Consider the following 230686-nt stretch of genomic DNA (forward strand, 5'->3'; position numbering starts at 1 on the left):
CTGGTTGGTGCCGTTGTGATCAGACCATTGGACGATATTCGCGCCGTTGGCGGTGGAGAAGTTGGAGACGTCCAGGACCTTGCCGCTGTGGCGGGATTTGAGCCGGTAGTAGCCGCCGCCGGAGTCCACGAACTGCCACTGCTGCTGGTTGCCGTTGTTGCGGGTCCACTGGGTGATCCGGCCGCCGTCGGCGGTGGACAGGTTGTAGACGTCGAGCGCCTTGCCGCTGTTGCGGTTGACCAGCACGTACCACGCGTTGGTGTCGACCGTCGCGGCCGACGCCTGGGGCGTGAGGAACACACCCACGAGAAGCAGTGACGAGAGAACCGCGAGCACGCGCCTCACAAGAACCTCCAGAGGTGGTTGTTCGAGCCGTTGTCGGCCCACTGCACGACGCGCGACCCCGAAGCGGCGCGTCCCAGCCCCCTTGGCCGCCGCGCCGTTGATGGACAGGCGATGCTTGTTAGCGCTAACATTCTCCTGCCTAAAGCTGTGTGGCCTGCTTTGTTGAGCGCGTTGTCGCGGAGTACATCCGACGGTCCGGCCGGCGTCAACGACGGGCACCCTCGCCGACTTGGGCGTTGCCGCCGGAACGCCTTCCTGCCTCGAGTTTTGCGCCGAAGGAGCTCACGCCGCACCGCTCGTGCTTGTGAAAGTTTCACAGAAGTTATGGGCTGGCAAGAGGGTAATTTGCGACACGAGGCGGGTTAACTTGCTGTCCCCGCTCCGAACGGGCCTGGCTCACCTTCCCTCGGCCTCCTCACCGGGGCCGAGGGAAGGTCGCACCGAGGTGCGGTCAGCAGGTGAAGCTCACCCCGCGTTGTAGGTCCACTTCTGGTTGCTGCCGCCGTGGCAGCTGTACAGCTGCAGGCCGGTGCCGTTGGCGGTGCCGGCTCCGACGGCGTCCAGGCACAGCCCGGACTGTACGCCCACGATCGTGCCGTCGGAGTTGACGCGCCATTTCTGGTTGTCGCCGCCCCAGCAGGAGTAGATCTGGATCCTGGCGCCGTTGCCCGTGCCCCCGGCATCCAGGCACTTGTTGCCGTAGACCTTCAACTCCCCGGCCGAGGTCTGCGTCCACTGCTGGTTGCTCTGACCGTTGCAGTCCCACAGGTTGACCGCGGTGCCGTCGGTGGTGCTGGCATTGGGCACGTCCACGCAGCGGCCGGAGCCGACACCCTTGATCTGCCCAGCACCGCCGGGCGAGGTCGGGGTCACTGTGGGGTCAGGGGACGGGTCGGCGGCGTTGAGTGCGTTGAGGACCGCGGTGTAGGCGGGCTTCTTGTTGCCGTTGCCGTCGAAGAGCAGCGGAGCGGCGCCGGCGCCGAGCCAGGAGTCGCTGTCGCGAACACCCCAGACCGTGATGCCGGTACAACGCGGCACCGCCAGGCAGTCGTTGACGACGTTGGCGTACGTGGTGGCCGAGCCGCCCTGGATGTCCAGCTCGGTGATCTGCACGTCGACCCCCAGCGCGGCGAAGCTCTGGATGGTCGTGCGGTAGTTGCTGTTGTAGGGGCTGTTGCTGTTGAAGTGCGACTGCAGGCCGACGCAGTCGATCGGCACGCCGCGGGCCTTGAAGTCCCTGACCATGTTGTAGACGCCCTGCGTCTTGGCCCAGCTCCAGTTGTCGATGTTGTAGTCGTTGTAGCACAGCTTGGCGGCCGGGTCGGCGGCGCGCGCGGTGCGGAAGGCCACCTCGATCCAGTCATTGCCGGTGCGCTGGAGGTTGGAGTCGCGCCGCCCGCCGGAGTTGCCGTCGGCGTAGGCCTCGTTGACCACGTCCCAGGCGTAGATCTTGCCCTTGTAGTGGTCCATGACACCGTTGATGTGGCGGATCATCGCCTGGCGCAGCGAGCTGCCCTCCATCGGCCGCATCCAGTTCGGCTGCTGGCTGTGCCAGGCCAGGGTGTGCCCCCGCACCCGCTTGCCGTTCTGCACGGCCCAGTTGTAGACCCGGTCCCCGCCAGAGAAGTTGAACTGCCCCGGGTTGGGCTCGGTGGCGTCCATCTTCATCTCGTTCTCGGCCGTCACCATGTTGAACTCGCGATTGGCGATGGTGGTGTACTGCGAGTCGCCGAGCCTGCCCGAGGCGATGGCGGTGCCGAAGTAGCGGCCGCTCTGCGCGGCGGCCGCACCGAGCGTGCTCTCCGCGGCATCGGCCGGAATCGCCGTCGCCAGTGCCGTGATCAGGCCGAGAGCGCCGAGAGCGCCGGCAATCAGCACCCGACGCGCGCCGAGCGGCCGTCGGGCGGTAGGTGGGGACATGGCGTTGACACGCATGCTTGAGCCTCCGTATGCGAATCATGGGGAAGGGTTCGTGCGGGACACGCCCGCGGGACCGACGCCGCGCCCCGGTAGGGACGCACACCACAGGTGTCGGGGACGGCAGTCCCTGTTGAGCACCACCGAGCCGGTAGGGGAGATCACCTCGGGCACTCAGTGTGTGAAGCTCGCCGAAAATTGTCAAGGATGTCATGAAAGTTTTCGGCGGAGCATGTCCCCGGCTGCGCTACTTGTGCTGGCCCAAGGGGGAATGGTGGCCCTTAAAAGTTTCGGACTGGGCTCTTCGGGTGCGGTTCGCATGAAAGTTTCATGGCGACGCTCTCGCAGGTCGATCGCAGCCAGGTTCGGTAATCCGAGGTGAGCGCGCTCGGGCGCCGCCGCCGTCGGCCGCTGCACGTTAAGGCGCTCTTGACAGTACCTTTCTGACTCGTGTTTGCTCCGTCCCGCCACCACCTCCATCGGCCCTAGGGGAGCCCGACCAGGCCAGCGGTTTGTTAGCGCTAACAGCGGAGAGGCGAACCCATGAAGCGAAGCGAACCCCGTACGAGAAGGTGCGCGGGCATCGGAGCCGCTCTGGCGGCTCTGATCACGGCGTTAGCCACTGCTCTGTCCGTGTTCCTCACGGTTGTGCCGGGAGCGTCGGCGGCGGTCCTGACCGAAGTGACGAGCTTCGGCGCCAACCCCGGCGGTCTGCGGATGTACCTTTACGTCCCCGACACGGTGGCATCCCGCCCGGGAGTCCTGGTGGCGATGCACGGCTGCAACGGCTGGGCCCCGGGTTTCCACCAGGGCACCGAGTTCGCCTCATTAGCCGACCGGCACGGTTTCATCGTCATCTACCCGCAGGCGAACAAGAGCGCCAACGGCTTGTCGAACTGCTTCGACGTGTGGTCGAACGAGGCCCTGCGGCACGGTGGCGGCAGTGACCCGGTGTCGATCGTCTCCATGGCGACCTATGCGCTGCAACGCTACAACGGTGACCCGGAGCGGGTGTTCGCCACCGGCTTCTCCTCCGGCGCGATGGAGACCCTCAACCTGCTCGCCACGTATCCGGACGTGTTCAAGGCCGGCGCGCCGTTCGCGGGTGTTCCCTACGGTTGCCTCGGGCCCGCCGGGTGCGGGGACAAGACGCCGCAGCAGTGGGGTGACCTGGTCAGGAACGCCTACCCCGGCTACGCCGGGCCCCGGCCGCGCGTGATGGCCTGGCACGGCACCGCCGACTCCGTGCTGCCGTACACGATGCTGCAGGAGGAGGTCGACCAGTGGACCAACGCGCACGGACTGAGCCAGACCCCCGCTTCCACTGACAGCCCGCAATCCGGCTGGACCCGGCGGGTCTTCGGCTCCGGGCAGGTCGAGGCGTACACCATCACCGGAGCCGGCCACGACCTGCCGCGACCGGGGATGGCCGCGTACGCCATCCGCTTCTTCGGCCTGGACGGCGGCTCGTCCACCACGACGCCGACTCCACCACCCGCCGGGCAGATCAAGGGCGTCGGCTCCGGGCGTTGCCTGGACGTGCCCGGCGCCGCCACCGCCGACGGCACCGCGGTGCAGTTGTGGGACTGCAACGGGCGCGGCAACCAGCAGTGGGCCGCCACCTCGGCCGGCGAGCTCAGGGTCTATGGCAACAAGTGCCTCGACGCGGCCGGCACTGGCAACGGCGCCGGCATCCAGATCTACTCCTGCCACGGCGGCGCCAATCAGAAATGGCGCCTGAACGCCGACGGCACCATCACCGGCGTGCAGTCCGGGCTGTGCCTGGACGCCGTGGGCCAGGGCACCGCCAACGGCACCCGGCTCCAGCTCTACTCCTGCCACGGCGGCGCGAACCAGCGCTGGACCCGGACCTGACACACCGCGGCTCGCACCCACGCCCGCCCGACTTCGGAAGGTGACCATGAAAGTCGCATCCCCCTTTCAGTTCGGCGTCATGGCGAGGCTCGGCGTGCTGGCGATCGTGGCGCTGCTCTGCGCCGTGACGGTGATTCCGGGCACGGCCAGGGCGGACAACCCGATCGTCCAGACGATCTACACCGCCGACCCCGCTCCACTGGTGCACGAGGGCCGGGTCTACCTCTACACGGGACACGACGAGGACGGCTCGACATACTTCACCATGAAGGAGTGGCGGGTCTGGTCGTCCGCGGACATGGTGAACTGGACCGACCACGGTTCGCCGATGAGCCTGGCCACCTTCAGCTGGGCGAGCGCGGACGCGTGGGCCGGCCAGGCCGTCTACAGGAACGGCAAGTTCTACTGGTACGTCCCGGTGAAAGACCGGGCGAGCGGCCAGATGGCCATCGGCGTCGGGGTCTCGAACAGCCCCACCGGGCCTTTCACCGACGCCATCGGGCGCCCGCTGGTCAGGAACGGTGAGATCGACCCCACGGTCTTCATCGACGACAACGGGCAGGCCTACCTGTACTGGGGTAACCCCAACCTCTGGTACGTCAGGCTCAACGCCGACATGATCTCGTACTCCGGCAGCCCCACCCAGATCCCGCTCACCACCGCGGGCTTCGGCACCCGCACCGGCAACACCAGCCGGCCGACCCTGTACGAAGAGGGGCCCTGGGTCTACAAGCGCAACGGCCTCTACTACAACGTCTTCGCGGCGAAATGCTGCTCGGAGTTCATCGGTTACTCGACGGCCCCCGGCCCCACCGGGCCCTGGACCTACCGCGGGACGGTCATGCCCACGCAGGGCAGCAGCTTCACGAACCACCCCGGAATCATCGACTTCAACGGCGGGTCCTACTTCTTCTACCACAACGGCGCCCTGCCGGGCGGTGGCGGCTTCACCCGCTCGGTGGCCGTGGAGAAGTTCAGCTACAACGCCGACGGAACCATCCCCACGATCAACATGACCACGACCGGGGCGCCTCAGGTGGGCACGTTGAACCCCTACGTCCGCCAGGAGGCCGAGACGATCGCCTGGGCGTCCGGTGTGGAGACCGAACCCGCCGGCGAGGGCGGCATGAACGTCGGCTGGATCGAGAACGGCGACCACATCAAGGTCAAGGGCGTCGCCTTCGGCTCCGGCGCGACGTCCTTCACCGCGCGCGTGGCCTCCGCGACCAGCGGCGGCCGGATCGAGCTCCACCTCGACGGCGTCAACGGCACGCTGGTGGGGACCTGCACCGTGCCGGGCACCGGCGGCTGGCAGACGTGGACGACCGTCACCTGCCCGGTGAACGGCGCGACGGGCACCCATGACCTGTACTTCAAGTACACCGGCGGCAGCGGCAACCTGTTCAACGTCAACTGGTGGCAGTTCACCGGCGGCCCCGCCACCGGCGGGAACCTGCTGACCAACGGCGACATGGAGAGCGGCACGACGGGCTGGGGCGCGTCCGGCGGAGCCCTGTCGTCCGTCACCGGCCCGGTGCACGGCGGCGCGCGGGCGCTGTCCATCACCGGGCGCACGGCGTCATGGAACGGCACCACCCAGGACGTGACCACCAAGCTCACCAACGGCAAGAGCTACACCACGAGCGTCTGGGTGCGGTCGCAGAGCGGCACGCCCGGCGCGAAGGCGACCCTGGCGGTCACCGCCAACGGCACGACGAGCTATCTCCAGCTCACACCGGTGACGACGGTGAACTCCGGCGGCTGGACCCAGCTCACCGGCACGGCGACCGTGTCATGGAGCGGAGCGCTGACCGGCGCCACCTTCTACGTCGAGACGGCGGCGGGCACCGACGGCTTCTCCATCGACGACGCCTCATTCCAGTAGTCCCCAGCCGGCCGATGCTCTCGCCGAACAAGGGAGCAGCAAATGGCCCCCCATCCAGACGCATCGGAATTCGCACCAAGATCGGAGTTACCTGATGTCAGGACGCGGCTCCCTATTCACCATGATCGCGGTCGCTGTCGCGGCACTTCTCGTACTGGTCACGGGCGGTGCGGCGATGAGCAGCGACTCCGGCACAGCCGCGGCGCCCGCCGGCGCCCTCGCGACGACCGCCGGATGCGGCAAGACCCCGACGCTGAGGAGCGGTACGCAGTCGATCCAGACCAGCGGCAAGAACCGCTCCTTCATCCTCCGGCTTCCCGACAACTACCAGAACAACACGCCCTACCGGTTGATCTTCGGCTTCCACTGGCGGGGCGGCACCGCCGCCGACGTCGACTCGGGCGGAACCAGCGGATACCCCTGGTCCTTCTACGGACTCAGGCAGCTGTCCAACAACGGCGCGATCTTCGTCGCGCCCCAGGGCTTCAACAACGGCTGGGCGAACAGCAACGGTGAAGACGTCACCTTCGTCGACGACATGATCCGGCTCATCGAGGCGGATCTCTGTGTCGACACCTCGCAGCGCTTCGCCACCGGTTTCAGCTACGGCGGCGGGATGAGCTTCTCACTCGCGTGCTCGCGGCCGACGGTCTTCCGGGCGGTCGCGGTCTTCTCCGGCGCGCAGCTCAGCGGGTGCAGCGGCGGGACCCAGCCCGTCGCGTACATGGGGCTGCATGGCATCGGGGACACGGTGCTCAACATCTCGCAGGGACGGTCGCTGCGTGACAGGTTCGTCCGCAACAACGGCTGTACCGCGCAGAACCCGCCCGAGCCGAGTTCGGGCAGCCGGACCCACATCGTCACCACCTACTCGGGGTGCCGGGCCGGTTATCCGGTCGTCTGGGCCGCGTTCGACAACGGTCACATGCCCGGTCCGGTGGATGGGACCTACGCCGAGAGTGGCGTCACGACCTGGACCAAGGGAGAGGTGTGGAAGTTCTTCTCCCAGTTCGGAAGCTCCCCGTCGCCCAGTCCGACGCCCACCATCACCCCCACCCCGGGAACCGGTGAATGCACGGCCACGATGCAGACCGTGAACTCCTGGTCCGGCGGCTTCCAGTCCACCGTCACCGTCCGCGCCGGCGCCAGCGCCGTCAACGGCTGGACGGTCGAGTGGACCTGGCCGGGCGGGCAGACGATCAGCAACCTGTGGAACGGCGTCCGCTCCGGCTCCGGAGCCGCCGTGACCGTACGCAACGAGGCCTACAACGGCTCCATCGCCCCCGACGGCACCACCACGTTCGGTTTCACCGCCAACGGCGCCGCGGCCACACCCACCCTTACCTGCGACGCCTCCTGATCAGGTGAGGGTGCGCTCACCGATCCCGTGTTGAGAGGAGCCAGATGCGTAAGGTCATTCGATGGATGCTGGCGGCGTTACTGGCCGCCGGCTCCCTGGTCGCGATCGGCGGTACGTCGTCGCCGGCCATCGCGCTGGACAACGGGCTCGCCCGTACGCCGCAGATGGGATGGAACGACTGGAACACCTTCTTCTGTAACGTCAACGAGAGCCTCATCCGGCAGACCGCGGACGTCATGGTCTCCAGCGGCATGGCGGCGGCGGGCTACGAGTACGTCAACATCGACGACTGCTGGTCCACCAAGAGCCGCGACGCCAACGGGAACCTGGTAGCTGACCCGCAGAAGTTCCCCAGCGGCATGAAGGCCCTGGCGGACTACGTCCATGCCAAAGGGCTGAAGCTCGGCATCTACTCCTCGGCGGGGACGACCACGTGCGCGGGGTACCCGGCCAGCCTCGGCTACGAGCAGCGCGACGCCGCGCTGTGGGCGTCCTGGGGGATCGACTACCTGAAGTACGACAACTGCGGCGATCACCAGGGCAGGAACGGGCAGCAGCGCTACACCGCCATGCGTGACGCGCTGGCCGCCACGGGGCGCCCGATCCTCTACAGCCTGTGCAACTGGGGCCAGGAGAACGTGTGGACCTGGGGGATGCCGGTGGGCAACTCCTGGCGCACGACGGGCGACATCGCGTCGAACTGGAACTCCATCATGGGCATCCTGGACCAGCAGGTCGGGCTCGAGGCGTACTCGGGGCCGGGCGGCTGGAACGACCCCGACATGCTGGAGGTGGGCGTGGGCGCGCTGACGGCGACCGAGGGACGGGCGCACTTCAGCCTGTGGTCGCTGCTGAACGCGCCGCTCATCGCGGGCAACGACATCCGGTCGATGAGCGCGGAGACCCGGTCCATCCTGACGAACACCGAGGTCATCGCGGTCAACCAGGACTGGGGCGGCAGGCAGGGCCACAAGATCAGCGACAACGGGAATCTGGAGGTCTGGCGCAAGCCCATGTCCAACGGCTCGGTCGCGGTCGTCCTGCTCAACCGGGGCACCTCGACCTCGACCGTCTCCACCACCGCCTCCGCCCTGGGGCTGGGCTCGGCGTCCTCCTACTCGGTGCGCGACCTGTGGGCGCACACGACGTCCTCCTCGTCCGGGACGATCAGCGCGTCGGTGCCCGGGCACGGGGCCGCCATGTACATCGTGACCGGAGGAGGCATCGTCCCTACGCCCACGGGGGAGATCAAGGGGGTTGGCTCAGGCCGGTGCCTGGACGTCACCGGCGCCTCGCAGACCAACGGTGCGCAGGCGCAGATCTGGGACTGCAACGGCCAGGCCAACCAGCAGTGGACGCCCACCGCGAGCGGTGAGCTACGGGTCTACGGCAACAAGTGCCTGGACGCCTACAATCAGGGCACTGCCAACGGCACCCAGGTGATCATCTGGGACTGCAACGGACAGTCCAACCAGCAGTGGCGCCTCAACAGCGACGGCACCATCGCCGGAGTGCAGTCGGGGCTGTGCCTGGACGTGCCGAACAACGCCACCGCCAACGGCGCCAAGCTGGTCCTCTGGTCCTGCCACGGCGGCGTCAACCAGCGCTGGACCCGGACCTGAGGAACATGGCGAGAAACACCCTTTCGCCGGAGGCGGTCCTCCGCTTCCGGCGAAAGGTGTCTCCACCTACCAGGTGCACTCCTTACGTGCTCACGGTGAAGTCGCTGAAGCTGAACTGGCCTGTCACGCCGGCCGCGTGAGAGGTCGCGATCAACCCCGCGTCCTGCGTACCGGCGATGCCGGGCAGGGTGGCGGTCGGGCCGACCTTGATCCAATCGGTGCCGTTCGTGGAGTAGTAGCCGCTGACCTCGTTGCCGGAGCGGACGAGGCGGACCCAGGCCGGCGCCTTGATCCCAGAGGCTGTGGCGAACGAGTCGAGGTAACCGTTGCCGTTGGAGTCCCACTGGAAGGCGACCCCGTTGCCGGGGGTGACGACCATGACGGCGTACCCGGGCGACGACGCGGCGGCGGTGAGATCGTTGCGGATGACGACACCCGCCTTGGCCCAGGAGTTGGTGTTGTCCATCTCGGTGACCCGTGCCGTCACCGTGGCAGTGGTTCCGGCCGCGTCGTCCCGGTAGATGGCGCCGTACTCGTCGAACGACCCGCCGCCGTCCTGCCAGATGTCGGTGCCGGAGGTCAGGATGGCGTACGCGGATCCGGCTTCGGCGAACCGGCTCGGCACCGAGCCGTAGCCCTTCAGGGACGTCAGCGGGTTGAGCGCGGTCAGGGTCAGCGACCTCTTCAGCGCGTACTGGGCCCTGCCCGCCTGGAACGTCAGTGACATCGTGACCGGCGCGCGGTCGACGGGGGTCGTGACCGACCCGGGCGCCGTGACCTTCCACGACACGGTGGCCGAGGCGCCCGCGGGGAGGCCCTGCTTCAGCGGCTCGCCGATGGGCACGGCCTGCCACTTCTCGGGGACGGTGATCCGGGCACGCAGGCCGGAAGCCGGGCTGTCACCGATGTTCGCCACCGTGGCGGTGACCGTGCTCGTACCACCGGCGCTCATGCTGACCGGTTCGGCCACCAGGTAGGCGCCGACCGGCGGGCGCTGCGGGTCGGCGGGGCCGCGGTACTGGCCGGTCGGGCCCGCCTTGTGGATCACTTCGCTGGCCGCGATCGGGAGGTTGCCGGAGGTGATGGCGGTGTTGTCCCGTGTGACGTTGCCGCGCTGGCCGTTGACGATGCCGGTGATGGCCGGGTTGGTCGCGAAGTTTCCGGTCAGGGTGAGGTTGCCGGTGTGGTTGCCGTTCTGGTTGTTGGCATGCGCCCACTGCCCCGCGGTGTTGACGAACACGTTGCGGTTCGCGGACAGGTACCGCGAGCCCTCGTCGAAGTACAGGCCGAGCTGCCCGCTGTTCTCGCAGTAGTTCTCGTCGATCGTGCTGCGGGGCATCGCGGAGAGGGTGTAGATGCAGCCGGCGTCGTTCATCGTCTGGATGACGTTGCGCACGTGGTTACCCACGATGCGGACATCGCTCGAGGTCGTCGGGGTGTCGTAGATCGGCTGGAAGTCGTAGAGCCCGCGGTTGATGTACTCGGGGCTGCCGCCCGGGTCGTTGGCGCCCCAGCCGAAACCGACGCCGATGCCGGAGTAGGGCATGTCCGAGACGTAGTTGTGCTCGATGGTCAGCCGCGTGACGTAGCTGGCGAAGATCGCGTCCTGGTCCTGGTATTCGAGCGCGGTCGCGTAGACCCGGTTGTCACTGATCGTGATGTCGCTGTTGACCATGCGCGGGTCGGAGGGGTGGTGGGCGTCGGGCCGTACACCGCCGACCACGATGCCGCCGCCGGCGCTCGCGGTGAAGGTGCTTCCCGTGACCGTCACGTGGTGCGCGCCCAATCCCACACCGCTGGCGTGGGCGTTGGCGTCGTTGCCGATGCCGAGCCCGACGGAACCGAGGTTCACGAAGGTGTCGCCGGCGAAGCTGACATTCTCCGCGGCTGACACCTGCACCGCGGCGGGTGCCTGCGCCCAGCCGTTGCGCGCTCCTTCGAATCCCTTGCAGCCGACCGCGCACGAGGTGAACGCGTCGGCCGGCCGGTGCGGCTGAACGCCGCTGATGAACGTGCCGGTCTGCTGGTTGGCGTATCCGTCGGCAGTGCCGGGGTGCAGCCATGTGGTGCCGGTGAAGGTCAGGCCCTCGAACCGCAGGTTGCGGGCGGGCTCGTCGTACGTCCCGCCGACCTGCAGCAGCGACTCCAGCCGCGGCAGCTCGACGCGCGCACGTGAGAGATCCTGCCCGGCGAGCGGTTTGTAGTAGAGCGTCCCGGCACTCGGGTCCAGGTACCACTCGCCGGGCTCGTCGAGGAACCTCCTGGAGTTCAGCAGGAAGAAGGCGGGCGTGCGGAACGGAGACTGGATGGTGTCGTAACCGTAGGTGTTGTTGTCCCAGGCCGGTTGCTGCATGACGACCGTGGAGCCGGAGATGCTCTGCACGGGCGCGAAACGGTTGGTGAACGACAGCATCGCCTGGAAGTCGATGCGCTTCTGGTCGGGCAGCGTGGCCAGGTAGGCGAGGCTGGGGTTGTTGACGGTGAAGCCGGTCGCGTTGAGCGTGATGTCGTCGCGGGCCAGCTTGGTGCGTGCCCGCTGCGCCAGGACGCCGTCGACGTAGAGCTGCCGGCTGTCGAATCCGGTGCCGACCTGGGCCTTGTAGACGCCCGTCGCGGCGTCGTCGAGCACCCAGCCGGTGACGGGCTTGGCGCCGCTCAGCACGGGCTTGGCGCCGCGCCTGGCCTTCCAGGTCACGGTGTGCCCGTTCCGGCCGGAGTCGGCGGCGTCGAACCGCAGCGGCGCGGTCAGCCGATAAGTGCCGTCGAGGAGTTCGACGGTGACGTCGCGGTTGCCCTCAGCGGCCGCCTGGCGCGCCCGCCGTTGTGCCTCCTCCAGAGTCGCCAGCGGCCGTCCGGCGCTGCCCGGGCCCTTGTCATCGGCGTTCTTGGTCTCGGGGGGCGCGACCACGATCGTCTGGTTTCCGAGGGCCGTGGCCTCCGCCCGGGCGGCGACCGGGCCGACGAGGAGTCCGGCCGCGATCAGTAAGGCGGCGGACGCCGCAGCTGATGTTCGTCTGTGCAGCACGAGTAACGGACGCACGCGTGTTCCCTTTCTTCCGGCACGTAGGTGGCAAGGACGGGAGGCGGCGAACGGTGCGAGTTCACCTCGCCGTCCGGTCGTGAGGGTCTACGACTAGGGGGTGAGCAGGCGCTGCGATGCGGCGCCCTGATCGGCCACCGCCAGCAGTCGCCGTCCGGCGTGCTCGGGCCGGACGTTGGGGGTGCCGGCCGCCATCGCGTCGGCCGGGCGGCAGGCGAGCGAGGTGACCGCGTCCTCGTCGATCGATACGCCCAGGCCGGCGGAGTCTCCGAGGATGAACGCGCCGTCCTCGACGGTCAGGTCGAGAGACACCCCGAGAGGTGGCCGCAGGTCCTGCAGCTCGCTGATCAGGTGGTTCGGGACCGACGTCGCGGCGTGCAGCAGGGCGATCGGGGTGGTGCCGATCGGGCTGACCGGCAGGTCATGGGCGTGTGCCAGCGCGGATACGCGCAGGAAATGGGTGATCCCCCAGACGGCGGCCGTCTGGACGACGTCGACGGCTCCCGCGGCCAGCAGCGGTCGATACTGCTCGAGCCCGGTGAGATTCTCGCCCGTGGCGACCGAGGCCCGGATCCCGCGGCCGACGACGGCCAGGCCTTCGGCGTCCCACCGCCGGACCGGCTCTTCGATCCACGTGAGATCCAGGGTGCGTTCGAGCTCGTGGACGTGCCGGACCGCCTGCTTGCGGGTCCAGGCTTCGTTCACGTCGAGCATCAGGCCCGGTCGCGATCCGTGCCCGGCCTCGGTCAGGACGTCTCGTACCAGTGTCAGGCGGTGCCGGTCACGGTCGATGTCGAGGCCGCCCTTGAGCTTGGCCGCCCGCAGCCCGTGCCGGGCGTAGACCTGGTAGAGGGAGACGAGTTCCTCATCTGTCAGGTCGATGTCCAGGCCGGAGGCGTAGGCGGGGACCCGCCGGTCGCGACCGCCCAGCAGGCGCCAGAGCGGTTCGCCGGCGGCCTGCGCCTTGATGTCCCACAGAGCGGTGTCGAGCGCGCCGATCGTCCCGAACACGGCGCCCGCGTGGCCGGCCTTGAAGGTCTGTCGCAGCATGCGGTCGTAGAGCGCCGTCACGCCGCGCGGATCCTCGCCTTCGATGGCGGCGAAGATGGTGTCGAGGTGTGCGTGCGGCCCGAGGCCGACGCCGGTGATCCCCTCGTCGGTGTCCACCATGATGATCTGCACCGGTACGTTCCCGCTGGCGTAGACGCCGTTGGCGTCACCGACGGGGCGGCCCCATTCATGCACCGTCGTCAACGTGCGATACCCCGAAATGCGCATGTCAGCCCTTCGTGGAGCCGGCGGTGACACCGTCGGCGATCTGACGCTGAAGGAAGAGATAGAGCAACAGCACAGGTATCGCGGCGATCAGCACTCCTGAGGCGAACTGGGGGATGTTGTCCGAGTACTGCCCGCGCAGCGAGGTGACCCCGACCATGAGGGTGCGATGCTCTGGCGAGGGCATCATCAGAAGGGAGATGAGCACGTCGTTCCAGCAGAACAGGGCATCGAGGATGCCGACGGACAACAGAGCCGGAGCGCCGAGCGGAATCATGATCCGCCGGTAGACGCCGTAGGTGGAGTTCCCGTCGATCCTTGCCGCATGGATGATCTCCACCGGGATGGTCCTGTAGTGGCTGGTCATCAGGAAGATGGTGAAGGGGAGAAACTGCGCGACGTAGGCCAGGATCAGTCCGGGATAGGTGTCGATGAGGCCACTGTCCGCCATGACCCGGGCCATCGGTACCATGATCACCTGGAACGGGACGAACAACGCCGCGAGGCAGCCGAGGAACAGCGCCGAGGAGCCGCGGAAGCGCAACTGAGCCAGTGCGAAGCCGGCCATCGACCCGAAGAGCAGCAGCAGGATCACCGCTACCGTCACCACGATGAGCGAGTTGGCGAAGTAGCGCGCCATGCCGACGCTGTTCCACGCCGCGGCGACGTTCTCCAGGTGCAGCGAGCTCGTAGGGGAAAAGCGGTCGAGGATGTACTCCCGCCGGGTCTTCATCGCGGCGTTGGTGGTGAACAGGAGGGGATAGACGGTCGCCACCGCGAGGAGCGCCATCGGGACGGCGGCCACCCACCTGCCCAAGCTCTTGCCGGGCATCAGTCTTCCCTCCCTGCGCGGCGGAGCACGATCACCTGCAGGATTCCGACCACGAGCATGATGAGGAACAGCACCGTCGATGCGGCCGAGGCGAGTGCCGGGCGGTTCATCCGTCCCTGCTGGATCCAGACGTAGAACTCCGGCAGGTACGTCGAACCTTCAGGGCCGCCGCTGGTCATGACGTACAGCAGGCCGAACATGGACGTCAGCATTCCGATCATGGTGGTCACGAAGACGAACTGAATGGTGCGGGACAGGCCCGGGACGATGACATGCCAGATGATCTGGGGCAGTGACGCGCCGTCCATCCGGGCGGCGTCCAGGAGTGCGGCGTCCAGCGTGGAGAATCCGGCGAGGAACACCACCAGGGCCATCCCGAACGTCGCCCAGATGTGCACGCCGACGACCGTGAACATGGCGATGTCCGGGTCGCCGAGCCAGTCGACGGGGCCGAGGCCGAGCTGTGCCAGGGCGGCGTTCAGCGGGCCGTCGAAGCCGAGCATCAGGTTGAAGATCGCACCGACGATCACCGGTGAGAGCACGGCCGGGAAGAAGTAGACGCCGCGGAAGAGCCGATGCCCGGGCACCCGCAGGTAGATGAACGTCGCCAGCAGGCCGGGGATCGCCACCGCGACGGGAAGCAGGATCACCAGCAAGCCGACATTGCCCAGCGCGGTGCGGAACAACGGATCGTTCAGCAGTTCGGCGTAGTTGTCGAAGCCGACGAAGGACCCGTTGCGCTCGTCGTCGCCGGTGAAGGAGAAGTTGACGCCCAGCAGCAGCGGCCACAACCGCAGCGCCACGATGATCAGTACGGCCGGAGCCACCAGGACGAAGGGCGCAAGACGCTCGGCCCGCGCCCCGCGGGGGGTCCTGCCGGTGCTGCCGTGGCGTCCTGGCTGCTCGAACTTTGCCCCGGTGGTCCGCTCCGCCTGCGCCGAGCGGACCACCGGTGACGAACCCCCGAGCGGCACGATCAACTCGCCTTGTCCGAAGCGGCCATTTGCTTCACCACGTCATCTACGCTCGCCGACCCGCTCAGGAGCTGCTGGGACAGCCGGCCCATCAGGTCCAGGGTCTTGCTGGACAGCGCGACGTGCAGTGCGGGCTTGCCGCCCTTGATCTGGGGCACGATCGCGGCCACGGCAGGGGCGCCCTGCGACACGTCGATCGTGGTGTCGGAGGTGATCGCGCCGGCGCCGGTGTAGAAGGCGGTCAGCGCGCCGGTCGAGGTCAGCGATCGCACCAGGTCGGCGGCCAGCTGAGGATTCTTGGTCGATTTGGCCACCCCGTAGCCGATGCCGCCGTCGTAGGGGAGCACGGGCGTGGCTCCGTCGGTGACCACTGGGGCGGTCATGACGCCGACCTGGTCGGCGCCCAGAAACTCGCCGAAGTCCTTCCAGTGCCCGATATCCGACATCAGGCCGATGATGTGGGCGGCCTTACCGGTGTTGAAGACGGCGAAGGCGTCGTTGAACAGCGCGGTGGAGTTGGCCCCGTCGTTGTTCAGGCCGTCGTCGTTGACCTTCTTCCACAGGGCGAAGATCTCCTTCACGTGGGGAGAGGTCCAGTCGCGTTTCCCGGAGATCCAGTCGTCGTACTCCTTGGGCGTCAGGATGCCCGGCCCGAGTCCCGACATGAAGAACTGGATCCCGAAGCCTTCCTTGTTGCCGAGGGCGAAGCACCTGGCGCCGGCCGTCTTCTTGATGGCGGCGCAGCCGCTGACGAACTCGTTCCACGTCTTCGGCGGGTTCGCCGGATCCAGCCCCGCCTTCTGATAGATCGTCTTGTTGTAGTAGATCGGGTGGCCTTGCAGCGTCACCGGGGCGGCGTAGATCTTGCCGTCCTTGCTGAAGGCGTCCCAGCCCGCCAGCCGCTGCTTGTCCTCGGCAACGTACTGGTCCAGCGGCAGGAGCGTGTCCACCCGGTCGCGGAGCTGGCCGCCGCCGTTGAAGAGCATGACGTCGGGGCCCTTTCCCGACTGGGTGGCCGCGCCCAAGAGCGTGTAGTACTGATCGAATGGCTGGGCCACGAACTCGACGGTGACATCCGGATGTTTCTTGGCGAAGTCGGCCTTGGCCTTCTCGACGTAGGAGGCCACGGCCGGTTCGCCGGATTTCCAGTCCCAGACCACGATCCTGCCCTTGGATTCCCCGGGGGAGGACTGCGTCGGTGCGGCGCTTCCGCAGCCGGTCACGGCCAGTCCCATGACGAGGACGACCGACCATAGTGTTCGCTGCCTCATGGCTGATCACTCTCCAGAACGCGGCCGGTGTCCTCGGCCGTCTGCCCGGAAACGTAATTCGTATGACGTATGCTGTCAATACGGATGACATATACTGCCGCGACGGCGCTGGCCTAGCAGGTCACCGGAGGAAGATATGACGGCATCGCAGGAATCGCCCGGCAGCGTCCCCGTGCCGCCGCCCGCATGGGTCCGACGACCGGCCAGTCTGGGCAAGGCGGTGACGGCGGAACTCGTGGAGCGCATCGTCCGCGGCGTGCACCCGCCCGGCACGCCCCTTCCCCCAGAACCCGTGCTGTGCGAGACCTTCTCGGTGAGCCGGACCGTCGTCCGTGAGGCCGTGAAGATCCTCCAGGAGAAGGGGCTCGTCCAGGTTCGCCAGGGCGCGGGCACCATGGTGACCCCGCCCACGATGTGGGACATGCTCGACGAGCTCGTTCTGGCTGCGACCATCGACATGGACGAGAGCCTGGGGATCCTCGACGACCTCGTCGTCACCCGCCGCCTGCTCGAGTCCGACATGGCCTACCTCGCCGCCCGGGTGGCGGACGAGGAGAGCATCGAGCGGCTGCGTGCTCTGGTGGACCGGATGGACGAGCTCGTGGACGACCATGTCACCTACGCCGATCACGACCGTGCCTTCCACGACACGATCATGCTGACGTCCGGCAACCGCATCGCCCGGGGCGTCGTGCGAGCGCTGGAGAGCCAGGTGATCAACACCGCCCGATACATGGGAAAGCCGGAACGCGCCCTGTGCGTGGCGTCCAACCAGGGCCATCGCCGCATCTATGAACGCATTGCCGCCCATGACCCCGATGGCGCCAGTGAAGCGATGTTCACGCACATCACCGAGGCCTGGCTCGTCCGGCGCAACGCACCCAGCGCCCCCGTGCGCCTGCAACGTTAGCGCGCCCGCCGGGCTCTACGGTGCCCGCCTGGTTGTGAGCGGCAGCGTGGTGGACGGGGGTGACCACCGGGCTTCCTCGACGTCTCCCAACACCGAGCGCAGCCAGGTCTCGGTGGTGCCGATGTGCACGAGCGCCGCGGCCTGGGCGAGCGTCGCGTCGCCGGCGGCCAGGGCGTGGTAGATCGCCTCGTGCTCGGCGACGGTCTTGTGCGAGCTGCCGGCCTCCACCGTGCCGCGCCACACCCGCATCCGCAGCGTGCGGCCGGAGATTCCGTCGAGCAGGGTGGACAGCGTTTCGTTGCCGGTCGCCCGTACGACGGCGCGGTGGAAGGCGGCGTCGTGGTGGTTCAGCTTCTCCACGTCATCGCAGGCGGCGCGCATCGCGTTCAGGTGCTCGCCGATCTCGTCGAGTTGCTCGGCGGAGATCCGGGACGCGGCGAGGGCGGTCGCCGCGGGCTCGAGCATCCGCCGTACCTGGACGATCTCCAGCAGGGTGTCGTCGCGCAACAGCTCGACGGCCAGCCCCAGCCCTTCCAGCAACAGCCGCGGCTCCAGGCTGGTCACGAAGGTGCCGTCGCCCCGCCGTACGTCAAGGACCCGGGCCACGACCAGCGCCTTGACCGCCTCGCGCAGCGGGTTGCGGGAGACGCCGAGCTGGGCGGCGAGCTGGTGCTCCGGCGGCAGCCGGGCCCCCGGTGGTAGCTCGCCCGACTGGATGAGGGCCCGGATGCGGGAGATCGCCTCGTCGGTCAGGGACATGCGGGCGCCCTCCAGGCACAGAGTCGCTCGATCGGCACGCGCGTCACGCTGGGAAACATAACAGACATCCTATGTCCGAGGAAGATTTGGACTTATGGATGAGCAGACATGGGTTGTCTGCTCATCACAGGGTGCGCTGTCAGGGCAGTTTTTTGCGATATCGCAGCTATTTCCCGGGAGGTCTAGACACGCCGCCCTTGCGAGGATTACAAAGACATCCCATGTCGGTGTGGTGAAGGCTGCTTCACCTCCCCGAAACATCCCATGGAGGACGCCCTCGCGCCCCGCTCCCCATCCCCACCCAGCACAGGGAAGGAACACCCATGAGAAGAGGACTCGCCTTAGGGGCGGCTGTCGCTCTGTCGGCCGGCCTGGCCACCGCCTGCGGGGGCGGCGGAGGCGACGGCACGGCCGCCTCAGGAGGCGGCAAGCCGGTCGTCGGGGTGGACTATCCCCGCTCCGACACCGACTTCTGGAACTCCTTCATCAAGTACGTCCCCCAGTTCGGTGCCGAGAACGGCCTGGAGCTGAAGACCTCCAACTCGCAGAACGACATCTCCAAGCTCACCGCCAACGTGCAGAGCTTCATCAGCCAGGGCGTCAAGGGCGTCGTGCTGGCGCCGCAGGACACCGCCGCCGTGGCCCCCACCCTCCAGCAGCTCAACACCAAGAAGATCCCCGTCGTCATGGTCGACACCCGTCCCGAGCAGGGCGACGCCTTCATGGTGGTACGCGCCGACAACCGGGCGTACGGCGAGAAGGCGTGCAAGTTCCTCGGCGAGAAGCTGTCCGGCAAGGGCAAGGTCGTGATGCTCCAGGGCGACCTGGCCTCCATCAACGGCCGCGACCGCACCGAGGCGTTCAACACCTGCATGAAGGCGAGCTACCCCGGCATCACGGTGTTCGGCGAGGCCACCAACTGGGACGGCGCGATCGCCTCGCAGAAGCTCCAGACCCAGCTCACCGCCAATCCCGACATCAAGGGTGTCTACATGCAGTCGAGCTTCGCCCTGTCGGGCACCCTCCAGGTGCTCCAGCAGCGCGGCCTCCTGGTTCCGCCGGACGACCCCAAGCACGTCTTCGTCATCTCCAACGACGGCATCCCCCAGGAGCTCAAGGAGATCGCCGCCGGCAACATCGACGCCACCGTCTCCCAGCCGGCCGACCAATACGCCAAGTACGCGCTGCAGTACACCAAGGCCGCCATCGACGGCAAGACGTTCAAGCCCGGCCCGACCGACCACGACAGCACCATCATCCAGGTACGCCCCGGCCTGCTGGAGGACCAGCTCTCCGCGCCCCTGGTCACCGCCGACGGCGGCACCTACGCGGGCGTGGCGAGCGTCAAGCCGGCCGACTCCTCTCTGTGGGGCAACAACCTTGGCGGATGACCAGGCGGCCACGCCTGTCGTCGAAGCGGTGGGTGTCACCAAGAGATACGGGGAGACCGTCGCGCTGGACCGCGCCGGAATCCGCATCATGCCCGGCCAGACCCACGCGCTCGTCGGCCGCAACGGAGCCGGGAAGTCCACCCTGGTATCGATCCTCACCGGGCTCCAGGCGGCCGACGAGGGCGAGGTGCGGTTCGGCGGCGAGCCTGCCCCGCGCCTGGCCGACCGTGATGCCTGGCGGCAACGGGTGGCCTGCGTCTACCAGAAGTCCACGATCATCCCCGAGCTGACCGTGGCGGAGAACCTCTACCTGCACCGCCACGACCTGAACCGGCTCGGGCTGGTCCGCTGGGCCGCCCTGCGGCGCAAGGCGGCCGAGTTGCTCGCCACCTGGTCGGTGGACGTCGACGTGCGCCTGCCGGCCGGCGAACTGGACGTCGAGCAGCGGCAGTTCGTGGAGATCGCCCGTGCGTTGTCGTTCGGCGCCCGGTTCATCATCCTCGACGAGCCGACCGCCCAGCTCGACGCGGCCGCCATCGCCCGGCTGTTCACCCGTATCCGCACCCTGCAGGAACAGGGAGTGACCTTCCTGTTCATCAGCCACCACCTGCAGGAGATCTACGAGATCTGCGACACGGTCACGGTCTTCCGCGACGCCCGGCACATCCTGACCACCACGGTGGCCGATCTGCCGCACGCGGAGCTGGTGGCGGCGATGGCGGGAGAGGCCGCCGGCCTGGTAGAGGCGTCCTCCCGGACGGCCGTGCCCGGCGGCGCCGGTGTGGTGCTCGGCGTGCGCGGCCTGACGTACGGCGACGCCTACCGGGAGATCGACTTCCAGATCCGGTCCGGCGAGATCGTCGGCCTGGCAGGCGCGGCCGGCAGCGGCAGAACCGAGCTGGCCGAGACCGTCGTCGGGTTGCGCGCGGCCGATTCGGGCGCGATCGAGGTCGCCGGGCGCACTCCCCGTCCCGGCAGCGTGCCCGACGCGCTCGCCGCAGGTGTCGGCTTCGTCCCCCGCGACCGGCACCACCAGGGGTTCGTGCCGATGATGTCGATCGCCGACAACGCCACCATGACCGTCCCCGACCAGCTCGGCGAGGCCGGACTGATCAGCGGCCGGCGGCGCGACCGGCTGGCCAGGACCCTGATCGCCAACCTGGCGATCAAGACCCCCGGTCCCGGCCTGCCCGTGATGGGCCTGTCCGGCGGCAACCAGCAGAAGGTCGTCATGGCCAGGGCGCTGGCCTCCGATCCCCGGCTGCTCGTGCTGATCACCCCCACCGCCGGGGTGGACGTCAAGTCCAAGGAGTTCTTGCTCGGCAAGGTCGAGGAAACGGCCGCCAGAGGGACCGGCGTGCTGATCGCCTCCGACGAACTCGACGACCTGCGGCTGTGCGACCGGCTGCTGGTGATGTTCCAGGGCCGTGTCGTCGCCGAGATGGCCGCCGGGTGGCACGACCACGACGTGGTGGCGGCCATGGAAGGAGTCCGGCTCGATGCCTGAGAAAACTCTCACGCCCGCCACTGAGAACGCCGCCCCCGAGCGGGACCGGCCACGGATACGACTGGCCCGGCTGCGCGACTTCGCCCTGATCCCCGCGATCATCGCGATCGCCGTCGTCGGCCAGATCGTCAACCCGATCTTCCTGCAGGGCGACAACCTGATCAACATCCTGCAGACCATGTCGGAGATCTCACTGCTGGTCCTGGCCCAGACCATCGTGCTGGTCGCCGGAAAGATGGACCTGTCACTGGAGTCGACGTTCGGTCTCGCGCCGGGCGTGGCGGCGTGGCTGACCGTGGCCGCCGGTTCGGGCGCCGGGCTCGGCCTGCTGCAGGGCTTCTGGTCGATCCCCATCACCCTGGCCGTCGGCGTGCTCATCGGCGCGATCAACGCGCTGCTGATCGTGCGGTTCGGGCTCAACGGCTTCATTGTCACCCTCGGCATGCTCATCGTGCTGCGTGGCCTGCTCACCGGCATCTCCGGCGGCCAGACCTTCTTCAACCTGCCGGCGTCGATGCTCTATCTCGGCTCGGCCCTGTGGCTCGGCGTGCCCGCCTCGATCTGGCTCTGCCTGCTGCTGTTCGCCGCCGGAATCGTGCTGCTGGGCTTCACCAAGTACGGCCGCGCCCTGTACGCCATCGGCGGCAACGTGGACGCGGCCAAGGCGGCCGGCATCCGTACCGACCGGGTGTTGTGGACCGCCTTGGTAGGCGCCAGTGTGCTGGCCGCGCTCGGCGGCCTGCTGATGTCGGGGCACCTCGCCTCCGTGGCGGCCGCGCAGGGTGATGGCGCCATCTTCACCGTGTTCGCCGCGGCCGTGATCGGCGGCGTCGGCCTCAACGGCGGCAAGGGCACGATGTTCGGCGCGTTCACTGGCATCCTCCTCCTCTACATGATCCAGAACGTCCTCACCCTGGCCGGTGTGCCCGCCCAATGGATCCAGGCCCTCAACGGCGCGATCATCATCGTCGCCCTCGTCCTGTCCCGCCTCACCGGCGGCAAGGTCCAGGAATAGCCCGTCCCCGCACCCCTCACGATGGGAACAGCCATGCCCGAAGACCACCCGACGCGGAGGCAGCTGATGAAGCTCGGTACAGCCGGAGCCGGTGCTCTCCTGCTGCCGATGCAATGGACAGCGGTCGCCCGGGCCGCCTCGGCACCGCCCCCAGAGGTGCGCGCCGCCAACGACCTGGCGCTCTGGTACGACGAGGCCGCCGGCACCGACTGGCTCCGCGCGCTGCCCATCGGCAACGGCCGCCTGGGCGCCATGGTGTTCGGCAACGTCGACATCGAGCGGCTGCAGCTCAACGAGGACACCGTCTGGGCCGGCGGGCCGTACGACCAGAGCAACCCGAAGGGCGCGCAGGCGCTGCCGGAGATCCGGCGGCTGGTCTTCGAGAACCAGTGGACCCAGGCCCAGGATCTGATCAACCAGACGATGCTCGGCAAACCCGCGGGCCAGCTGGCCTACCAGCCCGTCGGCAACCTACGGCTCTCCTTCGGCAGCGCCGCCGGGGTGACGGAGTACAACCGTCAGCTGGATCTGACCACCGCCACGACCTCCGTGACCTACGTCATGAACGGCGTTCGGTACCGGCGCGAGGTGTTCGCGAGCGCGCCGGACCAGGTGATCGCCGTCCGCCTGACGGCCGACAGGCCCGGGTCGATCTCGTTCTCCGCGACGTTCGACAGCCCTCAGCGAACGACACGCTCCAGCCCCGACGCGACCACAGTCGCACTCGACGGCGTCTCAGGCGACTTCGAAGGAGTGACCGGCTCGGTCCGCTTCCTGGCACTGGCCAAGGCCATAGCCGAAGGCGGCAGCATCACCAGCTCCGGTGGCACGCTCCAGGTGTCCGCCGCCGACAGCGTGACCCTGCTGATCTCCATCGGCTCCAGCTACGTGAACTACAACGACGTCGGCGGCGACCACCAGGGCATCGCGCGCAAGCACCTCGACGCCGCCGTGAAACGGCCCTACGACAAGCTGCGCAGCCGGCACGTGGCCGACTACCAGAAGCTGTTCGGGCGTACGACGCTCGACCTCGGCCGTACCGCGGCGGCCGACCAGCCGACCGACGTGCGGATCGCGCAACACCTCTCCGCCGACGATCCGCAGTTCTCCGCGCTGCTGTTCCAATTCGGCCGCTACCTGCTGATCAGCTCCTCGCGACCCGGCACCCAGCCGGCCAACCTGCAGGGCATCTGGAACGACCAGATGCGACCGCCATGGGACTCGAAGTACACCATCAACGCCAACTTGCCGATGAACTACTGGCCCGCCGACACGACGAACCTGTCGGAGTGTTATGCACCGGTGTTCGACATGATCAAGGACCTCACCACGACCGGCGCCCGCACGGCGCAGGCACAGTACGGCGCGGGCGGCTGGGTCACCCACCACAACACCGACGCATGGCGGGCCACATCGGTCGTGGACGGCGCGTTCTGGGGCATGTGGCAGACCGGCGGCGCCTGGCTGGCCAGTCTGATCTGGGATCACTACCTGTTCACCGGCGACGCCGGCTTCCTGCGCGCGAACTACCCGGCCATGAAGGGCGCCGCCCAGTTCTTCCTCGACACCCTGGTGCCGGAGCCGCAACTCGGCTGGCTGGTCACGAACCCGTCCAACTCCCCCGAACTCAGCCATCACGCGAATGCCAGCGTGGCCGCCGGCCCCACCATGGACATGCAGATCCTGCGCGACCTGTTCGACGGCTGCGCCGAGGCCAGCAAGGTGCTCGGCGTGGACGCGGACTTCCGGGCCAAGGTCGAGGCCACCCGTGACCGGCTGGCTCCGATGAAGATCGGTTCGCGCGGCAACATCCAGGAATGGCTCTACGACTGGGTGGAAACCGAGCGCAACCACCGGCACGTCTCCCACCTGTACGGGCTGCATCCCAGCAACCAGATCACCAAGCGCGACACACCCGAGCTGTTCCAGGCCGCGCGCCGGACGCTGGAGTTGCGCGGCGACGACGGGACGGGCTGGTCGCTGGCCTGGAAGATCAACTACTGGGCCAGGCTGGAGGAGGGCACGCGGGCGCACGACCTGGTCCGCGCCCTCGTCACCCCGGCCAGGCTCGCGCCGAACATGTTCGACCTGCATCCCCCGTTCCAGATCGACGGCAACTTCGGCGCCACGTCGGGCATTGCCGAGATGCTGCTGCAGAGCCACAACGGCGAGCTGCACCTGCTGCCGGCCCTGCCGCAGGCCTGGCCGATGGGGCGGGTGAAGGGCCTGCGTGGGCGCGGCGGCCACACCGTCGGGGCGGCGTGGAGCGAGGGGCAGGCCGACGAGTTCCTGATCACGCCCGACCGCGACGGCACCGTGAGAGTACGCGCCGAGATGTTCACCGGGCGCTACAAGGTGGTCGACGCCACGCGCGGCGGTCATGTTCCTGTGAAGAAGCACGGCCCCGACCTGATCGAGTTCACCGGGAAGGCCGGCCACACCTATCGGGCGTACACCCTGCAGAAGGTCCGCATCGGCGCACCCGCGGGGGTGACCCCGGGCCAGGGGGCGAAGGTCACCGTCACCGTCCGGGCGATCGAGAGGCCGCTGGCCCCGTCGGCCGCGGTGTCCGTCGAGGCTCCGGACGGGTGGACCGTCGCGCCCGCACAGGTCGTGCTGGGGCCACTGAAGCCCGGCTCGGAAGGCGCCGCCGAGTTCACGGTCACCCCGGGTGCGGACGCGCCCGCGGGCAGCGCGGTCCTGACCGGCAGGGCGGGCGGCCGAGACTGGACCGCATCGGCGAAGGCCACGGTCCGGGTGTAGGACGGCCGGGGGACGGCGCTGCACACCCCGCGCGCCGCGTAGGGGTTCACCCATCCTCGCTGCCAACGCGCCGCGGCGGGTCGGCTCTGGCGGGCGGCGGCCATGATGCGGCCGCCGCCCGGCGTGTGTTGTGCTATTCGGAGGAGAAGGCGGCGTCGAAGGATGCGACCGGTGGGGTGATGGCGTTGAGCGAGCGGATGTAGGCGAGGGATTCCGGCGCGCCGTGCAGCCGGTCCATGCCCGCGTCCTCCCACTCGATGGAGATCGGGCCGTCGTAGCCGATGTGATTGAGCGCCCGGAAGCACGCCTCCCACGGCACGTCGCCCCGGCCGGTGGACACGAAGTCCCAGCCGCGCCGGGGGTCGGCCCAGGCCAGGTGGGAGGCCAGGCGACCGCGCCGTCCGTCGCGGGTCGCCACCCGGGCGTCCTTGCAGTCCACGTGGTAGATCCGGTCGGCGAAGTCGAGGATGAAGTTCGCCGGGTCCAGGTCTTGCCACACCATGTGCGAGGGATCCCAGTTGAGCCCGAAGGCCGGCCGGTGCCCGATGGCCTCCAGCGTCCGCACCGTGGTGTGGTAGTCGTAGGCGATCTCGCTGGGGTGCACCTCGTGGGCGAAGCGCACCCCCACCTCGTCGAAGACGTCGAGGATCGGGTTCCACCGGCCGGCGAAGTCGGCGTACCCCGCCTCGATCATCGACGGGGGCACCGGCGGGAACATCGCCAGCGTGTGCCAGATCGACGAGCCGGTGAAGCCGACCACGGTGGTGACGCCGAGTGCGGCCGCCGCCCGGGCGGTGTTCTTGATCTCTTCGGCGGCGCGCCGCCGTACGCCTTCGGGTTCGCCGTCGCCCCAGATGCGGGCGGGCAGGATGCCCTTGTGGCGCTCGTCGATGGGGTGGTCGCAGACCGCCTGGCCGACCAGGTGGTTGGAGATCGTCCACACCCCGAGGTTGTACTTGGCCAGGGTCTCCTTCTTGCGTTCGATGTAGGAGTCGTCCGCGAGGGCCTTGTCGACCTCGAAGTGGTCGCCCCAGCAGGCGATCTCCAGGCCGTCGTAGCCCCATTCCGAAGCCAGCCGGCAGACCTCCTCGAACGGCAGGTCCGCCCACTGCCCGGTGAACAACGTGACCGGTCTCGTCATGAACCCTCCACGGTCGTGAAGCGGCTGCCCTCAGCCGCGCTCTTCTCGATGGTCGCCGGCACCCGCAGGCCGTCCTCAACGGACGGTGTGGGGTCGCTGCCAGCGGCGATCGCCTCCAGGAAGTCCTTCGTCTCGTGGACGAAGGCGTGCTCGTACCCGAGGCCGTGACCTGGCGGCCACCACGCCCCGGCGTACGGGTGGCCCGGCTCGGTGACCTGCACTCGCCGGAATCCGTGCTCGGCGCTGGCCATGGTGTCGTCGTGGAACCACAGGTCGTTTTCGTCCACGGTGACCGCGCCCCTCCCGGTTCCGCCGCCGACCGAGAGCCCGGCCGAGCCGGCTGCCAGAGGACGCTCCTTGACGAAGGTCTCGGTCATCGGCGCCACCCCGGTCAGCCGCTCGCCTCGAAGGCGACCATACTGCGCACGCCGCGAGCGGCCGCCTCCTTCGCCGCCGCGGCCATGGCCTCGGCCACGGCCACGGTGTTGGCGAGCGGTTTCTCGCACAGGACGTGCTTGCCGGCCGCCGGCGCCGCGACGGCGATCTCGGCGTGCGAGTCGCCGGGCGTGCAGATGTCGACGATCTGCACGTCGTCGCGGTCGAGCAGGCGCTTCCAGCCGGCCTCCGCGTGGGCCCACCCCAGCTTCTCGGCTGCCTGCGCGGTCGCCTCGGCGGATCCGCCGGCCACGGCCACCATGACGGGTTCGAACGGCATGACGGTCCTCATGACTCGAACCCCAGGGGCAGGTACTGGGCGGCGTTGTCCTTGGTGATGGTCTCCGAAGCCAGGGTGATCGACTGCGGCACCTGCTGCTCCAGCAGGTCGCTCATGCCTTTGTCCTGGGCGATCAGCCGGGCGATCTTGATCGCCGAGGCGGCCATGGTCGGGGGATAGGTGACGGTGGCCTTCAGCACGCCGCTGTCGGCCTGGATGTCACGCATCGCGTTGGCCGAGCCCGCGCCGCCGACCATGAAGAACTCGTCGCGACCGGCCTCCTTGATCGCGGCCAGCACGCCGATGCCCTGGTCGTCGTCGTGGTTCCAGATCGCGTCGATCTTCTTGTGCGCCTGCAGCAGGTTGCTGGCCACCTGTGTGCCGGACTCCACCGTGAACTTGGCGTCCTGCTGCGCGGTCACCGTGAAGCCGTACGTCTTCAGGGCGTCGGCGAAGCCCTTGCTGCGGTCCTGGGTCAGCGGCAGTGTGGCGATGCCCTGGATCTCGAGGATGACCGGGTTGGAGACGCCCTTGTCCTTCAGCGCCTTCCCGATGTGGTGGCCGGCAGCCACACCCATGCCGTAGTTGTCACCCCCGATCCAGGCCCGGTACGACAGCTTGTCCGGGAAGACGCGGTCCACGTTGACCACCGGGATGCCCGCGTCCATGGCCTGCCGGGCGACCTGGTTGAGCTGCTGGCCGTCGTTCGGCAGGATCACCAGCACGTTGACCTTCGCCTGGATCAGCGACTCCACCGCCGAGATCTGCTGGTTGATGTCGTTGGTCGGCTCGACCGGCTTGAACTCGACGTCGGAGTACTGCTTGGCCGCGTCCGCCGCGTTCTTGCTGATGGCGGCGATCCAGCCGTGGTCGGCGGCCGGTGCCGAGAAGCCGATGACGACCTTGTCGCCGGGGGCGTCGTTGCCGCTGTTGGCCGTGGGAGCGGCGGCCGGCGCGCTCGCTTGTGCACCCTGCTGGGTGGCGGCCGGGTCGTTGCTGGTGCAGGCGCTGACCAGGGCACCCGCGCCGAGGGCGGCGCCGCTGAAGAGGAAGCCGCGCCGGGCGACGTTCTTGTCCATGTGTTCTCTCCTTGCTGTAGCCGGAAGGGTTTGCGATCCGGCCCTGGTATCAGGTGTGTGTTTTGAGGCTTCGCCGCTGCAGCAACACGGCGGCGACGATGATCGCGCCCTTGGCGATGAGCTGGTCGGCGGTGTTCAGGCCGTTCAGGATGAACAGGTTGGTGATCACAGTGAAGATCAGCAGGCCGAGGATCGACCCGATGATCGTGCCCCGGCCGCCCGTCAGCAGCGTCCCGCCGATGATCACCGCGGCGATCGCGTCCAGCTCGTACAGGTCTCCGTGCGTGGACGACCCGGTCGTCGTCCGGGCCATGATCAGCACCGCGGCGATCCCGCAGCACAACCCCGACAGGGCGTACAGCAGCAGCGTGTGCTTATGCACGTCGATGCCGGCCAGGCGGGCCGCCTCGGGGTTGCCGCCCACCGCGTAGGTGCGCCGGCCGAACGTCGTGCGGTTGAGCACCACCCAGCCGAGCAGCACCACCAGCGCGAACGCGTACACCAGCAGCGGCAGCCCGAGCACCCGCGTGGTCGACAGGCTCACGATCATCGAGTTGTCAGGCTGCACCAGCTGCGTGCGCTGGTCGGACATCCGCTGCGCCAGGCCCCGCCCGGCCACCATCATCGCCAGCGTCGCGATGAACGGCACCATCCGCCCATAGGCGATCAAGAACCCGTTCAGCAGGCCCGCGCCGGTGCCCACCAGCACCGCGCACACGATCATCACGACCGGCCCGTAGGACTGCGTCGCCAGCGTGGTCGCCCACACCGACGCCAACGCCATCAGCGCGCCCACCGACAGATCGATGCCACCACCGATGATCACGAACGTCATGCCCACGGTGATCACGCCGATGGTCGAGGCCAGCGCCAGGATGCTCACCAGGTTGGAGGACGTGGCGAAGTTCTCCGGCCTCGTCACCACTCCCACGATCGCCAGCAGTACGAGCGCCGCGACCAGCCCCAGATGCCGGACCTCACCCAGCCGGCCGAACCGCCCGCCCGGTCCCGCCATCTTCACGCGCGGACCGGCCGGCGCGGCCTGATCAACCTCAGCCATGAAATGCTCCTTCGGAGGGGGGATTCGCCACATCGGACCCGGACATGTGTCCTGCGGAGACCATCACCAGGTCGAGCACCCGGTGCTCGTCCAGGTCCTCGGCCGGCGCCTCACAGACGATCCGGCCCTCGCGGATGACCAGCACGCGGTCGGCCAGGCCGAGCACTTCGGGCACCTCGCTGGAGACCAGCAGCACGCCGATGCCGTCGTCGGCCAGCTTGCGCACCAGCGCATACAGCTCGGCCCGGGCGCCGACGTCCACACCACGTGTGGGCTCGTCCAGCAACAGCAGCTTGCGGTCCTCCGCCAGCCAGCGTCCCAGCACCGCCTTCTGCTGGTTGCCGCCCGACAAGGTCCTGATCGGCCGGCGCGGATCGGGCGGACGGATGTCCAGCACCTCCGACAGTCGTTGGGCCTCGGCGAACTCGGTCCGGCGGTCGAGCCAGCCCAGCCACCGTGGCTTGGTGTAGCGGCTCAGGCTCGCCAGCGTGATGTTCTGCGCGACGGAGTGATCCAGCAGCAACGCCTGCGTCTTGCGCTCCTCTGGCGCCAGGCCCATGCCCATCCGCACCGCGCGGGTCGTGCTGCCCGGCCGCACCGTCTGCCCATCGAGCACGACCCGGCCGCCGGCCCGCCGCGCGCCGTAGATCGCCTCGATGATCTCGCTGCGACCGGAGCCGACCAGGCCGGCCAGGCCGACGATCTCCCCGGCCCTGATGCTGAACGACACGTCCGCGAACCGGCCGGGCAGCGTCAGGTTCTCCACCCGCAGCACCTCAGGCCGCCCTTCGTGGGCGTCCCTGCCCGGCCGGGGCGGGAAGACGTACTCGACGTTGCGACCAGTCATCAGCGCCACGATCTGCGAGGTCGGGGTGTCCTTGGCCACCAGCCCCACCGCGACCGTGCGACCGTCCTTCAGCACAGTGACCCGGTCGCCGATCTCGCGGATCTCCTCCAGCCGGTGGGAGATGTAGATCACCGCCACGCCCTGGGAAGTGAGGTCGCGGATCACTCGGAACAGATTGCCGACCTCGTCGTGGTCCAGCGCGGCCGACGGCTCGTCCATGATGATCAGCCGGGCCGAGTGCGACAGCGCCCTGGCCATGCTGACGATCTGCTTGTGCGCCGGCGACAGCCAGCCCACCTCGGTGCGGGGACGGATCTCGCCGTGTCCCAGCCGCTTGAGCAGCTCGGCCGCCGCCCGGTCGGCCTCGGCCCGGTGGGAGAATCCGAAGGTCGCCATCTCGTGGCCGAGGAAGATGTTCTCCGTCACGCTCAACCCGTCCACCAGATCGAGTTCCTGGTAGATGGTGGCGATCCCGTGACCCATCGCCGCGGTCGGCGGCGCCAGCCGTACGGGGGAGCCGCCGAGCAGCACCTCGCCCTCATCGGGTTCGTGGGCACCGGAAAGGATCTTGATGAGCGTGGACTTCCCGGCGCCGTTCTGGCCGAGCAGGCAGTGCACCTCTCCGGCTCTGACCTCGAGATCCACGCCGTCCAGAGCGCGCACGCCGGGAAACTGCTTGATGATTCCTCGCATCACGAGCAGAGATGACGAGTCGGATGGTGACCGCGGCACAGGGGCCTCCCTCGGTAACGGTGTGGCCGTGGTCCCGCCCGCCTGACGGTGCCGGTAGGCACCGCCGCGACGGCACCGAGTTCGGCGTCAACGGTGCCGCTGCGGCTTCAGGCACCGATCAGGCGGGCGGGACGTTCTGGGGTGGGGAAGGGCACGGGGCAAAGAGCACGGGACAAAGCGCACCGGGCAAAGGGCACGGTGGGAAAGGGCACTGGCGCTTCCCGTCCGCTTGACCGCATGCGTCATGGCCGCGGCACGCGGGATGGGCGGGGTGTGCCCACGCGATGCGGAACAGGACGGCAGGCGGACGGGACGTTGCGGGGGCAGGGACAGGTCGGGGACCGCGTGGCGGACACGCGGGTCAGGGTGGGTGTGGCGATCAGGCCATCGGGGTTCCCTCGATCACCCCGATGGCTGGAGACATGTGGACGGAGATGCTTGTGGGGTCGGACAATGCTCGTTCGACGACGACTCCGGCCGCTCCACGTGAGGCGGCGCCGAAGCCGAGGTCGGAGGCGGCGAAGCGGCAGCGCTCGCCGGCGCCGCTCATGGCCAGACGTGCCAGCTCCTGCTGCGCCACAGGGATGAGCCGGTCGGCGAGCCTGGCGAAGTACCCGCCCAGCACGATCACCCGCGGGTTGAAGAGATTGACCAGCATGGCCGCCCCGATCCCGAGCCACCGGCCCACCTCTGCGACGGCGGCGTCGACGCGGGGATCCCCTTCGGCTCGCCGCTGCTCGATCTCGGCCAGCCGCTCCTCCGGGTCGCCGACGACCTGTGGGCCCGTGCCGTACGCGCGGTCGGGCGTGGCCATGCGGACCAGCGCGTCCAGCCCGACTTTGGTCTCCCAGCAGCCGACACGGCCGCAGCGGCACGGCTCACCGGACGGATCGATCATGACGTGGCCGACCTCTCCCGCGAAACCGTCCGCTCCGCCCAGCAGCCGGCCGCCGGATATGATGCCGCCGCCGACGCCCACCTCGCCTGTGAGGTAGACCAGGTCCGAGGTGCCCGCCGCGACGCCCCAGGTGTACTCGGCCAGGGCGGCGAGGTTGGCGTCGTTGTCCACCGCGATGGGGATGTCCCCCGCGATGTCCGCTTGGGACAGCCGCTCGGCCACCGCCACCCCGCGCCAGCCGAGGTTCGGGGCGACGACGACGGTGCCGGTCGTGGTGTCGATCAGACCGGGGACGGCCACGGTGATCCCGGCCGGCGTGACGCCGAGCCGGTCGAGGTCGGCGACGGTCTTCTCGACCATGCGGGCCAGCGCGTCCAGCGAGCGTTCCGGGCCGGAGCCCATGGCGTCGAAACCGATGCGCCGGTCAATGAGCACCCTCCCCGCCAGGTCCGTGGCGATCGCGGCGATGTAGTCGACGTTGACTTCCAGGCCCAGGGCACCGACCCGGGAGCCGTCCAGGCCGAGCGCGACACCCGGGCGGCCGACGGAGCCCGCGTACTGCGGCCCCATCTCCTTGACCAGGCCGCGCGCCTGCAACTCGCTCACCAGACTGGTGACGGTGGCCTTTTTCAACCCGGTCGCGACGGCGACGGCCGACCGGGAGCACGGGCCGCACGCACTCACGTGACGCAGCACGAGGGCGAGGTTGGAGCGGCGCACGGTGGCCTGGTCCGCAGGAGCTCCCGCGGACCCGCCGCGACTCATCGAGTCGGTCGCATGGCCGTCGGCCCGGCTGTGGTCCACGCTCCTCCTCGATTAGTTCGCATGGCTAGCCGAATTAAAGAGGCGACTTCCTGAGGAAACAAGAGGGAAATCGGTTGCAAGTTGCGTAACGTTCCGATAACTGGAGCCGGGATAGCGGCTGAAGTGCACGGAAGTGAGCGATGCCAACTCGTTACGAACTCGAGGGGTGCACGGCCGGACATTCGCGTGTTACAACTCCGATTAATTGATCTCAGAGACAAACAAAGGGCAGGTGGCGCGCGTGACCTACAGGCCACCCTTCACCCGCCCTCCAGGCGGGGCTCCACCGGCGGGTCCCGCCGCGCTGCGCCGGGCGAACCTCACGCTGGTGCTGCGCGAGCTGCGTGACCACACCTCCCTGTCCCGTTCCGACATCGCCGAGGCGACCGGACTGCATCGGGCCACCGTCTCCAACCTCATGGCCGAGCTCCTGGAACGGCGACTGGTGCGGGAGGTCGGCGTCGAGCATGTGGGGGCGATCGGGCGTCCCAGGCGGGCGGTGGCGCTGCACGGCGCGCACGTCGGCGCTCTGGGCATGGAGATCAACGTCGACTACATCGCGGTCCACGGCACCGACCTCAGCGGCCGGGTCCTGGTCGAGCGCCGGGTGGTCTACGACGCCATGGGCAACGGCCCGGACAGCGCCGTGCGCCGGCTCGGGCTCGTGGCCAAGGAGGCCGTGGAGGCGATGCGGCGGGCCGGAGCGGTCCCCGCCGGCATCGCGGTGGCCGTCCCCGGACTCGTGGACGTGACACGCGGCGTCGTGACGCTCGCGCCGAACCTGTACTGGCACGATTTGCCCCTGGCCGACCAGCTGAGCTCCATGCTCGGCCCGCTGAGCGTGCCGGTGCGGGTGGACAACGACGCGAACCTCGCCGCGCTGGCCGAATACACCTCGGGCGTCGCCGCCGGCACGCCCCACCTGGTCTACCTCACCGGCGAGGTCGGCGTCGGCGGCGGCATCATCTCGGGCGGCGAACTCCTGCGCGGAGCGGACGGATTCTCCGGTGAGGTCGGACATCTGCAGGTAGACCCGAGCGGCACCCAGTGCGGCTGTGGCCGCATCGGCTGCTGGGAGACCAAAGTCGGCCTGGCTGCGCTCGTACGGGCGGCCATGCCCGAGCAGGCCTACGGGTTGCCCGGCATGCCGGTGCCCGACCCCGGTGAGCGGGTGGCCGACATCGCCAGGGGCCTGGCCTCGGGCGACCGGCGGATGATGATGGCGGTGGCACAGGTCGGCGAGTGGCTCGGGCTCGGTGGCTCGATCGTGGCCAACCTGTTCAACCCGCGAGTGATCGTCATCGGGGGCTACTTCGCCTCACTGGCGCAGTGGCTGCTCCCACACGCGCAGGGTCAGCTGCAACGGCTCGTGGTGGCCGCCCCCGCCGCCCAGTGCCGATTCGTCGCCTCCACGCTCGGCTTCGGCGCCGCCTCCCGCGGCGCCGCGAGCATGGTGGTCAATCACATCATCGACGATCCGACAACGATCATGGACTCACCACCTCGGCCGGCACCTTACTGACGGCCCCCACAGACCTGGAGACGGCACCCTCCAGCACCCGCACTATCCGCTACCACCAAGTGGCAACAAGCGCGGCGGCGCGCGCCTTGCCTGACGTCCCCCCGGTCAGGAAGGGTTTTACATGTCACCACGTCATCGAACGTGGGCCAAGCTGCTCAACGCGGCCCTGCCAGAAAGCGGACGACGACGCCCGAGACGTCGAACCGCGACCACGATGGCCTTAGCCCTCGTCGCCCCTTTCCTCATGCTCCTCTCGGCGCCAGTCAGTGCCGAGGCCGCCACGGCGGCGGAGCCCGATTTCAAGGTGCTCGTCTTCTCGAAGACAACCGGCTTCCGGCACGACTCGATCCCCGAGGGCATCGCGGCCGTGCAGAAGCTCGGCCAGGAGAACAATTTCGCGGTCGACACGACCGAGGACAGCGCCCTGTTCACGGACCAGAACCTGGCGCAGTACCAGGCCGTGGTCTTCATGTCCACGACCGGTGACCCGCTGGGTACGCAGGAGCAGAAGGACGCCTTCCAGCGGTACATCCAGAAAGGCAACGGGTATGTAGGCGTCCACGCCGCCGCCGACAGTGGGTACAACTGGGCCTGGTACGGCAAGCTGGTCGGGGCGTACTTCAAGCAGCACCCGGCGATCCAGCAGGCCACGGTCAAGGTCGAGGACCCGGCGCATCCGTCGACCAAGGATCTGCCGGCGACCTGGACCCGTACCGACGAGTGGTACGACTACCAGGCGAACCCGCGTGGCACGGTCCACGTGCTGACGTCGATGGACGAGAAGTCCTACACGGGCGCCACGATGGGCGCCGACCACCCGAACACGTGGTGTCAGGACTACGACGGCGGCCGTTCGTGGTACACCGGGCTCGGCCACCTCAAGGAGAACTACAGCGAGCCCAACTTCCTGAAGCTGCTGCTCGGCGGCATCCAGACCGCCGCCGGCGCGGTCAAGGCCGACTGCTCGGCCTCGCAGAGCGCCAGCTTCGAGAAGGTCACGCTCGACGACAACACATCGAACCCGATGATGGTGGACGTCGCCAAGGACGGCCGGGTCTTCTACATCGACCGGCTCGGCGAAGTCAAGATCATCAAGCCCGCCGGCGGCACGGTGACGGCGGCGAAGCTGAACGTCTTCACCGCCAACGAGAGCGGCCTGCTCGGGCTGGCGCTCGACCCCGGCTTCGACTCCAACCACTGGGTGTATCTCTTCTACTCGCCCACCGGGACGAACGTCGACCGGCTGAGCAGGTTCACCGTCACCGGTGACACCCTGGACCTGACGAGCGAGAAGAAGATCCTCGACGTCCCGGTGCAGCGGGCCGAGTGCTGCCACCACGGCGGCGGCCTGGTGATCGACCCCAAGACCGGCAATCTCTGGCTGGCCACGGGCGACAACACCAACCCGTTCGCCTCCGACGGATACTCGCCGCTCGACGAGCAGTCGGGCCGCGCCAGCTGGGACGCCCAGCGCACCGCGGCCAACACCAACAGCCTGAGCGGCAAGCTGCTGCGGATCCACCCCGAGACCGACGGCACCTACACCATCCCGGCCGGCAACCTGTTCGCGCCGGGTACGGCGAAGACCAAGCCGGAGATCTACGGCATGGGCCTCCGCAACCCGTTCCGCATGGGTCTCGACCCCAAGACGGGCAACATCATGCTCGGTGAGTACGGCCCCGACGCCAACTCGGCGAGCTCCACCCGGGGTCCGCAGAACACGGTCGAGTGGAACATCGTCTCGAAGCCGGGCAACTACGGCTGGCCGTACTGCGTCGGCAACAACACCCCGTACGTCGACTACAACTTCGCCACCAAGCAGTCGGGGTCGCCGTTCAACTGTGCCGCGCCGGTCAACGACTCGCCGAACAACGACGGCCTGGCCAGCCTGCCGCCGGTGATCCCCGCGACGATCTGGTACCACTATGCGGCCGACCCGCAGAACTTCCCGGAGCTGAGCGGCGGCGCGCCGATGGGCGGCCCGGTCTTCCGCTCCGACCCGAACCTGCAGTCGGACGTGAAGTGGCCGGCGTACTGGGACGGCAAGGCGGTCTTCGGTGAGTGGAACAACGACAAGGTGTGGTCGTTCCAGCTCGACGAGACCGGCACCAAGCTCGTCGAGATGAACCCGATCCTCGGCTCCCTGACGTTCAAGAAGCCGATGGACCTGAAGTTCGGTCCTGACGGCGCGCTGTACATGATCGAGTGGGGCTCCGGCTTCGGAGGCGACAACGCCGACTCCGGCATCTACCGCATCGAGTACATCAAGGGCACCCGCCCGCCGATCGCCCGGGCCACGGCGGACAAGACCGATGGGCCGCTGCCGCTGGCCGTCACGTTCTCCAGCGAGGGCAGCCGGGATCCGGACGGCAAGACGCTCACCTACGCCTGGGACCTCGACGGCGACGGTGACACCGACTCCACCGACCCCAATCCCTCCTTCACCTACGAGGACGGGGGCGATTACAACGCGGTCCTGACCGTCACGAACACCGACGGCAAGACCGCCACCGCCAGCGTGCCGATCAGCGCGGGCAACACCCGCCCCACCGTCTCGGTGCACGTCCCGCCGAACGGCGCCTTCTTCGAGTTCGGCGACCAGGTGAAGTTCAAGGTCACCGTCACCGACCCCGAGGACGGCACGATCGACTGCGACAAGGTCCAGATCCAGGCGATCCTCGGCCACGACGGCCACGGCCACCCGCTCGACCAGCACAAGGGCTGTGAGGGCGTGCTGCAGACCCAGCAGGCCGGCCACGGCGAGTACGACAACCTCTTATACGGCATCGAGGCCAGCTACGCCGACGCAGGCGCCGGCGGCGCCGGGCCGCTGACCGGTCGGGGCCAGGTCCTCCTGCAGCCCAAGCGCAAGCAGGCCGAGCACTACTCGCAGACCGGCCGGGTGGCCGACGGCAAGGGCACCGACACCGCGGGCGTCCAGGCGGAGACCACGAGCGACACCCAGGGCGGCAACCAGCACATCGCGTTCGTCCAGGACGGCGACTGGTGGTCGTTCGACCCGGTGAACCTGTCGAACGTCACCGCGATCCGGCTCCGGGCCTCCTCGGGCGGCGCCGGCGGGACCGTGCAGGTCCGGGCGGGCAACCCCGAGACCGGCACGCTGCTCGGCTCGGTCGACGTGACACCCACCGGCGGCTGGCAGACGTTCACCGACGTCACACTCAACCTGACCAGCCCACCGACCGAAAGCGGACCGCTGTACTTCGTGGTCCGCAAGCCGGCGAGCGCGGCCGACAACGCCTACCTGGTCAACTTCAACTGGGTCGACTTCGTCGGCAAGGGCGCCACGGACAACCAGCATCCGGTCGTGACCGCGACGGCGACCCCGGCGACGGGCGTCGCCCCGCTGAAGGTCGACTTCAAGGCGACGGCGACCGACCCCGAAGGCGACCCGATCACTTACAGGTGGAACTTCGGGGTGAACGGTGCGCCGGAGCCCACCACCGCCGACGCGAGCTACTCCTACACCGCGCCGGGCAATTACACGGCCGTGGTGACCGTATCCGACGACAAGGGCGCGTCGGCCACCGCCCAAGTCCCGGTCAAGGTGGACGCGCCGGCCACGGTGTGCTTCACCGGCCGTTCCGACGACTTCCTGGGAGACCAGCTCGACCGTGACCGCTGGTCGGTCATCCGGGAGAACCAGGACCTCAAGGTCGCGGACGGCAAGCTCGTGATCCCGACCTCGACCACCGACATCTACAGCACGGGCGGCAACACGCCGAACATCGTCGTGCAGCCGGCGCCGTCGGGTGCCTGGACCGCCACCGCCAAGCTCACGCTGGACGCGCGTGACGCGTACCAGCAGGCGGGCCTGATCATCTACGGCGACGACGACAACTACGCCAAGATGGTGCTGCAGGCGCGGTCGACCTCGGGTTCCAACCACGCCAGCCGCATCTTCCAGTTCATCCGGGAGGAGAACGGCGCCCCGAACGAGGTGTCGCAGAGCAACACGGCCAACCTCGGGGACTCCTACCCCGACACGGTGTACGTGCGGTTCGTCAGCGACGGCACCAACATCACCGCCCACTACTCGCCGGACGGCACCACGTTCACCGCGATGCCGCAGACCAAGTCGCTCTCCGGGATCACCAATCCGAAGATCGGCCTGCTCTCGCTGGCCGGGGCCAACCACCCGGTGGTGGACGCGTCCTTCGACTGGTTCCACATCACGCCGGACGACAAGGAGACCGCGCCGGACCCGAACGACGAGTTCAACGGCACCGCGCTCGATGCCTGCCGCTGGAACGCGATCGTGCGCCCCGACGCCACGGCGGCGCGCGTGAGCAACGGCAACCTGGAGCTCGACACCACGAAGGGTGACATCTACGGGACCGACAACAGTGGCCCGAAGAACTTCATTCTGCAGCCGGCGCCGAGCGGCGACTGGACGCTGGAGACCAAGGTGGACGCCTCGGCAGTCAACGAGCAGTACCAGCAGGGCGGCCTGATGGTGTACGTCGGCGACGACGACTACGTGAAGCTCGACTTCCTCGCCACCAACTCCGCGGGGTCGACGGTGGCGCGGAGCATCGAACTGCGCAGCGAGGTCGGCGGAACCGTGCAGAACCCGCAACCACAGGCCAACAACCTCACCACCGGCGTGTGGTGGCTGCGCCTGAAGAAGGAGGGCAACACCTTTACCGGCTCCTACTCCTCCGACGGCCAGACCTGGACCGCTCTCTCCGCACCGGTGGAGAACAGCGCGGTGGCCACCGGTGCGAAGGCCGGCGTGTTCACCATCGGCACCAACCAGTCGGCGTCGAAGACGGTCACGTTCGACTACTTCCACCTGACCAAGGGAGCCTCGAACGAGGACAAGACCGCGCCGGTGACGACGGCGACGACCGATCCGGAGCAGCCGCCGGCGGGCGGCGCGTTCACCGGTCCGGTCTCGGTCACGCTGAAGGCCGCCGACGAGGACGGCGGCAGCGGGGTCGACAAGACCGAGTACCAACTCGACGAGGGCAACTGGACCGCCTATGGCGAACCGGTCAACGTCACCGGCGAGGGGCAGCACGAGCTGCGTTACCGCTCGACCGACAAGGCGGGCAACGTCGAGGAGGTCAAGACGCTCACGCTGACCATCGCTTCGTCCTCGTCGCAGGTCAAGCTGACCGTCACTGCCTCGTCCCGCTGCATCGGCACCTCGGCGTACGTGGCGGTCACGGCCGTCAACGGCTCCGATGTGCCGGCGACGGTGACGCTGACCACCCCGTTCGGTTCGAAGACCGTGGCTGACGTGGCGCCGGGCAAGCAGGCGTACCAGTCCTTCAACAGCCGGGCCGGGCAGATCGACGCGGGCACGGTGACCGTGAAGGGGACCGCGACGATCGGCGGCGAGCAGGTCACCTCGTCCTACGACGCCACCTACCCGGCGATCAGCTGCCGCTGACCGCACCGGCGGAGACCACGGTCCAAGCGCCGGGGCACCGCCATAGCAGAACCGGGGCCGGCCGGCCGATCAGCCGACCGGCCCCGCCCCCCATCAATGGAGCGAACACATGAAGATCAACAGGACTACGCAGATACTCGCCACGGCGGTGCTCGGTGTCGCGCTCGCCGCTGCCGGCGTCGGCGTGGCCGGTCCCGCGGTGGCGGACGACGACCCCGAGAACGGCATCGACGTGTCGGTGACGATCGAACCCAACACCACTCCTGGTCAAGTGTCCATGACCGTCGCCGACAACGGCGGAGTGTCCCTGCAGGAGGAGGGATCCAACGCCGCCGCCCGCCAGTTCGTCGGCACCCTGCCGACGGTCACGGTTACCGACAGCCGCCGTCCCGAGGAGATCCCCGCCGGTGACTTCTGGGCGATCGTCGGCCAGGCCAGCCAGTTCACCGCGACCAGCGGTTCCGCGCCGCCCATCGGCCCCCAGTACCTGGGTTGGCGGCCGCGCCTGCTGAGCGACTCCACCACCGGGGCGGTGGAGGCCGGTGAGCCCGTCTCCAGTGTCATCTCCGACGGCACCGGAGCACCCACCGTCGGTTTGCAGGGCCAGGAACTGCTGGTGTCGACGGCGAACTCCGCTGACGAGATCGGCACCTGGCAGGTCAACGCCGACCTCGCCCTGCGGACTCCTGCCGACGTCGCCGCCGGCGAGTACCACTCGACCCTGACGCTTTCGCTGTTCAACCAGTCCTGAACCGGAGGCAGGACGCCCTCGCCCGCTGTGGGCGTTCCGGGACGTGCGCGGCGTTGTGGCACACGTTCCGGACGCCCACGATGAGACTGGAGACACCTCTGTTGACCACAAGCCGTTCGCGAGGCGCCCTCGCCCGCCTCGCCGCCCTGCACGCTGTGGGCGTGACCCTGCTGGTCGCCATGGTCGCATTCGCCACCCCGTCCGACGCCGATATCACCTGGTCGGTCGTGCCGGCCGACGCCAACGGTCCCGACGGCCGCAGCGTCATCGATCTCGAACTCGCCGGCGGACAACAGGTGATCGAGCACGTGGCGGTCATCAACCGCTCCACCCAGCCGGTCGACTTCGGGATCGACGCCAACGACGGCTACCTGACCTCCAAGGGCTACTTCGACATGCGGCCCTCGGACGCCGAACCGGTCGACGGCGGCGCATGGCTGGAGGTTCCCGACAAGGTGACCACCGCCGCCGGAGCCACCTCCGTCGTGCCGGTGAAGGTGTCGATCCCGCAGAACGCGACTCCTGGAGATCACCCCGCGGGTGTGACCGCGTCCCTGGAGACGATCTCCGGTCAGGTGCGGGTCCAGAACCGGGTGGGCGTCCGCCTGAACATCCGCGTCACCGGCGACTATGTGGCCAAGGTCGCCGTGACCGACGTGCGGGCCGAATACACGGGGTCGTGGAACCCCTTCGCCGCGGGATCCGTCGAGGTGACCTACACCGTGGCCAACGCCGGCAACGTCCGGCTGGTCACGGACAACCGAGTCCTGACGTCCACCTTCGTGGGTGAGAGCAGCTGGAGTGACCCGTCCGCGGCCAAGGCCAGGGAGATCATGCCGGGCGGCAGCCGCACGTTCGTCGCACGGGTGCCCGGCGCCTGGCCGCTGGGGCCGATCGGTACGACGATCGCGGCGATCCCCTCGCCCGCGGGCAAGCCGGTCCCGGGCGTCACCGCCGAAAGGGTGGCGATCGACACCACGGTCTGGGCACTACCGTGGCCGCAGCTCGCCCTCCTCGCCCTCCTCGTCCTCGCCTTCTTCGCCATCCGGGTGCTCGCCGCCTGGCGCCGCAGGCGGATCGAGAAGCTGATCATGCTCCACACCCGGGGAACGCCTCAGGAGGCGTGAGCACCGTCGACATCCGCCCCTCAGGAGGTGGCCACCATCAACCGACCCAGGCAATCGACGCCGGTACGGCGTGCCTTTAAGGCCAGGCAACCGACGCCGGTACAGCGTTCCCTTCAGGGCCGCGTGCTCGCCCTCGCGGTCGCGTTCGCGCTCGGCGCGATCGTCTCCGGCGGTGTGGTGTTCGGGGTGACCCGGCCGAGCTCGATCGAGCAGACGGCCGATCGCCTCCGTGCCGAGTCCGCCCTCCGCGACAAGACGCAGATCAAGGCGCTGACGGAGCTGGCCCGCAGCACGCGGGTCCGGCTCCTCCCCATGCTCGACGGGCTGGGCCGGGCCATGCCCGCCGACGGCACCGCGGGGCCCGTCGCGGTGACCGCCGCCGACGTCGGGACCTGGCAGAAGGCGGCCGCCGCGGCCGTCCAAGGCTTCGCCGACCCGCCGTCCGGTGAGACCGCCACCAACGTGGCGAGGTCGAGTCTCGCCTCCGCCGTACAGCAGATCGCCACGACCGTCGACACCTACGCGGCCGCGCGGGACCTCACCGGACCGGCTCGCACCGCAGCCATGGACCTGGCCGTACGGCAGCGCGCCACCGCGCTCTTCACCTGGTCGATCGGAGCAACCGCTCTCGACGCCCTGAACATCGACGCGGGCTACGGTCACCAGCACGTGTTCCTACCGACATCACCCGGCGAAGGGGCGCTCACCCCCGACACCGAACCCGAGGGGAGTCACCACTCGTGAAAAGGGCACCCGCATATGTCCTCACCGTCCTCCTGGCCGGGCTCGCGTTGGTGCTCGGCGCACCGGCGGCCTCCGCTCATGGCGGACCGATCAAGCTGGAGGTGACGGGAGATGGCGCCGACAACGTCAACGTGGTGGTGACGTATAAGAAGGACGGCCATCCCGTCACGGAGATCGTCGAGGCGACGCTGACCGCGACCTCGGCCGACGGCCGGTCCTTCGGCCCGGTCCCGCTCAGGTCGGCAAGCGAGGGCCAGAACCTCTACCGCTCCGCCGAGCCGCTGCCGAGTGGCGAGTGGCGGGTCACCGTGACCGCGACCGAGCCCTCCAAGGCGAAAGCGACGGTGAAGGTGAAGGCGGGCGTGGTCGCCGCCGCGCCGGTGGCCGCGACCGCTCCCACACCGGACCGGGCGACGGCGCCCGCGCAGAACAAGGCCGCTGCGGCGACGACCGTGGTGGACGACGAAGGCGCGGTGGGGACTCCCCTCAAGATCGGCATCATCGTACTCGCGGCGCTCGCCGCCCTCGCGGCCTGGATCGGCCTCGCACGGCGGCACAACCGCGTGGGCGTCCGGCGCTGAACGTGGTCTGCGATCCTGATAGGCCTTCGCCATGGCACGTGGCGACCTCACCGACGAGGCCGCCGGCGGCGAAGCGTCGGCGTCATTTAGGCGGCGGGGGAGCAGACCGTGCCGTTGAGGGCGAACTGCGCGGGTGCCGTGTTCGTCCCGCTATAGGTGGCCTGGAAGCCGAAGGTGACGGCGGCTCCGGCGGCGACAGTGGCGTTATAGGGGGCGTTGCGCGCGGTCACCTGGGCGCCTTGCTGGGTGACGGTGGCGGTGAACCCGTTGTTCCAGGTGCTGGGTGTGTACGTGACCCGGCAGGCGCCGGTCGGGGGAGTGGGCGTAGCGGCGGCGGTTCCAGTTGGCCTGTGGTGTGTCCGTGCTGGTGGGCGTCTGGCTGAGGCCGAAGACGTTGGTCCACTGGTCGATCTGCTGCTGCAGCGTGGCGTAGTAGACGAGGGTGTCGTTCGTGCCGTGCCAGAGCTGCACGCGCGGCCACGCACCGGTGTAACCGGGGTAGGCGGCGCGGACCACGGTGAGGGGATGTAGTCGGCCTCGTTCGCGAAGCAGCTGTGCGGCACGCCCATGAACACGGCCCCGGCCTTGAAGACGTCCGGGTAGTTGCCGAGCATGATGTTGGTCTCCATGCCGCCGCCTCGCAGGTGCGACTCGGCCGACCAGGAGTCGAAGCAGTTGCCCTTCTTGGAGGCCGACGGGTAGATGACGACGAAGCCGTACTGGTTGGCGAGGGAGGCGAACTCCGAGCCGGAGTAGAGTCCGGGCCCGGAACCGCCGCAACCATGCATGGCCAGCACGACCGCCGGTGGGGGAGTGCCGCGGTCAAGGCGGCGCACAACACCGCGGTGCAGACACCGGCCACCCACGCGGTCAGTCGTCTCATTCGCCCTCCTCTGCTCGGTGCCTGAAGTGCGGCGGCGCATTTCCCCTGCTCGCCCGACTCCCCGACGCCGCGGGTGAACTATCTGGTCTTCCGGCTGGAGCGCTACATCCGAGGCCGCCTGGACGAGGCTCTCGCCCGGCACGGCGTCACGACCACCGAGTACATGGCGCTGAGCGAGCTGCGACTACGCGACGGGCCGTCCTCGGCGGATCTGGCCCGCATCGCCTTCGTCACTCCACAGGCGATGAGCCTCGTCATCCGCGACCTCGAACGACGCGGTCTCATCCGTCGAGACCCGCAGCCCGGCGCGGGCCGCGTGCTGCGTGCCCGCCTCACCCGTGAGGGCCTGTCCACCTTGCGGCGCTGCGTGGCGCGGTCATGCCGACTGACTCAACGACATCACCGCCCAGGGCGTCAGTTCGACATCGAGGTTCAGCACACCGGTGTCGGGCACGGTCAGTGTGAATCTGAGGAGCGAGTCGGCGACTTTGCTCAGGTAGTCGCTCTCGGCCCGGGACGGGTTGAGAGGGGACCCGAGCTGGTACCAGGCCTCGGCGACGTTCCCGTGCTCCCAGTCCAGGACCTCGACGAGGAACGTCGTGCCAGGCTCCAGGCCGCCGATCGAGTGGTGGATCCTCCGGCTCGGCCCCACCTTGGCCAGCGCGCGTGTCGCCGGGTACGAGTTCTGCGAGCTGAGACCCCTCATGGCCATGGCCTCGGGATAGTTGAAGAACACCGCCGACACGGCCGACGTCCGGCTGTCACGGGTCACGACACCGTCGGACGTCGCGAGGAGCAGCCGGTCGCCGAGCCGTTCCAGCATCGCGAACGCGTGGTACGTGGGCTTGTGGGTGCCCGCCTCGTTCACCAGTCCGAACCCGCCATGAAACGGTCCGATGCCGGCGCCCCCCTCCTCGAACACGTCCGTGAAGGTCCAGTAGGCGATGGAGTCGGCGAGGGTCGCGCACTTCAGGTACGCCCGCGTGATGTAGGTCGCCGCGAACAGCGTGTCGTGGATGAAGTCGCGGGCCGACGGCGACGTCGACCACTCGCTGATGTGGATCTCCGCCTCGGGATAGGCGCTGTTCTGCACGAGCTTGCGCAGCAGGGTCAGGTCGTCGAACGTGGCATCGGCGTACCGGGTGATCTGCACCGCCTCGCCGTCGGCGCCGTACGCGAAGTCGGTGGGGTACAGGTGGGTGGAGATGAAGTCGATCGGGAGTTCGCGCTCCGCACACCAGGCGATGAAGTCCTCGATCCAGACCGGGCGCCAGTCGAGCGCGTCCACGTCGGCCGCGCCGGCCGTCTCGAGCATCGCGGAGCGATCCTCGCTCTCGCCCTTGTAGCGGTCGTCGGGCACGAAGACGCTCGTCGAGGGCCCGCCCACCTTCAAAGCCGGATCGATCCTCTTGATCGCCCGCACGGTCTGTTCGTAGAGCTCGAAGTACTCGGTCTTCGTGCCGGTCCAGAAGTGCGGGACCAGGTTCGGCTCGTTCCACACCTCGAAGCGCCACTCCCGCACCTCGGCGAGGCCGTACCGGTCGATCCAGTGCTCGACCGACCTCGTGACCAGCTCGCCCCAGCGCGCCATGTCCTTGGGCGGGCTGCAGTGAGCGCCCCACCAGAACACGGTCTCGGTCTGCGTCGCCAGCTCGCGCGGCATGAAGCCCAGCTCGACGAAGGGCCGGACGCCGCAGTCCAGGAGGAAGTCGAAGACCTTGTCGACGTAGCTGAAGGTGTACACGGGCGAGGGGAGGGGCGCGTCCGGGCCGAAACCGCCGCCGTAGCTCTCCCGGTAGACGAACATGTCGTCGTGGAAGACGCCGTGAAAGCGGATGTACTCGATTCCCGCCGCGGCGACGACCTCGGCGAACTGCTGTCGCCAGTCCGCGCGCAGCGCCTCGTTCGCCCGCCCGGCGCCGATACACCTGCTCCAGACATGCGGGAGCGTGCTCTCGTCAAGCAGCTCGCCGTTGATCAGGAACCGGGGCTCGCTCTTCATGGCCTCACTTCTCTTCACGAAATCGTTCACGGGGTATGCGAAATGGGCCTAGCCGTTACGAAAATATTTCGCAACTTGTTCGCTGATTGCGAGGACATTAGGTGTCGCGCCCGTCCTGTGTCAACGGGTGGCAGCCCGGCCAGGAAGGGTCCGTGGTAGGTTTCGAAATAATTTCGAATCCTGAAGGGAGCCCTGATGCGCCGGCGAGGTCCTTCCGAGCGAGCCACTTTGGCGGATGTCGCCCGACTGGCCGGCGTCTCGCAGGCGACCGCCTCGAAGGTTCTCAACGGGCGCGGCGATGTAGGGGCGAAGACACGCGACCTGGTGCTCGGAGCCATGGCCGAGATCGGCTACAAGCCGACGGCGGTGCGACACCAGCATCCGCGAGAGCGGACCCTCGTCACCGTGCTCGACATCGTGGAGTCCCGTTACGCCGGAACGGTGCTCCAGGGCATCCTCGTGGCCGCGACCTCGGCGCAGGCCGAGCTCCTCCTTCGCCTGCCGCCCGACGAGCCGATCAGCACGAGCCGTACGGCGGCCCGCGCCTGGATGGAGGAGCAGAAGGCGTCCGGTGTCGTCGGCATCATCGCGCTCGCCGTCGCCGTGCCCGACCCGATGCTCCTCGCCGCGGAGAATCTCGAGGTGCCCGTCGTGACGATCGACCCCATCGATACGTCCGAATCACGTCTCGTCAGCATCGGCTCCACCAACTGGGCGGGCGGTCGCTCGGCGACCGAGCACGTCATCAAGCTCGGCCACCGCAGGATCGCCTGGGTCGGCGGCCCCCTGGGCTCTGCCCCCTCACTGGAACGCTTCCACGGCTACCAGGCCGCGCTCGACTCGGCCGGCATCACGCCGGACCGCGCCATGATCCGCCACGAGGCGTTCTCCGTCGAGGCGGGACTCCGGCACGGCCATGACCTCCTCGCGCTCGACGAGCGGCCGACCGCGATCATCGCAGGCAACGACGAGATCGCCGTCGGGATCCTCGCCGCGGCCAAGGAGCTTCACATCACCGTCCCGAGCGAGCTGTCGGTCACGGGGTTCGACGACACACCGCAGACCGAGTGGACCACGCCCCGGCTCACGTCCGTCCGGCAGCCTCTCGTCGGCATGGGCCGGATGGCCGTCGAGACCGTCCTGCGCATGGCGGACGGTGTCCAGCCCGCCTCCCGGCACCTCCAACTGGCGACGACCCTCAGCGTCCGCGACTCGACCGGCCCCGTCCCGTCATCCTGATCGCCCTGGTGACCGACGTCTACCAACGCCGCTTGCCGGCCTTCATTCACGTCTGGCAGATCCACGCGGCGCCCCCAGACCAGAACCGCTACCAGCGAGAGGACGAATCGGGCGGCTATCCCTCGGCGGCGAGTCTGCGCTCGACGTCGCCGCGGGTCGCGGACGGTAGCAGGGGCAGCAGGCGGTCGCGGCAGGAGGGCCGGCAATGCACGAGCACCCCGGCGATCGTGGCGGATGGAAGGCGACTGAGCGCCTGACCGGCCGGGTCCTCCGGCATCGCGGCGAGGGCGAGGCCGGTCTGCCGGCTATCGACGGCCGCCATCGCCTCGATGGCCGCAGCGGAATGCCGATCGTGCATGTGACCGAGCACGCGTCCGCGGTGGTGGGGGTCCATCGCCAGCACGACCCCGGCGACGAGGCTTGGGTCACGTACCTGGTCCAGCAGTCGGCCCACGTGGCGCGGGAGCAACATCTGCAGGATCTTCGCGCACGTCGCCGCCTGGCGGCACATCTCCTCCACTGCGGCGGTCGTGAACAGCGGCCCCTGTTCAGCGAGGAGCACCGCCGCATCGGCCGCGGGCAGCGTGAGGACCATCGAACCTCTTTCTGCGGCGCCGGCGCCGGCGAGCGTCCGACGCACTCGTTGCGCCGCCACGCCACCACCCGCTCCCGAGCCGTTCCCGCCTCGGCCGTCGCTCCCTGCGGAGGAGCGGTTCCCTCCAGCCCCGTTCGCCTGGGGAGGCGCAGGCGGTTTCGTGACAGGGCCTTGCGACGTACGGCGCGGCTCCACCCCAGGAGAGCGCCCGGCAGCCTGCTCCAGCATGCGCGCCAGTTCGCCGGCCGTCATCCGGGTGGCCGGGCTCTTGGTCAAGAGCCGGTTGATCGTCGGCCTGAGCCTGCCCGCCCGGGTCATGGGGTCCGGGGGAAAGGTGAGGATCGCGAACCTGGTGGCCTCCTCGGTGCCCCTGCGGAACGGCGGACGTCCCTCCAGGGCCGTGTAGAGCGTGGCACCGAGCGACCACAGATCGGCCGCCTCGCCCGCCGGGGTGCCTCGCAACCGCTCGGGGGCGATGAAGTCGGGGGTGCCGATCACGTGACCGAGCATGGTGATGCGCTCGTGACCCTCGATGGCGGCGATCCCGAAGTCCACCAGGACGACCCCACCGGACGCGGTGATCAGAATATTGTCCGGCTTCACGTCGCGGTGGAGCACCCCTACCGCGTGCGCGGCGGCGAGCGCGTCGAGCGCCTGGGCGCCGATCCGCACCACGGCGGGCTCGGACAAGGGTCCCCGCTCGATCAACTCGCCGAGCAAGGCGCCCTGCACGTAGTCCATCACGATCCATGGGCCGTCCGGGTCGTCGAGCACGTCGTGGACGCGGACGATGCCCGGGTGGTCGATCCGGGCCAGCGCCTGCGCCTCGCGTTCTGCCCGCGCCTTGAGCTCGGGCAGGCGGCCGACGTCCGCGCGTACCTGTTTGAGCGCCACCACGCGGCCGAGCTTGCTGTCCCGGCCGCGCCAGACCCGACCCATGCCGCCGCTGCCGAGTTGCGCCTCGATGACGAACCGGCCCGCGACGTGCTCACCAATCATCGTTCATTCCGGCGTACTCGGCCTGCGGGCTGTCGCCCGTCCCGGCCGGCCGGGAGGCGCGGTTGTCTCGGAGGCCGCGGAGCGCCTCGTCCTCGAAGCTCGTGCCCTCGTGGCGCTCCTGCGAGGGCGGGGACGGCGTATCGGTAGCGAGGAAGACTCCGGTACGCGGCTCATCCGCGGTGTACGGCCGGGTCGTGCCCTCCCGCCAGGCGGCGCGCCGTGGCCTCCTGTCCGCCTCGTAGATCTGGTCGATGGCCGCATTGACCTCACGCTTCTCCAACGCGGCCAGGATCGTGTCGTAACTGCCCGGCCGCTGCATCAGCTTGACGATGACCGGCAGGCACTCGATGAGCAGGATGAACAGGAACAGCAAGATCCTCGCCAGGGTGAGGGTCGGATTGTTCTGCGACACCCTGCTGAGCGCCTCCAGCCGCAGCAGCAGGCCGTCGGATCCCTGGATCTCGGCGGCGAAACCGGATCTGAGCCGTGCCTGCCCTTCTGTCAGTTTGTCCAGCTCCGCCTGTACGCTGCTCAGGTCCTGCTCCGCCTGGGCCAGCCTGCTCGCCTTTCCGGCCTCCTGAGTGTCGCTGAGCCGTTTCCTGCGCTGCTCGATCTGCCGGTCGATGTCATTCACCCGATCGCGGGCGCTCTTGTACGCCTCCTCCGCCGCCTTCGCCAGCGGCCCGGAGCCCTTCTTCGCGCATTTGGGCGGCCCGACGTACAGCTGACACTGCCATTCCTGGTAGAACGCGTCCCGCTGCTTCACCGCCCGCTCGCGCGACTTGCTCAATTCCTGGATCCGGGGGTCGGCCGCCGGATCGAGCGCACTCTCCCCACGGGAGGCGATCACGGCTCCCAGAGCCGCTGCGGACTTCTCCAGAGCGGCTATCCGCCGGCCGGTCTCGCCGCCCTGCTGTGCGCGGGTGAACGCGTCCGCCTTCTCCTGCTGGATGTCGACGATCTCGGCATCGATCTCGGGTTTGAAGATCTGCAGCACCAGTGGCGTGGAGATGACGGCCCCCAGCAGCAACGCGAGCAGCACCCGGGGCAGGGCGAGCCACAGGCGTCCTCCGCCTCGGGCGGGCAGGGAGGTGACGAGCCAGCGGTCCAGGCTCAGAATCGCCACGCCCCAGACGAGGCCGATCAGGACGGCGAGGGGCGGGAACACCTTGAGCGCCGAGGCTAACGCGAATGTCATGGAGATGGCGGCGATGCAGGCTGTGGTCAGGATGGCGCCACCCAGGCCGTGGAACCTGGCACGCTCCCCCCTGCACCTGTCCAGCACGTCCGGACGGGCACCCGACAAGACGATCAACCATCTACCGACCATGCGCGGCTCCGGGAGAAAGGGACCAGGGCGCTCTGCGCCCTACCCCGTGAGTAATCCACTGACTACCATAAACAACCGGCAATCATGATTTATAACAGGAGGGCCTGACCGCCCGCCACGCGGTGCTGTCACGAAGGATTACAAACTACCAGAAAACGGACAAAAGCTTGACTATCCCCCTTTACTATCACTTACTCCACCAAGGACATTAATTCGTACCAAGCAAGGGTCCGAAACTGGTGGGGGAAATTCTTGAGCCATTTCGCAGAGGGTGGATTGCGGGGGGATCTCGCCGATCTGATCGCCTCGTTCAGGGAACGGCTGGCGGTCGTGGAGATCGACACCGCCGGAACACGGATCTTCGAGGTCCGCGTCGACGAGGTCGGCACGACGTACTACACACGCAGGGCCGCCGCCAAGTGGTCCACTTTGGCCGCCGCCGGCGATGACGTCCACGACGCGGTGCTCCGGGTCTCCCAGGATTTGATCTCCGCCGACGAGGGGGACCCGGTGGTGGTCGTGCGGTCCGCCGACGGGCAGGAGCAGGAGGCCGCCGTGCGCGCACTGCGGCAGTGGCGGCCATCGGCCCAGGTCGCCGAGGTGTCCGGGGCCAAGGTCGGGGACCTGCTCCGTGAGTTGGTCGCCGGCGCGCCGCTGCGCCAGGTGTACGACTTGATCATGGCGCGTGAGCGCGCGGACGACCGCAGACTCGAACTGGTGGGACAACGGCTCTTCGGTCCCGGTGCGAAGCCGGGGGAGGACGCCCAGGTGGCCGTCACGTGTACCGACGTCGGCGGCATGCTGCTCGCGATCTCCGCGTGGGCGGGGCCGCTCCAGCCTTCGGAGCTGGTGTCGGTCGACCACGCGCCGCTTTCGCCCGGACGGCATGTGCTGCGGGCGGTGTTGGAGCGGCCCGGCGTCGTCCGCTTTCCCGGGATCCCCGGCCTCCGGCCGGACACCCGGCCGTGGGCGGACGTGGTGGCCACGCTGCCGTCGCGGCTGCACTACGCGCCCCGGCCCGCGCACCTGGTGTGCGCCATAGAGACGGCGGGGACCGCGAAGGAGTTCGAGGCCCGCTGCCACTGGGCCGGCTACATCATCGACCTGCTTGCCGAGCGCCGTCTCGACCCCCGGCAGCTCCAGGTGTCCGTCGTGGGATACGGCACCCACGTGTTCGGCGCCCGGCACGCGGACCGTACCCGGCCGGCCATGGCCGTCTGGTCCGCGTCCGCGGCGCAGGCACGGACCGCCCTGGAGTCCCTGCAGCCCACCGCGCCGGCCTACCCGAACGCCGCCCAACTCGAGGACGTGCTCGCGGAGGTGAGCGCCCGGCTGCTCCCGCAGCCGGTCAACACGCGGACGGCGCTGCTCACCATCGGGGCGCGGCCTCCGCATCCGCCTCGGGCCGGCCTCGACCGCGTGCCCCCCTGCCCTGCGCGGTACGACTGGCTGGCGCTCCTGCGCGAGATGGAACAGCGCCACGACCTCAGGAGCGCGGTCATCTGCGACAGCCCGCCCGCCACTGCCTCATCTGCCTGGCATCGGCTCGGCTCGGCCGCGCTGTTCCAGGTGGACGCGGTGAACGCGGAAGAACTCGCGCTCCGGCTCGGCCTGGTGACATCGCCCGCCGCCGTGCTCGCCCTTCCCTTCGTCTCCCAGAATTCCGACTCCCAGAATGAGGACCTCGGTGGTCGACACTGACTCCCCCGGCGATCCCGAGCGCGATCGCACGCCTGACATCGCCATGTGGGGTGCTTCGGGCAGCGGCAAGACCGCCTTCCTGGCGGCGCTGAGCATCGCGCTGAACAAGGCCCCCGACGCGGGCTGGAGGCTCATCGGGGAGAACCCGGTGTCCCGGATGGAGCTGGCGAAGTTGCGGACGACGCTGCTGCAGACGCGTACGTTCCCGGCCCCGACCGAGGCCCTCACCTACTACAGCTGGCTGATCATCGGCCCGGCGGGGGTGCCGCGCAGACGATGGTGGTGGCCGTGGGAGACGCGTGAGGGGAAGGCTCCGAAGATCAAGCTCGACTTCCTGGACCTGCGCGGTGACCTGTACGCGGAGTCCGAGTCGAACATCGACAAAAAGGCCCTGGTCGACAGCCTGGTCAAGAGCCGCGGCCTGATCTACATGTTCGACCCGGACCGGGAGGCCCGGGTGGGTGACGCCTTCAAACACCTGGACGCCGCTCTGCACGAGGTCGCCGGGCGGATGCTCGTCGACGACGCGTACCAGGACGGCAAGCTCCCGCATTACGTCGCGGTCTGCATCACCAAGTTCGACGACCCGAAGGTGTTGAGAACCGCGATCGAAGCGGGGTTCACCGAGCGGGACCCCATCGACGAGTTGCGCATCCCCCATGTGCCCGAGGAGCGGGTCCGCGACTTCTTCCGGCTGCTGTGCCGGGACGCCCAGGACCACAACACGGAGATGATCCTCGACCTGCTCGAGGCCTTCTTCCACCAGGACCGCATCAGATACTTCGTGACCTCGTCGGTGGGCCTGTTCATCGACGAGGATCTCGGCAGCTTCGACCCGGACGACTTCCTGAACGTCATCGACAACGCAAGCGGCGGACTGACGATCCGTGGTGCCATCCGCCCCATGAACGTCATGGAGCCCGTGATCTGGCTCGGCCGCATGCTCCGGCCCGGCGCGATGAGGAGCAGACGATGGGACGGCTGACCGCCCACTGGGCGATCCTCGGCAAGACACCGGAGAGCCTGGACGACTACAGCGTGATCGACTGCAGCACGGGGGCGATCACCAACGCGGAGTTCGGCATGTGGCTCAAGGCGTTCACCTCCGGGACCATGGAGCCCAAGGCCCTCCCGCGGGTGGCGACCAACTACTTCTCCGACCCTGACGGCGAGCCCTGGCTGGGGCTGTCCCTGCAGACCGAACCGGACTCCCAGGACGGCTTCCAACGCCCGTACGCGATGACGTACTACGTCTGCGTACGCTGGGCGGAGATCGCCTCCGAGTCGACGAGGCTCTCGTACCGGGCCCTGTACGAGGCGCTGTTGAAGGAGAACTTCTCCGGCGACGCGCCGTTCCAGCTCTCCCTCGCGGCGTACGACGAGCGTCATCTCGCCGGCCAGGTCAACGACACGGCACGGCGGGCGGCGGCGCTGCTGCTCACCGGACAGCCCGTCTGCATGGTACGGGCCGGCCATCTCACCCTGGACCAGCGGCTGGACTTCCTGGACACGGTGGCGGCGCTGCTCCCGTACGGGTTCCGCCACACGCTGGCGGTCTCCACCTGGACCAACAGTGCTTCCCGGCATCGGATCCGCCTCTCCTTCGCCGAGGTGCCGCCCACCCACGGGGCCTGGGAGCTGCCCTGGGAGGACGGCGATCCCGCGGGGTCGATCCCGCCCCAGGCACTGTTCTACAAGCGGGAACTGGAGGGCTATCAGGGCGATGACCTTTGTGAGCTGATGAGGTGGCTCACGACCGCGGCCGAACCACGCGACTTCGACGACGCCTCCCACCGCGCCGCCGCATCCAGGCTGCTCCGCGGCCGTACCTCTCCCCGGCTTCCTGCGCAGGCCGAGCAGCACGCCGCCGCCGCCCTGCCCTCGGTCGAGCAGCTGCTGCACCAATGCCGTGAGAGCATCGCGAACGCCGACGGGCAGCGGCTCGCCGTCCTCAACGCGCAGCTGGCGCAGCGGGCTCGCGGTCGTGTGGCGGACCACGATCGCAAGACCTATCGGGTGTTCATCAGAGCGAACCCCATCCGCCCGCCTGAAAGGCTGGCCGATTCGTCCGTCATGCGACATTTCTTTGAGATCCTGCTCCGGCTGTTGTACGGGTCGGCGATGCATGCGGCCGACGTCGAGGAGATGCTGGTCGACCTGGGTGGACCGTTCCGGCAGGAGCCCGCCCTTCCGCCCGCGCTGCTCGCTGCGATGCGCCGGATCCTGCCTGCCTGCGCCCCCTCGGGCAAGCTGCTCATCGCGAGCCTGTTGGGCCGCGAGCACCTGCGCAGGATCCTCGACGACATGTCGGAGGACGAGTTGCTCCGCGTCGCCGTCCAGTCCCGCAACCGCAGGGTGCTGGACGTCGCCATAGCCGAGGCCGAGCACCGCGCCGTGCCCACCGATCCGCGGGCCATGGAGGCCGTCAAATACGCGCTGACCCGGCACCGCTACCTCATCGAGGCGATCAGCTCCATCTGCGCCGCCGAGGAGAGCGTCATCTACTACCAGAGCGTGCTCTGGGTGAGCTACCGCGGGCAGCTCACCTCGGCTGACATAGAGGAGATCCTCGGGGACCTGGACCGCCCTCCCCAGACGTTCCTGCTCGCCATCGTGGCCGAGGCCGCACCCGGAACGGCCTCGGCGCTGCTCCACACGCTCGCGGGCGGCACCGTGCGCAGCCTGGGCCTGACCGGAAGGCCCGTCGCCGGCCACATCAAGGCCGGCCTCGACCGGATGACCGGCCCCGTGGATGACGGCAACGGCCGAAAGACGTCGCATCGCAGGCGCTTCCAGAGACTCGATCCCACCTCCCGAAGGCTGAAACAGATTTCCGCGTTCGGGAAGGTCCTCATCGGCGCGTCGATCATCATCGTCATCATGGGCCTCGCCCTGTGGCTGTGGCTCTGACCCGCAGCGCCGGAACGGCCGGTGACCCCTGGCCTCACAAGCCCGCAAGTACGGCCGTCCGTGCTGAAGTTTGCAGACCGAGTAGATCCCTTCAGGGCGCGTAGTCGGGTGACCTAGTCCTGGCGCTCCTCAGCCGGGCAGCGGGCCCCCTGCGCGGGCACGGTCAGCGAGATCAGGTAGCTGTCGATTGCAGCCCTGGTGCACTGGGTCACTCTGTAGATGCCGTGGCCCCAGCCCTCGTAGGTGAGGAGCCTGGCCTTGGGGCCGAGTTGGCGGGCCACGTTGGCCGACCACTGGTACGGCGTGTCGGGGTCGTGCATGGAGGTGGCCACCAGCAGCGGAGCGCTACCCGTGTACCGCAGCCGGTGCTGCGGGTTGTTCACCGGGTGGCCCTGGCAGATCGGCATGTCGCCCATCGGCATCGGGTTGTACCGCATGTCCGGGGCCACCGCGTTGGAGCCGCGCATCACGTCGGCGTACTCGTTGTAGTTCCGGAGCGACAGATTGAAGTCCTCGCAGAGGATCGCGGTGGGGAGCTCGGCGGACTCACCGTCCACGGGCCCGTTGCCGGGAGGGCCCGGCATGTCATCCGGCACCGGCCCGCCGGCCAAGGCGAGGAGCACCTTGGCCTCCTGCCGCCAGGCGGGCGCCTCGTTGAGCACCACGGCCAGCCAGAGGAGGTTGTGGGCGCTCACCGGGCGGTCATTGACGCCTGGCCAGTGCAGCTCGCCGCGGTCCGCCTTCTTGAGCAGTCCCTTCCACAGTGCCCGGACGTCTCGTCTGTGCAGGACGCAATCGGTGTCCCGGTCGCACCAGGCGACGAACTCGTCGAAGCTGTCCTGGACGGCGGCCGCGTCGGTCACCTGGAACGCCTTGACGTTCAGGCTGTGGTCCATGTTGCCGTCCAGCACCATGGCCCTGACCCGGTTCGGGAAAAGTTGGGCGTACATCTGCTGAGCGAGCGTGCCGTAGGAGATACCGTACGAGGTCAGCTTGTCCTCGCCGAGCGCGGCCCGAATGGCGTCCATGTCACGCGCCACGTTGGCCGAGTCGATGTGGTCGTACAGGGGGCCGGTGAGCTTGCGGCAGTCCGCGTGCAGCTTCTTGTTGAAGGTAACCCATTTGTCGTAGTCGGCCTGGCTGGTCATGACCGGGGACGGCATCTGGTTGTACACCGAAGCCGAGCAGGTCACCGAGCCACTGCGGGCGACGCCCCGGGGGTCGTAGCCGACGATGTCGAAGCGCCGCTGGACGTCCTCACTGAAGCCGGAGGAGCGAAGCATGTCGTTCACGCCGGAGTTGCCGGGTCCACCCGGGTTAATCAGCAGGGATCCGATCCGCGCGGAGGGGTCGATGGCCTTGCGCCGGGCGAGGGCCAGGTCCACGGTGAGGCCGTTCGGCTTGGACCAGTCGATCGGTACCGTCAGCGTGCCGCACTCGACGGTGGGCTCCTCCTCGCACTGCTCCCAGGTGATGCCGCGCTTGCCGACGGCATCGGTGACGCCCTCTCCGGTTACCGTCGCGTTGGCCCCGCAGGACATCGTGGCCGTCAACAGCGCCGCCATCGCCACGCGGGCGATGGCGGGCGGAGAAGTTCTTCTTGGCACATTGCTCCTATCGTTGATCGGCTTGCCGGGCTGCTCACACGGCACTGGTGGTGTCGGGCCGCTGGGAGTGCGCGCGGGACCGGCCGCTGGGCATGCGAAACCCAGTGGTCGAGGCGAGGCTGTGCCTTGCGCCGCAGACAGCATGTGCCCCATCGGTGACCAGGATCCAGACCAGTTTCCTGCTCACTCTTTGGTCACTACGGAACTTCTCCGGGTTGGTGCCAGCGTGCTCGGTGTGTGCTCGCGCGCCCCGACATACCCCGTCATGACTCGGGACTTCCGGACACGCAAGTGCTCACGCCGCAGCAGCCCCCGTGTGGTTGAGCGCCTTGGGGTGCGGGCTCGGCGCGCCGGCTGGTGACCTGGTCGTTGGCGGTCCAGTCGAAGGCGTCTCAGCCGACGGTGGCGTCGCGGTCGAGCACGAGATTCCTGATCTCGGTACGGATGTCGCCAGAGGTCATGACGTGGCTCCGGTGAGGTGGGCGTGGAGGCGCTTGCACTCGTGGACGAAGCGGGTCGCCCGGCGACTGCGTGCGAACTCGCCGATGACCGGGATCTCCCCGCGCGCGCCGGTCCAGCGTGCCACGTCGGCGGCGAAGGCGACGAGATCGGCGTGCGTCACGGTGATGCGCCGCCCCTCGCCCGGCAGCATCCCGGGCAGCAGGGCGCGCAGGATGTGCCACACCTCCTGGTGGCCGCCGGCGTCGGCCAGCTCGGTCAGGGCCGCGATGGCGGGGCGGGTCTCCCGCCAGGTGCGGCGCAGCACCAGCGCGAGCTGGCGGCCGATCGCCTCGGCGGGCAGCTCGCCCCTGGCGGCCATGCTCAGGACCAGCGGGATCATGCCGGGCACGCTGTCGGCCAGGAGGAAGGCGAGGATCACCGCCGTGGACTCGCCCATCGGGCCCTGGGCGATCTCCAAGCCGGCGATCTCCGACGGAGCCGCCCACGCGCCCCAGCCGCCGCGCAGCAGGAAGGGCAGGAAGTTGACGGCCACGACCTCGCGGTGCGAGGGCAGGATGGCGGGCCATGCCCTGAGCGTGCCGCCGGACTCGTCGACCCTCCAGTCGAACGGCTCGCGCAGCAGCACCTCGTCGATCAGCCGATGGCCGGTCGGGGCCGTCACCCGCAGCACCGGCTGCAGCCTGACCTCGGTGAAGTGTTCCGGTTCGCCGTCGCCGAAGTCGACCATGGACGCGCCCGCCATGTGGCGCCACACGTGGCCGCACTCGGGGTCGGCCATGCCGTCACCGGCGAGCCAGCGGGCGGCCGAACGCGCCGCCTCCGAGTCGACCTTGGCGGCCCGCTCGGCCGCGGCCGGGTGGCAGCCCCGGGGTAAGCGCAGCAGCGCCTGCGCCAGGTCGGCCGGAGGTGGCTCCACGCCGGCGGCGGCGCAGGTCTCCAGCCGGTCGATCAGCACGTCGGGGTCGAGGTGGCCGCTCATCCAGGTCGGCGTGGCCAGCAGCACCGGCGGCAGGGTGCCGTTGCGGAGGGCCTCGGCGAGTTCCACGTAGCGGTGCAGCAGGAAGTCGTGGGGCGGAGAGACACCGTTGGGGTGGGGGAGCCGGTTGCGCCGCCGCAACTCGTCGTGCTCGGGCAGCGGCTCGGGCATGGAGGAACGCAGCCGGGGCGGGACGAAGACGACGGTCACCTGTATGAGCGGCTCGCCAGGGCTTGGCGGGGGCACCTGTCCGCCGGCCCGCATCGCCGCGATCCTGGCGGGGTCCACGCCGAGTTCGGCCATTTGCTCGTAGACGTCGTCGAGGATGAAGGACGGCATGGCCTCTTCGGAGTCGTCGTACACGACGCCGGGCCTCGTCCGGACTGGAGGGAGGTGATCCGGAAGTCCGTCGTCGCCGATCTCCTCTTCGTCCTCCTCGTCGTCGGTGCCGTTATACCAGGGCTGCTCGGCGTCGGTGGGGGAGCCGTTCAGGTGGATCCGGCCCCCGGCGAAGGGGATCTGCCGGTCGCCCTCGTGGGCCACCGCCATGTCCGGGCCGTCGTCGCTGGTCCAGGTGATGAAGAAGGCTCGCAGCGGGGCGTCGTCGTCGAGGTAGCGGCCAGGCCGGTAGAAGCCGAAGCCGCCCACCGCGATCCGCTGGGGCGACGGCTCCGCGTCGGGCTCCTCGCCACGAGTGAGTTCGCGCACCTGCACGGAGTAACTCGCGCTGTCCCAGAACTTCTCCGGCCCGATCGGCGGTGGCTCCGGCACGCTGCCTGGGGTGACGAGCTCGGCGGACAGCGCCGACTGCCAATCACCGGGGTCGAGGAGCACCTCCCTGGACCGCCAGTAACCCTGGTTCTGCTCGACGTGGAGCTCGAGCTTACGGCACACCTTCGCCCGGTCCTCGGCGATCCCGGCGACGAAGGCCGCCAGCCAGCGTTCCTGGCCGACCCAGCCCTCGTGGTAGCCGGGGAAGATCGACGGCTCGGGGAACCGCCGCGCCTCCGGCGGCTCGGGCAGCGGCGGGAACTCCTTGTGCTCCAGCAGTTCCTCGACCGGGATCTCCCCGCCGTACTGCTCGGCCAGCTTCGCGCCCAGGTCGGCGGGGAGGTGGCGGACGCCGTCGAGGATCGCCTCGGCGTGGTCGGCGAACAGGTCGGCGTATTTCAGGGTCAGCTCGACCGCGCGGTTGCGCACGTCGAAGGACTTGTGCGCGTACGCCGTGGTCAGCGCGGTCACGAAGTCGGCGGCCGCCTCGGGCGTGGCCCGTATCGCCTGGTCGAGCCAGCGCAGGCCTGTGGTGGCGAGCTTGGCCTCGTCCCGGAAGGTGAGTGCGTCGACCGCCTCGACCAGGTCGGCGTGGTCGAGGGGCATCGCCCCGCGCACCTGCCCCGCGGCCAGCTCGGCGACCGTGCCCGGCGCCGACGGCAACAACCGCAGGTAGTCGCGCAGGCGGGGTGCGGACTCCGCGGGCGTGGGGTCGAGGAGCGTGTGCAGCCGGACGAAGAAACGCAGGTCCTGCGCCTCGCCGCCGCGCAGGAAACGGCTCACGCAACCGTCGAGCACCTCCTCCCTGGGCAGTTCGCGGGCGGCGGTGGCCAGCCAGCGGGTTGGCCGGGGCTCCAGCCGCTCGTCACGGAGGGCGCGGCCCGCGCCGTCAGCGGCGAAGACACGAGGCAGCAGCACGGGGGTCAGCGGGTCACCGGCCACGCTCGGCGCGGCCAGCCATGCGGCCACCAGCGGGTCGTGGTCGGGCGGCACGGCGCCGGACTTACGCAGCAGCGCCACGGCCAGCGGCGCGATGCGGTCGGCGGGACGGCGCACCCGCTGGGCCAGCCGGACCGCGACATCGCGACGCCACTCCAAGGGGCGGGTGGCCGCCACCCGGCACACCTGAGCGACGTCGGGGTCCTCGGCCCAGCGGCGGTTGACGTCGCGGCCGGTCATCCACGTCACGGCGGCCGCCGGTCCGGTGATGACGCCGACACCGGTCAGCAGCAGCGCGCCGGCCAGTTCGTCGAGCAGGTCGCCGACCTCCCAGGAGGCCATCTCCTCGAAGTCGTCGGGATGCTGGGCGCGCACCTGCTCGGTGCGGGCGCGGCGCAGCTCCTTGACGAGGCCGGGCAACCGCCCGCCCAGCTCGGCGCGCTCCTCCTCGGTGAGCGTGACCAGCCGGTCGGCCAGCCGGGTGACCTGGTTGCGAGTGACCAGGTCACAGATCTCCGTCCAGAGGGTCATCGGGAGACCTCCACGGCGGCGCGGGCGACGATCCTGGCGGCCAGCACGTGTTTGCACGGCCCACGGGAGCCGCGATGGTCCCACCACCACTCGCAGGTGCACGAGCCGTCGGTCAGCGAGACCCGGCGCGCGCCGCCCGAGGTGTGGACGGTGGCCAGCTCGCCTTCGAGGTGCACGGCACCCGCGTCGACGAGCTTGCGCGCCTTGGCCAGCCGCGGGTTGAGCAGGCTCACGTTGTCCTTGTCATAGGGCAGCTCACGGTGGAAGTGGGCGGCCTCCGACAGGTCGTAGCCGACCCGGCCGGCGACGCCGAGCTGCGTCAGCGCGGCCCGCACCCGGTCGGCGGGGATGCCCGCTCGGTCGGCCAGCAGGCCGATCTCGACCTCGGGCTCGAAGTTGAGCAGCATCCCCACGACGTCGGCGTCGTTCTCGGCCTCGTCGGTGGCCAGGTCGTCCAGCACCGCGCCCTCGCCGGAGAAGCCACGCCAGCGCTCGGGCGAGAGAGTGAGCGTGTAGCGCATGCCCGGAAGCTCCAGCTCCCAGGCGCTGGAGGCGGCGTCGGCCGGGCCGTACACCCGGAGGGACTTCGCGAAGCGCAGCAGCGGCAGGAGGGTGCCGAGCCGGTTGGGGCCGGCGAGCTGGACCGAGCCCGGAACCTGACGGGCGGAGACCTTCAGCTCACGCCCCGCCTGCGCCACCCACACCGTGCCCTTCTTGGGCAGCCCGCGCAGGAACCGCACCGCCGCCATGCCGGTCAGCTCACCGCGCTGGTCCATGCCCGAGGCGATGACCTGCACCTCGGCGAATCCGCGTAACCAGCGCTCGGGCAGCGGCACCTTCTTCTCCACCACCGCGCCGTCCATCGTGGTCACGACCAGCTCGTCGAGGCCCACCCCCAGGTGCAACGGGTCACGCGCGCCGATGCGCGCCAGCGCCTCCCGGAGCGGCGCGTTCACATCGACGTTGGTGGTGCCCCGGTCGAACACCTCGCCGTCGAGCGAGCCGTTCAGCAGATCAAGCCGGGCGTACACACCGCCACAGGCCGAGAACGATTCGAACCGCAACCGGTCTCCGTTGCACGTCACCACGGGGTCGCGCACCCAGCCGGGCCGCGCCTGCGGCTGGTGGTAGCGGGCCAGCGCCACATCGGCGACGCCGAGCAGGGCCGCTGCGGCGGGGGCCGCCTGGGTCACCACGCCGCTGAAGAACCGGGGGGCCACGGCCGGGCCGGACAGGGCCCGTCCGCCGGAGGTCGCCAATCCGAGGCGACCGTCGACAAGGGAGGAGGGCGCGGCGTACGTGTACGCCTGCGTCGCTGAAGTCATGGCCGGGACAATAGATCGCCCCACCGACAAACCGGCGCTGCGGTGCGAAGAGCGTCACACCGCCGACCGCTGCGCCGTCGACGCGGAGGCTGCCGCGGTTCAGCTCGGCCTGTCCGTCCAGCGGGCGAGCGTACGGCCGCGACCCGCCCTCGTTCGTCAGGAAAGGGGGTGTCGCCGGGAGAAGCGGCCGGGACCGGTGTGGAACGTGGTGCCATCCGGGAACCTGACCTGCGCCTGGGAGCCTCCGGGGACGTCGACCGAGATGGTCAGATGATCGTCCTGGATGCGCCAGGCGACGGCGATCCGCCCCTGCGGGCTGTCGAACGTGCCCTCTGCCCAGGTGATCGCGTCGTTGAGCACGGGCGCGACGAGGAAGGACTCCCATGCGACGGAGCCTGCGGCCTGACGCAGGCCGAGGGTGTGGGTGTGCAGGAAGCGGATGACCGCGCCCTTGCTGTAGTGGTTGAGGGAGGCCGTGGCGCTGCCGTCCTCGGAGACGCCGTCCCAGTCCTCCCAGATGGTGGTGGCGCCCCGGTCGAGCATGCCCAGCCAGGAGGGGGAGGTCCGCTGCCGCAGCAGCCGGTAGGCCACGTCCGGGTGACCGGTGTCCGCGAGCACGGGGAGCAGATCCGCTGTTGAGAGAAAGCCGGTGGTGAGGTGGCCACCGGCCGCGTCGATGAGGGCAACCAGGTGCCAGGCGGCCTTGTCGCGCAGGTCCTCGGGCACGAGGTCGAAGGCGAGGGCGCGTACATAGCCGGCCTGGGTGCCGGACTTCGTGCGGCCCTCGGCGTCGAGGAACTCGCTCTGCCACGCCCGGCGCACCTTCTCGGCCGTTTCGCGGTAATGGGCCGCGTCGTCGGCGTGGCCCAGCACCTCGGCGACGGTGGCGAGAGTGCGTACGGAGCGGTACAGGTAGGCGGTGCCGACCTCGCCCTTGTCGGCGGTGTACCAGGCGATGGGGTCGCTCATCACAGGGTCGATGAGGGATCCGTCGGCAGCGCGCTGCTTCGGCTCGGTCCACTCTCCCCAGTGGAAGGAGCCGTCCCAGATGAACTCCTCGTGGGGGAGTGGGCCGGCCGAGCGTTCGACGCGGGAGGGGTGCCGGGCGGTGCGGGCGGTGGCGAGTGCCCACTCGACCCAGCGCCGCATCGCGGGCCAGTTCTCGGTGAGGGCGCCCAGGTCGCCGTAGGTCTCGTAGAGCACCCACGGGACGTGGACGATGGCGTCGCCCCAGCCGGCCGAGCCGGTGATCGCGTTCGCCATCGGGTCGTCGTGGGTCTTGAGCCGGTTGGCGTCGGGGGAGGAGTTGACCACGCGGCCGTCGTCGAGCTGGTCGTCGCGGACCGAGCGCAGCCACTTGCGGCTGAAGCCGTCCACGTCGTACAGGCGCGCGGCGGTCGGTGCGAAGATCTGGTAGTCGCCCGTCCAGCCGAGGCGCTCGCGGGTGGGGCAGTCGGTCGGGATGTCGACGGCGTTGCCGCGGAAGCTCCAGCGGGCCGCCTCATGCAGGCGGTTGAGGTCGTCGTCGCTGCAGGTGAAGGTGGCGGTCGGGCGCAGGTCGGTGTGCACGACGTGCATGGTCACGCTCGCCGGGTCCACGGCGCGGGAGATGCGCGCGTAGCGGAAGCCGTGCACCGTGTGCCGGGGCTCGAACACCTCGCCGGGCCTTCCGGAGGAGACGACTTCGTCGCGCTGCACGAACGGGATCGCCGCCTCACCCGGCTTCTGGCTGTCCAGATGTGTCGTCGTCAGGTCCCCGGCCGGGTCCAGGTGCTCGCCGTGGTCGATCACGGTACGCGTACCGGCCGGGCCGAGGTCGGTGAGGGTGATCCAGCCGGAGGCGTTCTGGCCGAAGTCCACGATGGACGCGCCGTCGTCGTGCCGGGTCACCGAACGCGCGGGAAGCTGCTCGACCCGCCGCACCGGAGGGGCCGGGGACCAGCTGATCGGCGGCGCGCTGACCGCATCGACGAGCGCGGGCCGGGTCGTGCCGCGTTCGGCGGTGAAGTCCGTCGTCTGGCCGTTCATGAGGTCGGCGGCGACGATGGCGCCGGGGCGCGAGGTCCACTCCTCGCCGGTGACCGCGACCGTCTCGGTGCCGTCGGCGTAGCGGACGTGGAGCTGGAGCCTGGCCGCGGTGACGGTGCCCCAGGAGTCGCGCTTGCGCCAGGTGCCGACGCTGCCCCGGAACCAGCCGTCCGACAGCAGGATCTCCAGGTCGTTGACGCCGCCGCGGAGCAGCGCCGTCACGTCCGCGGCCTGCGCGTGGAGCGTGTCGGCATACGACGTCCACCCCGGCGCCAGCTCGGCCGTCCCTACCCGCGTACCGTTGACGAACGCCTCATAGACGCCGAGCGCGGTGGAGTAGAGCCGAGCCGAGGCGATGTCGTCCCGCAGCTCCACACCGCCGGCGAGAACGTACGCCGGACGCCGTTGCTTGTCGTCCTCCTGCGGGGAGATCCAACGCGCCGACCAGTCCCCGTCCAGCAGGGCCGACTCGAACGCGTGCCAGGGCGACCACTCGGACGACCGTCCGCCCCTGTGCGTGCGAACACGCCAGGCGACGCACTGCCGGCTGCGCAAGGGCGGCAGCGGCCACTCGAGGAACAAATGCCGGGCCGAGACGACGTTCTCCACCACCGTCTCGACGCCGTCCACGCGCAACTGGAGATCGTAGCCGTCCTGCCCGCTCCATTCCCGCGGCAGCTTCCACGACAGCCGGGGCGCGGGCCCCGAGACGACGAACTGGTCTCCGCTGCTGTCGATCTGCAGGTCATGGGGCGATTGGCTCATCCTCGTCCTCCAACTCGGGTGACATGGTCCACGTGGTCAGCGGGGAGGCGGCTACCGGACGGACTTGACCTTGAACAGGATGAGCAGGCCGCCGATCAGAGCGAGCACGGCCCCGGCAAGGTAAAGCATGGTGTAGTTCTTCTCCGCGCCGGCCGCGCCGATCGTGATGATGAACGGGGCGATGAGCGGGGCGATCGCACTGGGGATCTTCTGGGCGAACGCGACCACCGCCATGTAGCGGCCTGCCTGAGCTCGGTCGGGCAGAACCGCGAAGACGATCGCCTGGTCGACGGCGGCGAACACGGCGATGGCGAGTTGCATCAGCACCGCGCCCACGATCAGCGGCGGCAACGAAGAGGCGAAGGCCTCGACGCAGGCGCCGGCGACGAACAGGAGCGCGCCGATGAAGGTGAACAGCTTGCGCCGGCGGAGCTTGTCGGACAGGAATCCGCCGGCCAGTGCTCCCACGGATGCCGCGACAACGCCCAGGATCCCGATGGAGGCCACGACCCCCGCGACTTCCCTGACGGGCAGGTCGAGGCGCTGGGCGTAGAAGAACGTGCCGAAAGTCGTGTTGAAGTACAGACCCATGAAGAAGATGAAGCGGCCGAGCCAGTTCCACCCGAAGTCGGGATACTTCCTGGGGTTGAAGACGAAGCTCGCGAACAGCTCCTTCGCGCTGACGTGAGTGGAGTGCACGAGATCGTGCGAGCTGCCTTCGGCTTTGAGGATCGGAAGCAGGACGAGCATGACAGTGCCGATGAGTCCGGGCACCATGAACACCAGGAACATGCTCGATGACACGGCGTAGGCGATGCCGATGCCGATCACGGGGGCGATCTGCGTCGTGAGGCCGGTCAGGGCCGACACCCGGCCGCGCTGCTCCTCAGGGACACGATCGGCCTGCAGGTTCTGGATCGCTCCACCCGCCGTCGACCAGCCGATCATCCCGAACACCCATCCCAGACCGATCAGCGGAACGGTGGGCGCAGTGGCGACGACGACCAGCGCGGCCAGACCGAGAAGCGCTCCCATGGCCAGGAAAGGCGCCCGCCGCCCGAACCGCGACCGGGTGCGATCGCTCCACATGCCGATCAGCGGGCTGAGCACGAGATAGACCAGCTGTGCGGTGCCGGTGACGTAGCCCAGCGTCTCTTCCTGCCCTGGCGCGATGTCAGAGATGCGCACGGCGAGCCCGTACGTCAGCGGGACCATGAGCGCGATCGAAGCCCCGAAACTGGCGATCATCAGCAACGCGATGTAGCTCGCGCTGATGCGCTGCAGCGGTGGCGCCGCGATGTCCGTCTGCTCAGGCCTGGGCACGTCGTGGGCGCCCGCCGTCACCGGGCGGGATGCTGCGGCTCCCACGGCGAGGGCGTCACTGTCCGGTCGTTCTTCGACCACTGGGGCTCCTCTTGGGTTGGGTGTTGCCACCGGGCGCGCAGGCCCACCGAATGCAGCTCGCGCTCGGAATCTCTGACGGTCGTGTCCGTGCGCGCCCCCCGCACTAGGCAAAAGTAACCACAGCGGAAACTTTTTAGCAATACTAGACTCAGGACCGATCGAGGCGGGCGACGCCGCCTCGAGGTGCAGCAGCCGACCGAAGGACGTTCGTGACCGCTCCTGAACAGGGCAAGGAACCCGCAAGACGCCGTCGGGGCCCGAACGCCTCCACCCCGGCCCGGCGCGCGCAGATCGTCCGTGCCGCGCTGGAGAGTTTCGCTCAGCACGGTTACGAGCGGGCGTCATTGCGGGACATCGCTGCGCGGGCAGGCGTGACGCACGCGGCGTTGCTCCGCCACTTCTCCGGCAAGGACGAACTCCTCCTGGCCGCGCTGGCCCAGCGGGAAGAGGATGAGGAGAAACTGGCGGAGCAGATCATCCAGTCCGGTCTGGCCGGGGGGAGCGTCCTGAGCGCGGTGCTCCGCGACGAGTTCAAGGACCCCGACTACCAGCGCAACTGGATGGCGCTGGCCATCGCGGCAACCGACCCCGCGCATCCCGCGCACGAGTTCTTCGCCAGCAGGCGCGAGCGCATGCGAACACGCTTCAACAGCAGCCCGCTGCCCACCTCGCGAGACAGCGCGTACCTTTCCGCGGACGAGAAGGTCACTCTGGTGCTGGCCATGGTCGACGGCCTGCGCATCCAGTCCCTGCTCGATCCGTCTCGTGAAACCCTCAGGCTTCTCGAGGTCTTCATGACACTGGTCGTCACCCCTGACGCTTCTCCCGGCACTACCCCTCATTCCTAAACCAAAGGAGACCTTTCATGTCCACTGCCGATGTGTCGGGCAAGTCCCTGGCCGAGCTCGTTTCCCTGAAGGGGCGGCGTGCGGTCGTCACCGGAGGCGGTCGCGGGCTGGGCAAAGCGATCGCGTCGCGCCTGGCCGAGTCCGGCGCGGACCTGCTGATCGGCGACCTCGACGAAGAGCTGGCCGCGACCGCCGCCAAGCAGCTCGCCGAGCGCCACGGGGTGCGCGCGATCGGCGTCGCCATGGACGTCACCGATGCGGGGGCCGTGGCCACCGCGGCCGACCGCGTGGTCGCCGAACTCGGCGGCCTGGAGGTCTGGGTGAACAACGCCGGCATTTTCCCGGCCGTACCCCTGCTGGAGATGACCGAGGAAACGTGGGACCAGGTGTTCGCTGTGAACGCGCGGGGCACGTTCGTCGGTGCGCGCGAGGCGGCGCGGCGCATGTCAGCCGCGGGCAAGGGCGGTGTCATCGTGAACATCGTCTCGACCGCCGGCTTCCGCGGCAGCGCGCCGGGCCTGGCCGCCTACGTCGGCTCCAAGCACGCCGCCCGCGGCCTCACGCGCGAGCTCGCCCTCGAACTGGCTCCGCTGGGCATCCGCGTGCTGGAGGTCGCGCCGAGCTTCGTCCCCACGGAGGGCAACATGATGATGGCCGCGGCCGCAGGCGTGAACCTCGACGACATCCCGCCGACCGACCTCATGTTGAACAGCCCGATCGGCCGGATCGGCACCCCGGACGACATCGCGCGCGTCGCCCTGTTCTGCGCCTCGGACCTGTCGGCCTTCATGACCGGCAGCACCCTGCTCGCCGACGGCGGCGACACCGCCTGAGCGGACATCGACCGGCCGGGAGATGCCGTGCGTCGCCGGTGCCCTACTCCGTGCGCGACGGTTTGCGGCCGGCGAGCGGCTTCCAGCGTGCCCGCAGCGCGTGGGCGGCGGCTTTGGGTCTGCGGTCGCGGGTGAACACGCCCTTTTTGTTGCCGTCGACGCGGTGGATGCCGTGGGAGGTCTGGAAGTCGGCGAAGTTCCACACGTGCTCGCCGATGAACGCCTCGATGCGGTCGAAGACGCGGTGGTTCATCTCGAGGTAGGCCTGCTGGTATTCCTCGGTCCACGGGGTGTCCCACACCGAGTGCAGGCCGGGCATGGTGTCGGCGCCGTACTCGCTCATCATGATCGGCTTGCCGTACTTGCCGGCCCAGCCGCGCAGGTCGTGCTCCAGGTAGGTCTCGGCGGTGGCGAGGTCGCCGGTGGCGACGTACCAGCCGTAGTAGCGGTTGATGCACAGGACGTCGAAGAGGTCGGCGATGCGGTCGTTCTCATGCGTGGCGAAGATCACGGCCGCGTAGCTCACCGGGCGGGTGGGGTCGAGCTTGTGGGTGAGCTCCACCAGCGGCTCGAAGTACTCGCGTGCGCCCTCCTCGTTGGAGGACGGCTCGTTGGCGATGCACCACATGACGACGCTGGGGTGGTTCTTGTCCCGGGCGATCAGCTCGCGGATCGCCTGGGCGTGCGCCTCGCGGGTGGCCTCGCCGAAGGTCTCCGGTGAGAAGGTGGGCCGGGGCGGAGCGCCGGTGAGGCCGGAGGCGACGGCGAGGTTGAGGCCGACGGCGGCGGTCTCGTCGATGACGACGATGCCGTGCCGGTCGGCGAACTCCATCACCTCTTCGGCGTAGGGGTAGTGCGAGGTGCGGAAGGAGTTGGCGCCGATCCAGTCCATGAGCTGGAAGTCGTGGACGAGGTAGGCGTTGTCATGACCTTTGCCGCGTACGGGCGTGTCCTCGTGCTTGCCGAAGCCGGTGAAGTAGAACGGCTCGCCGTTGATGAGGAACTGCGTGCCGCGCACCTCCACGGTCCGTACGCCGAACGGCTGGGTGTAGCTGTCGATCACCTGGTCGCCGTCGAGCACTTCGACGAGCAGGTCGTAGAGGTAGGCCGCGCCCGGCCGCCACGGCGTCACGTCGTCGATGCGCAGGGTGCCGTACGCACTGTCCGCCGTCGCGACCTCCGTGCCGGTGGCGTCGAGCGCTCGCACCCGGACCGGGGCGGGTGCGCTGGTCTGGATCGCATACTCGACCGTGCCGGTTCTTTCGTCGAGGGCGGTCACGATCGTGATGTCCTCGACGTGCACGGGCGGGCGGCTGCAGAGCCACACCGAGCGGGCCAGGCCCGCGTAGTTGTAGAAGTCGTGCAGGTACGTCTGCCGGCGCCGCCCGTCGGCGGTGACGGTGATCGTGCCGGGCGGGATCGTCGTGTCGGTCAGTTCGTTGTTGACGCCGATGGTGAGGCGGAACTCCTGCCCGGCGCGCACGTGCTCGGTGATGTCGGCGTCGAACGGCGTGTAGCCGCCGGTGTGCTCGGCGACGAGGACGTTGTCCACGTAGACGCGGCCGCGGTGGGTGGCGGCGTCGACGCGCAGGACGACGTGCTCGCCGGCCCAGCCGCGCGGCACCCGCACCTGGCGCTGGTACCAGGCCCAGCCCACGTGGTCGCGGATCGCGCTGTCGGTGAACAGGTCGTTGTAGCTGGCCGGGACCGCCGCCTCCAGCGTGGTGTCCAGCGGGCCGGGGCCGCCGTCGAGGGCGAAGCGCCACAGGCCGTCGAGGTTCACCAGCTCGCGGGTGGGGGTGGAACGCGGTCGCAGCATCAGATCTCCCCGCGGCGGGCGACCTCGCCCAGCCAGGCCAGGCTCGGCTTGGGGTGCCGCTCGAACGTGGTGCGGTCGACGGCGATGAGACCGAAGGTCGGCTCCCAGTGGCCCCACTCGAAGTTGTCCAGAGCGGTCCAGTGGAGGTAGCCCCGGACGTCGATGCCGTCGTTCATCGCGGCGGACAGGTGGCCGAGGGCCTCGGAGGTGTAGGCGATCCGCCGCGTGTCGTCGGGAGTGGCGATGCCGTTCTCGGTGATGAGGATCGGGGTGCGGCCGGTCGTCTCCCAGGCGTGCCGGACCGCGATGCCGAGCGCGTCGGGCCGGTAGGCGTTGCCGGTCATCGTGTTGTCCGGGTGCTGCGGGTGCGGGACGACGCCGTTCTCGTCGACGGCCTGGCTGGAGTAGGACTGCACGCCGATGAAGTCGTCACCGCGGGCCGCCTCCAGGTAGAGGTCCTCGCGGACGTAGCGCACCTCGCGCAGCTTGTCCTCGTTGCCGGGGGTCGCGGTGAGCGACTGGCAGGCCACCGTCCAGCCGACGGCCGCCCCGGTGTGCTGCTTCAGGACCGCGCGGGCCGCGTCGTGCGCCTCGGCCAGCCGCGCGCCGATCTTGGGGTCGGGGTCGGGCAGCACGGGTCGTGCGGCGCCTTCGACGGTGGGGCTCATCCACTCCTCGGGGGACCGCTGGGTCTGTGCGTCCCGGGCCATCCCGATCATGAGGGCGAGCATGTTGGGCTCGTTGAGCGTGCACACCCATTCGACGCCGTCGAGAATGCTCGCGGCCTCCCGGACGTAGGCCTCGAAGCGCTCGATCGCCTGGTTGCCCAGCCATCCGCCGGTCTCGGCGAACCACCGCGGGTTCGTGAAGTGGTGCAGGGTGACGACTGGGGTGAGACCCAGGTCCAAGGCGGTGTCGATCATCCTGCGGTAGTGGGCGAGCTCGGCTCGGGAGAACGCCCCGGGAACCGGCTCGATGCGGGCCCATTCGATGCCGAAGCGGTAGGCGTTGAGCCCGGCCTCGGCCAGCAGGCGCATGTCCTCGGCGTAGCGGTGATAGCTGTCGACCGCGTCGCCGCTGCGCTGCATGCCGGGCATCTGCTGTTCGAGAGCCCACCAGTCGCTGTTGACGTTGTTGCCTTCGATCTGGTGCGGCGCTGTGGCCGCACCCCAGAGGAACCTGGAGGGGAGCTGGGGCATGGTTGAGTTCCTTGCTCGAGACCATGGGTTGTGACGCTGGCGCCAAACGCTAGCATGAAAACCGAAACGCGATACTAATTTGGAGGAGCGTCCATGGCGGCATCCGGCAACCGCGGCCCGTACGCGAAGACGGCGGCGGTGCGGCGGCGCGTCCTCGAGGCCTGCGTGGACGCCTTCGGCGAAACCGGCTTCTACGGCGCGACCATGAAGGACATCGCCAAGCGCGCGGGCATCAGCCACACCGGGCTGCTGCACCATTTCCCGCGGAAGGAGGACCTGCTCCTCGGGGTGCTGGAGCTGCGCGACGAACGCGGTACCGAGTTCCTGGAATCGGCCAAGGTGCTGGACCCCGCGGCCGATCCCATCGAGACGCTCAAGGGCATGATCGCCGTCATCGTCGACAACGAACTGCAGCCTGGGCTCATGGAGCTGCACTGCGTCGTGTCAGGCGAGGCCACCTCTCCCGATCACCCCGCGCACGCCTACTATGCCGAGCGCTACCGCAATCTCCGCCGCTTCTACGCCGACACCTTCACCGCGCTCGTCGAGCGCAACGGACTGCGCCCGACGATCGACCCCGAGACGCTGGCCACCATGACCATCTCCCTCATCAACGGCCTGCAGGCCCAGTGGCTCTTCGACCGCGACTCCGTCAAGGTCGAGTCCGCGATCCGCCAGTTCCTCCTCTCGGTCATCCCGGGGCTGCCACACGAGGCCTTCTCGTAGGGCCTGCGCCTCATTCCTACGGCTTCAGGCATGGCGCGTACCGCTGACTTGCCGACCCCCGCCGCCCGCACGCAGGCAACGGAACCCCCGCTCATGCCCGCCTTCCACTTCGCCTCCGCCGTCGCAGGCGCCTTCCCTGGCACCTGGCACCGGCCGATGAGAGCGACCCTCGTCGCCATCGAACGTGGTCACCGGTCCGGCTTTTCCACCGTGACCAGCACGTCGACCGGGTCGCAGTCTGGGGCGGCGGCGGTCAGGCGGATGGTGCCGGGCGCGGTCGGCTTTACCACAGCGAGCGCGCGCCCCTGGTAGGTGTGGTGCTCGGTAGCGTCGAACCGTTCCTTGGTCGACGGGTCGGCGCTGCCGAAGCCGATCAGCGTCCCGTCACCGGAGACGTCCACCCGCACGGGCCGGTCGGCTGCGGTGTGCACTGTCCCGGCCGAATCGACCAGGGTGAAGGTGACAAAGGCGAGGTCGCCGACACCCGCCGTGATGACCGGTCGATCGGCTACGGCCTGCAGCACAACGGGGCCGGTCGCGGTGCGCTGGATATCGCGGCCGGATTCGACGCCGTCGCGGTAGGCGATCGCGAGCAGTTCGCCTGGCTCGTAGGCGGTCTCGAACTCGGTGCGGAAGCGGTGTTGTTCGCCGACCGGGTTGCGTCCGAGGGAGCGGCCATTGACCAGCAGTTCGACCTCGTCCGCGGCGCTGTACACCTCGACGATGATCGGGTCGGTTTCGTGGCCGGGCCAGGTCCAGCCGGCGAGGGTGTCGCTCCAGGCCCACCGGCTGCTCATGACGGTCTTGCCACGGTGCTGCGGCCGCTGGACCGCGATATAGGGCTGGACGCGCAGGCCGAAAACGATCTCCCGGTAGTAGGAGACGGGAAGTCGGTGGCCGGTGATGTCGAGGTCACCGCAGCCGGCCAGCAGGTACGGATATGGCGCGGTGAACGTGGGATGCGGAGTGTCCGATGTGGAGTACTGCGGCCGGCCGATACCGACCTCGCCCAGATAGTCCCAGCCGGTCCAGGTGAAATCGCCGATGACATGGCTGTGCTGCTCGACCAGTCGCCAGTTGTCGTCAATGCGGGTCGGGAAGGTCTCCGTGCCCAGGATGATCCGGTTCGGGAACAGCGTGCGGTCGCTCGCGTAGCGGATTTCCGAGTAGTTCATCCCCGCCACGTCGAGCACGCTGTAGGACTCGGCGGTGCGGGTGGTGACCAGTTCGGAGGCGGCGACGGCGTTCACGTCGAATCCGCTGTTGGCCATCAGGGTGTTGATGCCGGTGTCCTCGCCTCCCTGGGCTCGCAGGTCAGTGAGATCGGGCAGCAGAGCCAGCAGGTTGTTGATCGCGTTGGTGAGGAAGCGGGTGTCGTCCAGCGCACGAACCTTCTCGGCGAGTCTGCGGCCCCACATGGCCCCAGTGGCTGAGCCGGTTTCGGGGATTTCGTTGCCGAGGGAGTAGAGGACGACGCTGGGATGGTTGTAGTCCTTGGCCACCATCGCCTCGATATCGCGTTCCCACCATTCGGGGAAGTTGAGGCTGTAGTCGAACGGGTTCTTGCCCCAGGTCCACATATCGAACGCCTCGTCCACCACGAGCATGCCGAGGCGGTCGCAGGCGTCGAGCATCGCGATGCTCATGGGGTGGTGCGACATGCGGATCGCGTTGAATCCCGCGTTCTTGAGCAGCCGCACGCGGCGCTCCTCGGCTTGGGCGAACGTGGCGGCGCCCAGCGGTCCGTTGTCGTGGTGCACGCACGCGCCGCGCAGCTTGACCGTCTCGCCGTTGATCCGTAACCCGTGCTCGGGGTCCAGCCGCAAGGACCGGATGCCGAAGGCGACCTCCACGGCGTCGATGTCCGTCAGGGACACCGCACACGTGTGCAGTGCGGGCGAGTCCGGGCTCCACAGCGAGGGGTCGCGGACGTAGAGGCGCTGGCGAGCGATGCCCGGTTCGCGGGGCTGTACCGTGATCGGCGTGGTGTCGGATGCGACGACGGTTCCCGTGGCATCGCGGATCTCCGTGACCAGTTGGACCGTGCGGATGTCGATCGAGTCGTTCTCGATCGTGGTCGCGACCTCCACCACCGCGCGTTCGGTGTCGATGTCCGGGGTGGTGACGCGGACGCCGTCCGGGCTGATGCGGACCACATCGCCGACGAGCAGCCAGGTGTCGCGGTAGATGCCCGCGCCGGAGTACCAGCGCGAGTCCTGATGGGTGCGGCACTCCACCCGGATCTCGTTGTTCTCGCCGAACCGCAGGAACCGGTCGGCGTCGATGAAGAATCGCGAGTATCCGTACGGGCGCTGCCCGGCGTAGTTTCCGTTGACGAACACGGTGGCGTCCCGGTAGACGCCCTCGAACTCCAGCATGACCCGCTTGCCCCGGTGCTCCTCGGGCGCGAAGAACGTCTTGCGGTATTCGTACGCCCCACCGGGGAAATAGGCGGTCGCGGCGCCGTCCATGGTGGGCTCGCGGTCGCGGGTGATCATCGCGTCGTGCGGCACCGTCACCGGCTCGTACGGGACCGCGGTTCCGGCCAGTTTGGCAAAAGGATTGACCTTCGGACGGAACTGCCAGCTGTCGTTGAACGATGTGCGGATCACGTAACTCCTCAGTCGCCATGTGCATGCGGGGTGAGCGGCACGTGCCCTCACCCCGTCGGCATCTGCGTTTCGGCATCGGCAGGACGTGGATGGGGGGACGCGGTGGAGCGCCGGACGACCAGGCTCGGAATGACCGAGAAGTGCACCGCCGCCGAGCGGCCCTCAATGCGTTCGAGCAGCAGCCGCCCGGCCGTCCGGCCCATGACGACTCCGTCCTGGTTGACGGTGGTCAACGCGATGTTGGGATGAGCGGCCAGTCTGGTGTTGTCGTAGCCGGCCACGGAGACGTCGTCGGGGACGGACAGGCCGGCCTCGTGCAGCGCGGCCAGGACGCCGAGAGCCGCCTCGTCGGCACCGGCGAAGATCGCGGTGGGGCGCGGAGAGCGGCTCAGCAGTTCGCGGGCGCCGTGGTAGCCGCCTTCCTCGGAGTAGGAGGTCGCGGCGACGGCGATCTCGTCGGCGAACCCGTGCTCGCGCATCACTCGCTCGTAGGTGTCGGCTCTGATGTGCGGCATCTGGTCGGCCGGCCGGCCGGGCTCCTGCTGGAAGGTGATGTGCCCGATGCGACGGTGGCCGAGCCCGATCAGGTGTTCCATGACGAGCTCGGAGCCGATGCGGTCGTCGTCGACGATCGAGTCGTACGCCGGCGACCGGTCGTGCCGGCCGAGCACCAGGGTGGGGATCTCGCGTGCCACTTGCTCCAGCTGTGCGCGGCCGGAAAGTGGAGCGATCAGGAGGATGCCGTCCACCTGCCGGTCAATCAGTGCGTCCAGGGCACGTTTCTCGGTCTTGTCGCGGGTGCCTCCCTGGATCATGATCGCCTGGTAATCGGACTCGGTGAGCTGATCCACCAGGCCGGTCATGATCTCGGCGTAGAACGGGATCCCGATGTGCTGCATGAGAACGCCGATGGTGAACGACCGTCCGCGCAGCGCCCGCGCGGCCGCCTGAGGGCGATAGCCGAGCTCGTCGATGGCCCGCTTGACGCGGTCTCGCATGGACTCGCTGACGCCGTAGTCGTTGCGGATGACCTTGGAGACGGCCGCCTTGGAGACTCCGGCGTGTTTCGCCACGTCAGAAATGGTCACTCTTCGTCGTCGCTCAGGCGCGACCATGGGGATCCCTTCTCGAACCGAGTCCTGCCGATTCTACGGTGCCGAGATCGTCGCGCACGTAGACCGGTCTATGCAAGATAGCCGAAGATCGAAAAAGTCCCCATCTTGGCTACCAGTTACGCCGTAGACCGGTACACATTTTTCCTTGACCTGTTCGCGGCGTAACGGCTACGTTAACTCGCATTCGGGGCCCTGCCCCGCCCCCTGCCGACGACTCCGTGTCGAACAGCAGTCCCTGCATCCCCCGCAGCTGAGACTCAAGATTCAAGGAAAGGCGAGGATGCCCGAAGCAATCGACCGGCGTCACCTCGTGCGACGGCACAACCCCGTGCTGACGTCCGCGCACCCCGCTGACGTCCTCACGGTCGGCAACGGTGACATCGCGCTCACGGTCGACATCTCCGGACTGCAGACGTTCCCGTCCTTCCACGAGCTTGTCCCCGATCCGCACCGCGTCGTTCACGATGGGCTGTCCGGCTTGCCCGAGCAGCGCCCGCGCGTCTTCGACGCCGACGACTTCCAGATCCCCTTGCGCACCCAGTCGACCTGGGGCTGGTACGAGACGCGCACCGACCGGGAGCTCCGACTCGAGGACGCGACCACCTTGTACGAGACGTCCCGCGGCCCGGTGCCCTATCTCGACCGCATGGGTCTCCAACGTGCCGGCGATCCGATTGCCGACGAGTTCGTCGCGGGCGCATGGTTCCACTTCAATCCCCGCCGCGCTCACCTCGGCCGTCTCGCTCTGGTCCGCCCCGACGGGACGGGGCTCGACGATCCGGCCGCGTTGTCCGACGTCCGCACCGAGCTCGACCTGTGGACGGGGTCGGTCCAGGCCGCATACGTCCTCGACGGCGAGGGCGTCCACGTCACCACCGTCGCCGACCCGCGGGATCACTGCTTCGCCGTGCGGGTCGAGTCCGACGTGCTGCTCCGTGGATGGGGCGTTGCATGGGTGTTCGACGAACAGCCGGACGACCTCGCCGCCTTCGAACTCCCGCTCGCGCAAGAGACGGTCTGGGACCAGCGGACGGAGGACCACTGGAACGCCCGGCGCACGGTGGAAGCGCTGGCCTACAGCGTCAGCGTCCGCACCACCGGCAGCCTGCGGAAGGGAGCCGAGTCCGTCGTCGCGCACACAGACGCCAAGGTCCTCGAGGTCGTTGTGACGCTGACGCCGGATCATCGCCGGCAGCAGGACAAGGACGGTTTCTCCGCCGTCAGCGAATCCGCGCAGACATGGTGGGCAGAGCACTGGAGCACCGGTGCCGCGGTCAGCCTCGCGGGGAGCACGGACGCGCGCGCTGCAGAGCTCGAACGTCGCATCGTTCTCTCGCAGTACCTCATGGCCGTCAACAGCGCCGGCGTCACGCCTTCCGCGGAGTCCGGTCTGACGTACAACACCTGGTCGGGGAAGTTCCACCTCGAGATGCACTGGTGGCATGCGGCGCATTTCCCGATGTGGGGTCGAGGGCACCTGCTCGAGCGCAGCATGCGGTGGTATCACGGCGCCTTGGAGGCGGCGAAGGCGACCGCCCGCCGGCAGGGGTACCGCGGAGCCCGCTGGCCGAAGCAGACCGATCCGTCCGCGCGCGAGTCGCCGAGCAACATCGGCGTCTTCCTCCTGTGGCAGCAGCCGCACGTGATCTACCTGCTGGAGTTGCTGCGTGGCGAGGGGCGCGACGAGTCGTTCCTGCGTCGCCACTACCCGCTCGTCGAGGCGACCGCCGACTTCATGGCCGACTTCGCCGAGGAACGCGACGGATCGTTCGGGCTGCCGCCTCCGCTCATCCCCGCGCAGGAGAGCTACCTCGTCGACCGGGCGACGAACGCCGATCCGACCTTCGAGCTGGCGTACTGGTCGTGGGCGCTCGGCGTGGCGAACGAGTGGAGAACTCGGCTCGGTCTCGAACCGAACGAGGAGTGGGACCGGGTGGCGCGGAACCTGCGCAGGCCCGCATTGCTGCCCGATGGCACATACGCCGCGATCGCGACGCCCCCGCAGCTCATCCGTAAGGATCACCCGTCCATGCTCATGGCGTTGGGGTGGCTACCGGATACCGACCTCGTGGACCCGGCCACGATGTCCGCGACGCTCGATTCCGTATGGGAGCACTGGGACCTGCAGTCCAGCTGGGGCTGGGACTACCCCGTCATGGCGATGACCGCGGCCCGCCTCGGCGACGTCGGCCGTGCCATCGACGCCCTCCTGCTCCCGTCGCCCAAGAACGTGTTCCTCCCCAACGGACACAACCCGCAAATGCCGGGATTCCTCACGATTTATCTGCCGGCGAACGGAGGACTGCTGGCCGCGATGGCGCACATCGCCACGGCGGTGGACCAGGGCGCGGAGCTTCCCGACGGCTGGCTGATCACGTCAGAAGGACTGGGCGCGCTTCCCCGCCCCAGCTTCATGTCCTCATGCACACGGAAGGAGAAACGGTTAGCCGCCAGCCGGCCGACATGGTCGGCGAACCCCATCCAAGGCTTCCAAAGGTGAGGACCATGGGTACAAACTCCACAACACGCGGCGCTCGTCGCCGCACCATCATCGCGGCAGGATCAATGGCGATTGTCGGGGCGCTTGCTCTGGCAGGCTGTTCGTCGTCCGACGAATCCGCCACCGGGGACGTCGGACTGACATTCATGAACCAGTCGCGCGGACAAGAGGCCGCGCTCACCCAACTCGCGCAGCAGTACACGAAAAAGACCGGCGTCAAGATCACCATTGACACGCCTGGGCCGGCCGACTACCTGCCCAAGCTCCAGGCGAAGGCGCAGTCCAGATCCATGCCCGATATCTATTCGTCGTTCGACGCGACTCAGATGGCGCCGTTCTACAAGGCCGGCTGGGCGATGGACCTTTCTTCCCAGTTGAACGCCGGTTGGAGTAAGAACTTCAGCCCCGCCGTGCTCAAGATGTCGACGTTCAAGGAGGGCAACAACCTCGGGGTCAAGCCCGGCATCTACTCGGTGCACTGGGAAACGCAGACGTACGGCTTCCTCATCAATCCCGCGCTGACCGGATTGTCGCTGAAAAATCCGCCCGCGACGACGGCCGCGTTCATCGATGCGCTCGCCACCGCGGACGGAGCGGATTTCTCCATTGCGGCCTCGCAGACGCCGTACTTCATCCAGGCCCTCGCCTCGAACTGGCTGACGGACGCCGAGATCGAGGCAACCCTCAACGGCAAATCGAGTTGGAATCAGGACGGCTGGCGCAACGCCTTCCAATTCCTGGTCGACCTGAAGAAGGCCGGCGTCATCGCCAACGGCGCTCTTCCCGGCGGCCAGGACGACAACCCCAGCGTGGAGTCGTCCTTCTTCACCAAAAAGATGGGCGCGATCTTCGACGCCTCTCCCGGCGTCTCGGTGGGTCTGAGGACGAACCCGGAGTTCGAGGACTACTTCTCCACCGGGCTTCCCACGGCTCCCGGAAACGCCCACGAGCCGCGCTCGCCGGGTATCCCTGGGAAGGGCGCGGTGATCAACCCGAGGGGCGGGGATCATGAGAAGGCGCTCGCGTTCGTGAAGTGGCTGACCGAGCCCGAGCAGCAGGCGGTGTTCGCCAAGGTCGCTCGCATCCTCCCCACCAACCCGGAACTCCTCGCCGGCGCGGACATCCCCGACCAGCTTGCGGGCTTCGCCGCCGGCGTGAAGGGCATGCAAGTCATGTCAGCGACCTTCACGCCTGACGTGAACACCGCGATCAAGGCGGAGTCCCAGCGCCTGGTGCTGGGCGAGGCGACGGTGGACGACGTACTTGCCACCATCCAGGCGGCGCAGGATCGCACGTCATGACGACGTGGCAACTCGCGGTTCCCGCGCGGCGGCCTTCAGCGCCGCGCGGGAGGCGCACTCTCCGGCGCAACCTGATCGGCTGGTTGTTCCTGGCTCCGGCCGTCGCGCTCATCGGGATCTTCACGATCACACCGTTCGCGCAGGCGATCCTGCTGAGCTTCCAGTCCTGGGACGGCGTCAGCCCCGACACCCCATGGGTGGGGCTGGCCAACTACGACTTCGTCGCATCCGACCCGATCTTCTGGGCGTCCATGCGCAACGTCCTCTTCTTCGGTGCCGTCGGTTTCATCCTCGGCAACGGAATCGCCCTGGTCATGGCGCTGGCCGTCAACAGCGTCACCCGCGGCAAGACGTTCTTCCGCACCGTCTTCTACTTGCCGGGCGTGTTGTCGGTGGTCGTCGTCGGCCTGCTGTTCTCGTTCATCCTGGCCCCTGGATCCGGCATCCTCAATCGGCTCCTCGGCCTGGTGGGGTTGGGCACGCTGGAGCAGAACTGGCTGGGCGAGCCGGCCGTCGCGCTGCCCGCCGTGGCGGCGGTGTTCGTGTGGTTCCACTGGGGTTTCGGCTTCCTGCTCTTCCTCGCGGGGCTGCAAGACGTGCCGAAAGAACTGTACGAGGCCGCCGAACTCGACGGCGCGAACCGCTGGTCGAAGTTCCGCTACGTCACCTGGCCGCAGCTGGCTCCGGTCACGTCGATCGTGAGTCTCCTCACCCTGCTCGCCGCGCTCCAGATCTTCGGGACCGTGCAGGTGCTGACCAACGGCGGACCGGGTCACCACACGATGGTGCCGACCCTCGCGATCTACAACGAGGCGTTCGTCAACTGGCGTTACGGCAGTGCCGCGGCCATGTCGGTCATCTTCGGCGGCGCCCTCGTGCTGCTGTCCGTGATCCAGCTCGCGATCACCAGGCGGAGGTCCCGCGTATGAGCAGCCGGACGACCGACGCGATGTCCGTCGCTTCAGCACCGGCCGGCACGGCCGAAGGCGGGACTCGTCCACCTCGACGGGGAGTACGCCTCGACAAGGTCGGCCTGTACGGACTGCTGGGCGTCGCCGCACTGATCGCGCTGTTCCCTCTGCTGTGGATGCTGTCCGGATCTCTGCAGAGCCTCAAGGAACTGCTCGCGAACGACAGCTTCCTGCCCGCCGACCCGCAGTGGGACAACTACGTCACCGCATGGGTTCAGGGGGAACTCGGCATCTACCTGCGCAACAGCGTGATCTACACGGGATCCGCCGTCATCGGCATTCTGCTGGTGTCCAGCCTCGCCGGGTACGCGCTCGCACGACTCGACTTCGCGGGCAAGGGCGTGTTCACGTTCGTCATCCTCGCCGTGATGATCATCCCTGCCCCCGCCATGTTCCTCGCGCAGTACAAGCTGCTCATCTCACTCGGCCTGACGAACAATCCCGTGGGCTACGTGCTGATCCTGATCACCTCGGGCATCCCGATGTCGACGCTCATCATGCGCAGCTTCTTCGTCAGCCAGCCCCGCGCTCTGGAGGAGGCGGCCGCGCTCGACGGCGCCGGTCCGCTGCGCATCTTCTGGAACGTCATCCTTCCGCTGGCACGGCCCGGCCTCGCCGCCGTGGCAGTCATCCAGGGGCTGGGGGTGTGGAACGAGTACCTCATGGCGCTCGTTCTGTTCGACGACAACTCGCTCATGCCCGTCCAGCGCGGTCTGACCGCCTTCACCTCCGCCGAGACGCCACAGCAGCAGATCCTCCTGGCCGCCACCACCATCTCGATCGTGCCGGTTGTGATCTTCTACCTCATGGCGCAGCGTCACATCGTGAAGGGCATCGGCGCCGGCGCGATCAAGTAAACAGCGCCGCCGACGCCGGCCGATCAGCGCGCCGGGCCGAGGCGGGACCAGCTCCGCTCGTCGGACCACTGTGAGGCCGGATCGATGTAGGCACGCAGCAACTCACCGAGTTCCGTGTCGCCACGGTCGCGAAGTTCGTCGGCCGCGAGCCTCCGAGCGACTCCGGCCAGCACATCGGCCACCTGGACCCGCGGATCCGTACGCGAGTCCACCTGCCTGAACCAGAGGCGGCGCTCCGATGGCAGGAGTTGGTGTTCGAGCCGCCGGACGCGCCGCTCGGTCAGGGCGGACTGCTCGTCGTGCACGATCGACACGTCGCTCGCGCCGCCGCGGCTCCAATGGAGAATGGTCCTGGCACGCGACTGCCTCCGTCGAGTTTCGCGAGCGTCTCGACCAGATCGACGAACGCATCCACGGGCTCACGCACGTTCCGGGGCCTCTTCGTCCGGAGGACGGCATTGGCCGCCACCAGGAAAGCTTGCCACCGATCACGGCCGAACGTGCCGGGACCTTCACGGCTGAGCGTGGCCGCCAGCCCGGTGAGCCGCCGATCGGCGACCACACCGGCGCTCGCCGCCTCCGCGGACTGCCCGAGGACGAAGTCGAGGAGTCTGCCGACGACGAAATAGGCCTTCTCGGTGAGATGGACGAAGGCATTGCCATGGATGGGCCCGGCCGGGCCGAGCAAACTCGTCAACGTGGACCGATCCGCGCGGAGCACATGCGACGCCTTGTGCACCTGCCTCACGTGCCCGTCGCGACCGCCGAGCTCGCGAGGGCACTCCGCGGCCTCGCCGACGCTCAGCCGGACACTGGCGTACGCGATGACGTCCGAGTTTCCGGCCACGAGGTTGGCGCCCTCCCAGCCCGACTCGTCGCAGGCGATCTCGCGAGCCGGCGTGATGGTGGGATGTGGCGTCTCCACGCTGGCATGATCGACCCTCGATCCCCGCTCCCGCCACCGGATTTTCACCCGTTCCGACGCGGCCTCCAAGGGTGGTACCAGCTGTCCTCCCGCCGGACCGTCTCTGGTTACCGGCTCGGCCGACAGCCAATCTCGTTCACATGAGCATGACCTTCTCCCACGACCATGTCGGCATCAGCGTGACGCCCGAGGATCTCGACACCACCCTCCAGTGGTACGCGACCAAGCTCGGTTTCGTCCTTGACCAGCGGTTTGAATCCCACGGAACGACGTTCGTCTTCATCGTCAACGGAGACGTCACGATCGAGCTGCTCGCGGGCGCCTCGAACCGCCGTGAGGCGCCCACCCGCGACATTCTCACGAGCATGGACCCGGAGCGCCTGCACCATTTCTGCCTCGCCGTCGAGGATCTCGACGCGACCGTGTCCCAGTTGCGCGACCGCGACGTGCCGCTGATCGGCGGGCCCATGGACGTGCCCGCGATCGGTCAGCGCATCGCCTTCATCACCGACAACCTGGGCAACATCATCGAGCTCACCGAGCCCGGCACCCTGCCCGCGACGATAACGGTCCGATGAAGGTCGGTGGTGTTTGCGGCCTGCGCCCGGCGTCGGTTCGTCGGTTTCGCCACGGTTCGGCACAATGGCTGATGTGCGAGTCGGATTGCTCGGGCCGTTTGAGGTCCGGAACGGTGATGGGGCCGTGGTGGAGGTTCCTGGGATTCGACTGCGCGCATTGCTTGCCGCACTCGCCCTCGAACCCGGCCGGATCGTCACGCGTGCGAGGCTGGTGGACTGGATCTGGGGGCAACGGCCGCCCGCGGACGAAGTGAATGCCCTGCAGGCGTTGGTGTCCAGGCTGCGCAGGGTGTTGCCGGACGGTGTGATCGAGGCGGACTCCGGCGGCTACCGCCTGGCCGTGGCTCCTGATGCCGTGGACGTGAGCCGGTTCGAGCACCTGGTCGGTCAGGCCCGGACCGCCGAGCCGGCGGCGCGGGCGGATCTGCTGCGTGAGGGCCTGGCGTTGTGGCGCGGTAAGGCCATGGCGGACGTCGTGCTGCAGGACAGCGAGGCGTTCGACGCCGCGGTCGCGCGGCTGGACGAGCTCCACGTCGCCGCGCTCGGGGATCGGGTGGAGGCGGACATTCGCCTTGGCCGCGGCTCGGAGCTGGTCTCCGAGCTGACCGAGCTGGTCGCCACGTATCCGCTGCGTGAGGGGTTCGTGGCGGCCCTGATGCGAGCGCTCGCCGAATCGGGGCGTGGGAACGAGGCGTTGACCCTCTACCAGCGGACGCGCGAGCTGCTCGCCGATGAGTTGGGCGCCGATCCATCGGCCGAGCTCTCCGCGCTGCACACCGCGTTGCTCCGGGGCGAGCTGGGCGAGCGGGCGGACAGGGGCAGGACCAACCTGCGTGCCGAGCTGACGAGCTTCGTCGGCAAGGACGCTGACATCGCCGCGGTCGGCGGTCTGTCCCTCAACTACCGGCTGGTCACCTTGACGGGGCCGGGTGGCTCCGGCAAGACCAGGCTGGCCACGGAGACCGCGCGGACGATGCTCACCGAGCTGCCGGACGGGGCGTGGCTGGTCGAACTGGCCTCCGTACGCGCGGGCAGTGAGCTGGCGCAGGCCGCCCTCACCGCGATCGGCCTGCGTGACCAGCCGTTGCTCGGCGATGCGCGGGGTGGGGAACCGATGGATCGGCTGATCGCCGCGCTCCGGGAGCGCACGATCTTACTGATCCTGGACAACTGCGAGCACGTGATCGAGGAGGCCGCGGCGTTCGCGGACCGGCTTCTCGGAGAGTGCCGCAGGCTGCGGATTCTGGCCACGAGCAGGGAACCGCTCGGCATCACCGGGGAGGTGCTGTGGCAGGTCGAGCCGCTCGCGCTGCCCGCGAAGGGCGCCGGCCCGTCCGAGGCCGAGTCCTCGCCCGCCGTACGGCTGCTGCGGGACCGCGCGGAGCTGGTGCGCAAGGACATCGGCTCCGACGCCGATACCTTGTCGGCCATGGTGCGGATCTGCCGGGCGCTCGACGGTATCCCGCTGGCGATCGAACTGGCCGCGGCCCGGCTGCGCACCATGTCCATCGACCAGCTGGCACGCCGGCTCGATGACCGCTTCCGCCTGTTGACCGGCGGCAGCCGTACGGCGCTGCCCCATCACAAGACGCTGCGCGCGGTCGTGGACTGGAGCTGGGACCTGCTCACCGAGGCAGAACGTGGGGTGCTGCGGCGGCTCTCGGTGTTCTCCGGTGGGGCGAGCCTGGAAGCGGCCGAACGGGTGTGCGGGGGCGAGACGTTCGCCGGCGAACAGGTGCTCGACCTGCTGACCGCGTTGATCGAGAAGTCGCTGCTGGTCGCCGACGGCGAGGACACGCCGCGCTACCGGATGCTCGGCACCATCAGGGAGTACGCGGCGCACCGGCTCGACGAAGCCGGGGAGAGCGAGCTCGCGCGCCGGGCGCACCTCGCCTACGCCACCGAGCTGGCCGAGACGGCCGACCCGCACCTGCGCCAGGCCGAGCAGCTGAAGTGGTTGGCCACGCTCGAGGCCGAGCACGACAACATCGGCGCGGCCCTGCGCGCAGCGATCGCCGGGGGATGGGCCGAGGAGGCGATGCGGCTGGTCGGGGCCGCGGGCTGGTACTGGTTCCTCAGCGGGCACAGGGCCGAGGGCGCCGAGTTGAGCGTCGCGGCGGCCTCCCTGCCCGGAGAGGTGCCCGATGAGGTGCGGGCGCTGGCGTACACGGTCGTGACGACGTTCCTGACCTCCGGGGTCGGCCGCGACCAGTATCAGGCGGAGGAGTGGATCCTCCAGGCGCACCGGGTCACCCAGCGCACCGGGTCTGGCCACCACCCCATGCTTCGGTTCGTCGAGCTGTGGAAGCGAATACTGCAGGAGCCGACGGGGTTCCTGCCGGCGTTGGATCCGCTGATCGTCGACGATGATCCCTGGGTGCGCGCGCAGGCCAGGCTCACACGTGGCCGTTTCCGGCTCACGCTCGGCGGCGACGAGACCGACGTGGACAGCGACGCCGAAATCGCCCTCGCGGAGTTCCGTACGCTGGGCGAGCGGATGGGGATCTCGCTGGCGCTGACCTTCCTGGCCGATCGGCTCGGCATGCGCGGCGAGTTCGCACGCGCGTGCGAGCACTACGAAGAGGCGGTCACGGCGCTCACCGAGCTGGGCGTGGACGAGGAAGTGGTCAGCCTGCGCGCGCGGCAGGCTCAGCTCTACTGGCTGCTCGGCGATGAGCGATCCAGCACGTCCGCCATGGCCGAAGCACAGCGATGCGCGGGCGGGTTGACCTGGCCGGACGCGCTCGCCGACCTGGCGCTCGTGAAGGCGCAGCTGGCGTGCTGGCGCGGCGAGCCGGACGAGGCACGCCGGCACCTGGACACCGTGCGGGCGATGGTGGGCAACGAGGAACTGACCGACCTGACCCACGCCAGGACCAGCGACCTCCATGGCTACCTCACCGAGGATCTCGAACAGGCCCGTGCCTATCGGAGCGAGGCGTTCAGCGCCGCTGTGAAGACGAACTATCCACCGCTGATCGCCGCGGTGTTGGTCGGGATCGCGGATCTCGCGCTGCGCCAGGGACAGTACGAGCAGGCCGCGCGGCTGCTCGCGGCGAGCGAAGGCGTGCGCGGCACGCCGGATCACTCGCTGCCGGAGGTTTCCAGGATCACCGCGGACACGCGTGATCGCCTCGGTGAAACCGTGTTCACCGAGGCGACTCGCGAAGGTCGGCGCCGGGATTGGCGCGAGCTGGCCGAAATCACGCTCGCTTCTTGAACGACGCGCTCGCCCACAGGTAGCCGATCAGCGCCAGGCCGACACACCAGGCGATCGCCGTGACGGCCGAGCCCGTCGACGGCGCGCCGGTCAGCAGCCCGCGCAGGGTTTCGATGATCGGGGTGAACGGCTGATACTCGGCGAACTGCCGCACACCGGGCCCCATCTTGTCGGCCGGCGTGAAGGCGCTGCTCAGGAACGGAAGGAGCATCAGCGGGACGGCGGCCATGCCCGCGCTTTCCGCCGTCTTCGCCGCGAGACCGAACGCGACGGTCAGCCAGCCGATCGCCAGCACCGCCAGCACGACGATGCCGATCACGCCGAGCCACTGCGAGAAACTCGCCGACGGCCGGAATCCCATGAGGAACGAGACCCCGATGATGAGGGTGATGGCCACCAGGCTCCGTAGCATGGTCGCGATCACGTGCGCGTTCAGCACCGCGGCCCGGGACACGTCCATGACGCGAAGCCGGTTGATGAATCCGGTCGTCATATCGGAGTTCACCGCGACCGCGGTGGGGCCGACGCCGTAGCAGATGGTCGTCAGGATCAACCCCGGTGTCGCGTAATCGGCATAGTTGACGCCGACGCTGAACGCGTCGCCGAGCACGTAGACCATCAGGAACATCAGAACGATCGGCATGATGATGCCGTTGAACAGTGCCAGGGGGTTTCGCAGCGTGTGGCGGAAGTTGCGCCGCAGCATGGTCGCGGAGTCTGAGATGGTGTTCATCGTGCGTTGACCTTCTTGTTCGCGTGGCCGGTCAGGGCAAGGAAGACGTCGTCAAGGTCGGGCGTGTGCACCGACAGTTCATCGGCGTCGATGGAGTGCGCGTCGAGCCGATCGAGCAGCGCGCGCAGGGACCGCACCCCGCCGTCGCCGGGCACCCGCAAGGTCAGCTCTTCGTCGTCCCTGGTGGAGGCGGGCAGGATCTGTGCCGCGACGTCGAGCGCGTGCCGGTCGGCGAACCGAAGCCGGACGTGGCTGCCGGGAACCCGGCGCTTGAGCTCGTCGGCCGTGCCCTCGGCGACCAGCCGTCCCTGATCGAGTACGGCGATGCGGTCGGCGAGCTCGTCGGCCTCCTCGAGGTACTGGGTGGTGAGGAAGATGGTCGTACCGTCGGCGACCAGTTCCCGGATGATCTCCCACATGGTGCGGCGGCTCCGCGGATCGAGTCCCGTCGTGGGCTCGTCCAGGAAGATGATCTGCGGCTCGCCGACCAGCGTCATGGCGAGATCCAGCTTGCGGCGCATGCCGCCGGAGTAGGACGCCGCCGGCTTGCTCGCCGCTTCACCCAGATCGAACCGGTCGAGCAACCGGCCGGCGACTCGCTTGCCCTGCGGCCTGGGCATGTGCAGGAGATCCGCCATCAGCAGCAGGTTCTCCTCGCCGGTGAGCAGGTCGTCCACCGAGGCGAACTGCCCGGTGACGCCGATCGCCGCGCGCACCGCCTTGGTCTCGGTGACCACGTCGTGCCCGGCGACGACCACCTTGCCGGCGTCGGGGGCCAGCAGCGTGGTCAGCACGTTCACGGTCGTGGTCTTCCCGGCGCCATTGGGCCCGAGCAGGGCGAAGATCGTGCCGGCCCGGACATTCAGGTCGATGCCGTCGAGGACGGTCTTGTCTTTGTAGGCCTTTCGCAGCGCCGAGGCCGCGATCGCTGATCCGTTCATGGGGTCAACGATCGGCGACCGCCCTGATACCGGGCCGTCGCCGTCCTGACGCGGCCGCTGACACGACACCGCCGCATCCTCCATGGGAGGGAGTCGATTCCACGGGCCAGGTGAGACTAGGGCAGTCTTGCTGGTGTGATGGCGATGCATTCGCTGCCCGTGCAGCAACAGGCGCAGCCGTACCAGATGGTCACCCGTCTGTCACCGCCGCACCTGCGTCCGTACGTGCTGGGGTGGGCCGGCTTTCGCACCCGGGCGGGAGAGCCAGCCCACCCCAGCCGGATGCTGCCGCTCAACGCGGCCACTCTGATCATCGACTTCACCGGCATGGGCCCGATCGTCACCGGTCCCCGCGCCACCGCGACGTTCTCGGCCCACACGCCGTGGCGCCATGGGATGGCAGTCGGGCTCACCCCCGCCGGGATGTCGGCGCTGACGGGAACGCCCCTACGTGAGGTGGCCGGCACGACCGTGCAGCTGGAAGACCTCCTCGGCACCCGCGCCGCGGAGCTGACCGGCCGGCTGATCGCGTCGGCGACCTGGGCGGACCGCTTCAGGCTGCTGGAGGAGCGGCTGACCGCGTGGCTGCGCCCCGACGCCGGCCCCAACGACCTGATCACGCACGCCTGGTGGCGGCTGCAGGAGCCGGACGGCCCGCCCACCATCGGGGCCCTCGCCGATGAGCTGGGCGTCAGCCGTCGTTATGTCGAGCTCGGATTCCGCCGGGTGGTGGGCTTGTCGCCCAAGACGGTAGCCAGGATCGCCCGATTCCAGCGGACCGTGGACACGTGGAGACGGCCCTCGGCCACGCTGGACGAGGCCGTCGCCTGTGGTTACGCCGACCAGCCGCACCTCTCCCGCGAGATCCGGGCGATGGCGCAGATGACACCGAAGCAGCTGTTCGCATTCGTTCAATACACCGATCGGCTCACCGGCTAACGTGACCTTCCGCTCCCGGACCGAACGAGTGCCGGGGGAGGAAGGGGCAACCACGTCATGACAGGCGTTCTCGCGGCCGATCCCACCCTTGCCGACTTCGACAAGGCCTATCCGCTGTGGGTCCACATCGTCAAAGCGGTGATGCTGTTCCTCTTTCTGATGCTGGGCGTCGTCTTCGGGGTCTGGTTCGAGCGGAAGCTGATCTCGCGGATGCAGAACCGCTACGGCCCCAACCGGGCCGGTAAGTTCGGTCTGCTGCAGTCGGTTGCCGACGCGATCAAGATGGGGCTGAAGGAGGACCTCTTCCCGCGCACGGTGGACCGGGTGCTCTATCTGCTGGCGCCGATCATCATGGTGGTGCCGGCGTTCCTGGCCTTCTCGATCGTGCCGTTCGGGCCGATGGTCAACCTGTTCGGCGTGCAGACGCCGCTGCAGCTGGTCGACCTGCCGGTGGCGGTGCTGTTCATGCTGGCCATGGGCGCGGTGTCGGTCTACGGGGTGGTGCTGGCCGGGTGGTCGTCGCGCTCGCCGTACGCGCTGCTGGGCGGGTTGCGGTCGGCGGCGCAGGTGGTGTCGTACGAGATCGCGATGGGTCTGTCGTTCGTGGCGGTGTTCCTGTTCGCCGGGACGCTGTCGACGTCGGAGATCGTGGCGGCGCAGGAGCAGACCTGGTATGTGTTCCTGCTGCTCCCGTCGTTCCTGATCTACGTGGTCTGCATGTTCGGTGAGGCCGCCCGCATTCCGTTCGACCTGCCCGAGGGTGAGGGTGAGCTGGTCGGCGGGTTCCAGACCGAATACTCCTCGTCGCTGAAGTTCGCCCTGATCATGATGGGTGAATACCTGCACACGTTCACCGCCTCCGGCATCGCGGTGACGCTGTTCCTCGGCGGGTGGCGGGCGCCGTTCCCGATCTCGCTGTGGGAGGGCGCGAACACGGGCTGGTGGCCGGTGTTGTGGTTCTTCATCAAGTTCGTGCTGACCTTCAGCTTCATCGTGTGGGTGCGGGCGTCGCTGCCGCGGGTGCGGTACGACCAGCTCATGTCGCTGGGCTGGAAGGTGCTGATCCCGGTCAACCTGGCGTGGATCCTGCTGGTCGCCGGTGTGCGCAGCGTGGTGATCAACGTGGACTCCCGGATGATCAGTATCGCGGTCACCGGGATCATCGTGGTCGGGGCGCTGGCCATCTGGATGCGGTTCGACACCGTCAACCAGCGGCGCAAGGAAGCCAGGAAGGCCCAGGTCGAAGCCGAGTTCGAGGAACTGTCCAACGAGCCGGCGAAGGGTGGCTTCCCGGTGCCGCCGCTCGATCTGCCGCACTACCACGGCGTTTCCCAGCGTGAGGCCCCCTTGAGGCGCTCTTGATCGAAACCACCGGTCTCCACCAACCGGAGATCCCGAATGCGGCGTGCCGTGGGCGGCGACCTCAACGAGGTACTCAATTCCGCTATGGGGCTTGACCTCCCGCAACATGTGGCATGCAATATATTGCATGCCAGTTCCGCAGAGCCGAGGAGTTGTCGCCAGGCCACTTCTCCGGGAGAACGCCTATCGCGCGATCCGAGACGCGATCGTCGACGGCACACTCACCCCGGGCGAGCGTCTCAACGACGGCGATCTGGCGCAGTGGCTGGGCGTGAGCCGCACACCCGTCCGGGAGGCGCTGACACGTCTGGAGCAGGCCGGGCTGGTGCGGACCAAACCCGGTCGATACACCATCGTCAGCACAGTGGACGTCCGGGCCGTGCGTGCCGCCCAGTCGGTGACGGCCGCCATGCACGAGCTCGCCGTCCGGGAGGCGCTGCCGAATCTGTCCGCCGGCGAACTGGACGCCATGCGCGAGGCCAACGCGCGTTTCGCCGACGCCCTACGTCGCGACGACGTCGACGCGGCGCTCGCCGCGGACGACGCCTTCCACGACATCCCAGTGATCGCATCCGCCAATCAGGCGATACGCACCGTCCTCGACCAGTTCACGCCGGTGCTGCGGCGCGTGGAGCGGATGCGATTCTCCTCCCTGAGCGGCCGAGGATCGGTCGCGCAGCACGAACGCATCATCGCGTTGTGCGCGGCCGGAGACGTGGAGGGAGCGGCACTCGCCGTGCGCGCCAACTGGCAGACCCTGGCCCCACTCCTCGAGGCCATGCCTGCTCCTGCTGAGAACAAGCCTCAACCCTAAGGAGCCGTACGTGTCCATCGACGACTTCGAGCGCTATCCGCTGCTCTTCGGTCCCAGCCCCGTCCACCCCCTCGACCGGCTCAGCGACTACCTCGGCGGAGCCCGCGTCTGGGCCAAGCGTGAGGACTGCAACAGCGGGCTGGCGTTCGGCGGAAACAAGACCCGGAAGCTGGAATACCTGATCCCCGACGCTCTCGCCCAGGGCGCGGACACGCTGGTCAGCATTGGGGGAGTGCAGTCCAACCACACCCGGCAGGTGGCCGCGGTCGCCGCCAGACTCGGGCTGAAGGCCGTACTCGTGCAGGAGAGCTGGGTGGACTGGCCGGACGCGGTCAACGACAAGGTCGGCAACATCCTGCTGTCGCGCATCATGGGCGCCGACGTCCGCCTGGTCGAGGCCGATTTCGGGATCGGTCTCAAGGACAGCTGGCGCGAAGCCCTGGAGGGGGTCGTGGCAGGCGGCGGCCGCCCGTACGCGATCCCCGCTGGAGCGTCCGACCACCCGCTGGGCGGTCTCGGCTTCGCCAACTGGGCCTACGAAGTGCAGCGGCAGGAACACGAGCTGGGTGTCTTCTTCGACACCATCGTGGTGTGCAGCGTCACCGGGAGCACCCAGGCGGGCATGATCGCCGGCTTCGCGGGCCAGGATCGTCCGCGACGCGTGCTGGGCATCGACGCCTCCGCCAAGCTCGCCGAGACGCGTGCCCAAGTGGACAAGATCGCCCGGGCCACGGCCGAACTCATCGGCTTGGGCCGGGACCTGCGCGAGGAAGAGATCACGGTGCTGGAAGGCTGGGCCGGCGACACCTATGGGATCCCCGTGCAGTCCACCCTCGACGCCATCAGGCTCACCGGACGACTCGAAGGAATGATCATCGACCCGGTTTACGAAGGCAAGTCGATGGCCGGGCTCATCGACCTCGTTCGCCGCGGCGAGATCCCCAAGGACGCCAATGTCCTGTACGTCCACCTCGGCGGTCAGCCCGCCCTCAACGCCTACAGCGGGGTCTTTCGCTGAGCTGCCGCGTCAGTGAGATCGGGGCGCCGCCCCGGGGTGGCTAAGCTGCGCGTATGGCGCGGATCCTTCTTCTGCACTCGATGTATGGCTTGCGGCCTGCTGTTCACCAGGCCGCTGACAGGTTGCGGGCGGCCGGGCATGACGTGCACGTCCCCGATCTGTACGGCGGCCGGGTCGTCGACACGCCCGAGCAAGGCATCGCGATCAAGGAGGAGATCGGCCGGGATGAGCTGCTGAAGCGGGCCGTGGCCGCGGCCGCCCCGCTGTCCGGTGACGGCGGGGTGGTGTACGCGGGTTTCTCGCTGGGCGCGGCGCTCGCGCAGAACCTCGCTCTGGCCGACGAGCGATCCCGCGGGCTGCTGCTGATGCACGGCACGTCCGACCTGGCCGACGGTGTCTCAGCCGACGACCTGCCTGTCCAGCTCCACGTCGCCGATCCCGACACCTACGAACCCGTCGACTGGCTGAACGCCTGGTACCTCAGGATGCGCCGGGCTCGGGCCGACGTGGAGGTCTTCCGCTATCCAGGCGTTGGCCACCTGTTCACCGACCCTGATCTGCCCGATTACAACGCCGAGGCCGCCGAGCGCGCCTGGGCGATCGCCCGGGACTTCCTCGCCGATCTTTGACCTCCTGGCGATTGCGTCAGAGGGCTTCGTGATACGCCTAAGAGCCGTCCAAAGGGCTGGACTCAAGGCCGGTCGTCAGGACACCTGCCCAGTCCGGTAGCGGTTCACATCTGGATATGCGACGTTCTCATCGGCGACTACATCGTTGGCTTCACGGCAGCTGCTGCCGGAGCCCTGGGAAGCCCGTTGCTGCGGACCTCGCGCGAGTACGTAGACGAACAGGACCGCCATGACTACTGCGCCTGCCCACATGGCCTGCTGCCAGCCGTCGACGAAGGACTCTTGGGCGGCTCGGATCAGCGCCGGCGCTTGGCCGCCGACCCTGTCGGCGGCCGCGAGGGCGTTGGCGACGCCCTCGCGGGCGGTGTCGGCGGCGTCGCCCGGCACTCCGTCGAGCCGGGAGGCGATGGCGCCGCGGTAGCCGGCGGTGAGGACCGCTCCGAGCAGTGCGACACCGAGCGCGGTGCCGAACTCCCGGGTGACGTCGTTGAGCGCGGACGCGACACCTTGACGCTCGCGCGGCATGGCGGTGGTGATGGCCTCGGTGGAGGGCGTCATCGTCAACCCCATACCGAGTCCCATGGCGAGCATGCCGGGGAGGATCGAGAGGTAGCCGCCGTCGACGGACACGAAGGTGGCCATGAGGACCAGCCCCGCGCCGCCCAGGAAGATCCCTGAGGTCATCGTCGAGCGGCCGCCGATGCGCGCGGCTGCCTTCGGGGCAAGGCCGGAGGCCATCATCATCAGCAGCGCCATCGGCATGAGCGCCAGGGTGGAGCGAAGGCCGGACCAGCCGAGCACCGCCTGAAAGTACGGGAAGAGGACCACGAAGATCCCCGCCTGCACGCCGAAGACCGTCAAGAGCGACACGGAACCGCTCGCGAGACCTCGTTCGCGGAACAGGCGGACGTCGAGGAGCGGAGCCTGTCGGCGCAGCTCCCATGCCACGAATCCGACAGCGGCGATGACGCCGACGAGGAGGCTCAGGAGCGTCGTGGGCGCGGTCCAGCCCCGTTCGGGGCCCTCCTGGAGGAAGAAGACGAGCCCGACCACCGCGACCACGGACGACAACGAACCGACGGTGTCGAACCCGTGCCCTGACGGCTCACGCGAGTTCGGGATGGATCGCAGCGCCATGACGGTAGCGACGACGACGAGCACGATCGGCAGGACGAAGAGCCACCGCCAGCTCGCCAGGTCGACCAGGACGGCTGACAGGTACATCCCCAGGATGCCTCCACCGCCGGCGACGCCGGTCCACACGCCGATCGCCTTGGAACGCTCCTCGTCCGGGAAGGTCGAGGTGATGACGGCAAGGGTGACCGGCATGATCATCGCTGCGCCTACGCCGCTCAGGAAACGCGCAGCGAGCATGATCTCCGACGACGTGGCAAGGCCGGCCGCCGCACTCGCTGTTCCGAAGACGAGCAGGCCTGCGAGCAGCACCGGCCTGCGGCCCCACCGGTCCCCCATCTCGCCGAGCGGCAGCAGCAACGCGGCCAGAGCGATGGTGTAGATGTTGGTCAACTACCACCGGCTGAAGCCGGTGGTTTGCTCTCACGGTCCCGTCTGGCTGAAGGGAGGCCGGTAGCGTGCGGCTGGTTGACAGCAGCCCAGCCCGCAACGCCGCGTACGGCGATGTTGCAGGCCGCGATGTGGTCGGCGTGCCCAGCGAGGCCACAGCCGGTGCAGACGAACCGGCCCCGGGCGGGCCGGTTCGCTCTGGAGACGCACGCGCAGTCGGGGCAGGCCTGCGAGGTGTAGGCGGGGTCGACCAGCAGGAAGGCGACCCCGGCCCGCGCGGCCTTGTAGCGGGTGAACTCGATCATCTGGGCGAACGCCCAGCCGTGCAGGGTGCGCCGCTGGAGCCGGTGAGCCCTTACCCGGCCACGGATGCCCTGGAGATCCTCCAGGGCGATGCCGCGGCCGGTGCGTTCGGCTTCGCGCACCACGAACTTGGAGATCTGGTGGTTGACGTCGGTCATCATCCGGTGCTCACGCCCGGACAGGCGGCGCAGCACCCGCCGCGCCGCAGGAGTGCCCTTCTTCTGCAAGCGGCGGCGTTGCCGGTACCTGCGCTCCCGCAGGCTGCGCACGTGCCCGTTGCCGTGGATCGGGCCGGGCAGGGCGGGGCCGGGCAGCACCGCGCCGTCGTTGGTGACGGCCAGGTTCGCCAGCCCTTGGTCCACCCCGAGGAAGCCGTTGACCGGCTCGCGGACTTCGGGTTTGGGCAGGGTGACGGCGACCTGCAGCAGCCACACGCCGCGCCGGTAGATCAGGTCGGCCTCGCCGAGCGGGAGCGTGTCGATGGCCTTCAAATCGTCCGGCCGCCCGATGTAGGGCACGGTGACGCGGCCGGTGGGGGTCCATAGCGACACGGTGCGGGCGTCCCGGTTCCAGCTCATCAGCCGCGCGTCGTAGGGGACCGCGCCGTGCGGGCGGAACACATGAGCCCGTTTCTTGGTGGCACGCCGGTTGGCGTACGCGCCGGCCACCCGGGCAATCGCCCGCACGGCCGCCTGCGCGGCAAGCCCGGCGACCTGGGCGCGCACCGGATAGTAGGCCAGCCGGTGCAGCTCCACCACGGCGAAGGTGCGCTGCTGCCACGCCAGCCGGGAGACGAAACTCGCCGCCTCGTTGCACACCTGCACCGCCGCCGTCAGAGCCTCGGCCTGGGTCAGAGTGGGCGCAAGCCGCAGCTGTACCACCGAGGGCAGGCCCTGCCGTTTGGCGGCGGAGCGGCGGATCGCCATCGCGCACCTCCTGTCACGAGCCCCTCACGCACCGCAGATATTACTGGCTGTGACCAATATTTTCCATACTGTTTTCGAAAGGAGGGGCTTCCTCCCGGCCCTGAAGGAACGGGTCTCCGCGCCACAAATCAGATGAACCACAAGACCTCGGTTTGCGAGGCGTCGAAAGCGACGGTCAGCCCCGGCTGGGCGACGTTCAACCCGGACGCCGAAGCGATGACCGCCATGAGCGCGATGCAGACCCCGACCAAGATCGTACGTCGTTGTCGTGGGTCGCGGATGGTCGGGTCGGGGGCTCCCGCGTCTGAGGACCGGTTCGTACTCATGACATTCCTTTCGAGAAGGCAAGGGGAATCGGCGTCTGAGCAGCGGGCCCTGGCGCTGTCGGATGGCGGGACTACCGGCGTCGGGTGGCGCGCACGACGACATCGTGGAGGGGGACCTCTCGGCCCCCGCTGCCGGTGAGCGTGCGGAGGTGCTCTTCGGCGGTGACGATCTCCCACTCCATGCCGTCCATGCGCGCGGTGATGGCCGCGGAGGTGGCCGAGGCTTCGGCAGGAGGGTGGTGCCCGTGGCCGGTGGAGTCCGGGGTGTGCAGGTGCCCCACGATGAGCAGCGTGCCGCCGGAAGCCACCCATCCCGCGATGCGGTCGTAGAACTCCAGTTGGGGCATCGCTGGGTGGGCGTAATGGGTCATGACCAGGTCGAACTGCGCGTCCGGGTTCCAGACGCTCAGATCCGCCTCAACCCACTGCAAGCGCTCGGGGGCTTCGCTCGTCGCCGCGCGCTCGGCAGCGCGAGCAAGGGCCCCGGACGAGATGTCGGCTGCGGTGACGTGCCAGCCGTGGGAGGCGAGCCAGATCGCCTCGGCCCCGGCGCCGCACCCGGCATCCAGTGCCGTGCCCGGTGTCAGGCCGCTGGTCTCCTGAGCGAGGTACGGGTTCGGCGGGTTGCCGCCCATGGATCCGGGGCCCCCAGCTCGCCCTTGTTGCCAGTGCCGCTCCCAGAAGTCCTTGTCGAACCCGTGCGTCATAGGTCGTCCTCGTCTCGTGCACCCCTCTGCGGGTGCGTTCTTCGGTTCGATCGTCATGGTGCAGACGGAGGAGGCTGATACGCAAACGTTGTTGCCGAATGGCAAAATGGGTGGGTGGATGAAACCATCGACCGCACCCTTGACGCTGTCGGGTCGAGGTTGAAACGCCTTCGGCTGCATCGCGAGGTCACGCTCGCCGACCTCGCGGCGGAGACCGGCATCTCCACCAGCACCTTGTCCCGGCTCGAGGCGGGGCTGCGACGTCCCACGCTCGAGCAGCTGCTTCCGCTTGCCCGCGCCTACGGGATCACACTCGACGAGCTCGTCGATGCGCCGCCAACCGGCGACCCCCGCATCAATCTGCGTCCCATCCCCTGCGGCGACGGCTCGGTCATCCTGCCGCTGACCCGTAGGCCCGGAGGAATCCAGGCCTACAAGTTCGTCCTTCCGACAGGAAGCGACGACGCCGAACCCGACCTGCGCACCCACGAGGGCTACGACTGGGTCTATGTCCTCAATGGAACGCTCCGCCTTGTCCTCGGGGAACACGACCTCATCCTCAAGCCCGGGGAGGCCGCGGAGTTCGACACGCGCACCCCGCACTGGTTCGGGGCCACCAGCGCCGGTCCCGTCGAGTACTTGAGTCTCATCGGGAAACAAGGCGAACGCGCGCACGTTCGTGCAGCACCGAGAAATGGCGCGGCCGAGTAAGAAGGCTCAGAGACCACAAGTGAGGGGATCAGCCTAGAGGGTCTGGTCGGAGGCGGTGGCAAGATCTGCCAGCGGGATATCCGGCGTCTCGGCGGGAACAGGGACCTCATGCAGGACAGTGCCGAACCGCCGGCGAAGGCGCTGCGGACGCCGCGCGCCGCGGGAGCCGCAGGGATTCTGTCCGCCCTGCTGCTGGGCGGCGCCATGATCCTGGTACGCAGGGCGATACCCGAGCGCCCGCTCGAGGTGACCGCCTATCTCGCCGACGTCGCCAGTCGCGACGCCCTGCGGCAGGCCCTGATCCTCCTGCCGTTCGGAGGGGTCTTCTTCCTGTGGTTCATGGGCGCGCTACGCGACTCGATCGGCGCGCGGGAGGACAGGTTCTTCGCGACGGTGTTCCTCGGCGCTGGCCTGCTGTACGTGGCGATGCTCTTCGTCTTCGGCGCGACGGCGAGCGCCTTCGTGGTCACGATCGATGCGATGAAGGGGTCGATCCCGCCGGCCGAGCTGCTGCACTATGGGCGTCATCTCACGATCACCCTGCTCACCGAGTACGCACCGCGCATGGCGGGCGTGTTCACGCTGACCGCCACAACCATCGTGGCCCGTCTCGGTCTGTTCCCCCGCTGGCTGGTCGTGGCCGGCTACGTCGTCGGGCTGGTGCAGATGCTGATCGTCAGCCGCATGGCCTGGTCGGAGATCGTCTTCCCCGCCTGGGTCATGGTCGTCGGGCTCGTTCTGCTCATCTTGCCGGCCGATCGCATTGATGCCCCGAATATGCCGAAACGATGAACCGTCATCCTGCTGCCCCTCGAGGGAACGTGTGCTGGGCGCCGAGCTCCGGGTTCTGCAGCCTCGGCGCGGATCAGGCCGTCGCTGCCGGCTGGTGAGGCGCGTCGCCGACGGGGCGGCGTGGCGCGCGGAGTCCCAGGGTGCGGCGGCCTGCTTCGACGTGGCCGGAAGCGACCAGGCCACCCAGGTTCATCGAGACGTGGCACCGGAACCCGGCGACATCATCGTCACGAAGCGACGCATCAGCGCCTTCGTGGGTAGCGACCTCGAGATGGTCCTGCGGGCCGGTGACATCGATCACCTTGTCCTCACGGGCATCGCGACCAGCGGTGTCGTGCTGTCCACCCTGCGCCAGGCAGCCGACCTGGATTTCCGGCTCACCGTCCTGTCCGACGGCTGTCTCGACTCCGACCCGGAGGTGCACCGTGTGCTCGTGGAGAAGGTGTTCCCCCAGCAGGCGGACGTCACCACCGTGGCCGACTGGATGGCGCGGTGGCGGGGCATGCCGTTGGGGGAGCCCGCGGCCACCCCGTCGACGGTGGTCCTCCCTTGAGTTAGAGGTGCTGCTTCTGAGGTAGGAGAAGGCCCTGGTCAGCGCGCGACGGGGGGCGAGCGATGGCATCCGCGGCGAGAGGCGCTCGGGACTGGACGCGGCGGTGCCGTACACGTCCCGGAAAGACGATCGTGTTCCTGACCACGCTGACCGTGGCGGTCGCGACGCAGCCCACCACGGCCCGGGCGAGCAGACAGCTGCCCTGTCCGTCATCGGGCACGACCAAACCGACGGTCGTCCTCGTCCACGGAGCATGGGCCGACACCTCGAGCTGGAACGGAGAAGTGGACGCCTTGCGCCGGGCCGGTTACACCGCGCGCGCCATCGCGAACCCGCTGCGCAACCTCGACGACGACGCCGCCACCGTCGCCATCGTCCTGGTGGGGCACTCCTACGGCGGCTCGGTCATCACGAACGCCGCCGCGAACGCCCCGAACGTCAAGGCCCTGGTGTACGTCGACGCGGCGGTACCGGACACGGGGGAGACCACCGCCCAGCTCAGCGGATCCGGCTCCGTGCTCAACGGTGACCCGGGCTCCCTGTACGACAAGGCGTCCTACTCGAACGCGCCCCAGGGCGCGAGCGACCTGTACCTCAAGCAGGACGTCTTCGTCGGCTCGTTCGCCTCGGACCTGCCGCGGGACACCGCCATACGCCTGTGGGCCTCGCAGAGGGCCGCCTCGACCAGCGCGTTCCAGACCCCGTCACGAGCCGCGGCGTGGAAGAAGATCCCATCCTGGTACTTCGTCAGCACCGGCGACCGGATCATCACGCCGGCGTCACAACTGTCGATGGCACGGCGTGCTGGCTCCAAGGTCACCAAGTTCGCGGGCGGGTCCCACCTCACCCTGGTCTCGCACCCGGACGCGGTCACGTCCGTGATCGGATCGGCGATCTGCTCTGTGAAGGCGGATTAGGCGGCCGTTCGGCGTGCTGCCGGCGGCGCTGCCCGGCGGCGAGCCGCATCCAGTCCTCCGCGGTGCGAGTGTCCCGACGGGTGTCCGCGTCTCTGCGACTCGCATTTCCGTGCGAGCCTCATGGCAGGCCGCCCCGTCCGACGCGCGCCTACGGCGAGTCGAGCGGGCCGTAGGCACGCAGTGCGGCGCCCAACCCGGGGGGTTTCCCAAAAGGCTTGAAAAGGTCGGTCACCGGGCGACGGCCAGACGGTAGTCCTCATCGGTGGCGAGCAGGTTCCGGTGCGTGTCCTCCGCGGTGATGACGCCGTCGTCCAGGACGAGGACCCGGTCGGCGGCGTCCAGGAAGGCCGGGCTGCTGGTGATCACGATGGTGGTGCGGCCCCGCCGCAGCTCGGCGATGTTGCGCGCGATGAGCTGCTCGGTGACCGCGTCCACCGCGGTCGTCGGGTCGTGCAGGACGAGGACGTCGGTGTCGGCGGCGAGGGCTCGGGCCAGAGACAGTCGTTGGCGCTGCCCGCCGGAAAGATTCGCGCCGCGGTCGCGGACGCCGTGGTCGAGTCCTTCGCGGTGGAGGGCGACGACGTCGGTCAGCATCGACGCCTCGACGGCCTCGGGGACCATCCTGCTGGTGCCTGATGGGTCGATATTCGTGCGGAGGGAGCCCGCGAAGATCTCCCCGTCGTACGGGTTCACGAGTATGTGCTCGCGGACCGCCTCGATCGACAGGTCCGCCGTTTCCTGCCCGCTGACCCGCACCACGCCCTCATACGCGCCGGGCGGGACGTTCATGGCCAGGACCGATGCCAGGTCGGCTGCCGCGCGCGGCTGGTAGGCGGCGATCGCCACGAGCTCGCCGGCGGACACCTGGAACTTCAGCTTGCGCAGGGACCCGTATCGGACGCAGTCGACCTCGAGGTCTCCGCCCGCGGACGGGCGGTCCCGCCCCGGGGTCATCACCGGCGGCGCGGCCAGCACCAGGGCCATCCGCTCCGCCGACGCGCGCGCGATCATCACGTACTTCGGCATCTCTGAGAACAGCTTGAGCGGTTCCATGATGAACTGCGCCAGCCCCACGGCCATGACGAGCTGCCCGATGGTGATCTGGCCCTGGAACGCGAGCCACCCCGCCATCAGGGTCACGGCGGTGGCGAGGATCGCGTTGAAGCCCAGAGCGGCGCCCGCGTACGCGCCGTTCACCCTGGCGACGGTGACCGCCTGGTGCTTCGCCTCCGTGCTGACCTTCCGGTAGGACAGGAACGCCGCGTCGTTGCCGCCGAAGCCGTGCAGCGGGCGCAGGCCGGTGATCAGGTCGGCGACCTTCGCGCCCGCCCGCGCCACCCGGGCCTGTTGTTCGCGGGTGCTGACGCCGATCCGCTTGGACATCAGGCTCAGGATCGAGAGGATCGCGACGGTCCCCACGATCACCAGCAGGCCGAGCCAGATGCTGGCCATGCCCAGCGTCACGGCCGTGATCAGCACCGCGACCAGTGAGCTGATCAGCAGCGGCACCACCTCGATGATGTCGGCCGTCTGGTCGGCGTCCTCGGTGGCGATGGTCAGCACCTCGCCGGACTTGAGATCGACGTCTCTGGCCACGGGCTGGAGTCCGCAGGCCGCGACCTCGACCCGCCAGCGGTGCGCCTCGGTCGTGTTGGCCTTCTGCAGGATGCGCATCCCGAATCGCCACGACAGCGACACGGTGGTGATGATCACAGCCAACGCGGCGATCGACAGGGCGAGCGAGCCGAGGCTTCGCTCCCGCATGGTGTGTTCGACGATCAGGCCGAGCGCGATGGGGAAGGCGGTCTCGCCCGCCTGGTAGGAGCCCAGGAGGACGGTGCCCCAGGTCATGGCGCCGATGTTGCGCCGCAGTGCGGTCCGGAGAATGCCGGACCCCGTGCGAGGCCGCTGCGCGTCAGGAGTCGTCATCGAGGTGGCGGGCATCCGGTCGACCTAACTCCCCGCTCGCCAGGCCTGCCACAGTCGCGCGTACCGTCCGCCCAGTGCCACCAACTCCTCGTGAGTTCCCTGCTCCACCACGCATCCCGCGTCCAGCACGGCGATCCGGTCCGCCGCCATCGCCTGCGTCAGCCGGTGCGCCACGAACAACGTGGTGCGGCCCCGGCACGCGGCCAGCACGGCCCGCTCCAGCTCGGCGGCGCCCTCGCTGCCCGCCTCCGCGGTCGACTCGTCCAGCACCACCACCGGCGACCGGCCCAGCACCAGCCGGGCCAGGGCGATCTGGGCGACCTTGGTGACGTCCAGGCGCTCGCCGCCCTCGCCGACCAGGGTGTTCAGCCCGTCGGGCAGCGCGTCGACCCACCCGTCGGCGCCGACCGTGCGCAGCGCGTCCATCAGTTCGGCGTCGGTCGCGTCCAGCGCGGCCAGCCGCAGGTCGTCGGCGAGCGGACCGGAGAACACGTGCGTCTCCTGCGTCAGGATGCTCACCAAGGCTCGCGCCCCGGCCTCGTCCAGGCCCGCGAGGTCGGTCGGCCCGATGCGCACCGACCCGGCCTGCGGGGTGCCGATGCCCGCGATCAGCGCGGCCAGGGTGGTCTTGCCCGCACCGGTCGCGCCCACCAGCGCGAGCGAACCACCGGCCGGGATCACCAGGTCGACGTCCCGCAGGACCGGCTCCTCGGAATCGGGGTAGCTGAACGTCAGTCCCTCGACCGTCACCGGGTACGGCGTGAGGTCCGCGGACACGGCGGCGGCACTGCCCACCAGCCGGTCGTGCGCGGCCTCGCCCAGCACCCCGACCAGCCGGGTCAGGCTCGCCCCGGACTTCTGCGCCTCGTCGAAGGTGAACATGATGGCGCCCAGCGGGTTGAACAGCCGGTGGAAAAGCAGCGGGGCCGCCGCCACTTCACCCAGGCTGGCGGCATCGGCCTCCAGCAGTACGTACCCCACCACAATGATCAGGACCAGCCCGATGAACTCGGCACGGTTCTCTCTGCCGACGAACCGGCCGAACAACCGGAACACCTCGATGCCGAGCTCGCGCACCCGCCACGACTCACTGCTGACCTGCTCGCGGAAGGCGTGCTCAAGGCGGTACGCCCGGACTGTGTCGATCCCGTTCAGACCGCTGATCAACGCCTGCGCGCGGTCGGCCTGGGCCGCCCGCTGTTTCTGGTAGAGCGGGGCGGACCGGGGGAGATACCAGCGCAGGGCCAGCGCGTACGCGGGCAGCGCGCCCGCACCTGCCAAACCGAGTCGCCAGTCGAGCCCGAACATGCCGGCCGTGGCGATGACGACCAGCACTCCCGCCGAGAACACCGTGGGGATGGCCGTGCGGATGCCCTTGGACAGCACGGCCACATCGTCGCCGACCCTGGACAGCACGTCCCCCCGGCCGACCTGCTCGATCCGCGCGCTCGGCATTCCCAGCACCGCCCGGACGGCGTCCTCCCGCAGCCGCGCGAGCATCTCCGAGCCCAGCCGTCCGATCAGGTACGTCGACGCCCCGGTGGCCGCGACGCCGACAAGAGCGGCGGCCACCATCAGCGCGCCGATCGTGACCAGGATCGATGGCGGTTCGCCGTCGATCACCCCGTCGACCACCCGGCCGAGCAGGAGCACCGGCAGCACCGCGAGCGCCGCCCCGGCCACCGTGGTGAGCACGGTGGCGACCGCCAGCCATGGCACGTCGCGGAAGTGCGCCGCGACCCAGCGGGTGGCCTCACGTCCGGTCGCCGTGCGCAGGGTCGCCGTGGCGAGGCGGGTGTCGGCGGCGCTCACCCGCATCTCCGCTCCGGTGGACCCATGACCATCTAAGAGAGCGCCATCAGGAAGGCACCACCATCGGCGTGCCGGCGACCGGGTCGGGGACCACGACGCAGTTGAGGCCGAAGACCTTCTCGACCAGCTCGGCGGTGATCACCGCGGTTGGGGCGCCCTCGGCGACGATGGCGCCTTCCGCCATCGCGATGACGTGGTCGCAGAAGCGGCAGGCGAGGTTGAGGTCGTGCAGCACGACCACGATGGTCTTGCCGGACTCGGCGTTCAGCGTCCGCAGCAGCCGCAGCAGCTCCACCTGGTGGTTGATGTCCAGGTAGGTCGTGGGCTCGTCGAGGAGCAGCAGGTCGGTGTCCTGGGCGAGCGCCATCGCCACCCAGACCCGCTGCCGCTGGCCGCCGGAGAGCTGCCGGAGCGGGCGGTTGACCAGGTCGGCGGTGCCGGTGGCCTCGAGGGCCCGAGAGACCGCGTCGTCGTCCTGGTCGCTCCAGCGGCGGAACCAGCCCTGATGCGGGTAGCGGCCGCGGGCCACCAGGTCGGCGACGGTGATGCCCTCGGGCGCGAGGGGGGTCTGCGGCAGCAGCCCGAGTGTCTTGGCCACGTCGTGGGTGCTCATCTCGGTCAGCGCCTTGCCGTCCAGGTATACGGCGCCGTGACGGGGTTTGAGCAGCCGGGCCAGGCCGCGCAGCAGCGTGGACTTGCCGCACGCGTTGGCGCCCACGATGGCCGTGATCCTGCCGTCAGGGATCTGGACGTCGAGGTTGGTCACGATCGCCTGGTCGTCGTACCCGAGGGTCAGGCCCTCGGCGCGTAGCCGGGTCATCCGCCCGCTCCTTGCCGGTTGGTGGTGGCCAGCAGCCACAGCAGGTAGGGTGCGCCGACCGCGCCGGTCACCACGCCGGTGGGCAGCGCCGTCGGCAGCAGGTGGACGGCGATGAGGTCGGCGGTGAGCAGCAGCGCGGCGCCGACCAGCGCGGCTGGGATGATCCCGCCCGTGGCGGGGCCGAGCAGCCGGTTGGCGATCGGTCCGGCGACGAGTGCGACGAAGACGATGGGGCCGGCCACGGCGACGGCCAGGGCCGTCAGCACCACTGCCGTGGCGAGCAGGCCGGCCCGGCCGAGCTCGGTGCGGATGCCCAGCGCCCGGGCGGTGTCGTCGCCGAGTTCGAGCGCTCGCAGCTGCCGTTGCAGGAGGACCGCGGTGGGCAGGAGGAGCACCAGGGCGCCGAGCAGGAGCCGCAGCTCGCCGGCGTCGGCCTGCCCGACGGAGCCGGTCAGCCAATGCATCGCCTGCCGGGCGTCGGACAGCTGGGCTCGGGTCAGCATGTAGCCGATCAGGCCGTCGAAGAAGAGCGTGGCGCCGATGCCGATGAGGATGAACCGGTAGCCGGCGACGCCGTCGCGCCAGGCGAGCACGTACATCAGCAGGGCGGCGGCGACGGCGCCGCCGAGGGCGAGCGCGCTCACGGCCAGTCCGCTGACCTGCAGAAGCACGATCCCGGTGATGGCGGCGAGCCCGGCGCCGGAGTTGATGCCGACGAAATCGGGGGACGCGAGAGGGTTGCGCAGCAGCTGCTGGAAGATCGTCCCGGCGGCGCCGAGGGCGAGGCCGACGGCCAGCGCGGACGCCGCGGTGGGCAGCCGCAACCCCCGGACGACGAAGTCGACGCTGGGGTCTTCGCGCAGGTGGAGCACCGAGGCGATGACCTCGCCCGCGCTGAGCTGGAAGCTGCCCACCATCATGGTGAGCACGAACAGCGCGCTGACGGCCACGGCCAGGGAGCACGTCACCACAAGTGAACGGGTGGCCCGGCGACGCCGGGTGGTGCGGAAGGCGCCGGCGGTCGTGGCCCGCGCAGTCGTGGTCGCTGCCATGGTCACACCTCCGACAGCCGGCCGTAGCGGACGATGCCCACGAACGCCGGTGCTCCGAGCACGCCGAGGACCACACCGACCTGCAGTTCGTCGGGGACGGCCACCACCCGGCCGAGCACGTCCGCCAGCAGCAGCACGATCGGGGCCAGGAGCATGGAGTACGGCAGGATCCACCGGTAGTCCGGGCCGCAGATGAACCGCGCCACGTGCGGCACGACGAGCCCGACGAAGACGATCGGTCCGCAGGCTGCCGTGGCGGCCCCGGCGAGCACCGCGACCACGGCGAACGCCGCCGCCCGGGTCCTGGTGACCCGCTGGCCCAGGCCGCGGGCCATGTCCTCGCCGAGCGCGAGCCCGTTGAGCGCCCGCCCGAAACCCAGCGAGGCGACCAGCCCGAGGATGAGGAACGGCGCGACCCCGGTCAGGATCGGGGCATAGCGCCCGGCGAGCGATCCCACCTGCCAGAACCGCAGCTCGTTCAGCGCGTCCACGTTGGTCATCAAGATCCCAGTGGTCACCGAGGCCAGGCCGGCGGTGACGGCCACGCCGGACAGGGCCAGCTTGATCGGGGTGGCGCCCTCCCGGCCGAGCGACGCGATCGCGTACACCAGCACGAGGGCCCCGATCGCGCCGGCGAAGGCGAACCAGACGTAGACGCCCGCGCCGCGCACGCCGAACACCGTGATGGCCAAGACCACGAAGACGGTCGCCCCAGAGTTGATGCCCATGATCCCCGCGTCAGCCAGCGGGTTACGGGTGACGCCCTGCAGGATGGCGCCGGCCACGCCGAGGGCGGCGCCCACCAGGATGCCGATCAGCGTGCGGGGCACGCGCAGCTCCAGCGTCACCGTGCTGTTGATCGACCCGTCGGTGTCCAGGCTGCCCAAGGCGCGCAGCACCTCGGGCAGGCCGATCGAGCGCGAGCCCAAGGTGACGCTGAGAAACGCGACCAGAGCCAGTAACACGCACAGGACGGCGAGCCCCGGCCCGAGGGCGACGGCTCTGCGTGCGAGATGCGTCGAGCTGCTCATCAGCGGCGATCAGTCGCCGACGTTCGGGTCCGCGGCCTTGACCGCCGCCGTCAGCTTGTCCAGCTCGGTGGCGAAGTGGCCGTACGTGTGCAGCCAGTACGCCGGCCACGACACGACGGCCCCCGCCTTGGCCGCCTTGATCTTGAACCAGGTGGGCTGCTTCTTGCCCCAATCGGCATTGGAGGTGGGCTTGAAGCTACGGCCGTCGAACAGGATCAGGTCGGGCTGGTACTTGTCGACGTTCTCCCAGCTCAGGTTCTCCCAGTACGGGAAGCCGGGGTCCGGGCTGTCCGGGTTGATCACCTTCATTCCCCAGCGCTGGAAGTCCAGCAGTTCGGGGGCGTACTCGGGGTTGGCCACGTACACCTTGTCGTCAGCGGGCGACATCGCGGCCACGGTGAGGCCCGACTTGGCCGCGACCGCCTCCTTGAAGCCGGCGAGCGCCTCCTCGAAGCGCTTCTTGTGCGCGGCGATCTGCGGAGCGTCGACGTCGGCGCCCAGGCTCCTGGCGAGGTCCTCATACCCCTTGGCCAGGTCGACGATCGACTTGCCCTGGGAGACACCCACCACCGGGGCCAGCTCGGCGAGCTTCTTGCTCTTCTCGTCGACGCCTTCTTCCAGGCCGCTGTGCGCCTTCTCCACCGGCCACCAGTCGCCGACGATCAGGTCCGGCCGCAGGGCGGCGGCCTTCTCCACGTCGATCTTGCCCCACTCCTGTCCCAGGATCTCGATGCCGGTCAGGTCGAGATCCTTCAGGTTCGCGTCGGTCTTGACGGACTCGTCGGCGTAGATGCCGACCGGCTTGATGCCGAAGGACATCAACGCGGCCGCCTCGCCCGCGTGCGCGATGATCCGCGTCGGGGTCTTGTCCGCCTTGACGACCTTGCCCGACCCGTCGGTGAACGACCACGGGCCGGAGGGTGTGGCGGAGGCTGCCGTGGTGGTGCCGGAGGAGTCTGCGGAGCCGCAACCGGCGAGCACTACGCTCAGGGCGGCGAGCACCAGGACTGGACGCCATGCGCGCATGGTGGAGCTTCCGTTCTCGTGTCGAGTGATCTACAAAGGTCAACAATTAGGCAAGGCTAACCATAGTTTTCGGCTTTTGGCTAGATCAGTGTGATCGGGCTCACCGGGGGGCGAGCCCCGGCCTGGGGGCGGTGCCACACGTGAGGCCGGCTAGGGACGCCGGCTGGACCTGTGGCCACGTGCGGACAATTCGCTCATCCTTCCGCTCGAACTGCCCCCCGCGACAACGAGCTCGGCCGGGTCTGGATGCGCGACACGTACGTCAACTGCTTGCCTCGTCGAAAGCAATCGTGAAAAACCTTCGGCGACTCTTTCATCGGCGGACCCGCTTTCATCAAGCCCGGCGCCTACCACCACATCGACGGCAGCCTCTACACCGAGGGCGACGACGCGTGGCTTGTGCTGCACAACCATCTGTACGCGAAGCTCCGGGACGACATGGAAGACATCGTCCCGACGACCAACCTCCCGACATTCCAGCAGACGCCCTACACGCCCGAGCCGTACCTCGAAGGCGCCTACGTCTTCAAGCACGGAGGCAAGTACTACCTCCTCCACGCCGCATGGAACCGAAGGTCGACCACCCCCGACGGCAGCACGCGATACGCCTACGACCCGCCCGGTCCCGGCCGCGTGCAGTATCAGTACGACGCGGTCGTCGCCGTCTCGGACACATTCGAGGGAGCGTATTCCCAGCGGTGGACGGCGGGCGTCGGCGCCGGCCACAACAACTTCTTCATCGATCGCAGCGGCCAGGTGTGGGCGACGTTCTTCCGCAACCCCAACTTCGGCTACTGGTCCGACCCGTCGCGCATCGCCGACGCGCTCGCCGAGCCGGCCCCGCGAGGCGGGATCGAACGCTGGACTCTCCCCTTGTAGGAGGCCTCATGCTATTTTCCGGCGTTCGGCCCGCACAGCGGCTTCGCACCCGCTGATCGTCCGGCTATCGAGGAGAGCGACGCATGACCATCGTGAAGGGCATCGAGGCTCGCGGCATGCACCACTGCGAGACGACGGCGCTGGGTGTGCTGCTGCGGCATGAGGGACTTGATCTGTCCGAGCCCATGCTGTTCGGGCTCGGCTCAGGCCTGTCCTTCATCTATTGGGACGCCAAGGCAATGGACTTCCCCTTCCTCGGAGGCCGCGTCAAGCCCTTCGAGCTCACCAGGAACCTCGCCGCCCGGCTGGGGCTGACCTTGCTGGTCGAGGAGACCACCTCACCGCGCAAGGCGTGGGCGAACGTGTCCGCCCGCATCGATGCCGGACTGCCGGTCGGCCTCCAGCTCGACTGCTACCACCTGGACTACTTCCAGTCGAAGGTGCACTTCGGTGGCCATGTCGTCGCGATGTACGGCTACGACGAGCACGATGCTTACCTGGTGGACACGGCTCAGCAGGGAGGAGCCGTGCGTACGAGCCGGACGACCCTGGCCATGGCGAGGGCCGAACGCGGCCCGATGACCGCCAGGCACCGCTCCTTCTCCCTGACGCTGCCGGCGCACCCGCCCTCCTGGCAGGACCAGATCATCCCCGCGATCAAGGCCTGCGCCGACGCCTTCCTCGCCGCGCCCATCGCGAACCTGGGCCATCGTGGCATCGAGAAAGCCGCCCGCCAGGTGCCCAAGTGGCTGCTCCGCACGGACGAGCCGAAGCGGGACCTGCCACAGGCTGCCCTCCTCATGGAGAAGGCCGGCACCGGCGGCGCCCTGTTCCGCGCCCTTTATCGTGACTTCCTCGGCGAGTGCGCCGGGCTCATCGACGATGAGGGCCTTCGCGCCGGTCACCGGCTGTACGCCGAGGCGGCCGCCCTGTGGACGGACGTGGCCACCTTGATCACGAAGGCCGGCGAGAAGGGTGACGCGGCGTCCCTCGAGCAGGCCGGCGTCATCCTCCACGACCTTTCGCGCATCGAGAGAGATGCCATGCGGGTGCTGCGTGAGATACAACCGCGGCCGTAGCATCGTAAAACCGCAGTTCGGAGTATCCCGTACACACGAACAATTACTCAACCGAACCGCCGCGCTTTGCCGGATCACGATGGCGCGCCCTTGGCCATCGATTCCGCGCCGTGTGCGCGTCGGCCTTACATGAGCGACTCACGCGACCGATCCGGCCTCGGGACATGCGGCTTGACCTGGCCGGATATTGGTCGGCACGGCAAACACCATCCTGAGTTCGCGGCGTTTGCAGGTTTGTTGCAGTTTTCGCCCTCAGCATTGACACCTTTTGACAGCCGCCTCTATGGTCCGAGTGAGGTGGTAAGCGCTTTCCCTGCGGCGTCCGCCTTTGTTGTGGTGGCAGCATGCCGCTCCATTTCGCCATTTCCGCGCCGCCAGCGCGCGGATTCGTGCGCCCTCTAACCGGTCCCGGCATTCGACGACGAAGGTGAGACGAGGATGAGACGAGCAGTCGCGTTGCGCTTCCAGGCGGCGCTGGCTACGGCGGCCATTGCGGCCGCGATCGGTGTGGTTTTACCGGCAATCCAGGCGTCGGCAGCAGCCGGCAGCGCCACCGGCTACGCGACCAGCAACGGTGGGACCACCGGCGGTGCGGGCGGGCAGACGGTGCGAGCCACCACGGGCACCGCGATCCACGCGGCCCTGTGCAGCCGGGCCAGCAGCAGCACCCCGATCACCATTCAGGTTGAGGGGACCATCAATCACGGCAACACCAGCAAGGTGTCGGGCACAAGCTGCAACACCGCCGACGGCCTGATCGAACTCAAGCAGATCAGCAACGTCACGATCATCGGAGTCGGCAGCGGCGCCGTCTTCGACCAGCTGGGCATCCACATCCGCGAGGCCAGCAACATCATCATCCAGAACGTGACCGTCCGGAACGTCAAGAAGTCGGGCTCGCCCATCTCCAACGGCGGTGACGCCATCTCCATGGAGAGCGGCGTCCGCAACATCTGGGTCGATCACGTCACCCTGGAGGCTTCGGGCGGGGAGTCGGAGGGTTTCGACGGCCTCTTCGACATGAAGGACAACACCCAGTACGTGACCCTGTCCTACAGCATTCTGCGCAACTCCGGCCGCGGCGGGCTCATCGGGTCCAGTGAGAGCGACCTCTCGAACGGCTTCATCACGTTCCATCACAACCTGTACCAGAACATCGACTCCCGCACGCCTCTGCTGCGTGGCGGCATCGCCCACATCTACAACAACTCGTACGTGAACCTCCACGAGTCCGGCATCAACTCCCGGGCCGGGGGCCGCGCCAAGGTGGAGAACAACTACTTCAAGGACTCCAAGGACGTCCTGGGCACCTTCTACACCAGCGAGGCCGGCTATTGGCAGGTCGGCGGCAACATCTTCGACAACGTGACCTGGTCCAGCCCCGGCAGCGAGAACAATCCCGCCGGCCCCAACCCGGTGTCCAACACCACCGTCAGCATCCCGTACTCCTACAGCCTGGACGGGGCCGGCTGCGTGCCTGCCATCGTCGGCCAGACGGCAGGCGCCAACAAGGGTCTGCAGGTGTCGAACGGCAACTGCACGCCCCAGACGCCGACACCGACCCCGACCACGCCTACGCCGTCAGCCACGCCTACGCCGTCAACCACCTCCACACCCGGCGGGACCAACCTGAGCATCGGGGCAGGCTCCGACGGCTCCAGCAAGGCCGATGGGACCAGCTACGGCAACGTGCGGGACGGCAACCTGAGCACCTACTGGTCGCCGGTCGGCTCGACCGGTGACATCTCGATCAAGTGGAGTTCCGCCAAGACGGTGTCCAGGATCATCATCCGAGAGGCGTCAGGCTCCGCAGGCGCCATAGGGTCCTGGCAGGTCACCAATGGCGGCACCGGCGCCGTCCTGGCCTCCGGCAGCGGCGCGGGCGCCATCACCTTCGTCCCGACCTCGCTGAGCAAGATCACCTTCAAGATCACCAGTTCGACCGGCACGCCGAGGGTCGCCGAGTTCGAAACCTACGCGGCATAGCAGGCCGTCCGCCCGGACGGCGCGGTGCCCTCAGCATCCGTGAGGAGCTCATGCCGACCGGGCGGGCTGCTGCTGCGTGATGCAGTGGACGCCGCCGCCGCGAGCGAAGATCTCGCGTGAGTCCACCCCGACGACCCTGCGGCCGGGATAGACCTCGGCGAGGACGTCGAGCGCCTCCGGGTCGGCGGGATCGTCGAAGGTGCACGCCACCACGCCGCCGTTGACGACGAGGTGGTTGACGTAGCTGAAGTCGACGAAACCCCGCCGGTCGCGGAGGGTCGCCGGAGCGGGAAGCCTGACGATCCGATAGGAGCGGCCGAGCACGTCGGTGGTACGCGACAGCGTGTCGACGACCTCGGCGGTGACCGCGTGATCCGGGTGTTCCGGGTTGCGTTGATCGTGGACGAGCACCGTCCCCGGGGACGGGAAGGTGGCGACGATGTCGACGTGGCCGCGGGTGCCGTAGACCTCGTAGTCCCGCGTGAGGCCACGGCGCAGCCAGATGGCCTGCTCCGCGCCGATCGTGGCGGCGAGCTCGCGCTCCACATCGTCCTTGCTCATGCCGGGGTTGCGTCCCGGGTCGAGTTGCACGGTCTCGGTGACCAGCACCGTGCCGAGCCCGTCGACGTGGATGCCGCCCCCCTCGTTCACCATCGCGGAGGGCAGGTACGCGCAGCCGGCGACGTCGGCCATGGCGGCGGCGACCTTGCTGTCGAGGTCCCAGGAGGCCCATTCCTGCCCGCCCCAGCCGTTGAAGCTCCAGTCGACGCCTCCCAGCCGTCCGTCGGCGTCGAGCACGAAGGTCAGGCCGATGTCGCGCATCCACGCATCGTCGAGTGGCTGCTCGACGATGGTCACCTCACGCGAGAGCCGCGTACGAGCGTCGGCGACGTCGGACGGGTCGACCACCATGATCACGGGCTCGAACTCGAGGATCGTGTGCGCGACCTGCGTCCAGGTCCTCCGGGCGATGTCGATTTCCTCCGCGTTGCCGCCGAGCGCCGGTGAGGCCGGTGGGAACGCCATCCACGTGCACTCGTGCGGCGCGGTCTCGGCCGGCATCCGCCAGCGCATGGGCTCGCTCACGCGGGCACCTCGCCGTAGGGCTTGCCCGGCTCGACGGGGGCGGTCAGAGGCCCATAGGTCTCGGGCCGGCGGGTGGTGAGGAAGGGGAAGAGGTCGAGCCAGTCGCGCCGCTGGTCGAGGTCGAGGTCGGCCACCAGGACAGCCTCCTCGTCCCGGGGCGCCTGGACGAGGACGCGGCCGTAGGGGTCGGAGATGAACGACGAGCCGTAGAACCTCAGGGCCCCTTCGTCGCCCGTCCGGTTGGGGACGACCATGAAGGTCCCCGCCGTGATCCCGTTCGCGACGATGACCTGCTGCCAGAGCGGCTGGGTGTCGAACGCCGGGAACTCCGGCTCGGAGCCGATCGCGGTCGGATAGACGAGGACTTCGGCGCCGGCCAGGGAGTACGCCCGGGCCAGCTCGGGGAACCATTGGTCCCAGCAAGTGGGAAGGCCGAGGCGCACCCTGTGCAGCCGATCGACCTCGTAGACCGGATAGGGGTCGTCCGCCGGCCCGGCCCGGAAGTAGGTGTCCTCGTAGTATCCATCGGTGATCGGGATGTGCAGCTTGCGCGTACGGCCGACCAGATCCCCCTCCGGGGAGACGAGGATGGCCGTGTTGAAGCCGAGCCCGTCCGGGCCGTCGGCCCTTTCATAGACGGAGGCGTGCACGAAGACCCCGTGCGCTTTCGCCGCGCCTGCCGCGAACGTGTACGTCGGTCCGCTGGTCAGGGGTTCGGCCGTGTCGCCGGGTCGCCCGGTGGCCCGCTCGTGCGCAGGGTATTTCGCCAGGGTCAGCTCCGGCAGGAACACCACCTCGGCGCCCGCACGCGCCGCGACGCCGATGGCGTCGGTGAGCGCACCGGTGAGCTCGTCGGGGTCGGGACGCCAGGCGTGCTGCACGAGCCCGACACGCAAGGGTGAGCGCTGCGGTGTGCGGACCCGGGCAGGCGACGGCGGCGGGTTCAGCTGGGTGAGGACCTTCATGATGTCTCCTTCAGCCGTGGTGGCGACGACGGGTTCGGACGGAGGTGCACCAGACGGGCCGTGGCCTCGGAGAGCAGGCCGTGTGCTTCCTCGACGGTGAGCTCTCCGGCGAGCCAGCGGTTGGCGAGGCCCTCGACGAGCGCGGTCAGGATCGTCGCCGTCCGCGTCGAGTCGGAGGTCGCGGCTGTCCCGTCGTCGATCTGGACGGCCGCGACCGACCGGGCCACCTCCTGGATCCAGGCGGACGTGGTGCGGCGCAGCGGCTCCCGGAGCTCGGTCTCGAACACGGCGAGGGCACGCAGCTCGTTCCAGGCCGCGGAGTTCTCTCGTACTTCCGTGTCGTCGTCGATCTCGGACAGGAGCTGCTGCTCGAGTTTCGCGAAGGCCGACAGGCCGGCGTCCGCACGCCGGGCGCGCACGTCGTTGGCGTGGGCGTTGATGTAGTCCAACGTCGCGCTGAGCAGTCCGGCGCGGTCGGTGAAGTGGTAGTAGAGCAGGCCGGGGGAGACGTCGGCCTCCTCCGCGACGTCGGTGACGCGCAGACCGCGGACGCCGTCCCGGGCGATGCGCCGTGCGGCCGCCCGGAGGATCTGGGTGCGTCGATCCATCAGACGCCGGCCTCCTCGTCGATCAACTGGCTCGTGGACCACGAGCGCCATCCGGGCAGTGTGTCCCAGACTGAAAATTCAGTCAAGGGCCGTGATGGTCCCACTTGCATAAGGCCGTTTCAGGCCTGCGCCTGGGTGCCCAGCATGTGGCGGGCGTGCCTGAGGAACCCCTCGAGGGCCAGTTCGAACGCACGGTCGGCGCGGTTGTCGCCGATCGCGTCAAGGGCTTCGGCCAGGCGCGGGGTGGCCGTGTCGTCGGCGATCTCCCACATGGCCTCGGGAGCGGCGAGGTCGAGGGCCGAGCCGAGGACGAGGTTCTCCAGGGCGACGATGACCGGCATGACGTCCGGCAGCGGGAAGCCGGCCTCGAGGAGCAGGGTGACGGCCCGCTCGTACTGTTCGAGGACGCGTGGGGCGCGTACGGGTGAGGTCATCAGCATCGGAATGGCCCGGGGGTGGGTCGCGAACGCGGCGCGATAGGACCGGGCCCAGGTCATCAGGGCCGCGTCCCAGGGCCGGATGTCCAGGGCGGTGATGTCGATGCGCTGCGCGATCCGCTCACGGAGCAGCTCGACGATGCCGTCCCGGCCATCCACATGGTGATACACCGAACCGGTCTGCACCCCGAGGCGGCGCGCGATCTGGGGGACGCTGAACTCGCCCTGCGCGTCGACGATTTCCAGCGCGGTGGTGGTGATGCGCTCCCGGTCGAGCAGGGGTGTGCGCGGCCGTCCCATGGTCGGTGTTCCTCCTGGAGGGGCTTCCCTAAATTCTGAAGGTGAGGTTACATTGCGGAAACCGAAAGCCTTTAGGTTAATTGGCAACGGACACGCCACACACCCGCCTCTCTGTCTTCACCCCCAGCTAGAAGGGCTTCTCCATGCCCGTTACCCACTCCGCGTCCAGCTCCGGTGGGAGCGCCACGGCCCCGGCCCCATCCCTGCGCTCCGGCTCGCTCGGAACCACGGACATCGCGTTCTTCGTCATCTCCGCCGCCGCCCCGCTCACGGTGATGGCCGGCGTCGCGCCACTCGCGATCATGCTCGGCGGGATCGGCGCCCCCACCGGCTACCTCATCGCCGGCATCACCCTCGCCGTCTTCGCCGTCGGCTTCACCACCATGAGCCGCCACGTCCGCAGCGGCGGCGCCTTCTACGCGTACATCACCCGTGGTCTCGGCCGCACAGCCGGGATCGGAGCCGCGCTGCTCGCGCTGGTCGGCTACAACGGCATGGAGATCGGCGTCTACGGCCTGCTCGGCTCCGCCACGCAGGGCACCGTCCAGGCCCTGTTCGGGGTGGACATCCCCTGGCTGCCCATCTCGTTGGCGGGGCTGCTGCTCATCGGCTACGGCGGATACCGGTCCATCGAGTTCGGCGCCAAGGTGCTCGGCGTCCTGCTGGTCGCGGAGATCGGCATCCTCGTCCTGCTGGCCGGCGGCGTGCTCATCAAGGGCGGCGCGAGCGGGCTGTCGCTCGCCTCCCTCGCGCCGGGCAACGTGCTGGTGCCCGGTACGGCCGCCGTGCTGGCGTTCGCGTTCGCCGCGTTCACCGGCTTCGAGTCGACCGTCATCTACCGTCGCGAGGCCAGGAACCCCGCTCGCACGGTGCCGCGCGCGACGTATCTCGCCGTCGGATTCCTGGGCCTGTTCTACGCGTTCATCGTCTGGATCGCGATCCAGGCGTTCGGGAACGCGCAGGTCGTCGCGGCGGCCGGCGCCGATCCTGCCGGGCTGTTCTTCTCCGCCATCACGACGTACGTCGGGGCATGGGCGGCCGACCTGATGCACATCCTCATCGTCACCAGCGTCCTGGCCTCCCTCCTGGCCTTCCACAACGCCATCAACCGCTACGGCCTCGCCCTCGCCGAGGAAGGAATCCTGCCGAAGGCGCTGGGCCGCGTGCACCCGCGCCACGGCTCCCCTTACGTCGCCGGTCTCGTCCAGACGGTCCTCGGCGCCGTCGTCGTCGTCGCCTTCGCCGTGGCCGGAGCCGATCCGTACGGCCAGCTGCTGCTCTGGGTCAACACGCCCGGCATGCTCGGCCTGATGACGCTGCAACTGCTCGTCGCGCTCGCCGTGCCGTTCTACTTCCGGCGCGTCAACCACCGGGAAGGCGTGCTGCGCACCGTCGTGGCTCCCATCGCCGCGGCGGTGCTCCTCACCGCCGCCATCACGCTGGTGATCACTCACCTCGACCTGTTCACCGGCGCCTCCGCGACCGTCAACACGCTTCTCGCGGCCATCGTCCCCCTCGTCTTCCTGGTCGGGCTCGCGCTCGCCTGGCGGCTGCGCCGGGCCAGGCCTGAGGTCTACGAGCACTTCGCGGCCGAGCCGCCGGCCGACGCCGGCGACTGACGCCACGCGCCTCGGCCAACATCCCCGCGACCAGCCAAGGAGACTCTCCCCGCATGTCCACCGCCGACCTCGTCATCACCGGCGCCCGCGTCCGCACCCTCGACCCCGGGCGTCCGTATGCCTCCGCGGTCGCCGTACGCGACGGGCTGATCGCCGCCGTCGGTGACGCGGGGGACGTGGCCCCCTGGCGCGGACCCGGCACGGAGATCGTGGACCTGGCCGGCGCCTGGCTGGTGCCCGGCCTGGTCGACAGCCACAGCCATCCCGTGTGGGGGCTCGAGATGGCCACCGGTCTCGACCTGACCGAGGTCCGCGACCTCGACGGGCTACGGGCGGCGCTCACCGGGGCAGAGCGAACCGACGGCTGGGTCGTCGGCTTCGCCCTGGACCACAACGTCTTCGGCGGCCGGCCCATCGACCGCGCGCTGGTGGAGGACGTCCTGGACGGTGCCCCTGCCTTTCTGCGCCTGTACGACGGCCACTCGGCCCTCGTCACCGCGGCCGCGCTCAAGGCGGCGGACATCACCGGCCCCCGGGCGTTCGCCCAGCGCTCGCACATCGCCACCGACGCCGGCGGACGGCTGACCGGACATCTCATCGAGCACGCAGCGATGGACCTGGTCACGGCCGTCATGCCCAAGCCGTCGCCCGCGGAGCGGCGCGTCCGCCTGCTCGAGCTGCTGTCCGCCATGGCCGCCACCGGACTGACCGGGGCCCACGTCATGGACCTCGGCGACCTCGGCCTGGTCGACGCCATGGCGCAGGAGAGCGTCCTGCCGCTGCGGCTGCGCTTCGCCCCCTGGTGCATGCCCGGCGACGGCGGCGAAGCCCTGGAGGAGCTCGTCGCGCTGCAGAGCCGCAGGGGACGGCACTGGCGGGTCGGCGGGGTGAAGTTCTTCATGGACGGCACAGTGGAGGGCGGCACAGCGTGGCTGGAGCATCCGGACTGCCACGGACAGGGCACCGAAGCGTTCTGGCCCGACCCCGCCGCCTACAGCCACGCCGTGCGCTTCCTGCACCGCGCCGGGGTGCGGACGGCCACCCACGCGATCGGGGACGCGGCCGTGCGCCACGTTCTCGACACCGTCGAATCGCTCGGGCCCGGTGGACGCCTCGCCCATCGCGTGGAGCACATCGAATCGGTGCCCGACGACACGGTGGCACGATTCGCCCGCCTGGGCGTCATCGCCTCCCTGCAGCCACCGCACACCGGCTACACCCGCGCCGACCGGTCCGACGAATGGTCCATCCGGCTGGGGGAGGCGCGCGCCTCCCGGGCCTGGCGCATGCGGGACCTTCGCGATGCCGGCGCGGTCGTCGCGCTCGGCTCGGACTGGCCCATCGCCCCCTACGACGCGCGCGCCGTCCTCGCGACCGCACGCACGCCCCGGGGCGCGGCCTCCTCGCGGCCGGGACTCTCGGGCCTTCAGGCCCTGGAAGGCTGCACCACACACGCGGCGCTCGCCGCCGGCGAGGCCGCCGTCGCCGGCCGCATCGCCGAAGGGTTCCGGGCCGACCTGACCGCGCTGGGGCTCGACCCCGTCGAGTCGCCGCCTGACGAAGTCGCCGAGGCGCCGGTACGCCTCACGGTGACCGGCGGGCACGTCGTCCATCGCGGCGCCTGAGCCAGGCGTTCCCGTTCAAGGTCATCCACCTGTCGTGCCTGCATAGCGGCATCGTGAGAGGTCCGTCTGGGCACGATCACGGTCGTGAAGGATGACGGAGACCGGCGCGCACTCTCGACGCCGGTATTGGCAGCGGGGATCGTGGGCGTCACCGTGGCCGTGGTCGCGCTGGACGTGTTCGCGGCGACGGACGTGCGGCTGCCCCCGCTACTGATCTTCCTGCCGGCGATCGTCGCGGCGCTGGGCACCGTGCGGCAGACGGCCGCCGCGTCGGCGTGGGTGGTGCTGGTGATCGCGGGCACCCTGGCCTACCTGGGCGAGAGCCTGGACGACAATCTGCTGGCGACCGGGTTCACGGCGGTGTTCGGCGTGATGGCCGTGCTCGGGTGCCGGTATCGGGTGCGGCGTGAGGAGGAGGTGCGCCGGCTGCGCTCGGCGGCGGCCGCGCTGCAGCGGCAGATCGTGCGCCCGCTGCCGCTGCGCACCGGTGACGTGGTCGTGGACGGCCTCTATCAACCGGTAGAGGAGGACGCGATGGTGGGCGGCGACATGTACGAGGTGGCCGACTCGCCGTACGGCACCCGGATCCTGATCGCGGACGTGCAGGGCAAGGGGCTGCCGGCGATCGGCACCGCGCTGGCCGTGCTGGGGGCCTTCAGGGAGGCGGCATACCGCGAGGAGACGCTCGCCGGGGTCGTGGACGCCATGGAGTCGGCCGTGGCCAGGCAGAACGCCTTCGCCACGCGGACCGGCGACCATGAGCGGATGGTCACCGCCTTGGTGCTCGACATCGGGCAGGCGTTGGGGGTGGAGGCGGTCAACTGCGGGCACATCGCGCCGTACGTCATCCACGACGGCGACGCCTACCAGGCGGAGCTCGGCGAGCCGGACGTCCCCCTCGGCCTGGCGGGGCTGGCGGCCGGGCCGCGCCGCGGCACGCGGTTCTCCTTTCCCGAGGGGGCGACGCTGCTGCTGTGCACGGACGGCGTCACCGAGGCCCGCGATCGCGGCGGCGCGTTCTATCCGCTGGAGGAGCGCCTGCGCGGGTGGGCCCTTGCGCCGCCGCCCGCCGACCTCGCCGAGACGCTGGACGCCGACCTGCGGCACTTCACGGGGGCGGCCCCGCGCGATGACGTCGCGATCCTCACGGTGAGCAGGGCTTCGAGCCGCACGGGGCGGGTCACCTGCTGATGCCGGCCGTCATGCCGTCGACGATGCGGCGGCCCAGCCAGACGTAGAGCACGATCATGGGGTAGACCAGGATCACGATGCCCGCGAACATGCCGCCCCAGTCAGAGCTGTATTGCATGCTGCTGTACAAACCGAGGAGGGCGGCAGGCAGGTTGCGTTCCTCGGGGAGGGGGGCGATCAGCAGGGCGAGCAGAGTCTCGTTCCACAGGCCCATGACGTTGAGCACCAGCACGGTGGTCAGGCCCGGCCTGGCCACGGGCATGATGACCTGGACGAACGCGCGGAGTGGGCCGGCGCCGTCGATCTCGGCCGCCTCCTCGATCTCGTGCGGCAGCGAGCGCATATACCCGGTGAGCACGAACACCGCGAAGGGCACCGACAGCGCCACCTGGAAGACCAGCAAGGTGATGCGGTTGTCCCACCAGCCGGTGACCCAGTCCTCCATGAACGTGTAGACCGACAGCTTGACCACGACGATCGGCACCAGGATCGTCTGCAGCGGGATGCTCAGCCCCATCGCGAAATAGCTGATCGTGGGGCCGGCGACGCGCCGGCTCGAGCGTGCCAGCACATAGGCGGCCGGGGCGGACACCGCCACGATCACCACGGCGCCGAACCCGGTCAGCATCACGCTGTTCAAGGCCGCGGCGGAGAATTCTGCCGCCTGCCACGCCGAGCTGAAGTTGTCCCATCGCGGGGTCTCCGGCAGCGCGAAGGGATTCAGCCACACGTCCCGCGAGTCCTTCAGCGACTGCATGCCCACCCACCCGATCAGGGCGAGGTTGAAGGCCACCCAGGCCCACAGCGCGACGGCCGTGGCCCGGGGCAGCAGGATGTCCCCGATCAGACGTCTCATGACAGCTCCACTCGCTCACGCCTGGTGATGCGCCGGGTCAGCACGATCAGCACGGCCGTCACGAGCAGCGTCATCACGCCCATGGCCGCCGCGCTTCCGAGGTCCGGCAGGCCGGCGCCCTTCACCACGATGTACTGCTGCACTGCGATCGTCCGGGCGGGGATCGGCGGTGCGGCGGCGGTGCCCGCGGTGGTGAAGGCCAGCACGATGTCGAAGATCTTCAGGCTGCCGACCACCCAGAGTACGGCGGAGACGGCGAAGACGTCCCAGGTCAACGGCAAGGTGATGTGCCAGAACTGCTCCCATTTGGTGGCCCCGATGAGCTGGGCGTCCTCATACACATGCGCCGGGATGGCGTCGGCGGCCGACATCATCAGCGCGACGTAGAAGCCGGTGCTCGACCAGACCAGCCCACCCACGATGCAGCGCAGCACCATCTCGGGGCCGAGCCAGGGCTGCGGGTCCAGACCGAACCACTCGAGCACGGTGTTGACCGCGCCCTCCGGGTTGAGCAGGAAGCCCACCGCCGCGCCGATCGCGATGATCGAGATGACCATCGGCAGGAAGACGACGGCCCGGATGAAGGCCCGCCCCTTGAGCTGCCTGAGCACGACCATGGCGAGGAAGGTGAAGCCGAAGATCAGGCCGCCGCCGACGATGGCCATCACGAAGGTGTTGGTGAAGGACGTGGCGAAGACCTCGTTGTGCAGCAGCGCCACGTAGTTGTCCAGCCCGCGCCAGGTCATCTCCGAGCCGGGTCCCGACCATTTGGTGAGACTGACCCAGATCCCGAACAGCGAGGGCGCGACGAACAGCAGGGTGTAGACGAGGAGAGCCGGTAGCAGGAAGGGCCAGAAGGCCCGTTCGTAGGTCTTCACCCGTTCGCCAGGTGCTCGGCCGTGCGCTTCTTGCCCTCGCGGACGAACGTGGTCGCGTCGATCTTGCCGGAGAGCAGCTTGTCGCTCAGCGGCAGGAACATGTCGCCCCACCAGGTCTTGTCGGCACCCGCGTAGTCGTAGCTCAGGTGCGTCTCCTTGGCCTCCAGCACCGCCTTCTGCACGTCGGCCATGTGCGCGGGCGCGGGCACGTCACCGCGCGAGGGGATGTTCAGCGCCACGGTGGAGATCTGCTCCATGTACTTCTTCTGCAGTGCGAACGCCAGGAACTTCTTGGCCGTCTCGACGTTCTTGCCCTTGGCGTTCACGCCCCAGCCGAGGGTTCCCACCTCGATGGATCTCTTGCCGCCTGCGGGGATCTGGAACGAGGCCACCTTGAAGCCGGGAGCCAGCTGGGGCTGGACCTCGCTGGCCAGCCAGGTGCCGTTGAGGTTCAGGTCGTAGGTGCCCTGCGCCCAGGCGTTCTGCGCGGCGGGGAACTTGGTCGCCATGAAGTCCCGCTGGAAGTAGCCGCCCTGGGCGAGCTGCTCGACCTTCTTCGCCGTGTCGAGCACCTGGGGTTTGTCCCAGTTGGCCGGGTCCTTGGCCAGCTCGGCGAGGCTCCCCGCGCCGTTGGCGCCCACCAGCAGGGCGTAGAACCAGTAGACGTTGTAGAAGGCGATGGTGCCGTCCTGGCCGATCGGGGTACGGCCGGCCTTCTTGGACTCATCGAGGAAGGCGATGAACTCCTCCCAAGTCTGTGGGTTCAGCCCGGGGTGCTTGGCCGCGTCGTACCAGACGGCGGTGGAGATGATCGTGTGCGGAACGTAGGCCAGGCCGTTCTTGCCGGAGGAGGCCCGCCGTACCGGCTCGGGGAGCACCTCCTTGACCGTCTTGCCCTCGCCGGGGACCTGCGCGTTCTCCAAGTCGTCCAGCGGGCCGATGATCTGCTGGGCGGTCAGGGTGTCGATGTCGCCGGTGGTGGTGTCGAACAGGTCGGGGCCCTGGCCGGAGGCCATCTCGGCGTTGAGGTTCTCGTTGCCGGTGCGGCCGACGAACTTCAGGTCGACCTTGGTGCCGGTCTCCTTGGCGAAATCGTCGAGGATCGTCTTGATGATCTTCGCCTGGGGTTCCGCCGCGCCCCAGGACGAGCGGTAGGACAGGGACTGCTGGGCGGGTTCGCCGCTGTTCTTCTTGCCGCAGGCGGCCAGGCCGAGGGCACCGATCAGGAGGAGAGCCGTCATTTTACGCATGGTGGGGGGCCTTTCCTATCGAGACGACGGTTCGGGTGTGCCTGGCTTGTTCCGCGGCCCAGACCACCCGGTGCGTGGCGAGGCTGGCTTGTGCGTCGGTCGAGACCAAGCCCGGATTGTTGTCGCGGACGGCGGCGACGAACGCCTCCAGCAGCGCTCCGTCACCCCCTCCGTGCCCGGAGGCGGCCGAGGCGTCCGCTCCGGCGAGGGCGTCGATCACCGACACCTCATCGGTGAGGAAGTCGTGGACGCGGAGCGTCTCGCCGTCGCACTCGATGGAGCCGTGCGTGCCGAAGATCCTCGTCTTCCTGTGCTCGAGCGCGCCGAACGCGGTCATGGTACAAGTGGCGCTCGTGCCGTCGGCGAACTCCATGATCACGACCTGGCTGTCGACCACGTCGTTGTCGCAGGCGTAGACGCATCTGCCGTACGGGCCTTCACGCAGCGCCGTGAGCACGCCCTCCTCGGTGAAGTCGCGGGTGATCGCGCCGAGCGGCCAGATGTGCCGGTCCGGATCGGCGAGGCACTCCATGTACAACTGCCTGGCCGAGTAGGGGCAGGTGGGTTCGATCGAGCAGTCCAGGCACCGGTCGGCAGCCCCTGCCGGCCTGCTCTCCTTGGTGAAGTGGACGAGCTTACCGAAGGAGGAGACCCGCTCGGGCACCTCACCCTTGATGTGCACGATCCAATCGAGGTCATGGCAGGCCTTGGCGAGTAGCATCGGGGCCGACTCGGCCTCGTTTCGCCAGTTCCCTCGCACGAAGGAGTGTGCCTGGTGCCACCAGCCGACCTGCTCCAGGTGCTGGATGTTCATGATCTGGCCGATCCTGCCCTCGTCCAGGAGCTCCTTGAGCCTCCTAGTGTAGGGCGCGTAGCGCAGCACATGGCAGACCGCCAGGATCACGCCGTTGCGGTCGGCGGCCTCGGCGATGGCCGCGGCGTCCTCCTCCGTCGGCGCCATCGGCTTCTCCAGCAGGATGTGGTAACCCAGCTCGGCCGCTCGTACCGCGGGCTGGAGGTGCAGGCGGTCCTGCGTGGCCACGATCACCGCGTCGGCCAGCCGCTCGCCCGCCAGCAGGTCCCGCCAGTCGGCGAAGGTCCGCTCAGCGGGGATGCCGTGCTCGGCCGCGAAGTCGGCCCGCCTGCCCTGGTCGGGCTCGGCCACGGCAACGACCTCGGCGAGCCCGCCTTCGCGGGCCAGCCTGGCGTAACCGGTGCCTCGCAGGCCCGCCCCAATCACGGCAAGAGTGACCATCCACATCCCCTATGCGTAGTACATTACTAATGAAGGATGTTTTTATTTCTCTCTGCCAGTATCTGTCAAGGGGGCCAGCGTGACAATCCGTGGTGGCGACACCTCGCGGCTTCGCCGGATCAATCTCGTGACGACGCTCCGCACGGTGCGCTCGCAGGGGCCGCTCGGGCTGACCGACCTCGCCAAGCGGGCCGCCCTCTCCAGGCCGACCGTCGAGGGCCTGGTCGAGGAGCTGCTGGCGGCGGGCTGGCTCAGGGAGCTGCCACCGGAGAGCGGCCAGATGGGGCGGCCGGCCAGGTTGTTCGCCTTCCACGCGACGGGCGGCCACGTGCTCGGGATCGACATCGGCTCGTACACGCTCAGGGCCAGCGTCGCCGATCTGGAGGGCACGGTCGTGGCCGCGCACGACGAGCAGATCGCCTCCACCGCCGGCCGCGCCGAGCGCCTGGCGGGACTCAGGACAGCGATCGCGGCCGCGCTGGAGGCCGGCGGGCTGACCACCGACGGCATCGCCGCTGTGTGCGTGGGCACCACCGGCGTGGTGACCCCTGAGGGCGTGGTGAAGCTGTCGGTCGGCCTTCCCGAGTGGACCGGCGTCGATCTGGCGGGCGAGCTGCGCGCCGACTTCGGCTGCCCCGTGCTGGTGGAGAACGACTGCAACCTCGCCGCGCTCGCCGAGCGTTGGCGCGGCCAGGCAGTCAGCGTCGACGACCTGGTGTTCGTGCTGGCCGGCGTACGCACCGGCGCGGGCATCCTGGTCAACGGCAAGCTGCACAAAGGCGCCAGGGGCGGCGCGGGCGAGATCGGCGCGCTGCCGCTGCTCGGCTGGCACCGCGCGCCCGTCCATCTCACCGGGTTCCAGGGCCTGCCGCCCGGCACGCCGGCACGGGACGCCGCCGCCCAGGTCTTCGCCGCGGCCAGGTCCGGCGAGCCGGCCGCGCAGTGGGCGGTCGAGCAATACGCGCGCGACCTGGCGGAAGGCATCGCCGCCCTAGTGCTGACCGTGGATCCCGAACTGGTGGTGCTCGGTGGTGGCGTCTCGCGCTCGGGCGACGTGCTGCTTGGGCCGGTGCAGCGGCACCTGGACCCGTTCTGCCTCGAACCTCCCGCGGTGGCGATCTCCGATCTGGGAGAGCAGGCTGTGGTCCTGGGTGCCATACGGCGCGCGCTCGATCGCGTCGACGCCCGCCTCTACGACTTCGACGCTCCCCTCCCGAAGCCGTCCTCTTGACGATGAGGGCCCGTCGCCTGACCCGGGGCGACGGGCCCTCATCGGCGGCTACCTGGTCTGGCTGCTGGTCACCGAACGCAACGCCGGCAGGTTGTAGAGCTCCAGCTCATAGACGGCATACATGCTCCAGCGGGTGTAGTTCGCATCGTTGATCTTCAACCGCAGCTTCCTGACGCCTTGCAAGTCGGGAAGATCGGCGACCGAATACTCCATGACTCCGTCGTCATCGTCGTGCGTCCACCGGAACGCGACGCCCCGCGCGGCGGTCGTCCAGTCGCTGCCGTTGGCCGAGACCTCGACGTCGACGTCGGTCAGGCCCTGCGGAATGCCACCACGGGTCGCGACCACGAGCGTGTTGAACGCCTTCGGATCGTCCCAGTCCAGCACGATCTCGTGCGGGAACGGGTTCGCGTCGGTGTAGCCCTGCTTGGCGGCGAACATCGTGCCGTATTCGCCGTCGGCCATTTTCTGCGGGCCGTATTGCACGCCGCCATCGCCATCTCGGGCCGCCGACGCCGACACCGCCGAAGAGCTGCGGGCGATGTTGGCCTCCGCCGTGTTCACCGCGCCCTTCACGAGCGTGAGCTCATAGGCCTTCGAGGTCTTGCCATCGCTTGCCAACGTGCGGATCTCGACCTTGTTCTTGCCGTTCGCCACGTTGACGTCGACGGTCGCACCGTTGGCGACGGCGCCGCCGTCGACGGTGATCGTGCCGCCGGCGTCGGTCAGCGTCGGGGTCAGGGCGACGGTGCTCGCCCCCTGGTTGACGAGCAGCGCATAGTCGCCGCGATGCCCCTCGAAGGTGAATTCCGCGACGTTGGTGAGCTTCAGGTCCTTCAACGTCGCGTCGAAGTGCTGCTGCCCAGGCGCGAGATGCACGCGGAATCCGTCGAACCGCACCTCCTTGTTCTCGAGGTTGGTGATCTCGATCCGGTGCTTGCCCGGTGCCAGCCCGGTCTTTCGATAGGCGGTGACGCGGTCGTAGGGGACCGCCTCGTAGAGATCGATCACCGTCGCCGGCCCACCGTCGACCGACACGGACGCCTTTCCGGTCGTCGTGTTCTTCTCGAAGAACGCGTCGATACCGGTGCCCTCGAACTCGTAGGTCGCCTTGTCGCCGGCCGTCTTGCTGAGGTGGACGCTGCCGAGGTAGGCGGACTGCCGCTGCCGCGGCGCCCAGCCGGCGGAGTAGCCGATGCTGCCATCGGTGCTGTCGAGCAGGAAGGTGTTCGGGACGTCCTGCCCCTCATAGGGGCTTGTGGGCTGGGGAATCGCGCCGACGGTTTCGCCGGCGGCCGCCCGCACGAGGTAGCTGTGCAGAGTGTCGAGATAGGCCGGGTCGAGCATGTAGCGCCGCGGGTCCTCCGGGCTGATCGCGCTGTCGACGATCTGCTGCGCCAGGACCGGGTTGCGCTTGCGCAGGATGTTGAGGAGCTCGTAGTCCTCGAGGCCATCGCGATGTGCCTCGAGCCGCAGGCTGCTCTTCACCGTCATGTTGGCCTTGTCGGGATAGACGATGTAGGAGTCGCCCTTCCAGGGACCCACGTACCACGCGTTCCACGCCCAGTGCAGATGACCCTGCACACCCTCGCGCTCGAGGTCCCAGAACAGCATGCGGCCGGTCATCGTCGGCTGCGTCCAGAACCGGTTGAGCCACGGGGGAGTGTTGACCTCACACGTGTAGACCCACAGGTCCTGACCCGCGGCCTGCTGTGCCTTGTAGCCGGCCTTCTTGTGCTCGAATGCCGGCGTCAGCGGAACCCAGGTATCGACATAGGGCTTGGTTCTGTCGTCGAGCAGGATGCCATCGGGGTCGGCGTCCATGGTGCGGAAATCGGCGCCGATATCGGCATTGATCTGCTGAATCTTGCGCGCGACATAGGTCCAGAGGTTGCGCTGGTCAGCGGTGATGGGCTCGTCGCGAATGTGCTGATACCACGTCAGGCCGTTCGTCCAGCCCTTGCTCTTCAGGTGCTCGTGCAGCGCGGTCAGGTAGTTCGTCAGGAAGGCGTCGGTGACCGGCAGGCTGTCCGGCAGCTTGGTGTTCCAGCTGTCGCTGGGCTTTTCGTTGTCCGGCATCTTGTTCAGCGCGTGAATGAGATGCTGGTTCGCGAAGTTGGTGATCCCGTGCCGCTTGAACGCCTCGACGTAGCGGTCGAAGTTCGTCCAGTCGATGTCGTCCGGGATTCCCTTGACGAATTCCGACAGCTCCGTGCCGGTGGACTGCAGGAACAGGTCCGTACGGAGCCAGACCATGTTGGTGCGATATTCGGCGAGCTTGCGTGCGAACTCGTCCATGAGGTCGAACCACGCGTCGCTGTAGGTGTCGACGCCGTAGTAATACTTGCCGACGTCGTAGGCCTGGGCGGTCGCGGCACCGTTCCAGCTGAAGCCGTCCCAGGTGAAACCGTTCGTCATCGTCCAGTGGTAGTTGGTGAACGGTGACTTGTCGATCGTGGGGATCTCGGCGTTGTGGACGCTGAGCTGGATCGGGACCGAGTAGTCGCCCCGGCTCGTCTCGACCGTCGCCGTGCCGCGATAGGTGCCGGGCGCCGTGCCGCGCGGCACGAAGCCGGTCACGAAGACGGGCTGAGTCTGGCCGGCCTCGACCCAGGTCGCCTGGTCGTTGGACAGTGGGTCTGGCATGGGCGACTCGGGATAGAGCAGGTTGCCCTCGCGGTCGGGGAAGAACGGGTTCGCCGCGACTTTGCCGTCGTCCTTGTAGGCGACGAAGCGGTAGCTCAGGTTGGCCCTCGCGATCCGCTGCTTGCCACCTGCGGTCAGGTCGCCGAAGCGGACGCGCTCGACACGCAGCCGTTCTTTCGCGCGCACGGCGATCTGCGCGCTCTCGTATTCACCGCGGGCGGCCGCGAGGTTGATGGAGGTGTTCCGGCTCTGGGGGACCGTCGTCGTGCGGTAGACGGTCTTTTGCGGGCTCTCGACCCATAGCTGCGCAGCGTTCGGGCCGGCCATGGCCGCCGGCGTGAAGGGTGCGAAGGGTGCGAGCAGCAGAGTAACGCAGAGTAAGGAGATGGCTCGATGTCGCATGGCCACTTATCATGGATTCTTGTTTAAGTCTGGTCAAGGGTGTGCCGCCTGGCGGTTCACATGGAGGGCAGAGCGTCAGCGCTCCGACGTGGTCTCCCGTACCCAGGGCAACGCCAGTCGCTCGACCAGCACCAGGGCGGAGTAGAGCGCGACGCTCATCGCGGCCAGCAGGGTGATCGCCGCCCAGGCGGTGGCGCTGTCGGCGATGCCGCTGTACTGGACGATCTGGTAGCCAAGGCCGCCCTCGCCGGCCTGGAACTCGCCGATCACAGCGCCGATCGCGGCCAGCGGCATGGCGACCTTCAGCCCGACGAAGATGTGCGGCAGCGCGGCCGGAAACCGTACTTTGCGGAAGGTCTGCCAGCGGGAGGCGTCCAGAGATCGGGCCAGCTCGGCGAGTTCGGTGGGCGTCGAGGTCAGGCCGGTCGCGGTGGAGAGCACGATCGGGAAGAAGGAGAGCAGGAAGACCATGGTCAGGATCGGCCGCTGCCCCCAGCCGAGTGAGACGACCAGCAGCGGCCCGAGCGCAATCTTCGGCACCGCGTTGATCGCCACCAGCAGGGGCGAGAACATCCGCTCGGCCGCCCGCGAGGCGGCCAGGAGCAGACCGATCAGCACGCCTGCGACCACGGAGATGAGGAAGCCGGCCACCGTCTCGAGCGTGGTCATGGCCAGCCCGCTGATCAGCTCCGCCGACTTCGCCTGGAAAGCGGTCAGGACCTCGGAGGGTGGTGGCAGCACGGCTGGATGGACGAGGGGGAACGCCGAGGTGACCAGCCACCAGCCGCCGATCGCGACCGTGAGCCCGAGAGCGGGCCACCCTGCCGCCGTGACCGCCGCGCTCCCGTGGGGAACGACACGTCTCGCGGGTGGGGTGTCGTCCGCCTCGGCCATGTCACGTGCTCCTCGTCCGGTCAGGGCTTCGGCGTCAGGTTTGCGCTGATGAGCTGGTCGGGGGTGAGCCCGGCCGGCATGGCGTCGGCGTCCTGGAGAAGCTTGATACTGCCGGCGACCCGGTTCGTATCGATCGTGCCGACCACGTTGGCGGCGCCGTCCGGCCGGACGAAAGCACTCATCAGGGTGAGTTCGGCGGCGGCGGGGGCGGGCGCCGAGGCCGGGACGTTCTTCTGCAGGATTTGTCCGGCCTCGTCAGGGTTGTCGATGCTGTGGACGAGCCCCTTCATCAGGGCCCCGATGAAACGCTTGGCCAGGTCCGGCTGCTCCTGGGCAATCTTGGTCGTGGTGATCAAGACGTTGCCGTAGAGATCACTCATCACCTCGCTGTAGGGAAGCACGACCGCCTGCTTGCCCTTGGCCACCGACTCCACCGTCGGCTCGCCCACCACGAACTGGCCGATGCCTGCCACGGTGCCGCTGGCCAGCAGGCCGATGAGGTTCGCGGGTGCGCCGTTGACCCAGGTGACCTTCGTCGCGTCGACGCCGGCCAGCTTGGCGTAGGTGGGGAAGAGGTTGCGCACCACCGATCCCGGGCTGTCGGCCAGCGTCTTGCCCTCCAGGTCCTTCGGCTTGGCGATCCCGTTGCCTTCAAGGCTGATGAGCGCGGCCATGGTGCGCTGCTGGATTCCGGCCACCACGACGACGCTCTTGGCGCCGCCGTTGCCACGCGCCAAGAGGAGGCCGGTGAGATCGACCGGGGTGAACATCGCCGCTCCGGCCTCGATCTTCGCAATGTTGTCGCCCGTACCGCCTCCGGGCTTGATGTCCACGTCAAGGCCGGCCTCGCGGAAGAACCCCTTGTCCTTAGCGACCCAGGCGTACGCGTCCCGCCCGAAGTTGCCGAACGAGGTCAGATAAGTCACCTTTTCTAGTGGTTTATTGCTAGAAGTCGATGTCTGCTGTTGACTGTCGGGATTGCTGCAAGCAATGAGGAATGTGCAGGTCAAGGCGAGTGTGGCGACAGTACGGGTGAGCCTGCTCATGCACCGCTTCCTTTCATCCGACGCCGATCGGCCTACGAAGGGACGTCCGGGGCTGGAGCCGGGAGACCATGGGTGAGGTGATGTCGCTTGGCAGCTGTCGCGGACAGCGTACGAGATGCCTGAGCCTCAGATGGAAATCGCGGTGAATAATACAACAAATGGCATCTAAGCCATAAGACTTCCATTTCCTGTCAATCCGTATACTCTGGTTCGACTGGATTAAAACCGCAGTCAGATGGAGAGCTGCGCGCATGATTGAGCTGGCTGGGGTTTCCCGCAGTTTCAGTGGACGATCCGGGATCGTGGAGGCGCTGCGCGGCATCGACCTGACCGTGGCCGAGGGCGAGTTCGTCGCTCTGGTCGGCCGATCGGGATGCGGTAAATCTACACTTCTGAGGCTTGTCGCCGGTTTATTACCGCCGACCGAAGGCGAGATCACGGTCGCCGACCGGCAGGTCACCAAGGCACGGCGCGACATCGCGATGCTCTTCCAGCGGCCCGCGCTGCTGCCCTGGCGGTCGGTCATCGACAACGTGCTGCTCCCGGTGGAGATCTTCGGCTGGCGGCGGGCGGCGCATCGTGAACGCGCCCTGCGGCTTCTGGAGATGGCCGGGCTGGCCGGCTTCGAGAAGCGCCTGCCGCACGAGCTGTCCGGCGGCATGCAGCAGCGGGTCGCCCTCTGCCGGTCGCTGGTCGGCAACCCCCGGGTGATGCTGATGGACGAGCCGTTCTCCGCGCTCGACGCGATCACGCGTGAGGAACTGTCGGTGGAGTTGCAGCGCGTGCACATGGAAAACGCGCTGACCATCGTCTTCGTCACCCACTCCATCGATGAGGCGGTGCTCCTGGCCGATCGGGTGGTGGTTCTCACCCCGCGTCCGGGACGAATCCGGGAGGTGGTCGACATCCGCATCCCGCGCCCGCGGACCCTGGGCCGCAACGCCCATTTCGAAGAGGTCGCACGATGCAGCGCCGATTTGCACGAGCTGCTGGTGGGGTGGGGCACGTCCGCGGTGGCCCGGGAGAGGGGACAGTGAGCATGCGCGTGTGCGTCTTCACCGAGCCGCATCGCGGCGCCACCTACGACGATCAGCTGCGGATGGCGCGGCTGGCCGAGGACGGCGGCTTCGAGGGCTTCCTGCGCGCCGACCACTACCGGTCCATGGAGCTCGAGGGCGGCCTGCCCGGTCCCACGGACGCTTGGGTGACTCTGGCCGGCCTGGCCAGGGAGACCTCCCGGATCCGGCTGGGCACGCTGGTCTCCTCGGCGACCTTCCGGCTGCCCGGTCCCCTCGCGATGATCGTCGCGCAGGTGGACCAGATGAGCGGCGGCCGGGTGGAGTTCGGCATCGGCACGGGCTGGTACGAGCGGGAGCACACCGCCTACGGCATCCCGTTCCCCCCGGTCGGTGAGCGCTTCGACCGGCTGGAGGAGCAGCTCGCCATCATCACGGGGCTGTGGGCCACGCCGCCCGGCGGCCGGTTCAGCCACCACGGCAAGAACTACCGGCTGGTCGACGCCCCTGCCTTGCCCAGGCCGACGCAGCGGCCGTGGCCGCCGATCATTATCGGCGGCCGTGGACCGAAGCGCACCCCGCGGCTCGCGGCCCGCTACGCGGACGAGTTCAATCTGCCGTTCAGGAATGTGCCGGAGACCGCAGAGGCGTTCGAGCGCGTCGTCGAGGCGCAGGAGCGGATCGGCCGGCCTCGCGACGGCCGTGCTCCGCTGGTGCTCTCCGCCGGCATCGTCGTCGCGATCGGGCGCAACGATGCGGAGGCCCGGCGCCGGGCGGCCCCGTTGCACGTGCCGAGTGCGCTGCCGCCGGAGGATCCGGTGATCGGCTCACCCGCCCAGCTCGTCGACCGGATTGGCGAGTTCGCCGCGATCGGCGCCACCCGCGTGCATCTGCGCCTGCTCGACTTCGCTGATCTCGATCACCTGGATTTGATCGCAGCGGAGGTGCTACCGCAACTCGACAGTGGGCGTGACGCCGCCCGAACGTACGGCTGACCGGCTCAGGTGCGGAACGGGCCGGTCACGCAGTAGGTGATTCCGCCGGACGACGATCCCGAGGTGCCGCGCTGAGAGGAGAAGTAGAGCCGGTTGCCGGCGGGGTTGAAGGCCGGCCCGGTGATCTCCGACGAGCCCTGGCCGTTGATCCGCAGGAACGGGGAGATCGTGTCATCGGGAGTGATCAGGCAGATCTCCATGTTGCCGCCGTCCTCGGCCACATAAAGGTCGCCGAAGGAGGAGCCGGTGACGTTGTCGACGCCGGTGAGCGGCGGCGTCCCCGGGCTGACGAGCCTGTCGTCGTAGGCGAGTTCGTAGGTGTTGCTCGTCAGGTTGACCTGCCACACCCGGTTGTCCCCCTTTGTGGTGAACCAGACCGTGTCGTTGGCGTAGTGGCAGCCCTCGCCGCCGTTGAAGGACTTCGAACCCGACACCTGGCTGCGTGTGGCCGTCGGCGAGCCGTCGGAGTCGGGGACGTCCGCCCAGGTGAAGGAGCCTGAGGTGGAGGAGCCCGCCATCAGGACCTGCAGGGTGCCCGATGACAGGTCCCCCCAGGTCGTGGGGACGAAGCGGTAGAAACGGCCGTTGGTTTCGTCTTCGGTCAGGTAGATCACTCGTCGGACCGGGTCGGCGGCGGCCGCCTCGTGCTTGAAGCGGCCCATGGCCGGGCGTCGCACGGCGGCGCCGCCGAAGGGGTAGGTCTCGTAGACGAAGCCCCGGCTGACCTCCTCGCACGACAACCACGTGTTCCAGGGGGTCTTGCCGCCCGCGCAGTTCGTCCGGGTGCCGGACAGGATCCGGTAGGCCGAAGTGACGGCGCCGGCGGCGTCGAAGCGGATGGCCGAGGCGCCGCCGCCCGGGTTGATCTCGGAGTTGGACACGTAGATCCAGCCGCGGCCGTCGGCGAAGCACGCGCCTCCGTCGGGGGCGTTGTGCCAGGTGTAGGACGTGCCGGCGACGGCCCGGCCGGAGCGGGCGATGACTTGGCTGGTGAAGCCGGCGGGCAGGCGAATGCCGTTGGCATCCGCGGCTTCCAAGGGGCCGTACGGGCCGGGGGCGTTCTGAGCCGGCGCGGCGAGAGCCGCTCCCTGCCAGAGACTGCCGGAGAAGGCGATCGTGCTCGCACCGAGGACCGAGGCGCGCAGGAAATGACGACGTTCCATCACCAAACCTCCCTGACGGGGGTGCAGCCTCGCCGACGGTAAGTCGGGCACATGGACGACGTCATGTCAGGAAAGTTAACAGCAACGGTGAGCCGCGCCACATTCCAGTACGGCCCGCGCGTGTCTCAGCGGCCTGGAGGTGCCCAACGGCGGTCACGGCGACCCGCTCACCTGCCCGCACTAGGTCACCAGGTCCACATGCCCACCCGTGACGACACTCCCGGAGAGGCGTGCAGGAGGGGAGCCCCTTCTGGGGCGGGCAGTCCCGCGACCTGCACCAGATCCTGCTTCAGGCTGATCAGGCGAGCCTGGCACAACGGCCACGCAGGGTGCTCCACCTGCGCGGCTGCCAGCCGGCCGGCCACGAGGGTGAACAGCAGGAAGCGGGCGGTCAGGAAGTGCGCGAGCTCGTCGCGCTCGCTCTCCGCCAGCGGCGCGCCCGCCTCCACCTCCACGTCGCATCGCGCGCCGCACGGTCCCGGCCAGCGTCGCCGGCAGCGGTACACGGTACGACCGTCCTTGGCGTCCACCGACATGTCCGACCAGAAGTACGGCAGCCAATAGCCACTGCGACCGGCAAGGGCGGCGGGCAGGAGTCCGGCGTCCAAGGACAGGAACCAGATCCCGGAGCGGCCACGAGCGTCGCGCACGTACGTCCGCAGGTTGGTCTCCGGGAATCGGGACAGCCACGGCAACGCGGGGATGCCGGGGACCCGTACCCCTTGCATGAGAAAGGGTGTGAGCCCCACCCACGCCGCTCGGTCGAAGGTCTCGACCGTGAGGCCGGCCGGCAGCATGGCCTGCACCCGTGCGGGCGGATAGCGCCAGTGGATGAAGGTCATCTCTGACCATTGGTGATACATCACCGGCCAGGTGACGTGGGGTGACGGTGGCGCTCGCACGGTCACGTCGTTTGGTCGATGATCCGGAAGGTCGGCTGGTGCTCCTGCGTCATCTCCGCGTCGAGGGTCTTGTCGTCCAGGAATGAGGCCGCGGTCGGTTCGAGATATACCCGGACGCCCTCGGATTCGAGGATTTGATCGTCGGGGTGTGGTCCGCCCGAGATCGACAGTTCGAGAGATCTGCCGGGCCCGTCGACGGACAACGATGCGATGCGCAGGCCGGTTTCTGGCGGCGTTTCCGGTTGTGATGTCAGATCGCGGATTGCTGCGACCGCGTCCGCGGTCAGCGTGAGCACGGTGACTCCTCGGTCGGCGAAGCTGTCAGTGGTCGTGGAGAGGTTGCCCTGTCGCTTGCCCTGAACTCCTTGCCCGTGCCGAGAAGCCGATAACCCCCATTGTGGTCAAATACCTCCGCCGCGGCGGGCTGCCGCGGCGGTCAGGCGGCGGAGTCCGTCAGGGGGTTACCGGGGTGCCGCCGAAGGTCACGACGAGGCGGCCGTCGGAGGCGAAGGACCAGCCCAGGGTGCCGGTGTAGGAGGAGCACCGGGACCCGTTCGAGCCGGACCAGAACTGGTTCGTGCTGTCGGCGTTCCCAACGATCTTGTCGTTGGTTCCGCTGCTGCTGCGACACGAGGTGTTGTTGCGGAACACCGAGGTGCCGGCCTCGAACGTGAAGTTGCGCTCGGTGTTGTCGATGCTGACGTTGTTCGCTATCGACATGGTGCCGGGGTTGCGATTGTAGGTGAATCCGTGCTTGCCGTTGCGGTAGGCGATGGTGCGCCGGACGACGTGGTTGACGCCGATGTCCTCGCCACCGAGCTTGAAGCCGTTGCGGTCGCCGTTGCCGGCCTGGCCGCCGTTGCTGAGGGTGCCGTTGTTGTAGGCCAGGGAGTCCTCGATGGTCACCGCGCCGATGGCTCCCGTGTCCGTCTTGGTGTAGAGGTCCCAGCCGTCGTCGATGTTGTTGCGGGCCACCGCGTAGCGGAAGACGTTCCCGGAACCGACGGTGAGCTTGGCGGCGAAGCCGTCGGCGTCCTCGCCGTCGGAGTCGGCGTTGTCGTGCGACAACGCGCTCAGGACGAGGTTGTTGGACGGCCACTGATCACGGGGGGTGGTGGAGACGGTCCGCGACAGCTGCAGGCCCGTGTCGCGGTTGAACCGTGTCACCGTGCGCTCGAAGATATTGTTGCTGCCTCCGACGAAGATGCCGTTGTCACCGGCACGCTCGACGGTGATGCCGTAGACGTGCCAGAAGGACCCGTTCACGGCAAGCCCGCGGTTGGCCGGGTCCTCGCTCTGGGCGGAGAAGTTCAGCACCGGAGTCTCACCCGGGTAGGCGGACAGTTTCTTGCGGGCGCTGGAGGTGCCGTTGTTGCCCGGCGCGATGGTGACCGTCTGCGAGAAGGCGTACGTCCCGCCGCGCAGGTAGATCGTCCCGCCGGGAGCGACGCGGGTGATCGCCGAGGTGAGCGTCGTCGGGCTCGCCTGCGTCCCTGCTGCGCTGTCGGTGCCATTGGGGGCCACATACAGCGTGCCGGCGGACGGGGTCGGCGTGCCGCCGCCGGTGGGGGTGACGGTCGGGGTGGGGGTGGGTGTGGGGCTGGTGGTCGGGCCGCCGCCGCTGCCCGCGGGCCGCAGCGTCCACTGCTTGGTGATCGCCGAGTCGCAGGAGTTCTGCTGTAACAGGGCGCCGGCGGCGGTGGAGTTGTCCTTGACGTTGAGGCACTTGCCGCCGTTGGTGTTGACCACGCGGTAGTGGGATCCGGAGACGGTGAGCTGCCAGGTCTGTGAGGCGGAGCCCGTGCACGTTTCCTGCTGTACGGCCTTGCCGGCGCTGGTGGAGGCGTCGCGAATGCCGAGGCACTTGCCGCTGTGCTCGGCCTTGATCTGATAGTTGGCGCCGGAGGCGGTGATCGTGAAGATCTGTCCGGCGGCCTCGGCGCAGGAGTTCTGCACAAGTTGCACGCCGTCGCCGGTGCTGGGTCCGGGTACGGCGGCGCACAGGGCGCTGCCGGCGTTGACCAGCATGTAGTTGCCGTTGGATGGGGCTGCCGAGGCCGGTGCGTTGAGCATGGTCACCAGGCCGCCCGTGGTGACGAGTCCGGCGGTCAGCACGACCGTCAGCCTTCTGCCGAGATGTTCTCTTGTGCGCACGTCCAGCTCCCTTCGTATGAGTGCTGTGGAGGTGTCGGTTCAGGGCATGGCAAAGCAGATCCCGCTTCTGCAGTTCTTCAGCTCGCCAGGCCCAGCCCGCAGGGGGTGGCTATGTGGATGTGCTGTCACGCGTGTCGTTCTCTGCGCGTTGCGCCCAACAACCGGTTGCAGACACAGTGGCGTTACATGAACGAAACGTCAATACATCTAGGTAAAACTGCAAACGACGCGACCCATTGTGCCTGGTCGCGTCGTTAATCCTGCAACAACCGATTGCAAAAAGCGGCTTGGGCGCTTGTCAGGCCGGGTTAGTACGTCATTCACTCGCCGCCGGTGTCAGGGACATGGTCCAGAAATCGGCGTAGCGGCCGCCGCGGCGCAGCAGCTCGTCGTGGTTGCCTTCCTCCACGATCCGGCCGTCGTCCAGGAAGACGATGCGATCGGCGCGTTGGACGGTCCGCAGCCGATGCGCGACCATCACCACCGTCCGGCCCGCCATCAGGCGCTCGATGCCCTCGTGGACGGCCGCCTCGTTCACCGGGTCCAGTGCGGAGGTCACCTCGTCCAGCAGCACGATGGGCGCGTTCTTCAGCAGCGCTCGCGCGATCGAGACACGCTGGCGCTCACCACCCGACAGCAGTGCGCCGCCCTCGCCGACCTTGCTCGCCCATCCGCCGGGCAGCCGTTCGATCACCTCGTCCAGCCCCGCGGCGGTCGCTGCCGCCCGCACCTCGTCAACGCCCGCGTCGGGGCGGCCGAGCTGTACGTTCTCCTCGATGGTGCCGTCGAAGAGGTAGACGTCCTGGAAGACGATGGCGATCTGCGCCATCAACACCTCGGTGTCGATGGCCCGCACGTCCACACCGCCCACGCGCACCGCGCCCGCGTCCACGTCGTAGAACCGCGCGAGCAACTGCAGCAGGGTGCTCTTGCCGGCGCCCGAGGGTCCGACGACGGCGAGTCGCCGTCCCTCGGGCACGGACAACGACACGTTGTCGATCACGGTGCGGTCGCCATGGTGAAAGGTGACGGACGCGAACTCCAGGTGGTGGCGTTCCGGCTGGATCGGTTCGCGGGGTTCCGGCAGCGGCTCGGTACGCAAGACCGTGTCGAGTCTGGCCAACTCGGCGCGTGCGCTGCGGAGTTGGCCGCCGATATCCGTCAGCGACAGCAGCGGGTCGGCGCAACGGGCGGCCAGCACCAGGATCGTCAATACTTCTGCCGCACCGATGGCCCCGCCGAGCGCGAGGTAGGCGCCCAGGACGAGCACCACGGTGAAGATCGCCTGCACCGTGAGGGTCAGGCCCACGACGCCGGGCAGCGCCTTCAGCACGCTACGCCGGGAGGCACGCCGGAGATCCCGCAGCGAGTCGTCGAGGACCTTGAATCGTTCGACGGTCCGGCCGCCGGCTCGCAGCACCGGCTGGGCCTGGAGGTATTCGATGACTCGCCCGGTGGCCTCCTTGTCGCGTTCATGGCGCTCGGCATCGGTGGCGGCCGTCGAACGTCCCGTCCAGATCTGGACGGCCACCACGATCGGTGCGGCGGCCAACGCGGCCAAGCCCAGCTGCCAGTTGAAGGCGAGCATCACGGCCACGATCGTCAGGGGCGTCACAGAGGCGGAGATCAACGGTGTCAGCAGATGCGCGATCACGCTCATCGCCCGCAGGAGGCCGCGGCTGGCCAGGACGGACACCTCCCCGACCCGGCCGGTGTCGTACCAGCCGAGGGGCAGCCGGGCCAGATGATCGCCGAGCCGGTGGTACATGCCACGCAACATCGTGGTCCCGACGCGGAAACCGGACAGATCGCTGAGGTAGCGCAGCACCGCGTAGACCGCGACGGCCGCCCCGAACGCGATCAGCCACGGCACGGCGTCGGCGGGCGTGCTGCCCAGCAGTGCCCGCAGCACCGGAACCAGCAGCGCGTAGGACAACCCCTCGGCTATCGCCGTCGTCGTCATCAGGGCTACGGTGCGGCGCACCGGCTGGGCGTAGTGGTGTCCCAGCACCCGTAGCAGCATGCGAATCATCGGGGCTCATCTCCTCGGGATCGCCAGAACGCGGCGAACGTTCCGTTCTGTGCCAGCAGCTCGGCGGGCCTGCCGCGCTCGACGATCGACCCGTTCTCCAGCACCACGACGGTGTCGGCGTCAGCGACCGTCTCCAGCCGATGGGCGATGACCAGGATCGTCCGATCGCCCTTCAGCGTCGCCAGGGTCCGGCGTACCGCCTGTTCGGTGTGCGGGTCGGCGAAGGAGGTCGCCTCGTCGAGCACCAGCACGGGCGCGTCGGCGAGCAGGGCGCGGGCGAGCGAGATCCGCTGGGCCTCGCCACCCGACAGCCCGGCCTCTTCACCGATCACCGTCTCGTATCCGCGCGGCAGCTCGAGAATCCGATCATGGATGCCCGCCAGGCGGGCGGCGCGCATCACGTCATCGCGGTCGGCGTGCGGTACCGCCAGCGCGATGTTGTCCGCGACCGATGCGCGCAGCAGGCGTACGTCCTGGAAGACGAAGGAGACCATCCGGTACAGCTCCCGGCTGCCGATCTCGCGCAGATCGACGCCGCCCAGGACGACCGAGCCGTGAGTCGGGTCGAAGAACCGCGGCAGCAGCTGGACCAGGGTGGACTTTCCGCTTCCCGACGGCCCCACGATCGCGGTGACCGTGCCCGGCTCGAGCACCAGGTCGATCCCGCGCAGCACCTCGTGATCATCTTCATAACCAAATCGGACGCCACGCAGTTCCACCCGATGCCCTTGTGGGGCGAGCGGGTGCGCGGGCTCCGGTAGCGACGGGACCGCGAGCACGCCCCGGATCCGGCCGAGCGCGCGCCGGGCGGCCTGCAGGTCGTCGAAGCCGTGGCCCAGAGCCGCCACCGGAGCGGTCAAGCCCAGTCCGAGCAGGAGGAAGGGCAGCAGGTCGACCGGGGCCAGGCCACCGTTCGCGATCAGAGCCGCACCGCCGATCAGCACGACCAGCAGCACGAACGGCGGCGACAGCGCCAGCTGCATCCCCGCGGCGAACCCGGACAGACCGCGCGCCCAGCGGAGAAAAGTGTCGGCGAAATCGTCCGCGGCCGTGCGGAATTTGCGGTGGGTTCTTTCGGATCCGCCGAACGCCTTGACCACTGATATGCCTTGGACGAACTCGACGACGGAACTGGCGATCCGTCCCATCGCCGCATCGAACTCCTCCTGCTCGCGCATCCGGGCCGGGGTCATCATCAGGGGGACCAGCGCCACTGCCAGCGCCACCGGTATCAGCGTGATCAGCGTGAGCCGCCAGTCGACGGTGAACAGGTAGATCAGCGACACCAGTGGCACCACGAATGCGGAGACAAGCTCGCCGGGGGTGTGGGCGATGAACGGGTGCACCGCACTCACGTCCTCCCCCACCACCTTCGCCAGCTCGCCGGTCCGGCGCCGGGAGAACCAGCCGATCGGCACTCGCCCCAGCCACGCGGCCAGCTGCCGGCGAAACGCCAGTTGCACCTGACCGTCGACAACATGCCCGATCCCGGACGATGCGGCCGTGAACAGCAGCCGGACGAACAAGCCGGCCACACCCACGATCAGCACCATCCAGACATGACCGTGATCGACCGGGCCGGGCGACAACAAGGCACGACCCAGCTCGACGACCGCCAGCAGCGGCGCCAAACCCGCGACCGCGCCGATCACCTGCAGGATCACCACGGCAGCGAAACTCCACAGATGCGGGCGCAGCAACCGTGGAATGCTCGGGCCAGCCGCCGAATCGGCATCCGGTGGCGGTATGGACTGCTCCCTCGCCGGGGCAAGGTCGGTGGTGGTCATCACTCTCCCGTCTTCGTCAATCTCGTCGTGACCAGGCCCGTGGCCGAGCCGATGGCGGATCAGGACAGAGTTGGAGGGGTTGGGCCAAGGCTTCCGCCCGCGGCTCCAGCCGGCTGCCACGCGGCAGAGTGACGGCCATGATGTTGCTGGGAATGTCCAGCTCGATGCGGTGCCATCGTCCGCGAGGGACGATGGCAGCGGTTCCGGCCGTCAGCCTGATCTCCTCCTCCTGTTGTCCCGGCCGCTCCGGACGGAGATAGAGGCGGATTTTCCCGATGAGGCAGGCCACGATCTCCTCGGCCTCGGGGTGGACTTCCCAGTGGTCGGCGTGCACGTCGGCGGCGGTCTTCGCGTGGAAGGCCAGCAGCTGCCAGCCGTCCTGGTCGAAGTCCGTTGTTCTTTTCCCGGCGTGAATCGTGCCGCCTTGGTGAAGGTGGACAGAGGACGCGAGGAGATCGATCGAGGTGACCGTCATGCCGCGACGACCTCACTCGGCCAGGGCACGGCGCAGAGCGGCGCCGAGTTCGGCGATCTGCCGCTGCGACACCTCGGCGGACAGGATCGCCTGCGACCCGTGGAAGGTGCCGGGCCACTGGTGCAGCTCGACCGACACGCCCGCCTGCAGCAGGCGCAGCGCGTAGGCGATGTCTTCGTCGCGGCTCGGGCAGAACTCCGCGGTGGCGATGTAGGCAGGGGGCAGACCGGACAGATCGCCGGCCCGCGCTGGGGCGGCGTACGGCGTGGCGGGCGCGGAACCCAGGTAGTGCCGCCACGCTGCGGTGACTTTGTCGCGATTCATCCAGGGCGTATCGGTGAAGTGCCGCTGCGACCACGTCTCCTGCCGGTCGTCGAGCGAGGGCTGATTGAGCAGCTGGAAGCGGATGGGCGGTCCCTGCTCATCGCGCGCCCGCAACGTCACCGCGGCCGCGAGGCCCGCGCCGGCGCTGTGACCTCCGACCGCGATGCGGGCGGGGTCGATGCCGAGCTCGGCGGCATGCTCGGCCGTCCAGGTCAGCACGGTGTAGACGTCGTCCAGGGCGGCCGGGAACGGATGCTCGGGAGCCAGCCGGTAGCCCACCGAGATCACCACCGCGCCGGAGCCGTCCGCGACCCGGATGGCCCACGGGTGCTCGGTGTCCAGGTCACCCATGACAAATCCGCCGCCGTGCAGCCAGATGATGGCGGCCTGCGCGCCGTGGGGGCGATAGATCCGCACCGCGACCTCCGGATCGGCGGGCACCATGCGGTCCTCGATCTCCATGTCCGCGGTGTCCGGCACCGGCGCCGCGGCGGCCAGCGCGGCGAAGTTCTTGCGCTCGGTGACCGGATCGGTCAGGTCGGCCTTGGGGAACAACGGGATGAATGCTTCCAGTTCGGGATCCATGTCAGCCATCCTCACAGTGGCCACCCTCCGAGATCAGCCGCCATCCGTCGGGCATCCCGCCTGGATCATGCACCGATCGTCGCTTACCCTCCTGTCATGGAGGTACTGGCGGAACGGCTGTCGCAACTGGATTCGCAAGCCGGAGGGGCGATCCGGGTGGTCATGTTCTACGACACGCTGATGCGCCGGCGGGTGGACCTCCCGGCGCTCGCCCGGGCCTCGGCGGGCCTGGCCGAGTGCGTGGCCGGGATCCGGCTCCACGGCACCGGCCGGACGATCCGCATGTCGCCCGACGGCAGACAGGCGTCCGCCCCGCCGCCACCCGCGTCCACCACGGTGCCGATCACCCTCGACGGGGAGGAGATCGGCACGGTGTGGCTGGAACGCCCCGGCACGCCAGGTTCCCTCGACGAACTGCTGCTGGACCGGCTCGCCATCGCCGCCACGACGGTCGTCGAGAGGTACGGCCCGGCCCGCACCACCATGGCCGACCCCGGCCTCGTCGAACTCGTGATCAGCTCCGACAGCGACGAGGCGGCCAGAGCCCGGGCGCTACGGCTCTTGGGTTTCGCCGCCGCCCTGCCGGTCCGGGTCGTCGCCGTACGGTCACAGGTTCCGCTCGACCAGGTCGGCGGCCTGGTCTGCCCGGCCCGGCCGGTGAAGGCGGCACCGCTCGCCGACGTGGGCGTCATCCTGGCCACCACCCTGGACCCGGCCCGGTTTCCCGCGGGCGTACGCGCGGGCATCGGCGCCGCCGACAGCCCCGACCGGTCCTGGCGGGAAGCCCGCACCGCCCTCCGCTTCGCCACCCCACGCCAGCCGGTCGTCCACTACGACGACCTGGGTGCGCTGGCGCTCCTGGCCGAGATACCTCGGGACGCCTCGCGCGACAACACCGACGTGGCCGCGGTCGCGCGGATGGCCGGCAACCCAGAAGACCTGGAGACCCTGGACGCCTACTGCGCCACCGGCTCTCTACGGCAGGCGGCCGACCGGCTCCACCTGCACCACAGCAGCGTCGCCCGCCGGCTCGAACAGCTCGGCAAGACCCTGGGCATCGAGCTCACCGAGCCCACCGGACTGATACGGGTCAGGCTCGCCCTCACCGCATGGCGGCTGCTCGACGACTGAGGAAGGTCCGGCTTCGGCCGGGTTCGCTCCCGGCACAGCAGCCGGCCGAACCGGAGCCTGGTGGCCGTTCAGGCGTCGTTCAGCAGGCCGATGAGGAGGTCCTTCACGGCGGTGGACTCGTAGGCGTCGCGGTCGAAGGGGCCGAGAAGGAGCGGGCCATCGGCCGGGGAGTCGGGGAGGCGGCCGTGGCTGCCGCGGACGGGGGACGGGTCGAGAGGGATCACCGACATCGTGTAGCGGAAGCCAAGGAGCTTCCTGGCCAGCGCCATTCCCGCACGCACCTTGACGAAGGGGTCGGAGGGGTCCATGAAGAGTTCGGCGGGGTCATAGCCGGGCTTGCGGTGGATGTCCACCAGGCGGGCGAAGTCGGGGGCGCGGTCGTCGGAGAGCCAGTAGTAGTACGTGAACCAGGCGTCCGGCTCCGCGACCGCGACCAGCTCGCCGGCCCGCTCGTGGTCCAGACCGTACTTCGCCTGGCCGGTGCGGTCGAGGAGCTCATCGACGCCGGGAAGCTCGGCGATGACCGCCCGGGTTCGCTCCAGGTCGGCCGGGTCGCGGACGTAGACGTGGGCGAGCTGGTGGTCGGCCACGGCGAAGGCGCGCGACGCCCACGGGTCGAGGTATTCCATGCCGGCCTGGGTGTAGACCTCCAGGAGTCCGGCTGACCGCAGGGCCCGGTTGATGTTCACCGGCCTGGCGGCCGGGGTGATGCCGTACTCGGAGACGATCACGATGGTCGCGTCCTCGGCGAGCAGCGGGGTCAGGGCGGCGTCCACCTGCCGGGCGGCCGCCACCGCCTCCGGGCCCGCGGGGCCGTAGCGCTGCAGGTCGTAGTCGAGGTGTGGGACGTAGACCATGAGCAGGTCGGGACGTTCCGCGTGCAGGATGTGGCGCGCGGCGCCGACGATCCAGCGGGTGGACGCGATCCCGGCCGTCGGACCCCAGTAGTTGAACAGGGGGAAGGTGCCGAGCTCGGCCTCCAAGGCGTCGTGGAGGGACGGCGGGCGGGTGTAGCAGTCGGGGGACTTGCGGCCGTCGGCGTGGTAGATCGGGCGCGGCGTGACGAGGATGTCGCTGGCCGCGCCCATGGCATACCACCAGCAGACGTTGGCCGTGCGCGCGCCTGGCACCGCGCTCCACAACTGCTCCCCTTGGATCAGCGCGTTGTGCTGGCGCCACAGGAAGATCTCGCCGAGGTCCCTGAAGTACCAGCCGTTGCCCACGATGCCGTGCTCGCGCGGCATCGTGCCCGTCAGCAGCGTGGCCTGCATGGTGCAGGTCACCGCGGGCAGGACCGGGCGCAGCGAGGCGGCGTTGCCGACCTTGGCGACGTTGGGCATGTGGGCCAGCAGGGCCGGGGTCAGGCCGACCACGTTGATCACGACGAGGGGCGCCATCACAGCTCCTTCAGGCCGAGCTCGGCCAGCCGGCCGCGCGTCCAGTCGAGTTCGGCCGCGATGCCCTCGGCCGCGTCGGACGGGCCTCCCGGCATGACCGTCCAGGTGTACGTCTCGACCTCGACGTGCCGCGTGAGCGCGGTGTCACCCCCGAGGAGAGTACGCAGCAGCCCGCGCAGATAGGGAGCCGTGGTCGTCAGCGGCGGCGGGAGCTCGGCGTGCAGCGGCATGTGGAAGTGGACGCGCCACGTCTCGCCCGGGGGCAGCGCCCCGCCCATCGCCTCGCCCAGGTCGTCGGTGAAGCCCGAGGCCGAGCGGGTCTGGTGGAGGAAACGATGCTCGTCGTAGGCGGCGAGCGCGCTCTGCGTGTACGGCGCGGCCTCCAACGCGCAGGAGGCCTGCAGCTTGACGACCGGGAGGGTGAGGTCGGGAGGGTCTTCGAAGCCGACCGCCGCGTGGCAGGCATCCAGGCAGAGGCCGAGCAGGTCCAGGTGCGGCAGGAGGGCGGTGGCCTGCGGGGTGGTCTCCACGATGCAGCCGGGCTCCGGTTCGAAGCCGACCCGGATGGTCTTGCCGGAGCGCGAGGAGAGCGCGTGCAGCTCATCACACAGGGTCGCGATATTTCGGGAAACGGCCTCCGCCTTGGTGGGGGTCCAGTCCGTACGCCACGCCAGGGGGAGGGTCGAGATCGTGCCCTCCGCGACGTCGGCCGGCAGCAGCTGGGCAAGGATCTCCGCCAGGTCGAGCGTGTACCGCAACCGTGACGGCGACGCCCAGTCGGGCTCGTACACCCGATATTTCACGACCTCCTGCTGGAAGCCCCGGTAGGGGAAACCGTTGAGCGTCACGACCTCGAGACCGAGCCGCTCGAGGGCGGCGCGCAGCCGTACCAGCTCGGAGGGGTCGGCGAGCAGCGTCGACGCGACGTCGCGCGACAGCCACAACCCCAGCCCGAGGCGGTCCACGCCGAGCAGCGAGCGGACTCGGGAGCACGCGCCGGCGAGCTGGTCGTGAACGCCGGGCAGGGTCTCGGCGGGGTGGACGTTGGTGCAGTAGGCGAGGTGGACGGTCGAGCCGTCCGGGTGGCGGAAGCGCATCAGCCGCCCCGCTTGATCGTGTTGCCGGCGTAGTCGGGGGCCTCGGTGACCGCGTCGGAGAGTTTGCCGCTCTGGCCGTAGAAGGCGACCGGGTTGCGCCACAGCACCTGGTCCACGTCGTCGTCGGTGAACCCGGCCCCGAGCATCTGCTCGGCGACCTCGCGGGTCTTGAGCGGGTCGCTCTTGCCCCAGTCGGCAGCGGAGTTCACCAGCACGCGGTCGGTGCCGTACGCGCGGAGGATCGCCACCATCCGATCGGGATCCATCTTCGTATCTGGATATATCGAGAAACCCATCCAGCAACCGGACTCGGCGACCATACCGACGGTCATCTCGTTGAGATGATCGACGACGACCAACTCGGGGGCCAGGCCGGCCGCGCGGACGACGTCGAGGGAGCGGCGGGTGCCCGCGGCCTTGTCACGGTGCGGGGTGTGCACCAGCACCGGCAGCTCCGCCTCGACCGCGAGCTGCAGTTGCGCCTCGAAGGCTTTGTCCTCCGCCGGGGTCATCGAGTCGTAGCCGACCTCGCCGACCGCGACGACCGAGTCCTTCAGCAGGTAGCGGGGGAGCTCGGTGAGCACCTCGGCGCAGCGCGGATCGTTGGCCTCCTTCGGGTTGAGCGCCAGGGCACAGTGGTGGCGGATGCCGTACTGCGCCGCCCGGTACGGCTCCCAGCCGAGCAGCCCGTCGAAGTAGTCGAGGAAGCTGCCCACGTTCGTCCGCGGCTGCCCCAGCCAGAAGGCGGGCTCGACCAGCGCCCGCACGCCGGCGTCGCGCATCCGCTCGTAGTCGTCGGTGGTGCGTGAGGTCATGTGGATGTGGGGGTCGAAGATTCGCATCGTCAGAGCCTTTCGAGCACGTCCTGGGGCACCTGTCGTCCGGCCGCCTGCCGTTCGGCCGCGTAGTCGGCGAGCATCCTGGCGAGCTCGGCGTCGTAGCGCCGGTCGAGCTCGGATATCGAGGCCAGCGGGATCGACATGAACACGCACTTGAGCACGGCCTGCCGGAAGGCGTGATCATCCAGCCACCGCGACGAGGCGAGCGCCGCCTCCACCAGCCGCGCGTCGTTGGTCCGCAACGCGTCCTCCACTAGCGGCAACGCGTCGAAGCCGAGCTCCAGCCCGGGCAGCGCGCGCAGGATCGCGAGCCGTTCGCCCGCATCCCCGCGCCGATACAGCTCCGCGACTGTGCGCGCGTCCGCACCGGCCAGCAGCCGCGCCCGTGCCTGCGCGCCGCCTCGCCGTTCGGCCTGCGGGAAGAGCCGGTATATCGCCTCAGGGTGCTGTTCGATGTCCTGTACGGCTTGCGCCGTCCAGTCGCTCATGTGTCCTCCGGAGAAACTCAATCGATCGGCGGGCCACGTCCGGCGCGGCGTGGCCGTGCCGGGCGAGCTCGACCGCGACCAGCCCGTCGTAGCCGCCGAGCGCGTCCAGCGCCGCGGGGAAGTCGACCGTGCCCGTCCCGAACTCCAGGTGCTCGTGGACGCCTCGGCGCATGTCCTCGATCTGGACGTGCACGAGGTACGGCAGCGCCCGCCGCACGCACTCCGCCACCGTCATGGGCTCCACGCAGTGGCAGTGGCCGATATCCAGGGTGAGCCCGAACCTGGGGTGCCCGTCCAGCAGGGCGCGCAGCCTTTCGTAGGCGTCGAGGGTGTCGATGAACATGCCGGGCTCCGGTTCGAACGCCAGCATGACGCCCTGCCGGTCGGCCGCGTCGAGCAGCGTCGCGCACCCGCGGACGAGCCGCTCCCACGCCTCGTCCACCGGGACGTCCGGCAGGGCGCCGCTCCACAGATGAACGATCGGCGCCCCGAGGTCCACTGCCACGCTCATGGCCCGGGTCAGGAAGTCGATCCTGCGCTCGGCGCCGTCGCTGAGCAGCGTGGGGTGGTGCTTGCGCCACGGGTCCAGCGTGTAGCGGCCACCTGTTTCGACGACGGCTTCCAGGCCGAGGCTCGCCAGCAGTTTGCCCGTCGCGGCCACCTCCGCGGCCAGGCCCGGAGCGTAGGGGTCGAGATGGCCGTGGTCCAGCGTGATCGCCGCGCCCCGGTAGCCGAGGCCGGCCAACACCTCGAGCGCCTCCGGGAGACGATGGTCGCCGAACCCGTTCGTGCAGTAGGCCCACTTCATGAGGTGGCCATCCGCGCCGACAACCACCGGCCCACGGGGTGCGCGGCCAGCAGCGCTCCCGCCTGCTTCCTGCGGCCCCGGCTCGCCACCGCGGTGGCCTGCAGGGGGAGGAGGGCGAGGATGCCGAGCCGTACGGCCTGCCGGACCTGATCCGGGCCGGGTGTCACCCGCAGCCGGGCTACGGCTGTGGCGGTGAGCGCCGCGTAGCCCGCGAGCAAGGCGACCGCCGTCACGCGGTCCGCGGCCGTCGCGTGCTCCCCGGACAACGCGACCGCCGTCATACGGTCCGCGGCCGTCGCCTGCTCCCCGGACAACGCGACCGCCGTCACCCGGTCCGGGACTTCGCCCCTCCTCGGTCCCATCGCCTTGGTGCGCAGCGCGGGGAGGCAGGCGGCCGCGGCGAGACCGGTGGCGGCAGCGGTCGTGGCGAGCGCCCCTCTCACGGTGGCAGGGGTCGCCCCCTTCACCTCGGCGCGTCCCAGAATGCTGATCCCGTAGGTGTGCGCGCCCACGGCCAGCGCGACGGGCAGCGCGCTCGCCCACCCTCTTGCGCCCGTTCCGGCAGCACCGCTCCGGCCGGCCGCGCCGAGGAGCACGTCCAGCGCACGGCAGGTGGCCATCGCGGCCGGACCGGCGGCCGTGTGCTTGAGTCTCAGGTCGTAGGCCCAGACGGCGCCGGCGAGCAGGCCTGCCGTTGCCAGCGCGCGACGGCCGCCGCTCAGCGCGGCCACGGCCAGGCCCGCTCCGGTCAGCCCGGCGGCCATCGCCAGCGCCCGCCCTTCGGCCACGCGTCCGGACGGGATGGGGCGCTCGGGGCGGTCGAGCGCGTCGGCCTCGCGGTCCGCCCAGTCGTTGAGCGCCATGCCGGACCAGTACAGCAGGGTCGAGGCCACGCCCAAGCCGGGAGCCCACCGAACCCCGGCGGCGGCCGCACCCGCCATGGTGTCGCCGGGCACCGACACGGCGGCGGGTGCTCTGACGAGCTCCAGCAGTGCCCGCGCGCCGTCGTTCACGCCAGGTCCCGGGCGAAGGCGCGCAAACGTTCGTACTGGGCGGGTAACCGGTGTTCGTCGCTGCCCAAGGGGTCCTTGAAGAAGTAGGCCAGGTCCGGCAGGAGGCCGGTGCGCCCCTTCTCGTGCGCGCGGGCGACCAGCCGCGCCAGGTCCAGCACGAGCGGTGCCGCCAGCGCGGAGTCGCAGCCCTGCCAGGTGAACTGCAAGGCCATCCGCACCCCGAGGAACCCCTCGAAAGAGACGTGGTCCCACGCCGTCTTCCACTCGCCGAAGTCGGGGACGAAGTCGATGTGGGTCTGGCCGTCGACCTCCTGACCCAGGACGCCCGCCACGGCCCGGCCCTTGGAGATCTCCTTGCTGGACCTGGCGGCCGGGTCGGCGAGCGTGGCGCCGTCGCCGCCGCCCAGCAGGTTGAGACCCGACCAGGACCGCACCCGCAGCGCCCGCCCGGCGAACATCGGCGCCAGCGCGCTCTTGACGAGGGTCTCGCCGGTTTTGCCGTCACGGCCGGCGTACGGCACGCCCCGCGCGACGGCCAGCTCGTCGAGGGCCGGGAGGGCCGGTCCGGTGGACGGGGTGAATTCGACATAGCCGCAACCGGCGCTGAAAGCCGCGTACGCGTAGCGCGAGCTGGGCGGCAACAGGTCGAGATCCAGCGACTCCAGGCGCCCGAAGCCGGGGTGCCAGGCGACGGGCGGCTCCGTCGAGGAGACGTTGACGACCACCACCCGGTCCAGGCCGTGCCGCTCGCGGAACCCCACCAGATCCTCGATCAGCCGGTCGATCGGAGCGTTGCCCGGCCTGATCTCCGCGTCCGTCTCGTCGAGATCGCGCGCCAGCAGGGTGGGGAAGGAGACGGGAAGCACACCGGCCTCGCTGAGCCGTTCGGCGCGCTTGCGTAACGAGGTCTCGACGATGTCATGGCCGCCGAACACGAGGTCACCGATCGCGGGCAGGCCGGTCGCGTCGCCTGGAGAGAAGTCCGTCGTCTCGGTGACGCACCCTTGCGCGGTAGTCAGACCTGCCTTGATGGCGGCGGCCCCGGTGACGACAGTGGTCGCCACCGAACCGCGGGCGCCGATGAGCCATACGCCGACCCCAGCCACAGGACCTCCATCATTCGCCGATGATCACATATAAGTCCTGAAATTTAGGGATGTAAAGGGTCAATTTTGTCGATCAAGGCGCAGACATACGCCGATGAGTTAGCTGAAGTCGACGACCCGGTCCACCGCGGCCGGTGTGAGCACGTGCTCGATCACCATCATGGCCGCGCCGCTCACGCCCGCCCGATCCCCCAGCGAGCTGGCCCGGATGTCGAGCCGCTGCGTGGCCAGCGGCAGTGACCGACCGTACACGACCTCGCGTACTCCGGCCAGTAGGTGCTCGCCGGCCTCCGCCAGGTCACCGCCGATCACGATCGTGGTGGGGTTGAAGAAGTTGACGATCGAGGCCAGGACCAGGCCGATCTCGCGGCCGCTCTCCCGTACAAGCTTGATGGCCTCGATGGTGCCGCCGCGCACGAGCCGTACGACCTCACGGGTGCCCTCCACCTGCAACTGCGCCGCGAGGGCTCCGCCGCCGGCGATGGCTTCCAGGCAGCCGATGTTGCCGCAGCGGCACAGCGCCTGGTCGGCGGAGGGCACGCGGACGTGGCCGATGTCGCCCGCGGCACCCTGCGCCCCGCGGTGCAGGCGGCGTTCGCTGATGATGCCGCAGCCGATGCCGGTGCCCACCTTGACGAAGATCATGTGTTCCACGTTGGGAGCGGTGGCGCGGTGCTCGCCGAGCGCCATGATGTTCACGTCGTTGTCGACCAGGACGGGCGCGTTGATCTTGCCGTGGAGCCATTCGAGGACGGGGAAGCCGTCCCAGCCGGGCATGAGCGGCGGGTTGATGGGGCGGCCGCTCGTGTGCTCGACCGGACCGGGCAGTCCGAGGCCGATGCCTCCGATGTCGCTGATGTCGCGATCGGTCAGCAGGCCGGCGGCAGTATCCAGGAGCCAGGTCAGGCAGCGCTCGGGACCGCTGTCGATCGGCACGTCCGCGGTCTGTTCGGCGAGCACCGCGCCGCTGAGGTCCGTGAGCGCCACCCGCGCATGCGTCACGCCCAGGTCGGCAGCGAGCACGAGCCGGGCCCGCGGGTTGAACGCGAACGCCGTCGCGGGCCGTCCACCCGACGAGATCGCCTCCTCGACGGGCAGGATCCAGCGCTGGTCCAGCAGCGCGTCCAGCCGCTGGGAGAGCGTCGACCTGGCCAGGCCGGTGAGTTGGACCAGCTCGGCACGGGTGCGGGCCTGGCCGTCGCGCAGGATCGAGAGCAGGGCCCCCGGCGATTCATGGGTCAACGCAGCCCCTTCCGCTGAGCATTAAGTCCAAGATTACTCCAGCTTTTGATTGACCGTCGGCAGAAGTCCGATCTACGATCTCGCAACATGGAGGATATAGGCCGGAAATCGGCCGAAAACTCCCGGCTGCTGCGGATGACCGGCATCGGGAAGAGCTTCCTCGGCGTCCGGGTGCTCACAGGCGTCGACCTTGACGCGGCGCCCGGCGAGGTACACGCGGTCGTGGGCGAGAACGGCGCGGGCAAGTCCACGCTCATGAAGATCCTCGCCGGGGTGCACGCGCCCGACGAGGGCACGATCGAGATCGATGGCCGGCAGGTGTCGTTCGGCCATCCGCTGGAGGCGCAGCGGGCCGGAGTCGCGATCATCTACCAGGAGTTCAACCTGCTGCCCGAGCGCAGCGTGGCCGAGAACGTCTTCCTCGGTCGCGAGCCCTCCCGCCGCGGCCTCGTCGACGCGGCCGCCATGGTCAGGGAGACCGAGCGGCTCCTGGCGGAGCTGGGCGAGGACTCCTTCGGCCCCCGCGACCCCGTCAAACGGCTGTCCGTCGCGCAGCAGCAGGTGGTCGAGATCGTCAAGGCGCTCTCGCTGGACGCCAAGATCGTGGTGATGGACGAGCCGACGGCCGCGCTCGCCGAGCATGAGGTGGAGTTGCTGTATCGGCTGGTGCGGCGATTACAGGAGCGTGGTCTCGCGGTTCTCTACATCTCCCATCGCCTGCGCGAGGTCTTCGACCTGGCCTCCCGGGTGACCGTGCTGAAAGACGGCGCCCGCGTCGCCTGCGTGGAGACCGCCGCCACCGCTCCGGACGAGCTCATCCGCCTGATGGTCGGCCGTGATCTCGGCTCCTACTTTCCGCCCCGCTCCTCTGCCGCGGGAGAGGTCCGGCTCAGTGTCACGGGCGGCGGCAACGCTCGCTTACACGACATCTCCCTTGAATTACGCGCCGGCGAGATCGTCGGCCTCGCCGGACTGCAGGGCTCCGGGCGTACCGAACTCGTCAAGGCCCTGTTCGGCGCCGAGCCCTTCACCACCGGCACCATGACCCCCCTACGCCCGCGCTCGGTACGCGAGGGCGTCGCCGCCGGGCTCGGCCTGGTCACCGAGGACCGCAAGGCGGAGGGCCTGGCCCTGCGTCAGTCCGTCCGCGACAACGCGCTGCTCGTGGCCCGCGCCGCCGGCCGGCGGGTCCCCGCCCTGACCGCTCTGCTGGAGCGGGTACGGCTGTCGCCGTCGCGCCAGGAGCAGGAAGTCCGGTACCTGTCGGGCGGCAACCAGCAGAAGGTCGTCCTGGCCAAGTGGCTCGTCATGGCACCGGACGTGCTCCTCTTCGACGAACCCACCCGCGGCGTCGACGTCGGCGCGAAGGCGGCCATTCACGACCTGATGCGCTCGGTGGCCGAGGAGGGGACCGCGATCCTGATGATCTCTTCTGAACTGCCCGAACTGATCGGCATGAGCGACCGCATCCTCGTCCTGCGCGACGGCCGCCTGGCCGGCGAGCTCCCCGCCGGGGCTTCGGAGGAAGCCATCATGCACCTGGCCGCGGGGGAGGAGGCCTCGTGAACGCGCCGGGACCTCGTGTGGCCGAGACCCGCACCTCGCCGGGCCGCAACGGCGCGACCGGGAACGGAGGAGCCCGGCGTTCGTGGACGGTGCTCAATCCGACAAAGGTCGTCTACCTCGCGCTGGTAGCCGTCATCGCGATCGGGTGGCTGCTGGTGGCCATCGACGGCGGCAACTTCCTCACCCTGGAAACCATCGTCGGCATCCAGCAGCGATCCGCGGCCCTCGGCATCGTGGCGGTCGGCCAGACCCTGGCGATCCTGGCCGGATCGCTCGACCTCTCGGTGGCCTACCTCATCAGTCTCAGCTCCCTGGTGGCGGCCGAGATCATGGAAGCGGGCAGCGTCACGGGAGGCGTGGCGGCCGTCATCGGGATCAGCGCGCTCGTCGGCCTCGTCAACGGGCTGGTGATCACCAAGCTCAAGGTGCACGCCTTCATCGCCACCCTCGGCGTCGCGCTGATCATCAAGGGCGTCCTCGACCACCTCTACGACGGCCCGGCGGGCAAAGTGCCCGAGTCGTTCCAGCATCTCGGCTACGACCGCATCGGTCCCATCCCCGTCTCGGCCCTGCTCTGGGCCGCGGTGGCCGGCGCCGCGTGGTTCCTGCTGTCCAGGAGCAGGTACGGCTACCGCGTCTACGCGGTGGGCGGCGACGTCGAGGTGGCCAGGCTCTCGGGTGTCAGAACGGATCGCGTGGTCATCGTCACGCACGTGCTCTGCTCCTTGTGCGCGGGCATCGCCGGGTTGCTGCTCGCCAGCAGGCTCGGCGCCGGCGTCCCCACGGTCGGCACCGACGGCGGCTACGACCTGGAGTCCATCGCGGCGGTCGTCCTCGGCGGAACCGCGCTGGCGGGCGGGAAGGGCGGGGTCGCGGGCACGGTCGGCGGCGTCCTCCTCCTGGCCGTGCTGGACAGCATCTTCAACCAGCTCGAGGTCAACTCCTTCTTCAAGGACGTCGTCCGGGGCGTCGTCATCGTGGCCGCCGTCGCGATCTATGCCAGGAGGCGGAAGTCATGAAGCGCACCCTGCCGATCTTCGCCGTCCTGCTGGTCCTGCTGGCGGCCATCGCGCTGGCCAATCCCTTCTTCCTGGAACCCGCCGGGTTCCTGGCGTTCGTCAAGCGGGCCGCGCCGCTGGTGATCCTGGCGGCGGGCCAGTACTTCGTGATCGTGTCCGGCGAGTTCGACCTGTCGGTGGGCTCGCTGGTCACGGCCGAGGTCGTCATCGCCGCCCGCCTGATCGACGGGAACGAGGCGGCCACCTGGCCGGTGCTCGTCCTGCTGATCGGGTTCGGCCTGCTCGTGGGCCTCGTCAACGGCGTGGTGACGACGCTGCTGCGGGTGCCGTCGTTCATCACCACGCTCGGCATGCTGCTCATCCTGACCGGTGCGGTCTTCCTCTGGACGGGCGGCGCGCCCAGGGGAGCGCTGTCGCAGGAGTTCCGCGTCTTCGGCCGCGACACGCTGTGGGCCGTCCTCATCCTGCTCGCGGTGGGCGTGGCCGCGGTCCTGCTCACGCGCGCCGACTTCGGCCGCACGCTCATCGCCACCGGCGACAACGAGCGGGCGGCCGCCCTGTCGGGAGTCAGGGTCAACGGGGTCAGGATCCTCGCCTTCGTGATCTCCGGGCTGGCCGCGGCCGTGGCCGGGATCCTGCTCGGCGGGTTCGCCGGTGTCTCCGCCCAGGTCGGGCAGGGCCTGGAGTTCTCGGCGATCACCGCCGTCGTCCTCGGCGGCGTGGTCCTCGGCGGCGGGCGCGGCTCGGTCGTGGCCGCCATGGCCGGCGCGTTCACCCTGGAGGCGCTGTTCACGCTGCTCAACCTGTACGGGATCTCGGGGGCACTGGAGTTCACCGTGCAGGGCGTCATCATCATCGCCGCTGTCGCCGCGGGAGCCGTTCGACTGCCGTGGAAGTTCACCCCCCGAAAAGGAGACGCCCATGTCGCGTCATAAAGCCATAGTCGCGGTGTTCGCGCTACTCGTCATCGCGGGATGCACCAGCGACAAGCCGACCGCCACCGTCACCCAGTCGTCCGCGGCCCCGAGCAGCCAGGCGCCGGCCGCGGGGACCGGGGAGCAGTCGAAGTTCTTCGTCCAGGCCGACTACGACGCGCAGCTCGCCATGCGGTCGCAGACTCCCGAGGGTCCCTCGGACAAGCCGTGGGAGCAGGCGATCGCGCCGCAAATGATCGACACCGCGAAGTACAAGAAGGACGGGCCGTACAACCTGTGCTTCTCCAACGCGGCCGTCAACAACCCGTGGCGGCAGGTCGGCTGGAAGACCATGCAGGCTGAGGTGGCCGAGCACAAGGAGATCGCCAAGCTGACCGCGCTGGATGCGGAGGGCAAGGACGACAAGCAGATCTCCGACATCGCCGAGCTGCAGGCCAAGGGCTGCGACGCGCTGATCATCTCGCCGAACACCACCGCCACCCTCACCCCGGCGGTCAAGGGCGCCTGCGACAAGCTGCCGGTGATCGTGTTCGACCGCGGCGTCGAGACCGACTGCCCGGTGACGTTCATCAAGCCGATCGGCGGGTACGCCTTCGGCGCCGACGCCGCCGAGTTCCTCGTCGAGAAGGTGCCGGCGGGCGGGAAGATCCTGGCGCTGCGCATCCTGCCGGGCGTGGACGTGCTGGAGACCCGCTGGTCGGCGGCGAAAGTGACGTTCGACAAGAGCCAGCTCCAGGTCGTGGGTGTGGAGTTCACCGACGGCGACGCGGCCAAGACCAAGAGCATCGTCAGCGACTACATCCAGCGGCACGGCAAGATCGACGGCGTCTGGATGGACGCGGGCGCCACCGCCGTCGCCGCGATCGAGGCGTTCGAGGACGCCGGCCAGCCCGTCCCGCCGATCAACGGCGAGGACCAGCAGGACTTCCTGCAGAAGTGGAAGGACGGCAACCTCACCGCCATCGCGCCCACCTACCCGACCTACCAGTGGCGCACGCCGATCATCGCCGCGCTGAAGATCCTCAAGGGCGAGCAGGTGCCCAAGACCTGGAACCTGCCACAGCCGAAGATCACCGCGGAGAACCTGGCCACCTACCTCAAGCCCAACATGCCGCCGCTGCACTACGCGCTCTGCGGCTGCGAGAGCCTGCCCGGCTTCCCGGAGAAGTGGGGCGGCAAGAAGTGAACATCGGGGTCAACACCTGGGTGTGGACCTCGCCCCTGACCGACGGTGACCTGGAGAGGCTCGCTCCCCAGGTCGCCGCCTGGGGGTTCGACGTCATCGAGCTGCCGGTCGAGCAGCCGGGCGACTGGGACCCGGCGCGGGCCGCCGACCTCCTCGCCGAGCACGGGCTCAAGGCCACGGTGGTGCTGGTCATGCCGCCTGGGCGGGAGCTCGTCGCCTCCGACACGGTCAAGGAGACCCAGGACTACCTCCGCCACTGCATGGACGTGGCGGTCACCGTGGGCTCGCCGGTCATCGCGGGCCCCGCCTACACCTCGGTCGGCCGGACCTGGCGCATGTCGCCCGGCGAGCGCCGCGCCGCTTACGCCGAGCTGCGGGAGAACCTGAAACCGCTGGTCGACCACGCCGACGTGCGGATCGCGGTCGAGCCGCTCAACCGCTATGAGACCAGCCTGATCAACACCGTCGAGCAGGCCCTGGACGCCCTTCCGCCGGGCGTCGACCTGGCTCTCGACATCTACCACATGAACATCGAGGAGAAGGATCCGGCGGCGGCCGTACGGAGCGCCGCCGGCCGGATCGCGCACGTCCAGGTCTGCGGCACCGACCGCGGCACCCCGGGCCAGGACCGCTTCGACTGGCCCGCCTTCACCCAGGCCCTGCACGACGTCGAGTACGCGGGGCCGCTCGTCATCGAGTCCTTCACCGCCCACAACCAGACCATCGCCACCGCCGCCTCCATCTGGCGGCCGCTCGCACCCAGCCAAGACGCTCTAGCCATCGACGGACTGACCTTCCTCAGAACACTCTGAAATCACCGGAGATCCGCCATGCGTCGGTTCCTTGCTGCCCTCATTCTGGTCCTCTTACCTGCGAGCCCCGCTCTCGCCACCACATCCCAGCAGGCTGCCTTCCGCGCCCTGCTCTTCACGAAAGCCGTCGGCTACGTCCACGGCTCCATCCCCGCCGGCATCCAGATGATCAAGGATCTCGGCGCCGCCCACGACTTCGAGGTCGTCCAGACCGACGACTCCAGCGCCTTCAACGACGCCAACCTCGCCACCTTCGACGTGGTGATCATGCTGCAGAACTCCGGCATGGTGTGGGAGAACGACGCCCAGCGGCAGGCCGTGCAGAAGTACGTCCGCTCCGGCAAGGGCATCGTCGGCATCCACAACACCCTCGACATGGGCATCGAGAGCGAGTTCCCCTGGTGGGACGACCTGATCAACGGTGGCGCCCACATGCCCGCCCACTCGCCCGGCACGCTGCAGGGCACCGCCAAGGTGACCGACCGCGTGCACCCCTCGACCAAGAACCTGCCGCTGCGCTGGCAGCGCGCCGAGGAGTGGTACAACTTCTCGCCCAACCCGCGCGGCAACGTGCACGTCCTGGTCGCCGCCGACGAGACCACCTACGACCCGGGTTCGGCGAAGATGGGGCCCGACCACCCGATCTCCTGGTGCCGCAAGGCCGAAGGCGGCAAGGTGTGGGCCACCGCCATGGGCCACGAGCCGGCCGCCTACGCCGAGCCGCTCTTCCGCGAGCACGTGCTCGGCGGCGTCCAGTGGGCCGCGGGCGCGGTCGAGGGCGACTGCGGCGGCACCGTCACCAGCAGCTTCGAGAAGGTGACGCTCGACGACAACACCGCCGACCCGATGGAGCTGGACGTCGCCCCGGACGGGCGGGTCTTCTACGTGCAGCGCAAGGGCGAGATCAAGATCTACAAGCCGGACACGCACGCCACCGTCACCGCCGCCACGCTGAGCGTCTACACCGGTGGCGAGGACGGCCTGGTCGGCATGGAGCTCGACCCGAAGTTCGCGGAGAACGGGTGGATCTACGTCTACTGGTCGCCGGAGAGCAGCACCACCGATGTCAACCGGCTCTCCCGCTTCACCGTCAGCGGTGACACGATCGACCTCGCGACCGAGAAGAAGATCCTCGAGGTGCCCGCGTACCGGCAGCGCACCTACCCCGAGCCCGGCCACACCGGCGGCGCGGTGGAGTTCGGGCCGGACGGCACGCTTTACCTCAGCACCGGCGACGACGTGCCGCCGAACCTGTCGCCCGACTGGCAGGGATACGCGCCGATCGACTGGCGGCCCGGCCAGCAGATGCTCGACGCCGCCCGCACCGCGGGCAACACCAACGACCTGCGCGGCAAGATCCTGCGCATCACGCCGACGGCCGACGGCGGCTACACCATCCCGGCCGGGAACCTCTTCCCCGAAGGGACCGCCAAGACCAAGCCCGAGATCTACGCCATGGGCTTCCGCAACCCCTTCCGCTTCACCGTGGACCAGAAGACCGGGTATGTGCACGCCGCCGACTACGGCCCCGACCGCGGCGGGCCCACCACCGACCGCGGGCCGGAGGGACTGGTCGAGTACAACGTCATCAAGAAGGCCGGCAACTACGGCTGGCCGTTCTGTCACGGCGACAACCAGCCCTACGCCCCCTACAACCCCGACACCAAGGTCGTCGGGCCCAAGTTCAACTGCGCGGCTCCGGTCAACGACTCGCCCAACAACACCGGGCTGACCGAGCTGCCTCCGATCGAACTGCCCGTCATGTGGTACGGGTACGGCATCTCGCCGGCCTTCCCCGAGCTCGGGGAAGGGGGCTCGGCGCCGATGAGCGGGCCGGTGTACCGCTACGACGCCGCCAACCCGTCCACCACGAAGTTCCCCGCCTACTTCGACGGCAAGAACTTCTTCTACGAGTGGTCGCGCCACTACGTGAAGACCATCCACCTCGACGACCAGGACAAGGTCCTCAAGATCGACCCGTTCCTCGGCTCGTTCACCAAGCCGATGGACATGACCTTCGGCCGTGACGGCTCGATGTACCTGCTGGAGTGGGGGAGCTCCTTCGGGGGTGGCAACAACGACTCCGGCCTCTACCGGATCGACTACTCCGCCGGCACCCGGTCCCCGGTCGCCAAGGCCACCGCGTCGAAGACCGACGGACCGGCGCCGCTCACCGTCGAGTTCGACAGCGACGGCAGCTACGACCCCGACGGTGACCCGTTCGACGTGGCGTGGGACTTCGACGGCGACGGCACGGTCGACTCGACCGCCGCCAAGGCCTCGCACACCTACACGGCCAACGGCCGCTTCACCGCCCAGCTCCGGCTCAAGGACACCACCGGCAAGGAGGGATTCTCCAACGTCGAGATCACCGTCGGCAACACCAGGCCCGTGGTGACCGTGGAGATGCCGCTGGACGGGACACTCATCGAGTTCGGGCAGGACGTCCCGTACAAGGTGAAGGTCACCGACGCCGAGGACGGCACGATCGACTGCACCAAGGTCTTCGTCAACCCCGGGCTCGGCCACGACGACCACGAGCACGAGACCGTCGACAAGCCCGGCTGTGAGGGCACGATCTCCACCAGCGACATCGGCGGCCACCCGGCCGGCGCCAACCTCTACTACGTCATCAACGCCCACTACGCCGACCAGGGCGAGAACTCGCTGACCGGGTACGCCAAGGTCGTCCTGCAGCCCAAGCGCAAGCAGGCCGAGTACTTCAAGGCCTCCTCCGGCGTCCGCGTCATCGACCAGGCGGGGGCCGAGAGCGGCAAGCGCATCGGCGACATCAGCAACAACGACTGGATCGCCTTCACCCCGATGGACCTCAACGGGATCACCTCGGTCGCCTTCCGGCTGTCAAGCCCGTACGGCGGCGGCTCCATCGAACTGCACGCGGACTCACCCACCGGCACGCTCCTGGCCACCGCGCCCGTGCACAACACCGGCGGATGGGACACCTACCAGATGACCGCCGCCGTCCCGGTCACCTCGGACGTGCGCACCAAGACGATCTACGCCGTGTTCAAGAACAGCCAGAACAACGCCTTCGACCTGGACGCCCTCCAGTTCACCGGCGCGAGCCAGGGCGGCGGCCTGGAACCCGGCACCTACACCATCACCGCCCAGCACAGCGGCAAGAACGTCACCCCCAAGGACGCCTCCGTCGCCGACGACGCGCCGATCGTGCAGATGACCGCCGGCACGGGAGCCGAGCAGAAGTGGGAGGCCGTGCCGCTGGCGGACGGCGGCTACCAACTCAAGAACCTCAAGAGCGGCAAGTGCCTCGACGTCCCCGGCGGCTCCACCACACCCGGCACCCAGCTGGTCCAGTGGGCGTGCCACCCGGCCGGGCACGGGCATCTCAACAACCAGCGGTTCTTCCCGGCGGCCACCGGTGAGACCTACAAGATCACGGCGGCGGCGAGCGGTCTCTGCCTCGACATCAGCGGGGTCTCCCAGGACGACGGCGCCGCGGTCGTCCAGTGGACGTGCACCAACACCGACAACGAGAGGTTCCGCTTCTCTCCGGTGGCGGGCGCCGACAAGACGCCGCCGGTGACCACCGCCAAGGCGGCCGAGCCGAACGGCGGCGACGGCTGGTACAAGAGCGGCCCGGTCGAGGTCACGCTGACCGCCAAGGACGACGCCAGCGAGGTGGCGGCCACCGAATACAGCCTCGACGGCGGCGCCTGGACGCCCTACAGCGAGCCGATCCTCGTCAGCGGGGACGGCACGCGCAAGCTGGACTACCGATCCCGCGACGGCGCGGGCAACGTGGAGGAGGCACGCACCCTCACGCTGAAGCTCGACACCACCGCTCCCACGACGACCGCGTCGTTCGCCCCGCCCAACTCCAGCGGGTGGAACAACGCCGACGTGCCCGTGGTCCTGGCCGCCGCCGACGCCGGCTCCGGCGTCGCCCGCGTCGAGTACTCCCTCGACCAGGGGGCCTGGCAACCGTACACGGACAAGCCCGTCGTCGTGAGCGGCGACGGCGGCCACGAGGTCCGCTACCGGGCCGTCGACGTCGCCGGAACGTCCGAGCAGGAGAAGGCCGCCACGCTGAAGATCGACGGGACGCGCCCCACCCTCATGGTCTCCGGCGTCTCCGACGGCGAGGTCTACGGCGACTCGCAGGACCTGCGCATCACCTGGCAGGCGGTCGACTCCACCTCAGGGGTACGCAGCACGTCGGGCACCATCGACGGGACCGCCTACCCGGCGGACTCGGTGCTCCCGCTGTTCACCCAGACGCTGGCCGGGCACACGGTCTCGGTCACGGCACTCGACAACGCGGACAACGCCATGACGACGGATGTCCGCTTCTCGGTGACCACGTCACTCCGGGACATGCAGAACCTCATCGACCGCTTCCGCGCCACCTCCTGGATCTCCGCCGCCGAGCAGACGGCGCTGACCAAGGAGCTGACCCGCGCCAGAAAGGCGGAGGCCGCCGGCGATGACGCCAGGGCCATCCGCCACCTCACCACCTTCAAGACGATCGCGGTACAGCGGACCGACGTCCGTCAGGTCCTCACCCGCGACGCCGACAAGATGATCGCCATCCTCTCCTAGGAACACGATCTGTGAGAGCTGAGTGCGGCCCGGGGCCGGCGCCGGCGAGATCTTCGCCCTCCGCGCCGCTCCGGCCGCACTCAGCGGCGTCTCCAAGATCTTCAGGCGCGGCTGTGGCCGTTGAGTGCTTCGCGGCGGTATTTGCGCCCGGTGGTCTCATGGACGCCGAGCGCACGGGCGAGCGCGGCCCCGGTCATGTTCGGATCCTGGGCGAGCAGGGCCGCCACCTGGGCTCGCCGGTCACCGTCCTCTGGGACCGCGTCTGCCGGCGCGTCCTGGCCGCCCTGTGGCGTGGCGTGCGCCACCGGTTCCGGCTGCGGCGCCGGGTCTGAGGCGACGCTCGGCGCGGTGGGCTCGGCGCGCGCACGCTCCGGCTGCCCGGGGTCGCGCGCCCGGTCGGCGAGCTCGCGACCCGAGCGGACCACCCACATGATCAGCTCGTACGAGATCACCAACGCGATGGCCGGCCACGCGGCCAGCGCCGCGGCCAAGGGGCCCCGCTCGATCCCGTGCAGGATGTTCGCCGCCAGCGTCGCGGCGACTCCCAGCGCCAGCGCCCAGCGGGCCAGTGCCGGCACCGGCAGGCGGTAGCGGGCACACCACAGCAGCACCATCGAGGAGGCGTAGATCATGCCGTCCACCGTCGCCGGGACCAGATGCGCCGACAGCTCGTCCTCGGCGCCGTACTTCTCGATCACCGCCACGGCATGCCAGTACGACACCCACGCGGCCACCGCCGCGACCGCCAGCACCACGGCCGTCATCGACGCACGAATCAGCCGATCTCCACCCCGAGGGGCCTGCTTGCCCGCATTCACTCCAGAAATGGTGCCATGCCGATGTCTCACTATGTGCCCATCAGTCACTTCTGTCGCACGCGATCGCCGTAACCGCCGGTGAATCAGGGGCTTTCGACTCAACTGCCGTATGGCTACTATCGGGCACCAATCGCCTACTTTGGCGATTTTCGTCATGGCTCACCGATCGGCGGAGGAGAGTGTCCTGCACGTGGCTGGATTGGGCAGGGGCGGGGGACGACGGACGGGGACCATGGACGACGGGGATGGGTCAGCGGGGTCAACGGCGAGCGAGCCGGGGCGGGCTGCCGGTGCCCGCCGGCTGTCGTTGCGTACCGTGCTGCTCATTGTCGTGTTCGTGCCGAGCCTGACCTTCACCCCACTGCTGGCTTCGGGCATGTTCCAACTGTCCAGTCAGTGGCGGGCGGAGAAGGCCCAGATGGATCTGGCCACCAAGACCGTCGGCGGACCGGCGGCCAACCTGTTCTTCAGCCTTGACAAGGAGCGGCGGCTCACCGCGGAGGTCCAGGCCAACCCCGGTAACGCCGCCCGTGACAAACTGGCCAAGCAGCGCGCGGCGACCGACCAGGCCGTGAACGCCTTCCGTCCCCTGGCGGCCCTGAACCCCGCCAACGGACAGGAAGGGCTCACCGACGCCATCGCCGGGACCGTGAACGATCTCGGCCGCCTCGGCGAGCAGCGCCGGGTGGTGGACGCCGGTTGGTCCAGCGAGCAAAAGGCGTTCGACTACTACAGCGAAGTCCTCGAGTCGGACCTCAGCGTGCTGACCGCCCTCAGCAACACCGACGAGGGCCAGGTGAACAGCAAGGCGCAGACACTGGTCGACCTTTACTGGGTCGTCGACACCATCGGCCGCGAAGACGCCATTCTGGCTCGCGGCTGGGAGACGGGGCGCCTGACGAGGGACGAGTACGGCCTTGTCGCCGACGCCATCGGCACCAGGAAGCACCTCATGCAGTTCCGTGTGATTCCCGCTCTCACCGGAAACGAGTCCCCGTACGGAAAGCTGACCGCCGGCAAGGCGTGGGGGACCATGACCGCGCTGGAAGGGCGGTTGATCGCCTCCGGGGGCGGCTCCGAGGGCGACCAGGTGCCGCTCCGCGACGACAGCGCGGAGTGGCGCTCCTCGGTGGACACGGTCACCGCGCAACTGCGGCAACTCCTCAACGTGCGATTCGAGAATGTCCGCACGATCGGCTACGACCACGCCGACATGCTCTTCACGGTCTTCATCAGCATCTCCACCGTGGGCGTGCTCGCCTTGTGCCTGGTGTTCTTCACCAGCTGGCGCCTCACCGCCACTCTCCGCCGGCGCATCCTCCACCTGCGCCACGCCGCCCACGAACTCCAGAAGGGGCTGCCCAACGTGGTCGCCCGGCTGGAGCGCGGCGAGGACGTCAACGTGGACGCGGAAGTGCGCATGGTCCAGCCCACCCCCGACGAACTCGGCGAGCTCGGGCAGGCCCTCAACATGGCCAGCCGCAGCGCTGTCCTCACCGCCGTGCGGCAGGCCCAGCAACACCGTGGCTTCCAGCGCATGCTTCAGCGCATCGCCCGCCGTACCCAGATCCTCATCGGCCTTCAACTGAAGAAGCTGGACGAACTGGAGCGTCAGCACGAGGACCCCGAGGTGCTGGAGGGCCTGTTCGACCTGGACCACCTCACTGCCCGGCTGCGCCGCTACGAGGAGAACCTGGTGATCCTCGGCGGCGGGCAGCCGCAGCGCCGCTGGCGCAAGCCGGTGCACCTGCTCGATGTCCTGCGCGCCGCCCAAGGCGAGGTTCAGGACTACCGCCGGATCACGGTCGACGTCGAGGGCGAACCCTGGATAGCCGAGCGCGCGGTGGGACCGCTGGTCCATGTCCTGGCGGAGCTCATGGAGAACGCGACCGCCTTCTCCAAGCCGCCGACCCCTGTCGAGGTGCGGGCCGCGCCGGTCAGCCGGGGCGTCGCCGTGGAGATCGAGGACCGCGGCCTCGGCATGGAACCGGAGCAGTACGCCGCCGCCAACGCCCTGCTGCAGTCGCCGCCACAGCTCGATGTGATGACCCACGCCGATGATGTGCGTCTCGGCCTGTACGTGGTCGCCCGGCTCTCCGCGAGCCTGGGCCTCCGGATCGAGCTGCGGTCGTCGGCCTTCGGCGGCACCCGAGTCATCGTGCTGATCCCGGAAGCGCTGGTGGTGGACCGCCCCCGCACCGTACCCGAGCCGGCGGCGCCCCCCGAGGCGGAGGTCCCCCAGGACGCCACCGATTCGCCAACCCGCTCGCAGGAAGGCGCGGACGCTCCCCGCCCGCCTCACCAGGACGATCAGTTGCCGACGAGGCCCAGGGGACACGCGCCGCTGCCCCAGCGGGTGCGCCAGGCCAGTCTGGCCGCCGAGCTCAAAGTCCCGGCGGACAGGGATGAACGCACCGACCAGGAGACCTGGGACATACGTGATCAGCCCAGCCGATCCAGCGCTACGATCGGCGCGTTCCAGAGGCAGTCTCGCCGGCGCCGAGCCGGTGACGACGCCTCACAGCCCCGGCTGAGCGGATCTCCTGAGCCCGTTTCCCCTACGACGGAAGAGCGACGATGACGCAGCGAACCACCGCCACCAACATTGACCTGGACTGGCTCCTGGACGGCCTGGTCGATCGGGTCGCGGGCACCCGGCACGCCATCCTGCTGACCGACGACGGCCTGGTGATGAGCCGCTCCCGGACCATCGAACGCGCGGATGCCGAACGCCTCGCCGCCATCGCCACCGGCCAGCAGAGCCTGGCCCGCGGGGTCGGGCAGCTCTTCAGCGGCGGGCCGGTCCACCAGGTCATCATCGAGATGGCCGACCTGTGGCTGTTCGTCACCGCCGCGGGACGGGGCACCCATCTGGCCGTGGTCGCGTCCCAGGAGGTCGACGCCGAGCTGATGAGCATCGCGATGCACACCCTGATCCAGCAGGTCGGCCAGAAGCTGGGAACCGACGCGCGGACCCACCACAGCCGTGACGTGGGCGGACACGGATGAAGCACTGGACGGAGGGCTTCGATGACGATGACGCCGACGGGCCCCTCGTCCGTCCTTATACGATCACCGGCGGACGCACCGCTCCCGAGCGGGACGACCTGACGCTGATCACCCTGGTGACGGCGATTGCCGAGCTCTCGTCGGAAACCAGACGCCGCCTGAGAAGAATGCAGCCGGAGCACCGCACCATCTGCGCTCTGTGCAAGCGGCCCCTGGCGGTGGCCGAAGTCGCCTCCGCGCTGAACCTCCCCGTGTCGGTGACCAAGATCCTCATTGGGGATCTGATCGAGAACGGTCAGCTGCGGGCGCGGCCACCACTGACTTTCGCACAGGCAGGCGGCTTTCCCGATAGAGCAATCCTTGAGGCGGTGAGGGATGGGTTACGCAAACTCTGACCACGGAGACGCTGCCGCCCTGGCAGTGAAGATCCTTATCGCCGGCGGTTTCGGCGTCGGGAAGACGACCCTGGTCGGCGCGGTGAGCGAAGTCGCCCCGCTGCGTACGGAGGAGTATCTGACCCATGCCAGCGTCGGCGTCGACGACCTGGAGGGGGTGAGCGGCAAGTCCACCACCACCGTGGCACTGGACTTCGGGCGCATCACCATCAACAGCGAACTCGTCCTCTACCTGTTCGGCACCCCCGGGCAGGAACGCTTCTGGTTCATGTGGAACGACCTTGTCCACGGAGCGATGGGCGCGGTCGTCCTGGTCGACACCCGCCGGCTCGAGGTGAGCTTCGCGTCGATCGACTTCTTCGAGAGCCGCGGCATCCCCTTCGTCGTCGGCGTCAACTGCTTCCACGGCATCCGGGACCGGACGCAGGAGGAGATCCGAAGGGCACTCGATCTCGATCCGCAGGTGCCGCTGGTGCTCTGTGACGCCCGCGACCGGACGGCGGCACGCGATGTGCTGCTGGCACTCATCGACCACCTCATGGCCGCCCAGTCCCACACCACACCGAACCCCGCGGCCTGACCGGGCGGACCGAGCGGCGGCTCGGTCCGCCCGGTCACCGGGCGCGGACGTTCACGGGCGGCCGTTGGCGGCGCACCAGCCTGCCCAGGTGGTGGCGCCCTTGCCGAGCTGCTTGTTGTAGAAGGACGTCCAGGAGTTCTCGCTCGGTCCCGGCGCGCTGGGGGCGGCCGTGTACAGCGGGTGGTTCGCCTCGACCTCGGCCCGCAGCCATGGCTCGATGTCGGCGTAGGAGCCCAGCGACCAGCTGCGGGCGTGGTAGGTGAGCTGGCCGCGCACGTCGGTCTCCGCCAGGCACATGAACGGCGTCCACGGGCTGGTCCGCGCCCAGCTGATCTTCGTCTTCATCGCGCCGAACGGCACGCCGGCCCCCGTGCGGGCCGCCACCTCGCGGTCGTCGACGGAGAAGTCGAACATCTCCTGCGCGGCGTACACGCCGCCCGTCAGGCCGAACCGCTCGCCGAGCGTGGTGCCGAAGTTCGACCGAACGGGGATGTCGCTGGTCCACACGGTCTCGTCGTGCAGTTGCTGCAGCGGCGGACCCGTGAAGGACGAGGTGATCGTGAACGGGCCGAAGTTGACCGCGTCGTTGTTGATGGGGACGACCGGGTAGGTCTTGCCGTCGATCGGGTTCTTCCACTCGCGCAGGACGCGCCGCGGATCCGCCGGGTCGGTGTAGAAGACGATTTCCCGGGAGAGCTGGTAGAGCTGGTTCGTGTCGGGGACGCGGTACAGCCGCCGGATGTTGTAGCCCTCGATGTTGAAGAGTTTCTGGCCGTGCCGCATCGCCGGGTCCAGGCTGTTGCCCTCGATGTTCGCGTACACCGAGCCGGAGATCCGGAACACCATGTCTTTCCCGTCCGGACGCCCGAACGTCTGGAGGGAGAGTTTGCCGCTCTTGTCGGTGACCGTCGCGTAGACCGGCCCGGGATGTGTGGGACTGACGGATCTGTCGTCCGCAGCGGCCGGAATACCGGTACTGATGAAGAGGACAACAGGGGCAAGCAACCCCGTAAGAACTCGTTTGACCACGTACGCCCTCCGGGCGGAGAAGGAAGCGAAAAGCCCAATATTGTGATCATGCCGAGCGAAGCGTTGTCCAGTCGGGTGCGCCGGTGGAGCTGTCGGACGTTGTGGACGGCGCCGACGAAGAGGGACCTGTCTGGTGTGGAATTTTCATGGTCAGGCCGGGTTCGGGGGAGCTGCCGCGGGGACCCTTGATGCTGCGTTTTGCGTAGATCTGCCCAGCTCGGCAGATGCTTAACGGTTAAGGGGTTGGGCCAGGCATCGATGGGCCGCGGCAGGCCGGTCTGGTCGTCGCTGTACGGGTGTGGCAGCTCTGCGTACATTCTGGGTGCGTTTCAGCGGGCTCTCAGCTGCCCGCGCCGTTGCCGACCGTCGCGACATCAGCGAGGAGAGATTCGACATGAGATCCATGCCGTGGCTTGCCGCGGTCGGTGCGGCGCTCGTCGCCTTGGCCGTGGCGCTGTGCACCGTCATGTTCACCGGCATTCCGCCCGCGCACGCGGCCGTGGGGCTCCACGTCAGCGGCACGGACATCGTCGAGGCCAACGGCCAGAAGCTCGTCATGCGCGGGGTCAACCATCCACACGTCTGGTACACGAGCCGGACCAGCTCGTTCGCCGACATCAAGGCGCTCGGGGCCAACACCGTGCGCGTGGTCCTGGGCAGCGGCAAGCGCTGGGGCCCGTCCACCGACGTCGCCAATGTGATCTCCTTGTGCAAGCAGAACCGGCTGATCTGTGTCCTGGAGGTGCACGACACCACCGGGTACGGCGAGGAGGGCGCGGCCGCCTCGCTCGACGAGGCGGTCGACTACTGGATCAGCCAGAAGAGCGCGCTGGTCGGCCAGGAGAACTACGTCGTCATCAACATCGGCAACGAGCCGATCGGCAACACCAACGCCGGCCAGTGGACCAGCGCGACCACCGCCGCCATCCAGAAGATGCGCAGCAACGGCTTCGAGCACCTGCTCATGGTCGACGGGCCGAACTGGGGCCAGGACTGGCAGTACGTCATGCGCGACAACGCCCAGACAATCCTGAACGCGGACAGCAAGCACAACACCGTGCTGTCCATCCACATGTATGCCGTGTTCAACAGCGCCGCGGCGATCACCGACTACCTCAACCGGTTCCGGGACAACGGGTGGCCGCTGGTCATCGGTGAGTTCGGCTGGCGGTTCGCCGCCAACGAGGTGGATCATGAAACGCTGCTGTCCGAGGCGGTGTCGCGGGGCCTCGGCTACCTCGGCTGGTCCTGGAGCGGCAACACCGACCCGATCCTGGACATGGCGGCCGGCTTCGACCCCAACCAGCTCACCACCTGGGGCCAGCGGATCTTCAACGGCGCCAACGGCATCAAGGCCACGGCGAAGGAGGCCACCATCTACGGTGGCGCCACTCCGACTGTCACCCCGACCGTGACCCCGACAAGCACGCCCACGTCATCGGGCTCGTGCCGGGTGGCGTACGTGATGAACACCTGGAACACCGGCTTCACGACCAGCGTCACGATCATGAACACCGGTAGCTCGGCGATCAACGGCTGGCGGCTGGTGTTCACCCTGCCCGGCGGGCAGAGCATCACCAACGGCTGGAGCGCGTCGTACACACCGGTCAGCGGTCAGGTCACCGCCACCAACGCCGGCTGGAACGGTGACCTCGCGCCAGGCGGCTCCACCACCATCGGCTTCCAGGCCACCCACACCGGCGACACCACCGAACCCCCCTCCTTCACCCTCAACGCAGCCGCCTGCCAGGTGGCCTGACCCGCTCATCACTGCGCTCCCACAGGGCGCTCCTTCCACGGAGGCATGAAGGTGAAGACATTACGTTTGTGGGTTCTGTCCGCAGTGGCCGCGCTGCTGGCGGCGATCGGGGTGGCCGTCACCTCGCCCGCTGCCCACGCGGTGGTCGCCTGTTCCGTGACCTATGAGAAGGCATGGGACAACGGCAGCGGGTTCGGCGCCAACATCACGATCAACAACCTCGGTGACCCGGTCAGCCCGTGGACGCTGCGCTACACGTGGCCTGGCAATCAGCAGGTCACCCAGGGCTGGGGCGGAACCTGGACGCAATCCGGCCAGACCGTGACCGTGACCGCGCCGTCGTACGCCCCGGGCCTGGGAACGGGAGCCGGCGTCACCATCGGCTTCAACGGCAGCTACAGCGGCGCCAACACCAACCCCTCCGCTTTCACCGTCAACGGCGTGGCCTGCGGCGGCACCGGCGCCACCCCGACGGCCACCCCGACGGCCACCCCGACGGCCACGCCCACGACGACTCCGACGTCGACGCCCGGCAACGCGCAGGCTGTCGTGGCCGCGATGCAGCCTGGCTGGAACCTGGGCAACTCCCTCGATGCCACCGGCGCGGACGAGACCTCATGGGGCAACCCGCGGATCACCCAGGCGCTGCTCCGCAACGTCAGGGCGCAGGGCTTCAACAGCATCCGGATCCCGGTGACCTGGGGTCAGCACCAGGGTGGAGCGCCCAACTACACCATCGACGCGACGTACATGAACCGGGTGAAAGAGGTCGTCGACTGGGCCCTCGCCGAGGGGTTCTACGTGATGATCAATATCCATCACGATTCGTGGCAGTGGATCCAGAACATGCCGGGCGACCGGACCAACGTCCTGGCTCGCTACAACGCGATCTGGACCCAGATCGCCGGCACGTTCCGGAGCTCCTCTCCCAAGCTGCTGTTCGAGAGCGTCAACGAGCCGACGTTCACCGGCAGCTCCGGAGACGCCCAAAACGCGACGCTCCTCAACGAACTCAATACGTCCTTCCGCACCATCGTGCGCCAGACGGGCGGCAACAACGCGACGCGGCTGCTCGTCCTGCCGACCCTGCACACGTCGGCCGACCAGGCCAGGGTCGACGAGCTGGTGAGCACGTTCAACGCGATGAACGACCCCAACCTCATCGCGACGGTCCACTTCTACGGATACTGGCCGTTCAGCGTCAACGTCGCCGGCGGCACCCGCTTCGACGCCACCGTGCAGCAGGACCTGACCGGCGCCTTCGACCGGGTGCACAACGCCTTCACAGCCCGCGGCATCCCCGTGATCATCGGCGAGTACGGCCTTCTGGGCTTCGACCGGCACACCGGCACGATCCAACAGGGCGAGAAGCTGAAGTTCTTCGAGTTCCTCGGCCACTACGCACGTAGCAAGCAGATCACCACCATGCTGTGGGACAACGGCCAGCACTTCAACCGGACCTCGTACCAGTGGGCCGATCCCGAGCTGTTCGCCCAGATCAAGTCCAGCTGGACGATGCGCTCGGGTACGGCCTCCTCGGATCAGGTGTTCAACGCGAAGGCGTCCCCCATCACGAGCAAGACGCTCACGCTGAACCTGAACGGCACCTCGTTCGCAGGGATCCGCCAGGGCAGCACAGACCTCGTGCGCGGCACCGACTACACCGTCTCGGGCGACCAGCTCACGTTCACGGCATCCGCGCTCACCCGCCTGACGGGTTCCCGGGCCTATGGCGTCAACGCGACGCTGTCGGCTCGGTTCTCCCAGGGCGTCCCGTGGCGGATCGACATCATCACCTACGACACGCCGACAGTGCAGAACGCGACCGGAACGACGAGCTCCTTCGCCATCCCCACCACCTTCAGGGGTGACCAGCTCGCCACCATGGAGGCCAAGTACGCCGACGGCAGCAACGCCGGCCCCCACAACTGGACGTCGTTCAAGGAGTTCGACGTCACCTTCGCGCCCGACTACAGCGCCAACGCCATCACCCTGCGACCGGCCTTCTTCGCCGAGGTCAATGACGGCTCACGGGTCACGCTCACCCTCCACTTCTGGAGCGGGGCGACCGTGACCTACTACGTCACCAAGTCGGGAACCGCGGTCACCGGCACCACGAGCTGATCGAGCGGAGGCGTATGCCCCATGGTGGGGCGTCCGCGGTGGTCCTAACGAAATGCTGAGAGCTGCTGACGTGACCTACGCTGTACGCATGCGCGTGACGATGCGGGAGGTGGCGGATCGGGCCGGCGTCTCGATCAAGACAGTCTCGCGCGTGGTCAATGGCGAACCGCACATCCGCCCGGAGAAGGTGCACCGGGTGCATGCGGCGATCGACGAGCTCGGCTGGGTTCCCAATCGGACCGCCCGGGCGCTCAGGACCGGGCTGATCGGGGTCGTGGGCATCGCCGTCACCGAGCTGCGCCGCCCGTATCTCGCGGGTCTCGTCGAGGCGCTCGTCACCGAGGCGGATCGGTGCGGCCTGCTCGCCGCCGTCGAGCCGACGCACGGCGATCTGGTCCGGCTGGAGGCGGTCCTCGCCGCTCGGGGGAAGACGTTCGACGGCGTGGTGTGCATCGGCTCGGGAGCACTGGTCAGCGACGGATTGGACGATCGCCCCGTAGTCGTCGTGCAAGGCGGCGCGGCTGAAGTGGACAGTGTCGATGAGGACGTCACGGAGGCGGCGGCACTGGTGGCTCGCCACCTCGCCGTGATGGGCCGGTCGCGCCCGGCTCTGCTCGGAGCGAATCAGCCTCGGATGCGCGCGGCGCTCGCCGAGTCCGGCATCGACCCCGCTGCCGTACCGTGGGTGGATCTCGGAGAGGTGGCCGACCGGCGCGCCGGCGCGCGAGCCGCCGGGCACGTGCTGGAGCGGCATCCGGACATCGACGCGCTGGTGTGTGCCAACGACGAAGTGGCGCTCGGGGCGCTCGCGACGCTCGTCAAGCACGGAGTGGACGTTCCGGGACAGGTGGCGGCCGTCGGCTACGGCAACCTGGAGGACGGACGGTTCTCGACCCCGTCGCTCACCACCATCGACCCCGGGCCAGCCCGCTTGGCACGCAGCGCACTGGAATTGCTCACCGATCGCCTCGCCGGCACGGCACCGCGACAGCCTCGCGCGGTCGTGTCGCCGGTCGAGTTGGTGCGCCGTGAGTCCACGCTCGGCCGAGGTCCCCGATGAGGCGCCCGACGCTCGCGGATGTCGCCGCGCGGGCCGAGGTCTCGGCGAAGACCGTGTCCAACGTCCTCCTCGGACGCCCGCATGTCTCGGCTGCTACCCGGGCCAAGGTTCAGGCCGCGATCGCGGAGGTCGGCTACGACGTGGGACATGCCACGAGCCAGGCCGGACGTGGGCTCGCCTCCGGCCGGACCGGCCGGATCGCCGTCGTCGTGCCGAACCTCCACCAGCCCTACTTCGCGGAGAACGCCGAGCGTCTCATCCTCGCCCTGGCCGAGCGCGGGTTCACCAGCACGCTGCGGATCGCCCCCGACAGGGCCGGCGAACGCGACGCGGTCCTCGGCGTGACGACCGCCGACGTCGACGGTGTCATCATCTGCCCGCACCACCTGTCCGACGAGTTACTGGCCGGTGCCGCCCTGCGGCGCCCAGCGGTGGCCCTCGGCGGCGCTCCGATCAAAACGCTTGATTGTGTGTTGATGGGGGAATACGCGGGATTCGTGGCGATCACTCGGCATCTGCTCGCCACCGGCCGGCGTCGGCTCGCGTACGTCTGGAACGGTCCGGCTGGTGTCGTCCCGACCGGGGACAGGTACGCCGGGTTCGCCGCCGCCCTGGAGGAGCATGGCGTCGAGCCTGAACCGTCGCTCGTCGCCAACAGCTCGGACTGGGACCGCAGGGCCTCGGGTTACGAGGCGATGGCAGGGCTGCTGCGGCGCTCCGGCCCCAGGTTCGACGCCGCGGTGTGCGTCAACGACACCATTGCGGTGGGCGTGCTGAAGTCCCTGCACGCGCACGGCATCCGCGTCCCCGGGGATGTCGCGGTCACCGGCTTCGACGACACGGACGAGGGTGAGTTCACCGTTCCGTCGCTGTCGACGGTGAGCCCTGATCAGGGCGAGATGGTGGCCGCCGCCCTCCGCCTGCTCATCGAGCGCCTCGACGGTTACGACGGCGCGGCCCGGCAGGTGCACACCGGTATGCACTTGGTGCTCCGAGACTCGTCCGCACCGGCCTGATCCACCCTCCGACACCTTGACTCGCCGGTCCCTCGTCGCCTCGCTTGTCTTGTCATTGACAACGCTGAATGGCCGCACCTAACATCGCTGAAACATTTCAGCGAGATCCGGGTCACTCCCTCCGTCCCCCCCAAGGAGGACCACATGGCCACTCCACCCGCTATGTCCCGCCGGGCCTTCGTCGTCGCGGCCGGACTCACGGCACTCGCCGGCTGCTCCGGCAAGAACTCCTCGAGCGATCCGAACACACTGCGGATCTTGGTCAACAAGCATGCGTTGACCAAGCCGATGAACACGATGGAGTGGACCAAGCAGCTGGAGAAAATCGCCGGTGTGAAGATCCAGTGGCAGGAGATCTCGGCTGACTGGGACCAGAAGAAGTCCACCATGCTGGCGGCCGGCGACGTCCCGGACCTGATCGTCGGCACCAACGCGATCACCAATGCCGACATGGGCACGTACCGGACGCTGTTTGAGAACCTGGCCGACGACCTGGACGCGTTGCCGAACGTGAAGGCCTTGTTCGCGGCGAAGCCGGAGCTGAAGTCGATGGCCACGCTGACCACCGGCGAGGTCTACGCGGTCCCGGGCTACAAGCGGTTCTGGCCGAAGACCGTCACGCACCAATACATCAACAAGCAGTGGCTCGACAACCTCGGCTTGGAGATGCCGACCACCTGGGACGAGCTCTACACCGTGCTCGTCGCGTTCAAGGAACAGGACGCCAACGGGAACGGTGACAAGAACGACGAGATCCCGATGGACTGGTCGCCGGTCGGCACGGGCGGCTTCGGGTATTTCCAGCCCAGCGTGCTGCTCGGCAGCCTCGGCCTGCCGATTGCGGGCGGCGGTGGCCAGGGCTATTTCCTCGAGGACGGCAAGGTCGGCAATTTCCTCGTCGACGAGCGCTACAAGCGGGTGGTCCAGTTCCTCCACCGCTGCCACGCCGCGGGCCTGATCAGCAAGAACGTCATGACGCAGGACTACTCGGCGTACCAGGCGGTCGGCCGCGGGTCCGGAGACGTGGCCAAAGTCGGCTTCAGCTGGGGCTGGACGGCCAGCGACCGGTTCGGCGCCCAGCTGGCCGACCAGTACGTCGCGATGCCGCCGCTGCTCGCGGAGGCCGGCCAGACGACGCCGGTGGCCTGGACGTACGACTCCAACAACGAGAACTTCCCGTCGAACCAGATCGTCATGTCCGCGAAGGCGAGCAACAAACAAGCGGCGCTCAAGGTCATCAACGCCTTCTACGACAAGGAGATGTCGCTGCAGGTGCTGTTCGGCGATCTCGGCCGGTACGTCAAGAAGATCAGCGACAACGAGTACGAGGTGCTCCCGCCGGCCGATCCCAAGACCGACCCGTCGACCTGGAAGTGGACGGTCACCATCGCGGACAACGGTCCCACCTGGATCAGGGACGACATCGAGCTGAAGCTGCCGGCCGACCTGGACGAGGCCGTCGAACAGACGAAGCCGCTGGAGAAGGCGCTGGCGAACATGGATCCGGCCAAGGACGTCTATCCGTTCCAGTTCATCCAGATGACGCCTGAGGACACGAACCAGCTGGCGCTGAACAACACCACGATCTCCAACTCCACGATGCCGAAGTTCGCCGAGTGGATCACCAAGGGCGGCATCGAGGATCAGTGGGACAAGTACGTTCAGCAGATCCAGAACGCCGGCCTGCAGAAGAACATCGACATCTACCAGCGTTACTACGACGAGTACATGAAGACGCGCTGATGACGGAGACTCTTGTCGCAGCCCGCAAGCCGGTGGCGGTCGCCCAGAGGCGATCCCGTCTGGGCCTCGGCCGGCATGTGAGCAGGTATTGGCAACTGTGGCTCATGGTCCTGCCGGCCGTGGGGTTCATCGGCCTGTTCATGTACGTGCCGATGTACGGCATCCAGCTGGCCTTCCGCGAGTTCGACTTCACGGCGGGTCTCACCGGCGGGCAATGGGCCGGCCTGAAGTACTTCCAGCAGTTCTTCGACAGCCCGATGTTCTGGACGTTGCTGCGGAACACGTTCGTCATCAGCATCACCACGCTGGTGGTCGGGTTCGTGGCACCGATCGTGCTGGCGCTGATGATCAACCAGATCGCCGGGGGCCGGCGCAAGAGGCTCATGCAGACGGCGACGTACCTGCCGCACTTCATCTCGATCGTCGTCATCGTCGGCATGCTGCAGGCGTTCCTCAACCCGTCCACCGGACTGCTCACCCAGGTCGCCGCTGTCTTCGGCCTCGACGGGGTGAACCTCCTCGGCGACACCTCGGCCTTCGTGCCGGTGTACGTGATCTCCGACGTGTGGCAGCACTGCGGGTGGAACAGCATCATCTACCTTGCCGCGCTGTCGCGCGTCGACCCTCAGCTGTACGAGGCGGCCAAGGTGGACGGCGCGAACCGGCTGCAGCTCATCCGGCACGTCGACGTCCCCAGCATCGTGCCGACCATGGTGGTCCTGCTCATCCTCACCATGGGCGGTGTGCTGAACACCGGGTTCGAGAAGGTGTGGCTGATGCAGAACACCCTGAACCTGCCGGTGTCCGAGGTCATCGCGACGTACGTCTACAAGATCGGCATCCTCAGCACGCAGTTCAGCTACGCCACCGCGATCGGCCTGTTCAACACGGTCATCAACTTCGTGTTCCTGATCGCCGCGAACGCGATCGCCCGCCGCGTATCGAACTGGAGCCTGTGGTGAGCGCGACCCACGTGCAGAGCAAGGGATTCCTCCGCAAGAAGACACCGGGCGACGTCGTCTTCATGCTCGTCTTCGGCCTGTTGTGCGTGGCGATCCTCTTCGCCGTCGTCTACCCGGTCTACTTCGTGATGATCGCTTCGGTGAGCAACCCGTCCCTCATCTCCACCGGCGAGGTGTGGCTGTGGCCGAAAGAGGTGAACTTCTTCGGGTATCAGCAGATCTTCGACGACGATCGGATCTGGACGGGCTATGGCAACACGTTGCTCTACAGCGTGGTCGGAACCGCGCTGAACCTCGTCGTGACCCTCCCGGCGGCGTACGCGTTGTCGCGGCCGGAGTTTCGCCCACGGCGGGTCCTCATGCTGTTCTTCGTGTTCACGCTGTTCTTCAACGGTGGCCTGATCCCGACGTATCTGCTCTATCGCGATCTCGGCCTGCTGGACAACTGGCTCGTGTTCATCCTGCCGCCCGCGGTGAACGTCTACAACCTCATCATCACCCGGGCGTTCTTCGAGCACTCGCTGCCGAAGGAGCTGTTCGAGGCGGCGATGATCGACGGGGTTTCCTATCTGCAGTACTTCGCCAAGGTCGCGCTGCCGCTGTCCAAGGCGATCATCTCGGTCATCGGCCTGTACTACCTGGTCCAGCACTGGAACGACTTCTTCACCGGCCTGGTGTTCGTCCGCGACAACAGCCTGCAGCCGCTGCAGATCGTGCTGCGTGACATCCTGCTGTCCAACCAGGCGTTCGCCGGTGGCGCCGGAACCGGCGGAGGCAGCGGCGTCGGCTACGACCAGCAGTATGCCGACCAGATCAAGTACGGCGTGATCGTCGTCTCCAGTCTCCCGGTCCTGGTGCTCTACCCGTTCCTCCAGCGCTACTTCGAGAAGGGCGTCCTCATCGGGTCGGTGAAAGGCTGATGAAACGCGTCCTCACCTGGCACACGAGGGCGGGCGAGGTGGGCCTGCTGCTGCTCAAGCTGCACCTCCTGTGGGTCGTATGGAGCCTGGCCGGTGGCATCGTGCTCGGCGTCTTCCCGGCGACCGCCGCCGTGTACGGCGTCATCCGCCGCGAGCTCCTCGGGTCCGCCCGGCCTGGTGAATTCCGCCGGCTCTGGCGGCAGGAGTTCCGCACCGCCAACGTGGTGGGGTACGTCTTCACGGCGGCCTGGGCGGTGCTCCTGGTGGACCGGCGACTCCTCGAAACCGCCGACCTCGGTGTCGTCGAGCCATTGCTCGGCGCGGCGCTCTGGCTGATCACCCTGTTCGTGTCGGGTATGAGTGTGAACGTGTGGATCCTCGCCGCCCACTTCGCCGAAGGACCGTTGGCGCTCGTCCGCCGCAGTGCGATCCTCGTCCTCGCCCGCCCGGTCCAGGCGATGGTGACACTGCTCGCGGTCGGCGTGATCCTGTGCGTGTACTACGTCGTCCCGGGGCTGGTCCCCGTCTTCGGCGTGGCACTGCCCGCTTTCGTCTCTTTCGCCTATGTCTGGGGCACCGCGGTCCTCCCTACCGCTCCGGCCTCGTGACAGGCTGCGGAGATCGGCCTTTTGGACAACCTCGTTGGGAGCCTTCATGACTATGACCTCTGCCGCTGCCATGCGCACGCGCGAACCGCTGCCGCTGACCGCCGTGACCATTGATGACCGGTTCTGGACGCCACGCCGTGAGCTGATCCGCACCCGTACGCTGCGGCAGCAAGAAGGCCAGATGCGCCGGCCCGGTCAGCAGTTCGACGCCCTGACCCTGACGTGGCGGCCGGGGGACCCGCACGAGCCGCACATCTTCTGGGAGAGCGACGTCGCCAAGTGGATCGAGGCCGCGAGCCACTGCCTGGCCACCACCGATGACCCCGAGCTGGACCAGGCCGTCGACGAGGCGATCGAGCTGCTGGCCGGTGCGCAGCAGGACGACGGCTACCTCAACGTGTACTTCACCGTCGTCAAGCCGGGACAACGCTTCACCGACCTGCGCGACGCCCACGAGCTCTACTGCGCCGGCCATCTCATCGAAGCCGGCGTCGCCCACTTCGAGGCCACCGGGAAGACCCGGCTGCTTGACATCGTGCGGCGCTACGCCGACCTCATCGACACCGTCTTCAGCCCCGATGGCCCCTGCGCCGGAGGCTATGACGGGCACCAGGAGATCGAGCTCGCGCTGGTCAAGCTCTACCGCGTCACCGGCGAGCGCCGCTACCTCGACCTCAGCCGGCGGCTCATCGAGTGGCGCGGACAGCAGCCCTACTACTTCGAGCTGGAGCTGCAGCGCCGCGGCACCCCGGGCTACTTCGGCACCACGCTGCCCCGGCGACCCGAGCAGACGCGGCGGTTCGGCGAGTACAACCAGAGCCACCAGCCCGTGGCCGACCAGGCCGAGGTCGTCGGCCACTCGGTCCGCGCCATGTACATGTACAGCGCGATGACCGACCTGGCCGACGAGTACGGAGACGACCGGCTGCTCCAAGCCGTGCGGCGACTGTGGACCAACCTCACCACCAAGAAGCTGTACATCACCGGCGGAATGGGCTCCGACCCCAGCATCGAGGGCTTCGGACCCGCCTACGACCTGCCCGACGCCCACGGCTACGCCGAAACCTGCGCCTCCATCGGTCTCGTCCAATGGGCGCAGCGGATGAGCAACCTCACCGGCCACGGCCACTACATCGACACCCTCGAACGCGCCCTCTACAACGGCGTCCTCAGCGGCGCCTCCGCCGACGGCACCCGCTACTTCTACGGCAACCCGCTCGCGAGCGGCGGCACCGTCGCCCGGCAGGAATGGTTCGACTGCGCCTGCTGCCCGCCCAACCTCGCCCGGCTGATCAGCGAGCTCGGCCGCTACGTCTACGTCCAGGGACCCGACGAAGCCGTCGTCAACTTGTACGTAGCCGGCACCGGGCGCTTCACCCTCTCCGGAGGTGAGGTCACCCTCCGCCAGGACACCAGCTATCCCCAAGACGGCCGCCTCACCGTCACCGTCGCCCCTGCCGACGACGAAGCCGAGTTCACCCTGGCCATCCGCATCCCCGGCTGGAGCCGGCAACCCACCGTCACCGTCAACGGCGAACCCGTTCACCAGCCCATCCTGCGCGACGGCTACCTCACCCTGTCCCGCCGCTGGCGGGCCGGCGACCTGGTCGAGATCGACCTCGGCATGGAAGTCCGCCGGACCTGGGCACACCCCGCCGTCGCCTCCGCCGCCGGCAAGGTCGCCCTCGAGCGCGGGCCGGTCGTGTTCTGTCTGGAGGGCGTCGACCACGACCACGCCGTCCACACCCTCGCCCTCGCCCGCGACGTCCCCATTCGCGCAGTCCCCGACGAGCGGACCGGCGTGGTCACCCTGCACGCCGACGCCACCGCCGACGCCACCGCCGGCGACCAGCTGTACGGCAGCCACTCGCCCGGCCAACGGAGCGCCGCACTGACCGCGGTGCCCTACTTCTCCTGGGCCAACCGCGGCCTCTCCGACATGACCGTCTGGATCCGGGACGGCGGCGGAGCCAGCGCGGCGCCCGCACAGACCGCGCGGAAGCCGGGAGAAAACCACTCCGTATGAACAGAGGTCACGATCTACGATAGGGCCGCGTGAGTGGAAGATTGCGTCAGGTCGCGGCCGACAACGAGCGGATCGTCGCCGAAGGCTCCTACTCGGCCGCCGACGGCACGGCCGTGGAGGTGGGTGCCGTGCTGCGGGCCGCGGTTGCCGGAACCGTGAGTCACCCGCCGGACGGCCCCCTGGATCGGCCGGCGGCCGGTGCGTACCGGACGGTCTTCGAGGTCACCGGCGAGAGCAGCCTGCAGGCGGCGCGGCGGCTGCACCGGGAGGGGGCGGCCGGGATCGCCGTGCTGAACTTCGCCTCCGCCCGCAACCCGGGAGGCGGCTACCTCGGCGGCGCGAAGGCCCAGGAGGAGGACCTGTGCCGCCACGCCCTGCTCTACCCGTGCCTTCTCCAGGCGCCCGATTACTACGCCGCACACCGGGCCTCGCCCGATCTGCTCTACAGCCACCGCGTCATCTGGTCGCCCGGCGTGCCGGTGCACCGTGACGAGGGCGGCCGGCTGCTGGCCGAGCCGTTCCTGGTCTCGTTCCTCACCTGCCCGGCGCCCAACGCCGGGCAGGTGCTGCGCCGCGACCCGGGTGCGGGTGAGCAGATCCGGCAGGCGCTCCACGAGCGGGCGGGGCGCGTCCTGGCCGTCGCGGCGCATCACGGCGCCCGCGCGCTGGTGCTCGGGGCGTGGGGCTGCGGTGTGTTCCGCAACGATCCACGCGAGGTCGCCGGGGCCTTCCACACCCACCTGGCCGGGGGCGGCGCCTTCGCGGCGGTGTTCGAGCGGGTGGTGTTCGCCGTATGGGACCGGATGCCGGACTCGGCGAACCGCGCCGCGTTCGCCGAGCGGTTCCCGACCTCACGAACCTGAAGGTGCCGGCTCGGGCGCGGTTGCCCGAGCCGGAGCTCACGGCTCGTTCACGATCAGCGCGGCTATTTCACGATCAGCAGGTGTTCGCCGCGAGGGACGAGTTCGCCTATCACCGGGAATCCGGGGATCTCGCCCGCGACGAGCAGGCCGCCCGAGGTCTGCGCGTCGGCGAGGAGCAGCAGCTCGTCCTCCGGCAGGTCGCCGAAGTCGCCATGGGGGGAGACCCAGTCGAGGTTCCTCCGGGATCCGCCGCTGACGTAACCGTCGCGGATGGCCTCGCGGGCTCCGTCCAGGTAGGGGACGGCGGCGCTGTGGACGACCGCGGTCACGCCGCTCGCCCTGGCCAGTTTGTAGAGGTGGCCGAGCAGGCCGAAACCCGTGACGTCCGTGGCGCACCGGATCCCGGTGGCCAGCGCCAGCCGGGAGGCGTCACGGTTGAGGGTCGTCATCGTGGCGACCGCCTCGGGGAAGACCTCCCCGGTCGCCTTGTGCCGCGTGTTGAGCACCCCGAGGCCGAGGGGCTTGGTCAGGGTGAGGGGGAGCCCGGGCTCGCCCGCGTCCACGCGCAGCAGCCGGCCGGGGTCGGCCAGGCCCGTGACGGCCAGCCCGTACTTCGGGTGGGGGTCGTCGATGCTGTGGCCCCCCGCGAGATGGCACCCCGCCACCTGCGCCATCGCGGAACCGCCGCGCAGCACCTCGCGGGCGAGCTCCAGGGGGAGGACGCCGCGGGGCCAGCCGAGGAGGTTCAGGGCTATGACGGGCTCGCCGCCGACCGCGTAGACGTCGGAGAGCGCGTTCGTGGCCGCGATCCTTCCGAAGTCGTACGGATCGTCCACGACGGGGGTGAAGAAGTCCGTCGTCGCGACGATGGCCCGGCCTTCGCCTTCCATTTGGAGCACCGCGGCGTCGTCCCCCTGGTCGATCCCCAGGAGTATCCGGCCCGCCGTCGCAGACGGGGGCGGGGTGAGCCCGGCGACCAGGTCCTCCAACTCGCCGGGAGGGATCTTGCAGCTGCAGCCGCCCCCGGTGCCGTATTGCGTGAGCCTGATGGCGTTCATACGGTCTATGATCCACCTTCGATCAGCGGACGGGCTCCACGCCGGACGCGGCCGGCCGGCTACTCGGCGTCGTCCCAACGGCGGGCGTTGTCGTCATTGAGCGTGCCCGGAGGATCCGGTATGACGCAGAACGGCAGGCCTGCCGGGTCCTGCATGACCCACCAACGATCGTGCACGAATTGCACGCGTTTCGCGCCCAGTCTCTCCAACCGGGCGACCTCCGCCTCCACGTCGTCGGTGTGGATGTCGAGGTGCACCCGGCCCGGCCCCTCCTCGAGCCGCTGGACCAGCAGCCCGAACTCGCCGCTGCCCAGGTCGGCGCCGTGGTATTCGGGAAAGCCGGCGAACTGCGTCAGCGTCTGACCGGTCGCGGCCTGCCAGAATCCGACCTCCTTGGCATGGTCGGCCTCGTTGACGTCGATCACGATCTTGCAGAGCCTGCTGTAGTGCGGCACGCGGGTCCTCTCTCATGGTGGGGCACATGATCTGTTGCGGTGCGCTACCGCCTGATCAGGTTGCCGGGGTGATGTTGAAGTTGTCGCGGAAGACGTTGCCGGGGTCGTAGCGGCGTTTGAGCACGCGCAGCCGCCGCAGGGTCTCACCCGGGTAGGCGTCGTGGAGGCGCTCGGGCCGCAGGTCGGTCTCGAAGTTGGTGTAGATCCCGGAGAAGTGCGGCCGCAGCTCATCCCAGAGGCGGTCGAGCCGGGCGCGGCTGGAGCCGAAGGCCACCAGCTGGAAGTTCGCCGACCGGCCCGCGTACGCGGTCGCGTCCGGTGGGACGTCGGAGGCCGCCCCGCCCACCGCGCGGATCTGGAAGAAGTACACCTCACCGCTGCCGATCAGGCGGGCGGCGGCGTCCGCCAGCTCGGGCGTGAGGTGGTCGGCGAGGGCGGAGCGGGTCACCGGCTCGCCCTGGCCGGCGTGCGTGCCGGGCGGCACGTTCATGATCGCCGCGTATGGCAGGATCTGGATGCTGTAGTCGAGCAGCGGGGCCACGGCGGCGATGGGCTGGAGCCGGCTGATCACCGTCTCGGCGTCGTCCGCGTCCACCACGGTCATGAGCTGGGCGATCACCGGCTCGCCAGGGCGGGGCCGGCCGATGATGAGCGAGCCCGTGACGTCCCGGGGCGCGGCCTCGATGGCGGCGCCCCAGCTCTGCAGGAACCCCGCCGTGTCGGAGGCGTCCATCGCGAACTGCGCGAAGCCGACGTCTCCGACCTCGTCCACCTCGAACTCGAAGGCGGTGACGACGCCGAAGTTCGCCCCCGCCCCGCGCACGCCCCAGAACAGCTCGGAGTGCTCGGTGTCGTCGGCCCTGACCATGGTGCCGTCGGCCAGCACCATCTCCACGGCACGCAGGTGGTCGAGAGTGAGTCCGTGCTCGCGTACCAGCCAGCCGATGCCGCCGCCGGTGGTGAGCCCGCCGACGCCGACGCCGCCATAGTCGCCCGAGCTGAGCGCCCACCCGTACGGGGCCAGCGCCGCTGCCACGTCGCTCCAGCGGGCGCCGGGGCCGACCCGGATGCGGCGGGTCGGCTCGTCGAGGATCTCGATGGCGTTCAGGCGGGAGACGTCGATGACGATGCCGCCGTGGTTGGTGGAGCGGCCGCTGATGCCGTGCCCGCCGCTGCGGACGGCCAGCTTCACCGGTTGGGTGCGGGCGAAGGCCAGCGCGTCGGCGATCTCGCCCGGTGTGCCCGGCCGCAGGACCAGGCCGGGAGATCCGCCCCGCAGGTAGGTCGAGCGTACGCGGGCGTACCCGGCGTCACCGGGCTCGACCCGCGCCAGGTGTGCGGGGACGGCGTCGTAGTCGATGTCCCGATGACGCAGCCGGCGAACGCGCAGGCTGGGGATGGTGGCCTCGGCCAGGCCGCGTGCGGCGCGGTCGGCGGCGACCGCCTCCCTCACTGTGGGCGCTGTCTGCTCGGCGAAACGGCGCAGGTCGTCGACGCCCGCGCCGGCGAGCAGGAACGTGCTGATGCCGTGCTCGATGGCCAGGGCCGCCAGTTCGCCGGCCCCAGGCCGCCCGGAGACCGGGATGACGGCCAGCCGGCGGATCTCCCGCGGGTCCCGTCCCGCGCGCACCGCCGCCTCGTCGATGGTCTTCTGCCGGACGGGCAGCTCCGCCAGGTCGCCGAGAACGCTCAGCCAGCCGTCGGCCTGGGTGCCGGCCAGCTCCAGTAGCTCGGGCTGCGTGCCGCCGAGCCACACCGGGACGGTGTGGGCAGGCGCCGGCCCCCGCTCGGCGCCGTCGAGGCGGTAGTGCTCGCCCTCCAGGCGCAAAGGCGCCTGCTCATCGATCGCCCAGATGCCGCGCACGACCTCGATCGCCTCGTCCAGCGCGGCGGCGGCCTGCGCGGGAGGCAGCCGCACGGAGCCCGCCGCCTGATGCGCCCGGCTCGACGCGGCCAGCGCCAGGCCGAGCCGGCCGGAGGCCAGCAGGTCCAGGCTGGCGGCCGAGCGGCCCAGCACCGCGGGGTGCCACGATCCGGCGTCGAGCACGCCGGTGATGCCGATCGTGCGGGTGCGGGCCGCGACCCAGCTCATCAGCGTCCACACATCGAGCACGGCATCGTCGTGGTCGTCGTCACCCGGGCCGCCGACGGCGACCAGGTCGAGGCCGAGCTCCTCGCTCAGCGTGGCGTGGGCGACGGCCTCCTGCGGCGAGGAGGCGTCGATCAAGGCGCCGAACCGCAGCGGCTGGCCGTAGTCCACGTCAGACCCCTGTCTTCGCCTGGCGGGCGGCGGCGACCAGCTCGCGGGTGGCCGGCGCGACCTGCCGGCCGAAGATCTCCAGGGTCGCCGGGTCGTCACCCATGATGATGTAGCCGGAGAAGCCGTACTGCCGGGTCAGCGCGGCGAGTGGCTCGGCCCACTGCTCGGGCGGGCCCGACAGCAGCCGATCGCTGGGCGGGCCGAAGGTCCCGCCGATGTTGAGCAGCCGGCGGATGGCGGAGGGATCGCGGCCGGCCTCGACGGCGGCCGCGTCGATGGTCGCGTTCGCCTCGGCGAGCTGGTCCAGGCTCTGGACGTACGGCAGCGACGGCAGCCAGCCGTCGGCCTTGCGGCCGATCAGCCGCAACATCCGGGGCTTGTAGGCGCCCAGCCAGATCCCGATGTCGTGCGCCGGGGCGGGGCCGCGCTTGGCGCCTTCGACCTGGTAATACGTGCCGTCCACGCGCAGACGGGTCTTGTTGTCCGCGTCCCAGACGCCGCGGATGATGTCGATGGCCTCATCGAGCGCGTCCACGGCCTGGCCGGGGCTCAGCCGGCGGCCGCCCATGGCCTCGATGGCGTCCCAGAACCCCCCGGCGCCCAGCCCGAGCTCGAAGCGTCCGCCACTGAGCAGGTCCAGGCTGGCCGCCGCGCGGGCGAGCACGGCGGGTGGCCGCAGCGGAAGGTTGATCACATTGCCCGTGACGCGGATCCGCTCCGTGCGGGCCGCGACGTAGCTCAGCAGCGTCCAGGTGTCCAAGAAGCCCGGCTGGTAGGGGTGGTCCTGGAAGGTGGCCAGGTCCAGCCCGGCCTCCTCAGAGGCCTGCGCCAGGTCCAGCACCTGCTCGGGCGCGGCGTTGGCAGGGGTGATGAACGACCCGAACAGCAGGTCGTGGCCGTAGTCAGCCATGAGTTCCCCGTTCATCGATCTGTTACAGATGTGTGGCTGCACAAACTGTATGTAGAGAATATGTGTTGCCAAACCACAGATCTCGCTCGGCTATTCCAGGCCTTGGCAACGCGACCGCGGCCCCCGGCGCAGAAGCGCCCGAGGCCGCGATGACGCCATGCTGTTACACGCCGGGGGCGGCGGAACCGGTGCCGAGCACCTCTTCGACCACGACACAGGGATCGGTGTCCGCCTCGATGTCACGCACGCCGCAGGCCGCCCGCCGCAGCAGCTTGCGGAACACCTCACGCTCGTCGGCGTCCAGCGCCTCGAGAACGCGGTCTTCGACCGCCCGCACCCGCTGCTCGAGATCGCGCAGCGTGGCGGTCCCCTTGTCGGTGGCGACGATCTTGCGCTGCCGCCGGTCGGCCGGGTTGAGCCGGCGCTCCACCAGGCCCGCCTCGACCAGGTCGTCGATGAGGTAGGTCAGCACGGTCCTGTCGATGCCCAGATGCGCCGCCAGCGCCAGCTGACTGGGCTGATCACCGTGGACCACGGTGGACAGTGTCTGATAGCCGCGCGGCCCGTGCGGCAGGTCACCCAGCACCGACTCCAGCGAGCCGTGGAGCGCCCGCAACAGCACTCCAAGGGACCAGCCGAAATCTCCCTCGGCGTGCTCGGCCGCCGGTGAGGACGTCCCTTTGGTGCTCATGAATTCGACTATACGGCCGGCGTGCTGCCGCGCTGTCCTGCAGGAGGCGGGGCCCGACCTGGCCCGCTCGGTCGGCGGGCCAGACCCGGACGTCAGCTCTGGCAGTGGATCGGATAGGCGGCCTCCATGGACGGCTTGTTGTGGTTCAGCACCTCAAACCGGACGACGCCGTCGGTCTTCGGGTTCCGGTGCCAGTGGAAGGCCTGCGCCTGCAGGAACCCGCCATCGCCGATCTTGCGCGTGAAGGTGTCCTGCGGCTTGCCATCGACGACCCACCGGTAGGAGATCTCCGTTCCCGGGGCGGCGAGGAGCGTGGCGTGGGCGGTCGGGTACGGCGCCTCCGCGCAGTCGCCGTAGTAGGCCATCGGGGTGAAGCTGGCGAACCGTACCGTGCCGGGCTCGGGAGTCTGCGTCCAGCACGTGCGGCGGTAGGGGGCTTCCTTGGCCGCCTTGTTCTGATTGAGCAGCTCGATGCGGATGGTGCCGCTCTTGGTCTGCTTCGTCCAGTCGTACCAGAAGTCGCCGATCGACTGGGGGCGCCCGGCATGGAGCTTCTCGGTCCTGGTCACGCCGGGCTTGCCGTCGACCACGACACGGTAGCTGATCTCGGTGTCCCGGTCGGACACGACCTTCGCGCTGGTGGTGAGCGCGTAGTAGGAGGTGCAGTCACCCTGGTAGAGCGGGGTCAGCACGTCGTGGATGACCACGTTGGCGGTGTCGGGCTCCTTGCACGTGACGGTGAACTGCCGCTCGGCGGGCTCGCCGCCCTCGGCCCCGAGGGCCGCGCTGTGGCGGCCACCGACGCTGATCTGCCAGATGGCGGAGGTGTACTGGGACCTGGGCTGGTCGCTGGCCGGGAAGTCCACGGTGTGCTCCCGCCACTTCACGCCATCCATCAGCCACCAGTAGGTGACTTTCTGCGCCGCTCCAGCCGGGAGGTTGACGGTGCCCGTGACCTCGTAGTTGATGGGCTCCGCGCAGCTTCCCTCGTAGTCCCCGGGCCAGAAGGTGAGGATCTGCGCCGTCGGCTTCTGACCGGGCCGGCCTGTGGGCGTCGAGGTCGGCGTACCGGTGGCGGTGGGGGTGCCGGTTGGCGTGGGAGTGCCGGTCGGGGTGCCGGTCGGGGTGGGAGTGCCGGTCGGGGTGCCGGTCGGGGTGGGAGTGCCGGTGGGAGTCGGGGTCGGACCGGGCTTGCAGGTCACGTGGTACGCCGCCCGCCCGGAGTCGTGGCCGCCGGCGTTGAGGATGTGGATGGCCTTCCAGCCGCTCATGGAGTTCCCCACGCTGAGCGGCAGGGTGACCTGGCGCAGGTGCGGGCCGCCGGCGGCGAAGTAGAGCGACGCCGGCCGTCCCTCGCCGGTGGCGCTGTCGATCCACTGGTAGTCGACCTTGGCCGGGGTCCGCGACACCTGGATGGTGGCGGTGAACGTCACCGTCGTCGGGCAGGCGCCGTTGTAGGTCGCCGGGCGGACGTCGACGTCCGCGGCGGACTCCAAAGGCTTGCCCGCGTCGGCGGGCAGCGGGTGAGAGGAGTCCCACACCGTGGCGGGTCCCTCACAGGCGATCCTGAACCGGGCCTTGCTCGACAACCCACGCTTACCGACGATCTCCACCGCCTGCCACCCGGACGTCGTGCGATCGAACGTCTGCCGATCGCGTACCACGACCTTGCGTGCGCCGTTGACGCGGAAGCTCTTGATCGCGCCCTTGCTGCCGTCACCGCGCACCCACCGGTAGCGCACGGTGCCCTTGCCCTTGGCCGCCACCACGGCGGAGAAGCCGACCGTGGTGGGGCACCCGCCGGAACGTTGGGCGGGGCTTGCCTTGACCTGCGCCACCGCCGTCTTGATCGCCGGCGCGGCGAGCGCGGGAGGAGCGGCCAGCAGGCTGCTGAGCACCGCGGCGCCCAGCAGCAACGCTGTCCTCTTCATGGGGGTCCCTTTCTCTGCTCTGAAAGCCACATGATCGCGAGCAGACCTTGGAAGCCACTGCAATCCCACTGGTAACAGTTGACAGAGCATTGACAATCTTGTTGGGCGCCATGACACTCTGCGAAACGCGTCAGAAACGTGGGTGTAGGTCGGCACGGGCATGTTAGCGCGAACATTGATCTTCGTTCTGACAACGGAGGATCGGCATGATCACAGGGTTACGTGCGCACCTCATGAGCCTGTTGCGGGCGGTCGCGGCAACCGTGCTGCTCTCCGGTGCCGTCGTCGTCCATGCCGAGTCACCGGCACACGCGGCTCCGGTGACCATCACCAACGGCACCCAGTTCCGTGACACCAGCGGGAATGTGCTGCACGCCCATGGCGGCGGCGTGCTGAAGTCAGGCGACTACTACTACTGGTTCGGCGAGCATCGCAATCCCGACAACACCTTCCGCGCGGTCTCGGTCTACCGGTCCACGGACCTGCTGAACTGGGAGTTCCGCAACAACGTCCTCACTCAGTCGTCGCACGCCGAGCTCAACGTCGCCAACATCGAACGACCGAAGGTCATCTACAACAGCTCCACCGGCAGATTCGTCATGTGGATGCACAAGGAGAACGGATCCAACTACAGCGAGGCGCGCGCCGCCGTCGCCTCCTCCGCGACCGTGGACGGCGCCTACACCTACCACGGCAGCTTCCGCCCGCTGGGGCAGCACATGTCGCGGGACATCACGCTCTACAACGACAACGGCACGGCCTACATGATCTCGGCGGCGGATGAGAACTACGACCTGCACATCTACCGGCTCACGCCGGACTACCTGAATGTCAGCTCGCTCGTGGGCAACTTCTGGAACGACGCCCACCGTGAGGCGCCCGCACTGTTCAAAAGGGGCAACGTCTATTTCCTGCTGACCTCGGGAGCGACGGGCTGGAACCCGAACCAGGCCCGCTACGCCACCGCGTCGAGCATCTCCGGCCCATGGACCGGGTGGACCAACGTCGGCGACGGTACGACGTTCAGCTCGCAACCGGCGTATGTGCTGCCGATCCAGGGCTCGTCGACCACTGGTTACCTCTACATGGGGGACCGCTGGGCCGGCGCCTGGGGCGGACCGGTCAACGATTCCCAGTACGTCTGGTTGCCGATCACGTTCCCGTCCGCCACCAGCATGAGTCTCACCTGGTACCCGCAGATCACCATCGACACCGCCACCGGCGTCATCACGGGCAGTGGCTCCACGCCCTCCTACCGGATCACCGCCCGGCACAGCGGCAAGGTGATGGACGTCGTCAGCGCCTCGACGGCGAACAACGCCGAGGTGAAGCAGTATCCGTGGAACGGCGGCGGCAATCAGAAGTGGCAGTTCCAGGACGTCGGCGGTGGCTATTACCGGCTGGTGAGCCAGAACAGCGGCAAGTGCCTGGACGTGGCCGGCGGCTCCACGGCGGATGGGGCGAACGTCATCCAGTACACCTGCGGCGGCGGTGCCAACCAGCAGTGGCAGTGGGCGGCCACGGGCGGCTACTTCCAGCTCAGGGCCCGTCACAGCGGCAAGTGCCTGGACGTGGCCAACGCCTCCACGGCCGACGGTGCGGACATCCAGCAGTGGGCTTGCGGCAGCGGCACCCACCAGCAGTGGTCCCGCACGCAGTCCTGAGAAGGCCACGGTAACGGGGAGTGCCCAGTCCGCCGGCGGCGTGTCATCTGACGAGCCGGCCGCGGTGAATGACGCGCACAGGTCGGTCCAGGACTGTCACGTCAGTACGGGGATCCTGGTCGTAGGCCACGACGTCGGCGGGCGCTCCAGGCTCCAGACCGGGAAATCCGAGGAAAGATCGTGCCGTCCAGGACGCTGCGCCGATCGCTGCCGCTGCGGGCATCGGCGCCGCCGCCAGGTGGCGTACCTCGCCGCTCACCCGGCCATGCGGGAGCACGGGCGTCCCGTAGCTGTCGGTTCCGGCCAGCACCGTCACGCCCGCCTCATGGGCGGCGGACACCAGCGGTCCGAGACCGGCGTGAGCGGCGCGGAACCAGTCGCGGAAGCGGGCCGAGCGCGAGGCGCGGGCGACGTGCTCGAAGGTGCGCCAGACGGTAAACGTGGGCACGAGCGCCATGTGCTGGGCAGCCATCCGGTCCAGGAGATCCACCTCGAGGCCGAGGCCGTGTTCCAGGCTGTCCACCCCGGCCTCGACCGCCGCCCTGGCGCCCTCGGCCGTCTGCGCGTGCACGGCGACCCGCCCTCCTACAGCGTGCACCCGCCGGGTGGCCTCGGCGAGCCGGTCGGCAGGCAGGTGGGGACCGTACAGGCCGCTTTCGTCGACCACCCAGTCGGCGTAGATCTTGCACCAGCCGCCGGAGGCGAGCGCCTCCTCGACCGCCGCGTCGGCCATCTCCGCCTCGCCGACGTGCCGTACCCAGCCTTCGTAGAACATGCCGGGCAGTCCCAGCCAGCGGCCCGCGGACAGCACCCGCGGCTGGTCCGGCTCAGTGCCGAACCAGCTCGGCAGGCGATCGGCCGAGCCGGGCACGCGCAGCAGCGTCACGCCCGCCGCCAGATGCTCTCTGCCGTGCCGCCGGAGCACGTTCGCATCGAGCGGGTCACCCGGCTGTTCCGCGCCGGGATGGGTGTGGGCATCCACCAGACCTGGCAGCAGCCAGCAGTCGTCCACAACGGTCGTGGCGCCCGGCACCGGCTCATCCGTCAGCAGGCCGTCCTCGATCCAGAACTCGACGACCTCCTCCGACGGCAACGCGATGCCGCGCAGGTGCATCGGCTCGGTCACGAGGAACGGTTTCCCCAGGCTGTGCCATCGGAACCTCGCGGGCCGGGATCTCGCGGCCGCCTCCGCCGCAGGCGGCGCGCTCGGCTTGACGCAACCGTTCGGTTGCCATAATGTGGCAACCGAACGGTTGCTACATGTTGAGAGGTGTCATGGGCTTCCCTGATCGCATCGAGCGGACCGTCGAGCTCGCTCACCCGCCGGACAAGGTGTGGGCGGCGCTCACCACGGCCGAGGGGCTGGGCGCCTGGTTCGGCAACGAGGCGACGATCGACCTGCGCCCGGGCGGGGCGGCCCAGATGAGGTGGTCCGACGGGTCCGCGGTCGACATGCGCGTGGAACGGGTGGAGGAGCCGACGGTGTTCGGGTTCACCTGGCAGATCCACGAGCTGCCCGACGATGATCCGCGCCGCACCTATGTCGAGTTCACGCTCGAACCGGCCGGTGCGGGCACCCGGTTGCGGGTGGTCGAGACCGGTTTCGCCCAGCTGCCGGAGGAGGTCTACCGCGAGGCGTACGACGGCCACGTCCAGGGGTGGGCGCGCGAGCTCGGCGAACTGGCCGGCCACCTCGATGCCGGCTGAGAGCGAGGCGCTCGCCGAGCAGGTCTTCATAGCGCTGGCCGACCCGAGCCGGCGGGCCATCCTGGCCGCGCTGGCCGCGGAGGGGCCGGCCACGGCCACCGACCTGGCGGGCCGGCTGCCGATCACGCGGCAGGCGATCGCCAAGCATCTGGCGCTGCTGGCCGAGGCCGGCCTGGTGACGGCAGAGCCGGGGGAGCGGCGCCGGGTGCGCTACCGGCTGCGTTCCGCGCCGATGCAGGTGGCGCAGCAGTTCCTGGCCGCGCTGGCCCGCGACTGGGACAGCCCGCTCGGGGCATTGAAGGACCACCTTGACCGAGACGCGCGCAAAGACGCCACAATTCCGCGCGGCGAAGACCGAGACGGCACGGCTGACCAAGGAAGGTGAACATCATGATGAAGACACCACCGATCGTCACACCGGGAGAGTGGGAGGCAGCGCGCGAGCAGCTGCTCGTCAAGGAGAAGGAGCTGACCCACGCCAGGGACGCGCTGGCCGCGGAGCGCCGGCGGATGCCGTGGATAGCGGTGGAGAAGGACTACGCGTTCGACGGACCCAAGGGCAGGGCGAGCCTGCTGGACCTGTTCGAGGGCCGCCGTCAGCTGATCGTCTACCGGGCCTTCTTCGATCCCGGTGTGGAGGGCTGGCCCGACCACGCGTGCGTCGGCTGCTCCATGGTGGCCGATCATGTCGGCCACCTCGCCCATCTGAACGCCCGCGACACCACCCTCGCCTTCGTCTCACGCGCGCCCCAGCCGGACATCGAGCGGGTGAAGGCGCGGATGGGCTGGACGATGCCCTGGTACACGCTGACCGACGAGTTCGACGCCGACTTCGGTGTGGACCAATGGCACGGCACGAACGCGTTCATCCGCGACGGCGACAGGGTGTTCCGCACCTACTTCATCAACAACCGCGGCGACGAGGCGCTGGGGAGCACCTGGAGCTACCTCGACATGACCGCGCTCGGGCGGCAGGAGGAGTGGGAGGACTCGCCCGAAGGCTATCCCCAGACCCCGCCGTACGAGTGGTGGAACTGGCACGACGCGTACGGCGCCGCCGAGCCGGCACAGGGGTAGCCGGCGCCCGGCGGGCCCTTCCTCCGCAAGGCCGCTCAGCGGGCCCTTCCTCCGCAAGGCCGCTCAGCGGACCCTTCCTCTGCACGGCCGCTCGGAGTATGAACGAATCATCACCCGCCCGAGCAGGTCGCCCCGGAGGTGACGGCAGATGCGCCGTCGGAGCTTGATCGTGTCCGCCATGGCGTTATCGGCCGTGCTGCTCACCTCCACCGCCGCGGACGCGGCGCCCGGTGGGCACGTCCGCGACGACCAGCCGTTACCCGGCTACACGATCGACAACCCGCCCCTGGAGCCCATGATCGTGGGTGGACGGCCGAGCCGGGTCCTGCAAGGGGTGCACGGGCATGCGGCCTTCGACATCGAGGTGCCGCCACGGTGGAACGGCGCTCTGCTGATGTGGGCCCACGGGTTCCGTGGCGACACCCGGGTGCTCACCGTGGATCCGCCCGGCTACGGGTTGCGGCGGCGGCTGCTGGACCAGGGCTATGCGTGGGCCGCGTCCTCCTACTACGCCAACGACTATGACGTGCGGGCCGGCGTGCTGAGCACCCGCGACCTTGCCGATCACTTCGGGCGCGTGGTGGGCAAGCCGCGGCGGACGTTCCTGGCCGGGGTGTCCATGGGCGGTCATGTCACGGTCCGCTCACTCGAGCAGTATCCGGGCTACTACGACGCGGCCCTGCCGATGTGCGGGGTGCTCGGCGACCACGAACTGTTCGACTTCTTCCTCGACTACCACCTCGTCGCGCAGGATCTGGCGGACGTGCCCGCCTACCCGTTCCCCGCTGACTACGCCACCTCCGCCGTGCCGAAGATCCAGGAACGGCTGGGGCTGGCCGGCCCGGGTCCGGTGAACGAGCTCGGCGAGCAGTTCCGTGCCATCGTCGTCAACCTCGGCGGCGGCGAGCGTCCCGGGGCGCAGGCCGCCTTCGCGTACTGGAAGGACTTCCTGTTCGGGCTCGCGGGACCGGCCGGGGAAGGCACGCTGGCACAGGAGCCGGGCAGGGTGGCGACGAACCTCGACACCAGCTACCTTCCGGGCTCGCCGGTGAACGTCGACGCGAGCGTGCAGCGGGTGCCTCCCGAGGATCCGGTGGCGCGCAGGACACACCGGTTGACCGCCGTGCCCGCCGTCTCCGGCAGGATCGACGTGCCCGTGCTCTCGTTGCACAACCTGGGCGACAACTTCGTGCCGTTCTCCATGGAGCAGCACTACCGGGCCGACGTGTCCCGTCACGGGCGCGACGGGTTGCTGGTGCAGCGGGCGATCCGGGCGGTGGGGCACTGCGAGTTCAGCGACGCCGAGGTCGGGGCCGCCTGGGACGACCTGGTCCGATGGGAACGCGGCGGCCCGCGACCCGCTGGGGACGATGTGACCGACGCGGCCACCGTGGCGAACCCCGGCTACGGGTGCCGATTCACCGACCCGGACGCCTGGTCCACGGGCACCCGCCCGCTGTTCCCCGCCTGCCCGGCGGGCGTCGTCTACCAGAGGACCCAGGGGCTCTCCGCGCCGCCGCCGTAAGCGGCCGTGCCCGTTCTCCTCCACCGCTGGCGTACGTCGATCTTGGCTCCGGTGCGCGGAGCCGTGACCTTGAACGGGCCGCAGGTGGCGATCCCACCCGCGGTCGACGGGGAGACGTTCGTGCAGATGAAGGGCTGCGAGATGTTCGTATCCGCGTCGGTGTTGAACAACTGGACGTGGATGTCCGAACGTACCGAGCTGGATCCTCTGATCCGCCCTTGCAGGTAGAAAGTATCGCCCACCATGGCGATACAGGGCGACCTCTCCGTGCCGCTGCCGGTTCCCGCGGAGACCCACGCACGGCATCGCCAGCTCGGCGTCGGGTCCGCGGGTTTGGGCGTGCGCTTGTCGGCCGTCGGCTCGACCGCCGTGGGTGTCGATCGTTTCGGCTGGGGCGTCCGGACGCGGGTCGTCTCCGGCTTGGTCGAACGCGGCGGGCTGGGCGGTTCGGAAACGGTTGTCTCCGGGGTAGGGTTCCGCTCCGTCCGTAGCTTGGGTGAACGCGCTGGGGAGCTTTCCTTCGCGGTGGACGGGGTGCCGGCTGTCGCGGGCGGATCGTCGGCCGATGGGATCGAGGAGCCGGCCGCAACGGGCGCGGCGGCCCCCGCATCCGGTGCCCGCCATGGTGCCACGACGGCCACTGCCGCCGCGCTGAGCACGAGCGCCATGCAGGTGGTCGCGACGATGACCAGCCGCTGCCGGGATCGTCCGCGCCGAGTCGAGGCCACGGTCCCGTCGTCGGCCGGGGCGGTCCGGGCTGCGGTGGAGACGCCGTCCGTTCCTGCAGCGGGGGGAGGAGGCGGCGAAGGGAGGGACTCGGAGGTCACGGACGGCGCCTCCTGCCTGGGGACCGGGGGCAGGGCGGGCCACTCGGCCAGCGACGGCGCCGCCTCGCTCAGCGCCATCGCCACCTGCCGGGCGCTGGGACGTCCGGCCGTATCCTTCCCGGCGCAGGCCGAGATGACCGACCACAGGGCGTCAGGCATTCCCGGCAGCCGCCGCGGCATGGCCATCGCATGTTGCCTGAGCAGCGCCATCGGGTGGTCGCCGACGAAGGGCGGGCGCCCGGCGAGCAGCTCGTACAAGATCAGGCCCAGGGCGTACACGTCCACCGCCGGAGTGGGAGCGCCGCCTTCGGCCACCTCGGGGGACAGGTACACGGGTGTGCCGATGATCGAGGTGGTCTGCGTGAGGCCCGGGCCGTGGACGATGCGGGCCACGCCGAAGTCCGAGAGTCTCACCTGTCCCGTGGCCGCGTCGATCAGGACGTTGCCCGGCTTGATGTCACGGTGCACGATGCCCACGGCATGCGCGACCGCCAGCGCGTCGGCGACCTGGCCCATCAGCCGGGCCGCTTGCGCCGGAGGCAGGGTGCCGCGCTGGTGGAGGAGGGTACGGAGATCACCGCCCTCGATGAGGTCCATCACCAGGGCGAGACGTTCTCCCTCGATGACGAAGTCGCGCACCGTGACGATGTTGGGATGACGCAGGGTCCGCATCACGTTGCGTTCCTGCACGAACCTCAGAACCAGCTCCTGGTCGCCGGCGAGGCTGTCGCGCAGCAGCTTCACCGCCACGGTCTCCCCGGTGTCCCGGTGCCGTGCCCGCCAGACGGTCCCCATCGCGCCGGCGCCGATCTCGTCCAGAAGGACGTACCGGCTTCCCAGAGACGCCTCGGACCCGCCCGTAGCCATCAGCTGTGCTCCCCTCCGACAGATGGAGATCACAATAGTCAGGTAGATCGACAGCGAGCGATTTTTGTGCGGCTGGGGAACGGAGTTCACCTGGCCGAAACCTAAGGCGGGATCGCTCTGGGTAGAGTCCCGCCATCCTCGACAACGTTGATCCCTTCATCGGCACCGCGGCGACCGATCTGCCTCGAGCACGCGGTCTGGCCGCCACTTGGTGGTGGCCGAAACCACAGGTAGGCAACACCCATCCGGGTGCGACGTCGCCGCTGGGCATGGTCTCGGCCTGCGCCTACTCCGGCGCGTACCCGACCGGATACGGCCGGTACGCGAAGAACACCGAGGGCGTGCCCGAGGAGATGTTCGAGCAGCTGCAGGCATCCGGGTTCACCCATTTCCAGCAGTCAGGCACCGGCGCGATCCGCAAGTACTACAACTACGTCCGGGTCACCCCGATGGTGCAGCCGCTGGATGTGCTGGGGGAGGCTTGGCGGCTGCACGACGAGGTGGCGGAGGCGGGCTACTACGCGGCCACCCTGGACACCGGGGTCCGCTGCGAGCTCACCGTCGGCGCCAAGGTCGCCGTGCATCGCTACACGTTTCCCGCGCACAGCAGCGCCCGCGTCGTGATCGATCTGTCCTGTGGTGGCCTGGCCATCGAGCTCGGCCAGACCGTGCCCTTGCGGGCACAGGTGGAGAGCATGGGCCACGGCAGGGCCCAAGGCACGGTGGTGATGGAGGGCGTCCCGCTCTCGGTGTACCTGGACGTCGACAGCCCGGGCTGGCGGCAGATGCTCTGGTACGACCGGCGGCTCATCGACGGCGGCACGCGCCTGGACTTCGACAGCATCCGGCACACCACGCTCCGGCCCTTCGGCATGCTCTTCATGGGGCCGGCCGCACCGGGGCAGACCATCGAGGTGCGGCTCGGGTTCTCGCTGCGCGGGTGCGACCAGGCGCGCCAGAACCTGGAGCGCGAGTGCGGGCATGGGCAGCAGGCGTTCGACCTGGTGCGTTCCCGGACCCAGGCCAGCTGGGGCGAGCACCTCGACCGTGTCCAGGTCGAGGGTGGCACGCCCGCACGCCGCACCGTGTTCGCGACGGCGCTCTACCACGCGCTGATCAAGCCGTGCATCGCCGACGACGAAAGCCCGTTCTGGCCGAACCAAGGGCCGTTCGCGTTCGACGTGTGCACCATGTGGGACATCTACAAGACACAGCTGCCGTTGCTCGCGGCCATCGTCCCGGACCGGTTCGAGGACCTGCTGGAGTCGCTGATCCGGGTCTGCGAGGAGGAAGGCAACTTCCCCGTCGGCTATCGGATGTCCCGCGGCGCCGACCGGTTCTTCCGCCAGGCCAGCGCGCTCGTCCACACCGCGCTGGCAGACGCCCACGCGCTCGGCCGGGCGGAGCTGGACTGGAGCTGGGCGCTCGTGCACATGGTCGGTGACCTGCGCCGCCTGTACGGCGAAGACTTCTTCGAGCACGGGGTGGTGCACCCGATCACCCACACCCTCGACCTCGCCTACGGCCACCACTGCACGGCACAGGTCGCCCGGGCGCTGAACGACCGGCGCCTGGCCGACGATCTCGAGGACCGCAGCCGTCAGTGGTCCAACGCCTTCGACCCGAGCACGGGACTGCTGCGCGACTCGGACTTCTACGAGGGCGGCAAGTGGAACTACTCGTTCCGGTTGCTGCACGACATGGCCGCGAGGATCGCCCTGGCCGGCGGTGACAAGGACTTCATCGACAAGCTGGACAGGTTCTTCGGCTTCGACGCCGCACCGGTGACGCAGCCCGGCCGGCGCCCGCAGCCGGCGGAGATGGCGGCCGGATACGCCCTGAACCGGTTCGAGGGGTTGAACAACGAGCCCGACATGGAGGCGCCGTGGGCCTACCACTACGCGGGCCGGCCCGACCGCACGGCCCAGGTGGTCCAAGCGGCGCTGACCTGGCAGTTCGGCACCGGACCCGGCGGGTTGCCCGGCAACGACGACTCCGGCGGCCTGAGCTCCTGGTACGTCTGGGCGTCTCTGGGGCTGTTCCCGATCGCCGGCCAGAACCTGTTCCTGGTCAACGCGCCCGCGTTCGACCGGGCCGTGCTCCAGGCCGGCGGCAACGAGTTCGTCATCGAGACCAGCGGGCACCGCGAGCGGCCGATCGGTGTCGACGGCATCGATCGTGACCCACCGCCGCAATACGTCCAGTCGGCGACCCTCAACGGCAAACCCCTGCACGCGACGCACCTGAGCGCCGCCACCGTGCACCGCGGCGGCCGGTTGCATCTGCGGCTGGGCCCGGAGCCGTCAGCGTGGGGATGGGGGATCCGCCCGCCATCCCTTTCCGATCCACCCGCAACACCGGAGGAAGCGCGATGACCCACATCCGTCGCCGTCTCGTCATCGTGGTCAGAGCTGACCCGGTCATCTGTGGTCACTCCGGCGAAGCCCGCAACCTCGCCGAGGTGGCGCTGACCCGCGGGTTCTCCGACGTACGGCTGTTGACCTGGCCGATTGCGACGCTGCAGGCGGCCGGGTTGCCGCTCAAGCCGCTGGACCGGCTGCTGCCGTACAGCGCCGGGATCACCGTGGAGCGGCCGGAGGCGGTCGGGGACTACCGGGTGCCGGACGGGCGCCACCAGGCCGGCCTCACCGGCCGCCTCGTCGAGCTGCTCGCCGAACCGGTGCCCACGATCTGCCTGTCCATGTACCTGTCTCCGCACACCTCGGTGGTGGTGGACGCGGTCGGGGCCGCCCGCGCGGCCGGGTTCGCGCCGAACGTCCACACCATCGCGAAAGCGGTCGGCTCCGACGTGACCAACGTGATCAAGTCATGCCTGCGGGAAGGCCGGTTCGGCGCGGCGACCGTGCTGTTCACCACGTTCCTGGCCAACGACGAGGTCGTCGCGGTCTCCGAGTACACCCGGCAGGAGATCGTCGCCTCGGCCGAGCAGGTGGACGCGCAGTGCGGCACCACGTTCGCCGAGCAATGCCGGCGCCGCGTGACCGTCAGCTACCCGCCGATCGACTCCGCCGCCTTTCTCGACCTGGATCCGGCGCACGTGGACGCCGCACTCGCGCACCGCGGTCTGGAGCGTGACAGGTACATCCTGTTCCTGTCCCGGGTGACTCCGGCCAAGGGGATCTACGACCTGGTGTCCGCCTTCGGCCAGATGCGCTGCCGGTCGCGCGTGAAACTGGTCGTCGCCGGCACCGGGCCGGTGCTGGAGCACGTACGGGCGATGGCCGCGGAGGACGACCGGGTGGTGTTCCTCACCGATGTCGACGATCAGGAGAAGCCGCTGCTCATGCGCGGCTGTGCGGCCTACGCGCTGCCCACCAAGCCCGAGCCCGACTTCGTCGAGACGTTCGGCATCGCCCTGGCCGAGAAGATGCTGGCCGGCGGTGGGCCGATCATCACCACCATGACGGGCGGGACCCTCGAGGCGGTCGGCGACACCGCCGTCATCGTCGAGCCCGGGAACATCGCCGGTCTGGCCGCGGCCGTGGACCGGGTGGTCCTGGACATGACCGCCGCCGAGCGGCAGGACCTGGAGCTTCGCGCCCGCGCCCGCGCGATGTCCTTCGACCGGGTAGCGGTGTTCGACAGCCTGTTCCCGCAGAGGGCGCCCGCCGTCGGGGCTCGCTGACCGGCAGGCGGCTCGGCCGCTCGCATGGCTGGAGCGGGCCGGCCGGGCGCCGGTCACACCGAGGCCGCCTGCTCGTTCCTGACGATGTCCCGCAGCCTGAAGTGCTGCAGCTTGCCGTTCACGTTGCGCGGCAGGGAGTCGCAGAACCGCACGTCGCGCGGGTACTTGAACGGGGCCAGGACCTGCTTGACGTGATCCTGGATCTCCTTGGCCTTGGCGGCGTCGCCGGTCACGCCCTCGCGGAGCACGACGAAGGCGCAGACCACCGAGCCGCGCTCGGCGTCGGGCCGGCCGACGACGGCGGACTCGATCACGTCGGGGTGGGTGTCGATCGCCGCCTCGACCTCCGGCCCGCCGATGTTGTAGCCCGAAGAGACGATCATGTTGTCGCTGCGTGCCTGGTAGTAGAAGTAGCCGGCCTCGTCCTTGGAGAAGATGTCGCCGGTGACGTTCCAGCCGTTGAGGACATAGTTCTTCTGGCGCACGTCGTCGAGGTAGCGGCAGCCGACGGGGCCGATCACAGCCAGCAGTCCCTGCTCGCCGGGGCCGAGCTCCGAGCCGTCGGGGCCGAGGATGGCGGCGCGGTAACCCGGCACCGGTTTCCCCGTGGCGCCGGGGCGCAGGTCGTCACCGGCGGCCGAGATGAAGATGTGCAACATCTCGGTGGCGCCGATGCCGTCGATGACCCTGAGCCCGAGCCGGTCTCTTAGCTGCTCCCACGTTTGCCGCGGGATGTGCTCACCTGCCGAGACCGCGGTCCGCAGCCCGGCGAGCCGCTGTTCCCTGCCTTCGCGCAGGATCGCCTTGTAGGCCGTGGGGGCGGTCGCGAGAACGGTGACGCCCTCCCGCTGGACGATCTCCGCGAGCTGCGGCGGCGTGGCCGCCTCGGTCAGCAGGGCGCAGGCGCCCGCCCGCAGCGGGAAGACGACGAGCATGCCGAGGCCGAAGGTGAAGGCCAGGGGGGCGGAGCAGGCGACGACGTCGTCCGGGGCCAGCTTCAGCACATGGCGGCCGAAGGTGTTGTCGATGGAGAGGAGGTCGCGGTGGAAGTGCATGGTGATCTTCGGGGCGCCGGTGGTGCCGGACGTCGGTCCGAGGAGCGCCACGTCGTCAGCGGCGGTGTCCACGGCGGTGAAGTCGCCCGGCTTGGCGGCGGCGCGGGCGATGAGATCCTCCGGGCCCGTGCCGCCGTACTCCATGACCGTCAGCGACGGCAGGACGGTGTCGCGAACGGCGTGGACGTCGTCGGCGCACCGGTGGTCCACCAGCGCGATCGAGGGCCTGGTCCGCTCCACGATGGGGGCGATCTCGCGGGCACGCAACGCGGCCATCGTGGTCACGACGACGCCGCCGGCCTTGAGCACGCCGAGCCAGGCCGCGACCGTCCACGGGTTGTTGGGCGAGCGCAGCATGACCCGCTGTCCCGGAACCAGGCCGAGGTCCTCGGTGAGCACGCGGGCGACCTGATTGGCGCGGGTCCGCAGCTCGCCGTAGGACCAGGTCTCCCCACCCGGGGTGCGCAGCGCCGGCCGCTCGGCCCCGAACGTCGCGACGGGGACGTCGATGAGCTCGGCGCCGGCGTTGAGGCGGGCCGGATAGCGCAGCTCCGGCGTGGTGAACTCGATCGTCGGCCACAGGGAGGCGGGGGGCAGGTGGTCGCGAGCGAAGGTGTCGAGGTGTGCTGAGGCCGAAGGAGGCAACGGGGGAGTCCTTCCAGAGGGACCGCCGAGCGTGGACCCGGCGGGTCAGGCGGTGCGGGGGTTCACCGGTCCAGCCAGTCACGCAGGTCGGCGTCCGCGACGTCGGGCAGGTTGACCACGATGTTCTCCGGCGTGCGGGTGGTCATCCACACCAGCGGCGTGGTGCGCGAGAGGTTGCACTCGACGTGCGGCATGTACGGCGGCACGAAGACCCAGTCGCCCTCTTCCATGTCGACGTAGTCCTCGAACTTCTCGCCGAAGTAGATGCGCGCCCGGCCCGACAGGACGTAGCCGCCGGTCTCGGCCTCGCCGTGATGGTGGGACACCGAGCGGTAGCCGGGCTCGTTGCTGACCTTGCCGAACCAGAGGCGGGTGGCGGGGGTGTGCTGGATGCTGACGCCGGAGACCCGGACGGCGCCGCCTGAGTCGGCGGTGTTGACGTTCTCGTGACCGCCGCGCGTCACCACCGGGGCGACGAGACCGCTGGGCAGCCGGTACATCGAGTTGTCGCCGTCGAGGCGGTACTTGCTGAGGTCGGGCTCCATGAGGCCGGCTCCCTTGTTGTGGTCGGCGAGGTGCTTATCTCGTATTTTTCACGGTCGTCATCAATTGTCAATGAACAACGAAGTGAGCCAGGAGGCAGGCCAAGGACGGCTCCGGTCCTCGCCCCGGGGAGCGTGGACGACCACATAGCGCCCTGCCGCGGCCCGCCGCCGGGGGTGTCCGTCGAACTCCTCCCCCCAGACCTCGAAACGGAAGGTCATGGAGGAGGTGCCGACGGCTTCGACGTGCAGCATGACGGTGACCTGCTGGCCGAAGAACAGGCGCTGTTCGAAGTCGACCTCGTAGCGCACCCGGGGCGCGTTGCCGAAGTAGCCGGTGATCCCGCGCTCGCGCATCAGCGCGGCCTCGGCCGCCTCCACGAACCTGGTCACGGCCGTGTTGTGGTGGTGTCCTGAGGCGTCGGTGTCGCTCCACTCGACCCGCATCACCTGTTCGAAAGCGGCCTTGCCGCTCATGGGCTCTCGCCGGTCGGCGAGGGAGAGGCGGTGGTCAGGACGCACGGATGACCCCTTCCTGCGCGACCGTGGCGAGGTGGCGTCCTTCGCGGTCGAAGAAGCGGCCGAGTCCCAGGCCGCGGCCGTTCTGGGCCGCCTCGGCCTCCTGGGCGTAGAGCAGCCAGTCGTCCATCGTGGCGGGGCGGTGGAACCACATGGCGTGGTCGAGGCTGGCGGTGGTGAGCCCCGGACGGGCCCACGGCAGGTCGAGGACGCGCAGGATCGGCTCCAGGATGGTGTAGTCGCAGACGTAGGCGAGGGCGGCCAGGTCGCGTGCGCGCGAGGTGAGCCCTTCGACGGGACGGAGCGGGTCGAAGGGCCGGACCCAGATCGCCTGGTGCGGGACCGGGTCGCCGTCCACCTTCAGATAGACCGGGCCGGGCGCGTGCCGCATGTCGAAGCCGCGACCCGACGACCAATAGTCCTTCGACTCCTTGGTCATGGTGCCGCCCGCCTCCGTGCCCGGCTCTGTCGCGTCCAGGTAGGCGGCGCTGGTCGGCAGTGCGTCGGGATCGGGGAGGCCTTCCGGCCCGGTCGCGGCATACTCACCTCCTTGCTCCCCGGCGTGGAAGGAGGCCATCGCGAGGTACGCGAGCGTGCCGCCGGAATACCCGCGGACGTGCCGCGTGGAGTAGCTCCGCCCGTCCCTGAGGCGTTCGACCTCGTAACGGATCTCGGCGCCGACCTCGACGGGGCGCATGAAGTAGCTGTGCAGCGAATGCAGCGTCCTGTCGTCGCCGGCCGAACGCATCGCCGCGGCGGCGGCCTGTGCGACGAGGTCGCCTCCGTACGCCTTGGGCCAGGGGCAGTCCTGCGACCTGGCGACATAGGCCTCGTCGAAGTGCTCCGGAGCCGTCGGGGTGAGCCTGAGTGCCGCCGTCACGATCTCCGAGGTGGGGCTCATGGATGTGGCTGTCCCTTCAGATCGGTGGTCCGCGGGGTGCGGGGCGAACCGGCGCGAATATATCGTATTCTTCGCGATCGTCAGATAATGTCAATATGAACACCGAGTCGAGGAGGACCGCCGTGAAGCCCATCGCCGTCAATCCCGCAGCCCTTCCGGCGCCGAGCGGCTACTCGCATGGCACGCTGCACGGGAACACGCTCTACCTGGGCGGGCAGACCGCGCTGGACAAGGACATGCGCATCGTGGACGGGGGCATCGTCGAGCAGTTCCGGCAGGCGTTCGGCAACCTGCTGACCACGCTGCGCGAGGCGGGCGGAGAGCCCGGAGACCTGGTCAGCATCACGATCTACCTCACCGACATCGCCGGCTACCAGGCGCACGGCAAGGAGATCGGCAAGGTCTGGCGGGAGCTGGCCGGGCCCGTCTATCCAGCCATGGCCGGCATCGGGTGCACCGAGCTGTGGCAACCGGAGGCCATGATCGAAATCCTCGGCACCGCCGTGATCCCTGACGAGAGGCTGAAGGTTCCCCAGGGCTGAGGCGCCTGGCAGGCGCGCGACGTGGGGCAGTCCAGTCACTGAAATTGCGTATTCTTGACGGTCGTTCGAAATACGGTATAACTTGACGCTCGGCCCGTCGTCACATGAGGAGGACATCGTGCGGATCGCGGTCATCGGGGGAGGGCCTGGCGGCCTGTATTTCGCCGTGCTGGCCAAGCAACTGGGACCGGGACACGAGATCACCGTCTGGGAGCGCAACGCCCCGGACGACACCTTCGGATTCGGTGTGGTGTTCTCCGACGAGACCCTCGGCGGGATCGAGCACGCCGATCCCGGCATCTACCGCCGGATGGAAGCGGAGTTCGCCCGCTGGGACGACATCGACGTCCACTACCGGGGACAGGTGCTCACCAGCGGCGGTCACGCCTTCGCGGCGCTGAGCCGCAAGCGGCTGCTGGAGATCATGCAGCAGCGCTGCCGGGAGCTCGGCGTCACGATCCACTTCCTCACCGAGGCGCCGGACGTGTCCCAGCTCGCCGCGACCCACGACCTGGTGGTCGCCGCCGACGGGGTCAACTCGGCCGTCCGCTCGAAACACGCCGACTCCTTCCATCCCGACCTGGAGCAGCGGGCCTGCAAATACATGTGGCTCGGCACGGACAAGGTGTTCGACGCCTTCAAGTTCTACGTCGTCGAAACGCCCTACGGCGTGATGCAGGGGCACGGCTATCCCTTCGACGCCCACGGCAGCACCTTCATCGTCGAGATGCACGAGGACGTCTGGCGCCGGGCCGGATTCGACGCCCTCGCCGCCCGCCCGTTCGCGCCCGGCGAGTCCGACGAGAGGTCCATCGAGCGGGTCAAGGAGATCTTCGCCGAGGAGCTGGACGGCTGCTCCCTACTCGCCAACAACAGCAAGTGGATCAACTTCACCACGGTCAGGAACGACAGCTGGCGGCACGAGAACATCGTGCTCCTCGGCGACGCCGCGCACACCGCCCACTTCTCCATCGGCTCGGGAACCAAGCTCGCCATGGAGGACGCCCTCAGCCTGGCGGCGTGCCTGCACGAGCGGCCCACCCTCGACGAGGCGCTCACCGCGTACGAGAGCGAGCGCAAGTCCGTCGTCCGGTCGACCCAGCGGGCGGCGCAGGCGAGCCTGGAATGGTTCGAGAACCTCGGGCAGTACGTCGGCCAGGAGCCCGAGCAGTTCGCGTTCAACATCATGACCCGCAGCCGCCGGGTCACCTACGACAACCTGCGGCTGCGCGACCCCGAGTTCGTGGCCCGCGTCGACGCCTGGTTCGCCGGCCGGCAGCCGCAGCGCCCGGGAGACGGGCCCGCGACGCCGCCGATGTTCCACCCCTTCCGGCTCGGCGAGCTGGAACTCGCCAACCGCGTCGTGGTGTCGCCGATGGACATGTACCGGGCGGTCGACGGCATGCCGAACGACTTCCACCTCGTCCACCTGGGAGGAAAGGCGCTCGGCGGCGCCGGGCTGGTCATGACCGAGATGGTCTGCGTCTCCGATACCGGACGCATCACGCCCGGCTGCACGGGCATCTGGAACGACGAGCAGGTGGCCGGGTGGCGCCGGCTCACCGACTTCGTGCACCGCGAGAGCACGGCGAAGGTCGGCATCCAGGTGGGCCATTCCGGGCGCAAGGGCTCCACGCGCCTCATGTGGGAGGGGATCGACCAGCCGCTGCCCGAGGGCAACTGGGAGGTCGTCGCGCCGTCCGCCCTGCCGTACAAGGAAGGGGTCAACCAGGTGCCCCGCGAGCTCACCCATGCCGACATGGAGGAGATCAAACGGCAGTTCGCCGACGCGGCGCGGCATGCCGACGACGCCGGTTTCGACCTGCTGGAGCTGCACTGTGCGCACGGCTATCTGCTGTCGTCCTTCATCTCCCCGGTCTGCAACCGCCGCGCCGACGAGTACGGCGGCGACCTCGCCGGCCGGCTCCGCTACCCGCTCGAGGTCTTCCGCGCGATGCGTCAGGTCTGGCCGAGGCACAAGCCGATGACCGTGCGCATCTCGGCCACCGACTGGGTCGAGGACGGCATCAGCGCCGACGACGCCGTGGCGATCGCGCGCGCGTTCGCCGACGCCGGCGCCGCGGCCATCGACGTGTCCACAGGGCAGGTCACGCCGGAGGAGAAGCCGGCCTTCGGCCGGTCCTATCAGACGCCGTACGCCGACAAGATCCGCAACGAGGTCGGCATCCCGACCATCGCGGTCGGCGTGATCTCCTCCTACGACGACGTCAACTCGATCATCCTGGCGGGCCGGGCCGATCTGTGCGCCCTGGGCCGGGCCCACCTCTACGATCCCAGCTGGACGCTGCACGCGGCCGTCGAGCAGGAATACGCCGGATCCGGCGCGGCGTGGCCCGACCCATGGCGGGCAGGCCGCCGCAAGCCGCAGACGGGCCGGACCGACGGGCCCAAGCCGCGGCTGCAGCTCATCCGCGAGGGCGCGTCCACCACCCGGCACGCCCGATGGAGGCCCGAGCGCTGAACGGCGGCCAGGCGCGTCTCACGAGTTGAGCGCGCAGCTTGTCGAGCCCGACGATCATGGCCCGCGGTTACCCGCCGTTGTGTCCGTGATTCAGCGGACACGTAAGTCCTTCGGTCGCTAGAGTTGAAGCTGTTGCGGAATCCCGTCCGCCTGGGGAATTGAGGAGCACTGATGTCTACAACGATGACCGGAGCTTCCGTTCGCCCTTGGTGACCGCAGTCGCAGGCTTCTAACGCCGCGCGTGTAGCAGCAAAGTCAGCACACATCCCGGTCGCCGGGGCGAGGTGACATGTGTCACCGGCCCTTGGCGCCGTTTGGCGTCTCCGTTCGCCTTTCCGGGAGTTCTGCTGTGTCCGCTCGTCATTCTTCACTGCTCCGTGTACGTGTCCTGGTCGAACGCCTGATCGCTGCTCCGTTCGGCAGGAAATCTCAACGGTCGAGGTCAGCTCCGCCTGCTCCCAACTCCGCTGATCAGACTGTCAACCGGAATGTCCGCCTGCTGAGCTGGTTCAACTTCTTCGGCGACTTCCGCATGTACGGGCCGATTATGGTCATCTACTTCGCGCAAGTCACCGGCTCGTACACCGCTGCCGCCAGCCTCCTGGCGGTGAAGATGCTGTCTTCGGCAGCGTTCGAAGTCCCTACCGGGGTGCTCTCCGACCGCCTCGGCCGACGCGGCACGATGATCGCCGGTGCCGTCGTCATGGTGGCCGCCCATCTCGGGTACGCCGGCGCTTGGGGCTACGGCCTCCTCCTGGCAGCTGTCGTGCTGGAGGGATTGGCGACCTCACTGTGGAGCGGCAACAACGAGTCTCTGCTCTACGACACGTTGCTCGAAGCCGGCCGGGAGGAGGAGTTCCCCCGGCACTCGGGCCGGGTGAACTCGATGTTCCAGATCGCGCTCGCACTGGCGGCAGCCATAGGTGGCGTGGTCGCCGGCGCGTGGTCGCTGCGTGTGGTGGTCGTGCTGTCGGTCGTGCCGCAGGTGCTGTGCGTGCTCGTCGCCTTGCGGGTCCGGGAACCGCGGGTGCACCGCCCGCTGGAATCGAACGTGCTGCTGCATCTCGGATCGGCCCTGCGCGGCATCCGCCGTAATCCGGTGCTCCGCCGGATGACTCTGGTGTCGGCGCTGCGTTACAGCAGCGAAAGCGCGGCCCAGTTGTCGCCTGCTTTCGTGGCAGGGCTGTGGCCGCTCTGGGCGCTGGGCCTGTGGCGCACCTTCGGCCATGGCGTGGCCTTCGTCGGCTTCCGCGTCAGTGGTTGGGTGATCGGCCGGGTGGGCGCGGCCCGCACTCTGCTGTTCGGTGAGCTGTTCGACAACGTGGCGAACTTCGTGGCGCTGGTCAAGCCGACCGTATTTTCGCCCGTGCTGCTTGGGTCACCGGCCTACGGCATGACGACAATCGCCCAGCAGACGTTGCTGCAGCGCGAGTTCACCGACCGGGAACGCGCGACGATGGGTTCGCTTGCGTCGCTGCTCGGCAGCGTGCTCTACGCGCTCGTCGCCCTGGGAGCCGGCCTGGTGGCAGACCGTTGGGGCATCGTTCCGGCGTTGCTCGCGATCCAGGCGGTGGTGCTGATCGCACTTCCGCTCGCCTGGTGGGTGCACGCGCACGCTTCTTCGCTCCCCGCGGGCGCTGGGAGGGTGACGGGATGATGACTACCGCCACACCTTCAACACCGTGCTCGACCAGAGTGGACACGTTTGGCTGATCGACTGGGACGAGACCGCAGTTCTGAGTCCCACCGGCATCGTGAGCGCCGCACTCGCATCGCTGCGGAGCATCGGCAGGAGGTTGTGAGACCCGGCCTAGTGCACTCGGTCGGGCTTCGGCGAGTCGGTACGATGAAGACCGTTTGATACCGGGTAGGGAGCACGCCATCCGCCGGAGTGCGTCCGTGAGCGCGCAAGAGGTGCACCATGGTGGCCAACGAAGACGACGAAGCCAATGGAAAGGGCCAGAAGCCCCGTGCTCTGATCGTCACCGTCTACGGCCTCTACGCACGCGAGGTCGGCGGTTGGATGAGCGTCGCCTCGGTCATCAAGCTGCTCGCCCGCTGCGGTGTGGACGCGCCGTCCGTCCGTTCGGCGATCTTCCGTCTCAAGCGGCGCGGCCTCCTGGCCGCCGCCAAGGTCGACGGGACGGCCGGATACGCGCTCACCGAGGAGGCCTACCAGATCCTGCGCGAGGGTGACCGGCGCATCTTCGAGCGGCGACAGGCGACCTCCAGTGAAGGGTGGCTGCTGGCCATCTTCAGCGTGCCGGAAACCGAACGCGACAAGCGGCACCAGTTGCGCTCCCGGCTGTCCTGGCTCGGTTTCGGCACGGTCGCCGCGGGAGTCTGGATCGCGCCCGCCCATCTGCTCGACGAGACGCGAGACGCCCTCGAGCGCTACGGGCTGAGTGCTTACGTCAATCTCTTCCAAGCCCACCATCTGGCGTTCACCGACATCAGGGAGCAGATTCCGGGCTGGTGGGACCTGTCTCGCCTGCAGCGTCTGTACGACGAGTTCCTGGCTCAGTACGGCCCTGTGCTGGACAGCTATCGCGATCGCAAGACCCTGGATCCCGCCCAGGCGTTCGCGGACCACGTCAGCGCCCTCACGGACTGGCGCCGGCTGCCGTACTCCGACCCGGGGCTTCCCGCTGAAGTGCTGCCCGCGGACTGGAACGGCGTGAAAGCCGCCGAGACCTTCTTCGAACTGCACGACCTGCTGGCCAAGCCGGCCCACCGGTTCATCGAAACCGTGCTCAAGGACGCGTAAGCGGACTCCCTCGTGCTGGGCGCATGCCGTGTGACCAGCGCGAGCTTAGCCATGCCCGGGCCCCTCGCGGTGGGAACGTAACAGAGACCTCATGTCCGAGGAGACCCCACCGTCCGCCACCGTGCCGCCCCGAGCCGCGGGGAGGGAATCGTGAGCACCAGCGCAGCGCCTCCTGACTCGAGGTCGAGGATCGTCGTCGTCGCGCTCTGCAGCGCCGCGATCATCATCGACGGCTACGACCTGATCGTTTATGGCACGGTCGTCCCGACGCTCGCCGAGGGGTCCGCCGAGTGGAAGCTCGGCGCGGCCGAGATCGGCCGGATCGGTTCGTACGCGTTGATCGGCATGCTGATCGGCGCCATGCTGATCGGCACGATCACCGACCTGGTCGGGCGGAGGCGCGTCATGCTCGGGTGCATCGCGTGGTTCTCGATCGCGATGGCCTGGCGGCCGCCGCGCCGACTGTGGAGTTGTTCGGATTCGCCCGCTTCGTGGCCGGCATCGGTCTGGGCGGCGTCGTGCCGACCGCCATCGCCCTCATCCCCGCGCTGGGCTGGCGGGCGATGTTCTGGCTCGGCACCGGCGTGGGGTTGCTGCTCGTGTACGGGTTGAACACCTGGCTCGCGCAGATCATGCGTCAGGCGGGCTACCCGCTGGGCTCGGCGCTGGCCTTCCTGCTCGTGCTGAACCTCGGCGCCATCGTGGGCACGCCGCTGCTCGGCATGGCCGCGGCAGCCGCCGAGCACCGCGTGGCTGCGCTAGGCCAGGTGCGCGGACTCTGGTGTCGCCGTACGTGCCTCGCGCGTGAACAGAGGGTCCGCACGTCAGGGGCGAAGCGGCGCGGGCCCCACCGACTGGCCCGGCACCAGGGTGCAGGGGATGAGGATGTGCGGCGGGCTGTCCTGGACCCCTTCGAGCTGGTCGATCAGCGCGTCCGCGGCGAGGCGGCCGAGCTGGGGAGCCGGTGCCGCCATGACCGTCAGGGACGGCTCGATCATCTCGCCGAGCTCGCGTGTGGTGGACGCCATGATGATGGAAAGATCGTCCGGCACGGTGCGGCCGAGTGCACGCGTGCCTTTGACGAGGCCCGCCGAGGCGCCCTCGTTCACGAGGATCACGGCCGTCGTGTCCGGGTGGTCGTCGTGCAGGATGCGTGCGGCCTCCCTGCCGCCGGCCGAGGTGCCTTCCACCGGGAGGACGACGGGCGGGCGGCCGAGCGCCGCCATCGTGTCGAGGTAGGCGGCCTCAGCCCGCATGATCCGGCCGGGCTCGTCTCCCGGAGCCGCCTTCGTCCGCTGGATGATCAGCGCGATGCGCTCGTGGCCGAACGAGCGGAGATGGTCGACCGCCTGGTCCATGGTGGTGGCGAAATCGATGTCGACGAACGGCAGGTCGTCGTTGTCGGTCCGGCCGATCAGCGTGAACGGGAGTCGCGAGGCGATGAGCCGGTCGACGCGGGAGTCGTGGATCTGCACCTCCATGAGCAGCGCCCCGTCGACGAGGCCGCCGGCGAGCAGGTGCGACATCTGCTCGTCGGCGTTCACCGGCCACAGCACGAGGTCGTAGCCGCGCTCGCGGGCGCCGTGCGCGGCGCTCATGACGAACTGGATCACCGTCGCGTTGGGCCGGGCTTCGAAGTCCGGGTGCAACAGCGCGAGGATGCGCGTGCGGGAGCTGGCCAGGGCGCGGGCGACGACGTTTCGCCGGTAGTCGAGCTCTTCGATGGCCGCTTCGATGCGGGCCCGGGTCTCCGGCGCGACGGGCTTGGTGCCGTTGATGACGAAGGAGACCGTGGCGATGGAGACGTTCGCACGCTGGGCGACGTCGCGCATCGTGACCATGGGTGCCGCCTCCCGGCTGCTGAGGGCGCGCGAGATGGGAGAAACTCGCGAGGCACTGCGACTATATCCCAAGGGCATTCGTAAAACCGCTTAACTTCTTGTTGACATTGCCTGACGATCGGCGCAACATACTTCACAAGCACCAGCCGGTTAAGCGGTTTGATTGATCAATGTCCATAGCCCGGAGCGATGCGGGCCCCCTTCCGCTCGTGCCGCGAAAGCGCAGGCGGACGGGCCGCCGTGACCCTACATGACCCAATTGCAGCGTTGACTCCGTGGTCCGACTCTATGAAAAGCCCCCACCCGCCGTGCACCGTCGAGGAGGCGGTCATGCACGGATACGCCGGATGCATTCCGGTTCCGCAGAAGGAGTAGTTCTCTCATGGAGACAGCACGGAAGCGCCGCGGTAAGGCGCCCAAAGTGACTGTCGCGGCAGCGGCCCTCCTCCCCCTCACCCTGACCGCCCTGACCGGATGCGGCGGAGCGGGTGCTGCCGACGCTCAAGCGAAGAACACCTTGACGATCCAGGACTATTACGACGAGGCGCATGATCCGATCTACCACGCGTGCGCGAAGAGCCTCGGCGTCGACATCGAGATCAACCACATCCCAGGGCCGGGGCTGATCCCCAAGGTGCTTCAGCAGAGCTCCTCGCGCACCCTTCCCGACGTGCTGATGCTCGACAACCCTGACGGACAGCAGATAGCCGCCTCCGGCGCGCTCGCACCGCTGACCGACTACGGCGTGAGCGGAGAGGGCCTGGTGCCGTCCGTCGTGAAGGCCGGCACGTACGAGGGGAAGCTGTACGGCCTCGCCCCCGCCGTGAACACCCTCGTCATCTTCTACAACAAGGACCTGTTCGAGGCCGCCGGCATCACCTCACCTCCCAAGACATGGGACGAGCTGCGTGCCACCGCGAAGAAGCTCACCACGCAAGACCGTTACGGCTTCGCGATGAGCAACATCAACACCTACGAGGGGACGTGGCAGTTCCTGCCGTTCATGTGGAGCAACGGCGGCTCGGAGGAGGACATCACGACTCCGGAGACCGCGCAGGCGCTACAGCTCCTCGTCGACCTGCAGAACGACGGGTCCATGTCCAAGAGCTCGGTCATCTGGAGCCAGGACGACGTGATCGACCAGTTCATCGCGGGGAAGGCCGCGATGGTGGTCAACGGCCCATGGCAGATCCCCACGCTCAACGAGCAGAAGGACGTGAACTGGGGCACGTTCACGGTCCCCACGCGGATGGCATCGCAGGACCCGGTGGCCCCGCTCGGTGGTGAGATGTTCACGGTGCCGCGGACCGGCGACAAGGCCAAGATGGCCAAGAGCGGGCAGTTCGTGAAATGTCTCGTCTCATCGGCGAGCCAGCTCCAGTCGGCCGAAGTCAGGCAGAACATCCCGGCGGACCTGGGCGTCGCGCAGAAGTTCGGGGAGTCCAGCCAGACGGTCATGCCGTTCGTCGGCGCCGTGCGGAACGCGCGCTCGCGCACCGGGATTCTCGGGCCTGACTGGCCCAAGGCGGCCACGAAGATCTACAACGCCGTGCAGATCGCGCTGACGGGTCTGGCCACACCGGCCGAAGCGCTGCGGCAGGCACAGGGCGAGTAGCCACTCGACAACGAGGCGGCCCGTCCCGAGGCACGCGGGCTCCTCGGTCTTCATCGAAAGGAGTGGCTCATGACCTCAGCCAACCTCAGCATCACCGCCGCAGGAGACTCCCTCGGCAGGCTGGGCCGCAAGGCGGCATGGATGCGCCTGTTCCGGCGCCACGCGCAGTGGCTGTTCTGCCTGCCCGCCATCCTGTTCGTCGCGATGTTCTTCGGATACCCGATCGTCCAGAACATCGTCATGGGTTTCCAGGAGTACGGGGTCTCGACCTTCTACAGCGGCGAGGCGCCCTGGGTCGGCCTGGCCAACTACGTGACGACCTTCTCCAGCCGCCTGTTCACCACGACCCTGGTGAACACGGCGCTGTTCACCATCGGGTCGATCTCCTTCCAGTTCGTGATCGGGCTGGCCCTGGCGCTGTTCTTCAAGCGCACCTTCCCGTTGAGCGGTTTCCTGCGGTCGTTGTTGCTGCTGCCGTGGCTGCTGCCCTTGATCGCCTCCAGCGCGGTGTGGAAGTGGATGCTCGACCAGGAGAGCGGCGTCCTCAACCAGTTTCTCGGCCTGTTCGGCGTCGATCCGGTCCCGTGGCTGGTCGACCCGACCCTCGCGCTCATCGGGGTCATCGGCGTGAACATCTGGCTCGGGATACCGTTCAACGTCGCGATCCTCTACAGCGGTCTGCAGGCGGTTCCGCGCGAGCTGTATGAGGCGGGATCGCTGGACGGCGCGGTCGGGTGGAAGGCGTTCAGGCACATCACCTGGCCGAGCATCAGATCCGTGGTCAGCGTCGTCCTGGTGCTCGGCGTCGTCTACACGCTCAAGGTCGTCGACATCATCCTCGGCCTGACCGGCGGCGGCCCGGCCAACTCCACCCAGACCCTGGCGACGAACGCCTACAACAAGTCGTTCGTCGAGTTCAACTTCGGGGAAGGCGCCGCCATCAGCAACGTCCTCATCGTGGTGTCGCTCGTCTTCGCCATGGTCTACCTCTTCATCTCCCGGCGGGAGGCCCACGAGTGAACACGTCATCGACCGTGCGCCGGCTGCCCATGACGGTGCTGGGCGTCTTCTTCCTCGCCGTGATGATCTTCCCGGTCTACTGGATGCTCAACAGCAGCCTGCAGGCCGATTCCGGCGCCGCCTCCACCGAATTCCTCCCGCTCAACGCGACGTTCTCCGGATATGCGCAGGCCCTGGAGGAACAGGGCCCGAACTTCGTCACCAGCCTGGTCGTCGCTCTGGGAACGGTCGTGCTGACCCTGGTCATCGCCACGCCCGCCGCCTACGGCCTCGCGCGCTTCCGTACCCGGGGCAGCAGCGTGTTCCTGCTGGTGTTGCTGATCACGCAGATGATCCCCGTCATGGTCATCGCCAACGCGCTCTACCCCCTCTTCAACTCGCTCTTCCTGATCAACAATGTCCTCGGCCTGATCCTCGCCAACACCGCCGCGGGCATCCCGTTCGCCGTGCTGCTCATCCGCGCGTTCATGGGCGCCATTCCCGGGGCGCTCGTGGAGGCCGCGATGGTGGACGGGGCGGGCAACCTGCGGGCGTTCCTGTCGATCGTCGTACCGATCAGCAAGAACGCGATCGTGACCGCCGCCCTGTTCACCTTCCTGTCGGCGTGGAGCGACTTCCTCTTTGCCCTGACCCTGACCAGCACCCCCGAGGTGCGGCCCATCACCCTGGGCATCTACGACTACATCAGCGCGAACACCCAGGACTGGAGCGCCGTCATGGCGACCGCGGTGCTCGCCTCCGTCCCGGCGGCCCTGCTGCTGATCTTCGCCCAGCGCTACATCGCGGCAGGCGCCGTCAGCGGCGCCGTCAAGTGAATCCCTTGAAGAAAGGACACGTCATCATGCGACCTCTTCACGTCACCGTGTGGGGTGAGAACCGGCACGAGCAGGCCGAGCCCAGTGTGGCCGAGATCTATCCGGACGGCATGCACAACGCCATCCGGCGCGGCATCGAGGGCTGGCTGGGGGAGAAGGCGACCGTCGCCACGGCCACGCTCGACGACCCCGAGCACGGCCTGACCGAGGAGGTGCTCGCCGGGACCGACGTGCTCACCTGGTGGGGCCACGCCGCGCACGCGGAGGTGTCCGATGAGGTGGTCGATCGGGTGCACCGGCACGTCCTGTCGGGCATGGGCCTGGTGGTGCTGCACTCCGGTCACTGGTCGAAGATCTTCACCAAGCTCATGGGCACCACGTGCACGCTGCGCTGGCGCAGCGCCAACGATCGTGAGCTGGTCTGGACGGTGAACCCGGCCCACCCCATCGCCCGCGGCATCCCCCACCCCATCGAGATCCCCGCCCAGGAGATGTACGGCGAGCAGTTCGACATCCCTGAGCCCGACGAGCTGATCTTCATCAGCTCCTTCACCGGCGGCGAGGTGTTCCGTAGCGGCTGCACCTTCCGGCGCGGCAACGGCAAGATCTTCTACTTCAGCCCCGGCGACCAGGACTATCCGGTGTATCACCATCCGGACGTGCTGCACGTCATCGCCAATGGCGTCGAGTGGGCGGTCGGCGACCGGTCCCGGCGCGAGCTGCCGATCCTGCTGCGCTACGAGATGGGCGACTTCTTCAACGGGCACGGCTACCAGGGTGCGATGCACAACAAGGAGAACGCCGAGTGAGCGCTTTCGCCCGCGTCGCCGATCCGGCGCGCCCGCTCCGCGTGGTGCAGGTCGGTGCAGGTGCGATGGGCCTGGCCTGGATGCGTACCCTGACCGCGTCCGACGACGTCGAGCTCGTCGGGGTGGCCGACCTCGACGTCGATCGGGCGCAGGCGGCCGTACGCGCCGTCGGCGCCGACGCCAAGGTGGACGTCTCGCTCGGCGGCCTGCTGGCGGCCACCGAGCCGGACGCCGTCGTGAACGTCACCGTCCCGGCCGCCCACGCCGAGGTGAACGTCGAGGCGCTGTTCGCCGGGGTCCCGGTCCTGTGCGAGAAGCCCGCCGCGCCGACGCTGGCCGAGGCGGTCGTCCAGGTCGCCGCCGCTGAGGCGACCGGCCGGCTGCTGATGATCAGCCAGTCGCGCCGCTACTACGCCGCGCTGGCGGAATACCGGCGCCGCCTTGCCGAGCTCGGCACCCCCGGCCTGCTCACCACCGACTTCTTCCGCGGTCCGCGCTTCGGCGGCTTCCGCGACGAGATGGAGCAACCGCTGCTGGTGGACATGGCCATCCACGCCTTCGACGCCGCCCGCTACCTGCTCGACGCGGAGCCGGTCTCGGTCAGCTGCGAGAGCTGGAACCCCGCCTGGAGCTGGTATCGGGGCGACGCCGCGGCGACGGCGACGTTCCTCTTCGACGACGGCACCCGTTACGTGTACACCGGCGCCTGGTGCACTGACGGGCTGGAGACGTCCTGGAACGGCCAGTGGCGGGCGGCCGGCTCCGGGGGCGCCGCGACCTGGGACGGCGAGGACCGCGTCACCTCCAGCGTGAGCGGCGCGGCGGACGTGCCGCCGGGCGCCAACGAGCAGATCGGCGGCGCGCTGGAGGAGTTCGTGGGGGCGCTGCGCACGGGCGTGGAGCCGTCAGGGGCGATCGCCCGCAACATCATGAGCCTCGCCATGGTCGAGGCGGCGGTGCGGTCGGCGGAGTCGGGGGCGCGGGTCCACATCGATGCGTTGATGGACCAGGCCCGCCACGACGCGCTGTCCCGTACCGTCCGCGAGGAGATCCGCGCGCGGCTCGAGTCCTGGGAGCCGCGGCGCCGCTGACGGCCTGTTCCCGCAGCACAGAGAGCATGTGGAGGGTGAAGGCCTTGGTCTAGTACGTACGGGCGCGGAGGCCCGGTTCACTCCTATGCCGGATGGCGGTGGGGCCGGAGCAGGGGTGATGAAACACCACACAATGGGGCAATGGCATACCCTCCACAACCTCCCCCGGAAGATCCGTGGGGTCCGCAGGCACAGGGAGCACCGCAGGAGCACCTCCGGCCTGGGTACGGCCAGCCGGGACATGGCCCCCAGCCGCGGCAAGGGGGCCCGCCGACCGGCTTCGGCCGTCAGCATGGCCGGCACGGCGCACTCGGGGCACCCGGCCCGCAGGGTCCGTACAACCCCTACGACTCCCCGAGCGTCTACGGGGACCCGCAGAGCCTCTACGGCGGTGCCCAGAGCCCGTATGTCCTGCAGAACCAGTACGGTTCGCAGAATCAGTACGGCCACGGCGACCCGTACGGCATGCTCCAGGACCAGTACGATTACGGTCTGCCGCCCAAGCGCAACAGCACGCTGATCATCGGGTTGTCCGTCGGCTTGGGCCTCCTCCTCCTCCTGGCCGGCGGCACGGTGGGCGCGGTCTCCTACCTCAACGCCTCCGGCTCCAAGCCCTCCGTCGCCCTGCCGAGCACGGCGGCCCCCACGACGGCGCCTTGGCAGTCCGAATCCCCGTCGAAGGAGCCGTCGGACGAGCCGACCGAGTCGGCCGCCGAGCCCACGGGCAGCCCGGCCACCTCGACGAAGGCCCAGCCGGGATCGCCGATCGCCCACACCGAGTTCGACGACTGGAAGTTCGACCTGACCGGCGTCAAGTTCGACGCCAACAAGGTTGAGGGCTGGACGTACGACACGTGCGATCCGGTGGACGGTGAGGGTGTGCTGGCCAGGAACAAGTGCGAGCGCGCCGTCCAGATCGCCTACTCGGCGTACCGCGGGCACCTCAAGGCGGTGCAGGTCATCATGGCGTTCCCCAGCGACAAGGCCGCCAAGGCCACCGCCAACCGGCTGGCGAAGCTCACCTCGAACGCGGTGAACATCCGCAGGGACATGACCCACACCACATACGCATACGGGAGGATCCGCACGAACGTGGCCAAGAAGTATGTGGTCGCCACGATCGTCACCGCGGACAACACGGCCAAGTCCAAGGCCGACAAGTTCCATCTCTACCTGCAGGCCGACTCCGTCGGCTACTTCCTGCTCCGCGACGTGACCGTCACCAGCTGACCGATCACCGGGTCATGCCCCCGAGTGCAGGAATGCCGCCCAGGCCGAGGGCTGCCCAGGCCTGGCCTCGCGCATGCGGCGCGTGGCCAGGTGCAGGGCGAGTGCGCCGGGGATCCGGATCGGAGCGTCGATCGTCTCCCGTAGCTCTCGGTGGAAGTCGGCGGCCATCGTCGCCGCGACGTGGTCGCCGATCTCCCACAGTGTGGCGACGGCCTGGGCGTAGCCGGCCAGCTGGAAGGCAGAGGCCAGGTGGATCGCCTCGTCGGCGAGCTTGGCGCTGCCGCGGGCGGTCGCGCAGGCGGAGAGGTAGGCCAGCTCGGCGTGGTCGAGGTGGAGCCGGCTGATCTCGGTGACGTTCAGCGGCCCGTCGTCCAGCAGGAGATGGCTCGCCGAAGGGTCGTACGGGTCGCTGCTGGCGTGGCAGGCGAAATGCGCGACGGTCGCGTCGGGCAGCGCGGCCAGCACGGCGGCGCGGGACGCCTGCGGGCCGATGAGCGCCAGGCCGTGGACCCGGGAGGTGACCTCGACGGCCTCACGCGCGGTCTCCGGCAGCGCGGCATGGCCGGGAGTCGCCGGCATGGCCACGGTCAGGCCGGCGCGGCGCGACGGCACGGGACGGGAGCGGCTGTGCAGCAGGGCGCGCAGGGTGGGCGTGTACGACGAGACGGCGCGATCGAGGACGGACGCGCCGGCGATCGTGTGACGGCCGGCGGCGTGCAGGGGAAGCGCATTGAGCGGCCCGGTCGGCGACCACCACAGCCGAGGCCACGACCCGTCTTGCGGAGGCTCGGTGAAGCCCAGCTCCGTCAGCACGGGTTCGGCCAGGACGTCCCACAGCCAGCCGAGGGTGTCGAGCAGCACCCGCTGCGCCTGGCCGGCCAGCAGCTCCGAGCTGGTCTGCGCGGTGCGAACCGCGGTGTGGAACGCCTCTGCCTGCTCGATGAGCTCGGCGGCACGCAGGTCAGGCAGCCGCACCAGGCGGACGCCGTCGGCGCACAGAGCAAGCGCGTCGCAGCGGCGCGGGTTGACGTTGATGCTCACCACCGGCCCTTCGGCGGCGGCCGGTCCCAGGTCCGGCATGCCCAGCGGCAGCGGCATCAGGAACCTCCCGAACTCGGGGAGCGCCTGGATCCGGCCGACCAGCTCACTCCACTCCGAGGCCATGTCATGCAAGCGCCCGAGGTCGTCCAGCGGCGGTTCATAGCCGAGATCGGTGCTGACCTCGCGGATCCGCTCGCGCAGGGCGACGAAATGCTCAGCCAGCCGGGAGTCGGCGGCCCGCAGGTTCTCCAGCTCCCTGCGTGCGTTGAGCGCGCTGGAGTGCAGCAGCGCGCGCCCGTCCTCCAGTGCTTCCAACGCCGCCGGAGCGTCGCTGCGGTGGATCGCGGATACGGCCTCGTCCGAGGACAGGCGAGCCAGGCCGCGCGCGGGCAGGTCGTGCTCGCTCGGCGAGGCCGCCGCCAGGGCACGGAACCTGGCGCGGGATCGTGCCGCCATCCCCCACGCCATCACGAGCCGCCTGGCCTGCGCCACGTCGCCGGCGACGATCCGGCGGGTCAGGCTGACGGCCTCCTGATAGTCCGATTCCTCATGGATGAGGTGGTATTGCTGGAACAGCGCGTGTGCGAGGGTCTTCAGCGTCGCCGTGTGCTCCGGGTGATCCTCCGGCAGGGCGGCGAGCCTCCCGCGGGCGTGTTTCAGCGTGTCCTCGAGCACGGCGAGGGTCTCGAACGGGGACAGCAGCGAGGTTCTCATCATGGTCATGTCGCCGACCAGGGTGGCCGACATGTTCATGGAGCTCATCAGCGATGGAAGCACCTCCATCAGCCGGGTCAGCAAGGCGACCGTCTCCCCGATCTGCCCGATCCCGCCCGGTTCGCCGAGGCCGCCCTGCCGCCGGAGCAGCTGGATCATGAGCTGGTTCACCGCCAGCAGGGGGCGCTCGGGATGGTCGTCCGGCAGCTCCCGCAGCAGGCGTTCGGTCAGGTCGAGCACCTCGTCGAAACTCGCCGGGTCGACAGGCGTCGAAGGCGGCTCGTCAGGGGCGAACAGCTGCGTCAGCATCGCGTCGAGCTGATCGTCCGCGCTCAGGTGGCTGGATCGCCGCCGCATGAACTCGAACGCCTTGCGTTCCAGGTCGGTGTCCGAGGTGTCGCGCAGGAAACCGGCCAAGAGGTCCATGAGCTGCGCGTGGTGCCCCTCGCCGTCGGACGGGGCGATGCCCAGCAACCGGGCGACGACGGCGAACATGTTGTCCGGTTCGTTCGAGACCTCGCCGCCGGCGGCCGGGATCGCCCGTGCGATGAGTCCGGTCAGATCGTCCACGCGGCGCCGCGTCTCGGGGTCGAGCCGGCGGGTGGCGGACGGCCTCGGGGGCCGCCGCAGCTCAGCCCTGGCGAGCAGCCTCAGCCGGGCACGCCGCTCGGGGCCGTGCTCGGGGGTCTGCTGCACGGCCCGGCGCAGGACGGAGACGGCCTCGTCCAGGACGGCGGGATCGGCCTCGCCCGTGGCATCCGCCCAGAGCAGCAGCGAGGATCCCATATCGGCGAGAATCTGCGGAAGGTTCTGATCCGCGCTCGTCGCCGTGTCCACGGCCAGGCGGAACAGCTCGATGGCCTCGGACAGCAGCGCCGTGTCCCGGGTCCTGAGAGCCTTGGCCTTCACCGCCAGGGCCAGGCCATTGGCACAGCGGGCATGGTTCGAGTGCTCTCGTGGGGTGCCCTGGAACGCCTCTCTGAGCACCGCGAGGGCCTCGTCGAGGTTCGGCGGCTCCGGACTCCCGTCCGGCGGCGTCAGCACATCGCTCAGCATGAGCGCATACCCGAGATTGCTCAGGATCGTCGCACGGGAGGGATGATCGGGCGGTAGCGGGTGCAGGGCCCGGCGCAGCAGCCCGATCGCGGCCTCGCCGTCGATGCGCCGGTGCAGCCGGGTGAAGCGTTCGAGCACGAACATGGCCAGGTTGGACAGCGCCTCGGCGGACGCGTACGTCCGCTCTTCCCCCACCGGGTCGTCCGGACCGAGCCACTCGCTGAACGAGGAGCGCACCTGGCCGGGCAGCGCGTCCGGCGTGGCCAGATAGAAGGGCATCAGGAGGACGAGCGCGCGGCCCCACTCTTCCTGCTGTCCCTGCTCCTCGAGCATGACCGCCGCGCGTAACCAGTGCAGCAGCCCGACCGCGGACAACACCTCCTCATCCACGCCCTCCTGCGTGGCGAGGAACTCGAGCAGCCGCTCGGCCTCGGCCAAGGCCTCGGGGTCGAGAACGGCGGCGCCGTCGCCCGTGCCCGACACCGTGGCGAGCCGGGTGCGAAGCCCGCTGAGCAGCTGGTCACGCATGGTCGCCCTCTCCGTCAGGTGGACTTACGGAACCTCTCGCTGATCGTCTTTCCTCGTCCCGGCCGGATCGGCCGCGTCTCGTCGTCGAACCGCTCGAGCAGATCGTCCAGGTAGACGTCCACGGTGGCCTCGACCAGTTCGGCGTAGACGCCGGCGGCCGCTCTCGCCCGCCGCCACGCGACCAGCCCGGCGCACAGCCCGATCACGGCGCTCGGCCACCACACCACGCCCAGCGCGGCGTACAGCGCGGCCCACCCGCCCAGGGCGGTCGCCTCATCGAAACGTTGCCTGCTCTCGGTGAGCGGCTCGCGCGCCGAGTCGGGCAGCAGCAGCCACAGGCGTGGCCAGGCAGCGCCCAAATCCAGGCCGTACTGCTTGCGCACCCTGGTCGCGGGGGCGTGCAACCGGTCGCCGGTCCAGGTCGGCCGGCGTGGCTCGGTCAGCGCGACGGCGTTCCTCAGCTCTGCGAGCTCGCCGAGACGGGCGTGATCGCCGTCGGCCTCGGCGTTGTGGTAATCCTGCCTGAGCCGGTTCCAGGCCCGCCTGCGCCGCTCGGTGAGCGCGGTCGTGAGCGGACGGGCGACGGCCGGCCACCTCCCGGCCAGCAGGTATTCGACGGGCGTGCCGAGCGATCGCGCGACGAATCCGACCGCCGAGGACGCGACGAGCAGGACGACCAGCAGCACCGCGGTCCGCACCAGGTCGGCCTGCTGCTGACCGCCGGCCGCCGCGGTGAGCTCGATCAGCTTTCGCCAGAGCAGTCCCGCATCCGCCCAGTGCCGCTGTCCGAGGATGATCGCCATCGTGGCGACGGCCGTGAACACCAGCCCGGGCAGGACGAGCAGAGCGACCCACCGCTCCGCGACCTTTTTGCCGAGTTCGGTGAGGAAGCCTGTCATGCCGCGTTCTCAGCTCTCGGCCACGAAACGCAGCGCCTGCTCGTGTATCTCGCAGGTGGGTAATTCCGCGTCGGCCTCGCGGTGGACGACGCGCGTGCAGGTCCCCTTGGGGCACACGTAGTCGCCGATGACCGGTCCCCGCTCGGAGTCCAGCGCCGTGGGCAGCGAGGAGTGCGGGGACCTGGTGTCTTCCGGCTCGGTCCTGGGGCTGTCGATGCCTAGCTGGGTCAGGAATCGATCGATCGGCTCGCCGCGACGAGCGGCCAGCACCGTCTGCGCCACGATGGCGCGGCGGCCGCTCGACGCGGGGCCGCGCAGCAGCGTGCGCAGCTGCGGCAGGGCGGCGCAGAATACGCCCAGCGCCTCCTGGTCCGGCTCCGCCGTCACGGTTCCCTCCCGATGCGACCCCTCGACAGTGAAAGAGATCCTAACCGCATCGCCGGGCCAGGGCTGCTCGTCCGTGTGACGTTGACGCCGTCGCCTCAGACTTGTCCGTCCATGAGGGCGACCAGCCGCTTCGGCGCGATCAGGCGGTAGCTGTCCCTGATCAGCTCGTCGATCTCATCCCAGTCCTGCTCCACGTCGAGCCGGGCGCCGACCCACCCCTTGCCGCCGACGTACGCGGGCACGAAGAAGCGCTCCGGGGTGGACGCCACCAGGGCCTCCTGCACGCCAGGACCGGCCTTGAACATCATCGTCAGCCCGTCCTCGCTGGTCATCAGGAACAGCTTGTCCCGGACCCGGAACGAGGGCGCCGTATGGCCACCGAACGGCTTCTCGATCGCCTCCGGCAGAGACAGGCAGATCTCCCGCAGCCGCGCCCCCACCTCGTCGTCAATCACGCACGGTATCGTACGCCTGTTCTACAACTCCCGGGAAGCCCGGCACACGACCTCCGAGCCCCTGGCCGTGGGGTCAGGGGCGGGAGGTGGGGGCGGCGTGCCTGGCCGTCGTCCGGCGGCAGAGATCGCGGTGGCGGACCTGCGCGGATGTGGCGGGTTCAGGAGACCGGGGTGTCCTGACGCGCGGCAAGGCATCGAGCGCCGCCTGTTGCTCGTCGGTGAAGGCACGGCGGGGGAGGAAACCGGTGAACTGCCTGTTGACAAAGAACAGCCAGAACTCCGGGGTGGTGACGACCGGGCCGAACAGGGACCATCGCGTCGTGGCGGTGGACTGCTCGGTCTCAACCTTGTAGCCGTCGCCGGTCAAGTGAAGTGTGGTGGGCACGCAGAGGAAGGCGAGTCGTCGCCTCCCTGTACGGCGGAGCGACCACGACACCACGAGGGGGGAGACGGCCGCTCCGACGAACATGGCGCTGCCGATGGTCACGCTGCCTATCAGGACGCAGAGGAGTCCGCATCCTGCCAGGACCGAGAGCAGGATGGTGAGGAGGGCTCTGGTTGCAATTCTCACCACGAACGCCGGCCGTTCGGACCCCGCCTGGGCACCGGTCGGTTCGCCGCCGGTGTGGCGAAGCTGTTCATGCGAGTGCTTTGCGGGAATCGTCCCGTGTTCGGTTCCGGGCCATCCGCAAGTCCTTGACTGCCGAGGCACCTAATTCGCTCGTGAAATGAGGACGTACATGCGCCGGAAAAGTCTTTCGGCCTTGGCGGCGGTCGTGACCGTACTGGCTGTGAACGGGCCCGCTGCGGCGGCCACGTCTGATGACTCCTTCTTCGGTGGAAAGCTGCCGCTGAGCGCGCCGCCGGTGACGACCGCCGTGGCGCCCGGCGTGACGCTGACCTCGCTGTCGCTCGGAGCCAAGGACGCCGGCGACTACTGGACCGTCCACGTGTACCTGCCGGGCACGGTCGACGGGCCGCTCAACACGGCCAACACCGCTTTGGGCGCGAAGGAGATCGCCGACCGGGTGGCCGGGGTTGTGCGGCAGAAGGGGTTCGAGCCGCGGATCGAGGAGGTCGCCTCGCCGGCGTTCGCCGATCATCCGGCCGGTACGCTCGGCTGGACCGTAAGGGTCGGGCAGTACGCCACCAGCGTCGAGGCCTCGGCGCTACTCTCCAAGATCAGGGCGGCCGGTTTCGCCGGGGGCACCCGCTACACCGCGCAGGACGGCATCGACCCCGGCGCGCCCCAGAAGGTGCACGTGCTCCGCGTGGACTTCCGGGAGTTCGGCGGCACGGTCGGCACCGACTTCGGCCCGGCGCTGAACGGCACGGAGAAGCTGACCGACCTCGCCGCCGCGGCGGGCGCGGTGGCCGGGATCAACGCGCAGTGGTTCTACAACAGCGCGCCCGGCGGCATGTACGTCAAGGACGGCAAGCTGATCGGCTCGGCCACGCAGGGCCGGGCCGGAATCAAGATCGCCAGGGGTGGGCGTTCGGTGGACGTGGACGCGTACACCGCCCACGTGACCCTGCGCGCCGGCCGGGAGAGCGTCGAGATCGACGGTGTCAACCGGGTGCCGGGCGAGATCTGGAACTGCGGAGGCGTCGGCGGCGACCAGCCGACGGAGAAGCCGCAGCACGACCTGAAGTGTACGGACGGCAGCGAGCTGGTGCTGTTCACCCCCGAATGGGGCGCGCCGCCTGCCGGCGCGGGAGCCGAGGTCGTGCTGGACGCGGGCGGCAAGGTGACGGCGGTGAACAGCTCGCGTGGTGCGAGCGTTCCCGCCGGCGGGTCCACCGTGCAGGCCATCGGCGACAGCTCCGCCTGGCTGCTCGAACACGTGAAGGTGGGTGAGCGGGTGCACGTGAGCGAGCGGGTCGAGGACAGCAGGGGCCGGCACGTGGCACTGACCCCGGACACCACCATCCTCCAGGTCGGGCCCACCCTCGTCAGGGACGGCAAGGTGTCGGTGAACGCGGCGGCCGACGGACTGATCCGCGAGGGCGCCGACCGGACGTTCACCTACAACTGGGCCGTGCGGAGCAACCCGCGGTCGATGATCGGCATGGACGATCGGGGCCGGCTCATGCTGGTGGTGGTCGACGGGCGGCAGGACGGCTACAGCGAAGGGCTCGGGATCGCGCAGACCGGTGAGCTCATGAAGCTGCTCGGCGCGCGCGAGGCGATGAACCTCGACGGCGGCGGCTCCAGCGTCATGGTGACCTCGGGCGCCGGCATCGTGAACCGGCCCTCCGACGCGACGGGCCAGCGCTCGCTCGGCAACGTCCTCCTCGTTCGCCCGTAGCCGATCAGGCGCTCGTCCGCCGGTGGCCGGTCCGGTCGAGCCCCAATCCTGCACGCTCTGGCCCGCCCAGCATCGATCATGGTGCTGGGCCCGCTGTCGCCCGTGCGAGATTGACGCCGCTGGCGATGACCCCGATGTGGCTGAAGGCCTGCGGGAAGTTGCCCATGAAGACGCCCGTCGAGGGGTCGATCTGCTCGGGTAGCAGCCCGAGCGGGCTCGCCCGGGCGCACAGCGAGGCGTAGAGCTCCTCGGCCTCGTCGATGCGGCCCTGGTAGGTGAGGTTGTCGGCCAGCCAGAAGCTGCACAGCACGAAGGCGCCCTCGTCGCCGGCGATGCCGTCAGGGGAGCTGTCGTGCAGGTAGCGGTAGAGCAGGCCGTCGCCCGCCGACAGACGCTCGGCGATGGCGGCTGCCGTGGCCACCATGCGCGGATGATCGGCGGGGATGACGTACCGCAGGGGAAGCGCGAGCAGGCTGGCGTCCAAGCCGCCGCTGCCGTCGAGATGCTCGGTCAGGGTCTGCGCGTCCTCGTCCCAGGCCTGCTCAAGGATGAGTCGTCGCAGGTCGGCTGCCACGTCTCGCCAGGCTGCGATGGGTCCCGGCAGGCCGAGCCGGTCACCGATCGCGGCCGCACGGTCCAGGGCCACCTGGCACATGCCGGCGGAGTAAGTGAACACCCGGCCGTGGCTGCGCACCTCCCAGATGCCCTGATCCGGCTCCTGCCACGCCGTCGCCGCCGTGTCGGCGAGTTCGGCCAGATTGGCCCAGAGCTCGGGCTGCAGCTCACCCCCGGTGCGCAGCCACTGGTCTGCGCAGTCGAGCACTTCGCCGTAGACGTCGTGCTGGCGCTGATCCGCCGCGCCATTGCCCCATCGCACCGGGGCGGAGCGCCGGTAGCCCTCCAATTCGGGGTCTACGACCTCGTCGGGCACCGGGCTGCCGGAGAGGGTGTACATGATCCGCGGCTGCCGGCTCTGCTCGAAGGCGTCGAGGACCCAGCCGAGGAAGGCGTCCGCCTCGCCGGCGAAGCCGATGCGGCGCAGGGCGAACACGGTGAAGGCCGCGTCGCGGATCCAGGTGTAGCGGTAATCCCAGTTACGGACCCCGCCGATCGGCGCGGGCAAGGAGGAGGTGGGCGCCGCGACCAGCGATCCGTTGACCCAGTCGTCGCACAGCTTCAACGTGATCGCGGCACGGCGTACCAATGACTCCTGTGGGCCTTGGTAGGTGAAGTGTTTCATCCAACGGCGCCACGCCTCGGCGGTCCCGCGCAGCATCTCCTCGGCGTCGAACCGGTGATGACGATGAATGCGCCCCCAGGACAACACGAGATCCAGGCGATCGCCCTGTTTGAGCTCGTGGGTGCTGGACAGTCCGTTCAGCGGGCGATTGGAGCGCAGGTGCAGGCGCAGGTCCGGCCGCCGGGGCACCTGCACGTCCAGCCCGCTGAACAGGGCCTGGGCTTGTCCGCCGCCGCGGGGCTTCACCTCGACGCGCAGGCTGACCTCGCCCGCCAGGACGACGGCCGAACGGACCAGCTCGGCCCGGTTGACCGGTGCGTCATCGGCAAGATCGGCGCCAGAGCGCAAGGTCAGGGCATCGGTGATGCGGACCAGGCCGGTGGTGCTGCGGCACTCGGTCGTCAGCACCCCGGTGTCGTCCTCGTAGAGCTGCCGTGCCTCCACCAAGTCCTCCGGCGCGACGGTGAAATGCCCGCCACGCGCGTGGTCCAGGAGGCCGCAGAACAGCGGCTCGGCATCGAAGTGGGGAAGGCACATCCACGGGATGGAGCCGTCCAAGCCGACCAGCGCCACCGTCGCGCCGTCCCCGATGAGGCCGAGGTCCTCCAGCGGCACATAGCCGTCACGCGTGCGAACCGGCCGGAAGGGTGGATCGGGATCGAGCATGCCGCCCCCTGTCTGGCGTGCCGCGGCCACGGCGGCACGAGCCGATACCTGCGCCTAGAACGAGATCAGCGGCTTGATGACGTCGTCGAGTTTCTTGTCCAGGACCTCGAAGGCCCGTTCCATGTCCTCGAAGGCGAACTCATGGGTCGTCATGCGGGTGGGATCGATGCGCTTGGCCTGCAGCACGCGCAGCAGCCGCTCCATGCGCAGCCGGCCGCCGGGGCACAACCCCGAGGTGATCGTCTGGTCCGCCATCCCGACTCCCCACTCGACGCGGGGGATGCGGACGAACTCTCCTTCTCCGAAATAGCCGATGTTGGACACTGTTCCACCCGGCTTGGTGATCTTGATGGCGGTCTGGAACGTCGCGTCCATGCCCAGCGCCTCGATGGCGGTGTCGACTCCCTCTCCGTGCGTGAGCTCCATGATCCGCTCGACGACGTCCTCGCGGGTGAAGTCCACGATCTCGTCCACGCCGTACGCGCGTGCGAGCTCCTGCCGCTGCGGCACGGATTCCACCCCGATGACGAGGCCCGCTCCGCGTAGCCTGGCCCCTGCCGCGGCCATCATCCCCACCGGCCCCAGAGCCAGAACAGCCACCGTCCCGCCGATCGGGATATTGCCTTTCTCCGCCCCCATGAAGCCGGTTGAAAGCATATCGGCGCAATAGACGGCCAGGTCATCGGAAATGTCGTCGGGTATTTTCGCCATGTTGGCGTCGGCCTCGTTCACGTGGAAATATTCGGCGAATACTCCGTCCTTGGAGTTCGCGAACTTGAAGCCGCCCAGCGGCATGCCCGCCTGCGACGGAAACCCGTTCTGGGAGGCCGGATCGCCCCAATCCGGGGTGATGGAGCCCACCAGGACACGGTCGCCCGGCTGGAAGCCCTTGACGTCGCTGCCCACCTCGTGCACGATGCCCACCGCTTCGTGACCGAGCGTGAGATTCTCCCGCGGGCCGATTCCTCCGGCGACGGTGTGGGAATCCGAGGTGCAGATCAGAGCCTTGGTCGTCCGTACGACGGCGTCGCCGGGTCCCGCCCGCGGAATCGGCTTCTCCATGAAACCGACGCTGCCGATTTCCCGCATGACAAACGCCTTCATCATCCTCGTCCCCCCGTTGACGAACCCCCGTCGTCACCGCAGGCAGCGGCCCCCAGCCGTCCGGCGATGACAGCGATAGCCCTCTTACCCCGTGAGGCGCATCCGGTAACCGCCGTTGCTCCTGGATCAGAAGGGGAAGGTGCGATCCTGGTCGCGGACGGTGATCCACTGGAGTTCGCAGAACTCCTCGGCCGCGAAGCCCAGCCCGAACCGACCCCAGCCGCTGTCCTTGACGCCGCCGAACGGCATGTGCGGCTCGTCGTTGACGGGCTGGTCGTTGACGTGCACGATGCCGACGTCGAGGGCGGAGGCCAGGCGTAGGCCGCGGCGGCCGTCGCCGGTGATGATCGAGGCGGCCAGGCCGAAGTCGGAGTCGTTGGCGCGGGCGACGGCCTCCTCCGCGGAGTCGACCGTCTCCAGCACCACCACAGGCCCGAACGTCTCGCCCTGCGCGATCTCGGCCTCGTCCGGAACGTCGGTGAGCACGGTGGCCGGGTAGCACGGCGGTGCGGGGACGCCGCCGGCCAGGACGCGGGCACCGAGACCGACCGCCTCCTTGACGCGGCGGTCGAGAAGGGCCAGGGCCCACTCATTGATCACCGGGCCCACCACGGTCGCCGGGTCGGCCGGGTCGCCCGTCGGCAGCGCCGCGACCCTGGCCGCGAACCGCTCGGCGAACTCCTCGGCCAGCGGCCGTTCGACGTAGATGCGCCTGGCGCACATGCACACCTGCCCCTGGTGCACGAACGCGCCGTAGGTCGCGGCGTTGACCGCGTACTCGAGGTCGGCGTCGCCCGCCACGATGAGCGGGTTCTGCCCGCTGAGCTGGAGCACCACGCGCTTCAGGTGCCGGCCGGCCTTCTCCGCGAGCCGCCTGCCGGTCGGCGTCGAGCCGGTGAAGTTGATCCGCTTGACGAGAGGGCTGGCGAGCAGCGCGTCGGCGACGGCGCCGGCCTCACCGGGGGCGTGGGTGACGACGTTGAACGCCCCGGCGGGCAGTCCTGCCTCCTGGAGGATCTCTGCCCAGAGCGCCCCTCCCGTGTACGGGGACTCCTCCGACGGTTTCAGCACCACGGTGTTGCCGAGCGCGAGCGGCCCGATGCTCGCCCGGCCGGCAAGGGCGAGCGAGGCGTTCCACGGCGCGATGGCCGCGACCACCCCCACCGGGCGGCGCACGGCCATCGCCTGGGTGCCGGGGGTGTCGGAGGGCAGCAGCTCCCCGGCCGGGCGGTAGGCCAGGTGGGCGGCCTGGCGGAGCAGCTTGAGCACGAACTCGAGCTGCACGCCGCCGAACTGGCGGCCGCAGCCGGTCTCCGCGGCCAAGGCGGCGAGCACCTCGCCGCGGCGGCCCTCCAGCAGGTCGGCCGCCCGCAGCAAGATCCGCTGCCGCTCCACGGGCAGCGTCCGGGCCCAGCCGCCGAATGCCTCGTGCGCGGCGGCGACCGCGCGTTCCGCGTCCTCGCCGTCCCCGGCGGCGACCTCCCCGAGGACCTCTCCTGACCAGGGCGAAAGGTTCGGGTAGGTGCGTCCGGAGCCGGGCTCGACCCAGTCGCCCCCGATAAAGTGCCCGATGCGCGGCCTGGGCAGGCCGCTCCCGTCACGCTCCGCTCCCGCCATGGAGCCCCCGATCTGCTTGCTGGGCGTTGTCCGGCCAGAAGCGTTCATGTGATGGGGACTGGCCGTCAACATCGTTCGAATACTTAGAACGATAGGGCCGTATTCTGACGCTCGTGACCGATGACGCCTCCCCACGCCCGCGCCGAGCCCCGGGAGCTCCGGGCCGTACGACGGCCGACTCCTCCGCCGCCTTCTCGGTGTCCCTGGAACGCGGGCTGCGCATCCTGTCCGCCTTCAGCGGGGACCGCTCCGTGCTGGGGATCGCCGACCTCGCGCGGGCCGTCGGGCTCAACAAGAGCACGACCTACCGGTACGTCGCCACGCTGACCAAGCTGGAGTACATCCGGCAGGACCCGGAGACGAAGAAATACTTCCTGGGCCCGCGGGTGGTGGACCTCGGGTTCGCGGCCATCGACTCCATGGAGCTCACCAAGGTCGCCGGCCCCCTGCTCCAGGCCCTGGCCGACGAGACGGGCTGCACCGCCAGCCTGGGGCTGTGCGACGGGCCGGACGTGGTCTACGTGGATCGCAGGCGCAGCAGCCGGCGCAGCTCCCTGGCCATGGACCTCAACCTGCACGTGGGCTCCCGGCTGCCGGCCTACTGCACGTCGATGGGCAAGGTGCTGCTGGCGTACAAGGATCCGGAGGCGCTCAGGCAGATCCTCGACCGCACCGACATGGCCCGCCGCGGGCCCAAGACGATCACCAACAGGGAGCAGCTGATCGCCGCCCTCGCCAAGGTGCGCCAGAGCGCCGTCGCGGTCAACGACGAGGAGCTCGCCCCGGGGCTGAGGTCCTTCGCGGCGCCGGTGCGGGACCGCTCCGGCGAGGTCGTCGCCGCGGTCAACATCGCCGTGCATCTCACCGTCGCCCCGACCACCGTCGACGCGCTGGCCGCCCGCCTCGAACCGGCGCTCCGGCGCACCGCCGCCGAGATCTCCCGGCGCCTCGGCCACCGTCCCCAGCCGTAGCCGGCGTTTCAAAGAGACAAATCGCGTTCGAGTCTCCGGAACAGAGTGTTGCTCTGGTGTTAACGGGACCGTACGGTCGGCTCACCTTTCGCCACCCGAGGTCCGTGCGGCTCCCCGGCCACTGTTCCTTCCTGAGTGCGGCCGCTCTGATGAGAACGGTGAGCGCCTGCGGCGGACTGCAGCAGCTGCTCGCCGATTAGGGCTCCTGGTACCTCGTCGTACGGACGAAATAGAGAAAGAGGGACCACCTGTGGGACTGCTCGACAGCATCGACTGGCAAGGGAAGATCTTCAAGAGCGGCACGTGGACGGCCGGCTACGGCGGTGACTACGCGGTGGCCGAGCCCGCCACCGGCGGCGAGCTCGGCCGGATGGGCCTGGCGACCTCCCAAGACGTCGCCGAGGCCGCCGTGAGCGCCGCCGAGGCGCAGAAGCACTGGGCCGCGCTGCCGCACACCGCCCGCGCGGCCGTCCTGCGCAAGGCCGGCGACCTGTGGCAGCAGCACGCCGAGGAGATCAGCGGCTGGAACGTCCGCGAGGTCGGCACGGTCCCGGGCATGGCCGGGTTCGCCCTGCACGTGGCGGCCGAAGAGTGCTACGAGGCGGCCTCGCTGCCCGGCCGGGCGATCGGCGAGCTCCTGCCGTCGGAGCAGCCGCGGCTGTCCCTGGCCCGCCGCATACCGGCCGGGGTGGTGGCGGTGATCTCGCCGTTCAACGTGCCGATCATCCTCGGCATCCGGTCGGTCGCCCCGGCGCTCGCGCTCGGCAACGCCGTCATCCTCAAGCCCGACCCGCGCACCGCGGTCACCGGCGGCACGCTGATGGCGCGCGTGTTCGAGGAGGCCGGGCTGCCGCCGGGCGTGCTGCAGATGGTGCCCGGCGGCGCGGACGTGGGCGAGGCGCTGATCACCGACCCGCACGTGCGGGTCATCTCCTTCACCGGCTCCACCCCGGTGGGCCGCCGCATCGGCGAGCTCGCCGGGAAGCACCTCAAGCGCGCCCACCTGGAGCTCGGCGGCAACTCCGCGCTGCTGGTGCTGGACGACGCCGACGTGGACGCGGCGGTGAACCTGGCCGCCTGGGGCTCGTTCTTCCACCAGGGTCAGATCTGCATGACCACCGGCCGTCACCTGGTCGCCGACCGCCTCTACGACGACTTCGTCGAGCGGCTCGCCGCCAAGGCCGACGCGCTCCCGGTCGGTGACCCGGCCACCGGCCAGGTGGCGCTCGGCCCGGTGATCGACGCCGGCCAGCGCGACAAGATCCACCATCTGGTGACCGCGAGCGTCGGCCAGGGCGCGAGGCAGGCCGCCGGCGGGACGTACGAGCGGCTCTTCTACCGGCCGACGGTGCTGGCCGACGTCCCGCTGACCGCGCCCGCGTTCGCCGAGGAGGTCTTCGGCCCCGTCGCGCCGGTCACCCGCGTCTCCTCGGCCGAGGAAGCCGCCAAGCTGGCCGCGACCAGCGAGTACGGCCTGTCGCTCGGCATCGTGACCCGTGACGTGATGCGCGGCCTGGCCGTCGCCGAGCAGATCCCGACCGGGATCGTGCACATCAACGACCAGACCGTCAACGACGAGGCCAACGCCCCGTTCGGCGGCGTGCGCGCCTCCGGCACCGGCTCCCGCTTCGGCGGGGCGGCGGCCAACATCGAGGCGTTCACCGAGACCCGCTGGATCACCATGCGGGGGGAGCCGCCGCAGTACCCGTTCTGACGGAGCCGGTGCGGCACGGCGTTGTAGTGGCGGCCCGGCTTTACCGGGAAGAGGTGCCCCGGGCCGCTTGCCACTCCGGTGCGAGCACCGACCAGACCTCCATGTCGTACCGCTTCCCCCGAAGCAGGTGGCTCTCGCGGAGCACACCGTCCTTCGTCATCCCGAGTCGCCTGGCCACGGCGATGCTGGCCGCGTTCTCCGCCGCGACCTGCCACTCCACGCGATGGATGCCCCGCTCTTCGACGGCCCAATCGATGATCACGCGCACGGCCCTGGTGACGAGACCCTTGCCCACCGCCGACGGCTCCAGCCAGCAGCCCGCTTCGGCGGTTCCGTGCTGGACGTCCATCGTCCGGAAGAGGACTCCGCCGACCAGCTTGCCGTCCGTCCAGATGCCGTAGATCCGCCCCAGGTCGGCCGCCGCCTTGTCCGCGTACGACTGGAGGAACGAGCGGCTCGACGCCAGGTCCGAGACGACCTCCGGCAGCCGGACGTATCGCCCGATGAACTCCCGTCCCCGGTCGATGTGGGCGAGAAACTCCTCGGCCTGCCACGGCTCGAGCGGGCGCAACTCGGCGCCGTCATCGCCCAGTGATATTGCGTACATCGTCCCCATCCCTGCAGAAATCAGGCACATTGCGCAGGGATCTTCTCATAGACCGCATCAGTGGCACCGAAGCCGTCAAATCCGTCTCTCTTGCCCATCGATATGTGCCATGCATATAGCGTGGTAGATGCGTAACGTGTGCGCGATGCATCCCTGGCCGGATGGTGCACGCTACAGGAGTGCGTACACACTGCTCAGCCGCCTGGAGATCGACGGCCCGATGTCGTATCTGGCGGAGCGATGAGTCCCGCCGGCCGCTGGGCACGCCTGGTAAGGGGCGCAGTCTACGGAGCGGTCGCCGGATCTACCGGCACTTCCGGACGACACGGGTGTCGTGTCGCGCCTGGGCCGGCAGCTCGAAACGGTAGCCGGCGTGGCTGGTGCCGTCGGTGAAGCGGGCGCGGCCGTCGTAGACCTCGCCGTCGAGCTGGGACCCTCCGCCTTCGGGAGCCAGGGCGCTTCGGCAGGCGTGCCGGGGGTGAACTCCACGGTGTCGCCGAGCACGGTGACCATCACCTGTTCACCGGCCGGGCCCTGGTCGGAGGTGGCGGCGAGCCGGATCGTGTGGCTGCCCGGGCCCGTCGTCGCCGGCGCGGTCACCTGGAACGCCACGGCCTGCGACGTGCTCGGCACGATGGCCCGAAGTCGCTGGCTGCCGGGCTGGACGGTCCGGTCCCTGTCAAGGCGGCGGGAAATGCCTGTGGCGCGGGCCGGAGGATGGCCCGCGCCACAGACGAGGGGGTGCTGGTCAGGAAGTCGGCTTACCGAGCTTGTCGGCGGGCGCCTGCCGCACCTGGTCGGCGGGTGGGGCGGTGACCGAGACTGGAGTGCCGAAGTCGCTGAAGTCCGTCACGGTCGGGCCGGCCGTGTCCTTGAAGGCGACCTCCAGGTGCCGGACCCGGCCCTGGTCGTCCACGTCCACGACTCCAGTGGCCCTTGCCGACGCGCCGGCTTTGAGATCGGTGCCGCCCGAGGCCTCCAGCGAGAACGTGAACCGCGTACCGGTCCAGCCCTGACCCGATGCGGGGCCGCTCTCGCTGACATCGGTGGCCGTACGGAGCCGCTGGAGTGCCGCCTGAGGGTCCAGCGGGGCGAGCTTGACCAGGGCGACGGCCGGCGGTGCCTGCTCCAACTCGGCATCGCTGCGCGGAGAGACCGTCCACTTGGCGTCGCCGCTGTCCTTGACGTAGATCAGGTCGCCGACGATGCGGGTCTCCGTCCCGTCGTTCCTCGTGATGACACCCACCCGCTGGACGGGGTCGAAGGCGCCGTCGAACTCCCGCACGCCGGCCGTGGTGTGAATGCGGTAGCTCTCCTGGCTGGTGTTCTCCACAGCGGCGACCACCTGGGCCTGAGCCGTGGACGGGGTCGCGGGAAGGACGACCGCGACCAGGGCCACCGCGGCGGCGGCGCCCAGCGCGGCGATGGGGACCAGGAGCCTGGGCAGGCGGCGTCTCGGCAGCGCCGGCATCAGGTCGATGCCCGCCGGCCGGTCCTCGGTCGCCTTGATGAGCAGCGTGCGGATTTCGTGCTCGTTCATGGACGGCTCCTCGTGTTGGCGTCTCACCGGATCCCACTCCCTTCCTCCTCGGTTCGGTTGACCGGCGTGCCGGGGGAGATCAGCCGCCGCATCGCCTGCAGGCCGCGGTGCGTGTGGGTCTTGACCGTCCCCGCCGAGCAGCCCATCAGGTCGGCGACCTCCGCCTCCGGCAGGTCCTCGAAGAAGCGCAGCACCAAGGCTGTCCGCTGCCTGGCCGGCAACGTCGCGAGCGCGTTCCGCACGTCCTCCGCCACGGCCCGGGCGTCCCCCACGTCACCGGGACCGGGCAGGTCGGGCAGCTCGGCGCGCGGGATCTCGCGGCGCCATCGTGCGCGCCACCAGGACCGGTACGTGTTGACCAGGATCCGGCGCAGGTAGGCGTCGGGATCGCTGCTGGTGTCCAGCCGGTGCCACACCCGATACAGCTTGCTCAGGGAGGCCTGCACCAGATCTTCGGCCGTGTGCCAATCTCCGGTGAGCAGGACCGCTGTTTTGAGGTGGTGGTCCCCCCGGTGCCGCACGAAGTCCACGAATTCCGCGTCCACGCGCTC

182 protein-coding genes and 2 pseudogenes (1 of these 184 cut by a window edge) are annotated in these 230686 nt (G+C 69.1%); 89 read left to right on the plus strand and 95 right to left on the minus strand.

The genetic code is table 11. From position 1 onward, the window contains the following. On the minus strand, nt 1-336 hold the 5' portion of the coding sequence (locus OHA25_RS24160; protein WP_327589772.1) for an RICIN domain-containing protein. 1677 nt of this gene lie to the left of the window's left edge; only the first 336 of its 2013 coding nucleotides appear in the window; its start codon is at nt 334-336; its stop codon lies beyond the left edge, outside the window. 474 nt (nt 337-810) lie between these two features. Continuing rightward, nucleotides 811-2280 carry an endo-1,4-beta-xylanase gene (locus OHA25_RS24165; protein ID WP_327589773.1) on the minus strand — a complete coding sequence of 490 codons (1470 nt, stop codon included), beginning with the start codon at nt 2278-2280 and terminating at the stop codon, nt 811-813. Between the two features lie 525 nt (nt 2281-2805). Between OHA25_RS24165 and OHA25_RS24170 the strand changes: the two genes are divergently transcribed. The 4 genes from OHA25_RS24170 to OHA25_RS24185 all read left to right on the plus strand — a co-directional run bounded on the left by OHA25_RS24170 (nt 2806) and on the right by OHA25_RS24185 (nt 9004). Next, the gene (locus OHA25_RS24170) at nt 2806-4137 is read left to right on the plus strand and encodes an extracellular catalytic domain type 1 short-chain-length polyhydroxyalkanoate depolymerase (RefSeq protein WP_327589774.1); all 1332 of its coding nucleotides are present in this window, start codon (nt 2806-2808) and stop codon (nt 4135-4137) included. Between the two features lie 46 nt (nt 4138-4183). Beyond that, entirely contained in the window at nt 4184-6022 is a 1839-nt protein-coding gene (locus tag OHA25_RS24175; RefSeq protein ID WP_327589775.1) for a family 43 glycosylhydrolase, read from the plus strand. A gap of 121 nt (nt 6023-6143) precedes the next feature. Next, a complete protein-coding gene (locus OHA25_RS24180; RefSeq protein ID WP_327589776.1) occupies nt 6144-7382 on the plus strand; it encodes a cellulose binding domain-containing protein in 1239 nt (412 codons plus the stop codon). A 44-nt stretch (nt 7383-7426) separates the two neighbouring features. Then, nucleotides 7427-9004 (plus strand): glycoside hydrolase family 27 protein, encoded by a 1578-nt coding sequence (locus OHA25_RS24185; protein WP_327589777.1) that lies wholly within the window; start codon nt 7427-7429, stop codon nt 9002-9004. Nucleotides 9005-9086: 82 nt separating this feature from the next. On the opposite strand, the gene OHA25_RS24190 is transcribed toward OHA25_RS24185, so the two are convergent. From OHA25_RS24190 to OHA25_RS24210, 5 genes are all read right to left on the minus strand, one after another. After that, a complete protein-coding gene (locus tag OHA25_RS24190; protein ID WP_327589778.1) occupies nt 9087-12044 on the minus strand; it encodes an NEW3 domain-containing protein in 2958 nt (985 codons plus the stop codon). A gap of 93 nt (nt 12045-12137) precedes the next feature. Next, nucleotides 12138-13289 (minus strand): mandelate racemase/muconate lactonizing enzyme family protein, encoded by a 1152-nt coding sequence (locus OHA25_RS24195; protein WP_327589779.1) that lies wholly within the window; start codon nt 13287-13289, stop codon nt 12138-12140. 34 nt (nt 13290-13323) lie between these two features. Further along, a complete protein-coding gene (locus OHA25_RS24200) occupies nt 13324-14151 on the minus strand; it encodes a carbohydrate ABC transporter permease (RefSeq protein ID WP_305915519.1) in 828 nt (275 codons plus the stop codon). Continuing rightward, nucleotides 14151-15125 (minus strand): carbohydrate ABC transporter permease, encoded by a 975-nt coding sequence (locus OHA25_RS24205; RefSeq protein WP_327589780.1) that lies wholly within the window; start codon nt 15123-15125, stop codon nt 14151-14153. The genes OHA25_RS24200 and OHA25_RS24205 overlap by 1 nt, the downstream gene beginning before the upstream one ends. Before the next feature lie 2 nt (nt 15126-15127). Next, nucleotides 15128-16396 (minus strand): ABC transporter substrate-binding protein, encoded by a 1269-nt coding sequence (locus tag OHA25_RS24210; RefSeq protein WP_327589781.1) that lies wholly within the window; start codon nt 16394-16396, stop codon nt 15128-15130. 136 nt (nt 16397-16532) lie between these two features. On the opposite strand from OHA25_RS24210, the gene OHA25_RS24215 reads away from it, so the two are divergent. Next, a complete protein-coding gene (locus OHA25_RS24215; protein WP_327589782.1) occupies nt 16533-17306 on the plus strand; it encodes a FadR/GntR family transcriptional regulator in 774 nt (257 codons plus the stop codon). Between the two features lie 15 nt (nt 17307-17321). On the opposite strand, the gene OHA25_RS24220 is transcribed toward OHA25_RS24215, so the two are convergent. After that, the gene (locus tag OHA25_RS24220; protein ID WP_327589783.1) at nt 17322-18065 is read right to left on the minus strand and encodes a FadR/GntR family transcriptional regulator; all 744 of its coding nucleotides are present in this window, start codon (nt 18063-18065) and stop codon (nt 17322-17324) included. 323 nt (nt 18066-18388) lie between these two features. Here OHA25_RS24220 and OHA25_RS24225 point away from each other — a divergent pair, with 323 nt between their 5' ends. The 4 genes from OHA25_RS24225 to OHA25_RS24240 all read left to right on the plus strand — a co-directional run bounded on the left by OHA25_RS24225 (nt 18389) and on the right by OHA25_RS24240 (nt 24741). Further along, nucleotides 18389-19456, plus strand: a complete 1068-nt coding sequence (locus tag OHA25_RS24225) for a sugar ABC transporter substrate-binding protein (RefSeq protein WP_327589784.1) — start codon at nt 18389-18391, stop codon at nt 19454-19456. Beyond that, on the plus strand, nt 19446-20963 hold the full coding sequence (locus tag OHA25_RS24230) for a sugar ABC transporter ATP-binding protein (protein WP_327589785.1): 1518 nt from the start codon (nt 19446-19448) through the stop codon (nt 20961-20963). The genes OHA25_RS24225 and OHA25_RS24230 overlap by 11 nt, the downstream gene beginning before the upstream one ends. Then, entirely contained in the window at nt 20956-21978 is a 1023-nt protein-coding gene (locus tag OHA25_RS24235; protein ID WP_327589786.1) for an ABC transporter permease, read from the plus strand. Before OHA25_RS24230 ends, OHA25_RS24235 begins: the two co-directional genes overlap by 8 nt. Nucleotides 21979-22044: 66 nt before the next feature. Then, nucleotides 22045-24741, plus strand: coding sequence for a glycosyl hydrolase family 95 catalytic domain-containing protein (locus tag OHA25_RS24240; RefSeq protein ID WP_327589787.1), 2697 nt, complete (start codon nt 22045-22047; stop codon nt 24739-24741). 133 nt (nt 24742-24874) lie between these two features. Here the strand turns inward: OHA25_RS24240 and OHA25_RS24245 are convergent, their stop codons facing one another. The 7 genes from OHA25_RS24245 to OHA25_RS24275 all read right to left on the minus strand — a co-directional run bounded on the left by OHA25_RS24245 (nt 24875) and on the right by OHA25_RS24275 (nt 32017). Further along, a complete protein-coding gene (locus tag OHA25_RS24245; RefSeq protein ID WP_327589788.1) occupies nt 24875-25882 on the minus strand; it encodes a sugar phosphate isomerase/epimerase family protein in 1008 nt (335 codons plus the stop codon). Continuing rightward, nucleotides 25879-26259 carry a hypothetical protein gene (locus tag OHA25_RS24250; RefSeq protein ID WP_327589789.1) on the minus strand — a complete coding sequence of 127 codons (381 nt, stop codon included), beginning with the start codon at nt 26257-26259 and terminating at the stop codon, nt 25879-25881. The genes OHA25_RS24245 and OHA25_RS24250 overlap by 4 nt, the downstream gene beginning before the upstream one ends. Before the next feature lie 14 nt (nt 26260-26273). Next, entirely contained in the window at nt 26274-26597 is a 324-nt protein-coding gene (locus tag OHA25_RS24255; protein WP_327589790.1) for a Gfo/Idh/MocA family oxidoreductase, read from the minus strand. 8 nt (nt 26598-26605) lie between these two features. Beyond that, nucleotides 26606-27676 (minus strand): ABC transporter substrate-binding protein, encoded by a 1071-nt coding sequence (locus OHA25_RS24260; RefSeq protein ID WP_327589791.1) that lies wholly within the window; start codon nt 27674-27676, stop codon nt 26606-26608. 49 nt (nt 27677-27725) lie between these two features. Next, complete coding sequence (locus tag OHA25_RS24265; RefSeq protein ID WP_327589792.1) at nt 27726-28736, minus strand: ABC transporter permease; 1011 nt, start codon at nt 28734-28736, stop codon at nt 27726-27728. Then, the gene (locus OHA25_RS24270) at nt 28729-30276 is read right to left on the minus strand and encodes a sugar ABC transporter ATP-binding protein (RefSeq protein ID WP_327591036.1); all 1548 of its coding nucleotides are present in this window, start codon (nt 30274-30276) and stop codon (nt 28729-28731) included. Before OHA25_RS24270 ends, OHA25_RS24265 begins: the two co-directional genes overlap by 8 nt. A 418-nt stretch (nt 30277-30694) precedes the next feature. Continuing rightward, the gene (locus OHA25_RS24275; RefSeq protein WP_327589793.1) at nt 30695-32017 is read right to left on the minus strand and encodes an ROK family transcriptional regulator; all 1323 of its coding nucleotides are present in this window, start codon (nt 32015-32017) and stop codon (nt 30695-30697) included. A 241-nt stretch (nt 32018-32258) separates the two neighbouring features. Here OHA25_RS24275 and OHA25_RS24280 point away from each other — a divergent pair, with 241 nt between their 5' ends. From OHA25_RS24280 to OHA25_RS24305, 6 genes are all read left to right on the plus strand, one after another. Beyond that, entirely contained in the window at nt 32259-33539 is a 1281-nt protein-coding gene (locus OHA25_RS24280; protein WP_327589794.1) for an ROK family transcriptional regulator, read from the plus strand. Between the two features lie 214 nt (nt 33540-33753). Next, the gene (locus OHA25_RS24285) at nt 33754-38958 is read left to right on the plus strand and encodes a ThuA domain-containing protein (RefSeq protein ID WP_327589795.1); all 5205 of its coding nucleotides are present in this window, start codon (nt 33754-33756) and stop codon (nt 38956-38958) included. 109 nt (nt 38959-39067) lie between these two features. Then, complete coding sequence (locus OHA25_RS24290) at nt 39068-39709, plus strand: hypothetical protein (protein ID WP_327589796.1); 642 nt, start codon at nt 39068-39070, stop codon at nt 39707-39709. A 101-nt stretch (nt 39710-39810) separates the two neighbouring features. Further along, entirely contained in the window at nt 39811-40836 is a 1026-nt protein-coding gene (locus tag OHA25_RS24295; protein ID WP_327589797.1) for a COG1470 family protein, read from the plus strand. Between the two features lie 123 nt (nt 40837-40959). Next, a complete protein-coding gene (locus OHA25_RS24300; RefSeq protein WP_327589798.1) occupies nt 40960-41580 on the plus strand; it encodes a hypothetical protein in 621 nt (206 codons plus the stop codon). After that, on the plus strand, nt 41577-42161 hold the full coding sequence (locus OHA25_RS24305; protein WP_327589799.1) for a hypothetical protein: 585 nt from the start codon (nt 41577-41579) through the stop codon (nt 42159-42161). The genes OHA25_RS24300 and OHA25_RS24305 overlap by 4 nt, the downstream gene beginning before the upstream one ends. An 86-nt stretch (nt 42162-42247) precedes the next feature. Here the strand turns inward: OHA25_RS24305 and OHA25_RS24310 are convergent, their stop codons facing one another. Further along, nucleotides 42248-42997 carry a cellulose binding domain-containing protein gene (locus OHA25_RS24310; protein ID WP_327589800.1) on the minus strand — a complete coding sequence of 250 codons (750 nt, stop codon included), beginning with the start codon at nt 42995-42997 and terminating at the stop codon, nt 42248-42250. 120 nt (nt 42998-43117) lie between these two features. On the opposite strand from OHA25_RS24310, the pseudogene OHA25_RS24315 reads away from it, so the two are divergent. Then, nucleotides 43118-43348: pseudogene (locus tag OHA25_RS24315) on the plus strand (MarR family winged helix-turn-helix transcriptional regulator); the annotation flags it as partial. 72 nt (nt 43349-43420) lie between these two features. On the opposite strand, the gene OHA25_RS24320 reads toward OHA25_RS24315, so the two are convergent. Continuing rightward, nucleotides 43421-45046: a GH39 family glycosyl hydrolase gene (locus OHA25_RS24320; protein WP_327589801.1), complete on the minus strand. Its 1626-nt coding sequence runs from the start codon at nt 45044-45046 to the stop codon at nt 43421-43423. 228 nt (nt 45047-45274) lie between these two features. Between OHA25_RS24320 and OHA25_RS24325 the strand changes: the two genes are divergently transcribed. Next, nucleotides 45275-46285 (plus strand): LacI family DNA-binding transcriptional regulator, encoded by a 1011-nt coding sequence (locus OHA25_RS24325; protein WP_327589802.1) that lies wholly within the window; start codon nt 45275-45277, stop codon nt 46283-46285. 115 nt (nt 46286-46400) lie between these two features. On the opposite strand, the gene OHA25_RS24330 is transcribed toward OHA25_RS24325, so the two are convergent. Continuing rightward, nucleotides 46401-47879: a serine/threonine-protein kinase gene (locus OHA25_RS24330; RefSeq protein ID WP_327589803.1), complete on the minus strand. Its 1479-nt coding sequence runs from the start codon at nt 47877-47879 to the stop codon at nt 46401-46403. Continuing rightward, nucleotides 47869-49209 (minus strand): DUF4407 domain-containing protein, encoded by a 1341-nt coding sequence (locus OHA25_RS24335; protein ID WP_327589804.1) that lies wholly within the window; start codon nt 49207-49209, stop codon nt 47869-47871. Before OHA25_RS24335 ends, OHA25_RS24330 begins: the two co-directional genes overlap by 11 nt. Before the next feature lie 252 nt (nt 49210-49461). On the opposite strand from OHA25_RS24335, the gene OHA25_RS24340 reads away from it, so the two are divergent. From OHA25_RS24340 to OHA25_RS24350, 3 genes are read left to right on the plus strand one after another with little or no spacing between them, the layout of a single operon-like run. Further along, nucleotides 49462-50910: a hypothetical protein gene (locus OHA25_RS24340; protein WP_327589805.1), complete on the plus strand. Its 1449-nt coding sequence runs from the start codon at nt 49462-49464 to the stop codon at nt 50908-50910. Then, the gene (locus OHA25_RS24345; RefSeq protein ID WP_327589806.1) at nt 50897-51895 is read left to right on the plus strand and encodes a hypothetical protein; all 999 of its coding nucleotides are present in this window, start codon (nt 50897-50899) and stop codon (nt 51893-51895) included. The genes OHA25_RS24340 and OHA25_RS24345 overlap by 14 nt, the downstream gene beginning before the upstream one ends. After that, nucleotides 51883-53820: a hypothetical protein gene (locus OHA25_RS24350; RefSeq protein WP_327589807.1), complete on the plus strand. Its 1938-nt coding sequence runs from the start codon at nt 51883-51885 to the stop codon at nt 53818-53820. The genes OHA25_RS24345 and OHA25_RS24350 overlap by 13 nt, the downstream gene beginning before the upstream one ends. Nucleotides 53821-53933: 113 nt before the next feature. On the opposite strand, the gene OHA25_RS24355 is transcribed toward OHA25_RS24350, so the two are convergent. From OHA25_RS24355 to OHA25_RS24375, 5 genes are all read right to left on the minus strand, one after another. After that, entirely contained in the window at nt 53934-55427 is a 1494-nt protein-coding gene (locus tag OHA25_RS24355) for an alpha/beta fold hydrolase (RefSeq protein WP_327589808.1), read from the minus strand. A gap of 457 nt (nt 55428-55884) precedes the next feature. Further along, the gene (locus OHA25_RS24360) at nt 55885-59106 is read right to left on the minus strand and encodes a hypothetical protein (RefSeq protein WP_327589809.1); all 3222 of its coding nucleotides are present in this window, start codon (nt 59104-59106) and stop codon (nt 55885-55887) included. After that, the gene (locus tag OHA25_RS24365) at nt 59103-60431 is read right to left on the minus strand and encodes an SWIM zinc finger family protein (protein ID WP_327589810.1); all 1329 of its coding nucleotides are present in this window, start codon (nt 60429-60431) and stop codon (nt 59103-59105) included. Before OHA25_RS24365 ends, OHA25_RS24360 begins: the two co-directional genes overlap by 4 nt. 156 nt (nt 60432-60587) lie before the next feature. Beyond that, on the minus strand, nt 60588-63224 hold the full coding sequence (locus OHA25_RS24370; protein ID WP_327589811.1) for an alpha-L-rhamnosidase: 2637 nt from the start codon (nt 63222-63224) through the stop codon (nt 60588-60590). 51 nt (nt 63225-63275) lie between these two features. Beyond that, nucleotides 63276-64628: an MFS transporter gene (locus OHA25_RS24375; RefSeq protein ID WP_327589812.1), complete on the minus strand. Its 1353-nt coding sequence runs from the start codon at nt 64626-64628 to the stop codon at nt 63276-63278. Nucleotides 64629-64837: 209 nt separating this feature from the next. Here OHA25_RS24375 and OHA25_RS24380 point away from each other — a divergent pair, with 209 nt between their 5' ends. Both OHA25_RS24380 and OHA25_RS24385 read left to right on the plus strand, forming a co-directional pair. Next, the gene (locus OHA25_RS24380) at nt 64838-65476 is read left to right on the plus strand and encodes a TetR/AcrR family transcriptional regulator (protein WP_327589813.1); all 639 of its coding nucleotides are present in this window, start codon (nt 64838-64840) and stop codon (nt 65474-65476) included. Nucleotides 65477-65493: 17 nt separating this feature from the next. Next, a complete protein-coding gene (locus OHA25_RS24385; protein WP_327589814.1) occupies nt 65494-66309 on the plus strand; it encodes an SDR family NAD(P)-dependent oxidoreductase in 816 nt (271 codons plus the stop codon). Nucleotides 66310-66352: 43 nt separating this feature from the next. On the opposite strand, the gene uidA is transcribed toward OHA25_RS24385, so the two are convergent. Further along, nucleotides 66353-68128 carry a beta-glucuronidase gene (uidA, locus tag OHA25_RS24390; RefSeq protein WP_327589815.1) on the minus strand — a complete coding sequence of 592 codons (1776 nt, stop codon included), beginning with the start codon at nt 68126-68128 and terminating at the stop codon, nt 66353-66355. Then, on the minus strand, nt 68128-69327 hold the full coding sequence (locus OHA25_RS24395; RefSeq protein WP_327589816.1) for a family 1 glycosylhydrolase: 1200 nt from the start codon (nt 69325-69327) through the stop codon (nt 68128-68130). The genes uidA and OHA25_RS24395 overlap by 1 nt, the downstream gene beginning before the upstream one ends. A gap of 93 nt (nt 69328-69420) precedes the next feature. Here OHA25_RS24395 and OHA25_RS24400 point away from each other — a divergent pair, with 93 nt between their 5' ends. After that, nucleotides 69421-70053, plus strand: coding sequence for a TetR/AcrR family transcriptional regulator (locus OHA25_RS24400; protein WP_327589817.1), 633 nt, complete (start codon nt 69421-69423; stop codon nt 70051-70053). A 188-nt stretch (nt 70054-70241) separates the two neighbouring features. Here the strand turns inward: OHA25_RS24400 and OHA25_RS24405 are convergent, their stop codons facing one another. Together OHA25_RS24405 and OHA25_RS24410 are read right to left on the minus strand one after the other, a co-directional pair. After that, nucleotides 70242-72665 (minus strand): glycoside hydrolase family 2 TIM barrel-domain containing protein, encoded by a 2424-nt coding sequence (locus tag OHA25_RS24405; protein ID WP_327589818.1) that lies wholly within the window; start codon nt 72663-72665, stop codon nt 70242-70244. 47 nt (nt 72666-72712) lie between these two features. Next, nucleotides 72713-73738 (minus strand): LacI family DNA-binding transcriptional regulator, encoded by a 1026-nt coding sequence (locus OHA25_RS24410; protein WP_327589819.1) that lies wholly within the window; start codon nt 73736-73738, stop codon nt 72713-72715. 322 nt (nt 73739-74060) lie between these two features. Here OHA25_RS24410 and OHA25_RS24415 point away from each other — a divergent pair, with 322 nt between their 5' ends. Genes OHA25_RS24415 through OHA25_RS24430 form a run of 4 tightly spaced genes read left to right on the plus strand, consistent with a single transcriptional unit; the run spans nt 74061 to nt 79409 of the window. Next, entirely contained in the window at nt 74061-76280 is a 2220-nt protein-coding gene (locus tag OHA25_RS24415) for a hypothetical protein (RefSeq protein ID WP_327589820.1), read from the plus strand. A 5-nt stretch (nt 76281-76285) separates the two neighbouring features. After that, on the plus strand, nt 76286-77581 hold the full coding sequence (locus OHA25_RS24420) for an ABC transporter substrate-binding protein (protein ID WP_327589821.1): 1296 nt from the start codon (nt 76286-76288) through the stop codon (nt 77579-77581). After that, complete coding sequence (locus OHA25_RS24425; RefSeq protein ID WP_327589822.1) at nt 77578-78510, plus strand: carbohydrate ABC transporter permease; 933 nt, start codon at nt 77578-77580, stop codon at nt 78508-78510. Before OHA25_RS24420 ends, OHA25_RS24425 begins: the two co-directional genes overlap by 4 nt. Then, nucleotides 78507-79409 (plus strand): carbohydrate ABC transporter permease, encoded by a 903-nt coding sequence (locus tag OHA25_RS24430; RefSeq protein WP_327589823.1) that lies wholly within the window; start codon nt 78507-78509, stop codon nt 79407-79409. Before OHA25_RS24425 ends, OHA25_RS24430 begins: the two co-directional genes overlap by 4 nt. 23 nt (nt 79410-79432) lie before the next feature. Here OHA25_RS24430 and OHA25_RS24435 read toward each other — a convergent pair whose 3' ends face one another. Then, nucleotides 79433-79714, minus strand: coding sequence for a hypothetical protein (locus OHA25_RS24435; RefSeq protein WP_327589824.1), 282 nt, complete (start codon nt 79712-79714; stop codon nt 79433-79435). Next, nucleotides 79690-80334, minus strand: a complete 645-nt coding sequence (locus OHA25_RS24440; RefSeq protein WP_327589825.1) for a hypothetical protein — start codon at nt 80332-80334, stop codon at nt 79690-79692. Before OHA25_RS24440 ends, OHA25_RS24435 begins: the two co-directional genes overlap by 25 nt. A gap of 140 nt (nt 80335-80474) precedes the next feature. Here OHA25_RS24440 and OHA25_RS24445 point away from each other — a divergent pair, with 140 nt between their 5' ends. Both OHA25_RS24445 and OHA25_RS24450 read left to right on the plus strand, forming a co-directional pair. Continuing rightward, on the plus strand, nt 80475-80912 hold the full coding sequence (locus tag OHA25_RS24445) for a VOC family protein (RefSeq protein ID WP_327589826.1): 438 nt from the start codon (nt 80475-80477) through the stop codon (nt 80910-80912). A gap of 124 nt (nt 80913-81036) precedes the next feature. Continuing rightward, nucleotides 81037-84132 (plus strand): BTAD domain-containing putative transcriptional regulator, encoded by a 3096-nt coding sequence (locus tag OHA25_RS24450; protein WP_327589827.1) that lies wholly within the window; start codon nt 81037-81039, stop codon nt 84130-84132. Here OHA25_RS24450 and OHA25_RS24455 read toward each other — a convergent pair. Then, nucleotides 84116-84865: an ABC transporter permease gene (locus OHA25_RS24455; protein ID WP_305915461.1), complete on the minus strand. Its 750-nt coding sequence runs from the start codon at nt 84863-84865 to the stop codon at nt 84116-84118. The genes OHA25_RS24450 and OHA25_RS24455 overlap by 17 nt on opposite strands. Next, complete coding sequence (locus tag OHA25_RS24460; RefSeq protein WP_327589828.1) at nt 84862-85806, minus strand: ATP-binding cassette domain-containing protein; 945 nt, start codon at nt 85804-85806, stop codon at nt 84862-84864. The genes OHA25_RS24455 and OHA25_RS24460 overlap by 4 nt, the downstream gene beginning before the upstream one ends. A gap of 138 nt (nt 85807-85944) precedes the next feature. Between OHA25_RS24460 and OHA25_RS24465 the strand changes: the two genes are divergently transcribed. From OHA25_RS24465 to OHA25_RS24485, 5 genes are all read left to right on the plus strand, one after another. Beyond that, nucleotides 85945-86745, plus strand: coding sequence for a helix-turn-helix transcriptional regulator (locus tag OHA25_RS24465; protein WP_327589829.1), 801 nt, complete (start codon nt 85945-85947; stop codon nt 86743-86745). A 57-nt stretch (nt 86746-86802) separates the two neighbouring features. Continuing rightward, entirely contained in the window at nt 86803-88107 is a 1305-nt protein-coding gene (nuoH, locus tag OHA25_RS24470) for an NADH-quinone oxidoreductase subunit NuoH (RefSeq protein WP_327589830.1), read from the plus strand. Nucleotides 88108-88234: 127 nt separating this feature from the next. Further along, complete coding sequence (locus OHA25_RS24475) at nt 88235-88921, plus strand: GntR family transcriptional regulator (RefSeq protein WP_327589831.1); 687 nt, start codon at nt 88235-88237, stop codon at nt 88919-88921. Nucleotides 88922-88931: 10 nt separating this feature from the next. Next, a complete protein-coding gene (locus OHA25_RS24480) occupies nt 88932-89939 on the plus strand; it encodes a 1-aminocyclopropane-1-carboxylate deaminase (RefSeq protein ID WP_327589832.1) in 1008 nt (335 codons plus the stop codon). A gap of 53 nt (nt 89940-89992) precedes the next feature. Beyond that, nucleotides 89993-90568, plus strand: a complete 576-nt coding sequence (locus OHA25_RS24485; RefSeq protein ID WP_327589833.1) for a dienelactone hydrolase family protein — start codon at nt 89993-89995, stop codon at nt 90566-90568. A 75-nt stretch (nt 90569-90643) separates the two neighbouring features. On the opposite strand, the gene OHA25_RS24490 is transcribed toward OHA25_RS24485, so the two are convergent. The 4 genes from OHA25_RS24490 to OHA25_RS24505 all read right to left on the minus strand — a co-directional run bounded on the left by OHA25_RS24490 (nt 90644) and on the right by OHA25_RS24505 (nt 94354). Beyond that, nucleotides 90644-92095 carry an MFS transporter gene (locus OHA25_RS24490; RefSeq protein ID WP_327589834.1) on the minus strand — a complete coding sequence of 484 codons (1452 nt, stop codon included), beginning with the start codon at nt 92093-92095 and terminating at the stop codon, nt 90644-90646. Further along, nucleotides 92092-93321, minus strand: a complete 1230-nt coding sequence (locus tag OHA25_RS24495) for an RNA-guided endonuclease InsQ/TnpB family protein (RefSeq protein WP_327589835.1) — start codon at nt 93319-93321, stop codon at nt 92092-92094. Before OHA25_RS24495 ends, OHA25_RS24490 begins: the two co-directional genes overlap by 4 nt. 128 nt (nt 93322-93449) lie before the next feature. Next, nucleotides 93450-93647, minus strand: coding sequence for a hypothetical protein (locus OHA25_RS24500; RefSeq protein ID WP_327589836.1), 198 nt, complete (start codon nt 93645-93647; stop codon nt 93450-93452). Nucleotides 93648-93718: 71 nt separating this feature from the next. Then, a complete protein-coding gene (locus OHA25_RS24505) occupies nt 93719-94354 on the minus strand; it encodes a class I SAM-dependent methyltransferase (RefSeq protein WP_327589837.1) in 636 nt (211 codons plus the stop codon). Nucleotides 94355-94468: 114 nt separating this feature from the next. Here OHA25_RS24505 and OHA25_RS24510 point away from each other — a divergent pair, with 114 nt between their 5' ends. The 4 genes from OHA25_RS24510 (at nt 94469) to OHA25_RS24525 (ending at nt 97327) form a co-directional block, all read left to right on the plus strand. Then, entirely contained in the window at nt 94469-95065 is a 597-nt protein-coding gene (locus OHA25_RS24510) for a helix-turn-helix domain-containing protein (RefSeq protein WP_327589838.1), read from the plus strand. A 108-nt stretch (nt 95066-95173) separates the two neighbouring features. Then, nucleotides 95174-95857 carry a hypothetical protein gene (locus OHA25_RS24515; RefSeq protein ID WP_327589839.1) on the plus strand — a complete coding sequence of 228 codons (684 nt, stop codon included), beginning with the start codon at nt 95174-95176 and terminating at the stop codon, nt 95855-95857. Between the two features lie 94 nt (nt 95858-95951). Then, nucleotides 95952-96410, plus strand: a complete 459-nt coding sequence (locus OHA25_RS24520; protein WP_327589840.1) for a cysteine hydrolase family protein — start codon at nt 95952-95954, stop codon at nt 96408-96410. A 131-nt stretch (nt 96411-96541) separates the two neighbouring features. Further along, on the plus strand, nt 96542-97327 hold the full coding sequence (locus tag OHA25_RS24525) for an alpha/beta hydrolase (RefSeq protein ID WP_327589841.1): 786 nt from the start codon (nt 96542-96544) through the stop codon (nt 97325-97327). 228 nt (nt 97328-97555) lie between these two features. Here the strand turns inward: OHA25_RS24525 and OHA25_RS24530 are convergent, their stop codons facing one another. From OHA25_RS24530 to OHA25_RS24555, 6 genes are all read right to left on the minus strand, one after another. Further along, complete coding sequence (locus OHA25_RS24530; protein WP_327589842.1) at nt 97556-99178, minus strand: ABC transporter ATP-binding protein; 1623 nt, start codon at nt 99176-99178, stop codon at nt 97556-97558. Nucleotides 99179-99280: 102 nt separating this feature from the next. Then, complete coding sequence (locus OHA25_RS24535; protein WP_327589843.1) at nt 99281-101068, minus strand: ABC transporter ATP-binding protein; 1788 nt, start codon at nt 101066-101068, stop codon at nt 99281-99283. A 46-nt stretch (nt 101069-101114) separates the two neighbouring features. Then, complete coding sequence (locus OHA25_RS24540) at nt 101115-101888, minus strand: ABC transporter ATP-binding protein (RefSeq protein ID WP_327589844.1); 774 nt, start codon at nt 101886-101888, stop codon at nt 101115-101117. Further along, entirely contained in the window at nt 101885-102940 is a 1056-nt protein-coding gene (locus OHA25_RS24545; protein ID WP_327589845.1) for a FecCD family ABC transporter permease, read from the minus strand. Before OHA25_RS24545 ends, OHA25_RS24540 begins: the two co-directional genes overlap by 4 nt. Nucleotides 102941-102942: 2 nt before the next feature. Then, nucleotides 102943-103971 carry a FecCD family ABC transporter permease gene (locus OHA25_RS24550; RefSeq protein WP_327589846.1) on the minus strand — a complete coding sequence of 343 codons (1029 nt, stop codon included), beginning with the start codon at nt 103969-103971 and terminating at the stop codon, nt 102943-102945. Nucleotides 103972-103980: 9 nt separating this feature from the next. Then, nucleotides 103981-104997: an ABC transporter substrate-binding protein gene (locus OHA25_RS24555; protein ID WP_327589847.1), complete on the minus strand. Its 1017-nt coding sequence runs from the start codon at nt 104995-104997 to the stop codon at nt 103981-103983. A 333-nt stretch (nt 104998-105330) separates the two neighbouring features. Between OHA25_RS24555 and OHA25_RS24560 the strand changes: the two genes are divergently transcribed. The 3 genes from OHA25_RS24560 to OHA25_RS24570 all read left to right on the plus strand — a co-directional run bounded on the left by OHA25_RS24560 (nt 105331) and on the right by OHA25_RS24570 (nt 108941). After that, the gene (locus OHA25_RS24560) at nt 105331-105876 is read left to right on the plus strand and encodes a family 43 glycosylhydrolase (RefSeq protein ID WP_442942205.1); all 546 of its coding nucleotides are present in this window, start codon (nt 105331-105333) and stop codon (nt 105874-105876) included. Nucleotides 105877-105959: 83 nt separating this feature from the next. After that, nucleotides 105960-106955 carry a BtrH N-terminal domain-containing protein gene (locus OHA25_RS24565; RefSeq protein WP_327589848.1) on the plus strand — a complete coding sequence of 332 codons (996 nt, stop codon included), beginning with the start codon at nt 105960-105962 and terminating at the stop codon, nt 106953-106955. A 438-nt stretch (nt 106956-107393) separates the two neighbouring features. Then, complete coding sequence (locus tag OHA25_RS24570; protein ID WP_327589849.1) at nt 107394-108941, plus strand: pectate lyase family protein; 1548 nt, start codon at nt 107394-107396, stop codon at nt 108939-108941. A 48-nt stretch (nt 108942-108989) separates the two neighbouring features. Here OHA25_RS24570 and OHA25_RS24575 read toward each other — a convergent pair whose 3' ends face one another. The 4 genes from OHA25_RS24575 to OHA25_RS24590 all read right to left on the minus strand — a co-directional run bounded on the left by OHA25_RS24575 (nt 108990) and on the right by OHA25_RS24590 (nt 112337). Continuing rightward, a complete protein-coding gene (locus tag OHA25_RS24575; RefSeq protein ID WP_327589850.1) occupies nt 108990-110027 on the minus strand; it encodes an agmatine deiminase family protein in 1038 nt (345 codons plus the stop codon). Then, on the minus strand, nt 110024-110992 hold the full coding sequence (locus OHA25_RS24580) for a nitrilase-related carbon-nitrogen hydrolase (RefSeq protein WP_327589851.1): 969 nt from the start codon (nt 110990-110992) through the stop codon (nt 110024-110026). The genes OHA25_RS24575 and OHA25_RS24580 overlap by 4 nt, the downstream gene beginning before the upstream one ends. Continuing rightward, nucleotides 110989-111600, minus strand: a complete 612-nt coding sequence (locus tag OHA25_RS24585; protein WP_327589852.1) for a TetR/AcrR family transcriptional regulator — start codon at nt 111598-111600, stop codon at nt 110989-110991. Before OHA25_RS24585 ends, OHA25_RS24580 begins: the two co-directional genes overlap by 4 nt. A gap of 119 nt (nt 111601-111719) precedes the next feature. After that, nucleotides 111720-112337, minus strand: a complete 618-nt coding sequence (locus OHA25_RS24590) for a TetR/AcrR family transcriptional regulator C-terminal domain-containing protein (RefSeq protein WP_327589853.1) — start codon at nt 112335-112337, stop codon at nt 111720-111722. Between the two features lie 143 nt (nt 112338-112480). Here OHA25_RS24590 and OHA25_RS24595 point away from each other — a divergent pair, with 143 nt between their 5' ends. From OHA25_RS24595 to OHA25_RS24605, 3 genes are all read left to right on the plus strand, one after another. Continuing rightward, nucleotides 112481-113956 carry an APC family permease gene (locus OHA25_RS24595; protein ID WP_327589854.1) on the plus strand — a complete coding sequence of 492 codons (1476 nt, stop codon included), beginning with the start codon at nt 112481-112483 and terminating at the stop codon, nt 113954-113956. Nucleotides 113957-114009: 53 nt separating this feature from the next. After that, the gene (locus OHA25_RS24600) at nt 114010-115581 is read left to right on the plus strand and encodes an amidohydrolase (protein WP_327589855.1); all 1572 of its coding nucleotides are present in this window, start codon (nt 114010-114012) and stop codon (nt 115579-115581) included. 84 nt (nt 115582-115665) lie between these two features. Then, entirely contained in the window at nt 115666-116772 is a 1107-nt protein-coding gene (locus tag OHA25_RS24605) for a PP2C family protein-serine/threonine phosphatase (protein ID WP_327589856.1), read from the plus strand. Here the strand turns inward: OHA25_RS24605 and OHA25_RS24610 are convergent. From OHA25_RS24610 to OHA25_RS24625, 4 genes are read right to left on the minus strand one after another with little or no spacing between them, the layout of a single operon-like run. Continuing rightward, nucleotides 116762-117628 carry a carbohydrate ABC transporter permease gene (locus tag OHA25_RS24610; RefSeq protein ID WP_327589857.1) on the minus strand — a complete coding sequence of 289 codons (867 nt, stop codon included), beginning with the start codon at nt 117626-117628 and terminating at the stop codon, nt 116762-116764. The genes OHA25_RS24605 and OHA25_RS24610 overlap by 11 nt on opposite strands. After that, nucleotides 117625-118506: a carbohydrate ABC transporter permease gene (locus OHA25_RS24615; protein WP_327589858.1), complete on the minus strand. Its 882-nt coding sequence runs from the start codon at nt 118504-118506 to the stop codon at nt 117625-117627. The genes OHA25_RS24610 and OHA25_RS24615 overlap by 4 nt, the downstream gene beginning before the upstream one ends. Then, on the minus strand, nt 118503-119747 hold the full coding sequence (locus tag OHA25_RS24620) for an ABC transporter substrate-binding protein (RefSeq protein ID WP_327589859.1): 1245 nt from the start codon (nt 119745-119747) through the stop codon (nt 118503-118505). The genes OHA25_RS24615 and OHA25_RS24620 overlap by 4 nt, the downstream gene beginning before the upstream one ends. 1 nt (nt 119748) lies before the next feature. After that, a complete protein-coding gene (locus tag OHA25_RS24625; protein ID WP_327589860.1) occupies nt 119749-121011 on the minus strand; it encodes a Gfo/Idh/MocA family protein in 1263 nt (420 codons plus the stop codon). 79 nt (nt 121012-121090) lie between these two features. Here OHA25_RS24625 and OHA25_RS24630 point away from each other — a divergent pair, with 79 nt between their 5' ends. Next, on the plus strand, nt 121091-122242 hold the full coding sequence (locus OHA25_RS24630; RefSeq protein WP_327589861.1) for an ROK family transcriptional regulator: 1152 nt from the start codon (nt 121091-121093) through the stop codon (nt 122240-122242). Nucleotides 122243-122290: 48 nt separating this feature from the next. Here OHA25_RS24630 and OHA25_RS24635 read toward each other — a convergent pair whose 3' ends face one another. The 3 genes from OHA25_RS24635 to OHA25_RS24645 form a co-directional block, all read right to left on the minus strand. After that, nucleotides 122291-125290 carry a glycoside hydrolase domain-containing protein gene (locus OHA25_RS24635; RefSeq protein ID WP_327589862.1) on the minus strand — a complete coding sequence of 1000 codons (3000 nt, stop codon included), beginning with the start codon at nt 125288-125290 and terminating at the stop codon, nt 122291-122293. Between the two features lie 75 nt (nt 125291-125365). Next, nucleotides 125366-126184, minus strand: coding sequence for an ABC transporter permease (locus tag OHA25_RS24640; RefSeq protein WP_327589863.1), 819 nt, complete (start codon nt 126182-126184; stop codon nt 125366-125368). A gap of 20 nt (nt 126185-126204) precedes the next feature. Continuing rightward, entirely contained in the window at nt 126205-127230 is a 1026-nt protein-coding gene (locus tag OHA25_RS24645; RefSeq protein ID WP_327589864.1) for an ABC transporter substrate-binding protein, read from the minus strand. A 251-nt stretch (nt 127231-127481) separates the two neighbouring features. On the opposite strand from OHA25_RS24645, the gene OHA25_RS24650 reads away from it, so the two are divergent. Next, nucleotides 127482-128267 carry an ABC transporter ATP-binding protein gene (locus OHA25_RS24650; protein WP_327589865.1) on the plus strand — a complete coding sequence of 262 codons (786 nt, stop codon included), beginning with the start codon at nt 127482-127484 and terminating at the stop codon, nt 128265-128267. Between the two features lie 2 nt (nt 128268-128269). Then, the gene (locus OHA25_RS24655; RefSeq protein ID WP_327591038.1) at nt 128270-129241 is read left to right on the plus strand and encodes an LLM class F420-dependent oxidoreductase; all 972 of its coding nucleotides are present in this window, start codon (nt 128270-128272) and stop codon (nt 129239-129241) included. A 5-nt stretch (nt 129242-129246) separates the two neighbouring features. On the opposite strand, the gene OHA25_RS24660 is transcribed toward OHA25_RS24655, so the two are convergent. From OHA25_RS24660 to OHA25_RS24695, 8 genes are all read right to left on the minus strand, one after another. Further along, nucleotides 129247-130404 (minus strand): alkaline phosphatase PhoX, encoded by a 1158-nt coding sequence (locus OHA25_RS24660; RefSeq protein WP_327589866.1) that lies wholly within the window; start codon nt 130402-130404, stop codon nt 129247-129249. A 185-nt stretch (nt 130405-130589) separates the two neighbouring features. Continuing rightward, nucleotides 130590-131246 (minus strand): YqjF family protein, encoded by a 657-nt coding sequence (locus OHA25_RS24665; RefSeq protein ID WP_327589867.1) that lies wholly within the window; start codon nt 131244-131246, stop codon nt 130590-130592. A 62-nt stretch (nt 131247-131308) separates the two neighbouring features. Then, nucleotides 131309-131602: a Fe-S cluster assembly protein HesB gene (locus OHA25_RS24670; protein ID WP_305915412.1), complete on the minus strand. Its 294-nt coding sequence runs from the start codon at nt 131600-131602 to the stop codon at nt 131309-131311. A gap of 157 nt (nt 131603-131759) precedes the next feature. Next, entirely contained in the window at nt 131760-133460 is a 1701-nt protein-coding gene (locus OHA25_RS24675) for an RICIN domain-containing protein (protein WP_327589868.1), read from the minus strand. A gap of 316 nt (nt 133461-133776) precedes the next feature. Further along, nucleotides 133777-135492, minus strand: coding sequence for an ABC transporter ATP-binding protein (locus OHA25_RS24680; RefSeq protein ID WP_327589869.1), 1716 nt, complete (start codon nt 135490-135492; stop codon nt 133777-133779). After that, a complete protein-coding gene (locus OHA25_RS24685) occupies nt 135489-137192 on the minus strand; it encodes an ABC transporter ATP-binding protein (RefSeq protein WP_327589870.1) in 1704 nt (567 codons plus the stop codon). Before OHA25_RS24685 ends, OHA25_RS24680 begins: the two co-directional genes overlap by 4 nt. A gap of 103 nt (nt 137193-137295) precedes the next feature. Further along, entirely contained in the window at nt 137296-137754 is a 459-nt protein-coding gene (locus tag OHA25_RS24690; protein ID WP_327589871.1) for a cupin, read from the minus strand. 12 nt (nt 137755-137766) lie between these two features. After that, nucleotides 137767-138663, minus strand: coding sequence for an alpha/beta hydrolase (locus OHA25_RS24695; RefSeq protein WP_327589872.1), 897 nt, complete (start codon nt 138661-138663; stop codon nt 137767-137769). Nucleotides 138664-138759: 96 nt separating this feature from the next. On the opposite strand from OHA25_RS24695, the gene OHA25_RS24700 reads away from it, so the two are divergent. Further along, nucleotides 138760-139794 (plus strand): PucR family transcriptional regulator, encoded by a 1035-nt coding sequence (locus OHA25_RS24700; protein WP_327589873.1) that lies wholly within the window; start codon nt 138760-138762, stop codon nt 139792-139794. Between the two features lie 68 nt (nt 139795-139862). Here OHA25_RS24700 and OHA25_RS24705 read toward each other — a convergent pair whose 3' ends face one another. From OHA25_RS24705 to OHA25_RS24740, 8 genes are all read right to left on the minus strand, one after another. Further along, on the minus strand, nt 139863-141191 hold the full coding sequence (locus OHA25_RS24705; RefSeq protein WP_327589874.1) for an alkaline phosphatase family protein: 1329 nt from the start codon (nt 141189-141191) through the stop codon (nt 139863-139865). Then, nucleotides 141191-142288, minus strand: a complete 1098-nt coding sequence (gene eboE, locus OHA25_RS24710; RefSeq protein ID WP_327589875.1) for a metabolite traffic protein EboE — start codon at nt 142286-142288, stop codon at nt 141191-141193. The genes OHA25_RS24705 and eboE overlap by 1 nt, the downstream gene beginning before the upstream one ends. Then, a complete protein-coding gene (locus OHA25_RS24715; RefSeq protein ID WP_327589876.1) occupies nt 142288-143130 on the minus strand; it encodes a TatD family hydrolase in 843 nt (280 codons plus the stop codon). The genes eboE and OHA25_RS24715 overlap by 1 nt, the downstream gene beginning before the upstream one ends. A gap of 2 nt (nt 143131-143132) precedes the next feature. Further along, nucleotides 143133-143615, minus strand: a complete 483-nt coding sequence (locus OHA25_RS24720; RefSeq protein ID WP_327589877.1) for an EboA domain-containing protein — start codon at nt 143613-143615, stop codon at nt 143133-143135. Continuing rightward, the gene (locus OHA25_RS24725; protein ID WP_327589878.1) at nt 143566-144423 is read right to left on the minus strand and encodes a sugar phosphate isomerase/epimerase family protein; all 858 of its coding nucleotides are present in this window, start codon (nt 144421-144423) and stop codon (nt 143566-143568) included. Before OHA25_RS24725 ends, OHA25_RS24720 begins: the two co-directional genes overlap by 50 nt. Further along, nucleotides 144420-145436: an SCO3242 family prenyltransferase gene (locus tag OHA25_RS24730; RefSeq protein WP_327589879.1), complete on the minus strand. Its 1017-nt coding sequence runs from the start codon at nt 145434-145436 to the stop codon at nt 144420-144422. Before OHA25_RS24730 ends, OHA25_RS24725 begins: the two co-directional genes overlap by 4 nt. Further along, a complete protein-coding gene (locus OHA25_RS24735) occupies nt 145433-146542 on the minus strand; it encodes an inositol-3-phosphate synthase (protein WP_327589880.1) in 1110 nt (369 codons plus the stop codon). Before OHA25_RS24735 ends, OHA25_RS24730 begins: the two co-directional genes overlap by 4 nt. A gap of 99 nt (nt 146543-146641) precedes the next feature. Further along, nucleotides 146642-147784 (minus strand): ROK family protein, encoded by a 1143-nt coding sequence (locus OHA25_RS24740; protein ID WP_327589881.1) that lies wholly within the window; start codon nt 147782-147784, stop codon nt 146642-146644. A gap of 87 nt (nt 147785-147871) precedes the next feature. Here OHA25_RS24740 and OHA25_RS24745 point away from each other — a divergent pair, with 87 nt between their 5' ends. Genes OHA25_RS24745 through OHA25_RS24770 form a run of 6 tightly spaced genes read left to right on the plus strand, consistent with a single transcriptional unit; the run spans nt 147872 to nt 157883 of the window. Continuing rightward, a complete protein-coding gene (locus OHA25_RS24745) occupies nt 147872-149350 on the plus strand; it encodes a sugar ABC transporter ATP-binding protein (RefSeq protein ID WP_327589882.1) in 1479 nt (492 codons plus the stop codon). Then, on the plus strand, nt 149347-150369 hold the full coding sequence (locus tag OHA25_RS24750) for an ABC transporter permease (protein ID WP_327589883.1): 1023 nt from the start codon (nt 149347-149349) through the stop codon (nt 150367-150369). Before OHA25_RS24745 ends, OHA25_RS24750 begins: the two co-directional genes overlap by 4 nt. After that, the gene (locus OHA25_RS24755) at nt 150366-151304 is read left to right on the plus strand and encodes an ABC transporter permease (protein ID WP_327589884.1); all 939 of its coding nucleotides are present in this window, start codon (nt 150366-150368) and stop codon (nt 151302-151304) included. The genes OHA25_RS24750 and OHA25_RS24755 overlap by 4 nt, the downstream gene beginning before the upstream one ends. Further along, nucleotides 151291-152490: an ABC transporter substrate-binding protein gene (locus OHA25_RS24760; protein ID WP_327589885.1), complete on the plus strand. Its 1200-nt coding sequence runs from the start codon at nt 151291-151293 to the stop codon at nt 152488-152490. Before OHA25_RS24755 ends, OHA25_RS24760 begins: the two co-directional genes overlap by 14 nt. Then, nucleotides 152487-153302, plus strand: a complete 816-nt coding sequence (locus OHA25_RS24765; RefSeq protein WP_327589886.1) for a sugar phosphate isomerase/epimerase family protein — start codon at nt 152487-152489, stop codon at nt 153300-153302. Before OHA25_RS24760 ends, OHA25_RS24765 begins: the two co-directional genes overlap by 4 nt. 18 nt (nt 153303-153320) lie before the next feature. Then, the gene (locus OHA25_RS24770; protein WP_327589887.1) at nt 153321-157883 is read left to right on the plus strand and encodes a ThuA domain-containing protein; all 4563 of its coding nucleotides are present in this window, start codon (nt 153321-153323) and stop codon (nt 157881-157883) included. Between the two features lie 101 nt (nt 157884-157984). On the opposite strand, the gene OHA25_RS24775 is transcribed toward OHA25_RS24770, so the two are convergent. Continuing rightward, on the minus strand, nt 157985-158647 hold the full coding sequence (locus OHA25_RS24775) for a DUF2637 domain-containing protein (RefSeq protein WP_327589888.1): 663 nt from the start codon (nt 158645-158647) through the stop codon (nt 157985-157987). A 286-nt stretch (nt 158648-158933) separates the two neighbouring features. Between OHA25_RS24775 and OHA25_RS24780 the strand changes: the two genes are divergently transcribed. The 4 genes from OHA25_RS24780 to OHA25_RS24795 are packed head-to-tail and all read left to right on the plus strand — an operon-like array spanning nt 158934 to nt 162685. Beyond that, nucleotides 158934-161282, plus strand: a complete 2349-nt coding sequence (locus OHA25_RS24780; RefSeq protein WP_327589889.1) for a sensor histidine kinase — start codon at nt 158934-158936, stop codon at nt 161280-161282. Continuing rightward, entirely contained in the window at nt 161279-161710 is a 432-nt protein-coding gene (locus OHA25_RS24785; RefSeq protein WP_327589890.1) for a roadblock/LC7 domain-containing protein, read from the plus strand. Before OHA25_RS24780 ends, OHA25_RS24785 begins: the two co-directional genes overlap by 4 nt. Beyond that, complete coding sequence (locus tag OHA25_RS24790; protein WP_327589891.1) at nt 161707-162105, plus strand: DUF742 domain-containing protein; 399 nt, start codon at nt 161707-161709, stop codon at nt 162103-162105. Before OHA25_RS24785 ends, OHA25_RS24790 begins: the two co-directional genes overlap by 4 nt. After that, on the plus strand, nt 162086-162685 hold the full coding sequence (locus tag OHA25_RS24795) for a GTP-binding protein (RefSeq protein WP_327589892.1): 600 nt from the start codon (nt 162086-162088) through the stop codon (nt 162683-162685). The genes OHA25_RS24790 and OHA25_RS24795 overlap by 20 nt, the downstream gene beginning before the upstream one ends. 51 nt (nt 162686-162736) lie before the next feature. Here OHA25_RS24795 and OHA25_RS24800 read toward each other — a convergent pair whose 3' ends face one another. Beyond that, the gene (locus OHA25_RS24800) at nt 162737-163531 is read right to left on the minus strand and encodes a DUF1838 family protein (protein WP_327589893.1); all 795 of its coding nucleotides are present in this window, start codon (nt 163529-163531) and stop codon (nt 162737-162739) included. A 577-nt stretch (nt 163532-164108) separates the two neighbouring features. Between OHA25_RS24800 and OHA25_RS24805 the strand changes: the two genes are divergently transcribed. The 10 genes from OHA25_RS24805 (at nt 164109) to OHA25_RS24850 (ending at nt 176795) form a co-directional block, all read left to right on the plus strand. Beyond that, nucleotides 164109-165473 (plus strand): cellulase family glycosylhydrolase, encoded by a 1365-nt coding sequence (locus OHA25_RS24805; protein ID WP_327589894.1) that lies wholly within the window; start codon nt 164109-164111, stop codon nt 165471-165473. A gap of 51 nt (nt 165474-165524) precedes the next feature. Further along, on the plus strand, nt 165525-167597 hold the full coding sequence (locus tag OHA25_RS24810) for a cellulase family glycosylhydrolase (RefSeq protein WP_327589895.1): 2073 nt from the start codon (nt 165525-165527) through the stop codon (nt 167595-167597). A gap of 88 nt (nt 167598-167685) precedes the next feature. Next, a complete protein-coding gene (locus OHA25_RS24815) occupies nt 167686-168657 on the plus strand; it encodes a LacI family DNA-binding transcriptional regulator (protein WP_327589896.1) in 972 nt (323 codons plus the stop codon). Beyond that, nucleotides 168654-169673: a LacI family DNA-binding transcriptional regulator gene (locus OHA25_RS24820; protein WP_327589897.1), complete on the plus strand. Its 1020-nt coding sequence runs from the start codon at nt 168654-168656 to the stop codon at nt 169671-169673. Before OHA25_RS24815 ends, OHA25_RS24820 begins: the two co-directional genes overlap by 4 nt. 144 nt (nt 169674-169817) lie before the next feature. Further along, the gene (locus OHA25_RS24825; protein WP_327589898.1) at nt 169818-171416 is read left to right on the plus strand and encodes a hypothetical protein; all 1599 of its coding nucleotides are present in this window, start codon (nt 169818-169820) and stop codon (nt 171414-171416) included. Further along, nucleotides 171416-172378 (plus strand): ABC transporter permease, encoded by a 963-nt coding sequence (locus OHA25_RS24830; protein ID WP_327589899.1) that lies wholly within the window; start codon nt 171416-171418, stop codon nt 172376-172378. The genes OHA25_RS24825 and OHA25_RS24830 overlap by 1 nt, the downstream gene beginning before the upstream one ends. After that, nucleotides 172375-173298 carry a carbohydrate ABC transporter permease gene (locus OHA25_RS24835; protein ID WP_327589900.1) on the plus strand — a complete coding sequence of 308 codons (924 nt, stop codon included), beginning with the start codon at nt 172375-172377 and terminating at the stop codon, nt 173296-173298. The genes OHA25_RS24830 and OHA25_RS24835 overlap by 4 nt, the downstream gene beginning before the upstream one ends. Then, nucleotides 173298-173906 (plus strand): YesL family protein, encoded by a 609-nt coding sequence (locus tag OHA25_RS24840; RefSeq protein ID WP_327589901.1) that lies wholly within the window; start codon nt 173298-173300, stop codon nt 173904-173906. Before OHA25_RS24835 ends, OHA25_RS24840 begins: the two co-directional genes overlap by 1 nt. A gap of 46 nt (nt 173907-173952) precedes the next feature. Then, nucleotides 173953-175932, plus strand: a complete 1980-nt coding sequence (locus OHA25_RS24845; protein ID WP_327589902.1) for a glycoside hydrolase family 127 protein — start codon at nt 173953-173955, stop codon at nt 175930-175932. Nucleotides 175933-175961: 29 nt separating this feature from the next. Further along, nucleotides 175962-176795, plus strand: coding sequence for a TIGR02452 family protein (locus OHA25_RS24850; protein ID WP_327589903.1), 834 nt, complete (start codon nt 175962-175964; stop codon nt 176793-176795). A gap of 62 nt (nt 176796-176857) precedes the next feature. Here the strand turns inward: OHA25_RS24850 and selD are convergent, their stop codons facing one another. From selD to OHA25_RS24880, 6 genes and pseudogenes are all read right to left on the minus strand, one after another. Then, complete coding sequence (gene selD, locus OHA25_RS24855) at nt 176858-177853, minus strand: selenide, water dikinase SelD (protein WP_327589904.1); 996 nt, start codon at nt 177851-177853, stop codon at nt 176858-176860. A 59-nt stretch (nt 177854-177912) separates the two neighbouring features. Next, the gene (locus tag OHA25_RS24860; RefSeq protein WP_327589905.1) at nt 177913-178308 is read right to left on the minus strand and encodes a VOC family protein; all 396 of its coding nucleotides are present in this window, start codon (nt 178306-178308) and stop codon (nt 177913-177915) included. Between the two features lie 55 nt (nt 178309-178363). Further along, on the minus strand, nt 178364-180568 hold the full coding sequence (locus tag OHA25_RS24865; protein WP_327589906.1) for an LLM class flavin-dependent oxidoreductase: 2205 nt from the start codon (nt 180566-180568) through the stop codon (nt 178364-178366). A gap of 22 nt (nt 180569-180590) precedes the next feature. Then, nucleotides 180591-181478, minus strand: a pseudogene (locus OHA25_RS24870) (LLM class flavin-dependent oxidoreductase); the annotation flags it as partial. 163 nt (nt 181479-181641) lie between these two features. Next, nucleotides 181642-182169: a MarR family winged helix-turn-helix transcriptional regulator gene (locus OHA25_RS24875; protein ID WP_327589908.1), complete on the minus strand. Its 528-nt coding sequence runs from the start codon at nt 182167-182169 to the stop codon at nt 181642-181644. Between the two features lie 92 nt (nt 182170-182261). Beyond that, on the minus strand, nt 182262-184100 hold the full coding sequence (locus OHA25_RS24880) for a hypothetical protein (RefSeq protein WP_327589909.1): 1839 nt from the start codon (nt 184098-184100) through the stop codon (nt 182262-182264). 206 nt (nt 184101-184306) lie between these two features. Between OHA25_RS24880 and OHA25_RS24885 the strand changes: the two genes are divergently transcribed. Continuing rightward, nucleotides 184307-185764 carry an RICIN domain-containing protein gene (locus OHA25_RS24885; protein ID WP_327589910.1) on the plus strand — a complete coding sequence of 486 codons (1458 nt, stop codon included), beginning with the start codon at nt 184307-184309 and terminating at the stop codon, nt 185762-185764. A gap of 43 nt (nt 185765-185807) precedes the next feature. On the opposite strand, the gene OHA25_RS24890 is transcribed toward OHA25_RS24885, so the two are convergent. Then, on the minus strand, nt 185808-186890 hold the full coding sequence (locus OHA25_RS24890) for an amidohydrolase family protein (RefSeq protein ID WP_327589911.1): 1083 nt from the start codon (nt 186888-186890) through the stop codon (nt 185808-185810). A gap of 149 nt (nt 186891-187039) precedes the next feature. Between OHA25_RS24890 and OHA25_RS24895 the strand changes: the two genes are divergently transcribed. The 4 genes from OHA25_RS24895 (at nt 187040) to OHA25_RS24910 (ending at nt 190073) form a co-directional block, all read left to right on the plus strand. Continuing rightward, entirely contained in the window at nt 187040-187471 is a 432-nt protein-coding gene (locus OHA25_RS24895; RefSeq protein WP_327589912.1) for an SRPBCC domain-containing protein, read from the plus strand. After that, complete coding sequence (locus tag OHA25_RS24900; RefSeq protein ID WP_327589913.1) at nt 187461-187856, plus strand: helix-turn-helix domain-containing protein; 396 nt, start codon at nt 187461-187463, stop codon at nt 187854-187856. The genes OHA25_RS24895 and OHA25_RS24900 overlap by 11 nt, the downstream gene beginning before the upstream one ends. 5 nt (nt 187857-187861) lie before the next feature. Continuing rightward, on the plus strand, nt 187862-188548 hold the full coding sequence (locus OHA25_RS24905; RefSeq protein WP_327589914.1) for a DUF899 domain-containing protein: 687 nt from the start codon (nt 187862-187864) through the stop codon (nt 188546-188548). Between the two features lie 148 nt (nt 188549-188696). Next, complete coding sequence (locus OHA25_RS24910) at nt 188697-190073, plus strand: alpha/beta hydrolase family protein (RefSeq protein WP_327589915.1); 1377 nt, start codon at nt 188697-188699, stop codon at nt 190071-190073. On the opposite strand, the gene OHA25_RS24915 is transcribed toward OHA25_RS24910, so the two are convergent. After that, nucleotides 190034-191767: a serine/threonine-protein kinase gene (locus tag OHA25_RS24915; RefSeq protein WP_327589916.1), complete on the minus strand. Its 1734-nt coding sequence runs from the start codon at nt 191765-191767 to the stop codon at nt 190034-190036. The two genes, OHA25_RS24910 and OHA25_RS24915, sit on opposite strands and share 40 nt — an antisense overlap. Before the next feature lie 158 nt (nt 191768-191925). Between OHA25_RS24915 and OHA25_RS24920 the strand changes: the two genes are divergently transcribed. Further along, the gene (locus OHA25_RS24920) at nt 191926-194142 is read left to right on the plus strand and encodes a glycoside hydrolase domain-containing protein (RefSeq protein WP_327591039.1); all 2217 of its coding nucleotides are present in this window, start codon (nt 191926-191928) and stop codon (nt 194140-194142) included. Further along, entirely contained in the window at nt 194139-195413 is a 1275-nt protein-coding gene (locus tag OHA25_RS24925; protein WP_327589917.1) for a glycosyltransferase, read from the plus strand. Before OHA25_RS24920 ends, OHA25_RS24925 begins: the two co-directional genes overlap by 4 nt. A 53-nt stretch (nt 195414-195466) precedes the next feature. Here OHA25_RS24925 and OHA25_RS24930 read toward each other — a convergent pair whose 3' ends face one another. The 4 genes from OHA25_RS24930 to OHA25_RS24945 form a co-directional block, all read right to left on the minus strand. Beyond that, nucleotides 195467-197113 carry an AMP-binding protein gene (locus OHA25_RS24930; RefSeq protein ID WP_327589918.1) on the minus strand — a complete coding sequence of 549 codons (1647 nt, stop codon included), beginning with the start codon at nt 197111-197113 and terminating at the stop codon, nt 195467-195469. 62 nt (nt 197114-197175) lie between these two features. Then, entirely contained in the window at nt 197176-197658 is a 483-nt protein-coding gene (locus OHA25_RS24935; RefSeq protein ID WP_327589919.1) for a cupin domain-containing protein, read from the minus strand. 60 nt (nt 197659-197718) lie between these two features. After that, nucleotides 197719-198177 carry an acyl-CoA thioesterase gene (locus OHA25_RS24940; protein ID WP_327589920.1) on the minus strand — a complete coding sequence of 153 codons (459 nt, stop codon included), beginning with the start codon at nt 198175-198177 and terminating at the stop codon, nt 197719-197721. Further along, complete coding sequence (locus OHA25_RS24945) at nt 198167-199075, minus strand: acyl-CoA thioesterase (protein WP_327589921.1); 909 nt, start codon at nt 199073-199075, stop codon at nt 198167-198169. Before OHA25_RS24945 ends, OHA25_RS24940 begins: the two co-directional genes overlap by 11 nt. Before the next feature lie 122 nt (nt 199076-199197). Between OHA25_RS24945 and OHA25_RS24950 the strand changes: the two genes are divergently transcribed. The 5 genes from OHA25_RS24950 to OHA25_RS24970 all read left to right on the plus strand — a co-directional run bounded on the left by OHA25_RS24950 (nt 199198) and on the right by OHA25_RS24970 (nt 205478). Continuing rightward, nucleotides 199198-199617, plus strand: coding sequence for a RidA family protein (locus OHA25_RS24950; protein ID WP_327589922.1), 420 nt, complete (start codon nt 199198-199200; stop codon nt 199615-199617). 118 nt (nt 199618-199735) lie between these two features. Further along, nucleotides 199736-202099 (plus strand): bifunctional salicylyl-CoA 5-hydroxylase/oxidoreductase, encoded by a 2364-nt coding sequence (locus OHA25_RS24955; protein WP_327589923.1) that lies wholly within the window; start codon nt 199736-199738, stop codon nt 202097-202099. Nucleotides 202100-202448: 349 nt separating this feature from the next. Then, a complete protein-coding gene (locus OHA25_RS24960; protein WP_327589924.1) occupies nt 202449-203756 on the plus strand; it encodes an MFS transporter in 1308 nt (435 codons plus the stop codon). Between the two features lie 264 nt (nt 203757-204020). Next, nucleotides 204021-204866, plus strand: a complete 846-nt coding sequence (locus tag OHA25_RS24965; protein WP_305915356.1) for a PaaX family transcriptional regulator — start codon at nt 204021-204023, stop codon at nt 204864-204866. Nucleotides 204867-205016: 150 nt separating this feature from the next. Beyond that, complete coding sequence (locus OHA25_RS24970) at nt 205017-205478, plus strand: MFS transporter (protein ID WP_327589925.1); 462 nt, start codon at nt 205017-205019, stop codon at nt 205476-205478. Between the two features lie 212 nt (nt 205479-205690). On the opposite strand, the gene OHA25_RS24975 is transcribed toward OHA25_RS24970, so the two are convergent. Continuing rightward, nucleotides 205691-206707 carry a LacI family DNA-binding transcriptional regulator gene (locus tag OHA25_RS24975; RefSeq protein WP_327589926.1) on the minus strand — a complete coding sequence of 339 codons (1017 nt, stop codon included), beginning with the start codon at nt 206705-206707 and terminating at the stop codon, nt 205691-205693. A gap of 382 nt (nt 206708-207089) precedes the next feature. Here OHA25_RS24975 and OHA25_RS24980 point away from each other — a divergent pair, with 382 nt between their 5' ends. From OHA25_RS24980 to OHA25_RS25005, 6 genes are all read left to right on the plus strand, one after another. Next, entirely contained in the window at nt 207090-208322 is a 1233-nt protein-coding gene (locus OHA25_RS24980) for a sugar ABC transporter substrate-binding protein (protein ID WP_327589927.1), read from the plus strand. Between the two features lie 69 nt (nt 208323-208391). Then, entirely contained in the window at nt 208392-209342 is a 951-nt protein-coding gene (locus OHA25_RS24985; RefSeq protein WP_327589928.1) for a carbohydrate ABC transporter permease, read from the plus strand. Then, nucleotides 209339-210157: a carbohydrate ABC transporter permease gene (locus OHA25_RS24990; protein ID WP_327589929.1), complete on the plus strand. Its 819-nt coding sequence runs from the start codon at nt 209339-209341 to the stop codon at nt 210155-210157. Before OHA25_RS24985 ends, OHA25_RS24990 begins: the two co-directional genes overlap by 4 nt. Before the next feature lie 26 nt (nt 210158-210183). Then, nucleotides 210184-210966: a ThuA domain-containing protein gene (locus OHA25_RS24995; protein WP_327589930.1), complete on the plus strand. Its 783-nt coding sequence runs from the start codon at nt 210184-210186 to the stop codon at nt 210964-210966. Further along, nucleotides 210963-212057, plus strand: a complete 1095-nt coding sequence (locus OHA25_RS25000; RefSeq protein ID WP_327589931.1) for a Gfo/Idh/MocA family protein — start codon at nt 210963-210965, stop codon at nt 212055-212057. Before OHA25_RS24995 ends, OHA25_RS25000 begins: the two co-directional genes overlap by 4 nt. 141 nt (nt 212058-212198) lie before the next feature. Then, a complete protein-coding gene (locus OHA25_RS25005; protein WP_327589932.1) occupies nt 212199-213287 on the plus strand; it encodes a hypothetical protein in 1089 nt (362 codons plus the stop codon). 12 nt (nt 213288-213299) lie between these two features. Here OHA25_RS25005 and OHA25_RS25010 read toward each other — a convergent pair whose 3' ends face one another. The 5 genes from OHA25_RS25010 to OHA25_RS25030 form a co-directional block, all read right to left on the minus strand. Beyond that, nucleotides 213300-216626, minus strand: coding sequence for a CHAT domain-containing protein (locus tag OHA25_RS25010; protein ID WP_327589933.1), 3327 nt, complete (start codon nt 216624-216626; stop codon nt 213300-213302). Between the two features lie 14 nt (nt 216627-216640). Continuing rightward, nucleotides 216641-217525: a hypothetical protein gene (locus tag OHA25_RS25015; RefSeq protein WP_327589934.1), complete on the minus strand. Its 885-nt coding sequence runs from the start codon at nt 217523-217525 to the stop codon at nt 216641-216643. A 9-nt stretch (nt 217526-217534) separates the two neighbouring features. Further along, the gene (locus OHA25_RS25020; protein WP_327589935.1) at nt 217535-217912 is read right to left on the minus strand and encodes a hypothetical protein; all 378 of its coding nucleotides are present in this window, start codon (nt 217910-217912) and stop codon (nt 217535-217537) included. Between the two features lie 95 nt (nt 217913-218007). Further along, on the minus strand, nt 218008-218367 hold the full coding sequence (locus OHA25_RS25025; protein WP_327589936.1) for an MmcQ/YjbR family DNA-binding protein: 360 nt from the start codon (nt 218365-218367) through the stop codon (nt 218008-218010). A 73-nt stretch (nt 218368-218440) separates the two neighbouring features. Beyond that, on the minus strand, nt 218441-218854 hold the full coding sequence (locus OHA25_RS25030) for a YcxB family protein (protein WP_327589937.1): 414 nt from the start codon (nt 218852-218854) through the stop codon (nt 218441-218443). Nucleotides 218855-219158: 304 nt separating this feature from the next. On the opposite strand from OHA25_RS25030, the gene OHA25_RS25035 reads away from it, so the two are divergent. Then, nucleotides 219159-220676, plus strand: a complete 1518-nt coding sequence (locus tag OHA25_RS25035; RefSeq protein WP_327589938.1) for a phosphodiester glycosidase family protein — start codon at nt 219159-219161, stop codon at nt 220674-220676. A gap of 76 nt (nt 220677-220752) precedes the next feature. Here OHA25_RS25035 and OHA25_RS25040 read toward each other — a convergent pair whose 3' ends face one another. From OHA25_RS25040 to OHA25_RS25050, 3 genes are all read right to left on the minus strand, one after another. Further along, complete coding sequence (locus tag OHA25_RS25040; protein ID WP_327589939.1) at nt 220753-222582, minus strand: glycoside hydrolase family 15 protein; 1830 nt, start codon at nt 222580-222582, stop codon at nt 220753-220755. A 54-nt stretch (nt 222583-222636) separates the two neighbouring features. Further along, complete coding sequence (locus tag OHA25_RS25045; RefSeq protein WP_327589940.1) at nt 222637-223644, minus strand: zinc-binding dehydrogenase; 1008 nt, start codon at nt 223642-223644, stop codon at nt 222637-222639. Nucleotides 223645-223812: 168 nt separating this feature from the next. Beyond that, nucleotides 223813-225351: an aldehyde dehydrogenase family protein gene (locus OHA25_RS25050; protein ID WP_327589941.1), complete on the minus strand. Its 1539-nt coding sequence runs from the start codon at nt 225349-225351 to the stop codon at nt 223813-223815. Nucleotides 225352-225416: 65 nt separating this feature from the next. Between OHA25_RS25050 and OHA25_RS25055 the strand changes: the two genes are divergently transcribed. Continuing rightward, nucleotides 225417-226274 (plus strand): IclR family transcriptional regulator, encoded by an 858-nt coding sequence (locus OHA25_RS25055; RefSeq protein ID WP_327589942.1) that lies wholly within the window; start codon nt 225417-225419, stop codon nt 226272-226274. 250 nt (nt 226275-226524) lie between these two features. Further along, entirely contained in the window at nt 226525-227988 is a 1464-nt protein-coding gene (locus tag OHA25_RS25060; protein ID WP_327589943.1) for a benzaldehyde dehydrogenase, read from the plus strand. 40 nt (nt 227989-228028) lie between these two features. On the opposite strand, the gene OHA25_RS25065 is transcribed toward OHA25_RS25060, so the two are convergent. The 3 genes from OHA25_RS25065 to OHA25_RS25075 form a co-directional block, all read right to left on the minus strand. After that, a complete protein-coding gene (locus OHA25_RS25065; RefSeq protein WP_327589944.1) occupies nt 228029-228595 on the minus strand; it encodes a GNAT family N-acetyltransferase in 567 nt (188 codons plus the stop codon). A 748-nt stretch (nt 228596-229343) separates the two neighbouring features. Further along, nucleotides 229344-230135 (minus strand): hypothetical protein, encoded by a 792-nt coding sequence (locus OHA25_RS25070; RefSeq protein WP_327589945.1) that lies wholly within the window; start codon nt 230133-230135, stop codon nt 229344-229346. 23 nt (nt 230136-230158) lie between these two features. Then, entirely contained in the window at nt 230159-230680 is a 522-nt protein-coding gene (locus OHA25_RS25075) for a SigE family RNA polymerase sigma factor (RefSeq protein WP_327589946.1), read from the minus strand. Nucleotides 230681-230686: the final 6 nt, after the last annotated feature.

It is taken from the genome of Nonomuraea sp. NBC_00507 (assembly GCF_036013525.1).
GTDB lineage: Bacteria > Actinomycetota > Actinomycetes > Streptosporangiales > Streptosporangiaceae > Nonomuraea.

Excerpts from the sequence above, each read along its gene's own strand:
- OHA25_RS24550 (WP_327589846.1), bottom strand. The coding sequence starts at position 103,971 with ATGAGCAGCTCGACGCATCTCGCACGCAGAGCCGTCGCCCTCGGGCCG.
- OHA25_RS25005 (WP_327589932.1), top strand. The coding sequence starts at position 212,199 with ATGGCATACCCTCCACAACCTCCCCCGGAAGATCCGTGGGGTCCGCAG.
- OHA25_RS24175 (WP_327589775.1), top strand. The coding sequence starts at position 4,184 with ATGAAAGTCGCATCCCCCTTTCAGTTCGGCGTCATGGCGAGGCTCGGC.
- OHA25_RS25050 (WP_327589941.1), bottom strand. The coding sequence starts at position 225,351 with ATGAACGCTTCTGGCCGGACAACGCCCAGCAAGCAGATCGGGGGCTCC.
- OHA25_RS24985 (WP_327589928.1), top strand. The coding sequence starts at position 208,392 with ATGACCTCAGCCAACCTCAGCATCACCGCCGCAGGAGACTCCCTCGGC.
- OHA25_RS24840 (WP_327589901.1), top strand. The coding sequence starts at position 173,298 with ATGAAACGCGTCCTCACCTGGCACACGAGGGCGGGCGAGGTGGGCCTG.
- OHA25_RS24895 (WP_327589912.1), top strand. The coding sequence starts at position 187,040 with ATGGGCTTCCCTGATCGCATCGAGCGGACCGTCGAGCTCGCTCACCCG.
- OHA25_RS24485 (WP_327589833.1), top strand. The coding sequence starts at position 89,993 with ATGGCGCGGATCCTTCTTCTGCACTCGATGTATGGCTTGCGGCCTGCT.
- OHA25_RS24285 (WP_327589795.1), top strand. The coding sequence starts at position 33,754 with ATGGCCTTAGCCCTCGTCGCCCCTTTCCTCATGCTCCTCTCGGCGCCA.
- OHA25_RS24545 (WP_327589845.1), bottom strand. The coding sequence starts at position 102,940 with ATGGCAGCGACCACGACTGCGCGGGCCACGACCGCCGGCGCCTTCCGC.
- OHA25_RS24640 (WP_327589863.1), bottom strand. The coding sequence starts at position 126,184 with ATGGCCGAGGCGGACGACACCCCACCCGCGAGACGTGTCGTTCCCCAC.
- OHA25_RS24795 (WP_327589892.1), top strand. The coding sequence starts at position 162,086 with ATGGGTTACGCAAACTCTGACCACGGAGACGCTGCCGCCCTGGCAGTG.
- OHA25_RS24585 (WP_327589852.1), bottom strand. The coding sequence starts at position 111,600 with ATGGATCGACGCACCCAGATCCTCCGGGCGGCCGCACGGCGCATCGCC.
- OHA25_RS24690 (WP_327589871.1), bottom strand. The coding sequence starts at position 137,754 with ATGACGGTCACCTCGATCGATCTCCTCGCGTCCTCTGTCCACCTTCAC.
- OHA25_RS24770 (WP_327589887.1), top strand. The coding sequence starts at position 153,321 with ATGCGTCGGTTCCTTGCTGCCCTCATTCTGGTCCTCTTACCTGCGAGC.
- OHA25_RS24170 (WP_327589774.1), top strand. The coding sequence starts at position 2,806 with ATGAAGCGAAGCGAACCCCGTACGAGAAGGTGCGCGGGCATCGGAGCC.
- OHA25_RS24165 (WP_327589773.1), bottom strand. The coding sequence starts at position 2,280 with ATGCGTGTCAACGCCATGTCCCCACCTACCGCCCGACGGCCGCTCGGC.
- OHA25_RS25070 (WP_327589945.1), bottom strand. The coding sequence starts at position 230,135 with ATGAACGAGCACGAAATCCGCACGCTGCTCATCAAGGCGACCGAGGAC.
- OHA25_RS24395 (WP_327589816.1), bottom strand. The coding sequence starts at position 69,327 with ATGCCCCAGCTCCCCTCCAGGTTCCTCTGGGGTGCGGCCACAGCGCCG.
- OHA25_RS24910 (WP_327589915.1), top strand. The coding sequence starts at position 188,697 with ATGCGCCGTCGGAGCTTGATCGTGTCCGCCATGGCGTTATCGGCCGTG.
- OHA25_RS24185 (WP_327589777.1), top strand. The coding sequence starts at position 7,427 with ATGCGTAAGGTCATTCGATGGATGCTGGCGGCGTTACTGGCCGCCGGC.
- OHA25_RS24680 (WP_327589869.1), bottom strand. The coding sequence starts at position 135,492 with ATGATTCGCATGCTGCTACGGGTGCTGGGACACCACTACGCCCAGCCG.
- OHA25_RS24700 (WP_327589873.1), top strand. The coding sequence starts at position 138,760 with ATGGAGGTACTGGCGGAACGGCTGTCGCAACTGGATTCGCAAGCCGGA.
- OHA25_RS24805 (WP_327589894.1), top strand. The coding sequence starts at position 164,109 with ATGAGATCCATGCCGTGGCTTGCCGCGGTCGGTGCGGCGCTCGTCGCC.
- OHA25_RS24720 (WP_327589877.1), bottom strand. The coding sequence starts at position 143,615 with ATGAGCGACTGGACGGCGCAAGCCGTACAGGACATCGAACAGCACCCT.
- OHA25_RS25065 (WP_327589944.1), bottom strand. The coding sequence starts at position 228,595 with ATGTACGCAATATCACTGGGCGATGACGGCGCCGAGTTGCGCCCGCTC.
- OHA25_RS24500 (WP_327589836.1), bottom strand. The coding sequence starts at position 93,647 with ATGAGTACGAACCGGTCCTCAGACGCGGGAGCCCCCGACCCGACCATC.
- OHA25_RS24935 (WP_327589919.1), bottom strand. The coding sequence starts at position 197,658 with ATGGAGCCCGACCTCAGCAAGTACCGCCTCGACGGCGACAACTCGATG.
- OHA25_RS24625 (WP_327589860.1), bottom strand. The coding sequence starts at position 121,011 with ATGGTCACTCTTGCCGTGATTGGGGCGGGCCTGCGAGGCACCGGTTAC.
- OHA25_RS24290 (WP_327589796.1), top strand. The coding sequence starts at position 39,068 with ATGAAGATCAACAGGACTACGCAGATACTCGCCACGGCGGTGCTCGGT.
- OHA25_RS24715 (WP_327589876.1), bottom strand. The coding sequence starts at position 143,130 with ATGCGAATCTTCGACCCCCACATCCACATGACCTCACGCACCACCGAC.
- OHA25_RS24250 (WP_327589789.1), bottom strand. The coding sequence starts at position 26,259 with ATGACCGAGACCTTCGTCAAGGAGCGTCCTCTGGCAGCCGGCTCGGCC.
- OHA25_RS24785 (WP_327589890.1), top strand. The coding sequence starts at position 161,279 with ATGACGCAGCGAACCACCGCCACCAACATTGACCTGGACTGGCTCCTG.
- OHA25_RS24425 (WP_327589822.1), top strand. The coding sequence starts at position 77,578 with ATGACGACGTGGCAACTCGCGGTTCCCGCGCGGCGGCCTTCAGCGCCG.
- OHA25_RS24455 (WP_305915461.1), bottom strand. The coding sequence starts at position 84,865 with ATGAACACCATCTCAGACTCCGCGACCATGCTGCGGCGCAACTTCCGC.
- OHA25_RS24590 (WP_327589853.1), bottom strand. The coding sequence starts at position 112,337 with ATGGGACGGCCGCGCACACCCCTGCTCGACCGGGAGCGCATCACCACC.
- OHA25_RS24235 (WP_327589786.1), top strand. The coding sequence starts at position 20,956 with ATGCCTGAGAAAACTCTCACGCCCGCCACTGAGAACGCCGCCCCCGAG.
- OHA25_RS24370 (WP_327589811.1), bottom strand. The coding sequence starts at position 63,224 with ATGAGCCAATCGCCCCATGACCTGCAGATCGACAGCAGCGGAGACCAG.
- OHA25_RS24465 (WP_327589829.1), top strand. The coding sequence starts at position 85,945 with ATGGCGATGCATTCGCTGCCCGTGCAGCAACAGGCGCAGCCGTACCAG.
- selD (WP_327589904.1), bottom strand. The coding sequence starts at position 177,853 with ATGAACGCCATCAGGCTCACGCAATACGGCACCGGGGGCGGCTGCAGC.
- OHA25_RS24200 (WP_305915519.1), bottom strand. The coding sequence starts at position 14,151 with ATGCCCGGCAAGAGCTTGGGCAGGTGGGTGGCCGCCGTCCCGATGGCG.
- OHA25_RS25045 (WP_327589940.1), bottom strand. The coding sequence starts at position 223,644 with ATGGAGAAGCCGATTCCGCGGGCGGGACCCGGCGACGCCGTCGTACGG.
- OHA25_RS24665 (WP_327589867.1), bottom strand. The coding sequence starts at position 131,246 with ATGACCTTCATCCACTGGCGCTATCCGCCCGCACGGGTGCAGGCCATG.
- OHA25_RS24350 (WP_327589807.1), top strand. The coding sequence starts at position 51,883 with ATGGGACGGCTGACCGCCCACTGGGCGATCCTCGGCAAGACACCGGAG.
- OHA25_RS24245 (WP_327589788.1), bottom strand. The coding sequence starts at position 25,882 with ATGACGAGACCGGTCACGTTGTTCACCGGGCAGTGGGCGGACCTGCCG.
- OHA25_RS24570 (WP_327589849.1), top strand. The coding sequence starts at position 107,394 with ATGAGACGAGCAGTCGCGTTGCGCTTCCAGGCGGCGCTGGCTACGGCG.
- OHA25_RS24365 (WP_327589810.1), bottom strand. The coding sequence starts at position 60,431 with ATGACTTCAGCGACGCAGGCGTACACGTACGCCGCGCCCTCCTCCCTT.
- OHA25_RS24610 (WP_327589857.1), bottom strand. The coding sequence starts at position 117,628 with ATGAGACGTCTGATCGGGGACATCCTGCTGCCCCGGGCCACGGCCGTC.
- OHA25_RS24660 (WP_327589866.1), bottom strand. The coding sequence starts at position 130,404 with ATGGAACGTCGTCATTTCCTGCGCGCCTCGGTCCTCGGTGCGAGCACG.
- OHA25_RS24825 (WP_327589898.1), top strand. The coding sequence starts at position 169,818 with ATGGCCACTCCACCCGCTATGTCCCGCCGGGCCTTCGTCGTCGCGGCC.
- OHA25_RS24745 (WP_327589882.1), top strand. The coding sequence starts at position 147,872 with ATGGAGGATATAGGCCGGAAATCGGCCGAAAACTCCCGGCTGCTGCGG.
- OHA25_RS24600 (WP_327589855.1), top strand. The coding sequence starts at position 114,010 with ATGTCCACCGCCGACCTCGTCATCACCGGCGCCCGCGTCCGCACCCTC.
- OHA25_RS24580 (WP_327589851.1), bottom strand. The coding sequence starts at position 110,992 with ATGAAGGTCCTCACCCAGCTGAACCCGCCGCCGTCGCCTGCCCGGGTC.
- OHA25_RS24445 (WP_327589826.1), top strand. The coding sequence starts at position 80,475 with ATGAGCATGACCTTCTCCCACGACCATGTCGGCATCAGCGTGACGCCC.
- OHA25_RS24255 (WP_327589790.1), bottom strand. The coding sequence starts at position 26,597 with ATGCCGTTCGAACCCGTCATGGTGGCCGTGGCCGGCGGATCCGCCGAG.
- OHA25_RS25015 (WP_327589934.1), bottom strand. The coding sequence starts at position 217,525 with ATGACAGGCTTCCTCACCGAACTCGGCAAAAAGGTCGCGGAGCGGTGG.
- OHA25_RS24415 (WP_327589820.1), top strand. The coding sequence starts at position 74,061 with ATGCCCGAAGCAATCGACCGGCGTCACCTCGTGCGACGGCACAACCCC.
- OHA25_RS24830 (WP_327589899.1), top strand. The coding sequence starts at position 171,416 with ATGACGGAGACTCTTGTCGCAGCCCGCAAGCCGGTGGCGGTCGCCCAG.
- OHA25_RS24460 (WP_327589828.1), bottom strand. The coding sequence starts at position 85,806 with ATGAACGGATCAGCGATCGCGGCCTCGGCGCTGCGAAAGGCCTACAAA.
- OHA25_RS24180 (WP_327589776.1), top strand. The coding sequence starts at position 6,144 with ATGATCGCGGTCGCTGTCGCGGCACTTCTCGTACTGGTCACGGGCGGT.
- OHA25_RS24215 (WP_327589782.1), top strand. The coding sequence starts at position 16,533 with ATGACGGCATCGCAGGAATCGCCCGGCAGCGTCCCCGTGCCGCCGCCC.
- OHA25_RS24650 (WP_327589865.1), top strand. The coding sequence starts at position 127,482 with ATGATTGAGCTGGCTGGGGTTTCCCGCAGTTTCAGTGGACGATCCGGG.
- OHA25_RS24760 (WP_327589885.1), top strand. The coding sequence starts at position 151,291 with ATGTCGCGTCATAAAGCCATAGTCGCGGTGTTCGCGCTACTCGTCATC.
- OHA25_RS24755 (WP_327589884.1), top strand. The coding sequence starts at position 150,366 with ATGAAGCGCACCCTGCCGATCTTCGCCGTCCTGCTGGTCCTGCTGGCG.
- OHA25_RS24335 (WP_327589804.1), bottom strand. The coding sequence starts at position 49,209 with ATGGTCGGTAGATGGTTGATCGTCTTGTCGGGTGCCCGTCCGGACGTG.
- OHA25_RS24655 (WP_327591038.1), top strand. The coding sequence starts at position 128,270 with ATGCGCGTGTGCGTCTTCACCGAGCCGCATCGCGGCGCCACCTACGAC.
- OHA25_RS24515 (WP_327589839.1), top strand. The coding sequence starts at position 95,174 with ATGCAGGACAGTGCCGAACCGCCGGCGAAGGCGCTGCGGACGCCGCGC.
- OHA25_RS24430 (WP_327589823.1), top strand. The coding sequence starts at position 78,507 with ATGAGCAGCCGGACGACCGACGCGATGTCCGTCGCTTCAGCACCGGCC.
- OHA25_RS24725 (WP_327589878.1), bottom strand. The coding sequence starts at position 144,423 with ATGAAGTGGGCCTACTGCACGAACGGGTTCGGCGACCATCGTCTCCCG.
- OHA25_RS24975 (WP_327589926.1), bottom strand. The coding sequence starts at position 206,707 with ATGGTCACGATGCGCGACGTCGCCCAGCGTGCGAACGTCTCCATCGCC.
- OHA25_RS24980 (WP_327589927.1), top strand. The coding sequence starts at position 207,090 with ATGGAGACAGCACGGAAGCGCCGCGGTAAGGCGCCCAAAGTGACTGTC.
- OHA25_RS24505 (WP_327589837.1), bottom strand. The coding sequence starts at position 94,354 with ATGACGCACGGGTTCGACAAGGACTTCTGGGAGCGGCACTGGCAACAA.
- OHA25_RS24565 (WP_327589848.1), top strand. The coding sequence starts at position 105,960 with ATGACCATCGTGAAGGGCATCGAGGCTCGCGGCATGCACCACTGCGAG.
- OHA25_RS24595 (WP_327589854.1), top strand. The coding sequence starts at position 112,481 with ATGCCCGTTACCCACTCCGCGTCCAGCTCCGGTGGGAGCGCCACGGCC.
- OHA25_RS25010 (WP_327589933.1), bottom strand. The coding sequence starts at position 216,626 with ATGCGTGACCAGCTGCTCAGCGGGCTTCGCACCCGGCTCGCCACGGTG.
- OHA25_RS24495 (WP_327589835.1), bottom strand. The coding sequence starts at position 93,321 with ATGGCGATCCGCCGCTCCGCCGCCAAACGGCAGGGCCTGCCCTCGGTG.
- OHA25_RS24815 (WP_327589896.1), top strand. The coding sequence starts at position 167,686 with ATGCGCGTGACGATGCGGGAGGTGGCGGATCGGGCCGGCGTCTCGATC.
- OHA25_RS24915 (WP_327589916.1), bottom strand. The coding sequence starts at position 191,767 with ATGGCTACGGGCGGGTCCGAGGCGTCTCTGGGAAGCCGGTACGTCCTT.
- OHA25_RS24475 (WP_327589831.1), top strand. The coding sequence starts at position 88,235 with ATGCCAGTTCCGCAGAGCCGAGGAGTTGTCGCCAGGCCACTTCTCCGG.
- OHA25_RS24965 (WP_305915356.1), top strand. The coding sequence starts at position 204,021 with ATGGTGGCCAACGAAGACGACGAAGCCAATGGAAAGGGCCAGAAGCCC.
- OHA25_RS24530 (WP_327589842.1), bottom strand. The coding sequence starts at position 99,178 with ATGACCTGGGGCACCGTCCTCCTGGGCTCCTACCAGGCGGGCGAGACC.
- OHA25_RS24945 (WP_327589921.1), bottom strand. The coding sequence starts at position 199,075 with ATGAGCCCCACCTCGGAGATCGTGACGGCGGCACTCAGGCTCACCCCG.
- OHA25_RS24265 (WP_327589792.1), bottom strand. The coding sequence starts at position 28,736 with ATGGCTGAGGTTGATCAGGCCGCGCCGGCCGGTCCGCGCGTGAAGATG.
- OHA25_RS24845 (WP_327589902.1), top strand. The coding sequence starts at position 173,953 with ATGACTATGACCTCTGCCGCTGCCATGCGCACGCGCGAACCGCTGCCG.
- OHA25_RS24780 (WP_327589889.1), top strand. The coding sequence starts at position 158,934 with ATGGACGACGGGGATGGGTCAGCGGGGTCAACGGCGAGCGAGCCGGGG.
- OHA25_RS24820 (WP_327589897.1), top strand. The coding sequence starts at position 168,654 with ATGAGGCGCCCGACGCTCGCGGATGTCGCCGCGCGGGCCGAGGTCTCG.
- OHA25_RS25040 (WP_327589939.1), bottom strand. The coding sequence starts at position 222,582 with ATGCTCGATCCCGATCCACCCTTCCGGCCGGTTCGCACGCGTGACGGC.
- uidA (WP_327589815.1), bottom strand. The coding sequence starts at position 68,128 with ATGCTGCGACCGCGTTCCACCCCCACCCGCGAGCTGGTGAACCTCGAC.
- OHA25_RS24400 (WP_327589817.1), top strand. The coding sequence starts at position 69,421 with ATGGCGGCATCCGGCAACCGCGGCCCGTACGCGAAGACGGCGGCGGTG.
- OHA25_RS24220 (WP_327589783.1), bottom strand. The coding sequence starts at position 18,065 with ATGTCCCTGACCGACGAGGCGATCTCCCGCATCCGGGCCCTCATCCAG.
- OHA25_RS24620 (WP_327589859.1), bottom strand. The coding sequence starts at position 119,747 with ATGACGGCTCTCCTCCTGATCGGTGCCCTCGGCCTGGCCGCCTGCGGC.
- OHA25_RS24330 (WP_327589803.1), bottom strand. The coding sequence starts at position 47,879 with ATGATTGGTGAGCACGTCGCGGGCCGGTTCGTCATCGAGGCGCAACTC.
- OHA25_RS24645 (WP_327589864.1), bottom strand. The coding sequence starts at position 127,230 with ATGAGCAGGCTCACCCGTACTGTCGCCACACTCGCCTTGACCTGCACA.
- OHA25_RS24360 (WP_327589809.1), bottom strand. The coding sequence starts at position 59,106 with ATGACCCTCTGGACGGAGATCTGTGACCTGGTCACTCGCAACCAGGTC.
- OHA25_RS24210 (WP_327589781.1), bottom strand. The coding sequence starts at position 16,396 with ATGAGGCAGCGAACACTATGGTCGGTCGTCCTCGTCATGGGACTGGCC.
- OHA25_RS24260 (WP_327589791.1), bottom strand. The coding sequence starts at position 27,676 with ATGGACAAGAACGTCGCCCGGCGCGGCTTCCTCTTCAGCGGCGCCGCC.
- OHA25_RS24705 (WP_327589874.1), bottom strand. The coding sequence starts at position 141,191 with ATGGCGCCCCTCGTCGTGATCAACGTGGTCGGCCTGACCCCGGCCCTG.
- OHA25_RS24925 (WP_327589917.1), top strand. The coding sequence starts at position 194,139 with ATGACCCACATCCGTCGCCGTCTCGTCATCGTGGTCAGAGCTGACCCG.
- nuoH (WP_327589830.1), top strand. The coding sequence starts at position 86,803 with ATGACAGGCGTTCTCGCGGCCGATCCCACCCTTGCCGACTTCGACAAG.
- OHA25_RS24790 (WP_327589891.1), top strand. The coding sequence starts at position 161,707 with ATGAAGCACTGGACGGAGGGCTTCGATGACGATGACGCCGACGGGCCC.
- OHA25_RS24775 (WP_327589888.1), bottom strand. The coding sequence starts at position 158,647 with ATGACGGCCGTGGTGCTGGCGGTCGCGGCGGTGGCCGCGTGGGTGTCG.
- OHA25_RS24885 (WP_327589910.1), top strand. The coding sequence starts at position 184,307 with ATGATCACAGGGTTACGTGCGCACCTCATGAGCCTGTTGCGGGCGGTC.
- OHA25_RS24420 (WP_327589821.1), top strand. The coding sequence starts at position 76,286 with ATGGGTACAAACTCCACAACACGCGGCGCTCGTCGCCGCACCATCATC.
- OHA25_RS24635 (WP_327589862.1), bottom strand. The coding sequence starts at position 125,290 with ATGCGACATCGAGCCATCTCCTTACTCTGCGTTACTCTGCTGCTCGCA.
- OHA25_RS24875 (WP_327589908.1), bottom strand. The coding sequence starts at position 182,169 with ATGAGCACCAAAGGGACGTCCTCACCGGCGGCCGAGCACGCCGAGGGA.
- OHA25_RS24900 (WP_327589913.1), top strand. The coding sequence starts at position 187,461 with ATGCCGGCTGAGAGCGAGGCGCTCGCCGAGCAGGTCTTCATAGCGCTG.
- eboE (WP_327589875.1), bottom strand. The coding sequence starts at position 142,288 with ATGCGCTTCCGCCACCCGGACGGCTCGACCGTCCACCTCGCCTACTGC.
- OHA25_RS24695 (WP_327589872.1), bottom strand. The coding sequence starts at position 138,663 with ATGGATCCCGAACTGGAAGCATTCATCCCGTTGTTCCCCAAGGCCGAC.
- OHA25_RS24555 (WP_327589847.1), bottom strand. The coding sequence starts at position 104,997 with ATGCGCGCATGGCGTCCAGTCCTGGTGCTCGCCGCCCTGAGCGTAGTG.
- OHA25_RS24385 (WP_327589814.1), top strand. The coding sequence starts at position 65,494 with ATGTCCACTGCCGATGTGTCGGGCAAGTCCCTGGCCGAGCTCGTTTCC.
- OHA25_RS24905 (WP_327589914.1), top strand. The coding sequence starts at position 187,862 with ATGATGAAGACACCACCGATCGTCACACCGGGAGAGTGGGAGGCAGCG.
- OHA25_RS24800 (WP_327589893.1), bottom strand. The coding sequence starts at position 163,531 with ATGGTGTTCCGGATCTCCGGCTCGGTGTACGCGAACATCGAGGGCAAC.
- OHA25_RS24540 (WP_327589844.1), bottom strand. The coding sequence starts at position 101,888 with ATGACCCGGCTACGCGCCGAGGGCCTGACCCTCGGGTACGACGACCAG.
- OHA25_RS24880 (WP_327589909.1), bottom strand. The coding sequence starts at position 184,100 with ATGAAGAGGACAGCGTTGCTGCTGGGCGCCGCGGTGCTCAGCAGCCTG.
- OHA25_RS24240 (WP_327589787.1), top strand. The coding sequence starts at position 22,045 with ATGAAGCTCGGTACAGCCGGAGCCGGTGCTCTCCTGCTGCCGATGCAA.
- OHA25_RS24320 (WP_327589801.1), bottom strand. The coding sequence starts at position 45,046 with ATGAAGAGCGAGCCCCGGTTCCTGATCAACGGCGAGCTGCTTGACGAG.
- OHA25_RS24995 (WP_327589930.1), top strand. The coding sequence starts at position 210,184 with ATGCGACCTCTTCACGTCACCGTGTGGGGTGAGAACCGGCACGAGCAG.
- OHA25_RS24225 (WP_327589784.1), top strand. The coding sequence starts at position 18,389 with ATGAGAAGAGGACTCGCCTTAGGGGCGGCTGTCGCTCTGTCGGCCGGC.
- OHA25_RS24270 (WP_327591036.1), bottom strand. The coding sequence starts at position 30,276 with ATGCGAGGAATCATCAAGCAGTTTCCCGGCGTGCGCGCTCTGGACGGC.